This window comes from Mesorhizobium sp. ISC15 (genome assembly GCF_037162615.1).
In the GTDB taxonomy this organism is placed as follows: Bacteria; Pseudomonadota; Alphaproteobacteria; order Rhizobiales; family Rhizobiaceae; genus Mesorhizobium; species Mesorhizobium mediterraneum.
In genome coordinates, this window is the sequence record NZ_JAVSPX010000001.1 from 2,573,382 (window position 1) to 2,801,142 (window position 227,761).

Below are 227,761 nucleotides of genomic sequence, written 5' to 3' on the forward strand. Positions count from 1 at the left end.
CAAGGGCGAGATCGTCGCCCTGCTCGGTTCGTCAGGCTGCGGCAAGACCTCGACTTTGCGCATGATCGCCGGCTTCGAGGAGGTCTCGCGCGGCACCATCTCGGTTGCCGGCCGCAAGGTGCACACGCTGGCGCCGGTCAAGCGCAATGTGGCGATGGCATTCGAGGGCTATTCGCTCTATCCGCCGCTGACCGTGCGCGAGAACATGGCGTTTGCGCTGAAGGCGGCCAAGCTGCCGAAAAGCGAGGTTGACGCGAAGGTTGCCAGCATCGCCAAGCTGCTCGAGATTGAGGATATTCTTGAGCGCTATCCGAGCTCCATCTCCGGCGGCCAGCAGCAGCGCGCCAGCCTCGGCCGGGCGCTGATCCGGCAGGCCGATCTGCATTTGCTGGACGAACCGATGGGCCAGCTCGAGCCGCAGCTTCGCGCCGTCCTGCGCGGCCGCATCAAGCACTTCATCAAGGAGCGTGGCTTGACCGCGATCCTGGTCACTCACGACCAGACCGAGGCCAACGCGTTGGCCGACCGGATCGCGGTGATGGAAGGCGGCGTCTTGCAGCAGTTCGACACGCCCGACATGATCAAGCAGCGGCCGGCCAACCTTTTCACCGGCACCTTCGTCGGTGAGCCGCCGATGAATGTCTTCGAGGCCTATGTCGGCACGGCTGCCGACAAGATCAATCTGCGGCTACCCGACGGGCTTTCGCTTGATTATGACAAGGACGCGTTCAGCGGCGCGGTTCGCGACGAATTGCTCAAGCGGGAGCGGGTCGTCATCGGCATCAGGCCCTATGCGGTTCGCCGCTCGAAGGACGGCGTGCCGGCCACGGTTTCGGCCAACCAGTGGCTCGGCGACCAGACGCATATAGCGGCGGATTTCGCCGGCGGCTCGCTGGTCCTGGTCGAACATGACCGGACCCGGCTGGAGCTTGGCGCGCCGATCAACATCAGCATCGATCCGAAAAACCTGCACGTCTTCGATCAGTCCAGCGGCATGGCCATTTCGCACGGCATGGAGCTTGCCTGATGCGGGATGTGCTGATCGGCATCGACGCCGGCACGTCTGTCATCAAATCGGTCGCCTTCGACACGGCGGGCCGGCAGCTCGCGGCCGCGGCGGTGCCGAACCGGTATGAGACGTTGCCGGGCGGCGGCGCCGAGCAGGATCTGGCGCGCACCTGGGCCGATACCGCGACCACCTTGCGCCAGCTTGCCGACAAGGTGCCGGACCTCGCCAGCCGCACCATCGCGATCGCCGTGACCGGACAGGGTGATGGCACCTGGCTGATCGACAAGGACGGTGAGCCGGTCTCGAAGGGCTGGCTGTGGCTCGACGCGCGCGCTGCAGGGGTCGTAGAGGAGATCCGGGCGCGACCGGAGGATCGGCTGCGCTTCGAAAAGACCGGCAGCGGTCTAGCCGCCTGCCAGCAGGGACCGCAGTTCGCCTTCATGAAGCGCAACATGCCCGAAATGCTTGGCAGGGCGGCGACGGCGTTCCACTGCAAGGATTGGCTCTATTACAAGCTGACCGGCGAGCGCGCCACCGACCCGTCGGAAGGGACCTTCACCTTCGGTGACTTCCGCACCCGCGGCTATTGCGACGAGGTGCTTGAGGTGCTCGGCGTCACTGATCTCAGGCATTTGCTGCCGCCGATCGTCGACGGCACCAGGCATAGCGCCGGCCTGTCGGCGGCGGCCGCCGGAGCGACTGGGCTGCTCGCCGGTACGCCGGTCGTGCTGGCCTATGTCGACGTGGCCTGCACCGCGCTCGGCGCCGGCCTGCTCGACCGCGAGCGCAAGCCCGGCTGCTCCATCATCGGCTCCACCGGCATGCATATGCGGCTTGCGCAGACGCCGGACGAGGTGCTGCTCAACGAAGCCGCGACCGGCTACACGATGACGATGCCGGTGCCCGGCGTCTTTGCGCAGATGCAGTCGAACATGGCGGCGACACTCAACATCGATTGGGTCCTTAGCCTCGCCTCCGGCATACTCGCCTCGCAAGGCATAACGCGCACCAATGGCGAGATGATCGCGCTGGTCGATGAATGGATATCGTCATCCGAGCCGGCGTCGCTGCTCTATCAGCCCTATGTGTCGGAGGCCGGCGAGCGGGGGCCGTTCGTCGACGCCAATGCAAGGGCCGGCTTCGTCGGCATTTCGTCACGGCACGGCTACGCCGACATGGTCCGCGCCGTTTTCGAGGGGCTGGCCTTCGCGGCACGCGATTGCTATGCCGCCATGGGGCCGCTGCCGAGCGAAATCCGGCTGACCGGCGGTGCAGCCAGAAGCCCGGCTCTGCGCAAGATCCTGGGTGCTGTCGTCGGCGCGGCCATTCGCACCAGCCAACGCGAGGAAGCCGGTGCTGCGGGCGCCGCGATGATCGCTGCGGTCTGCGTCGGCCAATACAAGTCGATGGATGAATGCGTCGGCGAATGGGTCACGCCGCTGCTTGGCGCGGCGGAGCCGAGCGACCGAGAACTCGCCGCGATCTATGAGCGGGCGGTTCCGTCCTACACATTGGCGCATGAGGCGCTGCGGCCGGTCTGGCGTTCGATGGCCGCATCCAGGGCAAACTGAGAAGTCGAGCATGCGTAAGAAGATTGCAATCATTGGCGACCGCTTCATGCTTCCCGAAGTGTTTCGCGAGAAAATCGAGAAGGCCTGCGGCGACAATCTCGATATCCGTACCCTTGAGGCGGCATGGCCCGACGAGCCGATGGAATTCGGCAATGCGGCGCTCGGCCTCGACAAGGTCAAGGAGTATTTTGGCGATCCGGACGAGGTGGTCGATTTCATCGGGGATGCCGAGATCTTCGTCACCCAGCTTGCGCCGCTCTCCGAGACCATGATGCAACGCCTGCCCGCGCTGAAGCTGGTTGCGGTATCGCGCGGCGGCCCGATCAACATCGACATGGCCGCCGCCAAGGCCCACGGCATCACCGTCGTCAACGTGCCGGGACGCAATGCGAGTGCTGTGGCCGAGTTCACCATAGGCGCTATCCTTGCCGAGACGCGACTGATCCGGGTCGGGCACGAAGCCTTGCGCAAGGGGGAATGGCGCGGCGATCTCTACCGGGCCGACCGCACCGGCCGCGAGCTCAACGAAATGACTGTCGGCGTCATCGGCTATGGCAACATCGGCACCAGGCTGGTCCGCCTGCTGCGCGCCTTCGGATGCCGCATCCTGGTGTCCGATCCCTATGTGCAACTGAGCGCCGAAGACCGCAATGCCGGCGTCGAGTTAGTCGCGCTCGACGATCTCCTGTCCCGCTCAGATGTGGTCACGCTTCATTCCCGAGTAACCGAAGAGACCCGCGGGCTGATCAACAAGGACACCATCGCGCGGATGAAACCCGGGGTGATCTTCATCAACACCGCGCGTGGGCCGCTGGTCGACTACGACGCGCTTTACGATGCTCTCGTCTCGGGACACATCGGCAGCGCCATGCTGGAGACGTTCGCGGTCGAGCCGGTGCCTGCCGACTGGCCGCTGCTGCAGCTTCCGAACGTCACGTTGACGCCGCATATCGCCGGTGCCTCGGTGCGCACGGTGACCTATGCCGCCGAGCAGGCCGCCGAAGAGGTGCGTCGCTTTATCGCCGGTCTTCCGCCTATCAATCCATGCTGAAAGCGCAGCAGCCATGAAGTACCTGTTACGCATAGAGGATCCGGCGAGATGAGCGGCGCCACTGAAATCGTCGACCTCTTCGTCATCGGCGGCGGTGTCAACGGCGCCGGCATCGCGCGCGACGCAGCCGGCCGCGGCCTTTCTGTCATTCTGTGCGAAAAAGACGATCTTGCCGAAGGCACCAGTTCGCGATCCGGAAAGCTCGTCCATGGCGGCCTGCGCTATCTCGAATATTACGAGTTCCGGCTGGTGCGCGAGGCGTTGATCGAGCGCGAAGTGCTGCTCGAATCCGCTCCCCACATCATCTGGCCGATGCGCTTCGTGCTGCCGCACAGCCCTGACGACCGGCCGGCCTGGCTGGTCCGGCTCGGCCTGTTCCTCTACGATCATCTCGGCGGCCGCAAGCGGCTGCCGGGCACCCGAACGCTCAACCTGCGCACCGCGCCCGAAGGCGCGCCGATCAAGGACGCGTTCAAGCGCGGTTTCGAATATTCCGACTGCTGGGTCGACGACGCCCGTCTCGTCATCATCAATGCGCTCGATGCGGCGGAGCGCGGAGCCAAGGTCTTTACGCGAACCGCCTGCACCGCCGCCCGCCGTGAAAACGACCTGTGGTCGGTCGAGATGCGCGACAGCCGAACCGGCGTCAGGACCACGGTTCGGGCGCGGGCGCTGATCAACGCCGCCGGGCCGTGGGTCAATGATATCATCAACCGCGTGGCCGGCCAGAATTCCAAGCGGAACGTGCGCCTGGTCAAGGGCAGCCACATCGTCGTGCCGAAATTCTGGGAAGGGCGGCAGGCCTATCTCGTCCAGAACAGCGACAAGCGCGTTATCTTCATCAATCCTTACCAGAACGATCTGGCGCTGATCGGCACCACCGACATTCCCTATGATGGGCGGCCGGAAGACGTAGCGGCGGATGCCAGCGAGGTCGACTACCTGATCAAGGTGGTCAACCGCTACTTCAAACGCGGGCTTGCCCGCAGCGATGTCATTTACTCGTTTTCGGGCGTCAGGCCGCTCTATGACGACAACGCCGACAATCCGAGCGCGGTGACGCGCGACTATATTTTCGAGCTTGACGCATCGGCCGGGCAGGCGCCGCTGCTCTCCGTCTTCGGCGGCAAGATCACCACCTTCCGCAAATTGGCCGAGCACGCGCTGGACAAGATCGCCCCGTTCTTTCCGAAAATGGGCAAGCCATGGACGTCGAAAAGCTATCTGCCGGGTGGCGATATCACCAACGCCGACTTCGAGCAGTTTCTCGGCGATCTCGGCCGCGAATATCCCTGGATGCCGGCGTCGCTGGTCAAGCACTATGGCCGGCTCTACGGCACCAGGACGCGGGTTCTGGTCGGTGCGGCCCAGTCGCTCACCGACCTGGGGCGGTGCTTCGGTAAGGATTTCTTCGAACGCGAAGCCAATTATTTGTTCGAGCACGAATGGGCGCTGACATCAGCCGATATTCTCGAACGGCGCACCAAGCATGCGCTGCATCTGTCCGCCGCAGAAAGAACCACTTTCGAGGACTGGTGCGCGAGCCGGCTGGTGAAAGCAAGCTGATGGCCTTTACGCTTTCCCTCAACACCAATCCGCTGGTCAATCGCTTTGCCGAACCGGACGATCTGATCGATGCGATCGCTTACGACATCGGCATCAGAGACGTGCAGCTGACGCATGAATTCGTCAATCCCGGCTGGCCGGCGGCGACGATCTCGAAATTCCTCCACCTGTTCCGCGCCGCGCTCGACCGCACCGGTGTGCGCGTGACGTCGGGGATGACCGGCCCCTACGGCAGGCTCAATCATTTCGGCCACCCTGACGCCGATGTGCGCCGCTACTATGTCGATTGGTTCAAGACCTTTGCCGATATTTCCGCCGAGCTCGGCGCCAGCGGCATGGGCACGCAGTTTGCGATCTTCACGCACAGGGATTTCGACAATCCGGAGCGTCGCGCGCGGCTTTTCGACATCGCGCTGGAATGCTGGCGCGAGGTTGCCGAGCATGCCAAGGCGGCCGGTTTGAGCTACCTCTTCTGGGAGCCGATGTCGGTCGGCCGTGAATTCGGCCACACGATCGAGAGCTGCCGGGCCCTGCAGAGCGAGATCGAAGCAGCCGGCATGGCCATCCCGATGGAGATGATGGTCGATATCGACCATGGCGACGTCACGTCGAGCAATCCGGAAGACATCGATCCCTATGCCTGGGCCGAAGCGTTTCCCAAAGTATCGCCGATCATCCACATCAAGCAGTCCTCGATGAATAAGGGCGGTCATTGGCCGTTCATTGCCGCCTACAACAAGGACGGCCGCATCACACCGGAAAAATTCCTGGAGACGGTTCGCCGCGGCGGCGGCGTCGACAACGAGATCTGCCTGGAATTGTCGTTTCGCGAACGCGAGCCGGTCGACCATCAGGTCGTCGCCATGATCCGCGAGTCGGTCGACTACTGGGCGCCGTTTATCGAGACCGGCAGAGCCGCTCTCCTGCCGCGAGCAGGATAGATGAACAGGAGCCGATGCGGCTCCTGTTCAGAACCAGAATACGTCAGCCGAATTTCGGATCGAGGCTGCCCGACTTGTAGCGCTTGGCCATTTCCGAGACCGGCAGCGGCTTGATCTTGGGCGCGTTGCCGGCAGTGCCGAACTGCTCGAAGCGCTCCTTGCACAGCTTCCTCATCGCGGCCATTGCCGGCGTCAGATATTTGCGCGGGTCGAATTCGCTCGGGTTCTCAGTCAGCACCTTGCGGATCGCGCCGGTCAGCGCCATGCGGTTGTCGGTGTCGATGTTGATCTTGCGCACGCCGTGCTTGATGCCGCGCTGGATCTCCTCGACCGGCACGCCCCAGGTCGGCTTCATCTGGCCGCCATATTTGTTGATGATCTCCTGCAGCTCTTCCGGCACCGACGACGAGCCGTGCATGACCAAGTGCATGTTCGGCAGCCGGCGATGGATCTCCTCGATCACGTTCATGGCCAGAACCGCGCCGTCCGGCTTGCGCGAGAACTTGTAGGCGCCGTGGCTGGTGCCCATGGCGACGGCCAGCGCATCGACATGCGTGTCCTTGACGAACTGCACCGCCTGCTCCGGATCGGTCAGCAACTGGTCGTGGCTGACGGCGCCTTCGACGCCGTGGCCGTCTTCCTGTTCGCCGCCGCCCATCTCCAGGGACCCGAGAACGCCGATCTCGCCTTCCACCGACACGCCGCCCCAGTGCGCCATGTCGACGACGCGCCGCGTGATGCCCGAATTATAATCGTAATCGGCCGGCGTCTTGCCGTCTTCCTTCAGCGACCCGTCCATCATCACTGAGGTGAAGCCGTACTGGATCGCGGTCACGCAGGTCGCCTCGTTGTTGCCGTGGTCGAGATGCATGCAGACCGGGATATCGGGATGGATCTCGACGAGCGCGTCGATCAGCTTGGCCAGCACGACGTCGTTGGCATAGGCCCGGGCCCCGCGGCTCGCCTGCAGAATGACCGGCGATTTGGTCTCCTCGGCGGCCTCCATGATGGCGAGGCCCTGTTCCATATTGTTCATGTTGAACGCAGGCACGCCATAGCCGTGTTCGGCGGCATGGTCGAGCAATTGTCTCAATGTAATGCGAGCCACCCAATAGTCTCCCGTATTTGGTTTCAAGCCTATGGTTGCGAGCCGTCCGGTCGTCGTTCAGCCCACTGATGCTTCTGGCCGGATTTCCAGAGAACCGCAACCTTTGGCCATGCCGCCGGGAGCAATTCTTGTTACAAGACAGCAATCAAAAGCGAATAATATCCCAAAGAAATGTAACATCATCACAAAAAATCTGACGCATATGCGATTTACTCTGTTATAATGGCTGTGGCTCGCCGTTTCCGCCACGGTGGACTCGCAACGAGCCGGATTCAGGGAACAGGCTGGACATGAAGAGCGACGGCCGGCGGCAAGGCATCATGGATTTTCTGATGGACACTGGCACGGCCAGCGTCGATGACCTTTCCACGCGCTTCGGTGTATCGAAGATGACCGTCCATCGCGACCTCGACGAGCTTGAGGAAAGCGGCTTCCTGCGCAAGGTGCGCGGCGGCGCCTCGATCCAGCCGAGCGGCCTGTTCGAGAGTGATTTCCGCTACCGTCAGAAGCAGGCCGGTGAGGAGAAGCAGCGCTTGGCGGCTGCCGCAGTGGCGATGATCGAGCCGGGCCAGACGGTGATCATCGACGACGGCTCGACCGCCGGCGGCATTGCGCGTCACCTTGCGGATCTCCGCCCGCTGACCGTGATCTCAAACAATCTGGCCGTCATCCAGGATCTGGCAGGCGTTGGCGGGATCACCCTGATCGCGCTCGGTGGCCAGTACAGCAAGAAGTTTCACGGTTTCTTCGGCCTGCTTGCCGAGGACACGTTGAGATCGTTGCGCGCCGATGTGGCCTTCCTGTCGTCGTCGGCCATCCACGGCGCTTCCGCCTTCCACCAGGACCAGGAAGTGGTCCATACCAAGCGGCTGATGATGGCCGCCGCCGCGCGCAAATATCTGCTGGTCGATCACGGCAAGTTCGGCCGCACGGCGCTGCATTTCCTGACCGATCTCAAGGCGTTCGACGCCGTCTTCACCGGTCGCGAACTGGAACCCCAGATGCGCGAGGTGTTGGATGGCGCCGGCGTTTCGCTAACACTGGTCGAGAAGGACTAGACCATGATCCCGAAAAGTGGGAACCGGTTTTCGGAAAAGATCATGGTCAAAGAAGAAGATAGAGCCCCATCCCGCTACGCGGGATGGAACAGGCTCTAGAAGGAGGACGCATGGTTTACTGGGTCGGCACAAGCTGGAAAATGAACAAGACGCTTGCCGAGGCGACTGAATTCGCCAAGGCGCTGGCGGGGTTCGTCCCCGGTTTCGACGACCGCATCCAACCCTTCGTCATCCCGCCCTTCACGGCGGTCCGCGAGGTCAAGAAGGCGTTGGCCTCGACGCGGGTCAAGGTCGGCGCCCAGAACATGCATTGGGCCGACGCCGGAGCCTGGACCGGCGAGGTCTCGCCGGTGATGCTGACGGATTGCGGGCTCGACCTCGTCGAGCTCGGCCATAGCGAACGGCGCGAGCATTTCGGCGAGACCGACAAGGCGGTCGGCCTCAAGACCGCGGCGGCGGTGAAGCACGGGTTGGTGCCGCTCATCTGCGTCGGCGAGACGCTTGCCGAGCGCGAAGACGGGCGGGCCAATGCAGTGCTGACCGCGCAGGTGCAAGGCGCATTGCAATTCCTCGAAGGCGAGGCAAGGGGAGAAAAAATCCTGTTTGCTTACGAGCCGGTCTGGGCGATCGGCGACAAAGGCATTCCGGCAAGCTCTGACTATGCCGGCCGGCAGCAGGCGCTGATCAAGAAGATCGCCGGCGATCTCCTGCCGGCCATACCGCCGGTGCTTTATGGCGGCAGCGTCAATCCGCAAAATGCCGCCGAACTGATCGGCCAGCCGCATATCGACGGGCTGTTCATTGGCCGCTCGGCCTGGCAGGCGGAAGGCTATATCGACATCCTCGGGCGCGCCTCGGCGGCGATCTAACATCGAATGAACAGGAAAGGACAATAAAATGAAAATAGCCATTGGAGCCGACAGCGCCGGCAAGCCGCTGCTCGACGTCATCGCCGCGCATCTCGCCACCAAACCCGGCCTCGCCGTCAGCGACCTCAGCCAGGCCGGCTACTATGCCGACCTGTCGCAGAAGCTCGCTCAGACCATTCTCGACGGCGAGAACGATCGCGGCATCCTGTTTTGCGGCACCGGCATCGGCGTTTCGATCTCGGCCAACAAGGTGCCCGGCATTCGCGCCGCACTCACCCACGACACCTATTCGGCGGAGCGCGCCGCGAAATCCAACAATGCCCAGATCATCACCATGGGCGCCCGCGTCATCGGCCCGGAACTGGCCAAGTCGATCGTCGACGCCTGGCTCGCATCGGAGTTCGACGAAAAGGGACCATCGGCCGGCAATGTCCAGGCGATCGACAGGCTCGACGCGGCGAAGCTGGGCTAGAGCGCTTCATCGTTTCACGGAAACGCCGAACCGCTCTATCTCTTTGTTTTTGCGCAATTCCGGACGGAAAACCTTTTCACACTTTTCCTGGAATTGCTCTAACCCAGGCTTTTCCGCATCGCGCCAATCACGGTGACAGCCGACGCGGCGCCAGGGTCCATATGCCCGAGCGACCGCTCGCCGAGCCGCGACGAGCGGCCCTTCGCGGCGATCATGTCCTTGGTCGCCTCGGCGCCCCGTTCGGCTGCTTCAAGGGCAGCTGCCAGGCTTTCGGACAGGGTCTTGCCGGCGGCATCCGCAGCGGCCGCTGCTTGCGCCGCCGGCAGCCAGGCGTCGACCATCGTCTTCTCGCCGATCTCGGCCTTGCCGCGATCCTGGATGCCTTGCGCCATCGCCCGGAACAGGGCGATGAAATCGGCACCCGCCAAGGTCGCCTTGCCCTTGACGGCGGCCGCACCACGCATGAAGGCCGTCGCATAGAGCGGACCTGACGAAGCGCCGACGGCGTTGAGGAACGATTTCGCGGCGGTGTTGAGGAGAGCTGTCGGCTCGGTCGCCGCGAGGTCCAGCGAAGCCAGCGCATCGCGCACCGCGCCAAAGCCGAGCGCCATGGCGATGCCATGATCGGCGTCGCCGATGACGCCGTCTAACTGGCAGAGCCTGTCCTTGTCGGCTTCGATCGCCACCGCGATCGCATCGAACATTGTTTTCAGATCGGTGGTGTCGATGGATGTCATAGATGCTGCTTTCAGCCGGCGCGGAACATGGCGCAGTCGCAAGGATGGTCGAGCATCGTCTGCAATTCGTCGTCGAGATGCATCAGCGTCACCGAGGCGCCGGCCATTTCGAGCGAGGTGCAATAATTGCCGACCCAGGTCGCGTGAACTGAAACGCCGATGTCATCCAGCCGACGCTTCACCCGCCGGTTCATGATGTAGAGTTCCATAAGCGGCGTCGAGCCAAGCGAGTTCACGAGCACGGCAACCTTGTCGCCGCGCGCTGGCGCCATCTCGTCGAAGATCTTGTCCAGCATCTCGTCGGTGATCTCGTCGGCGGTTTTCAGTTTTCCGCGCGCAATGCCCGGCTCGCCATGAATGCCCATGCCGATCTCCATCTCGTCCGGCCCGATCTCGAAATTCGGCCGGCGGGTCTGCGGCAGCGAACAGGGCGATAGCGCCACGCCCATGGTGAAAGTGTGATCGTTGGCCTTCCTGGCGATGCGCTCGCATTCATCGAATGAGAGCATCCGGTCGCAGGCGGCACCGGCAGCCTTGAAGATGAAGAAATTGCCAGCGACACCGCGCCGCTTTTGCCGCTGGTCACGCGGCGCCGATGCCACGTCGTCGGTGGTCAGCACGGTGCGCACCTCGATGTCGTCCATCGCCGCCATCTCGGCTGCCATGTCGAAATTCATCACGTCGCCGGCATAGTTGCCATACATGAACAGCACGCCGGCGCCGCCGCTGACCGCCTTGGCGCATTCGAGGATCGGGTCCGGCGGCGGCGACGCAAAGACATTGCCGATCGCCGCCGCGTCGGCCAGCCCTTTGCCGACGAAACCGAGGAAGGTAGGCTCGTGGCCCGAGCCGCCGCCGATGACGAGGCCAACCTTGCCTTCCCGCGGCCCATCGCGGGCGATGATGGAGCGCGGACTTCCCTCAGCGCTTTTGAGATGGCGGGGATGCGCGGCCAGGATACCTTCCAGCATCTCGTCGACGGTGCGGTTGCCGTCATTGATGATCTTCTTGGTCTGCACCTGCATCCTCCCTATTTCGGTATTTTCGCAGATAGTACAGCGTGTTACCGGGATTTCCACCCTTGGACGGACATTTCACGCGGCGATGCGTTCGCGCGCGGCCAGGATCTGCACGCAGGCATTGGCCGCCTCTTTGCCCTTGACCTGGAAGTGCTCGAAGAAGAAGCGGTGATGCTCCGCACTGTCATGGTAGTTGTGCGGGGTGAGCACCGCCGAAAGCACCGGCACGCCAGTGGACAATTGCACATTCATCATGCCGTCGATGACCGCGCCCGCCACGAATTCATGCCGGTAGATGCCGCCGTTGACGACAAATGCCGCGCCGAGGATCGCTGCATAGCGGCCGGTCTGGGCCAAGGTCTTTGCATGCAGGGGAATCTCATAGGCGCCCGGCACATCGAAGACATCTACGGCAAAGCGTTTCTCTCCAAGGACCGCAAGTTCGGCCTGGAACGCCTCGACGCACTGGTCGACGATGTCGGCGTGCCAGCGCGCGCGAATGACAGCAACACGGACAGTTTCGTAGTCTTTTGGGAAATGCTGATTCATGGGTCCATCCTTCCGTTTTCGAACCAGAATCAGGACGCACGATACGGAATCCGAACCGCGAACGCGGACCGTCTTCCGTTCGTTCTCTTCCATCCGGACTGTGACCGTCGGCTCCGGAATCACACCGGATCTGCTGACCTCTCCGGCTAACCGGAAAGCGCTCGCGGGCTTGGGCCGAAACCCTTACCGCCGGTGGGGACTTTCACCCCGCCCTGAGAACATTGACGATGTTTGTATGGAAGGGGCGGACAGCGCTGTCAACCACAGACGTCGTCGCGGATGGCGCAGAAATAGCGATCCGTTCCAGGGCAATCGCATTTGGATTCTTGCGAAGATGGACCCCCACCCTAACCCTCCCCACAAGGGGACCACAAGGGGGAGGGAACGCTGCCGCGCACCTGTACTTTCCCGTTAGCGCCGAAAGGCAGATAATTTGCCGAGGTCAGCGCCAACGGAAGTCTCCCTCCCCCTTGTGGGGAGGGGTTAGGGGTGGGGGTACATCGTAGAGCGAAAGCCTCGGCCTTCCACCTGCGATAGCCCTGCGTTCCGACCTGGTCACTTGAGGGCAAGGAGGAGGGCAACCTGCAGCGTCAAATGGCGATCACGGGCAAGGCAGGCAGCACCTTGTCCAAGGTGATGGGAAATTCACGCACTCGCACGCCGGCCGCGTTGTAAATGGCGTTGGCGACAGCAGCCCCCGCACCGCAGACGCCGAGCTCGCCGAGACCCTTCGCGCCAAGTGGATTGGCCTTGTCGTCATGTTCCTCGAGGAAGACGACCTCCATCTCGGGGACGTCGCCGTTGATCGGGACATGATACTCGGCAAGATCGTGATTGACGAAGTGGCCGTAGCGCGGGTCAAGCACCGTCTGCTCCATCAGCGCTGCACCGATCCCCCAGGTCATGCCGCCGATGATTTGCGAGCGCGCGGTCTTGGCGTTGAGGATACGGCCCGCGCCCATCACAGCCAGCATCCGGCGCATGCGGATCTCACCGGTATCGCAATCGACAGCGACCTCGGCGAAATGCGCTCCATAGGAATGCTGCGAGTAAGCCTTGTACGACCCGGTGGCAGCGCCCGCGGCCACGGAACCTTCGGCCTCAAACCCGTCGGGAGCGATCCTCCCGATGAGGTCGGCCAGGCTTGCCGACCGCTGGCCGACCCTGACCTCGCTGTCGGCAAAACTTGCCTCGGTGGCATTCGCGCCGCGCAACGGCGAGGCTTCGCTCGCCTGCGCCGCCTCCAGGATGCGTTCCTTGAGAGCGTTGCAGGCGTTATGCAGCGCCGAACCCGCGCTTGCGGCGCCCCAGGAACCGCCGGAGCCAGCGGTACGTGGGAAGCGGCTGTCGCCAAGCTCCACTTTGATGGACGAGATCGGCAGGCCGAGGCTCTCCGCCGCGATCTGGGTCAGGATTGTATAGCTGCCGGTCCCAATATCGGTCATGTCGAGCCGTGCCGTCACCCGACCGTCCCGGTCGATCGCAACCCGCGCCGTCGCCGCGCCGATGTAGTTCGGACGGATCGCCGCCGCCATGCCGTATCCGATGAGCTTTCGGCCCTCTCGGGTGCGGCCCGGTGTCGGGTCTCTCCGCTGCCAACCGAAACGGCGGGCGCCTTCCTCCATGCAGGCGACGAGATTGCGGGTGGAGAACGGCACGCCGCGCTCGGGATCCTGTGCCGGCTCGTTGCGGATTCTGAGTTCGATCGGGTCCAGGCCGAGCCGCTCGGCGAGCTCATCCATGGCGCATTCGAAAGCCAGCATGCCGGGCGCTTCGCCGGGCGAGCGCATCCATTCGCCGCGGTTGATATCCAGCGGAACCAGGCGATGACGGGTGACCCGGTTCGGCGCCGCATAGAGCGAGCGGGCAAAAACTGCCGTTTGCTCGCAGTACTCCTCGAAGCTGGACGTTGCGGACCAGACATCGTGCGCGATCCCGGTGAGCCGCCCGTCGGTGTCCGCGCCGAGACGCACCTGTTGGATCATCTCTGCGCGGTGACCGGCATTGGCGAACATCTGTTGTCGCGTCAGCGCGATCTTCACCGGGCGCTGCAGAACCTGCGCTGCAAGCGCGGCCAGGATCGTATCGGCATGGGCAATCAGCTTGGAGCCGAAGCCTCCGCCGATGAAGGGGCTCACGATGCGCACACGCTCGGGCGGGATGCGAAGCGTGCTGGCGACTCCAGCCCGGAAGTTCGCTAAAGTCTGCGCCGATGTATGGATCGTCAGCTCGTTGCCTGACCAGGCGGCGAGCGTCGCATGGGGCTCCATCGGATTGTGATGTTCGAAGGGGGTCCGATAAGTAGCATCGATCTTGACCGGAGCCGCAGCAAAGGCGCTCTCGAAGTCGCCGATCACGCTGTCGGTCTCGAAGCCGGCATTCGTTCGTTTTGGTGCGTAGGCGTCGGCCTTATGTCCCGGCAAATCGTAGACACCCGGCGCCTCGTCGTAGCGCACTTTGATGAGGCCCGCAGCAGCGCGGGCCGCCTCGAACGTCTCCGCGACAACAAGCGCGACGGGCTCGTCGTAATATCGCACCTGCTCGCTGTTGAGCGCGGGCCGGGCGCGTGTGAAGACCTCCGGCACGGTCGGCGTGACCGCCGGGCCGAAATCCGGCTGGGCCGGCGCATTCCGGTGCGTCATGACGAGCAGCACTGCCGGCGCCCGTTCGGCTTCGGCCGTGTCGATCTCGGCGATGCGCCCCTTGGCGACGGCGGCGCCGAGAATATAGCCATAGGCTGTACCATCCAGCGCATTCTCGTAGGCGTAGGTGGCATCGCCCGTCACCTTGAGCGGACCGTCGATGCGGTCGATCGGGCGCCCGATGACGCCATTGCGTGGTTCGGAAGGACGGTTCTCGCTGGTCTTCGTCTCTGTCATCGTGTCACCTCACGCACTCTCGGCGGCAGCAGCGAGCGTGTGCCGCATCGTCCGTTTCGCCAGCGGGATCTTGAAATCATTACCGCCATGCCCGACGGCTCCGGCGAGCGCGGCTTCGGCTGCGTCGGTAAAGGCGCCGTCGGACGCCGCCGCTCCTGCGAGCGTCCGCTCCGCCTCCGTCGCGCGCCAGGGCTTCGCGGCCACGCCGCCCATGGCGATTCGCGCGCTTCGGATACGATCGCCGCTCATCTCGACGATTGCCGCCACCGACACCAGCGCGAAGGCGTAGGAGGCACGGTCGCGCACCTTGCGGTAAACCTGTCGGCCGGGCGGCGGGGACGGCAGGGTGACCGCGGCGATCATCTCGCCGTGGCCGAGCACGGTCTCGACATGGGGCGTCGCCTCGGGCAATCGATGGAAATCACCGATCGGGATCGTGCGGGTCTCGCCGCCGGGCGATATGGTCTCGATCCTGGCGTCGAGCCCGGACATGGCGACCGCCATATCCGAGGAATGCACCGCGATGCAGGCTTCGCTCGCGCCGAGCACGGCATGCATACGGTTGAAGCCCTGAAGCGCCGCGCAGCCTGAGCCCTGCTCGCGCTTGTTGCAAGGCATGTTGCGGTCGTAGAAATAAGGGCAGCGCGTGCGCTGCAGGAGATTGCCGCTGGTCGAGGCCTTGTTGCGTATCTGGCCGGACGCTCCCGCCAGCAGCGCTTGCGTGAGCATCGGGTAGCGTGATCTCACCCGCGGATCGGCGGCGAGATCGCTGTTGCGGACCTGGGCGCCGACCCGAAGTCCGCCTTCCGCCGTCTCCTCGATCCGATCGAGCGGCAGCCGGCTGATGTCGACGAGATGCGCTGGGCGCTCGATCTCGAGCTTCATCAGGTCGAGCAGGTTGGTGCCGCCGCTGATGAACTTGGCGTCCGGTCGGGCCGCAACCGCGGCGGCTGCCTGCTCGGCACTTGCCGCACGTTCATAAGTGAAGGATTGCATTGCTCACGCCTCCTCTGCCGCGTCGCGGATTGCAGCGACAATGTTCGGATAAGCGGCACAACGGCAGATGTTGCCGCTCATCCGCTCGCGGATCTCGGCATCGGTGAGAGCGACGGAAGCCGCCGCTACGTCGGCGCTCGCATGGCTCGGCCAGCCGGCCTTGGCCTCGCCCAGCATGCCGACAGCGGAGCAGATCTGGCCCGACGTGCAGTAGCCGCACTGGAAACCATCGCGGGCGACGAAGGCGGCCTGCACCGGATGCAGCCGGTCACCCTCGGCAAGGCCCTCGACCGTGGTGATCTCGTCGCCCTCATGCATTGCGGCAAGCGTCAGGCAGGAATTGATCCGGCGCCCATCGACGAGCACCGTGCATGCGCCGCACTGGCCGTGGTCGCAGCCTTTCTTCGAGCCGGTGAGGCCGAGATGGTTGCGCAGCGCATCGAGCAGCGTCGTCCGCGGGTCGAGCTCGACGGCAAGATCCCTAGCGTTGATCCGTAGGGACATCGGCATCGTCGGTACCGGAGTCGGAGAGGCGGCCGCCGTGACGGTGTCGGCCGGCTCTGCGTCGACCGGTATACCGGTAGCCAGGAGCACGCCGGTCGCCACCCCGCCCTCCAGCACCGTTCGACGCGTCGGCCCGCTCCTGTTGTCTGTTTTGGCCATGCATGATCTCCAGTCGCAGTTCTGTCACCCGTCGACACTGGAGCTGGGGATGCGCGCGGCGGCTTTCTTTCAAGAAATCGGCGGCAATGTCAGAATTCCGGAGAAGAATTCACCCGATAGACCCGAGGCGTCATGCCCCTGAGGCGCCGGAAGGTCGTGGTGAAGTGGCTCTGGCTTGAAAAGCCGAGGCGAAAGGCAATGGTACCGATCGACAAACCCGTTTCGCGCAGCAGCATCTCGGCTCGCCGCACGCGTTCCTCGATCACATAGGCATAGGGCGCAAGGCCGGTCGTCGCTTTGAATCGGCGCGCAAAACTGTCGACGGCCATTCCCGCGACGGCTGCCAGCTCGCTTAGCGAAATGTCGGAGTTCATATGTGCATCGATATAAGCCCGAACTCGACCAAGCGCCCGACGGCTGAGACAGCCGTGACGTATAGGCGGGTGTTGCTCCCGGTTCAGGTTGGCCACGCGGAGGCTGACGAGGGCGACCAGATGCTCGACATAGGCAGAGTCCGGCTTGTGGCCGAGTGCCATCTCGTCGCGAAGCGAACTCAGAAGCGTGGCGACGACTACGTCTTTCTTGTTCACCAGGATCGGCAGGTCTCTCAGGCGTTCGCATCCGGGAAGCCCGATATCGGGATCGATCCACAAGGCTGAGTAGGAGAGGTTTACATCGCGATAGAAGCCGAGCCGCTCCGCGCCTGCGGGGACGAAGGTGAGGGCTCCGGGCCGGTCCATCCCGTCGTAGAGGGATCTTGCCTCGTGCCGGATAGATGTGTGGGACGTTCCGCCTTCTTCGGTCAGCACGATCAGATGATGAGGGGCTGTCCAGCGGAGCTCCGCCTCCCGGCACGCCCATCGCCGATTGTCGAAAACGATCGAGGAGCTACCCCATGACGCGGTTTGCAGGGGCTCCGACGTCTCTTCCTGGCTCCGAACCCGTCCGTCACCAAGCAACGGTCTGAATGACATCGCGGCATCCCGCTGGTTCACTCGCGGAGCCGTGGCCAGCCCCGGATTGAGCGTTGTGCGCCGCCCCGCCGCTACGCATACGGCGGTTTATGTGGGACAGGCATCGCGCGTTGGTAACCGGGCAGTGTTCAAGAAGTCGTGAGATCGGTCAAATCCAGCGCGCCTTCTGTCAACCGCCGAGCCCATCGCGGATGGCGCAGAAATAGCGATCGGTTCCGACCTGCCCGCCCTTGAGAGCGACCTCCAGTCCTTCGATTGCCTTGACGCGCGAGTGGGCGACGCAAAGCGGCGAGCCCGGCGAGGCGGGCAGCGGCATCCGCACCGTCAGCGCATCGACGCCCATCTGGCCGAGTGCGTGGCTCGACGTGTCGCCGCCGGCAATGACCACGCGCTGCAATTTCTGCTCGATCGTCAGCTCGCGAAGAAGTTCGCCGAGGCCGCGACCAAGCTTGTGGCGGGCGCCTTTCTGCCGGTCGATTTCAGCGCCCCGGTCGGCTGCTGGTCCAAGCGCCGTGTAGAGGACGACGCTGCGCCCGGCTTCCAGGCTGGCGCGTCCGGTGAAGACCGCGCGCGCAATCGCGTCGCTGGACGCCTCAGAAACCAGCTCGACGGGATCCACCTCGATCCCGTCGAAACCGTCCGTCAAAGCATGCCGTATCTGCCGCTCCGTTGTCGGCGAGCAACTGCCCGAGACCACCGCGATCCGGTCGGCCGCACCCGGGGGCGAAAAGCCGGGCTCGGCACGGACAATCCCGTCAGACGCCCATTCAGCCAGCAGCGCATATTCGATGCCCGAAGAGCCGACGACGAAAGTGCCGCCAGGCCTGCGAACGCGCCATATCTCCTTGCCGGCAAGCGCCTGAGTTTCCAGGCTATCGACATCCAAAAGCACGATGTTGATGCCGTCGGCGAGCAAGCGATCGAACGCTGCCGAGCGCGATGCCGACTGCAGCGTCGCCAGGTCGACCAGCCCCGAGGTGAGGTCCGTCTGGCGCGACAGATGGATCAGCAGGTCGGACTCATCCATCGGTGTGGTCGGGTGGCGGCTCATCACGGGATGGCGGTCGATACGGAAATATTTGTCGCGGTAGGCCGCAAACAGATGGCCGAAGGCGGTGTAGCGCTTGAGCTGCGGCGCGCCAACCACCAGCGGCACGCTGTCTTGGCTGAACACCGAGCGGCCGATCTCGATGGCGCGGCCGATGCTGCCGATCGTCGGGCTGGAATCGAAAGTCGAGCAGACCTTGTAGTGGCAGATCTCGGCGTTCAGGGTCTTCAGCCAGGTGAAGGCGTGCTTGAGATGCGTGTCCATCCATTGTGGTGTCTCGCTACGGCTGGTGCCGGCGAGGCCGATGGCACGGCAATGCCTGAACTGCAAAAGCAGCGCCTCGTCCGGCTGGCGCATGAACAGCACGGTCGCCACGCCGCCGAGCTCGAGCGCCTCCATGACGTCGGTCGAGCCGGTGAGGTCGTCGCCATAATAGCTGAGAAGCAGGTTTTGCATGGCGTCGCTTTGCTCAGGCCGCTTTGCCATCGCCGAACTTTTCGATCGACCGCGCCAGTTCCGGATGGGTCAGGGCGAACTCCGCCAGCGGAATGCCCTCGACCGCCGCCTGCCAGGCTTGCTGCACGGCGCGGACGCCGGCGCCTGGCCCGTCCGGATGGCTGACGATGCCGCCGCCGCAGAGGTAAAGGAGATCGACCGTTCGGCCGGTTCGCTCGAAGGTTTCCGGGGCCTGTCCGCCCCATTGGCCGGAGCCGGCGACCGGCAGTGCGCAATCATCAGCCGAAAAGATCGGCGTGGTCACCGCCTTGAAGGATTCGACGAATGACCAGTCCGGCTCCCAATATTTCGAGGCGATGCCGTTGATCTGGAACTGATCGACGCCGAGCAGCCGCCAGAACTGCTGCCAGACCTTGAAATCCATGCCGAGGCCCGGGTGCCGGGTGAGGATGTCCCAGCCGTTGCGGTGAGCGTGCAGCACCAGGCTGGAGCGCTTTCTGAGGAAGGCCATGCCGCCGAAGCCGACGGAATTGATGTTGACCACTGCGCAATTGCCGCCGGCCTTCGCCACCAGATCGTGGTTTCGCATCATCTCGTCAGGGTCGGCATGCGAGATGCCGAAAGCATACATGACCTTCTTGCCGGTCTTCTGCTCGTGGTCGAGGACGAGCGGCATGATTGCCTTGACCCGTTCCGACAAAGGCGAATAGGCCGGGCTCATCAGCTTCTCGTCGTCCTTGATGAAGTCGACGCCGGCGGCGATCAGCTCACCGACCATCTCCGCCGTCTCGTGCGGCCGAAGCCCCAGCGCAGGCTTGACGATCGTCCCGATGATCGGGCGGTGCTCAACGCCGGTCAGTTGGCGGCTGCCGGCGACGCCGAACTGCGGACCTGGATGCGCTGCCCGGTATTCCTCCGGCAGCTTCATGTCGACGACGCGAATGCCGGACAGGCCCTTGATCGAAAAGGCGCCGCCGATGGCGATGGTCATCAGCGCCGAAAGGTCGGTGCCGATGGCGTCGAGCGGAAACGCGATGTCGACATCGGCGCGCTTGAAGGGTCCGTCGCTGGCCTCGGGAAGGGACGGGCGATCGCCGTCCGGCAGAGGCCGTATCGCCAGGACGCGCGCCGCTACCCGCGCCTTGAGCTCTTCGGTCTCGCCGGCCAGCGCGACGAAGGTTCCGGTCGACTGGTCGCTGGCGATCTTGGCCGCCAGCGCCTCGATGCTAGCCGAGGTCTCGATGCGATAGGTGAGGGTGATCATAGTTCGAAAAAAGTTCCCTGATCTTCGAAATCTGGTATAATGAGTACATAAGTATTGCAAGCGATATCCGCTTGGGCAGACATTCCGGGAATCGTGGCGACAATGCTAAACAGACACCGGTCAAAGGAGTGATTCGCGACGATGAACCGTTCGGAGCCGATCGTCCGGCGCAAGCTTTCCGACGAAGTATTTTTGAGACTGAAGCGCTTGATCACCAGCGGCGAATTGCTGCCGGGCGATGACATGCCGTCGGAGCGTGAGCTGATGGAGCGCTTCGAGGTCGGCAGGCCAGCGATCCGCGAAGCGATGCAGGCGTTGAGCAATATGGGTCTCGTGGCGATCTCGCATGGCGAGCGGGCGAAAGTGCTTCAGCTGACCGCCAAGTCGATCATCAAACAGGTCGACGGCGCGGCCAAGATCATCCTGTCGTCGTCGAAGGACACGCTGGAGCACCTCAAGAACGCGCGCATCTTCTTCGAGCGCGGCATGGTCAGGGAAGCCGCAGAAAAAGCCACTGCCGAGGACGTTCAGCGGTTGCGGGCAACCGTTGCCGAACAGCGGAGCTTTCGCGGCGATTCCGAGGCCTTCATATCGGCCGACATGAAGTTTCATACCCAGATCGCGGCAATATCCGGCAACCCGATCTATGTTGCGGTCAGCGAAGCGATGCTGGGCTGGCTGAAGGAATATCATACCGAAATGCTGATCTGGACCGGCAAGGAAAAGTTCACGCTGACCGAGCATGAAGAGATCATCGGGCGCATCGAGCAGAAGGATGCGGACGGCGCCGAGAAGGCGATGATCAAGCACCTCGAGCGCTCGCGCGCGCTCTATGTGATGAATTCCGGCAACTGATTTCACCCGATCCGAGTGATCGCGTAAGGCGTCATCACAAGGTGGCGTCGTTCGAACCCGGAAATATCGACCGTCACTTCGCTCGCCGTCAGGTTCGCTAGCCACATGACGGTCTTGCCCGAGGCAGAACGGGCTGCCAGCGTGAGCACCCGCGTCTCATCGCTCGTCCTCGCCGCTACGTGCCTGAAGCCGGCCAGTTGGCAAAGCCCCTGCACGGACTGGAAGATCGGCCGGGGTTCATCTTCGCCGACAGGTTCCCCGGATGCCGCCAGCACGCCAAATGGTCCGGTGAAGCTGCAAAGCGTGAGCATCTCCAGCCCGGCCGGCGCGACACGCGCGGCGTAGCCGATCGTCCATGCTGCCGCGAACTGGCCTGCATGGCGTGGATCGCGGTCGGCCATGGCGATGCGCTGACCTTGCAGATTGGCCTTGGTCGCGCCGCCATAGGGTTTCTGCCGCATGGCGATGGTCGACGGGCCGATCCGGTAGGGTGTTGGCCCGAAGATCGCCCGCGTCGAGGCGGTGATGAAAGGCAGCGCCTCCAACGATTGCATGACGCTGAGATCGTCGGCGGCGTGCACGATCGGGCAGGTGCAATGGGTGACGAAATCGAGCTGGCCGGCCGGGACGCGCTTACGGTTCAACTCAGTGAAATAGCTGAACATGCCGCCACCGAGGCGGATATCGGGAAAGGCGCGGCGGGCGGCAGAATAGATGTCTTCGAGCGGCGGGCATTCAGGCCATGCGCTGCCCGGCGGCGTCGACTGCCGGTCGACCGAAGGCGAAACGGCTATGGCCGAAAGCTTCAGCCCGGCCTGGCGGACCATGCCGGCGACGCCTGAAAGCTCCGCGTCGAGATCGCCGACGCAGGAAACGACGCATTCGAGCGTCGTCTTGGCCGGATAGGCGGCGGCGAGCCGGGCATAGGACTGCAAGGCGTCGAGGCCGTGGCCGCGCGTCGGATCATAATGGAACATCAACTGTTGCGGGCCGAGCGCGGACAGTGTCGGCAGGTTTGCAAGCGCCGTCTCGCCCTCGTCCGGGTAGATGATCACGCCGATATCCGGCAGCGCCGGTCCGGCTTCGCCGAGCTCGACGCGGATTGGCTCGGCGGTTGCGGCGGCAGCCGGCACTTTCCCGTCGCCGGACACACGCAGGCTGACCGTCTGGCGCAGCATCTCGCCGGCAGGCAGTATGTAGGGCCATGGCAGCGCGAGCGGCCGGACATAGGTCTTGTAGGACGCATCCGACCAGTTGCGCTGGTCCTCCATCTCGAACACGTCGCCTTCCATCCGGCATTCGGCGGTGACGCCGGGCCGGACCTCATGGGTGATCGCCCGCAAATCCTTGAAAGGCTGCCAAGGGTCGATCAGGTCGGGAAGCTTTGTTTCCACCATGCTGCCGTCGGTGTGCTCGACCGTGACCTGGCTGCCGGCCAGGCCGGCGATCGGATGCAGGATGCAGAAGCCGCAGCGATTGGTCTCGAAATCGCTTTCGGGAAGCGCGCTCACGTCGAAAACCAGCTGGCCGTCGGCGGAACCTTCGATCGTCGCGCGAAAGTCGAGCCGGCTTCCCTCCGGTCCGACACAGCTTGCCGAATAGCTGACAGTGAAAGTATCGGAGCCCTGGTCGATGACTAAATCCGTGAGCGCCGGCTCGTAGGTGCCCCAGTCGCGATCCCTGACGATATAGGCGATGGCACGCAGCACTTCGATGCCGCCATGGCGGATGGTCCGTAGATTGCCGTTGGCGAAGTCGGCGGTGAGCGCGCCGGCGCGCAGCCTGACAGGGTCGGCCTCGACCGCGCGCGTGCCATAGAGGAGGAAGGCGTCGGCGGTCATCTCAGCAAAGCGTCGAGCTGCACCGGTTCACGGCTCGCAGCACCCGCATAGGCAGCCTCGACCAGCGCGAAAGTCTTGAGGTTGTCGGCGCCCGAGGTTGCCGGCTCGGTTTTGTTCGCCAGGCAGTCGACCCAGTGCTTTTGAATGGCGACGACGCTTTCCTGTATGTTGTGCCACGGCCGCGATGCCCAGGGCAGCAGCGGCGGCGAGACGTCGCTTACCACCGTTCCGTTCCTGCCGGTGACGGTAAGCCGGTAATTCTGCTCAAGCCGGATCGTGCCGTCGCTGCCGTCGATCTCGACCAGCGTCTGCGGAAACGGCTCGGTCACGAGCTTGGTCGCATAGCTGCAATCGACCACAGACGTTGCGCCGCTCTTGTGGTCCATCAGCATGGTAGCGACGTCCTCGCCGGCGATCTCAGGATTAATGCGAGCGGTGCGTGTCGTGATCGTCAAAACGTCGCCCAGCAGAAAGCGGGCAATGTCGAGACTGTGGATGCCGAGGTCCTCGATGATGAAGCGCTTTCCCGTTGCCAGATATGGCTGGCCGGAAAACACGTCATAGGCCGAGCGGAACGAGATCCGTCCGAAGAAGGGTGTGCCGATTTCACCGCTGTCTAGCGCAGCACGCACCGCCTGGATCGGTGATTGCCAGCGAAAATTTTCATGCACCATCAACGGCACGCCGGCGTCAGTGCAGGCCTTCACCATGGCCTTGGCGTCGGCAAGCGTCGGCGCGAACGGTTTTTGGCAGATTGCCGGAACGCGGTGCCGCGCAGCCATCTCGACAAGCGGACGGTGGCTCGGCGCGGTGGTGGCAATATCGACGAAATCGAGGCTTTCGCCGGCAAAAAGTGCCGCCGCGTCGGTGTAGCGCCGCGTGATGCCGAACTGGTCGCCGACGACCTTGAGCCGCTCCGGATCGCGGTCGCAAATGGCGATGATCGACGCACCGGCGATGTCGCGCCAGGCGTGCATCTGGTTGACGGCGAAGAAGCCGCAGCCGATCAGGGCTCCCCGCAGCTCCGCCATGCTCAGCCCGCCTTTGCCATCTGCATCAGTGTAACGCGCTGTTGCAGCCGGCGCTGCGCCTGGTCGACGACGACGGCGACGATGATGACGAGACCCTTGATGACCATCTGCCAGAACGAGCTTACGCCCATCATGACCAGTCCGTCGGAGAGGATGCCGATGACGAAGGCGCCGACGATGGTGCCGCCGATCGTGCCGCGGCCACCCGACATCGAGGTGCCGCCGAGCACCGCCGCTGCGATGGCGTTGAGCTCGAAACTTTCGCCGGTCGCCGGGTGCGAGGCCATCAGTTCGGACGAGATGATCAGGCCGACGATCGCCGCGCAGAAACCGGAGAACATGTAGACGAACATCTTCACCATGTTGACCCGGACGCCCGAAATCCGCGCCGCCCGCTCGTTGCCGCCGACGGCGAAGATGTGGCGGCCGAGCGGGGTGTATTTGGCGAGATAGGCCGCCCCAAGTGCTACGACGACAAGAATCCATATCGAGACCGGCAGGCCGAGCAGCCGGCCGGCGCCGAGGAAGCCGAAGCCCGTCGTGCCCAGATCGGGCTTGCCGACAAGGTTCGGGAAGGTGCGGCCGTCGGACGACAGCAGCGCCAGGCCGCGCGCGACATAGAGCACGCCGAGCGTGGCGATGAACGGCGCGACGTTCAGCCTGGTGATCAGCAATCCATTGACGGCGCCGATCAATATGCCGACCGCCAGCGTGATCAGCGCGATCTCGAAGACGTTGAAATAGATCGTGTAGCCGACCTGCAGGTCGATGCCGTTGAGCACGAGATAGCCGGCGACCATGCCGCAAAGACCGACGATCGAGCCGACCGACAGGTCGATGCCTCCGGTGATGATGACGAAGGTCATGCCCATGGCCAGGAACGCGTTCAGCGCCACGTGTTTCGACATCAGGATCAGGTTGGCGGCCGACAGGAAATTCGGTGCCGCGATCGAGAAGAAGATCAGGACGGCGATCAGCGCGATGAACGTCCTCGCCTTCATCAGCGTCAGCAGGACGGAGCCGTTCGAGGCGGAGGCAACAGCCGCCTTGGCCGGGATGTCAGTCATGGGCGGTGTTCTCCGTGTGCGGGACCGGTCCGTGGCCAAGCGCCGATGCGGCGACGAGTGCCGCCTCCGTCGCCTCGGCGCGATCGAACATGCCGGTCAGTTTTCCATTGCTCATCACCGCGATCCGGTCGGACAGCGCCATCACCTCGTCGAGATCGGAGGTGGCGAACAGTATGCCCAGTCCGTCGCGGGACAGTTTGCGCATGGTGCGAAAGACGTCGGCCTTGGCGCCAACGTCGATGCCGCGGCTCGGCTCGTCCATCAGCAGCACCTTCGGTCCGGTGAGCAGCGCCTTGCCGATCACCACCTTCTGCTGATTGCCGCCCGACAGCGACGAGACCTCTTGCGCCGGATTGGCGACCTTGATCGCCAGCTCCCGCACCATCTGCGTCACCGCCTGGTTTTCCTTGGCGCCGCTGATATGGAACAGGCGCACAAACCGCGACAGGCTGGCCAGCGTCAGGTTGCTGGCGACGGAGAGTATCGACACCAGCCCTTCGCGCTGGCGGTCCTCGGGGATCAGCGCCAGTCCGCGCCGGATGCGGCGCGTCGTATCACGTTCTTTCACTTTCTTGCCGGCAATGAAGATCGCCCCGGTGGCATGGCCGTGGCGACCCATGATGCAGTCGAACAGCTCGCTGCGCCCGGCGCCCATCAGGCCATAGATGCCGAGGATCTCGCCGGTGCGCAGCGACAGCGAGACATGATCGACCGCAAGCCCGCCGGTCACGCGTGGCAGGCAGATGTCCTCGGCGCGGAAGATCTCTTCGCCCGGAACATGGCCGTCGGCCTTGGCGAAGTCCTTGGCGTCCGAGCCGATCATCTGCCGCACGATCCATCGCGTGTCGACATTTTTCATCTTCTCTTGGCCGGTGATCCGTCCATCGCGCAGCACGGTGATGTAGTCGCCGATGCGGATCAGTTCCTCGAGCCGGTGCGAGATGTAGACGATCGCCACGCCGCGCGCCTTGAGGTCGGCAATCACTTTGAACAGGATTTCGACTTCCGCCGCACTCAGTGCCGAGGTCGGTTCGTCCATGATCAGGATGCGCGCATCAAGCGAAACCGCCTTGGCGATCTCGACCAGCTGCTGCTGGCCGATGCGCAGGTCCTCGACCAGCATGTCGGGCCGGATGCCGGCTTCCAGGCGCTCGAGGAATTCCGCCGCGCGGCGCTCCTGTTCTCTGCTGTCGATCTTGCGGAACCGGTTGGTGATCTCGCGGGTGGCGAAAATGTTTTCGGCGACCGTCAGGTTGCCGAACAGGTTAAGCTCCTGGAACACCATGCCGATGCCGCGGTTCACCGCGTCGCCGGATGACGAGAAGAAAACCTCCTCGCCCTCCAGGAGTATGCGGCCGAGCGTCGGCTGTTCGACGCCGGCGATGATCTTCATCAGCGTCGATTTGCCGGCGCCGTTCTCGCCGACCAGCACGTTGACCGCGCCCTTGCGCACCTCAAAATTCGCGCGCTTGACCGCGACGGTGCCCGAATAGACCTTCGAGACGTCTTCCAGCTTCAGGATGACATCATGATCGATGGCGGCATTCATGGCTTCGGCCCGATCTCTGCCTCCGCCGGCGTCACCAGCGGCAGGTCCTGGCCGCTGCCCATGACATAGGCGCCGACAATCCTAACGCTCCGGCCTTCCAGCGCTTCGCGCGGCAGCTTGGAAAGCACTGTCTTGTCGGCATGGATGTTAAACGCCTTGCCGAACTGGGCGAAGTCGATCTGGTTGGTGAAATCGTTGAACTGGATGAAATCGAGACTGTCGCGCAGCGCGGTGCCACGCATCGCGGGTCCGATCTGCACCCGTGCATCGGCCTTGCCGTCGCCGTCGGCATCAACGTCCATGGTCGCCGCGCGCGATTGCGTGTTTGCGGCGACCACCTTGCCTTCAAGACGAACCGCGAAGGTCCACGGCGAATTCGCCTGCTTCTTTGGATTGCCGTATTTGGCGCCGGCAGCCGCTGGATCGGCTTTCGCCAGGGCGTGAACCTCGGGAAACGATCCGGCCTTCTGCTGGAGATAGGGCACGACCTTGGCAGCCCAGATATCACCGACCATCTTGTCCGCATTGAAGGCAGGGGCGTTGCCGCCGTTTTCCCCGGACGGTGTCGGCAGGATTTTGCAGGCGGTCAGGCTGATGCCGAGTATCGCGGCAAGGATCGGCCAAGTCTGCTTGTTCAACATGTCGGCTTGTTCGGCATGGCGGTCAGGGGCACCCAGGAAATGGAAGCAAGGGACGAGCCGGAAGCTCGTCCCTTGCGATTGATATCACGCCGGCTCAGTTGGTCAGCGCGAAGGTTTCCAGCTTGGCGGCATTGTCGCCATTGATCAGGACGCAGTCCATCAGCTGCTTTTCCTCGGCCGGAGACTTCTTGTTCTTGATGAAGTCGTTGGCCTGCTCGACTGCCATCTGCGCCTGCGCATAGGCCGGCTGCAGGACTGTGGCCTTGATGCCGCCTGAGGCGATCGAGTCGCGAACGTCGTTCGATCCGTCGAAGCCGACGACGATGACGTCTTTGCGTCCGGCGGCAGCGAGCGCGGCATAGGCGCCCATCGCCATCGTGTCGTTGCCGGAGATCACGCCTTTGATGTCAGGATTGGCCTGGAGGATCGATTCCATCTTGGAATAGGCCTCGGTCTGGCTCCAGTTGGCCGACTGCTGCGCCACCATCTTGAGATCCGGATAGTCGTCGATGACGTCGTGATAGCCCTTGGAGCGGATGCCGGCATTGGTGTCGGATTCCTTGCCGACCAGCTCGACGAAATTGCCCTTCTCGCCCATCAGCTTGACGAACTCCTGCGCGCCGAGCTGGGCGCCCTGGTAGTTGTTCGAGACGATCTGCGCGACGGCGACCCCGGTGGCGTTGATCTCGCGGTCGATCAGGAAGGACGGAACGCCGGCGTCCTTGGCTTTCTGCACGGCGGCGACGGTGGCGTCGGCGCCGGCATTGTCGAGGATAATCGCCTTGGCGCCGCGGCCGATCGCCGTGTCGATCAGCTCGGACTGCTTGTTGGCGTCGTCGTCATGGACGAGCACCAGCGCTTCGTAACCGAGTTCCTTGGCCTTGGCTTCAGCGCCGACGGCTTCGGCCTTGAAGAACGGATTGTCGTGCGAAGGCGTGATAATGGCAATGAGATCCGCCGCATAAGCGGGTGCGGCCGTGCCGAGCGCCAGCATGCCAGCAAAAGCCGCAAGCGTCATTCTGCGAGTGAGTTTCATGATTTCCTCCCGTTTTGAAAAACTATGCCTTGATCAACCCAAGGCTGCTGTCTGCATGCAATTCATTTAGATGGCTCGGGCGCGGATAGACTGGGTTCAAAGCCGTTTGCCGGTTCATCTCAACGGAACGTCGCTCCCCAGCCATCCTCCACCCCGGCCCGAATTTGCTTCGAAGCCTGAATGTCCTAGCCACCATACAGCTAAGCCAACTGGTATAATGAGTCAATCACTAATTCAGATGACATGTGTCGGCACGCCCGCGACTTTCCTTCTCCCCTCGGGAGAAGGAAAAGGTCATCTCAGGTAATCCGCTGAATGCTTGCCGCAATCTCTTCCGGCTCGAAGACCCGCTTCCAGTCGTCGCGCATCAAGACCGGCTTGCCGAACTCGATGGCCTTGTTGCAGGCGTCGGAGAACACGCCCTTGGTTTCACCGAAGATGACGGCGCCGAGCACGTTCATGTGGCCAAGCAGGAAGTCGAGCGCCGCCTGCTGGTCGACGCCGCGCGCGACGACCTCGTCGACGGCTTCCTTCATGACGACGAGCAGCGAGGCGCAGACAGTCTCCGAAAGGCCCGGCTCGAGCAGCGCCATCTGGTCGACTGTGACGCGATGCGACCGCATCACCGGGGCCCAGATGATCTTAGCGATCGCTTCACCCTTGGCGAAATCTTCCTCGGGGCCCTGCATCAGCGCGCTGACCATATGCTGCTTGGCCTTGACGCCGCCGAAATAGTCTTTCTTGGCCGCCATGTCGGTCTCGTCGTTGAAAATCGGCGGATGGCAGGGATGGGTGACGAAATAGGTCAGATCCGGCCGCTTCGGCAAATGGCCGGCGAAAGGTGCCGCGGCGTCCAGCACGACCACCATCGTGCCAGCAGCAAGCTTGCTCTCGATGCTGGCCGCGACCTTGCCGATATGGGTGTCGGGAACCGCCAGGATCACCACCTCGGCGCTATCAAGGGCTTCATCGGCGCTGACCGCGTCGATGCCCAGCCCCGTCTTTAGTCGCTCGCAGCCGGCATCGCTGACCTCGACATGGCGTATCGTATAGGGAGAGCCGCGAAAATTGGTCGACAGGCGGTAACCCATTTTGCCGCCGGCGCCAAACAGCGCAATCGTTGTCATCTAGCCGTACTCCTGATCTCCAACGATGGCCCTGCCGATCGTCATCTTAGTAGCTGGTATAATCACCCTACCATATTTTGGCAACCGGATAGGAATCGGATGCGGCCAGTTTCGGCCGGCCCCTTCGTCAGTGCCTTTGGTTGTTATCGCATCGATGGACGATCGCCTCGCCTTAGCCGGCTGCCGGCGAGGCGAGTATCAGGATGTCAGGCAGAATCGTCCGCCGTCAAAATGCCGGCTGTCAGAAAATGAGCTACTCTGGATGCACCCAAGCAGCGCCCCTGCCACGGATATGGGCAGCTGGCCTCGCTTATCCGCTGATGCCGCTTTCGAAAGTCAATGAAGCCGAATCAGCGTCCGGGAAACATTGCCTTCAAGCCTTCGCGCGAGGCCTTGGCGACACCGCGTTCCGTGATCAATCCGGTGACCAGTCGCGCCGGCGTCACGTCGAAGGCCGGGTTTGCCGCGGGCGTCGTCTCCGGCGAGATGCGGACCTGCGCAATCTCGCCACTCGCGGTCTTGCCCCAGACCAGCGAGACCTCGTCGCTGGAGCGCTGCTCGATCGGGATTTCGGCCAGCCCGTCACCCACCGTCCAGTCGATGGTCGGCGAGGGCAGCGCGACGTAGAACGGCACGTCGTTATCCGCCGCGGCCAGCGCCTTCAAATAGGTGCCGATCTTGTTGCAGACATCGCCGTCGGCGGTGGTGCGGTCGGTGCCGACGATGACCATGTCGATCTCGCCGCGCTGCATCAGATGCCCGCCGGCATTGTCGACGATCAGCGTGTGCGGCACGCCGTGGCCGGCCATTTCCCATGCTGTCAGCTGGGCGCCTTGGTTGCGTGGGCGCGTTTCGTCGACATAGACGTGAACGGGAATGCCCGCTTCCGTTGCCAAATAAATCGGCGCCGTGGCGGTGCCGTAGTCGACGGTGGCCAGCCAGCCGGCATTGCAGTGGGTCAGGATGTTGACCGGCTCGCCCGGCTGCTTGCGCGCCACGATTTCCTTGATTATTTCAAGCCCATTGGCGCCGATGGCGCGGTTGAGGCTGACATCCTCGTCGGCGATTTCGCCTGCGCGCCGGTAAGCAGCCTCGGCGCGTTGCCCAGATGGAAGCGGCCGCAGGAAATTGCGCATCTCGTCGAGCGCCCAGCGCAGATTGATCGCCGTCGGGCGCGTTTCGTGCAAGACCTCCCAAACGCCGTCGAGTGCTGCATCCGAAGGGTCGTCGGCCATCTGAATGGCGACGCCATAGGCAGCGGTGACGCCGATCAGCGGTGCGCCGCGCACCCACATGTCGCGGATCGCGGTGGCGATGCCGGCAACGGTGCTGACTTTCTCCATGCGGAAATCATGCGGCAGCCAGCGCTGGTCGATGATCTCCACCGAACGCCCGTCGTCGCTCAGCCAGATGGTGCGATAGTGGCGGTCGCCGACGTTCAAATCCTGTTCTCCCGTTCGATCAGCGCGGCCAATTTGTTGACCTCATCGATGCTGTGAATCTGGCGCCGGTTGACGGCGATGTGACGGCCGAACTTCAGCGCCTTCGCCTCACATGTGGCGCGCAGATCCTCGTCGGCAATGGTCTCGAAATCGGCGTTGTGCGCGAGGCCCAGAATGCGCCGGTGCACCTCGACGCCGGCAAAGCCCAGCATGTCGGTCCAGACCTGATGCAGCATGTGGTCGAGCGCCTGTTCAGCGCCGAGCCTATCGCCCTGATCCTCGAAGAGGCTCTTCTGGTAGAGCATGCCCGTGCGCTCGGTCCGCCACAGATGCGAGAACTCGGTGCGGAACACCGACCATGTCTCGACCGTGACGTCGAGCAGATAGACGCGCATGGTGTCGCGCTTTCCATTTTGCTCGTGGCCGCGCTGCGAGAAGAACGCCATCCAGAAATTGGCAAGCAGCATGCCGACATCGAACGCGATCGGGCCGTAAAAGGCGAATTCGGGATCGATCATCCGCGTTTCGGTGTCAGTGACCATGATCGACCCGGAATGCAGGTCGCCATGCAGCAGCGTCTCTGCATTGGCCGCGAAGATGTGCTTCAGCCGCTGCGCCTCGACCTTGAGGTCGCGGTCGGCGCGCAGCTCGGCGACGATGCGGTCGAGCTGTGGGCTCGTATGCCGGTTCATCTTGGCATCGAAATAGGGGTCCGAGAAAACCAGGTTCTCGGTGATGTCGCAAAGCTCGACATTGTCGGCGAACAGCGCCAGATCGGCTTTGCGGTCCTTGGCCGCCATATGCAGGTCGGAGCCGCGAAACAGGGTGCGGGCCATGAACAGGCCGATGTCTCTGGCGATCTTCGGCAACTGCCGGCCTTCGATCAGCGCGCGCCGCAGGATGATGTGCGGCGACAGATATTCCATGATGATCAGCGCCTGGCCTTCGTCGAAGTGATGGATCGCCGGCACCGAACCGGGCGCTCTCGCCTGTTGTCGTGTCAGCGCATGATATTCGAAGAAGGAGCGCTTCAACGGCAGCGGCCAGCTGTCACCGACCAAGCGGACATAGGGCAGGGCCTGCTTGACGACGGCAGCACCCGTGGCGCCCTCGACGATAAAGACCAGGTTCAGATTGCCGTCGCCGACCTCGCGGACCCTCCAACGGGCCGTATCCTTGCCGATATGCGAACACAGGGCCTCGTTGGCGCCGAGGCGTGCCGCCAATGTCTCGACCGACAGTGCTTCGAATGGCAATTTCGCAGTCATCCTCACCCTCCCGCTTAGGTGCTCCATCATAGTGAAGCCATGGCGGTTGGTCCAAGCTAGGAAGCTCTCTGGCAATTGTCAATCGTGTTGACAATTGCCGGGACAGCCCCTAGCGTCACGGTCAGGGAGGAACGAATGGGCAATGATGCCGTGTTCCGCGTGGACGGCCTGAGGAAGTCCTTCGGCCATATCGAGGTGCTTGGCAGCGTCTCGCTCGATTTGCATGCCGGCGAAGTAACCGTGCTGATGGGCGCCAACGGCGCCGGAAAATCCACCCTGGTCAAGATCATCAGCGGCGTCTACGAGCGCGGTGGCGGCACGATGAGCCTCGCCGGCCAGGACTTCGCGCCCAAAACGCCAGCGGAGGCGATCCGCGTCGGCGTCGTCACAGTTCACCAGAACATCAATGACGGTGTCGTCGCCGACCTCGACGTTGCTACCAATCTGACGCTTGACAGGCTGAGCGGTAGCGGCGCGCCGACCCTGTTCAATCCGGGCCGGGTGCGTCGCGAGGCAAAGGCGGTCGCCGACCGCATGGGTCTGGCCATCGACCTGAAAGCCAGGATCAGCGATCTCTCGCTGGCCGACCGCCAGATGGTGGCGATTGCCCGCGCCATGGCGCACCAGCCGAAAGTGCTGATCCTCGATGAACCGACCTCCTCTTTGTCCAGCGCCGAAGCCGATCGGCTTTTCGCGCTGCTCGACCGGCTTCGCGAGCACGGCGTCGCGATCCTCTACATCTCGCACCGCATGTCGGACATCAGGCGGCTTGCCGACCGCATAGTATCGATGCGCGATGGCGTCATCTCAGGCGTTTTCGACCGCAAGCCGCTCGACTATGAAGGCGCGGTCAATGCCATGCTCGGCCGCAAGATCCACCTCGACCGGATCGTCGCCAGGAATTCGGCCAGGCCTGTCCTGACGATCGATGGGTTGCGGATTGCAGACGGTTCCAGGCCGATCTCGCTGACGCTCGGCGACGGCGAGGTCGTTGCCATCACCGGCCTGGTCGGCGTCGGCAAGACGGCGCTCGCTGAGACGCTGTTTGGCGTGCGCAAGCCGCTGTCCGGGACCATGGTGCTGAACGGGAAACCCTTTGCACCGGAATCGACGGGCGAGGCGATCGCTGCCGGCGTATTTCTTGTCGCCAAGGACCGGGGCGAAAACGGCATCGTCGGCGACTTCAACATCCAGGAAAATATCAGTCTCCCGTTCCACATGCGGATGTCGCGTCTCGGCGTACTCAAGCGCCGCATCGAGCGCGCCACCGCGCGCCGGCAAATCCAGGAGCTGGGCATCGTCTGCCGCTCGGAGAAAGATGAAATGTCCGCCCTTTCCGGCGGCAACCAGCAGAAGGTGATGGTCGCCCGCTGGATGTCTCAGGCCGCAAGACTGTTCATTCTGGACGAGCCGTTCCAGGGCGTCGACATTTCGGCCAGGCGCGATATCGCGGCCAAGCTGCGGGCGAGCGCGAACGGCCGTGCGACGCTGCTGTTCGTCACTGAACTTGACGAAGCGCTGGAGACCGCCGACCGCATCCTGGTGATGTCGGAGCAGACGATCGTCGGCGAGCATCGCAACGCCGACATCGACCTCGAGCGTCTGCTGGCCGAAGTGGCGGGCGGGCCGTCGCAGAGCGCGGCCTGAGAGCGGGAGATGGTGAGAATTGGAATGGAGAGGGCATGAGTTCGGGTTGGATTGAGATGGCAGCCGCGCGCGACCTTGCCATCCGCTACGGATTCATCGTTTTGCTGTTCGGGTTGATCGCCTATTTCGCCATCGCCGCCGGCGGCTTCGTCTCGCCGCAAAGTGCCGTCTTCATCTTCCAGTCGGTCGCCATCACCGGCGTGCTGGCGCTTGGCGTCACCGCCACTCTGGTCGTCGGCGGCTTCGACCTGTCGATCGGCTCGGTCGCTACCAGCGCCATGATGGCGGCAGCCTATGTCATGGTGGTGCTGGAGCAGAACGCCGTCGTCGCGGTCATCGCCTGTCTCGCGATCGGTGTCATCGTCGGCCTCATCAATGGCTGGCTGATCGTCTATATGCGCGTGCCGGACCTTCTGGCGACGCTCGGCATGATGTTCCTGCTCGTCGGCTTGCAGCGCATCCCGACCGAAGGCCGCTCGATCGCCACCGGCATGACGATGCCCGATGGCTCGGTGGCCAACGGCACGTTCAGCGCCGCCTTCCTGGCGCTTGGCCGCCACCGCTTCGATTTCTTCATCCCCAACCTCATTCCCGTTTCGGTCGTCGTCCTGCTCGTGCTTGCAGTGCTGATCTGGTTCTTTCTCGAATACACCCGTTTCGGCCGCATGATGTACGCGGTCGGCAGCAATGAGCGGGCTGCCGAGCTCGCTGGCGCGCCTGTCAAGGCATACAAAATCTGGGCCTACGTTATTTCAGGAGTTTTTGCTTCGATCGGCGGCATTTTGCTCGCTGCCCGGCTTGGACGCGGTGACATCGCCTCGGGTAATAATCTCCTGCTCGACGCTGTCGCCGCGGCGCTCATCGGCTACGCGGTCCTCGGGGCCGCCAAGCCGAACGCCTTCGGCACGGCCGTCGGTGCGGTGTTTGTCGGCGTGCTGCTGCAGGGCCTGACGATGATGAACGCGCCCTACTACACGCAGGATTTCATCAAGGGCGTGGTTCTCGTGGTTGCCCTTGTCTTCACCTTCGCCCTTTCCGGCAGGGGCAAGAGGTAGGATTTCGACAGATAGGATTTCGACCAGCTGAAATTTGAGTTCAACAAGTGGAGGAAGAAACATGAAGATCACAAGAAGACTATTGGGGGCGGCAGCGCTTGGGCTTGCCGGCGCCGCGCTGCTTATGCAGGTGCCGGCGATGGCGCAGGATAAGCCGGCGCCGTTCGATAAGCCCGGCGCCGTCAAGATCGCGCTGGTCCGCTATCTCTCGACCGGCGACTTCTTCCAGGCCTATCTGTCCGGTGTCGAAGCGCAGGCCAAGGCGCTTGGCGTCGATCTGCGCGTCCTCGACAGCCGTCAGGATGCCGCCCTTCAGGCAGACATGGTCGACCAGGCCATTGCGCTTGGCGTCCAGGGCATCATCATCCAGCACGGCCTGACGGAATCGATGAAGGAAGCCGCCCAGCGCGCGGTCGACGCCGGCATCAAGGTCGTCGCTTTCGACGTCAATGTCGAAAACCCCAAAATCCCGCAGATCGAGCAGTCCGACCGCGACCTCGCCCGCCTCGCGCTCGAACAGGCGATCAAGGACAATGGCGAGAGCTGGAAGGCCGGCTATGTCTATGTCGCCGGCATCGCGCCGCTCGACCGCCGCAACGAGACCTGGGTCGACTTCAAGAAGAAATATGCGGGCATCAACGAGGCGGCGATGTTCGGCACGCTCGACAATCCGATTGCCAATTCCGTCGCCAACCAGGCTCGTTCGGTGCTGTCGGCCAACCCCGACATCAAAGTGATGTTCGCGCCCTATGATGAATTCGCCAAGGGCGTGAAGATCGCCGTCGACGAGGCGGGATTCAACAAGGACATCAAGATCTATTCGGCCGACATTTCGACCTCCGACATCGCCGCGATGCGCGAGCCCGACAGCGCCTGGGCGGCAACCGCCGCCACCAATCCGGCCGTCGTCGGCCAGGTTTCGGTGCGCGCGCTGGCGCAGCTTTTGGCCGGCGAAGACCCCGGTCACAACGTCATCGTGCCGCCGACGTTGATCACCCAGAAGGACCTTATCGACAAGGACATCAAGAACATGGAAGACCTCTCGGCCAAGCTGCCGCAGTTCGCCCATGCCGATGTCGCGATGCCGGCCTGGATGCCGAACCCGAACGCCAAGTAGCTTTTTATCGCAGGCGAAAGAAAAGAGCGGCTTTCGGGCCGCTCTTTTTGCGTCTGGACTGTTCTTGAGCCTACCTCAACGCCGCCGCGATGTTGCCGCCATCCACCGTCGTTACATCGGCGGTGGTCCGCTCGGCCAGCGCATGATGCAGGAACGCTTGGGCCACGTCTTCGGCCGTCACTTCCTGCCCAAGCAGGTTGCCCGCCATGTACTCCTTCTCCGACACGCCGCGCGCGCCAGAACGGCTGGCGATCATGGCGTCGGTCAAAAGCCCCGAACGGATGCGGTCGGCGTTGACCGCATTCGAGCGGATGCCATGCGCGCCATAGTCGAGGGCATATTGCCTGGACAGGAACAGCGTCGCCGCCTTGGGGATGCCATAGGCGCCGAACTTCGGACCCGGATTGATTGCCTGCTTGGAGGTGTTGAACAGGAGCACGCCGCCGGTGCCCTGTTCGAGCATGATGCGCACTGCGTTCTGGGCCGCCGACTGATGGGCGAAGAAATTGAGCTCGAAGCTCTTGCGCAAAGTGGCGTCGTCGAGCTCGCCGATCCTGCCCTCCCAAGCAGCACCCGCGTTGGAAACCAGGATGTCGAGGCCGCCGAAGACGGCGACCGCCTTGTCGAACGCAGCGCGCATCTGCGCCGGATCGGTGATGTCGGCGCCGATGCCGATCGAACTGTTGCCGGCCTTCTTGGCCGCTTCCGTCGCCCTTGCCGCATCGAGATCGACGACGACGGCATGGGCGCCATTGTCGGCGAACAGCTTTGCGGTGGCGGCGCCGATCGCGCCGGCGCCGCCGGTGACCAGCATAACCTGGCCGGTCAGCGGCTTCGGCTTGTTGGAGGCGAGCTTGGCCTGCTCCAGCGACCAGTATTCGAGCGGGAACAGGTCGGCTTTGGACAGTGGACGGAAATCGCCGACTGCTTCGGCTCCACGCACCGCCTCGATCCACATCTCGCCGACGTCGGATGCGATCTTCGCATCCTTCAGCGTGCGGCCATGGCCGAACATGCCGAGGCCCGGCACCAGCGTCAGCCGCGGCATCTGGTCGAGCATCGTGCGCTTCACATCGTCGAGCGCGTCGTTGGTTTCGAAGTAGGCGCGATAGTCCTTGGCGAATTTTTCGACATGCTGGCGGATGGCGGATTTGTAGTCGCCGATCTTGTCCGCGTCGGGTGCCGGCAGCGCCATCGGTCCGGTCTTGATGCGGATCGACAGGTCGGGTGTCGATACGCCGCGCCCGGCATAGTCGGCAATCCTGGCGGAATTGATGAAATCGACGATCGCGTCCGACGTGCGGAAGTCGCCGATCATGCGGTCGAAGCGGCCTTCGCCGCGCGCTACGGCCACCGCGCCGCGCAGCATCGGCGCAATGTCCGCGGGCCCGGCAAGCCTGGCTGGCAAGGCCGATTTTTCGGCAGGCGGCTTGCCATTCCTGGCGATGAAATCCTCGGCGACGTTCACATAGTGGATCATCCGGTCGTAGGCCTGTTTAGCATCGTCGCCGAAGGTGAAAATGCCATGCTTGTCGAGGATCAGGCCTTCGACCGTCGGGTCGGCGTCGAAGACATCGGCAGCCGCCTTCGCCAGATCGAAGCCCGGCATGATGTAGGGCACGTAACCCATCTTGCTGCCGAAGACCTTCTTGCTCAACGCCTTGCTGTCGTCCTGGTCGACGATGGCCAGAATGGCGGTCGAGTGCGTGTGGTCGACGAATTTGTGCGGCAGGAAGGCGTGCAGCAGCGTCTCGACCGAAGGGTTCGGCGAAGACGGATCGATGAGGTTCCCCCGCTGCAGCGCGACCATGTCTTCGTCGGAGAGCTTTTTGAGCGACCGCGCCTTGAGCAGGGCGCCGAGCTTGACCGCCGGCAGGCCCTGCGGCTCGATCACGCCCATGTCCCAGCCGCTGCCCTTGACGCAGAGCACGTCCCATTCGTCGCCGACGAGGTCGGTGGCCTTTGTCTTGCAGGAGGTGTTGCCGCCGCCATGCAGGACAAGCCGCGGTTCGCCGCCCAGAAGCCTGGTCGTATAGACGCGCAGCGCCAGGTCGCGGGCCACACCCTTCTTTGCATAGTCGGCAACCAGCTTCTCCGCCTCGCCGTCATTCCATAGGTTCTTCATGTTCGCTTCGTCCGATTTCTCTTTTGGTTGTGAACAGGAACGCCGCGACGCTTTGATGACAATGCGCCCGCGGCGGAGTTTTGCGTATCTAGGCGACCTTTTCCGCTGCCGATCCGGCATGGTCGAGCAGCCGTCGCGCCATCCGTGCGCCGACCACCAGATGCGTGCACAGCCCACCCGCGATCGCCGCCACCAGCGGTCCGAACTTGCTGTCCTCCTGCACCACCACGAGGCGCTTTTCAATCTTGCGCAGCGATGACAGCTCTGCCGAAATGACCCGCCGGTTGTAGCTGCAGTCGAGCGCCTTGCCTTGCGCGTCGATGATCTGTCCGGCGATGACGCCGGCAGCGCCGGCACGGCGCAGCACGTCCATTTCGCTCGCAGTCAGCGCACCGCATTTGACGACATGGCTGTCGGCATCGACGGTGCCGACCGAGTACAGTGCGAGGGCGCATTCGCTAATGCCCGACAATTGCTCGCGGATCACCGGCTCGGCACGCAGGCCGCGTGCCAGTTCTTCCGTGGTCAGCACCAGCGGCGCATAGAAGTTGAGCCCCTGGGCGTTGAGCCGGCGCGCGATTTCCATGGTGCATTGGTCGGGCCGGTAGGAATAGGGGGCTCCGAGATTGCCGCAGAGTTGCACCACCGTGACGGCCTGCAGGTCGGCATAAGACATGATGTCGGCGATCGTATAGACGGTCCGCCCCCAGGCGACGCCGATGCGGTCGCCCTTCTTGACCAGCTCGAGAAAGACGCTCGCCGCCAGCACAGCGATGTCGGTCGAAGGATCGGCGACATGGCCGTTTTCCGGCGCGATCCAGACGGCATCGAGCTTCAACGCGTCTTCAAGCTTGCGTGCCAGGACGTCGTCAGTGAAAAGCTGGGTCGAGGTCGAGATGTTGACGATGCCGGTCTCGCGCGCCTTGCGCAGATACATGGCGACCGAGGCCCGGGAAATCTTGAGTTGGCTCGCCACCTGGTCCTGGCGCAGGCCATGGGCATAGTAAAGCCAGGCGGCCTTGTGAATAAGCTGTTCTGCCGGTCGGATCGCCATGCCATCTCCTCGCTGACATTATTCACGGCTCTCGACAAAAGTCAAATTGAGCAAGGGCAAACGATGCTCTTTCGTTTGCTTTATCTAGATCATCCTTGTGCCAAATGCGCTCTATCATGGCATCGTTGGTGGTGACGGGCGGAAAGCCTATGGATAGAAGATCTCGATGACGACGTTACGGGAGGACGGGATGGGCAATCCCTACGAACAGGATCTTGACAAGAATCCGGCCAACCACCAGCCGCTGACGCCGCTGACCTATCTGGAGCGGGCGGCAAAGACCTTTCCCGACCATGTCGCCATCATCCATGGCCGCCAGCGCACGACCTATCGCGATTTTTGGCGGCGGTCGCTGAAGCTTGGCTCGGCGCTCTCCAAGCGCGGCATCGGCAAGGGTGACACCGTCACCGTCATGCTGTCCAACACGCCGGCGATGCTGGAAGCGCATTTCGGCGTGCCGATGACCAAGGCGGTGCTGCATTCGCTCAACACCCGCCTCGACGCCGCGGTCATTGCCTTCCAGCTCGACCATGCCGAAACCAAGGTGCTGATCGTCGACCGCGAATTCGCAAATGTCGTCAGCGAGGCGCTGGCGCTGGCCAAGGTAAAACCGCTGGTCGTCGACTATGACGATCCCGAATACGCCACTGACGCCCCCTATCCCAAGGGCGAGCGGATCGGCACGCTCGACTACGAGGACTTTGTCGCGGGCGGCGACGAGGATTTCGCCTGGTCGATGCCAGACGACGAATGGGACGCTATTGCGCTCAACTACACGTCCGGCACGACAGGCAATCCGAAGGGCGTCGTCTATCACCATCGCGGTGCAGCACTGATGGCCTACGCCAACACCATCCATGCCGGCATGGGCAAGCATGCGGTGTATCTGTGGACGCTACCGATGTTCCACTGCAATGGCTGGTGCTTTCCATGGACGCTGGCCTTGCAGGCCGGCACCCATGTCTGCCTGCGCTGGGTGCGGCCAAAGCCGATCTACGACGCCATCGCCGATCACGGCGTCACTCATCTGTGCGGCGCGCCGGTCGTCATGTCGGTGCTGATCAATGCTGGGGAGGAGGACAAGCGGCAATTTCCGCAGGCGGTCACCTTCAACACGGCCGCGGCACCGCCGCCGGAAGCGGTGCTGTCGGGCATGGCTGATGCGGGCTTTGCGGTCATCCACCTCTATGGCCTGACCGAGACCTATGGCCCGGCCGTCGTCAACGAATGGCATGGCGAGTGGGACGGGCTCGAAAAGGGTCTCAGGGCGGCGAGGAAGGCCAGGCAAGGCGTGCGCTATGCCGCGCTCGAAGGCCTGACGGTGATGGACCCCGAGACGATGGAGGAGACGCCGGCCGACGGCGAGACGATCGGCGAGGTCATGTTCCGCGGCAACATCGTGATGAAGGGCTATCTCAAGAACCGCAAGGCGAGCGACGAGGCCTTCGCCGGCGGTTGGTTCCACTCGGGCGACCTCGGTGTCATGCATCCCGACGGCTACATCCAGCTTAAGGACCGCTCCAAGGACATCATCATTTCCGGCGGCGAGAACATCTCCTCGATCGAGGTCGAGGAGGCGCTCTACAAGCACCCTGCCGTCGCCTCCTGCGGCGTCGTTGCCAGGCCCGACGACAAATGGGGCGAGGTGCCGGTCGCCTATGTCGAGCTGAAGCCGGGCAAGATGGCGACCGGGGCCGAAATCATCGATCACTGCCGCGCTCTGCTCGCCCGCTTCAAGGTGCCGAAAGCGGTGATCTTCGCCGAAATCCCGAAGACCTCGACCGGCAAGATCCAGAAGTTCCGGCTGAGGGAGATGGCCAAGGGAGCCTAGCCACGCGAAGAGCAAAAAACATCACTCAGTGTCGGATCGAGTGCCTCCCGATCGTCCTCGCTACAGAACCAACTCGACAGAAGAGGATCTGGCAGGAGGAGAATTCTAATGGAGAACATGGAGCGTGACGCCGAGGCATATATCCGGGCGCTGATCGAGCGTTGGGCGAACGCCGTGCAGCAGCAAGACCTGGAGACAATCGTTGCGGACCACGCGACGGACCTTCTGATGTTCGATGTCCCACCGCCGAACGAACTCAGTGGAATTGAGGCCTACCGCGATAGTTGGGGTCCATTCTTCGAGCACTTCAAGCAGGGCGGCGTTTTCGCGATCGAGTGGCTGGATGTCACGGCGGGAGACCGGGTCGCTTTTGCGACCGCATTGCTGCGGTGCGGCACCAGGGAAGAGCTTGAAAGGGACCCGGCAACCCGCCTCCGGCTTACCGTCGGACTGCGGAAGGAAGGTGACCTTTGGATCATCGCTCACGAGCATCACTCATACCCTTACAAGCCGGACTGACAGCGCATCGATTAATCGAGCGACCGTGACAGCGGCGATTGGCCAGCCACTAGGGGCAAGGGATAAATTTACGACGCGGGCGGTGCAATTGGCAGTTGGAGGAGGAAACTCATGCCGGTTCTCAGAACATCAGAGCCTGAAGGTCAAGACGGGACCCTTTCTCGGCCATGGGCGCGAAGAGCCGCCGCGGTCAGGACAGCCGGGCGGATCGTCGCCCTCATCGGGGTCATACTGCCGCTTCTCATGATCGGCGGGATGAAGTTCACGGCTGTTGAGATCGAGGCGTTGAGGCCGCTAATCGGCGGCACGCCTTGGCTCGCCTGGATGTATCCGGTATTTGGTGAAGCCGGTGCTTCTTACGTGCTTGGCGTCGTCGAGATTGCGACCGCGCTTCTGCTGATTGCGTCCCCCTGGTCGGTGCGCGCCGGTGTGGCCGGCGGGGCATTGGCCGCCCTGATTTTCCTGGTCACCTGTTCGATCATGGTTGCCCTGCCGATCTGGGAGCCTACGCTGGGCTTTCCCGCGCTCGGTCCCGCCGGTCAGTTCCTGATCAAGGACATTGCGCTGCTCGGCATCGCGCTTGTCATACTGGGCGAAAGCCTGAACAGATTAAACAGATCGGCTACCTAAGCGAATCCAGTCGAAGGCGAGTGGCTTCGACTAGAAATTCCAGGAAAAGTGTGAAGCGGTTTTCCGTCCGGAATTGCGCAAAAACAAAGAGATAGAGCGGTTCGGCGTCTCCGTGAAACGATGAACCGCTCTAGATCGAAAGCGCCCCGCTCGCCACTACAATGCCGCGCCCAGAAATGCTCACTGAGCCGGCATCTACATCGACCTCAATGATGCTGGTACGTCCGAGAGCCGTGCCTTGCTCGATCTTGATTACACCGGGCGGTGCAAGACCGTGTGCCACGAGATGTGCGGCGAGCGGACCAGCCGCCGTACCGGTTGCCGGATCCTCAGAAATGCCGACGGTCGGGTTGAAAAAGCGTGCATACGCCGTGGTTCCGGGTTGTAGCGGATCGAGCGAGAAGACGTAGCAGCCTTCCCCGCCGACCTCGTCGAGCAGGTCGAAAAGCTGTTTAGCATCAGGCAAAATCCGGTCGACGGCTTCGCGATCGCGGATTGGCACCAGGAGATGGGCGGCTCCAGTCGAGACCACCTGGCAAGGCACCGATATCAGCCACTATTTCTTCGGTACGAAGGCCGAGTGCGGTGGCAAGAGCGCCAAGGTTTGAGAGCTGCCGGCCGGCCAGTGGGGCCTCTTGCTGCATAATGATCTTTTCGAGCCGTCCTTGGCTCTGCCAGATCGCCAACGGATATACCAAGTCGCCGATCTGTTGGTGGAACCATGTTGGCCCATCGCCCAGATCGAGCCGCCCTGCTGCAGCGAGCCACCACCAAGCCCCTAACGTGTTGTGGCCGCCTGCACCGAAAACCTCTACGCCCTTCGGCGTGAAAGAGCGCAACCTCCAGTCGGCGTTCGCCCGGGTCGCCGGTAAGACAAAGGTGGTCTCGGACTGGTTGAACTCACGTGCAATGTTCTGCATGAGCTCAAGCGCCAACTCGGCGCCGCCGTCGACCACCGCCAGTGAATTGCCCGTCAGCGGCTCTACCGCGAAGACATCGACGAAATGAAATGGGATTGTTCTGCTCATGTTTCCTCCGATGACCGCAATTGGGCTAGCGAAGATGCGTGAGCACGTTGAGCAGCTTTCCGGTCGGGTCGGCAATGAAGAAACGTCTCACGCCCCACGGTTCGTCGGTCAAATCGTAGACCACCCTGCAACCGATCTCTTTTGCGCGAAGATACACCTCGTCCACATTGTCGACCTCGATCGACAGATCGGGCACGGGGGTGCCTGAGCCGCCCTCGCTGGCGATGCTGATCTGAGGGATGGTTGTTTCGCGGGACGCCAGCGTGACGAGCCACCCGTGATCCATGACGGCGTCGAGCCCGAACAGGTCGGAATAGAACTTCCGAACATCCGGAATGCTGTCCGTTGCGATATTCGTGACGATGCGCAGTACGGTCATCCCAGGATCTCCTTTTCCGCGGCTCAGCATAGATGGCGAGGGGCCCGTGCACTGCCCGCAGCAGGCTTCATTAACGCTGTTCACGCCGAGTGGTGTCAACAGATGTCACCAGTCGCCCAAGACCGATAATGTCACGTGTTGACATTCCGTCGATTTCGAATTACGAGTGACGAAATTCAAAATTCGTCATTCGTAATGAGCTGATGAAACAAGATGTATGATACTCTCGATACGACGGCCGACCTGGTCCGGCAGGAGAATGTCGCGCGCATCCTCGATTGCGCGGAGCGACTGTTCCGCCACTACGGCTACGGCAAGACCAATGTCGCCGACATAGCGCGTGAGCTCGGCATGTCGACGGCCAACATCTACCGTTTCTTCGCCTCCAAGGTCGAGATCCACCAGGCCGTTTGCGGCCGCATGCTCGCTACCTGCTACCAACTGACCTACGACGCCTGCCATAGTCCCGGAACCGCCAGCGAAAAGCTTCGCCGCTACGCGCAAACCCACTATCAGTGGACCCGTGACACCATGCTCGACCAGGAGAAGGTGCACGAGATGGTCGTCGTTGCCATCGAACGCGATTGGCATGTCATCGAGAAGCACATCGACCGGATCCGCAGCCTGGTGGCGGAGGTGATCAGCGACGGGATCGCAGCCGGCGAGTTTGCCGACCAGGATCCGGAAGTCGCTTCGCGGTGCTTCGGCGCAGCTATCATCACCCTCTGTCACCCGCAGATGGTCGCCCAGTGCCTTGCCAAAGAGAACCGGGCAATGCCGGACGATCTTATCGAGTTTGCGATCAGGGCCTTGAAGAAATGACCGGCGGCGTCCGTCGGTCCTCGACAATTCATCTCCAGTTCGGGAGTACGCAAGTGCCTTTGTCCAAATCCATTATGAACAGGCTGTCGGCCGTCGGTCCGGCTCTGGTCGTCGTCGCGGCGCTCGGGCTCGCCGGCTGCTCGCAAGAAAAAGTGGAAGTCAAGGACATCATTCGGCCGGTCAAGGTCGTCGAGATCGCCAAGGCCAACGATACCCGTGAGCTTTCCTACTCCGGATCGGTGCGCGCCCGCACCGAGATGAATCTCGGGTTCCGCATCAACGGCAAGATCACCGAGCGCCTGGTCGACATCGGCCAGCGCGTGAAGCCGGGCGACGTTCTGGCCCGCATCGATCCCGCCGACTATGACCTTTCGGTCAACAGCGCCGAGGCCAGCCTCGAGGCCGCCGAGCGGCAGGTCGAGACAACAGGCCTTGCCCGTCGTCGTGCCGAACAGTTGTTTGCCAAGAACTTCGCGTCGAAATCGCAGCTCGAACAGGCAACGCTCAGCTATGACCAGGCGGTCGCCACCCGGAATTCCGCCCGCTCAACGCTTGACCAGGCGAAAAACCAGGTCCTCTACACCGACCTCAAGGCGGACAGGAACGGCATCGTCACATCAGTAGCCGCCGATGTCGGTCAGGTGGTCGGCTCCGGCACACCGGTTGTGACTGTTGCCGTCGATGGCGAAAAGGAAGTGCTGATCGCCGTTCCGGAAATGGATATCGCCCAGTTCAAGCCGGGCAAGGACGTCAAGGCAGGCTTCTGGTCGGATGATGCGCTGACGCTCGACGGCAAGGTCCGCGAAGTCGCCGGCAGCGCCGATCAGCAGTCGCGTACCTTTGCCGTCCGCGTCAGCCTGCCCAACGATCCGCGCGTGCTTCTCGGCATGACCGCGAACATCGAAGCTTCGGCGGCCAACAACCGCCCACAAAGCGTATCGGTCCCGTTGAGCGCGCTGGCGCAAAAGGATGGCCAGCAGATCGTCTGGACCGTGGATCGCAACGGCGAGACCGTCCACGCGCGTCCGGTCAAGGTCGCCGAGTTCACCGCCGACGGCGTGCATGTTGCCGAAGGATTGAAACCCGGCGACGTCGTCGTTGTGGCGGGCACACAATTCATGACCGAGAATCTGAAGGTCAAGCTGACCGGCGATGCGGTGCAACAGTCCGCATCTGCGGACGATGATGGCGACGCCGCCAAGCGCGTGCGCTGACGGCCAAGAATAAAACGGCTTTTCCTCGCATCGGCGCAAGCCGCGAGGTCAAGCGGTTCATGGTTTCCGGGCGGCAGGTGCCCGATTGTCGAGACGTCGGGTCGATGTAACCCCCACATCGATCCTCGCGTCCCACCGCGATGAGTGTCTCTCCGCTCGGAAAGCCTCGCCGCCCGGAAGCCTGGAGCATGATCCGAAAAGTGGAATCCGGTTTTCGGATAAGATTATGCTCGAACAGGAAAGATGGAGCCCCATCCCGATCATGTCGGGATGGAACAGGCTCCAGCATTAGAAGTTCCGTGGGCATGCCACGTGCGTGCGCTGACGATCAGACAAATGGACTGGCGCTATGACCACCGACACCAATGAAAAGCGGCCCTTCAACCTTTCGCGCTGGGCAATCGGGCATCCGAGCATTGCGCGGTTCCTGTTCGGCCTGATCATCGTTGCCGGCGCGCTCGGCCTGATGCGCATGGGCCAGAAGGAAGACCCGGATTTCACCTTCCGCGTCATGGTCGTCCAGGCTGTCTGGCCGGGTGCCTCGATCCAGGACATGGAGGACCAGGTCGTCAACAAGATCGAGCGCAAGCTGCAGGAAACGCCGCATCTCGATTTTGTCCGTTCCTACACACGCGCCGGCAGCGCCATAATCACCTTGCAGGTGGAAGGCGACACCAACCCCGCGCAGGTCGCGGATGCCTTCTACCAGGTGCGCAAGAAGGTCGGCGACATCGCCAACGAGCTGCCTCAGGGGCTGCTCGGGCCCTACTTCAACGATGAGTTCGGCGACACTTTCATCACTTTGCATTCGATCAGCGGCGACGGCTACAGCTATCCCGAGCTGAAGAAATTAGCCATTCAGGCGCGTGACATGCTGCTGACGACGCCCGGCGTCGAGAAGGCCGTGATCATCGGCGACCAGCCGGAAAAACTCTATATCGACGTTTCGTCCAAGGCGCTTGCCGAGCGCGGCCTGACGCTCACCGACCTGCAGAACGCGATCAAGGGCCAGAACAATGTCGATCCGGCGGGCTCGGTCGATACCGGCACGAACTCAGTGCGCATTTCGGTCGAGGGCGACGTGACCAAGGCGGCCGATATCCGCGAACTTCGCCTGCGCGCCGGCAACCAGGTAACGCGCCTGGGCGACATCGCCACCGTGACCTCCGGCCTCGAGGATCCCTATCAGCGCAAATACCGCTACAACGGCCACGACAGCGTCCAGGTCGGTGTGGTCATGGCCAAAGGCTTCAATGTCACCGATGTCGGCAAGGACGTCGAAGCGACCTATCACCGCTTCGAAGAGGCGCTGCCTTACGGCGTTTCGGTCGATCAGATAGCCGACCAGCCGGAAGTCGTCAGGGAAGCGGTGGGTGAGTTCATGAAGGCGCTTGGCGAGGCGCTGCTAATCGTGCTTGTCGTCTCGTTCCTGACGATCGGCTGGCGTTCGGGCCTGGTGATCGCGATCACCATTCCGCTCGTCCTGGCCGCTACCTTCGCCATCATGTACGAGATCGGCATCGATCTGCAGCGCATTTCGCTCGGCGCGCTGATCATTGCGCTCGGCCTGCTCGTCGACGACGCGATGATCGTCGTCGAAATGATGGAACGCAAGCTCGAGGAAGGACTGGTCAAGGTCGAGGCTGCGAGCTTCGCCTATACCTCGACGGCCTTCCCGATGCTGACCGGAACGCTGATCACCACCGCCGGCTTCATCCCGGTCGGCTTCGCCGCCTCGACGGCCGGTGAGTATGTGCGCACGCTGTTTTATGTCGTCGGCATCGCGCTGGTCGTGTCCTGGTTCGTGGCGGTCTATTTCACGCCGTGGCTCGGCAACATGATCCTCAAGCAGCGAAAGCACGCCGGCAACCATCACGATGTCTTCGACACGCGCTTCTATCGCCGGCTTCGCGCCACCGTCAGCTGGTCCGTGCGCCACCGCATCATCGTGCTGGTTATGACACTGGTGACCTTCGCAACCAGTCTTTGGGCATTCCAGTTCATCCCGCAGAATTTCTTCCCACAGTCGTCGCGTCCGGAAATCCTTGTCGACCTCTGGCTGCCGGAAGGCACCAGCATCAAGGAAGTCGAGACGCAGGCCAAGGCGCTCGAAACCAGGATGATGGACGACAAGGACAAGCGCTTCATCGCCACCTATATCGGTGAGGGCGCGCCGCGCTTCTTCCTGCCGCTCGACCAGCAGCTTCGCAATCCGAATTTTGCCCAGCTTCTGGTGATGGCCAATGACGAACCGGCCCGCGAACGGCTGATCGTCAAGCTGCGCACCATTCTGGCCGAGGATTTCCCGTCGATCCGCGCCAAGGTCGACCGCCTGTTCCTCGGGCCGCCCACGGGCTGGCCGGTGCAGATGCGCGTCATGGGTCCGGATCGCCAGGAGGTGCGCCGCATCGCCGACGAAGTGAAGGCGAAGTTCCAGGCAAATCCGCTGCTCGGCGCCGTTCACGACGACTGGCTCGAGCCGGTGCCGGAGATGAAGCTGGTGATCGACCAGGATCGCGCCCGTGCGCTCGGCGTCACCTCGCAGCGCATTCGCCAGATGCTGCAGGCGACCATGTCGGGAGCGCCGCTCGATGATTTCCGCGACGGCGAGGAGACCGTTTCGATCGTCGCCCGCGAGCCGGAGGCGAGCCGTCACCTGCTGTCGGCGGTCGACTCCGTCTCTGTCCCGACGGATTTCGGTGGCTTCGTGCCGCTGTCGCAGGTCGCCAAGGTCGTCCCGGTGTTGGAGCAAGGCGTCGAATGGCGGCGCGACCGCCTGCCGACCATCAGCGTGCGTGCCACGCTGCCGGATGGCGTGCAGTCGAACGATGTCGTGATGAAGATGTACAGCGAGATGCAAGGCCTGCGCGACGGTCTGGCGCCCGGCTACGCCGTCGAGATCCAGGGCGGCGCCGAGGATTCGGCCGAAAGCCAGGCCTCCATTGCTGCGAAAGCTCCAATCATGCTGGCCGTCATCGTCGTGCTGCTGATGATCCAGCTGCAGCATTTCGGCAAGGCGATGCTGGTGCTGGCGACCGGTCCGCTCGGCATCATCGGTGCAGCCGCAGCACTTTTGATCAGTGGCGCGCCGTTCGGCTTCGTCGCCATCCTCGGCGTGATCGCGCTGCTTGGCATCATCATGCGCAACTCGATCATCCTGGTCGACCAGATCGACCAGGATATAGCGGCCGGCATGGAACGCTCGGAGGCGATCATCGGCTCGGCGGTTCGCCGCTTCCGGCCGATCATGCTGACGGCGCTGACGGCGGTCCTGGCGCTGATCCCGATTTCGCGCGGCGTCTTCTGGGGTCCGCTCGCCTACGCCATGATGGGCGGCATTCTCGTCGCCACAGTGCTTACCATCCTCGTGCTTCCGGCAGCCTATGCCTTGTTCTTCGGCAGGGAGCGCAAGAAGGCCAAGGACGTGGAGCAGGCGGCCGAGCCGGAGCTGGCAGACAACGACGACAGGCCGCGACTGCCTCTGGCCGCCGAATAGAGTGGCGGCCGAATAGAGCTGTTGGCAGATGTGATATCCAGGGGTTAAATCCGCCCACCGGCAGGAGCGCTGGAGGAGGACGTCATGACCATAGCTCAGACACCGGTGTCACTGCGCCGGCCGATCGACGGACGCCATCGCCAGATGTTCGTCGATGGCGCCTGGGTCGACGCCCGCTCGGGCCGCACCATGGAAACCCGCAATCCGGCCACCGGTGCGGTCATTGCCACGGTGCCGCGCAGCGATCGCCAGGATATCGAGCTGGCGGTGGCCGCGGCGCGCAAGGCCTTCGACGGGCCGTGGAGCCGGTTCAAGCCCTATGAGCGGCAGGTGCTGCTCCTCAAGATCGCCGACCTCTTCGAAAAACATTGGGAGGAGATCAGCCGCTCGGACACGACCGACATGGGCATGCCGATCGTGCGCACCCGCGCCAACCGCAACCGTGTCATCGGCATGCTGCGCTATTACGCCGGCATGGCGACGTCCCTACATGGCGAGACGATCGAGAACTCGCTGCCGGGCGAGATCGTCTCCTTCACCCGCAAGGAGCCGGTCGGCGTCGTCGGCGCCATCATCCCCTGGAACGCGCCGACCGCCGCATCAATCTGGAAGATCGGGCCGGCGCTGGCCACCGGCTGCACGGTGGTGCTGAAACCTTCCGAGGAAGCGCCGCTGACGCCGCTGCTGATCGCCGACATCATGAACGAGGCCGGCGTTCCGCCAGGCGTCGTCAACATCGTGACCGGCACCGGCGCCGAGGCAGGGGCCGCACTCGCCGAGCATATGGGCGTCGACAAGATCGTCTTCACCGGCTCGACGGCGACCGGCCAGTCGATCGTCCGGGCGTCGGCCGGCAACCTCAAGCGGGTCTCGCTGGAGCTTGGCGGCAAGTCGCCGGTCATCGTCTGCGCCGACGCCGATCTCGACAGAGCGGTGCCGGTGGCGGCGATGTCGGTGTTCGCCAATTCCGGCCAGATCTGCATCGCCGGCTCGCGCCTGTTTGTCGAACGCTCCATCCATGACGAGTTCGTCGAACGGCTGGCGGCCCATGCCAAGGGTCTCAGGATCGGCGACGGCATCGACCCGGCAACAGAGATCGGCCCGCTCGTCTCCGAAAAGCAGCTGCAGCGGGTCGCCTCCTATCTCGAAGCCGGGACGGCGGAGGGCGCGACCCTCGTCACCGGCGGCACGCGCCTCGTGGAAGGCGCGCTTGCCGCCGGCAATTTGGTCGCGCCGACGGTCTTTGCCCATGTCACGGACGACATGAAGATCGCACGCGAGGAAATCTTCGGACCGGTCATTTCGGCGCTGCCGTTCGATACGCTCGATGAGGCAGTCGAGCGGGCCAACAACACGCCTTATGGTCTCGCGGCGGGGGTCTTCACCCGCAATGTCGCCACCGCGCACCAGCTATCACGAAAAATCCGCGCCGGCTCGGTCTGGGTGAACACCTACCACGCCATCGATCCGGCCGTGCCGTTCGGCGGCTACAAGATGAGCGGCTACGGCCGCGAGGGCGGCGTCGAGCACCTCGACGAGTATCTCAACACCAAGGGCGTGTTCATCAAGATCGACTGAACAGTCCGCCGAATAGGCCCTGAAACGAAAAACCCGCCTCGGCGGCGGGTCATCGGTGCGAATCAGCATTACAGCTAAATTAGTAGCATAACTGCAGGAACAAAGCAAGAACAAAACATGCGGGGATCAAGCGTGCATCGCGCGCTTGATCCCTTGAGGCGGGGTTAGATGACGAACAGCCAGTTGGCGAGGAGCATCACCACGACGCCGGCGATCAGCGTCAGGTAGGGTAGGATGCCCGCCTTTCTGACGGCGAGATCGGACGACGTCATGCCGAGGTCAGCCAGCATGTGGTCGGGGAATTTGCCCTTGTCCTGGACGTAATGCCGGAAGCAGAACACTGGGATGATGAGGGCAGCCGTGATCAGCCCTGCCCACAGCGCCATCGGGTTCCAGATCTTTGCACCGGCGCCCATGAAGATCATGTTGACATAGGCAAGGACGGCGCCGAGGCCAAGCAGCCAGCTCGGTGCCTTCCACGGTCGCGCGATATGGCCGTTGTCGATGCGGTGGATCCATCCGGCATTGAGGTTGAGGAAGTTGAAGATGATGTATCCGCAATTCGACACGGCGAGGATGAAGAAGAAGCTGGTTGCGTCGGCCGAAGCGATGGCCAGCACGAACAGATTGAAGATCAGGTCGGTCCACATCGCCCGGGTTGGGGCGCCATGCTCGTTGACGTGGCTGAGATAGCGCGGCAGCCAGCCATCGACCGAGCCCTGGTAGAGCGTGCGCGAGGAACCGGCCATCGCCGTCATGATGCACAGCACCAGCGCCAGGATCATCAGCATCACCAGCAGGCTATGGATGAGCTGTCCGCCGCCGACCATGCCGGCCAAGGCATCGGCAACACCGGAGCCATCGACGATCGGGGTCGCCAGCATGCCGTTCAAGCCGAGCACGCCCTGGAAGGTGAACGGCACCAGGATGAACAGCAGCATGCACAGCAGGCCGGAATAGAAGATCGCCTTGAAGGTGTCGGTGCCGGGATTCTTGAACTCGGACGTGTAGCAGACGGCTGTCTCGAAACCGTAGGTCGACCAGGCGGCGATGAACATGCCGCCGAGAACGAGCGTCCAGCCAGCGATGTTCCACGCCCCGGGCTCCGGCGCGTAGGCGGCCGCCAGCGGCACCAGTGGCGAAAAATTCGCCCAGTCGATCTGGCCGGTGACGATCGGCACGACGCCGACGATCAGCATCGGGATGATGACGAACAGGCCGATGTATTTCTGCACGTTGGCCGTGCCCAGGATGCCGCGATGCTGGATGGAGAAGATGATCAGCATCAGCACCGCGCCGATGAAGAAGGTGGCGTTGAAGGTGAAGGAAACCGGACCCAGCGTGTGACCGTAGAGCGTCCAGTTGCGGATCGCCGGTGTGGCGGCCGCGGTCACCGCCGCGATGGCGTCGGCGGCACTCGTTCCGGCATTAGCCGCGATATAGGCGGCGACTTCCGGCGAGGTGTCGGCAAATAGCGGCACCGGCGCCAGCGCGTTGAGGATGTAGGCGGCAGCGATCGAGCAGCCGAGCGACAGCACCGGCGACCAGGCGAACCAGTTGCACCACACCGAAAGCGGCGCGATGAACTTGGAATAACGCAGCCAGGCGGTAGCGCCATAGATCGAGGCGCCGCCGGACTTGTTCGGAAACAGGCCGGCGATCTCCGCATAGGTGAAGGATTGCAGGAAGCCCATGATCATGGACATGGTCCAGATCAGGAAGGCCAGCTTCCCGGTCGTGCCGGCAATGCCGCCGATCGAAAACAGCACAAGGGCGGGAACGCCGCTTGCCACCCAGAAGGCACCGCGCCAATCGATGTTCCGGTGCAGCTTCCCTTCGGCAGGCGGCACCCAGGCAGAGACTATCGTGCTCATTTACGTGAATTCCCCATTTTTGATGTTCCCCATCGGCGACGGCCGACACCTCGCGATGCGTCACCGACGCACGCGTTGAACGACCTCAGGCGTTTTCCGCTCAGTAGTATTTTTTTCTTGGCAGTGAAGATTGATCCGTCACGCTTTCACGTCAAGCGTTTTTGTGAAGCTGTGCACAGCGCGCTTACGAAACACGCTCTTACCTTCTCCTGTTGAGGGAGAAGGTGGCCTCGCGAAGCGAGGTCGGGGGGTGATTCAGCTTGGCACCGACAGCACTCCGTCCAACACCCCTCTTCCGTCTCGGCGCTGCGAGCCGGTCCACCTCCTCTCACCGGGGAGAAGGCAAGGGATGCTGCCGTCAGGAACGCGGTCTGGTCTTCTGCGGGTCGTAATGGGCGAAGGCGACGACGCGCGCCGGCAGCCGCTTGCTGTGGCCGTCGAGCTTGCCGATCTCGACCCCGGTGCCGATGGCGGCATGGGTGACATCGAGCCTGGCCAGCGCGATGTTCTTGTTCAGCACCGGCGAGCGCGTGCTCGAGGTGACCTCGCCGATCTGGGCGCGGCCGACATGGACGCAATCGCCATGGCCGACCGCGACATTGGCGTCGATGTCGAGGCCGACCAGCTTCTTCTGCGGGTTTTCCTTGCGCCGGATCAGCGCCTCGCGGCCGATGAAATCGTCGGCCTTGGTCTTCAGCGGCACGGTGAAGCCGATGCCGGCCTCGAACGGATCGGTCTGGTCGGAAAATTCATAGCCGGCAAAGATCAGCCCGGCCTCGATGCGCACCATGTCGAGCGCCTGTAGTCCCATCGGCTTCAAGCCATGCGGCTGGCCGGCCTCCCAGATGGCGTCGAACACCTTTTCGGCGTCACGAGGATGGCACCAGATCTCGTAGCCGAGCTCGCCGGTGTAGCCGGTGCGCGAGACGACGACCGGAATGCCATTGCCGCCGCCGATGCGGGCAACGGCGAAGCGGAACCATTCGAGCTCCTCGATTGATGGCTGCAGCGGCGAGGTCCAGATGATCTCCTTGAGGATGTCGCGGCTCTTCGGTCCTTGCACGGCGACATTGTGCATCTGGTCGGTGGACGAGCGCACCAGCACGTTGAGGCCGAGCTTGGTCGCCGTCTCGCGTAGCCATTCGCCGGAAAGATCGTCGCCGCCGACCCAGCGGAAATTGTCCTTGCCGAGCCTGAGCAGCGTGCCGTCGTCGATCATGCCGCCATGCTCGTAGCACATGGCCGAATAGACGACCTGGCCGATGCCGAGTTTTTTCACGTCGCGGGTCAGGGTGTATTGCAGCAGCGCTTCGGAATCCGGGCCGGTGACCTCGAATTTGCGCAGCGGCGACAGGTCCATGATCACGGCATCTTGCCGACAGGCCCAGTATTCGTCGATCGGACCCTCTTTGGCGAAGGAATTGGCCAGCCAATAGCCCCTGTACTCGACGAAGTTGCGGGTTTGCTTGGCAAAGCTCGAATGAAATGATGTCTCGCGGGTCATTTTCGGTTCCGAATCGGGCGTCATGCGTCTGGCGATCGCTCGCGAGAATTTGTGCTGGCCGGAATAGGTCCGCACATGGATGTCGGTCAGGTTCCAGCCATTGGCCGGCGTGGTGTCGTCAGGGCAGGCGGACGAGACGCAGACGATGTCGGTCAAGGCGCGCAGCAGCACATAGTCGCCCGGCCGCGACCACGGCTCGTCCGACACCATGACGCCATGCGCGTCGATCGCCGTGTTGAAGAAGAAGTTGATCGCCATCCAGCCGGCGCGGGGGTTCACTCCCTTGTCCGACAGCGCGCGGTTGAAATTCTCCGAGCAATTGGGGTGACCGGGATAGCCGATGTCGTCGTAATATTTGGCGGCGCAAGCGAGCGCAAACGCATCGTGCCGGCCGCATGTGTCCTGCACGACCTCGACCAGCGGCTCCATGTCCTGGTCGTAATATTTCGAGTGCAGGCCGGGCATAGGATAGCTCGAGCCCATCAGCGTGCGGGTGGTCGTCACGTCGAGCGGATGGTCGCGTCCCTTGTCCAGCTTGCGCGCCGAAAAGCACTGGAAGTCCGTGCATTGGCGCCCGTCGACATCGATGATCTGCAGATAGTCGCCCGCCCTAACGAAGTAGGATTCCGCGGTCGCCGAATGGACGCGCAGATCGAGCACCGGATCGGCGAGCGGATCGCCCAATTGCGACTTCGCCGTCGGACGGATCGTGGCGCGGCGGACGATGACGCTGAGCGGCGTCGCCGTGTCGTGTCCATCAACCAGCATCGGCCCGCCCGGGGCGGCGATCAGCATCGACCCGCCGCGGGCGACGGCAAAACCCTGTTCGGTGCCGGCAGGGGTGGCGCCGCCGAAGACGCGGACCGCCTTCGCCTGATCAAGCTGCACCTGGCGTCGCTCCAGCCCCCGGCGCAAGGAAGCGAGGCTGTCGTCGCCAACGGCCAGCAGCGCCTTGATGCCGGCGGCATTGCTGTTCGATTTCTCGCCTAGAATGTTGGGGTCGGTCGCGCCGCTCTTGTCCCATGCCAGCAGCTCGCAAGCCTGCCCGCCTTCGACATTGCGCACGCTGATCGTGTCGCCGGCCTCGATCTCGATGAGCACCGCGCCATTGCCTTGGACGCAATAGCGCTCCATGCCGGCCGGCAGCGCGATCTGGCCGGGCCGCAGGATCAGGCTCGGCCGGGGCGGTCCGGCTGCGACGGCGGGGTAGGGCGACTGGCTCATCTCGACCCTGTGTCTTGAGAAACAAGTTTGCCTGTGTGTGAAATTATTTTAGCAGCAAGAATAGGCGGCAAGGCCGGATTTGGCAAGGTGAAGGTGGCACGCCTGCTCTTCCTTCTCCCCCTGTGGGAGAAGGTGGCCGAGCGAAGCTCGGTCGGATGAGGGGTGCTCCAGCTAGGCATTGCCGCACTCCGTCCAACACCCCTCATCCGTCTTGGCGCTGCGCGCCAATCCACCTTCTCCCACAAGGAGGGCTTTGCACGGGGAGCGAAGTGGATTTCGGTGGTCAGTGAGGGCCTTTTTGAAGGCCGGCAGAGCGGTTTTCCGCGGCCCTTGCGGGGCCTTTGTCGGTTTAGGCAGCCATCCTGCCGGATTGTGGACGCACTCCTCCCTCATGTCCGCCTCTCATCGGGTGGATAGAGGACGCCAATCATGGTGCGCAGATTGTAAGCGCAGGCGGCCAGTATGCACTGCGTGCGGTTGGTGGCGAGGTTGAAGAAGCGCAGGCGTCGCATGCCGTAACGCTCCTTGAACACGGCGAAAGGCCGCTCCACTGCCGCCCGCACCTTGGCGATCAGCCGGTTGCGCAGCTTGTGGCGCGGCGGCAACTCGGGGTGATGCTTGTTGGGCCGCCGCATCAGCCGGTCCTTAATGTTGGCGGCGGCGAGCCGGGCATGGCGGGCGTGGGTGTAATAGGCTTGATCGCCATAGGCCGCCTTCTCGTCGCCGCAGATCAACTGGTCGGCCGGCTCGGTGTCGGTGACCGAGGCGTCGCTCGCCTCGACACGCCGGATCAAGGTGTGCTCCTGGTCGACGCCGATGTGCATCTTGTAGCCGAAGGTGCTCTTCTTGCCCTTCTTGCCCCAACGCGCATCCTTGTCGGCCGACGGCTTGACCGGACCTTGGTGGCCCTTCTTCGGCTGCTTGGGCGGACGGCCACGAGCCTGCAGGAACGTGGCATCGACCAAGGTGCCGCGCTTGACGATCAGGCCCTTCTCCTCCAGCTGACGGTTGATCTCCTCAAAGACCTTGTCGATCAGTCGCTCACGCGTCAGCTCCTCGCGGAAGCGCCACAGTGTCGAATGGTCGGGCGTGCGGTCCGAAAGGCTGAAACCGGCAAAGCGGCGGAACGACAATCGGTCCCGGATCTGCGCCTCAAGCGCCGGATCGCTCAGCCCATGCCACATGCCCAGCAAAAGACAGCGCACCAGCGGTTCCGCCGGATAGCTGGTGTTGCCCGAGCCAGGACCGCTGCGCTGACCCAGCAATGTTCGGATCGGCGCCCAGTCCAGTTCCTTCGATACTAGGTCGAAAATCGTCTCATCCGACGCCGCCAGACCGTCCGCCAGACTCAACTGACCCAAAACACGATCCGCCATCCCGAATCTCCCTGCTCCAACCTTCACCACAGAATCACCGTTCGGCTTCTGTGCAAAGGTCTCACAGGGGGAGAAGGGAAGAGGCAGGCGCTACCCCAATTCCTCTGAATACCCGATCTCGACCCCATACTCGGCGGCCGCGTCGAGTATCGTGCGCCACAGGCTTTCCGCGAAGGTTGCAAACACCAGAAGATTGAACACCGCCTGACCGTCCGGCCGGTCATAGCCACGCCAGAGATTGACGCTGGTATGGTCGATCGATGTCGCGGCGGCAGTGCCGGTCGGAAACGCCGCCGGGTGCTGATCGATCGACGACAATTTCGCCAGCATGGCGCGCGTCTTGGCACCCGAGACCCTGATCAGGGCGCGCGCATGCGACTGGTCGGACAGTGAGGCCGATTGCGAGAACGCCTCGCTCAACGTATCGATCGTGTGCTTGCCGCCCTTCGACAGAACGAAGAACTGATCCGGTCCCGACCAGATGAGCGTCACGTCCGAAGCGCTGACCGCCTTCGGCATATCCGGAGCCGCCATGCCGAAACGGACTTCCGCGGCGCTGGCCAGTTCCGCCCCTTTGCCGCGTCGCGCCATCACCTGGACGAGGTCGAAATTGCGGATCTCGGTGAGCGAAATGCCCGGTTCGACGTCACGCGCGCCATAGTCGCCCACGACAAGCGCGTGCTCCAGCGGACTGCGGGAAACCCAGGAAAATTCAGCCACGCTGGCGCCCTCCATCCGGATCGTAGAAGACGGGATTGCACAGCTCGACATCATAGTCTTCGCCGCGCAGCGGGTCATGCGCATGAACGATCTCGCCGATCCGCTCGCGGCCGCGCTCGACAAGTGCCAGCCCGATCCACTGGTCGAGCGTCGGCGAGAAGCAGACCGACGTGACATAGCCCTGGTCGTTGGCGGAACCCGGTATCTCGCCCTTCGGAATGATATGCGCGCCGGCGCGCAGGCGGCGCGCTCTGTCCGTCGACTTGATGCCGACCACGACCTGCCGGTCGGGAGCGACCAGCGCCTCGCGTCCGGCCATGACGCGGCCGATGAAATCCTTCTTGGTCGACATCATCTTGCCCAGGCCGAGATCGGCAGCGGTGGTGGTGCCGTTCAGCTCCGGTCCGGCGACATGGCCCTTTTCGATGCGCATGACGCCGAGCGCCTCGGTGCCGTAGGGCATCACGCCGAATTGCTTGCCGGCCAGCATCAGGTTGCGCACAAGCGCGTCGCCATAGCGGGCCGGAACGGAGATCTCGAACGCCATCTCGCCGGAGAACGAGATGCGGAACAGCCGTGCCCTGATGCCACCGCGAAGCGCGACTTCGCGCGCGCCCATGAAGGGAAAGCCCTCGTTCGACAGATCCTCGGCCGGATCAACGATTTCCCGAAGCAGATCTCGGGTTTTCGGCCCGGCGATAGAGAATTGCGCCCACTGGTCGGAGACGGAGGTCAGCTGCACGTCGAGTTCAGGAAACAGCACCTGCCGGCAGAATTCGAGATGCTGCATCACCGGGCCGGCCTTGGCGGTGGTGGTGGTCAGGAAATAATGATCCTCGGCCAGCCGCGACGTGGTGCCGTCGTCATAGACGATGCCGTCCTCGCGCAGCATCAGCCCGTAGCGGCCTTTTCCCACGGCGAGACTGGAGAAGGTGTTGATATAGACGCGGTCGAGGAAGGCGCCGGCATCCGGGCCGTGCACATCGATCTTGCCGAGCGTCGAGACATCGCAGAAGCCGACGGCAGAGCGCACCGCCTTGACCTCGCGGGTGACCGATTCCAGCCAATCCTTTTCGCCGGCGCGTGGGTACCATTGCGCGCGCTTCCACAAGCCGGTGTCGACGAACACCGCGTCCTGTTCAGCTGCCCAGTGATGCGACGGCGTCAGTCTTGTCGCATGGAAGGTCTCGTCGCGATGATGGCCGGCAAAGGCGCCGATGGCGACCGGCACATAGGGCGGACGGTAGATCGTCGTGCCGGTCTCGGGGATGGATCTGCCTGACACCGCCGCCATGATGGCGAGGCCGGCGACGTTCGAGGTTTTGCCCTGGTCGGTGGCCATGCCGAGCGTCGTATAGCGCTTCAGATGTTCGACCGATTCAAAGCCTTCGCGCTGCGCCAGTTCGATGTCGGAAGCGGTGACGTCATGCTGGTAGTCGACAAAGGCTTTGCCTTTACCGGCGACATGCCAGAGCGGGGTCAGCGAAAATGCCTCGTCGTCGGCGACGGGCGGCATGCCGGCGTTGCCGCTGTGTCCGACGCTCTGCGCCGCCGCAGCACCCGCGGCAAATCCTTGGCTCAGGCAGGCGCCGAGGCCGAAGGCGCCATTGGCGGCACCGGCGGCCACCATGCCAGGAGGGGCGCCGTCCGGCACGAAGGCCGATATATCGTCCTGCCATTTCGGCCGGCCGCGATGGTAGGAGGTCAGCCCGACTGCCGGATTCCAGCCGCCTGAGACGGCAAGCCCGTCGGCTTCGACTTCCGCACGGGCGCCGCCGGCAAGCGACACCGAGATTTTCCGGACGCCGTCCTTGCCGCCTTCGACACCGGCAACCGAACCGTTCAATACCGGAAACTCGGCTTTGGCGGCGAGAGCGCGATGCTTGGCTGACACATCCGGGCGTGCATCGACGACCGCTGCGATCTGCAATCCGGCGCCAAGCGCGGTCTCGACAGTCCGCCAGCCATCCTCATTGTTGGTGAACAGCGCGATCCTCTTCGCAAGGGTTGCCGCATAGCGCTCGACATAGGTCCGCATTGCCGAAGCCATCATCACGCCGGGCGTGTCGTTGCCGGCAAAGACGATCGGCCGTTCGATGGCGCCGGCGGCAACAATCGAGCGCTTTGCCACGATCCGCCACAGCCGCTGGCGCACCTGATGCTCCGGCGGGGAGGGCAGATGATCGTTGACCCGCTCGATCGCGCCATAAGTGCCGCCATCATAGACGCCGAACAGTGTCGTGCGGTTCATGATGCGGACGTCGGGCAGCGTCGTGAGCTCGGCCAGCGTGCGGGAAATCCATTCGGCCGCCGGCATGCCATCGATCGTGCCGCCATCGGCAAGCAGGCGGCCGCCAAGGGCAAAATCTTCCTCGCACAGGATGACGCGGGCGCCGCTGCGCCCGGCGGCAAGCGCTGCCGCCAGCCCGGCCGGGCCGGAACCGGCGATCAAAACGTCGCAATACGCCCAGGCCTTGTCGTAATGGTCGGGATCGGCGACGCCAGCTGCGCGGCCAAGACCGGCGGCGCGGCGGATCGCCGGCTCGTAGATCGCTTCCCAGAATTTCGCCGGCCACATGAAAGTCTTGTAGTAGAAACCGGCAACGAAGATCGGCGCGAACAGCTGGTTCACCGCCATCAGATCGTGGCGCAGCGACGGCCAGCGGTTCTGGCTGGCGGCTTCGAGACCATCGTAAAGCTCGGCCGTGGTCGCTTTGGTGTTTGGCTCGCGGCGCCCCCCCGTTCGCAGCTCGACCAAGGCGTTGGGCTCTTCCGAGCCAGCGGTCAGGATGCCGCGCGGCCGGTGGTATTTGAACGAGCGGCCGACCAACTTGACGCCATTGGCAATCAGCGCCGAGGCAAGCGTGTCACCCTCGAAGCCGGCAAAGGTTTTGCCGTCGAAGCGAAAATTAAGCGGTGCCGAACGATCAATGAGACCGCCGCTCTCCAGCCGGTGTGTCTGTGCGCGACTGACCATCAGGCCCCAACCTTGGCGGCGCCGACGCCCGCCGCCGGCTCGACCGACGAAATCTCGTGTGTCAGCGTGTTGCGGGTGATCTTCAGCCAGGCCCGGCAGCCGCCGCCATGATACCAATGCTCGGTCGTCTCGCCGGCAATGTTGTCGCGCAGATAGACGTAGTCGAAGACGTCGTCCTCCGAGGCGCCGGCCGCCGGACGCACCGGCTTGGCGTCGCCCAGATAGGTGAACTCGCCGAGTTCGCGTTCGCCGCAGAAGGGACAGACAATACGCATGTTTTCTGGACCGTCCTCAGTGCAGGTTCGGTTGGGCGCCGACGCCCTTTTCATCGATCATCGCGCCGCGCCGGAACCGGTCGAGGCGGAATCGCGCCGCCTCCTTGTGCGGTTCGTCGCGGGCCAGAAGATGGGCAAAGACAAGACCGGAGCCGGGCGTCGCCTTGAAGCCGCCATAGCACCAGCCGGCGTTGAGATAGAGTCCGTCCACCGGCGCCTTGTCGATGATCGGCGAGCCGTCCATCGACATGTCCATGATGCCACCCCATTGCCGCAACAGGCGCACGCGACCGATCATCGGCATGAGCGCCATGCCGCCCTCGCACACGTCTTCCATGACTGGCATGTTGCCGCGCTGGGCATAGGAATTGTAGCCGTCGATGTCGCCGCCGAAGACCAGCCCGCCCTTGTCGGACTGGCTGACGTAGAAATGGCCGGCGCCGAAGGTCATGACGTTGGGGATCAGCGGCTTGATCGCCTCGGAAACGAAGGCCTGCAGCACATGGCTTTCGATCGGCAGGCGCAGGCCCGCCATCGCCGCGACGCGCGACGAACTGCCGGCAACGGCCATGCCGACCTTGCCGGCGCCGATCTTGCCGCGTGTCGTCTCGACCCCGGTCACCTTGCCGTTGGCGTCGCGCGAAAAACCTGTCACCGCGCAATTCTGGATGATGTCGACGCCGAGTGTACTCGCCGCATGGGCGTAGCCCCAGACCACGGCATCGTGGCGTGCCGTGCCGCCGCGCCGCTGCAGCAGCCCGCCTTGCACGGGAAAGCGAGCATTGTCGAAGTTTAGGAACGGCATCATCTTCTTGACCGCCGCCAGGTCGAGGAGTTCGGCGTCGATGCCGTTGATGCGCATGGTGTTGCCGCGCCGCGCATAGGCGTCGCGCTGCGCGTCGGAATGATAGAGGTTGATGACACCGCGCTGGCTGACCATCGTGTTGTAGTTGAGGTCCTGCTCCATGCGCTCCCACAGCTTCATCGACAGCTCGTAGAAGCCGGTATTGCCGGGCAGCCCGTAATTGGAGCGGATGATGGTGGTGTTGCGACCGGCATTGCCGGAGCCGATCCAGCCCTTTTCGAGCACGGCGACATTCCTGATGCCGTACTCGCTGGCCAGGAACCATGCCGTCGCCAGGCCGTGGCCGCCGCCGCCGATGATCACCACGTCGTAGTGATCCTTCGGGCTGGCGTCGCGCCAGGTGCGCTGCCAATTCTTGTGGCCGGAAAGTGCGGCGCGGGCGAGGGAGAAGATCGAGTGTCTCATAAATCTATTCCGAGGTCGCTCGCGCCACGCAGGGCCTTTCTTGACGCATCGGAATCATCCGAAAACCGCTTCACACTTTTCAGTCCGATGCTCTAGATATCCAGCGTGTGGTCACGCTCCCACTGGGTGAAGTGGGAAGCATAGGAATTCCATTCCTGGTGCTTGAGCTTTAGGTAAGCCGACGAGAATTCCTCACCCAGCGCCGCCTTGAGCGATTTGTCATTGTCGAACTCGCGCAATGCATCGAGCAGGTTGAGCGGCAGCTTCGGCGCGCCCTCCACCGTGTGTCCGAACTGGTACATGTCGATGTCGTAGCGCCTGCCGGGATCGGCCTTCGAGCGGATGCCGTCGAGGCCGGCGGCGATGATGACGGCCTGCAGCAGATAAGGGTTAGCCGCGCCGTCGGGCAAGCGCAGCTCGAAGCGGCCGGGGCCGGGCACGCGCACCATGTGGGTGCGGTTGTTGCCGGTCCAGGTCACCGAGTTGGGCGCCCAGGTCGCGCCCGAAATGGTGCGCGGCGCGTTGATGCGCTTGTAGGAATTGACCGTCGGGTTGGTGATCGCGGCAAGTGCCGAGGCATGCTTCATGATGCCGCCAAGGAAATTCTTGCCCTTCGCCGACAGGCCGAGTTCCATGGCATTGTCGGCAAAGACATTGGTCTTGCCGTCCTTGTCCCACACCGAAATGTGCGCGTGACAGCCATTGCCGGTCAGGCCGGGGAATGGTTTTGGCATGAAGGTGGCGCGCAGGCCGTGCTTTTCGGCAACGGACCTCACCATGAACTTGAAGAAGGAATGCTTGTCGGCGGTCGCCAGCGCATCGTCGAAGGCCCAGTTCATTTCGAACTGGCCGTTGGCGTCCTCATGGTCGTTCTGGTACGGGCCCCAGCCGAGCGCCAGCATGTGGTCGCAGATCTCGGCGATGACATCGTAGCGGCGCATCACCGCCTGCTGGTCGTAGCAGGGCTTTGACGCCGTGTCGTATTCGTCGGAAATCGTCTTGCCGTCCGGCGAGATCAGGAAGAATTCGGCCTCGACGCCGGTCTTGACATGCATGCCGTCGCCGGCTGCCTCGGCAATCAGCCGCTTCAGCGTGTTGCGCGGCGCCTGGGCGACCGATTTGTCGTCCATGATGCAGTTGGCGGCGACCCAGGCGACCTCCGGCTTCCACGGCAACTGGATAACCGAATCCGGATCCGGCACCGCCAGCATGTCGGGATGCGCCGGCGTCAGGTCGAGCCAGGTGGCAAAGCCGGCAAAGCCGGCACCGTCCTTCTGCATGTCGGCGATGGCCTGCGCCGGTACCAGCTTGGCGCGCTGGCCGCCGAACAGGTCGGTGTAGGATATCATGAAATATTTGACGCCGTTCTCTTTGGCGAATGCGGCGAGATCGTTCCCCATTATAGTTCCTCGCTTATGGAATTTTGGTGGCCTGATTGTCTTAGAAGCCGTTCTTCCCCGGTATCCAGTTGGTGCCGGCCAGCGGCACGCCGGCCATGGCGGCGGCTTCGATCGTGAGCGCGACGAGATCCTCGGGCTCGAGATTGTGCAGGCTGTTCTTGCCGCACGCACGGGCAATGGTCTGCGCCTCCAGCGTCATCACCTTCAGGTAATTCGCCAATCGCCGTCCGGCGGCGATCGGGTCGACCCGCTTCATCAGCTCGGGGTCCTGCGTGGTGATGCCAGCCGGATCGCGTCCCTCATGCCAGTCGTCATAGGCGCCGGCTGTGGTGCCAAGCTCGTTGTAGTCCGCCTCCCAGCGCGGGTCGTTGTCGCCGAGCGCGACAAGTGCTGCGGTGCCGATCGACACCGCGTCGATGCCGAGCGCCAGCGCCTTGGCGACATCGGCGCCGTTGCGGATGCCGCCAGAGACGATCAGCTGCACCTTGCGGTGCATGCCGAGATCCTGCAGCGCCTGCACCGCCGGCCTGATGCAGGCAAGCGTCGGCTGGCCGACATTCTCGATGAACACTTCCTGGGTTGCGGCGGTGCCGCCCTGCATGCCGTCGATCACGACGACATCTGCGCCTGACTTCACTGCAAGGGCTGTATCGTAGTAGGGCCGCGCGCCGCCGACCTTGACGTAGATCGGCTTTTCCCAGTCGGTGATTTCGCGCAGCTCCAGGATCTTGATCTCGAGATCGTCCGGCCCGGTCCAGTCGGGATGGCGCGAGGCCGAGCGCTGGTCGATGCCCTTCGGCAGCGTGCGCATTTCGGCAACCCGGTCGGAGATCTTCTGGCCAAGCAGCATGCCGCCGCCGCCGGGCTTGGCACCCTGGCCGACGACGATCTCGATCGCATCGGCCCGGCGCAAATCGCGCGGGTTCATGCCGTAACGCGACGGCAGATATTGATAAACCAGCGTCTGCGAGTGACCGCGCTCTTCCTCGGTCATGCCGCCGTCGCCGGTGGTCGTCGAGGTGCCGGACAGCGTCGCGCCGCGGCCCAAGGCTTCTTTTGCCGGGCCGGACAGCGATCCGAAACTCATGCCGGCGATGGTGATCGGGATTTTCAGCTCGATCGGCTTCTTGGCATGGCGCGAGCCCAGCACGACGCTGGTGTCGCAGCGCTCGCGATAGCCTTCGAGCGGATAACGCGAGATCGAGGCACCGAGGAACAGCAGGTCGTCGAAATGCGGCAGTTTGCGCTTGGCGCCGGCGCCACGGATGTCGTAGATGCCGGTCGCCGCCGCGCGGCGGATCTCGGAGAGCGTGTAGTCGTCGAAGGTCGCGGATTTGCGCGGCGTCGTCGGCGGGTTGCGATAGGTCATGCTGCCTCAATACGCGTCGGCGTTGTCGATGTTGAAATTGTAGAGCGTGCGCGCCGAGCCGTAACGCTTGAACTCCGCCGCCTTGACGTCGGTCACCCCGGCGCGGTCGAGCAGGCCTTGCAGGAGTTCCAGATGCTCGGACCGCATCTCCTTGGCGATGCAGTCAGCGCCGAGGCTTTCGACCTTGCCGCGCACGAAGAGCCGCGCCTCGTAGATGGAATCGCCGAGTGCGTCGCCGGCATCGCCCAGCACCACCAGATTGCCGGACTGCGCCATGAACGCTGACATGTGGCCGATATTGCCATGAACGACGATGTCGATGCCTTTCATCGAAATGCCGCAGCGCGACGACGCATTGCCTTCGATGACCAGCAACCCGCCCCGGCCGGTGGCGCCGGCATACTGGCTGGCATCGCCTTTCACCGTTATCGAGCCCGACATCATATTCTCGCCGACGCCAGGTCCGGCCGAGCCATGCACGGTGATGGTGCTGCCGTCGTTCATGCCGCCGCAATAATAACCGACGCTGCCGCGGACATCGATGGTGATCGGCTGGTCGACCCCGACGGCGACCGAATGGCTGCCTTTCGGATGAAGCACCTCCCAGGCGGTCTCGTTCGAACCAGGGGTCAACTCGTGAAGTGCCTGATTGAGATCGCGCAGCGGCATTTCGCTGAGGTCGAAGACCCGTGACGCATGGCTCTGGTCGAGTGCTTTGGAGACGTTGATTGCCGGCATGGACTCAGTGCTCCCAGAAATAGACGGTTGCGGGCTCGGGTTCCCAGACCCTCGCATTGTCTATGCCGGGCAGTTTGGTGAGCGCGCGATATTCCGAGCCGAAGGCGACATACTGGTCGGTCTCGGCCATGACGGCGGGCTTGCAGGCGATCGGATCGCGCACCACGCCGAAGCCGTTCTTGGTGCCGACGACGAAGGTGAAGAAGCCGTCGAGGTCGCTCAGCGTGCCTTCCAGCGCTTCACCGAGATTCTTGCCATGCGCCATCTGCGACGAGAGATAGGCGGCCGCGACTTCGGTGTCGTTCTCGGTCTCGAATGTCATGCCTTCGCGGATCAGCTCGCGGCGGACATTGTTGTGATTGGACAGCGAGCCATTGTGCACAAGGCACTGGTCGGCGCCGGTCGAGAACGGATGCGCGCCCATCGTTGTGACAGCCGATTCCGTCGCCATGCGGGTATGGCCGATGCCGTGCGTGCCGGTCATGCTGCGCACGTCGAAACGATCGACGACAGCTTCCGGCAGGCCGACTTCCTTGTAGATCTCGACGACGTCGCCGGCCCCCATGATGCGGACGTCTGGACGAAGCGTCTGGATCGCCTCGCGCGCTTCATCGATTTTGGCGGGCGTGGTCCTGACGACCGCATGCGTCGACTTCACCGCAATGCTGACCGGGGCTCCGATCGCCTTGGCCAGCTCGGCGTCGAGACCGCGGAAGTCGCGCTCCGGCTTTGCCGACTGGATAGTAATCTTGGCCTCGTTGCCTGTTGGCGCGCCGTAGATGGCGATGCCGGCGCTGTCGGGACCGCGATCGCTGAGCGAGATCAGCATCTGCGACAACATCGAGCCGAGCTGAGGCTCGAGCGACTTGTCCTTCAAAAACAGTCCGACGATTCCGCACATGTCAGGCTCCCGAGGTGAGGTATGATTAGGTGCTACCAGCTTCATGAGTCGAATTCAACTCGCATGAAAGTTTTTTTCATGTTGGACAAGTCGTCTGGCGCAAATGACGCGCCAGACGACCCGATGACGACTTAATGGCGGTCGATCGCCTTTCTCGTTTCCTCTCCGGTGCGATCCGCAGCCATATCGGCTTCGATTTCAGCGCTCTCGTGGCGCGTCTGGAGGACGTGCCAACCGATCCAGAAGACGAGGCCGATGATCACCATCACGACTTCGGAACCCTGAAACGGGTAGATCGCGCCGACGTCCTTGAGGTCCACGGCCCAGCTTTCCATTCCATTAGTAGACATTGCGGTTCTCCTTGTCCGTTGACTATTTGATCATGGCCTTTTCGGCGGTTCCCACTTCGCGGACCGACGCCTCGAAAGCATGGTTGAGGGCAAAGTCGACGCCCTCGAGTTCCACCTTCGCCGGCACGCGCAGGAGGTTCATGCTGTTGAGGATCTTGCAGACTACAAAGGTGGGGACGAAACCGAGCATGAACATCAGCACCGCACCAGCGAAATTGCCGAGCGGGTTGATATGCGCGAAGCCCTCGTAGGGCGAGGATGGCTGTCCCCACAGCATGAAGCCCGCCACCACGACCCCGAGGAATCCGCCATAGCCATGCACGGCAACAGCGCCCACCGCATCGTCGATCTTGAAGCGGCGCTCGACGAAATAGTGCAGCTTGTAGCAGATGGTCGGGATGATCGCGCCGATCAGCAGTGCCTGGATCGGGTGATAGAGGTCGTTGCCGGCCGAGGTTGAGATGACGCCGCAAAGCCCCATGGAGAATGTCCAGAAGGGATCGCCTTTCGAGACGATGTAGCCGGCCAGCATACCGCCCGATAGCGACATCAGGAAGTTGAAGGTGATCGCCGAGAGCGTGGTCGGCGCAAGATAGATGTTGGTTGCCGTCCAGGTTTCGCCGGTGATCTGGCCGGCAATCGTGGCCGGGCTGATCAGCGGAATGTTGCACGCGGCATAGAAGCCCCAGAAGCCGGTGAAGATCAGGAACAGGCCGATCGTGACCAGCCAGACATTATGGGGTGGGATGTCGCGCGCCGTGCCGTCGGGCCTGAACTTGCCGATGCGCGGACCGAGCACGATGAGAAAGGCGAGCGCCGCTCCGCCTGCGATCGCGTGCACGACCCCCGATGCATAGGCATCATGATAGCCCCAGAGCTTCACCATCCAGCCCTGCGGATGCCAGCCCCAGGACGCGTCGAGGATCCACAGGACCGAACCGACCAGCACCGCGACGATCCAGAACGCACCCGAGCGCGCGCGCTCTATGATCGAACCCGAGATGATTGACGCCGTCGTGATGGAAAACAGCAGGAAGGCGCCCCAGAACACGCCGTTGAGGCGGTGCCACAGCGCAGCATCGGTAGGCGTGACCCCCGTCTCGCCTGGATTGACACCGGAGAGGTGGGTGCCCATCAGCGGATTCCATGGTTCGGCAAATGGTGCGGTGACAAGTCCGCCCGCGATGCCCGGCCCGTTGGGGAAGCCGAAATAGATCCACCAGCCGAAAAAATAGAACGTGATCGTGACGAGTGGGATCGCCATCGCGTTCTTCATGAGCGTTTTCAGGTGATTGCGCCGACGCGACACGCCGACCTCGTACATGCAGAACCCGACATGGATGAGGAACATCATGACGATGGTCACCCAGTAATAGAACTCCGTGAAAATGGTCGTTAGAGCGTTGAGATTCCCTTCCATTTCATGTCCCCTCCGTTTAGTTGCGTTCCTTGCCTCTCAGTAAAACTTTTTGCATCTTAGTATTGCGCGCTTTTGGAGTTTTGAGTCAATATGGCGCGGACCGCCGCATGGTCCTCAGTGTCCTGAAGCGGCGAAACGTCGGCAATCGTGTTAAGGAGAAGCAAGTCCATGACGGCATCCTGGAGATTTTCGACCTTGGCGGATCGCCATCGTGCGCTCGGTTCGAAGCTCGAAGACTGGAGCGGGATGGGCACCGCCTGGACCTACGACAAGGACGCCGACGAGGAATACATCGCCATCCGCACCAAGGCCGGGCTGATGGACGTGTCGGGCCTGAAGAAGGTCCACATCACCGGGCCGCATGCCTCGCATCTGATCGACCTGGCGACGACGCGCGACGTCGAGAAAATATATCCTGGCAAGTCGGCCTATGCCTGCATGCTCAACGAGGCGGGAAAATTCACCGACGACTGCATCCTCTACCGCACCGGTCCGAATGCCTGGATGGTCGTGCATGGTTCGGGCACCGGCCATGAGGAGTTGCAACGCGCCGCGATGGGCCGCGATGTCTCGCTGCGCTTCGACGACAATCTGCACGACCTTTCGCTGCAGGGGCCGACAGCCGTCGACTATCTGGCAAAGCATGTCCCCGGCATTCGCGACCTCGCCTATTTCCATCACATGCAGACCCGGCTGTTCGGTTTTCCGGTGATGATCTCGCGCACCGGCTACACCGGCGAGCGCGGCTACGAGATATTCTGCCGCGGCCAGGATGCCGGCACGATCTGGGACACCATTCTCGACGAGGGCAAGAGCGCCGGCATCATTCCGTGCCGGTTCACCACGCTCGATATGCTGCGCGTCGAGAGCTATCTCTTGTTCTACCCCTACGACAATTCGCAGAAATATCCGTTCGAGAACGAAGGCCCCGGCGATACACTGTGGGAACTCGGCCTCGATTTCACCGTCAGCCCCGGCAAGACAGGCTTTCGCGGCGCCGAGGAGCACTACCGCCTCAAGGGCAAGGAGCGCTTCAAGATCTTCGGCGTGCTGCTCGAAGGCAAGGAGCCGGCCGACGAGGGCGCGCCGGTCTATCGCGACGGCAAAAGGGTCGGCGTGGTGACCTGCGCCATGTATTCGCCGCTGGTCAAGAAATCGATGGGCATCGCCCGGCTCGACGTCGACTGCGCCGTCCAGGGCACAAGGCTCGAGATCCGCAACAAGAGCGGCGCCATCAGCGCGACGGCTGAGCCGCTTCCGTTCGATGATCCGAAGAAGACCAAGCGCACGGCGAAAGGCTGAGGCATACTGAGAGGATGGCAGCGAAAAGCATCATCAGCCGGCCGGTCTATGGGACCCTGTCTCCCCAACCCGGCAAGCACCATCTTTTCGTGGCGGATGCAGAAGGTGCGCTGGCGATAACGGATCTGGCACCCAAGGTGCCCGATGGTTTCTTTGCCGATGCGCACATCATCTTCATCCCCGGCAATGAGGGCAAGTATGTCGCCGCCCTTGAGGCGCTGAAGCCGGCGCAACTCTACCAGGGACCTTCCTTTGCCAGCGCCTTGCCGCGGCTGAAGCAGACCCTTGCCAACGCCCACATGGGCCTGCGCCTCTATCTCGCCGGCACCGAGGGGCTAATCGGCCAAGCCATGCAGGCGGCGCTCGAAGCCGGTATCGACCATACCTCGATCCAGACCGAGCACCGCGGCTCGCTGGCGCGCCGCATGCAGTGCGTTCACTGCAAGGGCATCACCGAGAACGTCACGACGCAGCCGGCAACCTGTTCGCATTGCGGCCTGCTTCTTCTGGTACGCGATCACTATTCCAGGCGCCTCGCGGCATTCCAGGGCGTCTGCATCAATGCGGAAGACCGCAGCGAAATTCCTCCGGCGGAGGAGATCTTTCGATGAGCACCGGCACTACCAAGCTTGACGTCGTGGTGAGCGATGTCGTTCCGGTCAACGAATTGGTGACGCGCTTCCATTTCCGCAGGCGTGACGGGCAGCTGCTGCCGACGTTCTCCGGCGGCGCCCATGTCGTCGTCGAAATGCGCGACGGCGAGCGCACCAGGCTCAACCCCTATTCGCTGATGGGCTCGCCGCTCGACACGCGCGAGTACACGATCTCGGTGCGCCGCGACGATGTCGGCCGCGGCGGCTCGCTGTTCATGCACAGGAATGTCAGGCCCGGCATGGAGATGGTGATCAGCTATCCGGTCAATCTGTTCTCGCTCGATTTGCGCGCCAGGAAGCATCTGATGCTGGCCGGCGGCATCGGCATCACGCCGTTCATGGCGCAGACCGCGCAGCTGGCGGCGGATGGCGGCAATTTCGAGCTGCACTACACCTGCCGCACCGCCTCGCTCGGCACCTATGCCGATGTGCTCAGAGAGCGTTACGACCGCCGGGTCAGGCTCTACCACGACGACCGCGACGAGCGCATCGAGCTCGACCGGCTGCTGTCGTCGCAGCCGCTCGGCACGCATCTCTATGTCTGCGGTCCGTCCGGCATGATCGACTGGGTGCGCGACCGTGCCGCCGCGCTCGGCTGGCCGGCGGAAACCGTGCATTTCGAGCATTTCGCAGCCCCCCAGCCCGGCGCCCCATTCGACGTGACGCTGGCTGTCAGCGGCAAGACGATCCGCGTCGGCGAGCAGCAGAGCCTGCTCGAGGCGATCGAGGCCGCCGGCGTCGATCCGCCCTATCTCTGCCGCGGCGGCGTCTGCGGCCAGTGCGAAACCAACGTCATTTCTTCGGACGGCAAATTCATTCACAACGACCACTGGCTGAGCGAGGAAGAGCATCGTTGCGGCAAGAAGATCATGCCTTGCGTGTCGCGCTTCGAGGGCAGGTCGCTGGTGCTGGAAAGATAGGAGGCGAGCTTGGGCATCACCTTTCGTAACGAAACGTTCCGCGACGACTTCACCTTCAAGAACAGCCCGGAGCACATCAGGCGGTTTCCGGTCCCGTTCCACGAAGACAGCTACATGTATGCGGTCAACATCGAACCTCATGTTCTGGGGCCGAAGGGCAGCGTGCTCGAAAACCTGATCGACGTCGACGAGCACTATGTCGCCGAGATGCAAGACCGCGCGCTGGTGCTGGCGGAGGACCCGCTGCGCTGCCAGTCGCTGCCGCACATGACACTGGCCGGCTGGGACCTGCTCGAACTTCTGATGGAACAGCAGGCGCTGGGCTATCCCGAGCATTTCACGCTTACGCGCGACGGCGACCGCTGGCGCTGGATCAACCGGCCGCTCGGCATCGATGACACCTTCACCTTCGGCGACGTGTCGACACTGCCCTATGGGCCGATGGAATACATCACGCGCCAGAGCCAGGGCGATTTCTGCATCCTCGACCAGCGTGACGGCAATCTGTGGATGGACGCCGGCATGGTCACCACCCAGGCCGACTGGTCGCTGGATTTCGATATCGGCATGAACTTCTTCGAATGGCACGCGCCGGTGCCGCTGGCGCATGAGAAGGGCATATTCGTCCGGGCGCTGAAGTTCCTTACCAACATCCAGCAAGGCAAGCCGGCGCGCCGCCTGAACTGGACGATGACCATCAATCCGCGCCTCGACACCAGTCCGGAAAATTATCACAAATGGGGACCGGACCGGACGACGGTGACGCCCGAAAACGTCGGCGACAAGGTCCATCTGCGCGTCGAATTGCAGAGCTTCTGGCGGCTGCCGCGCTCGAACGGCATCGTCTTCCCGATCCGCTGTTATCTGATCAAGATGGACGAGCTAGTGACGCAGCCGAAATGGGCAAGGCGCCTGCATCGCGTCATCCGCGACCTGCCCGAGGAACTCGTCAATTACAAAGGCCTGACGCGCTATCGGCCGACGCTGCTCGAGTGGCTGTCGAAGCTGGATGATGGCAGCCCGACGTCAGCAGGGTTTGGACCGGATTGACTGCTGCCGTCGCCGAAGCTGCCAATCTCCCCCTCGTGGGGGAGATGCCCGGCAGGGCAGAGGGGGGCGCTGTTCCGCCAACCTCTCAATCGATCGTAATTGCGCCCTCAACCTGGTTCTCTGCTGGTCGTAGGACAGGCGCGAGGTTGGCGCTCTATGGCGCCCCCCTCTGTCCTGCCGGACATCTCCCCCACGAGGGGGGAGATCGAACTCTCACCCCGCGCTGCTTTGCGGATAGCAAATGATCGAGAGATAGCGCATCGGCAGTTGCGTCAGCACTTCCGGTCCGTGCGGCGCATCCGCGTCGAAGAACAGGCTGTCGCCGGGCTTCATTGGGTAGAGATTGCTGCCGTGCCGGTAAACGACCTCGCCCTCGAGCATGTAGAGAAACTCCATGCCTTCATGCTGGAAGGTCGGAAACACATCGGAATCCTCGGTCAGCGTGATCAGATAGGGCTCGACGACAACGCCGCTGGTGTTCGAGCCGATATGGCCGAGCAGATTATACTGGTGGCCGGCGCGCGTGCCGCGGCGCTCGACATCGAGCCCTTCGCCTGCCTTGACGAAGACGGCGCTGCGCTCTTCCTCGAAGCGGCGAAAGAAAGCGGTGACCGGAACGCCGAGCGCTCGTGACAGCGCCTGCAATGTCGTCAGCGACGGCGAGGTGATGCCGTTTTCGATCTTCGACAGCATGCCAAGCGAAATGTCGGTGGCAGCCGCAAGATCGGCGACGGTGATGCCGAGTTTTTTGCGAAACGCCCGCACCTCGCGGCCGATCGCCACCTCCAGGACTTTTTCGCGGATATCGCGAACGGCGTGCGGGTCCTGGGTCAGTGGCGTCCGGATCGTTGCCACGCCCTTCGGCGATGGCTTGGTCTTGGCGGGGGCTGCCCCATTCCTGAAATTGGAAGCTTTCTTCGCCATGTTGCCACCCCGGGGGTTTTGCGGATTTATTTCACTCACGGTGAACATATTCGGTGCCGACACAGGAGCGCAACCGCCACACAAGCCATCCACGATCGATTTGTTTGTTTTCCAATACCCATGACGATCAGGTTTCGCTGAAATCCGGCCTGGCGAAAACGAGGTTTCGCAACAAGGCCTGTTGACAGCATCGAAGGGGCAATTACTGTCCTGTCAGTGAAATTTGTTTCGTTAGAGAAATGAGACCGGGAGGCCCGCAATGAAAAGTCGTGTTGCCGTCATTGGAGCCGGACCTTCCGGCATGGCCCAGCTTCGAGCCTTCAAGTCGGCTGCCGACAAGGGCGCGGACATCCCGGAAATCGTCTGCTTCGAAAAGCAGTCCGACTGGGGCGGCCTGTGGAATTACACCTGGCGCACCGGTCTCGACGAGCATGGCGATCCGGTGCATGGCTCGATGTACCGTTACCTCTGGTCGAACGGACCGAAGGAATGCCTCGAATTCGCCGACTATACGTTCGAGGAACATTTCGGGCGGGCGATCGGCTCCTATCCGCCGCGCGCCGTGCTGTGGGATTACATCAAGGGCCGCGTCGAAAAATCGGGCGTGCGCAAATGGGTGCGTTTCAACAGCCCGGTGCGCATGGTGACCTTCTCCGATACGACGAAAAAGTTCACCGTCACCGCGCATGACCGTACCAACGACGTCACCTATTCGGAGGAGTTCGACAACGTCGTCGTCGCCTCGGGGCATTTTTCCGTACCCAACGTTCCCTATTTCGAGGGTTTTTCGAGCTTCAATGGCCGCATCCTGCATAGCCACGATTTCCGCGACGCCATGGAATTCAAGGACAAGGACATACTGATCATCGGCCGCTCCTATTCGGCTGAGGATATCGGCTCGCAATGCTACAAATACGGCGCCAAGTCGATCACCTCCAGCTATCGCTCGAAGCCGATGGGCTTCAAATGGCCTGACAATTGGAAGGAAGTGCCGCTGTTGCAGAAGGTCGTCGGCAAGACCGCGCATTTCAAGGACGGCAGCACCAGGGATGTCGACGCCATCATCCTGTGCACCGGCTATCTGCACGCCTTCCCGTTCCTCACCGAGGATCTGAAGCTCAAGACCGCCAACCGCATGTGGCCGGACGGGCTCTATGAGGGTGTCGTATGGGAGAAGAACCCGCAGCTGTCCTATATCGGCATGCAGGACCAGTTCTACACCTTCAACATGTTCGACGCGCAGGCCTGGTTCGCGCGCGATGTCATCATGGGCCGCATCAAGCTGCCTTCGGCCGAGGCGATGGCGAAACACGGCAGGAAGTGGCGGGCGCGCGAGGAAACGCTGGAAGACGCCGAGCAGATGATCTGGTTCCAGGGCGACTACACCAAGGAGCTGATGGAGCAGACCGACTATCCCGGCTTCGATGTCGAGACTGTCAATCAAACCTTCATGGAGTGGGAGCACCACAAGGTGGAAGACATTATGAGCTTCCGCGACCACGCCTACCGCTCGCTGATGACCGGCACGATGGCACCGCTGCACCATACGCCCTGGCTGCAGGCGATGGACGACTCGATGGAAAGCTATCTGGAGGTGAAAGGGGTGGCGGCGGAATAGCGACTTCCTCGCGGGGCCGGACTGCATGACAGCCTGCCAGCTTGCAACCCATCGAACCGTCAAATCCTCTGTGCAGAGGGTCCAGTTAAAGCGCTTCGCGTTTGGATGGATTTATGCGACGCGCTATAAGTTCTTTTTATGCATGTCGTTACCGCAAACCCGCTGCTCACTTTTGCGCGACATGCATTACTTGCTGCGGGCCTCGCGCACGTCTTTCGTCGCCTCAATGATCCGCTCGAGCAAGGCATGGAGATCGTCGCGGTGGCCGCTGCGGCCGGCGGGGCCGTCTTCATCGGATGTCATGACCACGGTCAGCGCGCGCCCGGGCACAACATAGACCATCTGCCCGCCATACCCCCACCCGTAGAAGACCGCTTCGCCCGCGATCTGACGCATGAACCAACCATAGCCATAACCGTCACCGGTGAAACGGGAGGCGGTGCGTGGCTGCCAGGAGAGCTTGATCCAATCGGCCGGCACGAGCTGCCGTCCGCCGCGGCTCATCCCGCCGCTGCGGTAGAGCTCGCCAAAGGCGAGCAGCGAGCGCGGGCTCATGGCCATCTGGTTGCCGCCGAGATAGATGCCCTGGGGGTCGCGGTCCCAGGCGGCGACGGAAAAGCCCTCCTGCGGCCCCAGCCATTCGCGTGCCAGTTCCAGCGTTGAGCGGCCGGTCCAGCGCGTCAGGATCGCCGAAAGGAGATGGGTCGAGCCGGTGGAATAGAGCATGGCACCGCCCGGTTCGCCGTCGAAGGGCATGGCGAGCGCTGCCCGCACCCAGTTGTCGCTTGCCACCCAGCGCCCGTAGTTTGGGCCGGAGGTCCGACCCAGCCCTGCTTGCATGGAAAGCAGATGACCGATCGTAACCTGCTGGAGCCGCGGATCCACATCGGCGGGCAGGTCGGCCTGAAGAAGCGGAGCGATCTTCTGGTCAATGCCTTGGAGCATGCCCTTGTCGATGGCGATGCCGACGAGTGCGGAGATGATCGACTTGGAGGCGGATTTTATGTTGGCCGGACGTGCCGGAGAGTGGCCGCGATAGCCACGTTCCGCCACCACCGCGCCCTCATGCGCGATGGCAACCGTGCGCAGCGGCGTCAGGCGCTCGGCCTCATCAAAGAGCTTTTCAAGCCGCTCCTCCAGGCCATCCGCACCATGAGCAGCGACGGAAAGGATGAGGAGGAAAGCTAGAATCACTGTGGGGCGCTTCAGCATGAAGCCAGCTTGGGATGCATTTTGGGCAAGACGAAGGTGGGGCGCGCGATCCTACCCCAATCTTGCCCGTGCCTTCGCCGTCCAGGCGTTGAACAGCCGGTCGGCGACGATGCCGATGAAGGCGATGGCCAGCCCGGCGACGATGCCGCGGCCGGAATCGGCCTTGGACAGCGCGATGAACACCTCCTGGCCGAGATCGCGTGTGCCGACCATGGCGCAGATGATGATCATTGCCAGCGCCATCAGGATCGTCTGGTTGACGCCTAACATGATCTCCGGCAGCGCCAGCGGCAATTGCACGCGCAGGAACGTCTGGCGCTTGGTGCAGCCCGACACCTTTGCGGCCTCGATCAATGCCGGTGGCACCTGCCTGAGGCCGTGATTTGTGTAGCGGATGGCCGGCACCACGGCGAAGGCGACCGTCGCGATCATCGCGGTGACGTCGCCGACGCGGAACAGCATCACCACCGGGATGATGAAGCAGAACGACGGCAGCACCTGCAAAGTGTCGATGATTGGGGTGACGATCTTCTCGACACGGTCGCTGCGCGATGCCATCAGCCCGATCGGGATGCCGATCAGGCAAGCGATGAAAGCCGAGATCCCGCAGAGATAGACCGTCGCCATGGTCTTTTCCCAAAGGCCGGTCACCGCGCAGAAGACGGTCAGCGCCGCGACCAGGGCGCCGAGGCGAAGGCCGCCGAGCTGGTAGCCGGCAAGGCCGAGCAGGAACACCGCACCCGCCCACGGGAAGCCCTCGCAGAAGGCGCGCACCGGGTTCAGCACGTTGAGAATGAGGGCCACGCGGAACGCTTCGATCGTGTCGAAGAAGTTGATCGTGATCCAGCTCACCGCCGTCTTCCACAGGGGTGCGGTGGTGAAGGTGATCACCTTCGGCACCGCGGCGAAGGCCGGCACGAACAGGCCAAGCAGCGTCGTGACCGCAAGGATGGCTATGGCCAGCGTCAGGTTGGGGTAGCGGCGCCACAAGCTCGGGCTCACCTCCTGATAGACATGACCTTGCGCGTGATTGCGCGCGATCGCCTGGCTTAGCCGGTCGAGCGCGATCGCCAGCGCCACGATGGCGAGGCCGGCTTCCATCGCCTCGCCGACCTTCAGCGCCCTGAGCGCCAGCAGCACGTCGTAGCCGAGGCCACCGGCGCCGATCATCGAGGCGATAATCACCATATTGAGCGCCAGCATGATGACCTGATTGACGCCGACCATCAGCGTTGGACGCGCCGAGGGCAAAAGCACGCGCCACAATTTCTGGCGCGCCGTGCAGCCGGCCATCTCGCTGAAATCGTCGATTTCGGACGGCACCCGCGACAGTCCCAGCATTGTCGCGCGCACCATTGGCGGCGTCGCGAAAATGGCCGTCGCGATCATCGCCGAAACCGGGCTGTTGCCGAACAAAAGCAGCATCGGGATCAGATAGGCGAAGGTCGGGATGGTCTGCATCAGATCAAGGGCAGGGGAGATCAACAGCCTCTCCGCCCATGGCTTGCGCCACGCCCAGATGCCGACGAACAATCCGGTGACGATGCAGAACGGCACGGCGATGGAGATCAGCCCCAGCGTCAGCATGGCGCTGGTCCATTGGCCGAACAGCGCAATGTAGAGAAAACAGCCGCCGACCAGCGCGCCGAGCTTCCAGCCGCCGGCGGCGCGTCCGGCCAGGAATGCGGCGGCACAGACGCCAACCCAGGACAGACGCGGCAGAACGATCATATCCGCACCACGGCCGATCTTGAAATTCTTGGCGAGCAGATTGAGCGCGAAATCGAGCGGCACGCCGAGCGCCGCGGTGATCGACCGCGTCAGCCAGGAAAAGTTCGACTTTATCAGGTTCATCAGCGCGCTGACCCAGTCGGCGACGGGAACGATTGCGCTGGCCGGATAGTTGACGGCCCATGGCAGCCTGTCCTGCAGTAGGAATACGGCAAGCACGGCGGCGAGGGCGCAGGCCCAGATCGCCAGCCAGGTCTGAACCGGCCGGGGTCTCGCTGCGCTGGCGCTTGCCGTCACCGTCATGCGCCGGCCCCATGACGATCGATGCCTGCCAGAAGATCGATCACCGCTTGCGGCGTGACCTCGCCGATCGGCTTGCCGGTGCCGTTGACCACCGCGAACGGCTTGCCGGCGGAGACGATGCTTGCCGAAAAACTTGATATCTTGGCATCTGGCGCAACCGCGCCGCCATGCTCGGTGCCGTCGCAGGCGCGCATCAGGCTTCGCGCCGAGATCACCTTGGCGCGGTCGACGTCGCGGGTGAATTCGGCGACATAGTCGGTCGCCGGATTGACCACCAGCTCTTCCGGCGTGCCGATCTGGATGACCTCGCCGTCCTTCATGATGGCGATGCGGTCGGCCAGCCGGATGGCCTCGTCGAAATCATGGGTGATGAAAACGATGGTCTTGTGCAGCATGGTCTGCAGCCGCATCAGCTCGTCCTGCATCTCGCGGCGGATCAGCGGATCGAGTGCCGAGAACGGCTCGTCGAGAAACCAGATTTCCGGCTTGGTGGCGAGGCTGCGGGCGATGCCGACCCGCTGCTGCTGGCCGCCGGAAAGCTCACGCGGATAGAAATGCTCGCGGCCGCGCAGGCCGACAAGCTCGATTACTTCCCGCGCGCGCTTCTCGCGCGTCGGCCGGTCCTGCCCCTGGATGCCCAGGGGAAAGGCGATGTTCTCCAGCACGTTCAGATGCGGCAGCAGGGCAAAATTCTGGAACACCATCCCCATGCGGTGACGCCGCAGCTCGATTAGCGCGGCATCGGAGATCTTCAGCAGATCCTTGCCCTCGAACTCGACCTTGCCATGCGTCGGCTCGACCAGCCGCGACATGCAGCGCACCAGCGTCGATTTGCCGGAGCCGGACAGGCCCATGATGGTGAAGATCTCGCCCTGGCGGATTTCGAGGTCGACGGCGCGCACCGCCCCGACCAGCCCGGCCGCCGCGACGTCCGCCATGCTGGCTGCGCCGTTGCGCTGGCGGATGAAATTTGCCGCGTTCGCGCCGAACAGCTTCCAGACGTTGCGGCAGGCTAGTTTTACCGGGCGGGCATCGTTTGGCATGCCTGCCGCGTGCGGCACCTGTTCAGTCGTATCGGCCATGCAGTCGTCCTTCTGGAATATGGGATAGAGACCCGGCCATGAATGACCGGGTCTCGCAGTTTTCCAGTTGGAACGATCACTCGGCCCAGGCTTTCCAATCGGCTTCGTGGGCGGCGATCCAGGCAGCAGCGACGTCTTCCGGCGTCTTGCCTTCGAGATCGATCTCGCCGCTCATCTTGTTGAGCTCGTCGGTGTCGACCGTGTAGTTTTTCGCAACCTTATAGGCGACCGGCCATTTGTCCTTCATGCCGGCCCAGGAGTATTTCCAGATCTCGCCATGCGGCTTGCCGCAGTCATACTTTGCCTCGGGGTTCACGCCCCATTTCGGATCGTCGTAGCACTCCGCCGTATGGTCGGGGAATTCGATCCATTCGCCCTTGTATTTGGCTGGCGCCCAATGTGGCGAATAGACCCACAGCATGATCGGCGCCTTGCGCTGGTAGGCCGATTCCAATTCGGCGAACATCGCCGCATCGGTACCGGCATGGATGACGGTGAAGGGCAGCTTCAGCGCCGCGGCACGCTCGTCGTCGAAGCCTTCCCATGTCACGGGGCCGCCGAGATAGCGGCCGTTCGGCGCCGTTTCGGCCGTCGAGAATGCCTCGGCGCATTTCGGGTCCTTCAGCGCTTCCCAGTTCGGCAAGCCGGGGCATTTCTCCTTCATATATTCGGGATACCACCATTCTTCCTTGGCCTTGGGCCCAAGTTTGCCGAGGCGTTCGGTCTGGCCGGTCGCATCCGAGGCCTTCATAGCTTCGCCGGCCGTCGTGTCCCAGAATTCCATGGCGACAGAGAGGTCGCCATTGGTGAGGCCGGTGGTCAGGCTGGAGAGATAGTCGGCGGTCGGGTACTCGACCGTGTATCCAAGCTTTTCAAGAATGCCGCCGAGGATCTTTGCGTTCAGATTGACACTGGTCCAGTCGAACAGCGCGATCTTGATCGGATCGTTGGATTCCGGCGCCGCAGCCTGGGCCGAAGGCGTCAGTGCACTTGCCGCGGCAAGTGTTAGTGCTCCCATTGATAGTCTCGAAATCATACTCCGCAGTGACATGCTTGTTCTCCTGTCAAGCTCTGGTGGAAGTTATCGTTCGTTCCCTTCTTCTCGTCTTTTTTTGATTGTGTTGGAAAAGCTGGTCGTTGCGCAAGGCCATAGGCACCACATTGCTGCCGGCGCAGACGGAATGATGCCCAATTCGATGAAGATGTCGTGCGGGACGGGTCGCGTCATGGCTGCCGTGCTGCCGAAGCAGTGATCCGCGGATCGATCGCCGGTCTTGCGGCGCCCTCAAGCTTGCGAGCCATCAAGGTCCTATGATGTCGCTGTCGGCAATCACCGAAGCCATTTTCATGAGATGAAATTATATATACCAACGTTCATGTCGCGCAACGCATAATGCGGTCAGGGCATCAGACCGAAAAGTGTGAAGCGGTTTTCGGATAATCCGATGCTCAAGCAAGAAACATTATGAAATTCGAACGGGCGCAGCCGTCCGAGTATCCTCACGACATGATCAGGCCGCCATCGACATTGATGGTTTGACCGGTGATATAGGCCGCATCGTTGCTGGCCAGAAAGCTGACCAGGCCGGAAACATCCTCGCCGCTGCCGGCGCGGCCCATCGGGATGTTCTTCACCCATTCGGCCATCAGCTCGCCCGGCTTGTAGTCGCCCATCAGCTTGCCCCATGCCGCGTCGTTGTAGGCCCACATGTCCGTGTCGATGATGCCGGGACAGATCGCGTTGACGGTGATCTTCTCCTTCGCCACTTCCTTGGCGAGGCTCTGGGTGATGCCGACGACGCCGAATTTCGACGCCGCATAATGCGGCGTGAAGATAAAACCCTGCCGCGCCTGGCCGGAGGCGGTATTGATCAGCCGGCCGCCGTCGCCATGCTTGCGGATGCGCGCGATCGCCTCCTGGCAGCACAGGAACACGCCCTTGGTGTTGACCGCCATCACCTTGTCCCATTCGGCCTCGGTCATCGCCTCGATCCTGGCGATGGTGATGACGCCGGCATTCTGCACGGAGATATCGACGCGGCCGAATTGCTGCTCGGCCAGATCGTAGAGGGCAGCGACCTCGTCCTTCTTGGTCACGTCCATGCGCAGTGATGCGACCTTGGCGCCTTCCGCCTTCAGTCCGGCAGCGACCTCATCGACGCGCGGGTCGATGGCGCTGACGACGACCGCAGCACCTTCCGCCGCGAAGCGCCTGGCCATGGCCGCACCGATGCCGCCGCTGGCGCCGGTGATGACTGCCGTCTTACCTTCAAATCGCTTCTGCATTTTCTCTCCTACCAGCAGACGAAGCCGCCATCGACGATCAGGTCGATGCCGGTGACGAAACTCGAGGCGCGGCTGGCCAGGAACACGGTCGGCCCGACCATCTCCTCCGGCGCCGCCATGCGCCCCATTGGTGTATCGCGCTCGAAGATCCTGACCTGGTCGGCGACCTCCGGCCGCTTGTTCATCGGCGTCAGCGTATAGCCGGGGCTGACGACATTGACGCGCAGGCCGCGATCGGCCCACTCCATGGCAAGGCTCTTCGACATGTGGATGACGGCGGCCTTGGATGAATTGTAATGCGCCTGGGTCAGGCCGCGATTGACGATCGAGCCCGACATCGAGGCGATGTTGATGATCGAGCCCTTGCGCCGCGTCAGCATCGCGCGCGCTTCGGCCTGGCAGGACAGGAACACGCCGCTGACATTGACGTCGTAGAGCTTCTGCCATTTCTCCAGCGACAGTGTCTCGGCCGGCTCGGCCGCGGCAACGCCGGCATTGTTGACGGCGATGGTCAGCGCGCCGAGTTCCTTCTCCGTGCGTTCGATCGCTGCCGCGAGATCGGCCTCTGAAGTCACCGTGCCGGTCAGCACCAACGCCTTGCGGCCAAGCGCCGAGATCCTGTGCGCGGTTTCGTCCAGCCCGCCCTTCGAGGCATGGCCGAAACAGGCGATATCGGCGCCGGCTTCGGCCAGGCCGATGGCGATCGCTTGCCCGATGCCGCTGCCGGCGCCGGTGACGAGAGCAACGTCCCCATGAAGATCGAATAATTTCATCGAAATGTTCCCTGTTGAGCCGCCGGTGCCGCCTAGGAGGAAGGGGCGCCAGTCTTGGCTGGCGCCCCGCGCGGTCCGGTGCTTGGGAGGGTATCACCTGCTGCGCTTTGTTCCGATTCCCCGATCGCTGGTTACGTCCTAGCTTGTGGCAAGTTCCATGACGGCGACGTTGCTCGCTTCGCTGCGGTCAAGAATTCCGCGCTGGCGGCCACGGCTAAGCACCAGCACGCGATGCGACAAGCCGAGCACTTCCTCGAGATCGGAGCTCACCACCACCACCGCCATGCCGGAGCGGGCGAGGTCGGCGATGACATCGTAGATCGCCGCGCGCGCGCCGACATCGATGCCGCGTGTCGGCTCGTCCAGGATGAACACCTTGGGCGGCCGTGAAATCCATTTGGCGATGATCACCTTCTGCTGATTGCCGCCGGAAAGCTTGCTGATCGCCTGGTTAGGCCGGCCCTTGACGCCGAGCCGGCCAATGCCGGCCTCGGCGAATTTCTGCACCGCCCTTGGAAACACCCAGCCATTCGGCGCGACATGGTCGAAATTGCCGATCGCCAGATTCTCGCCGATGGTCTGGTCGAGCACCACGCCTTGCGCCTTGCGGTCTTCCGGCACCAGCACGACGCCGGCCTTGATCGCCGCCGCCGGACCATTGAGGTGCACCGGTTTGCCGGCGACACGCACCGACCCCGACGAAATCGGATCGGCGCCGGCGATCGCCCGCACCAGCTCCGTGCGGCCGGCGCCGATCAGCCCGGCGATGCCGAGGATTTCGCCGGCCCGCACCGAAAAGCTGACATTCTGAAAACTGCGTTCCGGCGAGGACAGGTTCTCGACTTCGAGCAGCGCCTCGCTGCCCGGCTCCGAGAGCGGCGGGAACATCCGCTCGACGCTGCGGCCAACCATCTGCTCAACCACGGTGCGCACCGGAATGTCGGCGCGCTCGTGCCGGGCGACGATGCGCCCATCGCGCATCACCACCACGCGGTCGGCGATCTCAGCGATCTCGTCCAGCCGGTGGCTGATATAGATGAAGGACATGCCTTCCGCCTTGAGCTTGCGGATCTGCTTGAACAACAGCTCCGTCTCCTCGCTGCCAAGCGCTGCCGTCGGTTCGTCAAAGATCAGAAGCTCGGCATTGAGCGTCAGCGCCTTGGCGATTTCGACCTGCTGCTGGGCGGCGATGCGCAGCGTGCGCACCTTGCGCTCCGGCGAGACATCGAGGCCGAGGCGCCTCAGCTGCGCCGATGCCTGCGCATTCATTGCCGCGCGGTCGATGCGGCCGCCGCGCATCGGCAGGCGCCCAACATAGACGTTTTCGGCCACCGACAGATCCGGCAGCAGCTTCAGCTCCTGGTGGATCATGCCGACGCCTGCGTCGATGGCCTCGGCGGGAGAGGCGGGGGAATAGGGTTTCCCCCGCCATGTGATGCTGCCGGCATCGGGTTTGATCGACCCGGCGATGATGTTCGAAACGGTGGACTTGCCCGCACCATTTTCTCCAAGCAGCGCCACGACCTCTCCCGGTCGCACCTCGAAGCTCGCATCGGCCAGGACCTGGACCGGTCCGTAGCTCTTGCAGAGGCCGCTGACGAAGAGCCCCAGATGGGGGGTCTGCGTATGGCTGGGATCCAAGGACATCGTTCCGCTACCGATTGTCAGGGATGCTTGGCGATGAATTGATCGACATTGTCCTTGGTGGTCAGCGTCGCGTCCTGCAGCTGTTCTGCGGCAACGGTTTCGCCGGCCACCAGCTTGATCGCCGCATCGACGGCAAGCCGCCCCATGCCTTGTGTCTGCTGCGTCGCGGTCACGTCGAAGACGCCGCCTTTTAGTGCCTTGAGCGCCGCCACGTCGCCGTCGAAGCCGGCAACCCAGACCTTGTGGCCGGGATTGGCGACCTTGACCGCTTGTGCAGCACCGAGCGCCAGCGCGTCGGCCTGGCCGATGACGATCGAGACGTCGGGATGCGACTGCAGCAGGTCCTGCGTCAGCTTGAAGCCTTCGTCCTGGTGCCAGCCTTCGCTCCACAGCTCGCCGACCACCTTGATGTCGGGATAGGCGCTCAGCGCTTCGCCGCAGCCCTTCGAACGGTCGACCTCGGGCGTCGTGCCTTTCTGGCCATGGATGATGATCAGCTCGCCCTTGCCGCCGGCCTGCTTGGCGATGTAGTCGCAAACCGCCTTGGCCGATGCCACGCTGTTGGTGGCGATGAAGGTGTCGCCGGGCGCGCCGTCGGCGTTGCGGTCGACATTGATGACCGGGATGCCTGCAGCCTTGGCCGTCTTGGTCGGCACGGTGGCGGCGGTTGCGCCGGCCGGGATGTAGATCAGCGCATCGATGTTTTGCGTGATCAGGTCCTGCACCTGGCTGACCTGGGTCGCCGAATCGCCCTTGGCGTCGACGGTGACGATTTCGATGCCCTTTTCCTTGCCGTAGGCTTCGACGGACTGCTTGATCTGGTTGAAGAAGTCGGCCTGTAGATTGGCGACGGCAAGGCCAAGCTTCTTGGCCTCCTTGGCCGAGGCCATGTCGGACAATCCGAGCAGCGGAATGACGGCCGCGGCAGCAAGCAGCAATGAACGTTTGGTCAGCATGTGTTTCCTCCGTTGATGTTCAAATCTGTCCCGCCGGCGCATCACGGCGCCCTTGGCCGAACAACTCCCAGTTCGGATCAACCGATCCGTTTTCGCCCGGACACCCGGGCGAATTCTTCATTGCGTTCTGCGCCGCCATGTGTCCGTGGCAACCGCCAGCGCGATCACGACGCCGATCACCACCTGCTGGATGAAGGGCGACACGCCGAGCAGGTTCAGCCCATTGCGCAGCACGCCGATGATGAGCACTCCGATGGCGGTGCCGCCGATCGAGCCGACGCCGCCCGATAGGCTGGCGCCGCCGATCACCACCGCCGCAATCGTGTCCAGCTCGTAGCCGAAGCCGGAGCTCGGCTGGACGGAATCGAGCCGTGCTGCAAGCACGATGCCGGCGAGCCCGGCCAGCACACCGCAGATCGCATAGACCCAGTTGGTCAGCGACTTGACCGGTATGCCGGACAGCCTGGCGACCTCGGCGCTGCCGCCGATGGCATAGAGGCTGCGGCCGGTCGCGCGGTAATTCAGGAAGATCGCGAAGATGATGGCCAGCACGATCATCAGCCCGACGGTGACCGACAGGAAGCCGAAATGGCGAATGATCGACAGGCTGGTGAACCAGTCGGGAAAGCCGATGATCTGCGAGCCGTCGGTGATCATGTTGGCGAAACCGCGCGCCACCGACATCATGGCCAGCGTGGCGATGAAGGGCGGCAGCTTGGTGACGGTCACAAGCAGGCCTGAAACCAGACCGCAAAGTCCAGCAACGACAAGTGCCGTGACGATCCCAGCGGGCATGCCGAGATTGAGATAGTCGGGGTGGGCGACAAAACCCATCACCATGGCGGCGAGCGCCAGGACGGAGCCGACGGACAGGTCGATGCCGCCGATCAGGATGACCAGCGTCATGCCGATCGCCATGATGCCGAGCACCGTGACCTGGTCGAGCACGTTGAGGATGTTGCGGACCGTCAGGAACGTGTCGGTGGTCAGCGACAGGGCGAGGCACAGCAGCACCAGCCCGATCAGTGGTCCCATGGTCCCGGCGAACAGGGCAGAAAGCTTCGCGCCCGCCGCGGCCTGCGCACCTGGGCCGGCTTTCAACTCGCTTGCACCGTTGCTCACAGCCATTTTGTCTCCTCCACCAGCAGTTCGGCGATGGGTCGCCGGCTCGCCGTTGTTCACCAGGCACCTCCCTGTGAACAATTTATCTTTGGTATGCAATTTTGTTCAGCTAAACTGTTCATCGGAAAATTGTCAAGGCCCGCGGCATCATTCCGCCCTGGTTTGCGCCAACAGGCGGGTTGCCTTACGGAAGAGCACGAAATGCGGCGTTTCAGGTCCGGTCTCATCCCTGCGAATTCATTCCAACTGCTTGAGCAGGGCAGGACGGCCAAGACAAAGTAAATGTTGACCATTTGGCTTTCATCTCGCGTTGTGGACGTTATCCTGTCGATATCTTAAATCTTGAATCCTGGGCACGCAGAACGATTTCGTGTCGCTTGGTCGGATATGCCATCTGAATGGCATCTAAAGATCCGGACGACCGCGGGAGGGCAAAAAGATGGCGATGATAGAGAATGACAAGGCCTCGCGCTTCCCGGATGTCGAGCTGAAGGCCCGTGCCGCATGGCACTATTATGTCGAGGGTCTGACGCAGGAGAGGATTTCGGAGATCCTCGGCATCGGCCGTATCAAGGTGCATCGCATCCTCTCCGCCGCGCGTGAGGAGGGCGTCGTCCAGTTCCGCATCCGCGACAGCGTCGTCGAATGCATGGTGCTGGAAGAGGCTCTGAAGCAGCGTTTCGGGCTCAGCCAGGCCGTTGTGGTGCCGTCGGCCGCCGACCGGAGCAACGCGCCGCTGATGATCGGCCATGCCGCGGGCGCCTATCTGGCCGACAACGTGAATGCCGGCGATGTCATCGCGCTCGGCTGGGGGCGCACGCTGAAATTCGCCATCAATGAATTGCCGCGGCGGCCGATCGCCAGGACGACGGTGGTCTCCATGCTGGGCGGCCTCACTCACGCTCAGCCGCTCAACCCCACCGAAAGCGCTTGGGAATTCGCCGAAAAGATCGGCGCCGAGTGCTTTTTGCTGCCGGTGCCTGTCTATGCCGACAGGCCGGAGCAGCGTGACGCCTTCATGAGCCAGCGCAGCGTTCAGGACGTCGTCTTCCGTGCGCGCCGGGCAAACATCGCCGTGCTCAGCGTCGGATCGTTTTCCAACGACAGCCCGATCGCCAATTACGGCTTCATCAAGCCCAGCGAACTCGAGGAGCTGCAGGCGGCTGGCGCGGTTGGCGATATTTTATGTCATTTCATCGACGCCGAGGGCCGCCTCGTCGATCATGAGGTCAATCGCCGGGTCTGCGCCTATCCGCTGCAGGACCTGGCGGACATCCCGGCCATCCTGGTTTCGGGAGGGCAGGAAAAGATAGCCATCATGCGGGCGGCGCTCGCCAACACCAAGGTTTCGGTTCTGATCACCGACGAGGATGCGGCCAAGGGCCTGCTCAACCGCTAGATATCGCTGCGCTGTGGATTTAACGACTGTGTTGAAACGAGATTGAGCCCGATCTCAAATACAGCGGCGCAGAATTCTGCTCTGTAGCGATCCTTCCCACCCCCCTCTGTCCTGCCGGACATCTCCCCCGCAAGGAGGGAGATTGCGCGCTCAGTCGCTTTTGCCAATCTCCAGCGTTGCAGGAGCGGGCGGAGCGTCGAAGCTGCCGATCTCCCCACTTGCGGGGGAGATGGCCGGCAGGCCAGAGGGGGGTGCTGTCCCGCCGACATCTCAAAGGCTGAGTCCGAAAGGTCTCCGACCTGTCAAAATCTCTAAACTTGTCCAACTTCACCAAGCCGCACGTGGATGTCGCGCGTCGCCTGATAGAGGTCGCGGTAGATCGCCTTGCGCGCGCGGTAGCCGGAGATCAGGCCGTCGACGGGATCGACATGCCTGGTGGGGGGCGTGGCCATAGCTTCGGCCGCAATCTCGGGCGAGGCAAACCATCCTATCGCCGAAGCCGCCAGCATGGCGGCGCCGAGTGCTGCGGCTTCGTTGACCGATGAGACGGAGAGCGGCCGCTCGAGCACGCTTGCCATGATCCGCATCAGCAGAGCCGAATTGGTGCCGCCGCCGGCCGCGATCATCGCAGCCGGTTTGCCGCCGGCTTGAGTTTCCATTGCCTCGCTGGCGATGGCCTGCTCGAAGGCGATGCCTTCCAAAACCGCCCGAAAAAGGTGCTTCGGCTCATGATCCAAGGACAGGCCGACAATGGCGCCGCGCGCCGCGCCGTCCCAATATGGACTCATGACGCCAGCCCAGTACGGCATGACAAGCAGTCCCTCGCTGCCGGCGGCAACGTCCACCGCCGCTTTTTCAAGTGCGGCGGCAGACGGCGAACCGGTCGTGCGAACGATCCAGTCGACCAGCTGCATGCCCGAGCGCAACACGGTCTCCAGCATGAATCCCGAGCCGGTCGGCGAGACCAGCGTTCGAAACGCGTCCGATGTCGTGATCCCATGGGAATAGCAGCCGCTGACGACGCCCGAGCCGAGCGAAAGATAGCTTTTGCCTTCGTCGTAGACCCCCATGCCGAGGCCCATCGCCTGGCCGTCGCCGGCGCCGGCGACGACAGGCGTGCCGGCTTTCAGGCCGGTCAGTCGGGCCACGCTTTCAATAAGGCCACCGCAGATCGTGCCGGGCGTGACCAGCTCCGGCAACTGGTCCGGCCGCAGCCCGGCGGCCGCAACGAGCTCAGGGTGCCAGGTGCCATTCTTGACATCGAGCAGCCCGAGCGGATCCGCACTTGCCGTGCTGGTGACCAGATGTCCGGTCAGCCGGTGGACGAAGAAGCCATGCACGTCGACGATTGCGGCTGCGTCGTCGAGCGCTTGCGGCTGGTGTTCGGCAAGCCAGCGAACAGCATAGAGCGCGGGCGTCGGGTCCGGTGGCTTGCCGCTCCAGTCGCGGATCGCCTCGCGACCGAGTTCGGACGACAGCCTTATAACTTGCGGGCGAGCGCGCTCATCCAGCCACAAGATCGCCGGAATGAGCGGCTTGCCGGCATGATCGATCAGCGTGAAAGTCTCGCGCTGGTGAGCGATGGAGATCGCCGCCACGCGCGAAGCGCCCACCGCCTCAGCGACCCGCTTCAATGCACCGAGCAGTGCGGTCCACCAATGTTCGGCATCCTGCTCGAAATGGCCGGGCTTGGGATTGGCGAGCGGATAGGCTTCGCGCGCCTGGAACAGCTCCTCGCCATCGCGCGTGAAAGCGATCGCCTTCACGGCCGTCGTCGAGGCGTCGATCCCGATTACGACATCGTCCATCAGGCGGTGATCCGGTGGAGTCAGGCTGCGTTTGTAACGAACCGCCCGTCCGACTGGTCGAGACGACGGCGGATCTGGGTTATCACCATCGAATCGTCGGGTACACAATTTTCATAGGTGAGGAAGTCGCCGGTCTTGACCGGCTTGACCACCTTGGCGCGCTCGGCCAGACCGAGCGGCAAGGCGCCGCGGGAGCGTGCGTCTTCCCAGGTCATGGCGAAGCCGCGATAGTCGCTCTCGCCGATCATGCCGAGCGACTGGCCGAGGGCAAGGTCGCTCTTGGCAACCGCCACCGCCTCGGCCACCGGATGGTCGAGCGGCTCCATGTCGGCGCGCTTGTAGACCACGGCGCGCGCCGCCGACAGCGGCACTTCGAGGCTGGTCAAATGATAGGGACGGAAGATCGTGAAATAGGGGCCCTTGCCGACCTTGAGGTCGACCATGCGCTCCAGCACGCGCGGATGCCGGGTCTCGATGATGCAGAACACGCCGGGCGCCACGCCCTTGCCGATCGAATAGTCGACGACGCCCTTGCGATGCAGCACGCCGCCATCCTCGCGCGGGCAAAGCACGCTGGCGAGTTCCTCAAGCGTTGCTGTCGGGCCATGCATGCCCGGCACGTCGGGCACCAGGCCGGTGGCATTGGCGATCGCCACCATCTCGATCGCCGTCTTCGAGCCGTCGACGAACTCGACCAGCATGCGCGCATTCATGTTGCGCTCGGCCGCCTCCTTCTCGTAGTCGGCCGGCATGGCGTCGATCTTCAGCGGATTGTTTTTGCCCTTGCCGGCGGCGATGATGTTGAAGCCGAGGCTTTTGGCAAAGCCGATGATCTCCAACGTGCAGGCGGGCTCGTCGCCGGCGGCACCCGTATAGACGACGCCGGCTTTGCGCGCCTCTTCCTTGAGGAAGCGGCCGATGGTGATGTCGGCCTCGACGTTCAGCATGACGATGTGCTTGCCGTTCTTCATCACTTCGAGCGCGAACAGCGTGCCGATGTTGGGGTTGCCTGTTGCATCGATGATGACGTCGATGCGGCCGGCGGACGCCAGCGCATGCAAGTCTTCGGTCACCGCGATCTTGCCTGCCTCGATGGCGCGGTCGATCGCCGCTGCATTGCCGGCCTGGACGATGTCGGAGCGGTCGTGGCCGGCGAGAAGTGCTGCGTCGATCGCCGCCTGCGGCCTGACCTCGGAAATGGCGCCGATCCGCATGCCCGGCATCAGCGCAACCTGGACGACGATATCGGTGCCCATCTGCCCGGCGCCGGCAAGCCCGATAGTGATCGGTCCCTGCTTTTCAGCGCGTTGCAAAAGTTCCGCTGCAAATTGCGGATGGGCCATATCGCTTCCTCCAGTTCCTGACGCGTCGCAGCGTCGAGATCATCGTTCTGAACATTCCTATTTCCAAATGAAAAATATTTCAACATGCAATTCGGCAGCCTCCTTCCCAAAATTGTGTGATTTCGATTTTGAGACGCGGCATGCGGCTTGACTGCGCAGCCAGATGGTGCCTGTCACCCAAAAGGTGCGCAGCGGTTGTGGGATAACGGCATGCATAAAAACAAAGGCTTAAAGCGCGTCAATTGCATCCGTTTCAACGCGACGCGCTTTAGGGAGCGGAGAAGGACGGTGATCTTTAGGATGCAGACGGCGATGACCGAGACGGCATGCTCGGCGCATGCCGGTATCTCAGCTGCCGACTTCGAAGAAAGGCGCGCCAAGCAGGTCGGGAACGACATCGATGCCGAGGCCCGGCCCACCCGGAATGCCCATGCGGCTGCCCGTGACCGGCGGCATGTTCGATGCGGTGCGCACCGTCACCCATTCGTGGAAGGCGATGGCGTGCAGCCGGCGCTCCTCCGGCGTCGACAGCGACAGATGCGCCATCGCTGATGTGTCGATCTCGGCGCCGCCGGTGTCCTCGACGGTGATCATGAAGCCTAGGTCGACCGCAAGATCACGGATCTGGCGCGTCTTGGTGACGCCGCCCAGCCGCGAGATTTTCAGCGTCAGCCCGTCGGCCGCGCCCTTGCGGTGGATGTCGAGCATGTCGTCCAGCGAGGCGACGGATTCGTCCAGCACCATCGGCTTGTCGAGCGAGCGGCGCACAGACATGCATTCGTCGATCGTGGCGCAGGGCTGCTCGAACGTGTAGTCGATGGCCCGCGTCGCGTCAGTGAACTGGCGCGCCTGATAGGGCGTCCAGCCGGCATTGGCGTCGCAGAAGATCACCGTGCCCTTCGGCACCGAAGCGGCGACCGCGGTGACGCGCTCGATGTCGTCATGGACGTTGCCGCCGACCTTGACCTGCAGCCGGTGAAACCCGTCCTTGACGATGCGCTCGGCAAGTGCGGCCATGGCGTCGACCGTGCCATGGGTGACGACCTTGTAGAGTTCCGCCGTCTCGCTCTCGCGTCCACCGAGCAGCGTGACCAGCGGCACGTCGGCGGCGCGCGCCGCGAGATCTGAGCACGCCATGTCGAGCGCGGACTTGATGTAGGGATGGCCCTTGAACACCGTGTCCATCAGCCGGCCGATTCTGGCCAAGGCCCGGGGATCGTGGCCGAGCAGATGCGGCGCGATTTCTATGATGCCGGCGCGCGTGCCGGCTGCGAAGGCCGGCGAGTAGAAATTGCCGAGCGGCGCCATCTCGCCCCAGCCGGTCAGCCCGCTATCGGAGGTGATGGCGACGATCACCGCGTCGAACGCATCGGCGACACGCCCCTTGGACATGCGGTAGGGCCCGTCCACGAAGGGCTGCACGACATGGTAGGCTTTGATGGTTTTGATCTGCACGTGTTTATCCGTTGTTCGCGATGTTCAGATTTGCTGCCGGTTAGCAACGGTCGCCTTGGCGCCTTTTGAAGCTCGCTGTTCGAAGCTGCGCGCATAGGCAAGCAGTTCCTCGAAATCGAGGTCGATATGCTCGCGGGCATGGCGCTGGGCGGCGCGCATGTCGGAGCCCTTCAGCAGCCGCACATAGGTCTCGTGGATGTCTTCGGCAGGTACCGGCTCTTTGCGCGCCCGCTGGTGGAGGGCAAAATACATCTGCAGCCGGCTGGCCAGGCGCTGCCAGGTCTCCAGCAACACCGAATTGTCGGCCCATTCATGGATCAGGCCGTGCAATTGCAGCGCCGTTTCGATCTGACGGGTGGTGTCGAGGTTGCGCGTCGCCTGCTTCACCGCCTCGTGGCGCCTGTCAAGCTCGTCGAAGAAGCGCTGGTCGCGAAGCCGCCAGGTCAGTTCGATAGCGAACTCATCCAGCACCTTGTTAAGCGAATAGGCATCGTCGATGTCCTTGGCGGTCACGTCGATGACGAAGGTTCCGGCGTAGGGAATGCTGGTCAGGATGCCTTCCTGCACCAGTTCGCGCATTGCTTCGCGCAGCGGCGCGCGGCTCACCCGCATCTGCTCGGCGATCCTGAGCTCGTTGAGTTTTTGCCCCGGTTCCAGCTGGCCGGTCAGGATTGCACGCCGAAGCAACGCCACGATTTCGGCGCGCCTTGTCGTATCCGCGATCGGCGCAAAATCCAGCTTCCCCATTCGGTCACTCCACAAGGAACCGAAATCAAGCAGATTGTCGACAATCTAACAAGAGCTATTTCTGGATTCCTGATTCCGGGCAGAATGTCGGCGACTTCGTTCTCATGCAGCCCGGCCGTAAAAGCCGACCCGTTCCTCGTCGCTGAACATCACGCCTGATTTCTCATAGTAGGAGAACACCGCGATCATGCGTTCGCGCTCGCCTTCGACTGTGGTGACGCGATGCGCTGTGTTCTTGCCACGGAAGACGTTCAGCGTGCCCGGCTTCATGCGCAGTATCTTCGCCTCGGGGTCGCGCCCTTCGAGCAGCCTGGCGACGCCGTCGTAATTGGGATTGTCGTCCGACCGGAGATCGGTGCGGTATTCGAGGTCGCCGCCGCGTTGCGCCGCCTGCAACAGTAGCGTCGTGGTGAATTCCGAGCGATCGAAATGCCAGTTCAGCGCCTCGCCGGCGCGGTAGGCCATCACATTGGTGCGCGCCAGCGGGTCCTGCATGACATGCAGCCGCGTCTTCCCCATCGCCGCCGCCAGGAAGTGCAGCAGCGGCTCGTATTCGTAGATGGCGAGGACCAGGCTGCCAGGAATCTGGTCGGCGCAGACCGTATGGCTGATGGTCTCGACCTTGCGCAGCGCGGGATGGTCCGGAGCGAGCTCCGGGATATCGGGCTTGAAGTAGATATTATGCATCCGCTTGTGCATGTGCGACCGGCTGTCCATGACGTGCTGGATTTCCCGCACCGCCCGTTCGGCCACGCCAGGCCGCAAAAAACCCTCGAGATTGAACATGCCGTCGGCTTCCAGCGCCGCGATCGAGGCCTCCACAAGGCGCCTCCATTCGATGCTGCCTTCACGGTCGAGCGGGTACCGGTCCAGATCGAGAATGTCTTTCATCGTCTCATGCTCCAAGGTTCGAGCGTAGAAGACGGCAAAAAAATCTTTCTCTCAACGGCGAAACTTATTAGTCTTCCGCAGGAAAAACTTACGGAAGGTTCATGGAACGGCTCCCCCCGCTGAACGCGATCAAAGCCTTCGAGGTCGCCGCGCGGACTGGCAATTTTACTTTGGCCGCCATCGAACTCGGCGTTTCCTCGGCGGCGGTCAGCCAGCAGATCCGCAATCTCGAGACCTGGTTCGGCAAGCAGCTGTTCGTGCGCAGCGGCAACCGCATCGCGCTGACCGACGCCGGCCACGCAATCTATCCGCAGACCGCACGCGCCTTGGGCGACATCGCGGCGATCGGTCGGCGCATGCTGGAGGGCGGGCTGAGGACGCGTCTCGTCGTCAGCGTGCCGTTTTCGCTGGCCGAATTGTGGCTGGCGCCCAGGCTGGCCGTTCTTCTCGATGCCTTCCCGCAAATGGCGATCGACGTCCGCGTCGAAGACGATCCCGTCGACCTGATGCGCCAGAACATCGATCTTCGCATCAGCTATGGCGACTATCACTATCCCGGTTTGCGGATGGTCCGCCTCATCCATGACGACGTCCTGCCGGTCTGCGCGCCGGACTTCTGGCAAAGATACGGCAACGATGCATCCAGCCTTGCGGATGTGCACGAGAGCTTGTTCATCCACACCAACTGGGGTCCGAACTATGCCTCGCATCCGACATGGGCGGATTGGTTTTCGGCGTCAGGCGGCAGCCGCGCGCCTGATCCCTCGCATGGGCGCCGTGTCGGTCTGTCCAGCCTGGCGATCGTCTCGGCGAGGCTTGGTCTCGGAATTGCGCTTGGCCAGCGGGCCATGGCCCATGGGGACCTGGAAGCCGGGCGCCTAATCGCGCCCTCGTCGGTATCTCTGCGCCTCGGTCATCCCTATTGCGCCTTCATGCCTGAGGCAAAGGCTGAGCGCGCCGATGTTGCCGGGCTCGTCGCGCTGCTTGGAGCAATTCCAGGAAAAGTGCATAGCGGTTTTCCGTCCGGAATTGCGGAAAAACAAACATAGCAAAACGGCGCCCTTGGCGTGGGAGCCGAGGGCGCCGCTGGACCGGACCTGACGGGGGGGGTATCAGGTGGCCGGTTTCTGTGGCAGCGGCGAGACCGGCATTCCCGGCCCGATCTTCTGCAGATTGCCTGTGATCACCTGGTCGCCTTCCGATACGCCGCTCGAGATGGCCACCAGATCGCCGTTGGTCGGCCCGAGCGAAACGATGCGCTGGTCGACAGTGTTGTCTTTGCCGACGACGTAGAGGTATTTGCCGAGCTGGCTCGATCCCAACGCCGTCTGCGGCACCATCAGTGCATCGGGCTGCTGCTTGATATGCAGCTTCACGCGAACATATTGGCCCGGCAGCAGCGTGAATTTGGCGTTGCCGATCGTCGCCCGTGCGGTGATGGTGCCGGTCGATCGATCGATCGTGTTGTCGATGAAGGTGAGCTGACCTCTCTGGCGCGGTTCTGTATCGCCGGGAAGCAGGACGTCGACGTCGATCGGCCCCGCCGCGCGGGCTTCCTCGATCTGCGCCAGATCCGTTTCGCTCGGATTGAAGGTGACATAGATCGGGTCGAGCTGCACCAGCGTGTTGAGCACCGTGCCGGCGACGCTGACCAGCGTTCCAACCGAAGCCTGGTTGCGGCCGACGCGCCCGGCGAACGGCGCCTTGATTTCCGAATAACTCAGATTGAGCTCGGCGGTCCGCACAGCCGCTTGGTTCACGGCGAGCGAGGCCTGGGCCTCGCGCAAGCTGCTGGTGCGCTGGTCGAACGCATCCTTGGCGATGTATCCGCTCTTGGCGAGCTCGGTGCCGCGGCCAAGGTTGGAACGGGCATAGTCAAGCGTTGCTTCGTCGCGCTGGACCTGCGCCTTCGCCTGGTCGAGGGCAGCGTGGAAATCCTCTGGAGCGATCTTGTAGAGAAGGTCGCCCTTCTTGACATCGCTGCCGTCGGGCGCAACCTGCTCCTGTAGATAACCCGGTACGCGCGCTTGCAGCGTGATGCTGCGGATCGGCTCGGTGCGGGCCGCATAGTCGAGATAGATCGGGATCGTCTTCTTGACGACGCTCACCACCGGCACCGGCATGACAAACGCTGCGGGCTCGGGCGCCGCGGGTTCGGGCGTTGCCGCTCCTGCCGTGCCGGCGTTGAGGCCGAAATTGCCCATGTCGAGCAAGTGAACGCTCGCCATCGAGATCGCCCCCAGGGCGACGGCCGCTCCCAACGCAATTTTCCATTTACGCATGATCAATTCTCCAATCCTATTCGGCCGCTTCGGCCAATCGCGCGAAAGCGGGTTCGGCAGTGGGTTCAGTCGGTTCGGCAACGGGTTCGTTCTTGCTGCCGCGCTCGCGCAGTTGCTCGATCACCGCATAGAAGACCGGCACGAACACCAGCGACAGGATTGTCGCCGCGACCATGCCGCCAAAGACGGTGGTGCCGATCGACTGGCGGCTCGCTGCACCGGCACCTGTGGAGAACATCAGCGGCAGCACACCGAGGATGAACGCGAAGGCGGTCATCAGGATGGGCCGCAGCCGCAAACGCGCCGCTTCCATTGCCGCGTCGACGATGCTGAGACCTTCCTCGCGCCGGCGCCGGGCAAACTCCACGATCAGAATGGCGTTCTTTGCCGCCAGCCCGATCAGCATGACGAAGCCGATCTGCGAATAGACGTCGATCTGCATGCCGCGCATCAACAAGGCGACGAAGGCACCAAACAGGGCAAGCGGCACCGCGAGCAGAACCATGAAGGGCATGGCCCAGCTCTCATATTGGGCGGCGAGGATCAGGAAGACGAAGACCATGGCGAGACCGAAGACGATCGAGGCGATCGATCCAGCCTTGAGCTCCTGATAGGTGATGCCCGTCCATTCGTAGCCGAAATCCTTCGGCAGCGCCGTGGCAGCGGCACGTTCCATCGCCGCGACCGCCTGGCCCGAGGAGTAGCCGGGTGCAGCACCGCCATTGATCAGAGCCGATGCATTGTTGTTGTAATGCGGGACGGTTTCCGGGCCGACGATAGGCACCAGCTTGCCGAGTGTGCTCAACGGCACCATGCCGCCAGAGGCATTGCGCACATAGAGCCGTGAAATGTCGGCAGCACCCGCACGCGCATCCTTGTCGGCCTGGATCGTCACCCGGAAGGTGCGGCCGAACAGGTTGAAGTCGTTCACATAGAGCGAGCCGAGATAGATCTGCAGCGTGTTGAACACGTCAGGCAGGCTGAGGCCGAGCAGCTTCGCCTTGTTACGGTCGAGGTCGTAGTTGAACTGTGGCGTCGAGGTCGAGAACGACGAGAACAATTGCTGCGGGTTGAGCTCGGGCTGCTTGCGCGCCTCGGCGAGCACGGCTTGCGTCGCATCGTTGAGCGCAGCGCTGCCGCGACCGGTCAGATCCTGCACCTGGAATTCGAAGCCGCCGGTCGTGCCGATGCCGGGGATCGAAGGCGGATCGAAGCTCAGCGCGAAGGCTTCCGGAAGCTCCATGAGCTTCGAGCGCACATCGGCGACGAGCTTCGAGGCGCTCTGGTCAGGGCCGCGTTCGTCCCATGGCTTCAGGATGGCGAATTCCACCGCCGAGTTCGACTGGGCCGCGTTGGTGAGGAAGTTCAAGCCGCTGATCGAGCCGACGATATCGACGCCGGGGGTGTTCTGCAGGATGGCGCGTGCCTTCCGGGCCACCGCGTCGGTGCGTTCCAGTGACGCCCCATCCGGCAGCTGGATGACCACGAAGAAGTAGCCCTGGTCCTCGACCGGAAGGAAAGTCGAGGGCAGGCGCTGCCAGACGAAATAGGTGGCGACAAGCCCGGCCGCGAACAGCCCGAGCATGATCCAGCGCAGGCGGATGAGGAAGCGCACACCATGGGCATAGGCATGCGACAGCCGTTCGAAGCCCGTATTGAACCAGCGGAACAGCACGAACTGCGTTGCCGGGCGGTGGCGCAGGAAGGCGGCGCTGAGCGCCGGGGTGAGCGTCAGCGAGACGAAGGCGGAGATGCCGAAGGAGATCGCCACCGTCAGCGCAAACTGATTGTAGAGCCGGCCGGAAACGCCGGGTATGAAGGCGACCGGCACGAACACCGCCATCAGCACGGCGGTCGTGGCGATGATCGGGCCGGTGACCTCGGCCATCGCCGCGCGCGTGGCAGCCAGCGGTTTGAGGCCGGCCTCCAGCTGGCGCTCGACGTTCTCGACGACGACGATCGCATCGTCGACGACGAGGCCGATCGCCAGCACCATGCCGAGCAGGCTGAGCATGTTCAGCGAGAAGCCGAACATGTACATGACGACGAGCGTGGCCACCAGCGACACCGGAATCGCGATCGTCGGGATGATCGTGGTGCGCCAGCTCTGCAGGAAGATGAACACCACCGCGACAACCAGGACCAGCGCCTCGCCGAGCGTGACCAGCACGTCGTGCATCGACGCCGAGACGAAGCGCGTCGTGTCGTAGTGCATGGCGTAGCTGACGCCCTTCGGGAAACGGCCCGACAGTTCTTGCATCTTGTCCTTGACGCGCTGCTGCAGATCGAGCGCGTTCGAGCCCGGCATCTGGTAGACCGCGAGCACCACGGTCGGGTCTTCGCCGAAGAAGGCCGACGACGAATATTGCAGGGCGCCGAGTTCGATGCGCGCAACGTCACGCAACCGCACCAGCGAACCGTTCGCGGCATCGGCGCGCACGACGATGTCGCCGAATTCCTTGGGGTCGCTCAGTCGGCCGACCGCGTTGACCTGCATTTCGAAAGCGGTGCCGGCCGGCGCTGGCGACTGCCCGATCTTGCCGGCCGCGACCTGGACATTCTGCTCGGCGATGGCGTTCTGGACATCGACGGCGGTGATGCCGAGATTGGCGAGCTTGTCTGGATCGAGCCATACGCGCATCGAATACCGCCGCTCGCCGAAGATCTGCACGTCGCCGACGCCTGGCAGGCGCTTCAGCGGGTCGACCACTTGCAGGTAGGCGAGGTTGCTGAGCGCGACCGGATCGACGGAGCCGTCGGGCGAGGTGAGGTTGACGATCAGGACGAAATTCGGGTTCTGCTTCTTGATCGTCACGCCGCCCTGATTGACGATGGCCGGCAGCGAGGACGCCGCCTGCGACACGCGGTTCTGGACGTCGACGGCGGCGGTGCTCAGGGAATAGCCGACCTCGAAGGTGATGGTGATGGTCGACGAGCCGTCATTGGAGCTCGACGACGACATGTAGGTCATCCCCTGAACGCCGTTGATCTGCTGTTCGAGCGGCGTCGTGACGGTGTCGGCCACGACCTGCGCACTGGCGCCCGGGTAATTGGCGCTGACCACGACCTGAGGCGGCGTGATGTCTGGAAACTGCGAGACAGGCAGCAGGAAATAACAGATCGCCCCGGCGAGCACCATGATGATGGCGATCGACGATGCGAAGATCGGTCGGTGGATGAAGAAGTTTACCATGACACGTACGCCTCGCCCGATGCTCTCGCCTCGCCAAAGGCCTTGGCCACTCTGGACAGCCTCTTGATGCGCCTTTGACCCGAATCTTCGAGGAAACGAGTCGGCGCCTTGCGGCCGTGCCCTTGCGCATCCGCAAGCGTACGCAGCATCGTCTCGAAAGAGCGCGGGTCGACACGGTCGGCCTTCATCAGCATCCGGATCATCGGATCCTTCACAACTTCGTCGATCGTCAAATCCTTGCGCTGCGACATCGTAGCGGCTCCTGGCTTGCGATCCCCGGCGTGCGCCGCAGATCGGTTGGTTTTCTTGTTCGCGGCCAAAAATCGCCTAGGGCGCAGTTTCATGCCTGGGCCGATTCGGCGGAGGCTATTCACAGGCGCCTGCGAGATTTGACACGAGGCAATTGGGGTGTTACCAGTAAGTAACATCTAGAAGTTACAGACCGGTAACACCCTAGTCAAGAGGTGGGCCGAGGGATTTTTCGGAAACCCCGGAAACCAAGGAGGTTTTGATGGAAGACGGCACTGCGGAACGCGTCCGCCCCCGGGATCGCATCCTGGAGACGGCACGGGATATGTTCCACAAGCATGGCATCAAGGGCGTCGGCGTCGACGCGATCACTGAGGCCGCCGGTACCAATAAGATGACGCTCTACCGTCATTTCGAGTCCAAGGACGACCTGGTCATCGAATGCCTGCGGGCGACCGCCTGCAGCGCCAACGCGATGTGGCAGAAATTCGAGGCCGAGCATCCGGGCGACAAGCTTGCGCAGCTGCACGCCTGGGTCCGGATGGCTGCCGATTGCCTGTTGATGGACGGTCGCGGTTGCGACATGGCGAACGCCGCCATCGAGTTGAGCGAGACCGACCATCCGGCCCGTCGGGTGATCAAGGAGCTTAAGCAGGCTCAGCGCGATCGTCTGGTCGGCCTGTGCCGGGATGCCGGCATCGGACAGGCTGAACTTCTTGCAGACACGCTGTCGCTGCTGCTCGAGGGCGCCCGCGTCAGCCTGCAAAGCGTCGGAGCCGAGGGCCCTAGCGCGCAATTCGTCCGCATGGCGGAAGGCCTGATCACCTCTTTCAGGGCCAGATAGTCTCGCAGGCGGCGGAACGACCGGTGGCGTGTTCATTGCGAGCCGCGCCGCCGAATGCTCTCTTGTCCGTTCGGATGTACCGTCATCGCGCGTCTCCTTTGCCGGTCTGTCGCCGCACCACCGGCGCGACCTGTTGCTTGGTGAGGCAGAATAGGACCGATGGCGAATTGGTGAGAGTGACAAGTGTGACGGGATTCCGGCGGATCCGCTGATCGCGGCTGCAACATGCCCTATCGCTCGCCGAACAAGCCGCTGGCGATCGCCGCTAAATGGCCATTCGACGCGCGGACCGATAATCTTGTCCGGTGATGGTCATGACCCCAGCCTTTGCCCAACACCCGGAGCCGGAACAAAAAAGCCCGCTGCCGGGAGGAGGTGGCAGCGGGCTTGATTTCGAATACGGCACGGGAGGAGGTGTGCCGCACTCAGCGTCGGCATCGCATCTGGGAGGAGTAGATGGCCGACACCTGCGAAACTACCGATTGCCCAATGATTCGGCAATAACGAAAGATGCATAGCAGATGTGCAGATTTGCTGTATCAACCAAATCTTCACTATGGGGCAGATTGAACGTCGTCCTTTGCGCGGCGTCACTGCACCGGGACGTTTTCCTTGAAGATCAGGCGCGGTTCGATGAACTTCCGCGTCAAATAGGGTGCCGAGGAAGCGATCGAGCCGAGCAGGCGAATGACCGACTGCTCGGCGATCAGCCGCGCGTTTTGGTCGATGACGACATCAAGCAGATCATCGACGAGATAGCCGCGTGTCGCCCTTGTCAGGTCGTGACAGATGAACACCGGCTTCCTTTGCGGCTTGGCTTCCAGCAGCGCTTTCGCCACGCCAGAGCGTCCAGCGCCGACGCAATAGATGCCGAGCAGCTCCGGCTCGTTGTGCAGCGCCTTCATCGTCGCCCTGTAGCTGATATCAGGCTCATCGTTGATCTCGACGGCACTGGTGACGGTCAGATTGGGGAACTCCTCGCTGAGCACGGACCGAAAGCCCATTTCGCGTTCCTCGTGCCCGCGGTAGGAGCGTGAGCCGACGACCATTGCCAGATGGCCCCGCCGCCCGCCCAGGAAACGTCCCATCAACAGCGCCGCGGTGCGGCCGGCCACACGGTTGTCGATGCCGACATAGGCCGATCGCGGTGCGCCCGGCACGTCCGACACCAGCGTGACCAGGCGGATGCCGGCCTCGACGATCTCTCGCAGGATGTTGCGCGTTCTCGGATGATCGATCGCGATGACGCCAACGCCGTTTGCCCTAAGCGAGAGGTTTTCGACGGCTGCCTGCAACGCGCTCGGCGAGATGCCGGCGAGCTTGTGGATCCGGCAGGAGGCGACGAGCGGCAGGCGCGCCGCATAATCTCGATATGATTTGCCAGATCCATCATGAAGGCGTTGGAGCCGATCGGCAGGAAGAATTCCAGATGCGCCGGCCGCGAGGGCAGTGTGACCTGATCCACGACCGGCAAATAGCCGAGCTGCTTGGCCGCCTCCATCACCCGCTGCCGGTTGGCCGCGCTGGCACCCGGCCGGTTGTTCAGCACCCGGTCGACCGTGGCGGTCGACAACCCGCAGCTTCTGGCGATGTCCGCAACGGTGGCTTTCATGGTCGCAGTCATAGGAGCTGATGTGATCCCGTGCCAGAGATACGGCGAACCCGGCTTCCAACTGGCCCGCTCAGCCCTGCGATTGCTTCCCATGGACGATGGCGTCGTGGATCTGCTCGTCGGAGATGCCGGTGATGATCCGTTCGACTTCCGCGACGTTGGTGTTCTTCGGATCGATATCGTCGGCGACCACCTTGCCGCGCCGCATGACGACGATGCGGTCGACCACCTGGAAGACGTGGTGGATGTTATGGGCGATGAAGATGCAGGAATGGCCTGAATCGCGGGCGCTGCGCACGAAGCTCAGCACGCCTTGCGTCTCGGCGACGCCCAAATTGTTGGTCGGCTCGTCGAGGATGATGAGGTCGCTGTCGAAATGCATGGCGCGCGCGATCGCCACGGCCTGCCGTTCACCGCCGGAGAGCGAGCCGATCGGCGTCGTCGGCGGGATGTTCTTCGAGATGCCGACCTGCTTGAGCAGATCGCGGGCGACCACGTTCATCGCCTCCTGGTCCATGCGGTTGAGGAAACGCGGCGGCTTGATCGGCTCGCGCCCGAGAAACAGATTGCGCGCGATCGACAATTGCGTGACCAGCGCCGAGTCCTGGTAGATCGTCTCGATGCCGTGGGCGATGGCGTCGCTGGTGCTGCGGAAGTCTACCTTCTTGCCGCGGATGAAGATGTCGCCGCTGGTCAGCGGAACCGCACCCGACAGCACCTTGATCAGCGTCGATTTGCCGGCGCCATTGTCACCGAGCAGACCGACGATCTCCCTTTCATTAACATGGAAATTGGCGTCGATGAGCGCCTGCACGCGCCCGTAGGACTTGCGGATGTTTTCCATGCGGACAAGCGGTTCAGCCATGGTTCAAGTCCCCGCCTGATGCCGGCGTTCCAGCCATGAGTGCAGCGCCATCATGCCGAGGATGATCGCGCCGATGAAGATGTTGTAGGCAAGGCCCGGAACGCCGATCAGCACGATGCCGTTGCGCATGACGCGCAGGATCAGGATGCCGAGCACGGTGCCGATGATGGTGCCGCGTCCGCCGGTCAGCGCCGTGCCGCCGATCACCACCATGGCGATGACTTCGAGCTCGTAGCCGGTGCCGCTGTTGGGATTGGCGGCGGAGGTGCGCAATGAGCTGATGACGCCGGCAAGCGAAGCCATGATCGATGACAGGATGAACAGGCCGATCTTGACGCCGCTGACGTTGACACCACGAGCCTTCGCCGCGTTGGGGTTGCCGCCGGCCGCCTGGATCCAGTTGCCGGTCCGGCTCTGCGTCAGCACGTAGCCGAGCGCGATCGCGGCTGCGATGAACCAGAACAGCGACATGTAGATGCGGAACGGTCCTATGAAGAAATCGCCGACCAGCGCCTCGGCGAGCCAGCTGCCTTCGGCGCTCCAGGTGCGCTGCGGAAATCCGTTGGTGACGAACAGGGCGGTGCCGCGCACCACCAGCAGCATGCCGAGCGTCACCAGGAAGGACGGGATCTTGAGCTGCGTCACGAACCAGCCATTGACCAGGCCGATGAAGGCGGCAACCAGCAAGGCCACGACGAAGCCGGCTTCCAGCGAGGTGAGGCCGCTGTTGAAGAGTGTCCACATCAAGACAGGCGAGAAGCCGAACAGCGATCCGACCGAGAGGTCGAATTCGCCCGATGTCATCAACAGCGTCATCGCCAGCGCGATCAGGCCGAGCTCGACCGTGAAGGCCAGTATGTTGCTGATGTTCTGCGGCGACAGGAAGTCGTGGTTGAACCCCCAGAACACGGCGAGCTCGACCACAAGCAGCACGAAGGGCCCGAATTCCGGCCTGGCGATCGAGCGTTGGATGATGGAACTATTTTCCACGTTGGACCCGCGACATGGTTGGAACTGGCCAAGCCTGGCACCGCATAAAGCGGTTCGAGGTTCGGCGGAATGATGGGGATGACCGCGGCAGGCGCCGCCGCGATCATCCCGATCGCGGTGTTATTTCCCGGACAGGATGTCGTCGTAGACCTGCGCAGTGTCCTTCTCGTAGAGCGCGCCGGTGATCACGTCGAAGCCGGGGGGAATGCCGCTGGCGGCCATGTTGGCGAGCGAAAGCGCCACATAGCTAGTCGCCTGCGGATCCTGCCACTGCCCGGCATTGACGTAGCCGGTCAGCACCTCCTGGGTGGTATCGAGCGAGTTGCCCCAGCCGACCACCGGGATTTCGCCCGGCTTGATGCCGGCCTGGTCGAACACCCGCTTGATCGAGCCGGTCACCAGATCGCCGAGGCCGATGATCGCCTTGACCTTGGCCCTGTTGGCGGTGAGGTAGTCGACCATGCGGTTGATCGCTTCGGCCTGGTCGAGCGTCGCCTCGGTGATCTCATAAGTGATGCCGAGCGGCTCGAAGACACTCTTGATGCCTTCCTCTTCCTGGACGCCATAGGTGGCGCCCGGGATTTCGACCGGCATCCAGACGAAATCGCCCTTTTTCACCAGGCCCTTGTCGACCAGATACTGCGCCCAGTTCTTGCCGAAGGTGACGTTGTCGCCGCCGACATAGGCGTTGAAGTCCGCCTTCGGATCGGGCGTGTTGAAGTTGATGATCGGGATGTTTGCCGCCCGTGCTTCCTTAGCGAGCTCGATAAGGCTGCCCGGGTCGGGGCTGGTGGTGGTGATGCCGTCGGCCTTGGCGGCGATGGCCGCGCGAACCGCCTCCTGCTGGGATGCCACGTCGCCATTGTGGAACGAGGTGTTGACAGTGTTGCCGGTGTCCGTCGCCCATTGCTTGGCGCCGGCGAGGAAATAGGTCCAGACCGGGTCGGCCGGGCCTCCATGCGAAATCCAGTAGAAGGTCTTGGCCTGCGCCGCCGCCGGAATGGCCAGCGCCAAGATCAAGCCGAATACAAATAGTCGTAGCCTTGTCAGCATTTGATTTCCTCCCATTTTGAAAAACTGCCTCCCTCCGACGACGATCACGGCAAGCCCTGATCGTATTCTTGCCAGCGCCGATCTGGATGCATCAGAGCATCCGCTTTTTCGGTCGATGGCAAGCCTCCATTTGCCAGTGGTAGTTGGCGCGCGACAATGCGCCATCAGCCGTCCCATCAGATTGCATCAGTTTGGCTGATATTTTCCAGGCAGGCGGATCAGGCCGAGACTTCTCTCCGTCGCAGTCGGGGGCGGAACCTAGATAAGATCGGCCTTGGCGAGATCGCGCATCAGATGGCTGGCGCCATAGGTCCAGTGCGGACAGTCGGGCGACAGCCGCACCCGGTTGACCAACGCGCCGAATTTCTCCGACGAGATGGTGACGATGTCGCCGACCTTGTGCGTAAAACCCTTGCCCTTTTCACCGCGATCCTTCGACGGCACGAACATGGTGCCGAGATAGAGCGCCAGCCCGTCGGGATACTGGTGATGCGGCCCCATCGCTGCGGCGACCAGCTCCTCCGGTGAGCGGCTGATCTCGGCCATCGAGCTTGCGCCCTCCAGCGAGAAACCGTCCTCGCCCTCGACCTTCAGACGCACGGTGGCTTGCTTCACGTCATCGATGGAAAAGCTATCGTCGAACAGCCGGATGAACGGGCCAAGCGCGGCCGAGGCGTTGTTGTCCTTGGCCTTGCCGAGCAACAGCGCCGAGCGCCCCTCGACGTCGCGCAGATTGACGTCGTTGCCGAGCGTCGCGCCGACGATCCGGCCGCTGCTGGCGGCGATCATGGCGATCTCCGGCTCCGGATTGTTCCAGGTAGACACCGGATGCAGGCCGACATCGGCGCCGAAGCCGACCGACGCCATCGGCTGGCATTTGGTGAAGATCTCGGCATCGGGGCCGATACCCACTTCCAGATATTGCGACCAGGCGCCGCGCTGGATGAGCTTGGCCTTGATCTCCATCGCATCCACCGAGCCGGGCTTGAGCTTCGACAAATCATGGCCGATCAGCCCGGCAATGTCGGCGCGAATGGCATCCGCCTTCTCGGCCGAGCCGCGCGCCTGCTCCTCGATGACCCGTTCGAGCAGGCTGACGACGAAGGTGACACCAGACGCCTTGACGGCGTGCAGGTCGACCGGGGAAAGCAGGTATGGTTTCTGCGGATCGCGCGTGGCCTGGAAACTGTTGGCGGCGATTGCGTCAAGCGACCCGATTGGTTCGCCCCCGGCAGCGTGGACGTAGCCTGCCGGATCCGGCATCTCGCAGACGTCGCGCACGGTTGGTGCCATGCTCGACGTGATGTCGAAGACAGTGCCGTCGCGCACCGTGACCACCAGCGGATGGGACCTATCGCTTGTCCGGGCGCGGCCGATGAAGAGGCCCTCGTCGGGCAGGAGAGTGGTGTTCGTCATGGCTGCGGTCCTCTGCTGTCTTGTTCTGCTGTGACGGTCGTCACTGCCGGACCAATGGTTCATCAAAAGCCTGGCCCGCGGCGGCACTTTCAACAAATTCCCGCCAAAGGTCTATCCCGTCCTCAAGGCAAGTTTTGTCAATCTGTCCGGGCAATCTCCGCGCGGCTGGACGGTAATTGACCTTGGCGTGTCCTAATTGCGAAGCGGAAACGAGCTTTCAAAATCATGAAATCGTCACTAGGATTTTCATTTGACGAAATCCATTTCAGGTGACCTTTGCCCGTACCGTTTTACGATCCGATCTGGCAGAAGCCGCCGGCGGCCCCTGCGTTCCAGTCGCTTTTTCCCGGCGGGCAACGTGTCGATGTCGTTATCGTCGGTGGCGGGATCCTCGGTCTGTCGACCGCCTTGCATGCAGCCCGGTTCGGGCTTGCCGTGCAGGTGCTGGAAGCCGGTGAGATCGGCCAGGGCGCATCGGGCCTGAATGGCGGCCAGGTGATCCCCGGCCTTAAATATGATCCGGAATGGCTGCTGGAGCATTTTGGCCCCGACCGCGGCGAGATCCTCGTCAATTTTGCCGCCTCGACGGCGGATGCGGTCTTCGAATCGATCCGCGACGAGAAACTGGCGGTGCCGTTCGTTCGCAACGGCTGGATCCAGGCAGCGCACACCGAGACGGCGCTGAAGGCGGCGGCGAACAGGGACCGGCAATGGCAGGCCCGCGGCGCCGATGTCCGGCTTCTGAGCCGGACCGAGATCGCCGCGTTGACTGGCGCGCGGGGCTATCTCGGCGGCTGGCTCGACCGCCGCGCCGGCGTGATCGATCCGCTTGCCTACACGTCGGAGCTGGCACGGATCGCCTCGGCCGCAGGCGTGAAGATCGCCGAGCACCAGAAGGTGGTGCGCCTCGGCAAGAACGCCGGCCTTTGGCGCATTTCGACGGAAGGCGGCGCCGAATTGCAGGCGAAAGCGGTCATTCTGGCGACGAACGCCTATACCGGGGATTTGCTCCCCGGTCTCGCCGAGACGATCGTTCCGTTGCACTCCTTCCAGATCGCGACAGCGCCGCTGCCGCCCGATGTGGCAGCCGGGATTCTGCCGGAGGGGCAAGCGGTGTCGGATTCGCGCCGCATCCTCATTTATTACCGCAAGAGCGCCGACGGCCGGCTGGTGCTTGGCGGGCGCGGCGGGATGGCGCTGCCGACCAGCGAAGGTGACTGGGCGCATCTCGAGCGCGCGCTGCTCCGGCTCTATCCGGCGCTGTCCGGCGTTGCCGTCGAAAAGCGCTGGTTTGGTCGGGTGGCGATGACGCCGGATCATCTCCCGCATATCCACGAGCCCGAGCAGGGCCTGATGGCCGTGGTCGGTTGCCAGGGCCGTGGCGTCGGCCTGATGACCGCGCTTGGCGAGCGCATTGCTGGCTATCTGGCGAGCGGCGATGCCAGGCAATTGCCGTTTCCGGTCTCTCCGATCCGGCCGATCCCGTTGCAGGCCTTTCGGCAGATCGGCGTTGCCGCGACGATCGCCTGGTATCGTATGCTGGATGCATTCGAGCGCTGATTTCATGCCGGCGCAGGAATCAGCTTGACAGTTTCATGATTATGAAAAAATCTTAGGCGATTTCAAAATCCCGATAGGGTAAGACGATGTCGACCATCGTTGCGATACAGCCGCCGCCGGAATCCCGGTTTTCTTCGGGTTTCCGCTTGGCCATGCTGCTGCCGGGCGGACTGGTCACCTTCTTCCTGATCCTGTTTGCCCTCGGCCTCGTGCTCTTCCTCGCCTTTCGCGGCAATGATGGTTCGCTGTTGGGCGCCGGTTTCACCCTTGCGAATTTCATCACGGTGGTGTCCGACCCGCTGTACTGGACGGTGACGCTGCGCTCGCTGACCATCGCCGGTCTGGTGACGCTGGCAACGGTCGTCACCGCCTATCCGGTCGCTTATTATCTTGCCTTCCACGCCGGCCGGCGGCGCGGCCTGCTGTTGTTTCTGGTGACGTTGCCGTTCTGGACCAGCTATCTCCTGCGCGTCTTCGCCTGGAAGATCGTGCTCGCCTACAATGGCGTGCTGAACTCGGCGCTGATCGAAAGCGGAATCTGGTTCGAGCCGACATTGGCGTTTCTCAACACGCCGGCGGCCGTCGTCGTCACGCTGGCTCACGCCTACGCGCCATTCGCCATCCTGCCCATCTATGTGGCGCTGGACACCATCCCCAAATCGCTGCTCGAAGCCGCTTCCGATCTCGGCGCCAGACCGTTCACCAGCTTCCGCCGCGTCGTGCTGCCGAACTCGATGCCGGGGGTGCTGGCGGCGGCCCTCGTCGTCTTCGTGCCGACGGTTGGCGACTATGTGACCCCGGCGCTGGTCGGCGGCCCTGCCAGCACCATGATCGGCACGCTGATCCAGGCCCAGTTCGGCAAGGCCAATGACTGGCCATTCGGCGCAGCGCTCGCCGTCGCCGTCATGCTGGTCATCCTCGCCGTGGTGCTGGTCGTGCGTTTCGCCGACCGCAGGTTTGGCAGCCGGACATGAGCGCGGCGCGCATAGACGCAAAGAAAGGTGGGAGTTGGCTCGGCGCCTACGTGCTTGTCTATCTGGTATTCCTCTATTTGCCGGTATCGCTGATCCCGCTTTTCTCCTTCAATGCTTCGATCCAGGCGGCGTTTCCGCTGCAAGGCTTCACGTTTGAATGGTACGCGACGCTGTTCGGCAATTCGGCGCTGTCCGGCGCTCTTGCCAACAGCCTCGTCATCGGCGCGATTGCCGCCACCGGCGCGACGCTTTGCGGCATCACCGTGTCCTATATGGACCTCTACGGCCGCTCGCCGCTTGCCCTCACGATCAGCGCCATCGCGCGGCTGCCGATCCTGATCCCCGGCGTCATCGTCGGTATCTCGCTGCTGATCCTGGTCAATCTCATCGGCTTCGGTCCGTCGCGCATCGCCATCGTCCTCGGCCACATTTTGGTGGCGCTGCCGACGACGGTGGTGATCATGAAAAGCCGCTTCGCCGCTATCCCAAAGACGATCCGCGAGGCCGCGCTCGATCTCGGCGCTTCCGACTGGACGACATTCAGGCGGGTCATGCTGCCGCTCAGCCTGCCCGCCATTGTGTCGGCGTTCATGTTGGCCTTCCTGACCTCCTTCGACGAGTTCATCGTCGCCTTCTTCCTGGCCGGCACCGAGCCGACGCTGCCGCTTTATATCTGGAGCCAGCTGCGATTCCCGAAGTCGCTGCCGACCGTCATGGCGCTGGGCACGGCAATCCTGGCCCTGTCCTTCGTCATCGCGGCAATGGCCGAAATCCTGCGCCATCGTGGGCTCGCCGCCGCTCAGCGGCCGGTGCCCGCCGACCTGTCCAAACCAGAAGAAACCGAAAGAGGAGAACTGCAATGGCATTCGACCTGAAATCGATAAATCGTAAGACAGTCCAAGCCGGATTGGCCGCCTTCGCGCTGGCGCTTTCGTCGACCGTCGCGTTTGCGGCCGACAAGCTGCAATATTTCACCTGGTCGGGCTACGAACTGCCCGACTTCAACAAGAGCTTCCTCGTCGCACACCCCGATGGCGTAGAAGCCTCGATGTTCGGCGACGACGATGATGCCTTCACCAAGGTCAAGGCCGGTTTCCGCCCTGATGTCGCGCATCCCTGCTACGACAAGGTGGCGCGCTGGAACAAGGAAGGCCTGCTGCAGCCGATCGACACCAAGCGCATCAAGAACTGGGATTCGATTTTTCCGGTCTTCAGGAACCTGCCCGACCTGCAGGCCGGCGACGGCAAGGTCTGGATGGTGCCGTGGGACTGGGGCAACACCTCGATCCTCTACCGCACCGATCTCGTGAAGAACCCGGAACCGAGCTGGAACTTGCTGTGGGACAAGCAATATGCCGGGCGCATGGCGACGATCGACGCCGTCCACGACACGCCCGTGGTGGCGGCCCTTCTCGCCGGCGTCAATCCATTCAACATGACGCCGGAACAGATGGACAAGGTGGCGGAAAAGCTGCGCGAGCAGCGCCCGCTGCTCTCTAACTACACCACCGACATGACCTCGGTCGAACAGGCACTGGCCAGCGGCCAGCTGGTCGCCGCCATGACCTGGAATGCGTCAGCCACCTCGCTCAAGAAGCAGGGCGTTCCGGTCGAGTTCATGAAGCCGAAGGAAGGAATGCTGACCTGGTCGTGCGGCTTCGTCATGCTCAAGGATGCCAAGAACGTCGATCTCGCCTATGACTTCATCAACAGCCGGCTGGAGACGGATTCGGGAAAATACTTGATCCAGGCTTATGGCTACGGCAGTTCGACCAGCTCGGCCTTCGCTGCGGTGCCGAAGGAAGAACTGGAGAAACTGCAGCTGCCGTCCGATCCGGAAGTGATGCTGAAGACCACCGTCTTCACCGGGCCGATGAAACAGAATGACGAACTCGCCAAGATGTTTGAGAAGGTCAAGGCAGGCGGCTGAGTCTCGCCTTCCCTTCTCCCCTTGTGGGAGAAGGTGGATTGGCGCGCCGCGCCAAGACGGTTGAGGGGTGTTGGACGGAGTGCCGTCGGTGCCAAGCTGGAACACCCCTCATCCGACCGAGCTTCGCTCGGCCACCTTCTCCCACAGGGGGAGAGGGAAAGCCGCCGTGCCGAAAACGAGGTCGGGAAACAGATGGACATACGAAACGAAACCGCTGAAAAGCCGAAGGACGACGCCGATGTGCGGGTCGGCCGGCGCGTGCGGGCGCTCAGGCTGGGACGCAATCTTTCGCTGGCCGAGCTTGCCGCCAAGGCCGGCGTTTCGATCGGTGCGCTCAGCCAGATCGAGCGCGGCCTGTCCTCGCTTCGCGTCAAGGTGATCTGGCCGCTTGCCGCCGCGCTCGACATCGAGCCGTCGGCGCTGATCGCCGACGGCAACGATGCCGGCAACGACCTCTATTGCGTGCGCGCCAACAGCCGTCGGCAAATCCCGGTGAAATCGGAAGGCATTGCCAAGGCGCTGCTGTCGCCGCCGGCCGCCACGCTCACCGGCATGCTGGTGACGGTGGAAGCCGGCGGCGGCACCGCCGAGGCCTATGCGCACGCCGGCCACGAATTCGGGTTCGTCATGTCGGGCGAGGTCGAGCTTGTGGTCGATTCCACCACCTATGGGCTGAAGGCCGGCGACAGCTTCGCCTTCAAGAGCACCTTGCTGCATGCCTTCCGCAATCCGGGCGTCGAGCGCTGCCAGATTCTCTGGGTCAACACGACCAAGCCGTCCGAGGTTCGCGATGGCGCCTGATCCTCTCGTCCGGCTGGATGCGGTGTCGAAGATGTTCCCCGGCGGCATCGTCGGTCTCGACACCATCGATCTCGACATTGCCCGCGGCGAGTTCCTGACGTTGCTCGGACCCTCCGGCTGCGGCAAGACCACCAGCCTGCGGGTGATCGCTGGTTTCGAAAGCCCGTCAAGCGGGCGGGTGCTGCTCGAAGGCCGTGACATCACGGCACTCAGGCCGTTTGACCGGCCGGTCAACACCGTGTTCCAGGACTATGCGCTGTTTCCGCACATGGACGTCGCCGAAAATGTCGGCTTCGGCCTGTCGCTGCGCAAGCTTTCCGGGGCAGAACAGGCAAAGCGCGTCGGCGAAGCGCTCGACATGGTTGGCCTTGCCGAAAAGCTCGGCGCCCGCGTGTCCGAATTGTCGGGCGGCCAGCGCCAGCGCGTCGCGCTTGCCCGTGCCATCGTCTGCGAACCGCGTGTGCTGTTGCTCGACGAGCCGCTATCGGCGCTCGACGCGCATCTGCGCGAACAGATGCAGGTCGAGCTGAAGCGGCTGCAGTCGCGGCTTGGCACCACTTTCGTCATGGTCACCCACGACCAGACCGAGGCGCTGTCGATCTCCGACCGCATCGTCGTCATGAACAAGGGCCGTATCGAGCAGATCGCACCGCCGGCAGCGCTCTACGACCGGCCCGCCACCAAATTCGTCGCCAGTTTCATCGGCACGATGAACCTGCTGCAGTCGCGCTTTGTCGGCCGTGACGGCGATCGGTTGCATTTCAACGCCGGCGCCTTGCCGCTGGAAGCCACGTCGGAAACCGGCGAAGCACCGGGTGAAGGCGCGGTGCGAACCATCGGCGTGCGTCCGGAGGATCTTTTGGCAGCAACCGAAGCGGCGACCGGCACCGCGCCGGCGCGGGTGAGCAGCATCGTCTTTCACGGCCGCACCTTGCGCCTGCACGCCGAATTGGGGCAGGGGATACCGGTGGTTATCGACGCGCCACGCCGGGCGGAAGGTTTTCAATTCAGCGTCGGCGACGTGGCGCATATCAGCCTGCGCCGTGGCGCTAACTGCCCTATGCTACCCAGCTAATCTGTTCCCTATCTTTTCCAGAAAACCGGAGCATTACCCGATGAGCAATCATCTGAACTTCTTTATCGACGGAAAATGGGTCGCGCCCGTGGTGCCGGCAACGCTGGATGTGATCGACCCGTCTACTGAAGAGGCCTACACGAAAATCTCCGTCGGCTCGAAGGCCGATGTGGATCGCGCCGTGGCAGCGGCCAAGGCGGCCTTTCCGGCATTTTCCCAAACCAGCAAGGCCGAGCGTCTGAAGCTGCTGAAGCGCATCCTCGAGGTCTACAACGAGCGCTACGAGGATATCGCGCAAGCTGTCTCCCAGGAGATGGGCGCGCCGATCACCTGGGCGCGCGAGGCGCAGGCCTGGGCAGGCAGGGCGCATATGGAATCCACCATCAAAGCGCTGGAGGATTACGAATTCAGCGAGAAGCGCGGCGGCACCATGGTGGTCAAGGAGCCGATCGGCGTCTGCGCGCTGATCACGCCATGGAACTGGCCGCTCAACCAGATCGTCTGCAAGGTGGCGCCGGCGATCGCCGCCGGCTGCACGGTCGTGCTGAAGCCTTCCGAGATCGCGCCGATCAGCGGCGTCATCTTTTCGGAAGTGATGGAGGCGGCAGGCACGCCGAAGGGGGTCTACAACATGGTCAACGGCACCGGTCCCGACGTCGGGCAGGTCATGGCCGGCCATCCCGATGTCGACATGGTTTCCTTCACTGGCTCGACCCGGGCCGGCATCATCGTCGCCAAGACGGCGGCCGAGACCGTCAAGCGCGTGGCGCAGGAGCTCGGCGGCAAATCGGCCAACATCGTGCTTCCCGACGCCGACTTCGAGGCGGCCGTGCGCCAGGGCGTCAACGCCTGTTTCGGCAATAGCGGCCAGTCGTGCGACGCGCCGACGCGCATGCTGGTGCCGGCGGCCCGCCACGACGAGGCGCTGACGATCGCCAAGAAAGCGGCCGAAGCGCACAAGGTCGGTGATTCGCGCTCGGAAGAGACCAAGCTCGGTCCGGTGGTCAGTAACATCCAGTTCGACAAGATCCAGCGGCTGATCGAGGCCGGCATCGCCGAGGGTGCTACGCTGGTCACCGGCGGTCTCGGCCGGCCGGAGCACCTCAACCGCGGCTACTATGTCAGGCCGACCGTCTTCGGTCACGTCACCCCGGGCATGACCATCGAGAAGGAGGAGATTTTTGGGCCGGTGCTTTCGGTCATCTCCTATGATGACGACGACGACGCGGTGAAGATCGCCAACGACACTGTTTATGGCCTCGCCGCCTATGTGCAGTCCGGGGATATCGATCACGCGCGAAAAGTCGCCGGCCGCCTGCGCGCCGGACAGGTCTCGATCAACTATCCGGAGTGGGATACGTTCGCGCCCTTCGGCGGCTACAAGCAATCCGGCAACGGCCGCGAATATGCCGACTGGGCGATCCATGATTTCCTCGAGATCAAGGGCATCATCGGCTACGGCGCCTAGCGCATGACCCGAACAGCGCCGCGCGTTTAAGAAGGACGCGCGGCGCTGTAGCGTGGCCAATCCAAACTATTCGGCGGCTTCGCGGACAGGGATCAGGCGCCGCTCGACCTGTTGGAGATGCAGGCGCATCGCCGCGGCCGCGCCGCCAAGGTCGCGTTCGGCGATCGCCTCGACGATCCGTTCATGGTCGGCAAAGCTGTGATGGTCCGCCGGAGGACGGGCGCCATCTGAACGAAGACGTCCCCAGACCACCGTTCGGCGCACCGCGTTCAGGACGTCGAACAGGCCGAGCAGCACATTGTTGCGACTCGCCTGCGCAATCTGCCGGTGGAGCAGATTGTCGATGTTCTCATATTGCCGCCATGTGACGGCTTCCCGCGTCTGCACCAGCGATTGCCGCATCGAGGCTATATCCGAAAGCGTGGCGTGCAGCGCCGCTTCGCGCGCAATCTCGGGCTCAATGATGAGACGCGCGCGCATCACGTCGGCCGGATTCGTGCGCCCGGCGATTTCCGAAATCCCAATCGTCTCCTCTACCGGTCCACTGCCGACGAAGGTGCCCCTGCCGACGTGACGCCAGATGCGGCCGTCTTTCTCGAGCACCGCCAGCGCCTTGCGCAGATCGCCGCGCGATACGCCGAGGCTCTCCGACAGTTCCCGCTCGGCAGGCAGCCGCGTCTCGCCGGCATGGTCCATCTGGGCAAGATAGGCCTGAAGCTGAACCAGAGCGGCGTGGCCGCCATTTCCGGGATCGTCCATCAATTTAACCAATTCGCATAAGATTTCCCTTTGTTGGTGTTAAAACGATTAGCGCAAACCGTCAACTGCCGAGTTTTCTGGGCGAACGTGTCCGACACGCCGCAGTTTCTCCTTGACCAATCCGGTCTGTGGCCTTAACCAATTAAGGTAATGGTTACAAGAAACGGGAGGAATGACAATGGCCAGCATGACCAGACATACCATCCTTGCCACCGCTTTTGCCGCGGCCCTGGCATGGGCACTGCCCCTGTCGGCCGCAAATGCGGGCGACATGCGCATCGCATTCGGCGACCTTCCCGGTATAGAATCCATCCAGACACTCGCCGCGATAGAGCGCGCCAAGGAACGCGGCGTGAATGTCGAGCTCATCGTTCTCAATGACGAGGATCTGGCTGCCCAGGCCATTGTCGGCGGCCAGGCCGATGTCGGCATCGGCGCGCCCTATACTCTGATCCAGAAGGTGGGCGTGCCGATTCGCATCTTTGCGCAGATATCGACGCTGCGCTTCTTTCCCGTCGTCAACAGCGAATTCTACAAGGAATGGAAGGATCTCGACGGGCAGGAAGTCGCCGTTCAGGCGCGCGGCTCCGGTACTGAGGCCGTCATGCTCCTGATGGCGAAAAATCACGGCATCAAGCTCGGCAACATCAGCTATGTCCCGGGTTCCGAGGTTCGCCGCAATGCGCTGCTCCAGGGAACCATCAAGGCGTCGATCGTCGACGCCGCCAACAGGCGCGCGCTCGAGGCCGAAGCCCCCGGAAAGTTCATCGTCTTGCCGGTCGAGGATCTCGGCGCCTCGGACGAAGCGCTTTTCGCGACCGCAGACTATCTGAAGAACAACGCCGCCGACGTCGACATCCTGGTCGAGGAATTGATGAAGACCGCGCGCGAGATAACCGCGAACCCGGCGGTGGCGGTCGAGCTCCGCAACAAGTACAAATTGCTGCCGGATCTCGGCGCGGAAGCGGATAGCGAAATCACCGAATACTACAAGGAAACCGCGGAAGCCGGCAGCCTTGCGCTGAATGGCGGCGGAGCGGATGCGGCCGCAGACGACTTCGCCTTCTTCAGCCTTGCCGGCCAGATCGAAGGCGATCCCGCGAGCCTCAAGGTTGAGGACTTCTGGGATGTCTCGGCACTCGACCGCGCTGTCGCCAAGCTCGGCAAGAAATAGGCGGCCTGCCGGATGGCCGTAAGCATCAGAACCGACGGCGAGGCTGCCAGCCTCGCTCCTCTTTCCAATCGCAGTGCAACGGGCGCATCGTGGGACCAGCCGATCCTGCTCAGGCTCGTGTCGATCGCCCTGTTCGCGGGAATTTGGGAGGTGGCCGGCCGCATTCCCGTCAGCTTCGCCTTCCCAACTTTTTCCGACACGATCGTCGCGTTTTTCGGATTGCTCGCCGATGGCAGCCTGGCAACTGCCTACCTCTCGACGCTGCAGCCGCTGGTGCTCGGCGTTGTCTTGTCGGCGTTCCTGGGTGTCGGTCTCGGCACGATCTGTGGTCTATGGCGCACCGGCGAATGGCTGCTAATCCCCGTGTTCATCGTGCTTCAGGCTGCACCCGTCGCCGCCTTCATTCCAATGGTCACCTTCGTCTACGGGATTGGAATGACCGCCAAGACGCTCGCCGTCATGATCCTGGCGCTGCCGGTCATCGTGCTCAACACCTACAAGGCCGTGCGCAACGTCAACGAGTCGTTGCTGGCCATGTGCCGATCGTTCATGGGCACACGCTGGCAGACCGTCGCCAAGATCATTCTTCCGGACGCCAGCCCGGTGATCTTTGCCGGCTTGCGCCTCGGCGTCGCTGCCGGGTTCGTCGGCGTGGTGCTCGCCGAGCTGCTGATCACCCCGACCGGCATCGGCGACCTCATCACCTTCCACCGCTCGCGCGCAGATTACGCCGAGATGTACGCAACAATTGCCTCGATCATCGCGCTTTCCACCCTGACGCTCGTCTTTCTGCAGTGGGTGGAAGTCCGTGTTTTCAGGCCCGAGAGTAGAGGTGCTTAACATGGGCGCGACCGCATTGCGAAATGGACCGTCACCGGTTCCCGCACCGATCGATTCAATCGTGGAAGTGAGAGGAATCTCCAAGACCTACGGCAATGTCGAGGCGTTGCGCGGCATCGATCTCGACTTTCCCAGGGGCAAGCTGACCAGCCTTCTCGGACCCAGCGGTTGCGGAAAGACGACGCTGTTGAAGATCATAGCCGGGCTGATACGGGCTGATGGCGGCACCGTCGCGATCAACGGCAAGCGCGTCAGCGCCCCAGGCCCCGAACGCGCTTTCGTGTTCCAGGACTTTGCGCTGATGCCTTGGGCGACCGTGACACGCAACGTGGCCTTCGGGCTGGAATTGCGCGGCACGAACAAGGCCGAGCGCGAGGACATCGCCCGCCGCTATATCGCCGAGGTGGGGCTCGCCGGCTTCGAGGACAAATATCCGCACGAGCTGTCGGGCGGCATGCGCCAGCGCGTCGGCCTGGCGCGGGCTTTATCGGTCGATGCCGATGTCCTGCTGCTCGATGAGCCGTTTTCGGCGGTCGACGAGCAGAACCGGCGGAAGTTCCAGGAAGATCTGATCCGGCTGCGCACCAACCAGAACAAGACCTTCATCTTCGTGACGCATTCGATCGAGGAGGCGGTCTACATCTCCGACCGGATCGTGTTGCTGTCACCGAGGCCCGGTCGGGTTTCGCAGATCATCGAGCCGGAAATCGATCGCTCCGGCGATCCGGAGCGCATTCATCGCGACAGGCACTATCTCGATACGGTCGATGAGATCTGGCAGGGGCTGAAGCAATATGTGGAATGATCGGCCATGACCCTGTTTGGCTACCGTGTACCAATGATGGCATCCCTGCTCGTCTGGTGCGTCGTATGGGAAATCGTCGGCCGGCTGGACCTTGTCTTTCTGCTGCCGCCGTTTAGCGACGTGCTGGCAGCAGCCGTCGGTCTGGTGCAGACCCCGTCCTGGCAGAGCGCGACGGTCACGACCCTTCGCGCCTTCGCCATGGGCATGGCCCTGTCGATCGTAATCGGCGTGCCTCTGGGCATCCTGATGGGACGCGTCAAGATCGCCGACGATTTGCTCGGCATGTGGGTCAACATCTTTTCAAGCGCACCGCTTTCGGCCATCGTCCCGGTGCTGATGATCCTGTTCGGCTTCGGCGAGAAGACGATCGTTGCAGCGGTGTTCCTGTTTGCGATCTGGATCATCGTTCTAGACACCCGCGCCGGGGTCCGCCACATCTCACCATCGCTGATCGAAATGGCGCGTTCCTATGGCGCCTCGCGCCCGGCGCTCTATAGCAAGATCATCCTGTGGGCGGCTCTTCCGGAAATCCTTGCCGGCATCCGCCTCGGCCTCATCCGCGGCGTCAAGGGCGTCGTCATCGGCCAGTTGCTCGTCGCCATCGTCGGCTACGGCGCGCTGTTCGAGACCTTCTCGCGAAATTTCCGCATGGCCGAATTCTGGGCCTTGACCATCATCCTTTTTGCCTTCGCCCTGCTGATCGCCGAACTGATCGAAAGGGCCGAAGCCAAAGTCGAATACTATGCAGGAGCAAGACAGTGAACATGCACGGCACGACCTCAAGCTACGTCATCGAACCGACCGCAATCCCAAGCATTCCGGTGGCGGGAACCGACAAGATGTTTCCGGTGCACCGCGTCTATTGCGTCGGGCGGAACTATGCCGCGCATGCCGTCGAGATGGGACACGACCCCAACAAGGAGCCACCGTTCTTCTTCCAGAAGAACCCCGACAACCTCAATGTTAGCGGAGAATTTCCATATCCTCCGGCCTCCAACGATGTCCATCACGAGATCGAAATGGTCGTGGCGCTCAAAAGCGGCGGCACGGACATCGCGGTCGAAAAGGCTCTGGACTGCGTATTCGGTTATGGCGTAGGTCTCGACATGACGCGGCGCGACCTGCAAGGTAAGGCGAAGGACATGGGCCGTCCTTGGGAGGTCGGCAAGGCCTTCGAGGCGTCGGCGCCATGCACGCCGTTGGTTCCGGCAAGCTCGATCGGTCATCCAACCCAGGGAGCGATTTGGCTGGACGTCAATGGCGAGCGAAAACAGACCGGCGACCTCAACCAGATGATTTGGAAAGTTCCGGAAATGATCAGCTATCTCTCAGGTCTTTTCACGCTGATGCCGGGGGACATCATCCTTTCCGGCACGCCGGCGGGCGTCGGGGCGGTTGTTCGCGGTGATGTTCTTCGCGGTCATATCGATGGCGTCGGCGGCCTAGAGGTTCGCGTTGTCTGAAGCGTCGATCATTGAACGGCTTGCCGCCGGAGCGGATGATGCGCCGGCGATTTCGGCACCCGACAGGATCACGCTGACCCATGGCGGGCTGCGCCGCCTGATCTCCGAAACGGCGGCGCAACTGCATGCACTGGGCCTCGGCCGTGGCGACCGGATAGCCATCGTGCTGCCGAACGGGCCGGAGATGGCCACTGCCTTTGTCGCTGCGGCGGCGGCGGCATCCACGGCGCCGCTCAACCCGGCCTACCGGGCCGACGAGCTCGATTTTTATCTCTCCGACATCGGCGCCAACGCAATCCTGGTCGCCGAGGACGAGAGTGGTCCGGCGGTCGCGATTGCCGAGCGTCTCGGCATAGCTGTGCTGAGGCTGATCACGCGGCGTGACGCGCCAGCCGGCAGTTTTGAGATCGAGGGCAAACCGGTTGGTCCGTCTGTTTCGTCCGGCTTGGCGGAGGATGGCGACATCGCGCTGTTGCTGCACACATCCGGCACCACGTCGCGCCCCAAGCTGGTGCCGCTCAGCCATGCCAATCTCGCCGCCTCGGCCGCCCACATTGGCGCGACGCTCGGCCTGACATCAGGTGATCGCTGCCTCAACATCATGCCGCTATTCCACATCCATGGGCTGATCGCGGCGGTGCTGTCCTCGCTCGCCGCCGGCGGCAGCGTGTTCTGCACGCCGGGCTTCAATGCTCTGCGCTTCTTCCATTGGCTAAGCGAGGCGCGGCCGAGCTGGTACACGGCCGTGCCGACCATGCATCAGGCGATCCTGCCGCGCGCGGCGCGCAATGCCGAGGCGTTGGCGACAGCGCCTCTCCGCTTCATCCGCTCGTCCTCGGCATCGCTGCCGCCGCAGGTGATGGCCGAGCTCGAGTCTACCTTCGGCTGCCCGGTGATCGAATCCTACGGCATGACCGAGGCCGCGCACCAGATGGCCTCGAACCGGCTGCCGCCGGGCCTGCGCAAGCCGGGCAGCGTCGGCGCCGCCGCCGGACCGAAGGTGGCGGTGATGGCGCTGGACGGACAATTGCTGAAGCCGGGTGAGACCGGCGAGATCGTCATTCGTGGGCCCAATGTCACCGCGGGCTACGAGAAAAATCCGGACGCCAATGCCACCGCCTTCGCGCATGGCTGGTTTCACACTGGCGACCAGGGCGTGCTCGACGACGACGGCTATCTGCGCGTCACCGGCCGGCTCAAGGAGATCATCAACCGCGGCGGCGAGAAGATCTCGCCGCTCGAGGTCGACGACGTGCTGATGGACCATCCGGCGGTGGCGCAGGTCGTCACCTTCGCCACGCCGCACGACAAGCTCGGCGAGGAGGTCGCAGCGGCGATCGTGCTGCGCGAGGGCATGGCCGCCACCGAAGGCGAGATTCGCAGCTTTGCCGCGATGCGGCTCGCCGACTTCAAGGTGCCGCGCATTGTCCTGATCCTGGACGAAATCCCGAAGGGCGCGACGGGTAAGCTGCAGCGCATCGGTCTCGCGACCAAGCTCGGTCTTGCCAAACCCGGTCTGGGATAATGATGCGGATCACCATTTTTGGCGCTGGCGCGATCGGCGGCTATCTCGCGGCCAAGCTTGCCATGGCCGGCCGGGTCGATCTGTCGATCGTGGCGCGTGGCGCGCATCTCGATGCGATCAAGGCGAACGGGCTTCGCTTGATCGAGGACGGTCATGAATCCGTCGCCTCTGTCAGGGCCGCCGCGCAGGCGTCGGAACTGGGCGTCCAGGACTATGTCGTGCTGGCGCTCAAGGCCCATTCTCTCGCACCAGCGCTCGACCAGATCGCGCCGCTGCTGGGCGAGGGGACGGCCGTCGTCACCATGCAGAACGGCGTGCCGTGGTGGTATTTCCATAAGATCGGCGGGGCGCTCGAAGGCACGCGGTTGCAAGCGGTGGATCCCGGTGGGGTGATCTGGGACCGGCTTGGGCCGGATCGCGTCATCGGCTCGGTCGTCTATCCCGCTGCCGAGGTGGACGCGCCCGGCCTGGTCCGCCACATCGAGGGAAAACGCTTCTCGCTTGGCGAGCCCTCGGGCGAGAGGAGCGAACGTGTCACCCGGCTTGCCGAGGAGATGGTTGCGGCGGGCCTGCAGGTGCCCGTCCGCGACGACATCCGCAGCGAAATCTGGGTGAAGCTCTGGGGCAATCTCTCCTTCAACCCGATTTCCGCGCTGACCGGCAGCACGCTTGCGGCGATCGCTGCCGACGAGGCAACCCGCACGCTTGCCCGCACCATGATGCTGGAGGCGCAGGCGATCGGCGAAAGCCTCGGCGTCCGGTTCCCGATATCGGTCGACCGCCGCATCAAGGGCGCCGGCGACGTCGGCGAGCACAAGACCTCGATGCTGCAGGATCTGGAGCGCGGCCGGCCGATGGAGATCGACGCGCTGGTGACGGCGGTCCAGGAGCTTGGCCGGCTGGCCGGCCAGCCGACGCCCACCATCGACAGCGTGCTGGCGCTGGTGCGCCGCCTCGCCATCGAGCGTGGCTGCTATTCTCCCTTGTAGTTTGTTCCTGATTTGTTCTAGTCTGTTCCCGCGGATAAAATACCGGACGGGATCAGCCATGAACGAGCTGCCTTCATTCGGAATCGGCAAAAACGGCCAGACTTTCTTCCGCTGGAACGAGCCAGACCAGCGGCGGAACGATCGGCTGTTTTTCGCCATTCTTTTGGACAGCACGATTGCCACGCCGCTGGCGCTGAAGGCGGCTGGTTGGCAGCGTGAGTTGGGCCTGCGCGGCAACCTCATTGCGGCGGAGCAGTTGCATGTCTCGCTGGTTGGGCTCGGCGACCATGACGGATTGCCGATGTCCCTTGTGGACACCGCCTGCCGCGCCGGCGGGCTCGTTCAGGCAGCATCGTTCGATGTTACCCTCGATCGCCTGTCGGCCTTCGGCGGTGGCGCGCTGGTGCTGCGCGGCAGCGACGGCAATCCAGCCTTGCAAACCTTTTGGCGCAGCCTCGGCGCTACGCTCTCCGATAGCCCGCTGAAGCCCTTCGTGGCGAATTCCTTCGAACCCCACGTTACCTTGCTGCGCGACAGGACGCAGGTCGCGAAGCTTGGCGAGCGAGCCATCGAACCGATTGGCTGGACGGTACGGGACTTTGTGCTCGTCCACAGTTTCCTTGGGCGCGGCCGGTATCAACTCTATGGCCGCTGGCAATTGAGCGACCAGGACGACGCTGTGGCCGCCGTGTGAGAAGACGCCGTGTCAGATCGTCTTGACGTATTGCGCAAGCTGGTCGACCACGGTGCCCCAGCCATCGAAAAAGCCCATCTCCTCGTGGTTCTTTCGTGTCGCTTCATCCCTGTGGATGGCGGTCGCGGTGTGGCGCGTCGCCTTGCCTTCTGGCTGCAACGATATGACCGCTGTGATGAATGGGTCCCCTGACGGCCGATAGCCGGGTAGCAATGCATCGGTCCATACCAGCCGCTCGTTCGGCACGATGTCGAGGTAGCAGCAATGGCGGTCATTGACCTCCTTGCCATCGGGTGATTGCATGCGGGTTCTGAACAGGCCGCCGGGCCTGAGGTCTATCTCGCAGTCGGTGACGATCCACGGCTTCGGTGTGAACCATTGCCGGACATGCTCGGGCTTGGTGTAGGCGGTCCAGAGCAATTCTCGCGGTGCGTCGACGACGCGTTCGAGGACGAGGTCCAGTCTGGGGTCCGGTTTGAACGGCGGAACCATCCTCATTTGTCTTTCTCCTTGAGTGTCATGACGTAGGCATCGAATTGGTCGAGGCGGCGCTCCCACATTGCACGCTGCTCGGCCAGCCAGTTTTCGGCGAGCTTCAGCGGCTCGGGCGCAAGCCGGTAGGTCCTGACGCGGCCGGTCTTTTGCGAGCGCACCAGCCCGCAGCCTTCCAACACCTTCAGATGTTCGATGAAGGAGGGCAGTGCCATGTCGAAGGGCTGGGCAAGCTCGCCGACCGAGGCGGGGCTTCTGTTCAGCCGCTCGACAACACGTCGACGCGTTGGATCGGCAAGCGCCCGGAAAATGCCGTCGATCGGCGGGACGTTCGGACTCGCGGTCTGTGGGCTTGTTGCGACGGTCATGTCTTCCTCGCGGCACTGCGCATGGCCAAAGATGTTCGGGGAAATACTTAGGAAAATTCCTTAGTATTGGCAAGCCCAAAATTTGAAGATGCCGGCCTGGCCGCTGGCAAAGTCGCAAACGCGGTCTTAGGGTGCCGCCGGATTCGAACGCAGATCAGTCCGAGGATCACAATCTTGACGATCACCATGTACGGCATCACGAATTGCGACACGATCAAGAAGGCCCGCACCTGGCTGGAACGCCATGAGGTCGCCTACCGCTTTCACGACTACCGGGTCGAAGGGCTCCACGCGAAGCGGCTGGACGGCTGGTCCAGCAAGGTCGGCTGGGAAATCCTGCTCAACAAGGCGAGCACGACGTTTCGCGAACTGTCGGACAAGGACAAGCTGAGCCTCGACGAGAACAAAGCCAAGGCGCTGATGCTGGCCAAGCCGACGATGATCAAGCGGCCGGTGCTGGAGCTCGGCGATCGCATCCTCGTCGGCTTCAAGCCTGATGTTTATCAGCAGGCGGTGGATGGGAAATAGACGCGGTGCAGCGTGCGCGCCGCCTCAACCCTTTAGGCTGAGATAGTCAGCCAAAGCCACCGCATTATTGTGCAGCTCGTCTTGGGCGCCGTAGAGCAGCGTCACCCGGCCGTTGTCGAGCAGGGCGCGCAACTGGCCAACCGCGGCGCCGTTCCTGTCGAGCTCGCCGCGATATCGCTGCTGGAATTCCATCCAGCGTGTCGGCTCGTGGCCGAACCATTTGCGCAATTCATCGCTTGGCGCAATGGTCTTGAGCCAGAGCGTCAGCGCGGCGTCTTCTTTACGGACGCCGCGCGGCCATACGCGGTCTATGAGCACCCGTTGCCCATCGCTAGGCGAGGGCGGCTCGTAGATGCGCTTGACTTTGATATCGAGTTTCATTGCCAACTCCAGGGTTGACCGCCAAGACCGCTTGTTGGCGGCTCCTTAAGCCCACTCGCCCTTGCGCATGACCGGCACGCGGCTGCCGTCCTTGCCGACGCCGTCGATGTCGATCTTGTCCGAACCGATCATCCAGTCGATATGGATGAAGCTCTCGTTGCCGCCGCGCGCCGCGATCTCGTCCTGGCTGAGCGAGGCGCCGTCGACGAAGCACTTCGAATAGCACTGTCCCAATGCGATGTGGCAGGCAGCGTTCTCGTCGAACAGCGTGTTGAAGAACAGCAAGCCGCTCGCTGAGATCGGCGAGGAATGCGGCACCAGCGCGACTTCACCTAGCCGGCGCGAGCCTTCATCGGTGTCGAGCACCTCCTTCAGCACGTCCTCGCCCTTCGAAGCCTTTGCCTCGACGATCCTGCCTTCCTCGAAACGCACCGAGATCTCATCGATCAACGTGCCTTGGTAGGACAGCGGCTTGGTGCTCGAAACATGACCCTCGACGCGCCTGGCATGCGGTGTGGTGAAGACCTCCTCGGTCGGGATGTTCGGGTTGCAGGTGATGCCGTTCTTGGCGGTCGAAGCGCCGCCCATCCATTCATGGCCGTCGGCGAGACCGACGGTCAGATCGGTGCCGGGTCCGGTGAAATGCAGCGCGTGGAAATTATGGCCGTTCAGCCATGCGGTGCGGCCGCGAAGTGCGGCGTTATGCGCCATCCAGTTGCCGATCGGGTCGTCGACATCGACCCGTGAGGCGGCAAAGATGGCGTCGGCGAGCTTGGCTACGGCGACGTCGTCGGTATCGCCCGGGAAAACCTGCTTAGCCCAAGCCTGATCAGGATAGGCGACGATGTTCCAGTTGATGTCGAAGCCGGTGATTTTTTCCAGCGCCGGCCGATAGGCCATCGAGTTCGCCTTGTTGGCGCGCGCCACTTTCGCCGGATCCTGCGCCGACAGCAGCGACGGATCCTCGCCGCGCACGGCGAGCCGCGCCGCATTGTTGGCGAAGGCCTTCGCCATGCCCTCATAGAGCCAGCCGGCGGCGTGGTCGAAGCCGGCATCGGCTCCATGGCGGAAGCGCGCCAGCGTGATCTCATCGTCGTTGAAGATCGGCGTCACCAGGCCGGCGCCGGCCTTGTAGGCGTGCTCGACGATCCGCCGCGTCAAAGGCAGCGCTGCGATCGACGACGTCAGCACCAGATCCTGCCCCGGCTGCAATTGCAGCCCGACCTTGATGGCGACTTCGGCCAGCCTGTCGAGTTTCACCGGGTCGATCGTTGCGGAAACGCCGCGCGAATGTGTGGTCATGATCCTGCCTGTCGTGATGTGGTGTCTGGTTCCTACATAGATCGCCGTCGCTGCGCTTTCCACAGCGATTGCGACTACCACAGCGCCGCGCGTCCTGTCGGACGCGCAAAGGACGCTGTGGCACTTTGATCTTGCGCATGATCCTTTTCCAAAAATCGATTCCGATTTTTGGGGTCATGCGCCCAGGTTCAACCCACGCTGGCGAGCGAGCCGAATTGCGCCATGGTCGCCGCTATCTCTTCGCGGATCCAGATCTTGAAATCCCTGACCTTGCGGCTTTCGGTCTTGGCGGTCACCAGCCAGTAGCCCAACCCGCTCTCAGCGCGCACGCCGAACGGCGCGACCAGTCGGCCGTCGGTGAGAGCGTCAGCCGTCAGTAATTGCCAGGCGAGCATCACGCCATGGCCGGCAATCGCCGATTCCAGGCAAAGCATCGGGTCGGTGAAACGCGCACCCTTGAGAAAGGTGACAGGCTTCACCCCGGCCGCCTCGAACCAACTGTCCCAACTGATCATCGACCGCTCGTCGGTGATGGCGCAGATCTGCGCCAGGTCTTGGATCGACTTCAGTCTGGCCGCGATCGACGGCGCGCAGACCGGAAACACCTCCTGCGCCAGTAGCAGTTCCGCGCGGACGCCCGGCCATTTGCCGTCGCCCATCCGGATGCCGATGTCGATGTCGGAATGGTCGAGATCGGCGATCCGGCCCGAGGCGTCGATGCGCAAAAGCACATTCGGATGCCGGGCGAAGTGCCGCGACAGCCTCGGCAGCAGCCACTTCGAGGCGAAGGCCGGCGCGACCGAAACCACCAGCGTGCATTCTGAGGTCTCGTCGGCGAGCGCCACGGCTTGGGCGAGTTCGCGAAAACCTGCCCCGAGGCGCGCGGTGAAGACGGTGCCGAATTCGGTCAGCACCAGACCGCTCGCCGTTCGTTCGAACAGCGCCTGGCCGAGTTGCTCTTCTGTTCGCTTGACCTGCTGGCTGACGGCGCTGGCGGACACGTTGAGTTCGCTCGCCGCAGCCGAAAGCGATCCCAGACGGGCGACGGTTTCCACGGCGCGCAAGCCGTTGAGGTGGACGCGGTTCAGCATGACCATACAGTATTTCTAATCCGCCGCGATTGAAATCTCAATTGAAACGCAGGGCTGATTGGCAGATTTTAGCGAAACAAGCAGACCAGTGGAGGAAAATCCGATGAAGATTTTATCATTGCTCAGGGTCTTTTCCGCTGCCGGCGCGCGGCAAAGCCGGTCGCCTGAAAGCGAGACCACCCGATGGGTGATTGATCCGCTGTCGCATCCTGTGCTCGACACCATGTCGGAGCGCGAGCTCGGCGACGTGCCGTTCCGGCTGACGGCCCGGCGCACTGCCTACGAGACGGCTACCGTGCAAGCAGGTTGCGGTTGAAGCTTCTGAAACGGTAGCAGCGGGCGGTCGCCCTCAGCTGCCGGCACGTGCGGGCGGAGGCTGGATGCTGGCGGCTGCGGCAACCCGTTCTGGCCCAACACAAGCGGATTGTCTCACAGGCTCGTGCACCTATTGTGCACCGCAATGAAAGCCGTTTCGCCGTCTCCCTTGCGTCTCGCCTTTGCCGGCATGATTGGCTTGGCCGCTGCCATGGGCATCGGCCGCTTCGTCTACACGCCGATCCTGCCCGGCATGATGGAGGAACTTGGCCTGTCGCCGGCCGATGCCGGCTGGATCGCATCCGCTAACTATCTCGGCTATCTCATTGGTGCGCTTGCAGCCGTCGGCGGCTGGGCGCACGGTCGCGATCGCCTGCTGATGCTGGCCGGTCTTGCCGCCACCGCGGTCCTCACCGGGCTGATGGGCTTGGCCGGCACTATGGCCGCCTTTCTCGTCATCCGCTTTCTTGCCGGTCTGGCCAGCGCCTTCGTCTTGGTCTTCATGTCCAGCATCGTTTTCGGCCATCTGGCCGCCGCCGGCCGAAACGACCTGCAGGCGCTGCATTTCGGCGGCGTCGGCCTCGGCATAGCGGCGTCCTCGGCGCTGATGGTGATCCTCGTGACGGAACATGCCGGCTGGGCAGCGGGCTGGTTTTGGTCCGCCGCGATCTCAGCCTGCGCCTTTGCGGTCGTGGCGCTGCTGGTCGGCAGCACTGCAACCGCCAACGGCGCCGATGGTCGCGAACCGGCGCTGCCGAAGGACCGCTCGCTGATGAAGATCATCGTCGCCTATGGCCTGTTCGGCTTCGGCTATATCGTGACGGCGACGTTTCTGATCGCCATCGTCCGGCAGGGTGGCGGCGGTCGTGTGTTCGAAGCCATGGTCTGGATGGTCACTGGCCTGGCCGGGATTCCTTCGATCTGGCTCTGGCAGAAGATCGCCGCAAGGATCGGCCTGTATGCGGCTTATGCCTTCGGGTGCCTCGTCGAGGTGGTCGGCGTCACCGCGAGCGTCGCCATGGGCGGACACGTTGGGCCGTTGCTCGGCGGGTTTCTGCTTGGCGGGACTTTCATCGCCATCACCGCGCTCGGCCTGCAGACCGGAAGGCAGCTTGCCCCGCAAGCGCCACGCCGGACCTTGGCGTTGATGACGGCTTCTTTCGGCCTCGGTCAGATCGTCGGTCCGATCGTCGCCGGTCTGCTTGCGCAAGCCTCGGGCGACTTCTTCCTCGCATCGATCGTGGCCGCCGCCGTTCTGCTTGTCTCGGGCGCGATCACCTGGTCGGCTGCGCCAAAATCGCCATGATTGTGGGTTTGCTCGGGGATGGGCATCGGGCACGGGCATTTTCATTCCGACCGATGTGTGACCTTATGCCCGCTGAACAGCAACGCCGCTGATTTGCGCATCGACCGAGGATTTCCCCACAGTGTTTGTATCCTTCTTCCCGCAGCCGAAGCTTTTTTTCATCTCGGCGGCCGTCTGGAGCCTTCTGCTGGTTATCCTATGGTTTTTTGGCGGCGAGCACCTTGGCACGATGCTGGGGATGCCGCCGGTCGATCCGCAGGCCGCACCCGTCATCAGCCCAATAAGATTCCTGACACCGGCATTCCTCTGGTTCTACGGATATTTCTTCGCGGGTATGGGCGTATTCTACCTTTTTTGGGCGCTGTATGCCCCACACCGTTGGCAGAACTGGTCGATCCTTGGCTCTGCGTTGATTATTTTCGTCACTAATTTCATCGTGCAGATAAGTGTGGCGCTCAATGACTGGCGTGGCATGTTTTACGACATGGTGCAGAAGGCCCTGACAACGCCCGGCTCCGTTACGCCTGCCGAGCTTTACTACGGAGTATGGCAGTTCCTGTCGTTGGCCCTGGTCTATATGACCATTGCCGTCCTGAACGTCTTTTTCGTCAGGCACTATGTGTTTCGCTGGCGCACCGCGATGAACGACTATTTTACGGCTTATTGGCCAAGGCTGCGCCATATCGAAGGGGCGTCGCAGCGCGTTCAGGACGACACGATGCGCTTCTCGGGCACAATGCAGGGGCTCGGAGTGAACTTCATCGACTCCATCATGACTCTGATTGCATTTCTACCTTTGCTGGCATCCCTTTCTCTCCATGTTCCAACTCTCCCCATACTCGGAGCAATCCCCTATCCGTTGGTTATTGCAGCGATCGCGTGGTCGTTGTTTGGAACCGGCTTGTTGGCAGTCGTCGGCGTCAAGCTGCCCGGGCTGGAATTTCGTAATCAGCGTGTTGAAGCCGCTCTGCGCAAGGAACTTGTCCTCGGTGAGGACGATACGGAACGAGCGCAGCCGCCAACGCTGGTCGAGCTTTTCAGAAATGTTCGAAAGAACTACTTCACGCTATACGCTCATTATGTCTACTTCGACATGGTGCGCTATCTATATCTCCAGGTTGACAACGTTTTTGCCACGCTTATTCTTGTACCAACCTTGTCTCTTGGAAAGATAACCTTTGGAATTTTTCAGCAAATTGTCACCGCCTTTTCACAAGTCGCCAGTTCGTTCCAGTATCTTGTGAATTCCTGGCCGACCATTGTCGAACTGATATCCATCTACAAGCGCCTGCGCGCCTTCGAGGCGACGCTTGAAGGGGCCCCGCTACCCGAAATCGATCAGCATTATCTGGAGCGTGAGCGAGCCGGCTTGCGCCCTGAGGATCAGCCGGCAAGCTAGGAGAGGCGGGCGGCGAGCGCTTCCGGCTCAGCCGCCCACCGACGCCTGCTTTTCGTTGCTGCGTTGGCGCGAAACATAGTCGCGATAGCTGATGCACTCGACATCGGGCCTGGTGCAGACCTCGCCGGCAAAGCGCTCCAGCGCATTCCAGTAGGCGCCGTCATTCATAAGCGTGAAATGAAAGCCGAGCTCCAGCGGAACGCGTTTTCCCTGGTATTGGGCGTCGAAGGCGGCGCGAAAGGCATCATAGGTCCGGTCGGCGAATTCGTCCGCCTTGCTCGGCCGCTCGAAGCCGCCGGAATGTCTGACATAGAGATTGTAGTCCATGGCGATAACCGGCCTTGAACGAGGCCCTTCCGGAATCTGCGGCAGCGAAAAGCGCATGATGCCATTGGCGGTCGTCGGCCGGACTGGGCCGCGCGAGACGCCGCTCGCGTCGAACAGGTAGCCCGCCCTTGGCAGCGCCTCGTAGAGCGCCTTGTTAGCCGACAGATAGGGCGCGCGAAAGCCGACCGCCTTGCGCGCGATTTCGCGCCAGCCCGCGGGTTCGGGGGCAATGCCGTTGATCGAATAGGCGCTTTCGAGAATGTGTGAGAAAGAGCCGAACTCGCTCAGCCAGTCGGCCTTGCTCCAGTCCTTGCCGTCGAAATGGCCGCAACCGTGGCTGCCGATGTCATGATCTTCCGAGGCGGCAAGGTTTATCTGCTCGAGCCGGTCAGCGACTTCCTGTTTCGAGGCGGCAAAGCCGATGTTGGATTTGCCTGCGGTCTTGCCGGGCGCCGTATATTCCTTGCGCGTTTTGGGCGAGAGCAGGAAGACGCAGGACACGAAATAAGTGAAATGGGCGCCGGTGCGGGCGGCCAGCGCGCGGCTGCGCTTCCACTGCGGAATATCGCGAGCGCTATCGAACGAAATGATGACGACCTGCTTCGGTTTTGTCGGCGCAGGCGCCGCGGGCGGATCGGCGACGGCAGTGCCCGCCGCAGCAAGCGACGCGATGGAAAACGCAACAACGCGGTACAAACGAGGCATCGACATCTGATCTGGATTTGAGGAGGGTTCGAGCACCGGCTATCGGCGAAATGTGGCGCGGGTGCGGTCACCCTTTACGTCGCCTGTCCGGCGATTAGCCGATTTTCCTGTCGAACCCCTTCCATGCCGACGAAATTTCGCTAAAACGCGGGCTCATGTACGCCCCGGCCGGGGCAGGAATGGTTTTTGATCCATGTCGGACGACAGTTTTATCCGCGAAGTCAACGAAGAGATGCGTCGCGATCAGGCGCATGCGCTATGGGACCGTTTTGGTCCTGCCTTGCTTGCGCTCGCGGTGCTGGTGGTGGTCGGCACCGCTGCCTTCGTCGGCTATCGCTATTGGGACGAGACCCGCGCCAATCGCTCGGGCGATGCCTTCTCGCAGGCGCTGAAGCTTGCCAATGAGGGCAAGAGCGACGAAGCGCTGACGGCCCTCGATGCGCTGGAAAAGGATGGCTACGGCGCCTATCCGCTGCTCGCCCGCATGCGCGCGGCAACCGTCAAGGCGGACAAGGGCGACGTCGCCGCCGCAGTCAAGGACTTCGACGAGGTCGCCGCCGACGCAGACATTCCATCGGGTCTTCGCGACATGGCGCGCCTCAGGGCAGCACTGCTGCTCGTTGACCACGGTTCCTTCGCCGATGTCTCCAGCCGCGTCGAGGCTCTCACCGCCGATACCAACACGCTGCGCCATACGGCGCGCGAGGCGCTCGGCCTTGCCGCCTGGAAGGAAGGCAAGGCGACGGACGCACTGAAACTGTTCGACCAGATCGCCTCGGATGACGGCGCCCCGCGCAACGCGCGCGAGCGGGCGACGTTGATGTCCGAGCTGATCCGCGGGTCGGGCAGCGCGTCGTAGTGCATGTTGCCCAAAAGCATGCCCTCGGGCTTGACCCAAGGGTGCGCAGCGGTTTTGGGGTCAACGACATGCACAATAGGTAGAGTCCGATGACATTCAAAGTCGCCATCATCGGCCGGCCTAACGTCGGCAAATCGACCCTTTTCAACCGTCTGGTGGGAAGGAAGCTGGCGCTTGTCGACGACACGCCGGGCGTCACCCGCGACCGTCGCGTCCACGCCGCCAAGCTCTACGATCTGCATTTTGATGTCATCGACACCGCCGGCTTCGAGGACGCTGCTGCTTCGACGCTGCCAGGCCGCATGCGCGCCCAGACCGAGATCGCCATACGCGAAGCCGACCTGATCTTTTTCACGATCGATGCCAAGTCCGGGCTGATGCCTGACGACAAGACCTTCGCCGAGATCGTGCGCAAATCCGGCAAGCCGGTTGTCGTCGTCGCCAACAAGGCCGAGGCGCGCGGCGCGCAGGGCGGCATGCTGGAGGCCTGGGAACTCGGCCTTGGCGAGCCCATCCCGGTCTCGGCCGAACACGGCCAGGGCCTGCCCGATTTGCGCGATGCGGTGATCGCAGCGCTTGGCGAGGCGCGCGCCTTCGGCGAAGAAGAAGGGGATGCGGACGAGGAGACCGCCGCCAGCGAGGTGCTGATCGGCGAGGACATCACCGATCCGGATGCCGAGCCGAGCTATGACGATACCAAGCCGATGCGCATCGCCGTCGTCGGCCGCCCGAACGCCGGCAAGTCGACGCTGATCAACGCGCTGATCGGCGAGGAGCGGCTCTTGACCGGGCCGGAAGCTGGCATCACCCGTGATTCCATCTCCGTCGACTGGGACTGGCATGGCCGCCGCCTGAAACTGTTCGACACCGCCGGCATGCGCCGCAAGGCCAGGATCCACGAAAAGCTGGAAGTCATGTCGGTGCAGGACGGCTTGCGCGCCATCCGCTTTGCCGAGATCGTCATCATCGTGCTCGACGCCACCATTCCTTTCGAGAAGCAGGATCTGCAGATCGCCGATCTGATCATCCGCGAGGGCCGCGCGCCGGTGATCGCCTTCAACAAATGGGATATGATCGACCATCCCCAGGAACTCCTGGCGGAACTGCGCGAGAAGACCGAGCGGCTGTTGCCGCAGGCGCGCGGCATGCAGGCAGTGCCGGTCTCGGCAGAGACTGGGCGCGGCCTCGACAAATTGATGGATGCCGTCATCAAGACGCATCGAGTGTGGAACAGCCGCGTCTCGACCGGTAAGCTCAACCGTTGGCTGGAAGGCATCCTGGCGCATCATCCGCCGCCCGCCGTGGCGGGGCGTCGGCTGAAGATCAAATATGTCACGCAGGCCAAGACGCGCCCGCCGGGCTTCGTCGTCTCCTGCTCACGGCCGGACGCGATGCCGCAATCCTATGTCCGCTATCTCTCTAACAGCCTGCGCGAAGCCTTCGACATGCCAGGCGTGCCGATTCGCATCGCCTTGCGCACCTCGGAAAATCCGTTCGCCAGCAGGGCGAAGAAACGCCGCTGAGCGTTTCTGCTGCCCTTTAAGCAGCGCTCCGCAGGCCGGCACGCGCTTGCGCGTTTTCGGGCAGCGATTCCAGCGCCGCCTGCAGCAGGATGTCGGCAAGACGCGCCGCTACCGGGTCCGGCTCCGCCTCCTTGCGATACAGGTACAGCGCCATCTCAGGCAGCGCGGGCAACCCCAGGACGTCCGGCGTCATTGCCCTCACAGTGGCCGGCAGACCGATATCGGTGCGGATCGTCAATCCGAGCCCGCGGCGACCGCCGGCGCAGACCCGCTGGAACGGCGCTAGGCCTCGCCAACAGCCTCGTCTTCATCGCCTTCTTCCTGGTGCCGATCGCCATTCCGGGGCTTCTCGTCTTCTGGTCGTGGGCGGGCGTCTGGCTGGCTGCGGCTTTTTGCGCACTGATCGCCGGGCCGATCTTTCTTCGGCCCGAACATGGCCGCAAAAGCGCCTGACTTCGGATCGACAGGGAAAACACGATCCAACCTGTTAACGCACCATCAAGGTTAATGCATCATTGTGCCTCTCCAGTGGGGTCAGTTGCGTTTCTGGAGAGTTCCGTGCATCGACGTGTTTTGAAGCGGCTTGTCGCTGTCGCCGGTGAGAAGAAACGTTCACTTCTGTCTCCGTCCATTGTTGGTCTGTGCATTCGGGTCGGCTTTCCGAAGATCTCCATGCACCGACGTGTCTCGACGCCGGTTGCCGCCGTCGGTGAGAAAAGACGTTCACTCCTGTCTCCTCTGGTCATTGGACTTGGCATCTGGGTCGGCTTTCCCACGGTAATCGCCTACCAGGACATGACGAGCCTGGTTTCCGGCCTCAAGGCGCCGAACGCCCGCTGGAACGCCTATGTCGAGAAATCCGTCGCCGGATCGGTCCATGCCGCCGAAATGCCTTTCCTCGATTCCGACAGCACCGGCTCGATCTCGGGTTCCGGCGTCCGGTTGCCCGGCATCGGCGCTGTGTCGTTTCGCGGCAAGGGCAGTGCGGCCAGCACGACGCCCGACGAGGACCGCGTCGTGCGAGCCGCCAAGAAGGGCCGCATCATCATGGTCTCGCCGGTCGCGCCGCCGAAGAATTTCAACGCCGGCTCGATTTTCAAGCGCACTTCCTCTCTTCTTCGCCCAAGCATGGACAGCAGCCTGAAGATGGCTTTCGCCAAGCCAGAGATCAAAGGCAAGGAGATCCAGATTGCCGCCGCGTTCCACGCGCGCGTCGACAAGAAACCGGATCCCGGCATGCCGGCCATGCTTGCCGCACTGGTCAACAACGATCACCCCGACGTCCTGGCGACGGCCTACGCCTCGGCCGCGCCCGACTATGCGCAGGCGTCGCCCTTCGAGGCCTTGCTGCAGGACGAGAAGCCCAACGATGGCCGCTTCATTCCGCCGGTGGCCAAGGGCGATCATTCGTGGATGCAAACGCCGCTGCCGGCGAGCGTCTTCTCCAAGCCGGAACAGACTTGCCTCGCCAACGGCATCTATTTCGAGGCGCGCGGCGAATCCGTGCGCGGCCAGGCCGCCGTCGCCCAGGTCATCCTCAATCGCGTTCGCAATCCGGCCTATCCGAACTCGATCTGCGGCGTCGTCTACCAGAACGACAAATGGTTCAACCGTTGCCAGTTTTCCTTCGCTTGCGACGGCAGGAAGAAGCGCATCCAGAGCCCCGCCCACTACAAGACTGCGCAGGATGTCGCCATGGCGGTCACTGCCGGCAAGATCTTCATCCCGGAAGTGGGATCATCGACCCATTACTACGCCAACTACGTCAACCCGGGTTGGGCGCGAACGATGAAAAAAATGACCAAGATCGGCCTGCACATCTTCTACCGCACCTATGGCGGCGGCTGGAGCTGAGCGCTCCGGCAAGGCCCCCGGCGCGGCCGATCGAAGACCCATCGCCGGAGGGATTCGGTCGCGGCATGCCAACAACGGTATCGGGCACGATGTCGCACCCTAGCAAATCATTGATTTCAATAGGGAAAATACTTGAGGCTGAAGTTCCGCCCGTGGCTTGACGGGCGCGGACCCTCTAACTATGTTGCCGGCGACTTAAGAGCGGACGGACGGTGACGATCTGACCGGGCAAGGGGGTTGCGATGGCCGACGAGAATGGGCCAGACGGAACCGGAGAAACCGGCCGCGGCAAACAGCGTCAAGCCGACATCCGCGACGACGATCTTGAGCGCCGCCGGCGCGACCTTGAAGCATCGCTTGCGACAAGGCGGCCGAACCGGCTCGAGGGGAAAGACGACGCGAAAGCGGGCAGTGCGGCCGGATATGGCCAGGCGCTCAAGCTGTCCAGCGAGTTCATCGCCGGGATAGTGGTTGGCGCAGGTCTCGGCTGGATCATCGACCGTGTGGCGGGGACATCGCCATGGGGTCTGATCGTTTTTTTGCTGCTGGGTTTTGGCGCCGGCGTGCTCAACGTCCTGCGTTCTGCGGGGCTTATGGCGGAATTCGGACAAGGCGACAAAACGCGCGATCCGAAAGAATGAACTTGAGGCGCCGCTTGCCGGCGCAATGAACAGGACACTCAAGCCGCGTGCGGCTTCGATGGGGAATTAAAGTGGCTGCTGACAAGGTCGATCCGATCCACCAGTTCCATATCAACAAGCTGATTCCGATCGAGATCGGCGGCTACGACCTGTCCTTCACCAATTCGGCTCTTTTCATGGTCGCGACCGTCGCCGTTGCGTCGGCGTTCCTCTATCTCACCACCTCGAGCCGCAGCCTCGTTCCCGGCCGTCTTCAGTCGGTCTCGGAAATGGCCTACGAATTCGTCGGCAACATGCTGAGGGATGCAGCCGGAACGCAGGGCATGAAGTTCTTCCCCCTCGTGTTTTCGCTGTTCATGTTCGTGCTCGTTGCCAATCTGCTCGGTCTTTTCCCGTATTTCTTCACCGTCACCAGCCACATCATCGTCACCTTCGGCCTCGCTGCGCTGGTGATCGGAACGGTCGTCGTCTACGGCTTCATGAAGCACGGCCTTGGTTTCCTGAAATTGTTCGTGCCGCATGGCGTGCCGGTCTACCTGCTGCCGCTGGTGGTGCTGATCGAGGTGATTTCCTTCGTCTCGCGCCCGGTCAGCCTCTCGGTTCGTCTGTTCGCGAATATGCTGGCCGGCCACATCACGCTGAAGGTGTTCTCGGGCTTCGTGGTGAGCTTGAGCGCGCTCGGCACGCTTGGCATTGCCGGATCGGTCCTGCCGCTGGCGATGGCCGTGGCGCTGACGGCGCTGGAACTGCTGGTCGCGTTCCTGCAGGCCTATGTCTTTGCCGTGCTGACCTGCATGTATCTGAACGACGCCCTGCACCCCGGGCACTGACCCAGGCTGGCCAAGAGTTTCCGGCATTGCTGCCGGATGGAATTGCAACGGAATTTTAGATCCAAAGGAGTTGAACAAATGGAAGCAGAAGCAGCAAAGTACATCGGCGCCGGCATCGCATGCCTCGGCATGGGTGGCGCCGGTATTGGCCTTGGCAACATCTTCGGCAGCTATCTGGCGGGCGCGCTGCGCAACCCGTCGGCCGCGGATGGCCAGTTCGGCCGCCTGATCTTCGGCTTCGCCGTGACGGAAGCGCTGGGCATTTTCTCCCTTCTCATCGCGCTTCTGGCTCTGTTCGGCTGAGCCCCTGTTCGGCTAACATTGGGAATTGGACGGGCCGGCCGCAATCAGCGGCGGGCCTGATATCAGGGAATAGTCCATGTTCGTGACATCTGCCTTTGCGCAAGAGTCCGCGCCCGCCGTCGAAGGCGGCCATACCGGCACGGAAGGCGAAACGCATTCCGGCACCGGCGTGCCTGCCGAGGCGCACGGCATGTTCCCGCCATTCGATCCGGCGACATTCCCGTCGCAGCTTCTGTGGCTGGCGATCACCTTTGGGCTGTTCTATCTGTTCCTTAAGAAGGTGGTGATGCCGCGTGTCGGCGGCATCATCGATGTCCGCAACGACCGCATCACCCAGGACCTCGACCATGCCGCCAGGCTGAAGGGCGAGGCCGATGCCGCTGTTGCCGCCTATGAGCAGGAACTGGCGGAAGCCAAGACCAAGGCCAATGCGATCGGGCAGCAGGCCAACGATGCCGCCAAGGTGGAAGCCGAGGCCGCCCGCAAGAAGGTCGAGGCTGCCCTCGACAAAAAACTTGGCGAGGCCGAGGCCCGCATTTCGTCCATCAAGGCCAATGCCATGAAGGAAGTCGGCACGATCGCCGAGGACACCGCTTCGGCCATCGTCGAGGCGCTTGTCGGCGGCAAGGCCAGCAAGGCCGAGATCGCAGCAGCCGTCAAATCCGTGGCCCGGTGAGGAGCGCATCATGGACGCCACATCACTCGCGACGCTTTGGGCCACTGTTGCCCTCGTCATTTTCCTGGCCATTGCCGTCTACATCAAGGTGCCGGGGCTGATCGCCAAGGCGCTCGATGCCCGCGCCGACAAGATCAGCAACGAGCTTGAGGACGCGCGCCGGCTGCGCGAGGAGGCCCAGCAACTGCTCGGCCAATACCAGCGCAAGCGCAAGGAAGCCGAGCAGGAGGCCGCCGACATCGTCGCCGCCGCCAAGCGCGAGGCCGACATGCTGGCCGCCGAGGCGCACCAGAAGACCGAGGACTATGTCGCCCGGCGCACCGCGCTTGCCGAATTGAAGATCGGTCAGGCCGAGCGCGAGGCGATCGGTGAGGTGCGCGCCAGTGCCGTCGATATCGCCGTCGAAGCCGCACGCACGCTGCTCGCCGGCAAGATCGACGCCAAGGCCGGCGCCGACCTGTTCAAGGCCTCGCTTCAGGACGTGAAGTCTAAGCTGAATTAAGCGATTTCATCGAGAAATTCATCGAAAGCCGCCTGGGAAACCTGGCGGCTTTTTTTGTGCGGGCGGGCGAGCGCGTAATCTCCCTCCTTGAGGGGGAGATGGCCGGCAGGCCAGAGGGGGTAGCCGCGCGTGAAGCGCCAGCCTTCTCTTCGCCCCAGATGGCGTCGCGCCAGCTGAAGCGACCCCCTCTGTCGCCTTCGGCGACATCCCCCCCTCAAGGGGGGAGATTTGGCGCTGCCTCAATCCAGGCCGGCAAGGCCCTCTTCGTCGAGCACTTCGGTGCCGCCAAGCCGGAACGGCGCGAAGGATGCGCGGTGCAGCCGCGCCACCGGTCCATGCACCTCGATCGCCGTTCGGTGGCGGACGGTGGCATAGCCCATATGAGCCTCGAAACCGTAATGCGCGTGATGGCTGCCGCAGCCGCACATCATGCGGTCGCGCATCACCTTGGCGACGATCGAGGCGGCGGCGATCGACTGCGAGCGCTGGTCGCCCTTGATCAGCGCTCTGCCTTCGCAAGGCAGTCCGGGCGGCACGTCGCGGCCGTCGGCCAGGGCTAGCTTTGGCCGCACCGACAGCCCGACCAAAGCGCGGCGCATCGCCTCGAGGCTGGCCTTGAGAATATTGCTGCCATCGATGCCTTCCGCGCTGACCGAGGCCATCGACACGCCAAGAGCGGAGCCGAGAATTTTCAGGAACAGCGCTTCGCGCTGTAGATGGCTGAGGCGCTTGGAATCGTCGAGACCGTCGGGAATGTTGGCGGGATCGAGCACCACCGCTGCCGCGACGACCGGCCCGGCGAGCGGGCCGCGGCCAGCCTCGTCCATTCCCGCCACCGGCCACAGGCCTTCGGCCATCGCCTTCGTCTCGAAGGAGAAATCGGGTCTCTCGACGATTTCGAAGAGAAGCGGAGAATCAGAGCGCGCGCGAGCCATGTTGCGGCGAGGTTCGCATTGGCTCCGATTCTCCGCAAGCCCCTCCGGGTCGGGCGGGGCACCGGACCCGGAGGGCACCGTCTGCTAGCCCGGGGACAAGACAGGCCGGACGGGATCTCTTTATGTGCCGCCGGCGCCGGCGGCACATGATGTCTTCACAGCAACATCAGTTGCTCGGTTGCCTTGGCCGCGACGACGAACTGATCGGTCCTGAGCGACCGCCGCTCGGCGTTGAGGCCAAGCCGTTTGGCTGATATCTCGAAGCGCCGGCCGATCTGCCAGGCATAGGGACCGGCGCCTTTCATGCGCTTGCCCCAATCCGAATCGTAATCCTTGCCGTCGCGCATCGAACGGATCAGCGACATGACGTGACGGTAGCGGTCCGGATAATGGCGCAGCAGCCAATCCTTGAAAATTGGCGCGACCTCCAGCGGCAGGCGCAGCACGACATAACCGGCCTCGCGCGCTCCTGCTGCACGTGCCGAATCGAGGATGCGTTCCATCTCCTGATCGGTCAGGCCGGGGATGATCGGAGCGACCATGACCGAGGTCGGAATGCCGGCATCCGAAAGTTGCCTGATCGCCTCCAGCCGCTTCGTCGGCGTCGACGCGCGTGGCTCCATCGTGCGCGCCAGCATCCGGTCGAGCGTCGTCACCGACAGCGCCACCTTGGCCAGCCCGCGTTCGGCCATGCGCGACAGAATGTCGATGTCGCGCGTCACCAGCGCGGATTTGGTGACGATGCCGACCGGGTGGCCGCGCGCCTCCAGCACTTCGAGGATCTCGCGCATGATCCGGTACTGCTTCTCGATCGGTTGGTAGGGATCGGTGTTGGTGCCGATGGCGATGGTGCGCGGCTGATAGCCGTCCTTCGACAGTTCCTTGTCGAGCAGCCGCGCCGCATCCGGCTTGGCGAACAGCTTCGATTCGAAATCCAGCCCCGGCGACAGGCCCATGAAGCTGTGCGTCGGCCGGGCGAAGCAATAGACGCAGCCATGCTCGCAGCCGCGATAGGGGTTGATCGAGCGGTCGAAGGAAATGTCGGGCGACTCGTTACGGGTGATGATGGTGCGCGGCTTCTCGACCTGCACCTCGGTCTTGAAGGGCGGCAGCTCCTCCAGCGAATTCCAGCCATCGTCGAACACATGCCGGCTAACCGGCTCGAACCGGCCGGACGGGTTGATGCCGGCGGACCGGCCGCGATTGCGGTCGGGGCGGACGCGCACGCCGCTGTGCTCGATCATCGCATTGGCCATCTCGGCTCTACCAGCGCCGAAGGCGGCAATGTCGGCACGCACGATCTGTTCCATTTTCGCCCTCTCCCAGGGACTGTCGGCTGGCTGTCGATTCGCTCTGTTCATGAAAATAATCCTATTTTGCCGATGAGAACAAATCAAGAACTTTTTTATGACGCGACGCAAAAACTGGCGTCGCGCTCGGCTTTCCGCTATTCGGCTAACGATGCTCAGCGTTCTCATCCAGACCCTGAATGACGAAGAGAGACTTGCCCGCACGCTCGCCTCGCTGATCGGCGGCGCGGTCGAGGGCGTGGTGCGCGATGTCGTCGTCTGCGACGGCGGCTCGACCGACCAGACGCACCGCGTTGCTGAACATGCCGGCTGCCTTTTTGTGGCGAGCGGCGGCGTTGCTGCCGGTATCAGGCAGGCAAAGGGCGACTGGCTGCTGCTGCTGGAGCCGGGCGCGCGGCTGGCGGAAGGCTGGATCGACGAGGTGGCCGCCCACACGGCCAGGCAAACCATGCCGGCGCGGTTCTCGAGGGCGCGCGGCAGCCGCGTGCCGTTCCTGTCGCGGGTCTTTTCGGGAAACCGGGCACTGGCCGAAGGGCTGGTGATCAGCAAGCGTCAGGCCGCGGCCTTGTCGAAAAACGCCCGCAGCGCCGAAGCCATCGCGCGCGGCCTTGCGACCAAGCGGCTCGACGCCGAGATCTGGGTGGCGCCGGCGAAATGAGGGGCCTTCCTCTGCCGTAGCTTGCTGGGTTAGGCGGCGCGCAGGCTGTGGGCGGAAAGCGGCTTGGTGGAGGCCCTATTGCAGCGACCCTCCTGGGAGGAATGCGTATGCTTGTCGTCCTGCAGGAAACTCGCGATACTCCGGCAACATTTTCGGGGAGACTGCAGATGAATGTATCTAAATTCGTTCGTGTCGCCTTGCTGGCGGCCGCTTGGTCAGTGCCGGCGATCGCGTTGGCGCAGGAGTCGTCCCTTTGGTCGGTTTATGAGAACACGCTAAAATCGGCCAAGTACATCGATCTGACCCATGCCTTCGAGCCGGTGCAGCCCGTATGGCCGGGCTTCGCCAATGCCAAGTTCAAACCGACTGTCGCCGGTCGGGACATCGAGGGCTACGTCAAGGCCGGCGAAGAGTTCACTTACGACAAGCATGGGTTCGTCGCGACCGCCTACGAGCTGACGACGGACCAATATGGCACGCAGCTCGATCCGCCCTCCCACTGGAACCCACTCGGTGCAACGATCAGCGACCTGCCGGCCACTTATGCCGTGCGGCCGCTCGTCGTGATCGACATCAGCGGCAAGGTGCAGACTGACGAAGGCTATCACCTTCAGGTCGCCGACATCGAAGAGTGGGAAAAGGAGCACGGCCGCATACCGGAAGGTTCGGTCGTCTTCGTGCGTTCGGATTGGTACAAGAAATGGTCCGATGCCGCCCGCTTCAACCAGAAGCCGTTTCCAGGCGTCAGTTTGGACGCGCTGAAGTTCCTGCATCTGGAGCGGAAGATTCTGTTTCATGGTCATGAGCCGCTCGACACCGACACCACGCCCAATCTCGAAGGCGAACATTGGCTGCTTCACAACGATTTCACCCAGGCAGAAGGCGTTGCAAACCTCGACAAGGTGCCGGAGGCCGGGGCGTTGGTTACAATCGGCTTTGCCAAGCCGCTCGGCGGGTCAGGCGGATATGCGCGTTACATCGCTATTGCACCCGCCGATTGGACGGAGGGTGTTTCGGTCTCCGAAGCGCCTGGTGCGCCGCTTTCCCGGCAAACCGCGCCGCTCAAGCGCGACGAGAACGGCGTCTTCCGCCCGACGCCCTGATCGCTGGCGATATCCGGGCGGCCGGGCCATGGCGCGTCCCATTTCACGCGATTGTCGCGCAAGTCGCGACAATCGGTTCAGACGTTCAGCCCCTCCGGCGCTCGCGAAAACGTGACTTTCCCGGCGATAGCCATCGTAATCGCTAGCGCTATCGTAGCGTGGCGCCAGTTCTGCCACGGGAGGCAGCCATGCTCCGCCTATCTGCCGCCGTTCTGCTGACCCTGGCTTTCTGGCCGCTCATCGCTTCGGCCCAGGAACAGCCGCCGCCGTCGAGATGCGTTGCGATCGCGCAAGCGCTGCCGTCGGCCACCTATGCCAGCTTCACAGCGCCAAAGGCGCAGACGCCTATGCTGGCCGAGGCCTTCGTCGACGGCGACGTTACGATCACCTATGCCGGCCATTCGACCTACATCATCGAGACACCCGCCGGCGTCAGGATCGCCACCGACTTTTCCGGCGTCTACGGCGCTGACCCGCTGCCGCGCGTGGTGACCATGAACAAGGCCCACCGCACCCATTATTCGGACCATCCGGATCCCGCCATCGAATATGTGCTGCGCGGTTGGAATCCGGACGGTGGTCCGGCGCGCCACGCTCTTGTCGTGGATGACGTCTACATCCGCAACGTGCCGACGGATATCCGCAATGGCGGCGATCTCGGCAAGGACGGCAACTCCATCTTCATCTTCGAAGTGGCGGGGCTCTGCATCGGCCATCTCGGCCATCTGCACCACCGGCTGGAGGACGCGCATTATGGCGCCATTGGCCGGCTCGACGTCCTTATGGTGCCTATCGACGGGGGCATGACGCTGTCGCTCGACCGGATGACCGAAATCACCGCGCGGCTCTATTCATCGATGATCCTGCCGATGCATCGCCATTCGACCCCGATCAGTGAGTTCACAGGTAGGATGGGTGACGATTTCGCGGTGGAATTCCTCTCCGGCCGGTCGCTGACGGTCTCGCTGAAGACGCTGCCCGACCGGCCGACGATCATCATCCTCGAAGGGGTCTGATCGCTTCGTCCCGATCTTCTCCGCCGTGCGCAACCTCTTCTTTCCACTCGCTCAAAACACTCGCTGTCGTTTGGCTTCAGGGGGCAGAGTTAGCTGCCCCTCCACTCTGCAGGCCGATAGGACTAACGAGGGCAGCTTCTGGACGTGCTACTCTGGTTGTTGCGGTCATCGCGAAAATTGGTATCATGTTGGTATTATCGCTATGGGTCCCAGGCGTGACATTCCTCGAATTTTTTGCTGCTGCGCAGAGCAATGGAAGTGATGCGCCGGTCTATAGGCGCCTGCAGGCAGCCCTAGTCGACGCGATCGCCTCGGGCACCTTGAAACCGGGCGCCGTTCTTCCGCCCGAACGTGAGCTTGCCCTTGAACTTGGCATTTCGCGGGTTACCGTGCGTAGAGCGATGGCTGAACTTGTCCGCCAAGGTCTGATTATCCAGCGACATGGCAGCGGAACGTATGTTTCGGGGACGCGCGAGCGCGTCGTGCAAAGCTTGAGCCGACTTTATTCCTTCTCCGAAGACATGACGTCGCGCGGACGGTCGCCAGGCACGCTGTGGCTGGAGCGCGACCTTAGCGTGGCGAGTGCCGACGAGGCGCGCCGGCTCGAAATGCCCAATGGCGGGTCTGTCGTTCGGATGTGCCGGCTGCGGCTGGCGGATAAAGAGCCCATTGCGTTGGAAACCTCATTGATTCCGGCTGCTATCCTGCCCGACCCGAAGCAGATCGAAGACTCCCTCTACCGGACATTGCGTGATCTTGGTCATGTTCCAGTCAAGGCCGTTCAGCGTTTCTCGGCGATCAACCTCGACGAAAAGAGCGCCCGCCTTCTCAACGCACCGACGGGCGCTGCAGCGCTCGACATCTACCGGATAACCCGGAGGGAAGATGGCGTCGTCGTTGAATCCAGTCGGTCGATTTTTCGCGGCGACGCCTACGATTTCGTTGCTGAGCTCGGGCTGGGCAGATGAAATATGGTAGCTGCCAGGCGATCCCGGCGCCATCAGCGAAGCCCTTCATGAAAATAAAACAGGTGCGCACTGATGTCCGGCCACGATTGAATCGGAACCGCGGCGGCCGTGGAGCAGCCAGCATTGCGTGCCATCAGAGATAAGACCAATTCATGACCGATTATTTCCTTGGCATCGACGCGGGCTCGTCCGTAACCAAAGTCGCGGTATTCGACGAAAAAGGCCAACAGCTCGGCATGGGATTTCGTCGCATCCGTTTGCAAAGACCCTATCCGGGTTGGTCGGAACTCGATCCTGTCCTTGCATGGAACGCGGTAAGCGAGGCGATCCGTGCTGCTCTCGCCAACGCCGGTATCGTGGGAAACGATATTGCCGCCGTGGGTCTGTCGGCAGCCATGGTAGGGGCATGGCTGGTCGATGATACCGGCAGTGCCTTGCGTCCCGGTATCGTTTGGGAAGACAGCCGGGCGCAGGATTTGCTGGAACGGCGGGCGGCCGACGTGCCGGATTTCTATCAAAGGATCTTTCAGTCGGATGGCTGCGTATTGCAGCAGGGCTGCACGTTGCCGCTACTTGCTTGGCTGCGAACATATGAGCCAGATGTGCTGGACAGGGCGGCACATGTCTTCGGCTATAAGGATTTCCTGCGCCTGAAACTGACCGGACGGGTAGCCACCGATCGCACGGAAGCTGCAGTGGCGCCAGGCAGCGCGCGGCAGCGCGACCACAGCCCTGAAATGCTTGCATTGTTCGAAGTCGCCGACCTTGCGCACAAGCTGCCGGCAGCAGCAGATTCCGAAACCATAGGCGGCTTCGTCACGGCCACGGCAGCAACCGCTACCGGCCTGAGGGAAGGCACGCCGGTGGCGATCGGCGCTGGCGATGTCCCGGCGACGGTCATTGGCGCCAGCGCACTCGAAAGCGGGATGGCGATGGCCGTTCTCGGTACGACCTGCATGGTCGGCATCGTCTCCGATCAGCCCGTGTTCACGCCACCCAATTTGGGCCTGCTTTTTACCCTGCCCGGCGGGAACTGGTTTCGCGCGATGGTCAACGTGGCCGGCACGCTCAACCTTGACTGGGCTGTCGAAACGCTGTTGCCCGACCTAGCCGGGGAACCCGATCTCTACGCGCGGATGGAGGCGATGATCGCCCAGCTACCTATCGGCAATGAGGGCGTGACCTATTTGCCATATCTCAGCGAGAGCGGCATCATTGCGCCGGTGGTTGACCACGAGGCGCGTGCCGGTTTTTACGGTCTCGCACCCCGACACGGGCGGCCTCACATGATCCGGGCCGTCTATGAGGGCGTGACGCTGGCGATGCGCGATCTGTACCAAGGTCTGGAAGGCACCGGCGACAAAATCCTGCTGACCGGCGGCGGAGCGCGCAGCCTGATGTGGACCCAAATGATCGCCGACGCGCTCGGCATCACTGTTCTCGTCCCGGCCGGGACCGAATTTGGTGCCAGGGGAGCAGCTCTCCTCGCGGCGACAGCCATTGGACAGTTCGGTTCGATCCGCGAAGCGTCGAAGGCGACCCGGCAGATACAGCGCCGCCATGAGCCGGACGGTTCCGTGAAGCCGGCCTGGGACCGCGCCTTCGCTAATTATCGCGCCCGCCGCGACAGCGGCTTGCGCAGATAGCCGGAAAAGCTCTACACAGTTGTTTCAGGTGGTACATACCACGAGAAATTCTGGTTTAGCCTGTCCATGCCTTCAATCGTCGCCGCAGATCATGTGCCGCTTTATCAACGCATCGCGAGTTCGTTCGCGGCGCAGATAGCATCCGGTGCGCTGAAGGTCGGCGAAAGATTGCCGTCGGAGCGGCAGATGGCCGAGGAGCTCGGCGCGAGCCGAATGACGGCTCGCCAGGCGCTTAAGCTTCTCGAACGGCGCGGCTTGGTGGAGACGCGTACCGGCCGAGGCGCCTTTGTCGCCCATCCGCGCATCGAACAGCAGCTCAGTACTCTGAGCGGTTTTACCGAGGAGATGCATCGCGGCGGCCGCTTGGCTTCCAGCATCGTGCTGGATGCAGGCGTCGGCGCGGCGGATCGGGAAGCGGCGGCGGCGCTTGGCATTGCAGAGCATGCGCCGGTCCATCGCTTGGTTCGTGTGCGTCTGGCGGATGCCGAGCCCGTTGGCCTCGAGCGCACCGAAATCCCGGCGGCGCTGGCGCCGAAACTGCTGGAACGCGCGGATTTCAGCACGGATTCGCTCTATCGCGTGCTGCGAGAGGACTATGGCCTCTACCCGAGCGAAGCCGAGCAGAAGCTCTGGTCCGCGCATCCGGATGCGGCCAGTGCTGCCTCACTTGGTATTTCGCTGCAGAGTCCGGTTCTCTTTCTCACCCGCCGCACGCTCGACGCGACGGGCCGTCCGATCGAATACGTCCGGGCGGTCTATCGCGGCGACTGCTTCGTGATGCGCGTCAATCTGACGCTCGGAACAGACACATGACCAAAACGCCGACTGCCGCCGCTTATTTAGCCGACCTCACTACTCGTATCGGTCGTCTATACGACGACAATGCCGAAGCGATCGCGCTCGCCGCCGCCGCCGTCGAGCGCACGGCCAAGGCTGACGGGCTGGTCTATGTTTTTGGCACCGGCCATAGCCACACCATGGCCGAAGAGGCGCACTACCGGGCCGGTGGGCTGGCGCTGACCGTGCCGATCCTCGCCGCTACGACCATGGTGCATGAAGGTGCGGTCGCGGGCACTGTATTCGAGCGAATGTCGGGCATCGTCGCGCCCATATTCGCCCGCTATCCGATCGGGCCAAACGATGTGCTGATCGTCGTGTCCAACAGCGGCGTCAATACGGCCACCGTGGAGGCTGCGTTGATCGGCAAGACAATCGGAGCGACCGTTGTCGCGATCACCTCGGAAGCCTATTCGAAGGTTGCTGCCCAAGGGCGGACGCGGCTCGCCGACGTCGCCGACATCGTCCTTGACAATGGTGCGCCTCCTGGCGACGCCACCATCAACCTGCCGGGGAGCAAATTGCGTGTCGGCCCGGTGTCAACCTCGATTGGGGCAGCGCTGATGAACGCCGTGTTCGTCGAAGCAGCTGCGCGTCTGCAGTCGGCTGGTGGCGCCGCACCCATTTATCTCAGCGCCAATATGCCGGGCGCCAAGGAGGTCAACGAGGCGCTGGTTGATCGTTATCGACCGCGCAATCCGCATCTTTGAGAATTCCAGGACACAGGGATTCCGGACTCAACGGGAGTCTCGGAGCAACGGGAGGAATATGATGATGAGCCCTACGAGATTTCTGACGATCGCCGGCTTCGCCGCTACACTTCTTGCCGGCACCGCCTATGCCGAGCCGGTCGACCTGACGGTCTGGCATATGGAGCAGCCGCCGCACCGCGTGCAGCGCATGAAGGAACTGCTCGACGAATTCAACGCCGCCCATCCCGACATCCAGGTCAAGCAGGAGCCGCAAAGCTGGGGTGAGGTCTACGCTAAGGCGCCGGCGGCCTTCGCCGCCGGAAACGGTCCGGACCTTCTCTTTACCATTCCCGATTTCACAACAGTCCTGAAAGGCATCGATGTGGTCGTGCCGGTCGACGATCTGGTCAAGGACCTCGACAGCAAGCATGGCTTCGTCGAGGCGACGCTCGCGCCCTATAAATACGACGACCATGTTTGGGCCGTGCCGGCCTACAACATGGCGATCTCGCTATGGTACCGCAACAGCGTGCTGAAAGCGGCAGGCGTCGAGGTGCCGAAGACCTGGAGCGAGTGGCAGGCGGCCGCCGAGAAGCTCAGCACCGATGGCAAATCCGGCATCGGTCTTCCGGCCAACAAGCAGCTCTATACGGACCAAACCGTCTATAGCTTCATGGTCAACAGCGGTGCCGGCGATCTCTACAATGACGACGGCTCGATTGCTTTCGACAAGCCGGAAACCGTCAAGGCTTACGATTTCTACAGCAAGCTTGCCAAGTTTTCGCCACCCGACAACAGCACGTGGACATGGGGGGAGGCGGAGGCATGCTTTGCAAACAGCAGCTGCGGCATGATCCTGCAGTTCGGTGTCATCAACACCTACGAAACGCAGGCCGAAGGTGACGCCGCCGATCTCGGCGTGGCGCCCGTTCCGCATGCCGACGAGCAGAGCGCGTCGGCGACCATCTCCTATTCGAACGCCATCATGCTGACGACAAAGGATGAGGCGAAGCAGAAAGCCGCCAAGGTGTTTCTCACATGGTTGCTTGAACCTGCAAATTACGGTCGCTTTCTCACAATGGAGCCAGGCCTGTTCCTGCCGGTGACTAATGACGGCGCTAAGGCGGAATCGTTCTGGAGCGACAAGACCGTGACTAAATACAAGTCCCAGGTCGAAACCATGATTGCCAATTCGCAAACCGGCAAGCTCTTCGGCTTCACCACCGGCAAGGTGTTTCCGTCGATCGGCGCCATCTCGGCTCAGAATGTGATCGCCGAGACCTTGCAGCGCGTTGTTGTCGACGGTCAGAGCGCCGCCGATGCCGTCAAGGCCGGGCAGGCGCGGATGTCCGAAATCGCCGCCAAATAGCGGGCAAGCCGGGGAACGCTCATGAAGAACACGACGCTCGCTTTTGCGTTCGTTTCGCCGGCGCTCCTCTTCCTGCTGGCGGTTCTCGGCTGGCCGCTCGTTCAAGCCGCCATCCTGAGCTTTCAGGATGTCGGCGTGATCGGCTCTGAAGGCCACTTCATTGGGCTCGGCAACTATGCGACGATCCTCGGCGGCGCCGGCTTCTGGCGGGCGCTTGGCCGCAGTGTCGTCTGGGTGCTGTCCAACGCGGTGGTGCAGACTTTGTTGGCGCTGGCAGCGGCGCTTATCCTCAATCAGAAATTTCCCGGCGTCCGGATCGCACGCACCTGGATAATTCTCACATGGATTGTGCCGACCGTGGTCGTTGTCATCATCTGGCGGTGGTTGCTTTCCTCGTCGGGCGGCATGATCAACCCTCTTTTGATCCAGGCCGGCGTGATCGAGCGTCCGGTTGGTTTCTTCGCCACGCGCGAAGGCGCCATGACCACGCTGATCATGATCAATTCCTGGCGCTGGTTTCCATTCACCACACTGATGATGCTGGCTGGTCTGACGCGCATTCCTGGCGATCTCTACGAGGCGGCTCGGATTGATGGCGCTGGCACGTTCCAGCGTTTCAAGCGCATCACCTGGCCGTTGCTGCAACCGACATTGATGGTGCTCGGCGTCGTCGGCACGCTTCTGTCCTTCAACGTCTTCGATGTGATCTGGCTGCTCACCGCGGGTGGTCCATCCGGCGCGACCCAGACATTGCCTGTGCTCATCTATGAAACCGCCTTCAAGGGCTATCGTTTGAGCGAAGCTGCGACGATTTCCGTTCTCACCAGCATCCTCCTGATGGGATTTGCCTTTTTGACGACGCGAGCCATGACGGCGGCGGAGGCGGATCGATGAGGCGCACTTTCGGCCAGTCGCTTTCGCTCTATGGCGGCGTTTTGGTCATTGTTCTTGCAATCGGTCTGCCGTTCTGGTGGGTGTTGACCGGCTCCATCAAATTGCCGAAGGAAATCATCCAGCGTGTGCCCACGATGGTGCCGCACAGCTTTACCCTTCAACATTTCGAAAAGCTCCTGCAGGCTTCGGATTTCCCGATTTATCTACTCAACAGCATGGTTGTGGCGCTGTTTTCCACGGCCTTCACGGTGTTGCTCGCCTTGCCTGCCGCCTATGCCTTTTTTCGCATGGAGTTTCCGGGCCGCAACGCGCTCTACAAGACGATACTGCTCGCTTACGCTTTCCCTGGCGTGGTGGTGCTGATCCCGCTCTACGGCCTGTTCGCGAAGGTCGGGCTGATCGACAGCCCCGTGGCGCTGGTTATCGTCAACGTTGCCTTCGCATTGCCGTTCTCGATCTGGATGATGCGTTCATTCCTGGCGACCGTTCCGCGCGAGATCGAGGAGGCGGCGGTCGTCGATGGAGCACCCACCACCACCATTCTGATCAGGATCCTGATGCCGCTAATTGCGCCGGGCATCGCCAGCGTCGCAATCTTCGCGTTCATCTCGTCCTGGACGGAGTTCCTGTTCGCCTCGGTATTGATCGTGTCGGATGCCAGGCGCACCATTCCGGTCGGCTTTGCCGGCATCATTGGCCAGTATCAGATCGACTGGGGCCTCCTGCTTGCCGGCGCCACGGCAGCCATCATTCCGGTCGTCGCACTCTTCGCCCTTGTCGGCCGCTGGTTCGTCTCCGGCCTTACCGATGGCGCCGTGAAATAGGCTCGAGGGAAGAACTATGGCGGGTCTATCACTTCAGTCGGTCAAGAAGTGCTTTGGCGAAACGGAGGTTATCGGCGGTGTCGATCTTGACGTCGCCGATGGTGAGTTTGTCGTCTTTGTCGGCCCCTCCGGCTGCGGCAAATCAACGCTTCTGCGTATGATCGCCGGGCTGGAAAGAACGTCCGACGGGCGTATCCTGATTGGCGGGCGCGACGTCACCGACGAGGATCCAGCCAAGCGCGGTATAGCCATGGTATTCCAGACCTATGCGCTCTACCCGCACATGACTGTGGCCACCAACATGGGATTTCCGTTGGAGATGGCCAAACGCCCCAAGGAGGAGATCGACCGCAAGGTGGCGGAAGCGGCGAAGATACTGCACCTGGAGGCCTATCTCGAGCGTAAGCCACGCGAGCTTTCCGGCGGCCAACGCCAACGCGTTGCCATCGGCCGCGCGATTGTGCGCCAGCCGGGCGTCTTCCTGTTCGATGAGCCGCTGTCGAACCTCGACGCCGAACTGCGTGTGCAGATGCGCATCGAGATCGCCCGGCTGCATCAGGAACTCGGCACGACCATGATCTATGTCACGCACGACCAGATCGAGGCAATGACGCTGGCCAGCCGTATCGTCGTGCTGCGCGCCGGTCGCATCGAGCAGGTCGGCGCCCCTCTGGAGCTTTATGAGAATCCCGACAACAGTTTCGTGGCAGGCTTCATCGGCTCACCACGGATGAATTTCGTCCCGGCCACGGTCATGGCTGTCGAAGACGGACGGGCTGTGGTCACGGCGCCGGAGGCCGGCCTCGTCGGCATGGCCGTTGCCACACGCGGCGCGCCGCCGAAACTGGGAACATCTGTCAGCCTCGGCATTCGCCCGGAGCATTTTGTGCCCGCCAAAGGCGCGACTGGGGCGCTTTCTGGCAAGATCTCCCTTGTCGAGCGCCTGGGCGGCGTCACCTACGGCCATGCTTTGCTCGCTAGCGGCTCGATGATCACCGTTGAAAGCCGTGACGCGGATCGTTTCGAAATCGGCAAAACGGAAATCTTCGGGTTCCAACGCGCGTTTCTGTTCGGCGCCGACGGCGTTCGATTGTAAGTGTCGGCTCTGGGTGAGTTGATGGGGCGAGCATCATTCCCCCAGAGAAATTGCGAGGTCTCCCTTTTATTGTGCATTGCACAAAATCTGGCCTAGGGTTACCATTCTTCCGTTGTGGGCGGATGGGCTTGGGTGACGCCGGAGCGGTGAGCGACCGACGCTTTGTCGACGCTGCCCTCATAGCTGAGGATACCGATGACCTTTTCAAGCCCTGACAAGTCCGGTGCTGCAAGCCTCGAGTCAATCGCTCGAAACGGCAGCCTGCTGCGCCGCATTGCCGTGCGGATTCCGACTTATCTGTCGGACCTTCGCGAGAATCCGGCATGGCTGCCGATGTTCATGCTGGCACGCACCATGCCGGCGCGGCGGCTGCATTGGCGTGGCGCAAAACCGGTTCGACCGGCGCAAAAAGCCCAGGAAACGATGTTCACCAGCGTCGATCGTGATGCGGCGGTGCGCGCGCTCCGCTCGGACGGCCTGTTTTCCGGGCTTGCCCTGCCGTCGTCGATCCACGAAGAGATCGCCAGCTTTGCGCAGCGCACGCCTTGCTTCGGCAATTTCGACCGTCGGCTGGAGTTCTTGCCGGCCGAGCATGCCGACGCCGAGAAGCACTTCGGCCGTCCCTTGCTCAGCGGGCACTTTTTCGAGCGGATCCTCGACTGTAATGCCGCGCTTACCGTGCAGCGCGACCCGCTGCTTCTCGACATCGCCGCCCATTATCTCGGCAGCCAGGCGAAGCTGATCACCACGCGCGTCTGGTGGAGCTTTCCGACGAGCTCCGTCTCCGACGCCGAGAAGAACCTGGCGTCGCTTGGCAAATACCACTTCGATCTCGACGATTGGCGGATGCTGAAATTCTTCTTCTATCTCAATCCGGTCGATACCGAGACCGGTCCGCATGTCTATGTCCGCGGCAGCCACAATCGCCGCATCCTCAAGCACCAGATGACGCTTCTTGTCGGCCACCCGGCGGAAGAGGTTCTGAAGGTCTACGGCGCGCAGAGCCCGATTACGCTGACCGGCGAGGCGGGTTCGGGCTTTGTCGAGGATCCCTTCGGCTTCCACATGGGCACCGTGCCGACGCGCAAACCGCGGCTGATGATGGAAGTCGGCTTCGGCGTTTCGCCGCCCTCGCGGCGGCGGTTCCACGGCGAGCCCGTCATCCGCTGATCTTTGCCGCTGATTTTGGGAAAGCCCAGAAGCAGCCTTTCCGGAACTTGGCCTAACTTGTCTTGGTGCCGCCGCGCCGCAGATGTTCGTCCAGGCGCGGCATGATCTCGACGAAGTTGCAGGGCATGTGCCGGTAGTCGAGCTGCGGCTTCAAAATGCCGTCCCAGGCGTCCTTGCAGGCGCCGGGCGAACCCGGTAGCACGAAGACGAAGGTCGCGTTGACGACGCCGCCGGTGGCACGGCTCTGGATCGTCGAAGTGCCGATCTTGTCGTAGGAAATGCGGTGGAACACTTCGGAAAAGCCGTCCATGCGCTTTTCGAAGATCGGCTCCAGCGCCTCCGGCGTCACGTCGCGGCCGGTAAAGCCGGTGCCGCCGGTGGTGATGACGACATCAATCGCTTCATCCTTCGACCAGCCCAGAACCTTGTCGCGAATTTTCTGGCGGTCGTCGGTGACGATGTCGCGGTCGGCCAGGACATGGCCGGCCTCCACGATGCGGTCGGCCAGCGTCTGGCCGGATTTGTCGTCGGCGAGGCCGCGGGTATCGGAAACGGTCAGCACCGCGATGCGCACGGGAATGAAGGAGCGGCTCTCGTCAATCCTGACCATGTGCGTCAGCCTCCGATGTCATGCTTCGCGTTGCGGCGACGAACCAGTCGGGATGGCGGCTGCGAATGTCGACGGCCGCGCGCTTGGCCACATTGCCGGTCTCGAACAGCCCGAAGCAGGTCGCGCCGGAACCGGACATCCGGGCGAACCCCGCTCCGGCCTTGTTGAGCACAGAAAGCGCCTTGCCGATGGCGGGTTGGATCGCCCGTGCAGCGGGCTCGAGATCGTTGCGCGTGATCTCCATCCAATTGCGGATGCTGTGGAAGTCGAGGCTGCGCGGCAGCGGCGGCAATCCCTCATTGTCGCGATGGGAAAGCGCGTTGAACACCTCGGCCGTGGAGACGGCGATGCCGGGATTGACGAGGACCAGCCCGAGTGCGGGAAAGCCCGGCACGGCCGACAGCTCGTCACCAACACCGCGCGCGATCAGCGGTTTTGCCGTAAGGCACATGGGAACGTCGGCGCCCAGCGAGAGGCCGATCCGCGCCAGTTCGGCTTCGTCGAGGTCCAGTCTCCACGTCTCAGCCAGCCCGCGCAGCACCGTTGCGGCGTCGCTCGAGCCGCCGCCGACGCCGGATGCGACCGGCAGGTTCTTTTCGAGCCTGATGGCGACCGGCAGCGCATGTTGGAGACCGGCCCGCTTCCGCAGCGCGTCGCGCGCTTTCACGACCAGGTTGCTGTCGTCGATCGGGACCGCGGAGGCGTATCGGCCCGAGACGGAAAACCCGTCGCTGTCGGCGAGCTCGATCTCGACCCTGTCGCCGAAGCGCGTGAACACCGCCAGGGTCTCGATCATGTGATAGCCGTCGGCGCGCCTGCCGGTGACGTGCAGCGCGAGATTTATCTTGGCATGCGCATGCAATGCCCGGACGGTGATGCCGGAATCCACTGTGTCGGTCGCGAGCGGGATGATGTCAGTCCTTGGCCAGACGGTATTCGCCGGTCTTCGGGTCCTTGACCAGCGTGCCCATTGAGCCGTTGGTAGCCTGCTTTTCGGTGCGCCGTATCTTGGCCGTCACGCGCTCGGCTTCCCTGACGAAGGAGCGATAGCCGAAATAGGCGAGGACGCCGACTGCGATGAAGAAAATGATCTGTGGCATGTCAAACTCCTTCCTCGCAAGGCCGGCTGCGGCGGCCGGTCGGGTCGGTCAAGCTCTTAAGTTAAACGCTTTTACCGGTTTTTCAAAGCCCGAAGCGAGCCCACAGCGCGCGCTCTTCCGCCGCATCGATCATGCCGCTTGCGGCAGCAGCGGCGATATCGGGCGCTGAAAAGCCCCCCTTGCTTGAGCCGAACCAGCCGAACCGGCCGAACAGGCCGCGTGGCGCCGTGATCAGCTTGAGCTGGGTTTTTGGCCCGAAACGGGTCTTCAGCACGCTGCGCATGTCGCCGAGCGCGTCGACAAGGCCGAGCTCCAGCCCCTTCTTGCCGGTCCAGAATAGACCAGTGAACAGGTCCGGGTCGTCCTTGAGCTTGGTGCCGCGCCGGTCCTTGACGAGGTCGATGAAGGTTTCGTGGACATCGAGCTGCAGCGCCTTCAGCCGCTCGATGTCTTCCTTTTTCTCGGGCTTGAACGGATCGAGCACCGCCTTGTTTTGGCCGGCGGTATGGACGCGGCGCTCGATGCCGATCTTCTTCATCAGCTCGGGAAAGCCGAACGAAGCCGACACCACGCCGATCGAACCGACGATGGAGGACGGATCGGCAAAGATCTCGTCGCCGGCGACCGCGATCATGTAGCCGCCCGACGCCGCCACGTCCTCGACGAAGACCAGAACCTTTTTGTTCTTTTCGGCCGCCAGGTCGCGGATACGTTTGAAGATCAGCCGCGATTGCACCGGCGAGCCGCCCGGCGAATTGATCGAAATGGCGACCGCGGGGGCTTCGAAGGAAAACGCCTTCTCGATAGGGCCGGCGGTGGACGCGAGCGAAAGACTCGGCCGGAACTGGCCGCCGCCGGCCATGATGGTGCCGTGCAGCCGGATGACGGGAATGACGACGATGTCGGAGCGCCAGGATTTCGGCAGCAGGCGGTTGAGAAAGCGTTTCACGGGATCTCCGGTCAATTGGCCTGAAGGCATGTAGGGATTCGCCGGCCAACGGCAATGCCGCGACGCCGACCGGCTAGCCGCATGATCCTTTCCTAAAATCGGAATCGATTTTAGGAAAGGATCATGCGCAAATCAAAAGTGCTACAGCGCTCCTGGCTCGTCCGGAAGGACGGGCGGCGCTGTAGGTCAGTCGCCGAACAGCGAAGCCAGTCCGTTGTTGATCATCTCGGTCCGCTCCGTTGGGCCGTCGCCCGATTGCGCATGCAGCATCAGCGGCGGGCGGATCGACAGTTTTCCGCGTGCCCCGAGTATCGCCCTGACGACGATGCGGATCGCCGCCGCCTCGGGGCGAGGGTGGACGGCCAGCATCTCGGCATCGCCGAAGCGGCCTGATATCGCATCGAGGATGGCGCCGAGCTGATCGGGCCTGGCAATCACGGCAAGACCGCCGCGCGGCCTGACCACAGCAGCCGCACTTCGGATCCAGCTGTCGAACAGCCCGTCCTCCGTCACATGTGCTGCCCTTCTGAGCGGGTCGGGCGTGGCGCGATCCTCGGCGGCATTGAAGGGCGGGTTCATGATGACGAAATCGAAGGAATTGTCGGCAAGCCCGGCGGCTGTTCGCGCTTGGCCCGACAGCGCGACGTCTGCGGCGAGCACCGAGGCGCGGTCGTTGAGATGCGCATTGCCGGGGTGGGCAAGCGTCGTTGCAGCGAACGCCGCCATTTCCGGAGACCGTTCGATGAGCACGGCCTTGGCATCAGGACAGCGCGACAGCACCGCCAGGCCTGCGGCGCCAGCACCCGCGCCGAAATCGGCAAGGCGGCCGGCGAAGGAGGACGGCACGGCAGCCGCCAGCATCATGGCGTCCATGCCGGCGCGATGGCCGGCCTGTTTCGGCTGAACCAGCCAGAACCGTCCGCGATGGAAGGCATCGACCGTATGGGCCGGCGTATCCTGGACAAGGGTGGCGCGCGCCGCGGACATTATTTCTGGCGGATCTCGTTGGCGATGCCGGCATCCGTCAGGATGCGCCGCGCCGCATCGGCCTGATCGGCTTCGACCATGATGCGCCGGGGCAGGATGCCGATCGAGCCGTCGAGCACGCTCATGTTCTGGTCGGCGACGAAACAGCCGATGCCGGCATCGCGCATCAGCGATTCGACAAAGGAGATGATCACGGCATCGTTGGTGCGGATAAGCTCTATCATCGGACGAAACTCGCAGGTTGCAGCGTTTATGTAAATGTGGGTGGCTCCCGTCGCCATCTCGACCGCGCCAAATCGCCTCTTGCCGTGCCTGTGGGTACCGCCCTAGAGTCTGTGGCGGGATCAGGGTGCCGTCGTGCGCGTGACTTATAGACGGGAGTGTTTGTGGTGGGTGTCGTTCTCAACATCGAAAACGGGAAGCGGGAAGCCGCCTCGATCAAGGATCTCATCGACCTTACGGCGGCCGATATGGGGCGCGTTAACAAATTGATCCTGTCGAAGGCCGGTTCCGACGTCGAGATGATCCCGGAGATTGCCAACCACCTGATCTCTTCGGGCGGCAAGCGGCTGAGGCCGATGCTGACGCTCGCCTCCGCCCAGATGTTCGGCTATTCCGGCGAGGGTCACGTCAAGCTCGCCACATCGGTCGAGTTCATGCACACGGCCACGCTCCTCCACGACGACGTCGTCGACGAGAGCGGCATGCGGCGCGGCAAGAAGACCGCCCGCATGATCTGGGGCAACCAGGCAAGCGTGCTGGTCGGCGATTTCCTGCTTGGCCAGGCTTTCCGCATGATGGTCGATGTCGGCTCGCTGGAAGCGCTCGATATCCTGTCGAGTGCTGCCTCGATCATTGCCGAGGGCGAGGTGATGCAGCTCGCTGCCGCCAAGAACCTCGAAACCACCGAGGATGAGCATTTCGCCGTGATCAAGGCCAAGACGGCGGCCCTGTTCTCGGCCGCCGCCGAGGTTGGTCCGGTCATCGCCCAGGCGACGCGAAACGATCGCGCGGCACTGCGCTCCTATGGCATGAATCTCGGCCTTGCCTTCCAGCTGATCGACGATGCGCTGGATTATGGCGGCACCAGCAAGGATCTGGGCAAGAATGTCGGCGACGACTTCCGCGAGGGTAAGGTGACGCTACCGGTGATCCTCGCTTACCGGCGCGGCACCAAGGCCGAACGCACCTTCTGGAAGCGCGCCATCGAGGACAATGTCATCGACGACGCCGGGTTGGAAAAGGCGATCGGATTGATGACCCGTCACGGGGCAATCGCCGACACCATTGGACGCGCCGGCCATTTCGGCGAGATTGCCCGCGACGCGCTGGCGCCGCTCGAAGCGACGCCGCAGAAATCGGCGCTGATCGACGTCATCGATTTCTGCATCAGCCGGGTGAACTGAGAGGCGCCGCTCCTCATCTTGGTTTCCCCGGAAGCACCATTGCGGCGAGCAGGCTGACGGCGATGCCTGCCGCAGCGAGCCAGAAGGCGACCTGGATGCCGTCGGCAACAGCGATCTTCAAGGCATCGCCGGCCAATCCGCCGACATGGCGGTTGGCGATCGCGATCAACACCGCCATGCCGATCGCGTTGCCGACATTGAGCATGGTGGAGGCCATTCCCGACGCGACGCCCTGTTCGTCGTGGGAAACACCCGAGGCGGCGGCGATCCACATGGCGGTCCAGACGATGCCTTGTCCGACGCCGGAGATGATCAGGCCGGGCACGAGGGATAGATAGCTGCTGTCTGCGGATGCGCCTGATACCATCAAGGCCGTCCCGATCGCGCCAATGACCATGCCGCCGACCAGCGTGGCGCGTGTCGAAAAACGCGTTGCCAGGCGTTCACCGAATTGCGTGCCGACCGCGATGGCGACCGATGGCACCAGGAACGCAAGGCCGGCCTGCAAGGCGGTGAAGCCATGCACGTTCTGCAGCAGCACGGTGAGGAAGTAGGGCAGGGCGCCGAAAGTCCCCATGAAGAGGAAGGTGATTGTCATGCCGGCGACCAGGCTGCGGTTGTGGAACAGGCGCAGCGGCATCAGCGGATCGGCGCTCTTCGCCTCTATCACCGCGAAGGCGATCAGGAAGAGTGCCGCCAGTGCGGCGCTGACGATGATCGCAGTCGACCCCCAGCCATATTCGGGGCCCTGAACCAGCGTGAAGACAAGCAGCGTCGCGCCGGTGGTGACGGTCAGCGCGCCCGGCAGATCGAAGCTGCGGTGCTCATGCCGCTTGCGGTCCCGCGGAATGATGGCGAAGGCCGCGATGATGGCGACCCCGGCCAAGAGCACGTTGACATAGAAGACCGAGGGCCAGCCGAAGGCGCTGGTGAGAAGGCCTCCCGCCAGCGAGCCGAGCGTGAGGCCGCTCGCTCCGGCGCCGCCCCAGACCGCGAGCGCCCGATTGCGTTCCGGCCCCTCGGCAAACAGCCGATTGATCAGCGACAGCGTGGCCGGGAACAGGAAGGCGGCGCCGATGCCTTGCACCGCACGGGCCGCGATGATCACTTCCGGCGACCAGGCGAGGCCGCCGACCAGGGACGAAAGCGCATAGAGCCAAAGCGCGAAGATGAAAACACGGCGCTGGCCGATCAGGTCGGCAGCCCGGCCGCCGAACAGCAGGAAGCCACCGGTGAACACGGTGTAGGCGCTGACCACCCATTGCAGGGTCTGGCCCGAAAAGCCCAACCCCGCGCCGATTTCCGGCAGCGCCACGAAGACGATGTTGAGGTCGAGTGCGATGATGAGCTGGGCGAAGGCAAGCAATGCCAGCGTGGCACCGCGCTTCGCGCCGATCCCCCCTGCTGCCGCGGCGCCGAACGGCGCGCCTTGATCGAGTGAGCTCATGTCAAATCTCCATGTTAGTTCTTTATCGATCGACAAAGAATTGAGTTTGCATTCCGAAGTCAAGCGGATTATTTGTTGATTGATAAAAAATGGAGGTCGCGATGGCAGGAAGGCCAAGGGAATTCGATCGGGATCAGGCGCTGGAGAAGGCCCGCGACGCCTTCTGGACGCGCGGCTATGAGGGCACCTCGATGGCCGATCTCGTGTCGGTGCTTGGTCTGGCCTCGCCGCGCATCTATGCCGCCTTCGGCTCGAAGGAGGACCTGTTTCGGGAAGCGGTCGTTCTCTACGAGACCAAAGAAGGAAGCTTCGCCACCCGCGCGCTTGCCGAGGAGCCAACCGCTCGGCGGTTTGTCGAGCGATTGCTGCGTGATGCAATCGAAATCTATACGAGGCCGGGTCTGCCGCAGGGCTGCATGGTTGTCTCAGCCGCGACCAACTGCGCCGCCGAGAACGATCGCGTGCTTTATTGGCTGGCCGAGCGTCGCCGAGCGCGCAATGCGCTGATTGTCGAGCGCCTGAGAAAGGGCGTTCGGGACGGGGAACTCAAACCGGACACGGACCCGGAGGCCTTGGGCGATTACTACACCACGCTCTTGTTTGGTCTCTCGGTGCAGGCGCGCGACGGTGTGCCGAAAGAGCGGCTGCACGCTCTGATCACCGTGGCGATGCAGTCGCTGGACGCAAGACTTGTCCAAGAATCCTGAGTTTTATCAAGCGTGGGGGCGAAATCAGCACGGAATTTCCCGGCCAGCAGATCCTCAAGCAACTTCGAAACTGGGTGCTGTCGAGATCATGAAAACGACCACGCGCTCTTCAGCAGCGCCACGAGCTGGCTCTGGCGGCTAGTTCCGGTTTTCCGAAAGATTCGTTCGAGATAGGTGCGGGCCGACTTGACGGCGATGCCGATTTCGATGGCCGCTTCGTGCACCGAACGGCCGGCGGCAAGCGCGACGGCGAGCCGGGCCTCGGCCGGCGTCAGGTCGAACAGGCCTGAAAAGATATGGGGCGACGGAACAGTCGCGCAGAGGCTGACCTCGGTTGCCGAAACGAGAATATCCGCACCCGAAAAGATATCATGCGCGGCGCGGCGCAACGGCAGCAGGTGGACAACTAGCGCGGGCCGCCCCTTCGTGCCCGGAACAGGGATGGACCGCACGATGCGGTTATCCCGGTTCTGCGCGATGGCCTGCTGGAAAAGCGCGTTTGCCGGTTCATCGGCAAGCGCGATGCCGCCATGGGCCGTGGGGAGGAAAACGTGGGCCATGTCTTCGAGGAGCGGATTGGCCGTCAGCACGCGGCCCGACCCGCTCATGACAGCGGCCGGCAGTCCAATTTCGCGCAGCGTCGATACGGCGGTCTTTGCCCGTTCCAGACCCAGGCGCCCGGCAATAACGCCAGCTCTCGCGAGGTGAGGGCGCAGTTCGTCCAGCCGATCGATCGCGGCCTGATCGTAGATCCCGTCCTTTAGCCAGCGCTGGAAGACAAAAAGCACGAACTCTCCGCCAGGCATTGGGACGGATGTGCATACATGCGATCCAGCGCCAAATGCCGTTGCGCTTTTGCGGACGGGGTCGCGCTCGATCTCCTCGCCGGTCATGAAATCATCGACCCGCACAAAGCTTGCTGGCTGTGTGCTGCACATGCGCTGCACGCTTTCGGAAAACTTCCAGCTATCCCCCGCCATGAATTCATCGAGCAAGGGCTGGACATGCGCTTCGGTGATGGCGCGGACCGGCGACTGATCGCTGAATACAAAGATCGCCCCGCTTGCCGAGCGGGAGATCGCGCTTGCCGCTCCCAATACCTCCGGCCACAGCTCGTCCGCGAACGCCGCTTCGTAGATTAGATCGACAATGGCGAAGGCCTGCTCGTCCTGCGGCATTTCCAGCATCGGCATCTTCCTGGGCGAAGCAACGGCATCCATCTGCACGGTTCCACGCATCATTCCGTTGCGTAAACTTTCGACGCCCGCCGCTTACGGATCGCTTACGGCATCGGGTTGCCGGTGCCGCAGCAGGGTAAGCCGGCAGCCCGCCAGGCCGGCAAAGCGCGGTCGATGGTCGCAGTTGCGCGCCGTTCCGCATGCTTTGCTAATCGCATGACTCGATTGTGAATTCGGGCCGGGTTGAAGCGTGACCCCAAAAAGGCCATGCTTTGCCTGGAAAAGATCGAGTCTACGGCGATCCCGCTGACGCGGGCATGGCTTTGGCTGAAAGGGATACGATGCGGCAAGGATGTGCGCGCTGGCTGACACGGCTGGCAATTGTGACGGGCATGGCGATCTCCGGTCTGCCAGCCCTGGCCAAAGAGACCACCGAGCCGGTCAAGATCACATCCTTCTCGGGAGCATATCTGGCCGCGCGGGTCGCCGAAGGCGACAATGATCTCGACAACGCCATCGCTTACTACAAGCAGGCGCTTGCCTTCGCACCCGACGATACCTCGTTGCAGCAAAGCCTGATGCTGTCGCTGATCGCTCAAGGGCGCTTCGAAGAATCCCTGGTCTATGCCGACAAGCTCAAGGCGGTTCCCGACGTCGAGCGGTTCTCGCGCCTGGCGCTGGCCGTCGGTTCCTTTCACAAGAAGGATTTCACCAAGGCAGAATACTGGCTCAAGCTTTCGCTTGAATCCGACCTCGACCGGCTGATCTCCGGCGTTATGACCGGTTGGGCCAAGCAGGGCGCCGGCGACGCCAGCGAGGCCATGGCCTCCATCGACAAGCTGCAGGGTCCGGACTGGTTCGGCCTCTTCAAATCCTTCCATCGCGCGCTGATTGCGGACGCATCTGGCTTGCCCGAAGAGGCGGATGCGATTTACGCCGCGACCCTCCAGGACACCGCGACCGGTAGCGCCGCACCCGAAACCTGGATGCGCAATGCGCAGGCCTATGCCTCTTTCCTCGCCCGCAAGGGCGACAAGGACAAGGCGCTGTCCGTGCTTGATCAGGCCGAGGCATTTGCATCCGGCAAGGTGGAGATATCAGCGCTTCGCGACAAGATCACCAAGGGCGAGAAGATCGAACCCTTCGTTGCCGGCCCGTCCGACGGCGCCTCGGAAATTCTGCTCGATCTCGCCACCGCGCTCAATCGCGGCGGCGGCGAGCCGTTCGTCCGCCTCTATCTGCAATATGCCCTGGCGCTGAAGCCCGACAGCGACGCGGCCCTTGTCCAACTCGCCGCCGTTTCCGAGCAGTTGAAGGACGGCGAGGGCGCTATCGCCTTCTATCGCCGCATCCCGGCCAGTTCGCCACTGAAGGAGCTTTCGGAACTGCAGCTCGGCCTCAACCTTGCCGATCTCGACCGCCATGACGAGGCCATCTCCCATCTGAAAGCCCTCGTCGAAGCGCATCCCAACGACATGCGCACATATCAGGCGCTCGGTGGCGTCTATGCCTCGAAGGAGGACTTCCGCTCCGCGGCCGATCTCTTTGACAAGGCGGTGGCGGCGCTGAAGGCCCCGACCCGCGCCGACTGGAACATTTTCTACCAGCGCGGCATCGCCTATGAGCGGCTGAAGGAGTGGCCGAAAGCCGAGCCGAATTTCCGCAAGGCGCTGGAATTGTTCCCCGACCAACCGCAGGTTCTGAACTATCTCGGCTATTCCTGGGTGGACAAGAACATGAACCTCAAGGAAGGCCTTGAGATGATCCAGAAGGCCGTCGACCTCAGGCCGAGCGACGGCTACATCGTCGATTCGCTGGGCTGGGCCTATTTCCGCCTGGGCAGGTTTGATGACGCTGTTCGCGAAATGGAGCGTGCCGTGTCGCTGAAGCCGGAAGATCCGGTGCTGAACGATCACCTCGGCGATGCCTATTGGCGGGTCGGCCGCAGGCTGGAAGCCACCTTCCAGTGGAACCAGGCCCGCGACCTGAAGCCGGATCCCGACGTGCTCGCCGCCTTGCAGCAGAAACTGCTGAAGGGCCTGCCGCCGATCGAATCCAACACGGCGCAGGAAACCCCGAAGGTCAAGCCCGAACCGGCGCCCGCGCCGAAGGGCTGACCCTTCCGCCTTGACGCTTGCCGGGTGGCGCTCTAGAGCCTGATCCCGAACCGAAGGTCAGCGCAGCAAAAAGTTGCAGACTTTCGGACAAGATCATGCGGCCTGATCCAACCGCATTCCGCCGCTCCGTCGAGGCCGCCGTGACCGTTGATATCCCAGCCCATATGCATCCCAGCCGCTCGTTCCAGGGGCTGATCCTAACCTTGCATAACTACTGGGCGGACTATGGCTGCGTCGTTCTCCAGCCCTATGACATGGAAGTCGGCGCCGGCACATTCCATCCGGCGACGACGTTGCGGGCGTTGGGGCCAAAGCGCTGGAACGCCGCCTATGTGCAGCCTTCGCGCCGGCCCAAGGACGGGCGCTACGGCGAGAATCCGAACCGGCTGCAGCACTATTACCAATACCAGGTGATCCTGAAGCCGAACCCGCCCAATCTGCAGGAGCTTTATCTCGGCTCGCTGGCGGCCATCGGCGTCGATCCGCTTCTGCATGACATCCGCTTCGTCGAGGACGACTGGGAAAGCCCGACGCTCGGCGCCTGGGGACTGGGCTGGGAGTGCTGGTGCGACGGCATGGAAGTGTCGCAGTTCACCTATTTCCAACAGGTCTGCGGCATCGAATGCGCGCCGGTGGCGGGCGAGCTTACCTACGGGCTGGAGCGGCTGGCCATGTATGTGCAGGGCGTCGACAATGTCTACGACCTCAACTTCAACGGCCGCGAGGGCGCCGACAAGGTGACCTATGGCGACGTCTTCCTGCAGGCCGAGCAGGAATATTCGCGCCACAATTTCGAATTCGCCAACACGGCCATGCTGCTTCGGCATTTCGAGGACGCCGAAGCCGAGTGCAAGGCGCTGCTCGATGCCGGCGCGCCAGCTTCGAACGACAATCTGGCGATGCACCGGATGGTGTTTCCCGCCTACGACCAGTGCATCAAGGCCAGCCACGTCTTCAACCTGCTCGACGCGCGTGGCGTGATTTCCGTCACCGAGCGGCAGAGCTATATCCTGCGGGTGCGCAATCTGGCGAAAGCCTGTGGCGAAGCGTTTTTGCTGACGCAGGCTGGCGGGCTGGCGGCTTAGCTCCAAAGGCTATTTGCGATTTCGACCGAAGCGCTGATTGGCAATACGCCTTGGCCGCTGGAACCAGCCATTGTCCGCAGCGCTTGCCTGACGCCAGGCATCGTGAACGTGCCATGAGCCTGCGCTGTGAAACAGGCGCTGAGCGCGAGGATCTGTAGGAATGTCGATGCCGTCTTCATGGTCGTTCAGCCAATAGTTCTCTGCCTGAGCGTGGGTCGCTTCAGCGCTGCGTTAGGTTCATGAAAATCTTTGACCCAAGGACGGACGATCCCGCTTCGGCCCGACAGGCAGCGGAATATTTTTGGAAATCGCTGGCAGAGGCCGCGATCTTGCAGGGAAGGGTGACAGCGGCCAGCCGAGTTGCTATGCCCCGCCCGACCGTTCTCCCGCATGAGCTGACCCTATGCCCGACCTGCTCCTAGAAATTCGCTCCGAGGAAATCCCCGCGCAGCCGCACGCCCGCAGCGCCGCAGGCGCGAGGACGTGCAAAAAAGGAAAAGGCATGCGGGGAGGGAAACTCTAATGCCGGATTTATTGCTTGAACTTCGCTCCGAGGAAATCCCCGCGCGCATGCAGCGCAAGGCGGCAGGCGACTTGCGGAAGATGCTGACTGACGGTCTGGTCGAGGCCGGGCTGACCTATGAGGCGGCGCGCGAATATTGGACGCCGCGCCGGTTGGCGCTCGACATTCGCGGCGTGACCGCGCGCTCGAAGGACATCAGCGAGGAGATCAAGGGCCCCTCGACCAAGGCGCCCGAACAGGCGGTCCAGGGTTTTCTGCGCAAGGCCGGTCTTTCCTCGATCGCCGAGGCGCATGTCCATGCCGACCCGAAGAAGGGCGATTTCTATGTCGCCCATATTGCGAAGCCGGGCAGGGCGGCAGAAGAAATCATCGCCGAGCTGGTGCCGGGCATCATCCGCGGCTTTCCATGGCCGAAATCGATGCGCTGGGGGCCTGCCTCGGCGAAACCCGGATCGTTGCGCTGGGTGCGGCCGCTGCAATCCATCCTCTGCACCTTCGGCCCGGAGACCGAAGAGCCGGTGGTGGTCGATTTCGAGATCGACGGCCTCCGCTCGGGTAACCTCACCTACGGCCACCGTTTTCATGCGCCGGGCGCGATCACCGTGCGCCGCTTCGACGACTATGCCGCAAAGCTGGAGGCAGCCAAGGTCGTGCTCGATGCCGACCGGCGCAAGCAGATCATCCTTTCCGACGCCAGGAATCTCGCTTTCGCCAACGGGCTCGACCTGGTCGAAGACGAGGGCCTGCTCGAGGAAGTGTCAGGCCTGGTCGAATGGCCTGTCGTGCTGATGGGCGAATTCGAGCAAGACTTTCTCGCCATTCCGGCCGAGGTGATCCGGCTGACCATCCGGGCCAACCAGAAGTGTTTCGTGACGACGCGCCTGATCTCCCCCCTTGAGGGGGAGATGTCGGCGAAGCCGACAGAGGGGGGCGCTGTCCCGCCGACCTCTGGGCGCGAGGCACCCCCCTCTGCCCTGCCGGGCATCTCCCCCTCAAGGGGGGAGAATGGCCAATCGCCCCTTTCCAACCGCTTCATCCTGACCGCCAACATCGAGGCCAAGGACGGCGGCAAGGAGATCGCCTACGGCAACGGCAAGGTGGTGCGCGCCCGCCTGTCCGACGCGCTCTACTTCTGGAAGACCGACCAGGGCGACCTGCCTGACCTCGACCAGTTACAGGCATCGGCGGAAAAGTTCGGGCTCGATCTCAAAAAGCCGCTCGACCAGCGCATGGCCCGCCTCGACCATCTCGGCGTCACCTTCCACGCCAAGCTGGGCACGCAGGGTGAGCGGGTTGAGCGGATCAAGAGGCTGGCTGGCGAGATCGCTGACACGTTGTCGAAGCAGCCGAATTTCTTCGATGGCAAGCTTCTGTCAGCCGACGATCCGAACGTCGAACAGAAATATCTCCGCGAGCGCGCCGAGCGTGCTGCCGTCCTGGCCAAGGCCGACCTCACCACCGAGGTGGTCGGCGAGTTCCCGGAACTGCAGGGCGCCATGGGCCGCAAATATGCGCTGCTGCAAGGTGAGCATTCTTCGGTCGCCGCGGGAATTGAGGAGCACTACAAGCCTCAGGGACCGTCAGACCGCGTGCCCACAGATCCAGTGTCGGTGGCCGTCGCGCTCGCCGACAAGCTCGACACGCTGGTCGGCTTCTGGGCGATCGACGAAAAGCCCACGGGGTCGAAGGATCCCTATGCGTTGCGGAGGGCTGCGCTCGGGGTGGTAAGGATTTTGGTTGAGAATGAGGTTAGGCTACCGGTCCAGCGCCAGTTTCTTAACGCACTGTTCGGACTTACCTACAATGGCGGTGATCGTTTTTCGGTGGTCTGGCGAGCGGATGACGGGGGGGATTTCACTACCGGCGTTGGATCGGCCGATGATCTGCTCAGTGAGCGAGCAGGTTTGTTGTCCTCGGAGGTACGTGGCGTAGAACTCCCAGACCATTCTGCGGCTGAAATAATTGCCGACCTCCTCTCCTTCTTCCATGATCGTCTGAAGGTCTATCTCCGCGATCAAGGCGCTCGCCATGATCTAATCGATGCTGTGCTGGCGGGTGGCGGAAGCGCGCCGATCTCCCCCCCTGTGGGGGAGATGTCGGCGAAGCCGACAGAGGGGGGCGCTGTCCCGCCGACATCTCGGCGCCAGGCGCCCCCCTCTGCCCTGCCGGGCATCTCCCCCTCAAGGGGGGAGATTGGCCAATCGCAAAACGACGACCTGCTTCAAATCGTTCGCCGCGTCCAAGCGCTCGGCTCGTTTCTCGACACCGAGGACGGCAAGAACCTGCTCGCCGGCACCAAGCGTGCGGCCAACATTCTGGCCGCTGAGGAGAAGAAGAAAACGACGGTTGCCGACCATGTCGAGCCGGCTCTATTCCGGGAAGATGCCGAGAAAACGCTGTTTGCGGCGGTGAATCAGGCCGAGAAGGAAGCCGGCCAAGCGATACACAATGAAGACTTTTCCGCCGCCATGCTGGCGCTTAGCGCGTTGCGCGAACCGGTTGATTCATTCTTTGAACGCGTTCTCGTGAATGATGAGGATCAGGCCGTTCGAGCCAACCGTCTGGCACTGCTGGCGCGCATCCGGGCAGCGACTGACCAGGTCGCGGATTTCTCGAAGATCGCCGGCTGAGGCTTGGAAATAATTTGTTCCAATAGCCGATTCGAGCCGGCTTACAGCCATATGACGATGATCTCTGCGTGGCACAAGGAGCATGTTCCCCAAACCCACGGAGGCTTCCATGAATTCCGCTCGCGAGATCGAAGTGACAGAAGAAACGCCTGCCGAGACGCTTGAGTCGGCTTCCGAAACGACCCTCGACCAGGCCGCCACCACTGCAGTCGAAGCTGCCGACCTGTCGGACGAGGACAGTGACGACGACGAAAGCGAAGCGACGGTCGAGGAAGGCGCTGAAGACGACAAAGCCGCCACCCTCTCGGATGACGATGAGGAAGACGACGAAGACGAAGAAGATGACGACGACAGCGTGAAGGCCGAGGCGCCGGACGCTGAGGAAGAGGAAGAAGAGGAAGAGGAAGAGTCGGACGCCTCCGACGACGCGGACGAAGAGGTCGCGGCCTAGGTTTTTTCAAGCGACGGAGTTTTACTCAGTGAACCGGGGCGGCGCGTGAGCGTCGTCCTGGCCTCGAGCGGCTATCTGGCTTGGTCGATCTCGGGAATGGGCGTCGGCTGTGGCGTTGCCGGCTCGCTGTTCGTTTTCCCTGCCTTTTTGTCGGATTTGGTGTCTGCACCAGGTGCTGCGGCAGCGGTGGTCGCGGCAGGTGCGGAACTTGGAGCCGGTGTTGCGAAGGCGTCGCCGACGATGCCGCCGCGAATGATCATCGGGCTTTGCATGAAATCATGCTTGGGCTGGCTCGGGATCGCAGCAACTTTTTCATAGGCGACATCGGGCACTAGTTCGCCGAGCGCCACGATCGACGGTGTCGAGGAACTCTCAGTCACTTTCACCGGTTCGGGCGCGCCGAGCCTGACGACGGACGGCGTCGAGGATGCTGCACCGAGAACGACGAAGGACGAAGCCTGTGCTCCGCCCGCCGCCAAAGTGAGACCAAGCGCTCCCAGGATACGCACCCAGACCATGATAGTTCCCCTTGCCCAACAAGCCGGCACCATACCGTCGGGGAATTGATGCGGGCTTGCGAGGAAAGATAGCATTTTAGCGATTGGTAATTCGCCAACGCCCGGACTTGCTCCGTAAACGTCACCGTATTACGCACCCACATCTGTGAGGTGATGAGAGTGGCTGAGATACTTGCCGCCGGTGAGGCGATGGAGCGGGCGCTGGCGCTGCTCGAAGGCGGCGATGTCGTCGCCATTCCGACGGAAACCGTCTACGGGCTGGCCGGCGACGCCACCAATGGCGTTGGCGTGGCGCGGATCTTCGAGGTCAAGGGCCGGCCACGCTTCAACCCGCTGATCGCCCATGTCGCCGATCTGGCGATGGCCGAGCGTATCGCGCTGTTCGATCCGCTGTCGAAAAGACTGGCGCAGACATTCTGGCCGGGACCGCTGACGCTGGTGCTGCCGCAGCGGCCGGGCAACGGCATTCATCCGCTGGTCACCGCCGGGTTGGATACGATCGCGCTGCGCATGCCGAAAGGCTTTGGCGGCGAGCTGATCGCCCGGCTCGGCCGCCCGCTTGCGGCGCCCAGCGCCAATTCTTCGGGAAGGATCAGTGCCACGACGGCCGAGGCAGTGGCGGCCGATCTCGGCTCAAAAATCAGGCTGGTGGTCGATGGCGGCGCAACGTCCGTTGGGCTCGAATCGACGATCGTCAAGGTCGAGGGCGGAAAGCTGCGGCTGCTGCGGCCGGGCGGCATTGCCGCCGAGGAGATCGAAGCGGCCGCCGGCGTGAAGCTGTCGCGCGGCGCGGCGGGCATCGAGGCTCCCGGCATGTTGGCCTCGCACTATGCGCCGGGCGCTGCGGTGCGGCTCAACGCCGAGACAATTGCCAAAGGCGAAGCCTTGCTGGCCTTCGGCGATCGCCGTGCCGAGGGCTGGCAGAATGCCGCCGCTTTGCGCAACCTGTCCGAGACCGGCGACCTGCGCGAGGCCGCAGCCAACCTCTTTGCCCACATGCAGGATCTCGATCGCAGCGGCGCCAGGACAATCGCCGTCGAGCCCATACCATTCGATGGGCTAGGCGAGGCGATCAACGACCGGCTTTCGCGCGCCGCCGCCCCTCGTGACCAGGCCGCCCCCCGTGACAAGATCGATTGAGCACCATAGTTTCCCATCCATGAACGACATATCCAGGGATATCGACCCCGCCCTCGTCGAACGCTTTGCGGTCATCGTCGGCGACAAATATGCGCTTCGCGACGAGCAGGACATCGCGCCTTACCTCACGGAGAGACGCGGCCTTTGGCATGGCCGGACGGCGCTGGTCCTGAGGCCCGGCAGCGTCGACGAGGTCAGCCGCATCATGCGGCTGGCGACCGAGACGGGGACGCCCATCGTGCCGCAGAGCGGCAATACCGGGCTGGTCGGCGCGCAGGTGCCAGACACATCCGGCCGCGAGATCGTGCTGTCGCTGTCGCGGCTGAACAGCATCCGCGAGATCGACGTGCTGTCCAACACGGTCACCGTCGAGGCCGGGGTCATCCTGCAGACGCTGCAGGAGGCGGCCGATGCCGCCGACCGGCTGTTTCCGCTGTCGCTTGCCGCGCAAGGCTCCTGCCAGATCGGCGGCAATCTCTCTTCCAATGCCGGCGGCACCGGCGTGCTTGCCTATGGCAATGCGCGTGAGCTCTGCCTCGGCGTCGAGGTGGTGCTGCCGACCGGCGAGGTGTTCGACGATCTGCGCAAGCTGAAAAAGGACAACACCGGCTACGATCTGAAGAACCTGTTTGTCGGTGCGGAAGGCACGCTCGGCATCATCACCGCTGCCGTGCTCAAGCTTTTCCCCAAGCCCAAGGGGCGCGAGGTGGCGTTTGCCGGCCTGTCCTCGCCCGAGGCGGCGCTGTCTCTGCTCAGCCTGGCGATGGATCGTGCCGGGGCCGCGCTCACTGCTTTCGAGCTAATCGGACAGAGGCCCTATGACTTCACGCTTCTGCACGCGCCAGGCGCCGTGCGGCCGCTGGCCGAGGATTGGCCGTGGTATGTGCTGATGCAGATCTCGTCGGGCCGCTCAGCGGAAGATGCAAGGGCCCTGATCGAGGAGGTGCTGTCGGAAGGTCTTGAACAGGAGATCGTCGGCGATGCGGTGATCGCGGCAAGTCTCGCCCAAGGCGATGCCTTCTGGAATTTCCGCGAGGTGCTGCCCGACGCACAGAAGCCCGAAGGCGCCTCGATCAAGCATGACATCTCGGTGCCGGTGGCGGCTATCCCGCAATTCATCGAAAAGGCGGCCGGCGCCGTGCAGTCGGTCAGCCCCGGTGCGCGCGAGGTCTGTTTCGGCCATATGGGCGACGGCAACCTCCACTACAATATTTCCCGGCCGGTCGGCGGCGATGACGAAGCGTTTCTTGCGCTCTACCACGCCATGAACAAGGCCGTGCACGATGTCGTGCGCAGCTTCCACGGCTCGATCTCGGCAGAGCACGGCATTGGCCAGCTGAAGCGGGATGAATTGATCGCGACGGCGCCGCCGATGGCGATCGAGCTGATGCGCAGGGTGAAGACGGCCTTCGATCCGGCCGGCATTATGAATCCCGGTAAGGTTATCTGATCCTTTCGATATCTTGTGCCTGGTCGTATTCCGATAACCATCCCTCCGAGATCAGCAAAATTTAACCGACTTTCTTAAGCGCAGCGATAAGAAGCCCGCGCTAATGTTTCCCCACAACGAGGCTGGAAAAACCGGCCCGGAGACCCGGAAAGACCGGCTCTCAGGAGAGACAGGAAAGGCACAATATGAACACTGGACTGAAGCCAGTCTGGGCCGGGCGCAACATGCGCCTCGACCCATTCCGCCTGCCGCAGGTGGTGAGCTACGCCACGCGCGACGACTATGGCGACGTTACCTTCACCATCGACCACCGTGGCGCTGTCATTCGCCGCATGCTGGAGATGAGCGGCGTGCCGGCGATCATCGCTCTGCCCGCCAACGCGTTTCGCGGCGTGGCCGCCCGCGCGATGGAGGACCCGGATGGCAATGTCACAGTGACCTTGGAGCTTCTGCACAATGATCCGATGCTGTCGGTGCCGTTGCTTGTTGCCGACGATCTCGAGGATGTCGCCGCCGACTGGCGCGCCTGGGCCGACGCTTACCGTCTGCCGATGCTTCTGATCGAATCCGACGGCGTCGCCCGCACGCTGGAGGAATCGCTAGGCGCTGCCATCAAGACATTGCCGGCGCAGGACCGTCGCAAGGGTCGGATTTCGAACACGCGCCGCCCGCGCTTCCTCGCGCGCCGCCGCGCCGGCGATCTCGGCCTCAGGCTGGTCATCGGCGGCCAGGAAATCATTTCGCGCGACGAATAGTGCATCTGCGGCTCTCCCTTCTCCCCTTGTGGGAGAAGGTGGCCGAGCGAAGCTCGGTCGGATGAGGGGTGTTCCAGGGAACGCGAACGCCTCATTCCTTCCAACACCCCTCAACCGTCTCGGCGCTGCGCGCCGATCCACCTTCTCCCACAAGGGGAGAAGGGAACAGGCTCCCTAAACCAGCGGCTTCAGCGCCACCCACACAGCGCCGCCGATCAGGCCAAGGAAGACCAGCCAGCCGACCTGGTTGTTCGACCTGAACAGAAGCATGCACTGGTCCGGATCGTCGATGTCCAGCATGGCGATCTGCCTCGTCATATGGGCGCCGGCGGCGACCAGCCCAGCCAGCGCCGGCACTGGCGCCTGTGCCGACGCGAAGGCGATGGCGAAGCAGACCAGCGCCCCGCCATAGAGCCCGACGAGCCAGGCCTTGGTGTTGTCGCCGAACAGGCGTGCGGTCGAGCGCACGCCGACGATGGCGTCGTCTTCTTTGTCCTGATGCGCATAGATCGTGTCGTATCCAATCACCCACAGGATCGAGCCGATATAGAGCATGACGGGCGGGCCATCGAGATCGCCGAACTCGACCGCCCATCCCATCAGCGCACCCCAGGAAAAGGCAAGGCCGAGAACCAGTTGCGGCCAGTTGGTTAATCGCTTCATGAATGGATAAACAGCAACGATGGCGAGCGAACAGATACCGAGCAGGATGGCGAAGCTGTTGAACTGCAAGAGCACAGCGAGGCCGATCAATGCCTGGACGGCGAGAAACGCCCAGGCCTGCCGACGTGTGACCTTTCCCGCCGGCAGCGGCCGCGAACGCGTGCGGTCCACCTGGTTGTCGATGTCCTGGTCGACCAGGTCGTTATAGGTGCAGCCGGCGCCGCGCATGGCGATGGCACCGATCAGGAACAGCACGAGATACCATGGTGCCGGCAGCAGCGAGAGCAGCGGGTCGCCGGGGCGGGGATAGGCGCTTGCCGCAAGTGCCGCCGACCACCAGCACGGCCACAGCAGCAACTGCCAGCCGATCGGCCGGTCCCATCGCGCAAGCTGCGCATAGGGCCACAGCCAGCGTGGCAGAATGCGGTAGACCCAGTGGCCGCTCGGCGCATCGGCGACGCGGCCCTGGGCTGCTTTCGACTGGACGGGTTCCATTGTGCTGGAGTGGCAGCAGAGGCGAACGCCGTCAAGCATCAAGCCAAATCGTCATGGCGTAAATATCGTAGGCGGCGAACCAGCATTTCCCCCGATATCGGGCATTGATGCCCGACGTTCCCGTGCGCAATTGGTCCCAAATCATCCAAATGTCTTGACCCATCGTCCGAGGCGCAATAGCGCAGTCCTGATCGTGGAATGGCAAGGGATCTGGGCATGCGTGTTTTGTTGATCGGCTCCGGCGGCCGCGAACATGCCTTGGCCTGGAAGATTGCGGCCTCGCCGCTGCTGACGAAGCTTTGCGCGGCCCCCGGCAATCCGGGCATCGGCCGCGAAGCCGAACTGGTGACGCTGGATATTGCCGATCATGCGGCGGTGGCCCGGTTCTGCATGGAGAAAAAGATCAACCTCGTCGTGGTCGGGCCGGAAGGGCCGCTGGTCGCCGGCATTGCCGACGACCTCCGCGCCGCAGGTATCCGCGTTTTCGGCCCGTCCAAGGCTGCGGCGCGGTTGGAAGGCTCGAAGGGTTTTACCAAGGACCTTTGCGCGAAATACGACATCCCGACCGCCGCCTATGGCCGTTTCGGCGACCTGGCGTCGGCCAGGGCCTATGTCGAGAAGATGGGTGCGCCGATCGTCATCAAGGCCGACGGCCTCGCCGCCGGCAAGGGCGTCACCGTCGCCATGACGTTGGCCGAGGCGCTGGCCGCGCTCGAAGCCTGTTTCGACGGGTCGTTCGGACAGGCCGGCGCTGAGGTGGTGGTCGAGGAGTTTCTCACCGGCGAGGAGGCGAGTTTCTTTTGCCTGTGCGACGGCGTCACCGCGCTGCCGTTCGGCACCGCACAGGACCACAAGCGCCTCAGTGACGGCGACGTCGGCCCGAACACCGGCGGCATGGGCGCCTATTCGCCGGCCCCGGTGATGACGCCGGAGATGATCGACCGCACCATGCGCGAGATCGTCGAGCCGACCATGCGTGGCATGGCCGAACTTGGCGCGCCGTTTTCCGGCGTGCTGTTTGCCGGGCTGATGATATCAGACAAGGGGCCGAAGCTGATCGAATACAACACCCGTTTCGGCGACCCGGAATGCCAGGTGCTGATGATGCGGCTGAAGGACGATCTCTTGGTCCTCCTCAACGCTTCTGCCGATGGCCAGCTTGCACATATGTCAGCGCGCTGGCGCGACGAGGCGGCGCTCACCGTGGTGATGGCGGCCAGGGGCTATCCCGGCACGCCGGAAAAGGGCTCGGTCATCCGCGGCGTCGAAGAGGCCGCGGGCGATTGCGTCGAGATCTTTCATGCCGGCACCGCCATCAACAGCGGCGCGCTGGTCGCCAATGGCGGCCGTGTGCTCGACATCACGGCTGTCGGCGGCACCGTCGGCGAGGCGCAGAGACGAGCCTATGCCGCGCTCGACCGGATCGATTGGCCGCAAGGCTTCTGCCGCCGCGACATTGGTTGGCAGGCTGTGGCGCGCGAGCAGGCGCGCTGACCCTTCAACGGCTTTCCAGATTTAGCGCAGCCCACGGTCGAACTCGGTCGATGCGGTGCTGACCGGATCGTTGGCGGCGGGCGCCGCTTCAGAGGCCGATGCAGAGCGCTTCTCCTTCCGCGTCCAGGCCACATATTCGGCAACCCCGCGCGGAAGGCGCGGCGCGGCCTTTACAAAAGGCAGTTGAAAGCTGCTGCGGAATTTGGTCCAGCGTGCGCTAAACGCGGCGGTTATTTCGGCGAAGGTCGGTGGTGCCGCCACGGTCGCGTAGGTGATGGCATTGCCGGCTAGCCCAGCCTCGCGCGAGAGAGGCACCGGTATCGAGGCGAGGTAAACCGGCTGCACGTCGATCAGGCCGCCGAACGGCCATTGCGCGCGCAATGCGGCGGCATCCATCGGTGCGACATTGACATCGATGTCGTTGGGCGTGCCAGCCACCCGGTAAGGGCAGCGGAACCGCCCGCAATTCGCTTTTGCCGAAAACTGCCAGAGTGCGTAGCCTTGCCAGTTGCCCATCGGGAAATGCACGCCGATGTCTGGCTTGTAGCGCGCATACCAGAGCGGTAGCCGCGACAGGAGCCGGTATTTGTACTTGTTGTCGGCGATGTGCTTGGCGGTCTTGCCGTTGGTGTAGAGCACCGGAAAGCGGCCAATCCGCCGATGCACGTGGCGCACGAACTCCTCGGCATCCTCGAGCGACATCCATTTCGTGGGGTCATCATCCTCGATGTCGAGAGCAAGCAGGTCATCCGGCCCAGGCTTCGCGAAATTGATGAAATTATTCGCCTGTCCCACGGGATTGCCGGGGCGGGCGAGATGATAAGCGCCCCATTTCAGGCCGAGCGCCTTGGCCACCACCTTGCGCGTCTGGAACAGTTCCTGCGCTACCGCATGGCGCCTCCACAGCGTCTTGCAGAGCCTCGTCTCGGTCTCGGCACCGAAACAGAAATAGGGTGGCGGCATCCCGTCGGACGCCTTGTTGATGAAGCCGACGATGCGCTTGTCGGTGGCAAGTTCAGCCCAGTCGACGGAATTGTATTCGTAGGCGTCGATCACCAGCGCCCGGTCGGCACTCTTCCACGGCTCGGAAAAATCCGAGGCTTGTGCCGGCCCCAACGCTATAGTCGTCGCGGCCGCGACGACGAGGGGTCCTAGACGGCGAAGGGGGTGCGCCGGCGGTTTCAAACAGCAAATCCTTGCTGGCCAAAGCCTGATCCTGAACTGCCATGGTTAAGGAAATGCTTTCGGCTGCCCGCGGCGAATGCCGCAATTCTGCCGGTGGCGGCTTCGCTGGCCATCAACGGCGGGAGAGCGGCTGGATTTGGAATGGGTCGGGCGCCGGCGCTTGCGGCAGCGTTCCCTCGGCCTCGCGTTTGCGATGATGAGCCACCGAGCATTGCGGCGAACACAGAATGCCGCGATCCGACCAATAGGCGGCGCCGTCCTCGACCTTGCCCCGATAGTGCCAAAAACCTGCCGCTCGATAGGGCAGCCCGCATTCGAGACAGCGATAGGCGTCAGGTCTGGCAAGCACGGGCGGTCCGATCCGGTGTTCTTGATCCGTCGCCGGTCGAACTTGTCCGGCTTTTGCCGAATTTAGCCTGTGTCGCAGCAATTGCAAAATCTGCGTGACAAATTTTGACGTTTACGTAAAAAGAAGGTGGGAGAGGCGACCCAAAGGCGGATGGTTTTGTGTCGGCACGGATCTTAAGTTGACCTGCCGGACACAGGAGGAGCGAGCGGCATGTATCGGGCACCAGTCGAGGAAATCGCCTTCACGCTGAAGCACGTGGCCGGCCTGAAGCCGGCGCTCGACGCCGGCACCTTTGGCGACCTTGGCGAAGATCTCGTCGACGCCATTCTGGCGGAAGCCGGCCGCTTCGCCACAGAGGAGATCGCGCCGCTCTACAAGATCGGCGATGAACAAGGTGCGGTGCTGAGCGGCGCTGCCGTCACCACGCCGCCTGGCTGGAAGGCGCTTTATCGTCGCTGGATCGACGGCGGCTGGAACGCGCTGTCCGCACCGGAGGAATTCGGCGGCCAGGCGCTGCCGACCATGCTGGGCGTCGCGGCGCTCGAAATGTGGAACTCCGCCGCCATGGCCTTCGGCATCGGCCCGACGCTGACCATGGGTGCGGTCGAGGCGCTCGACAAGCACGCCTCGCCGGCGCTGAAGGCCAAATACTTGGAAAAGCTCGTCTCCGGCGAATGGATGGGCACGATGAACCTGACAGAGCCGCAGGCGGGCTCGGACCTGAATGCGTTGCGTGCCCGCGCTGAGCCGGCCGGCGACGGCACCTACCGCATCTTCGGGCAAAAGATCTTCATCACCTATGGCGAGCACGATTTCACCGACAACATCATCCATCTGGTGCTGGCGCGGCTGCCGGATGCGCCGGCCGGCACGCGTGGGCTTTCGCTGTTCCTGGCGCCGAAATTCCTTGTCGGCGACGATGGCGCGTTGGGCGCGCGCAACGACGTGTTCTGCTCCGGGCTGGAGCACAAATTGGGCATCCACGCCTCGCCGACCTGCACTATGATCTATGGCGATGGTTTCGAAGGGACAGTGCCTGGCGCGATCGGCTGGCTGATCGGCGAGGAAAACAAGGGCCTCGCCTGCATGTTCACCATGATGAACAATGCGCGGCTCGCCGTCGGCATGCAGGGCGTGGCGGTCGCCGAAACGGCCACGCAAAAGGCGCTCGCCTACGCCAATGACCGCCGGCAAGGCAAGGCTGCAAGCTATGATGGCGACGGCATGGCGCCGATCGTCCATCACCCGGACGTGCAGCGCAATCTCCTGACCATGAAGGCGCTGACCCAGATTGCGCGCGCCATCAGCTATTCCTGCGCGCATGCCATCGACAACGCGCGGATATCCAGTGGCGATGAAGCCACCCACTGGCAGGAGCGCGCCAATCTGTTGACGCCGCTGGCCAAGGCCTTTTCCACCGATGTCGGCGTCGAGGTCGCCTCGCTCGGGCTGCAGGTGCATGGCGGCATGGGCTTTATCGAAGAGACGGGTGCGGCAGCACTTTATCGCGACGCGCGCATCGCGCCGATCTACGAAGGCACCAACGGCATCCAGGCGATCGACCTGGTGGCGCGCAAGCTGCCGCTTGGCGGTGGCGAGCATGTTCGTGGTTACATCGCCGAACTGAAAGCGGTCGCCAGTCAGGTGCGGACCTCAAATCTTCAGGGGTTTGGCCGCACCGCCGATGGTCTCGACAAGGCACTCGACAATGTCTGCGAAGCGACACGTTTCCTGCAAGGGCTGCTTGCCGACGGCCGTTCGGACGAGGCGCTGGCCGGTGCGACGCCATATCTGAGGCTGATCTCGCTTGCGGCGGGCGGCGCTTATCTGGCGCGCGGCGCGCTTGCCGACCAAAGCCGCATCGCCCTTTGCCGTTTCTTCGCCGAAAACCTGCTTGGCGAGGCGGGCGCGCTGAAGGAGCGCGTCATCGGCGGCGCCGAAAGCCTTGCCACTGCCAGCAAGGCACTGATTTCTGCCGGAACTTCCTGACGTTCACAAGCTCACGTCCACAAGGGGCCGACTATGACAGACCATATCCTCGTCGAGCGCCAGGGCGCCATCCAGATCATCCGCATCAACCGTCCGGAAAAGAAGAACGCGCTGACGCGCGCCATGTATGCGAGAATGTCCAAAACCCTTGCCGAAGGCGATGCCGATCCGGCGGTCCGCGTTCATGTCTTCCTCGGTGTTTCAGGGGCCTTCTCGTCCGGCAACGACCTAGCCGATTTCATGGTCGTCGCCACCGGCGGTGAGGGCGGCACCGAAGTCTGGGATTTTCTGATGGCACTGGCCAGGGCGGAAAAGCCATTGGTTTCCGGTGTCGATGGCATCGCGGTCGGCATCGGCACCACGCTCAACCTGCACTGCGACCTGACCTTCGCCACGCCGCGCACTGTGTTCCGAACACCCTTCGTCGATCTCGGCCTGGTTCCCGAGGCGGGATCGAGCTTGCTTGCGCCTGAGATTCTGGGCCGGCAAGGCGCTTTCGCGCTGCTTGGTCTCGGCGAAGGTTTTTCGGCCGAGCGGGCGAAGGCCGCCGGGCTGATCTACGCGGTGGTCGAGGAAAACGAGCTCGAAGCCTCCGTGCTGGCAGCGGCCGGCCAGATCGCAGCCAAGCCGCCGCAAGCGCTGAAGATCGCGCGCGACCTGATGCGCGGCTCGCGTGAAGACCTCGTTGCCCGCATCGGTGAGGAGAGCGAGCATTTCCGCGAGCGGCTCAAATCCGACGAGGCCCGCGCTGCCTTGATGGCCTTCATGACCAGGAAGAAAGCAGGCTGAAGGCGGTGTGGCCTGATGACGCGAGCCATGGTGTTGGGCGATTTTAGAGGGCTTGTGGCCACCGTTGGGCGGTGTGCATGACGGTGAGTATTTCGACAGTCTCGCCGTTGACGCGATAGGGTACGATATACGGAATATCAACCAAAACGAGTTCCCGCGTCGCCTTGATGCGCCCGATGCGCCCCATGGCCGGTTGCTCGGCGAGATGTTCTGCCGCCGTCACGATGCGCGCAATGACTCGGGCGGCCGCTTCGGGGTTGTCTTTCTCGATATGCGCGCCGATTTCGTCAAGCCGACGCAGCGCTCGCATGGTCCAGCGGATTCTTTTGCGGCTCATGCTCGGCGGGCGGACTTGACGTATTTTCCGACAACACCGGCTACATCACGGTCACTGGCAAAATCGCCGCGCTCAGCTTCGGCCAACCCGGCCTCTATCTCGGCGAGTTGCCATTCCTCACGGGCTACAAAGTCCTCAATGGCCTGCGCAGCCACATAGGAGCGCGAGCGGTCGAGCTTTTCGGCAAGCTGGTCAAGCCTGTTTGCGGTTTCATCCGGGACGCGCACGGTAAAAGCCGTCATGGTCTTAACTTTCGTTTGGTTCACGATGATTATTGGTGAACCAACGTGGTTCGTCAAGGATTACCGGGATCCTCCTGGGGCCTGGTGCCCCTTACTTCAAGGCGCGCCACCCTATATCGGCGATGCCATGTTGCCGCGCGCCCAGTTCTCCCGTTGGTGAAGCTGCTTAAGAGCCACCCTTATCAGGGATAAAGCCTTGTCTTGTCCCAGCCGCCCTTGGCGTTGCGTGAAAAGACGACGCGGTCGTGCAGTCGGAAGGGCCGGTCGTGCCAGAACTCGATCGTCTGCGGCACGATACGGAAGCCAGACCAGTGTTTCGGCCGTGGGATCTCGCCGATCGCATAGCGCGCCGTGTATTCGGCAACCGCTTTTTCCAGTGCGAAGCGGCTCTCCAGCGGCCGCGATTGCTTCGACGCCCAGGCGCCGATGCGGCTGCCGCGGGGGCGCGTCGCATAATAGGCGTCCGCTTCCGCTTCGGTGACGATCTCCACCGGCCCGCGCACGCGCACCTGCCGGCGCAGCGATTTCCAGTGGAAGCACATCGCCGCCTTCATGCTGCCAAGAATCTCACGGCTCTTGGCGCTCTCGAAATTCGTATAGAAGACAAATCCGCTTTCATCGAAGCCCTTGAGCAGCACCATCCGCACATTCGGCATGCCCTCGGCATCGACGGTCGCCAGCGCCACGCCGTTGGGATCGTTGATCTCACTCTTCGTCGCGTCGTCGAGCCATGCGGCAAAGAGGCGGAATGGCTCGGCAGCCTCGGTAAAGTCACCGCTTGTTAACTCAGTTTCGCTCATAGTTTTTCCAAATTCTGTTGCCGGCTGGGGAGATTGCCGATTGTCGCGTATCGCGCAACCTTTTGACAGCAGGCAATGGAGCCTTATTGCTTCGGCCAGCGCCCAGGCTGCGGTCAAGGTCGCGATCGTGCTGGTAGCCTTGTCGCTTGCCGGCTGCGGTGGCGGCGGCTTCAGTTTGGAGCAGGCGGAGGTCGACCGTACAATCCTCACCAGCAGCACCCCTGTTTCTGCCTCGCCGATCGATCAGGATCGCGCCTCGGACCAGACGACGATCCGCAACGCGGTGTCTTCCGCCGATATCCAGGAACTTGGCGGGCAGGCCGTTCCCTGGGCGAATTCCGATACCGGTTCGCGCGGCTCGATCACGGAACTGGCAGAGTCTAGGGACAACGGCCAGCTTTGCCGCCGCTTCACCGCCTCGCGCGAAAGCTTCGACGGCGTCGCGCTGTTCAAGGGCGAGGTGTGCCTGGCCGGCGCCGGCGCCTGGCGGATGCAGGACTTCAAAGCGCTCTGATTTTCCGCCATCATATGACCGCGCGCCACTGGAATTTCTTCCTATGCGAGCGCATATAGATGGCAATCGTGGACTCACTCCTTCTCCAGGGCAGGAAGCATGCGCGACCCCTATGAGGTGCTGGGCGTTGCTAAGAACGCATCGGCCAAGGACATAAAATCGGCGTACCGCAAACTCGCCAAGGAGTATCATCCGGACCAGAATCCGGATCCCAAGGCGAAGGAGCGGTTTGCCGCGGCCAACCAGGCTTACGAGATCGTCGGCGACGAGAAGAACCGTGCCGCTTTCGATCGCGGCGAGATCGACGCCGATGGCAAGCCGCGTTTCCAGGGCTTCGAAGGTGCCGCGGGCGGCGCCGATCCGTTCGCCGGCTTCCGTCGGCAGCAAGGACCGGGCGGCTCGCGCTTCGAGTTTCGCTCAAGCCGTCCGGGCGGCGATCCGTTCGACGGCAACAGCGACATCTTCAGCCAGATTTTCGGCGAGACCTTCTCTCGCGGTGCCGGCACGGGCGCCGGCCGGCAGGCGCCGTCCGGCGCCGACCTGAACGTGACGCTCGACGTCACCATCGAGGAAGCGGCGACCGCGGAGAAGGTGACGGCGATGTTCCCCGACGGACGCAAGGTCGCCGTCAAGCTGCCAGCCTATGTCGAGGACGGCCAGACCATCCGGCTGAAAGGCCAGGGCGAGCAAGGGCCGGGGCAGCCGGGCGACGCGCTGGTCAAAATCCGCTTCCGCCGCCATCCGCGCTATCGTGTCGAAGGCCGCGACCTCCATGCCGACTTGGCCGTGGCACTGGCGGATGCCGTGCTGGGTGCCAAGGTGGCGGTCGAAACGCCGACCGGCAAGCTTGCGGTCAATGTCCCCGCCTGGTCGAGCTCGGACAAGGTCCTGCGGCTGAAGGGCAGGGGCCTGCCGGAAAAAGTTGGCGGTCACGGCGATCTCTACGCACATGTGCGGCTGATGCTGCCTGAAGGTGGCGACAGCGATCTCGAAGCGCTGATGCGCAACCGAAAACGCTAGCTTGGCGCGTCAAAGGCGGGCTGCGCCGCAAACGCTCCTGTCTCTCACCTGTCCGTTTTGATCGATTGCAGGACTCAGCCGCATTCCGCGACATCGCTCGATGACGAACGCCCGCCCGGAACACGGCCGGCTCGCGCCAGGCGGGTCAGTCGCTCGTCGCCGACAGCGTTTTCTTTTGCGCGGGCGGAATAAACCCGCGGCCGCCCCGTTTCCAGACCATGCCGGAGGCCGATGAAGTCGCGGTCGAAAACCGCCAGGACCGAGCTCAGCCGAGCGGGCTGAACGTCGAGGGGCGGTCCAAGAGCACGTCTTGCCCCAATCTGGATCTTTTGGTTGACTAACGAAATTGTCCGTCAAACGAGTAGCAACGAAGGAGCGCGTTGGATTGCTGGGTCATGCGTTATCGGGTTTGGAAAGTGCGTTCGGAGAAATCCGGGCGATGTATCGAAACGACAGCCTCAGCAGGGTATTCGCGCTGATAGTGATATGCCTGAATATCTTCGTCATCACCGTTCCATTCGCGATCGAGGCGCTTCGATCTGTCGCAATTTCGCGCTACGATTTGCCTGCGCGTTTCAACATCAGCAGGGATGGATCGCTGCCCGAGATGTTCAACTACGGGCAGGCCGCGCTTTGCGCCCTGTTTCTGTTCGGCGTCTGGGTTCGAACCAGGGAGCATATGTTTCTTGCCTGGTCCCTGATTTTCAGTTTTGTGACGCTCGACGACGCCACCCGTTTCCATGAGCGCGGCGGCCTGCTGCTGGCAGCGACATTCGACCTCGTTTCGCTGCCGGGCATGCGGGCTCGCGACACCGGGGAAATCATCACTTGGTCGGTGGTCGCGCTCGGCCTGCTGGCGCCGCTGTTGTGGTCATTCCGCCAAAGCAGACCCAGGCAACAAGCCCTCGGATCGGTGTTTTTGCTGCTGTTCGCGTGTCTTGTCGGCTTTGCCGTGGTGGTGGACATGCTGCACTTCCTGACGGGCTCGAAGCTCGTTGGTTACGCGGAAGACGGCGGCGAGATGCTGTCGATTGCCGTCGCCTGTTGCTGTGCGTTCATCCTCTATCGCGGGCTGGGGCGTGATGCGGATCTTCAGGCAATGGATCCGAGCCTGCCGTTCTCGAAGCGGACATAACCGAATTGCTGAAACGGCCGCGCGAACAGGAGGAATAAGTTTGGCTCCGGCCCGTTACCCCCGGGAACATTCCTGGAGGGCCAATGCTGTCGCACCTGTTTCCGTCCGTTCCAACGCGCAGGTTCTGGCGCCGTTCAGAACACCAGGAGGTGAAGCCGAAGCCTGCTATGCCGGCGAAACCTTGCCGCTGGCGCGCCCTATACCTCGCCCTGCCATTGATGGTCTTCCTGTGCGGCACGTCGCCAGCGGCCAAGGCGGTCGTGCCGGGCACCGACGCCAATGTCGTCACAGCAATCGACGTATCGGACTCGATCGGCCGATATGAGGAATGGCTCCAGCAGGCCGGGCTCGTGCGGGCGCTCGTCCACCCCGACTTCCTGCGCGCCGCACCGCCGGCCCGCGGCGTCGGATCGGGTTCGCCGTCTTCACATGGTCAAGCGATGGCAAGTTCGACCTGTTGGTGCCGTGGACCGTCATCGGCTCGGCCGAGGACGCCGCGCGCCTGTCTCAGGCGCTCGCTTCGGTGACGCTCATCGACCGGACCCATTACGGAGGCGGCGATATGGAGCAAGACCGCGACGGCGACGCTGATCCCGCGGCGATGCACGATCGTCTGACAGACATGTCGGAGGCGATCGACTTTGCTTCGCTCCTGTTGACGTCATCGCCGCACGCGACGGAGCGCGCGGTCATGAACATCTGCGCCAACGGAACCGACAATTTCGCGGGCGGAACAGAATCCTCGCGAGACGCGGCGCTGGAACTACTCTTGCAGAACTGCTGCATGGCATGGCGTGCCGTCTTTTCGTCAATTTTCGCTTGAGCACGCCACAAGCGCTTCGCCCAGGCAATCGATCCTCCGGGCCGGAAGGTCAGGTGGGCGGGCACTGTCCGTTTTTGAGCGCTTGAAGGGACTCTGTGCCTGTGCGATAGGCACTCCACAAAGCAGAAATTGCGGAGAGCGCTCACATGGCGGGTGGACAAGGCATTATGGCCGGCAAGCGCGGGCTTGTGCTTGGCGTCGCGAACAATCGGTCGATCGCCTTCGGCATAGCCAAGGCCTGCGTCGACCACGGCGCCGAGATCGCGTTGACCTATCAGGGCGAGGCGTTCAAGAAGCGCGTCGAGCCGCTGGCGGCGGAACTCAATGCCCATGTCGCCGGCCATTGCGACGTCACCGATCCGGCAACGCTCGATGCGGTCTTCGACGACATCGCCAAGCATTGGGGCAAGCTCGATTTCCTCGTCCACGCCATCGCCTTTTCCGATAAGGACGAGCTGACGGGCCGCTATGTCGAGACGACGCGTGACAATTTCCTGCGCACTATGGACATTTCGGTGTTTTCTTTCACCACCATCGCCAAGCGCGCCGAGGCGCTGATGACCGATGGCGGCTCGCTGCTGACATTGACCTATTACGGCGCGGAAAAAGTGATGCCGCACTACAACGTCATGGGTGTCGCCAAGGCAGCGCTCGAAGCCAGCGTGCGCTATCTGGCGGTCGACCTCGGCGGGAAGAAGATCCGCGTCAACGCCATCTCCGCCGGTCCGATCAAGACGCTCGCCGCCTCCGGCATCGGCGATTTTCGCTACATACTGAAGTGGAATGAATACAATTCACCGCTGAAGCAGACGGTGACGCAGGAGGAAGTCGGCGATTCAGCGGTCTATTTCCTGTCCAACCTTTCACGCGGCGTCACCGGCGAGATCCACCATGTCGATTCCGGCTATCACGTCGTTGGAATGAAGGCGGTCGACGCGCCTGATATTTCGACCGTCAAGGAATAGACCCCCTCGAACTCTCCCGCTTCCCGCTGCTCTCCGGATGACCAGATGTATCCGCTCATCTACATCGCGCGCCACGGCCAGACGGAGTGGAACGCCGAGGCCCGGCTGCAAGGACAGGCCGACACCGACCTCAACGCGCTCGGCCGCGAGCAGGCGACCCGCAACGGTCTTCGGCTAGGCGAATTCGTTCATAACCCTGGAGATTTCGACTTTGTCGCCAGCCCGATGCGGCGGACGAGCGAGACCATGGAGCGCATCCGCGCTGCGATGAAGCTCGATCCGCAAGCTTACCGCACCGATCCTCGCCTTGTCGAAATGAGTTTCGGCGACTGGCAGGGTTTCACCTTTCCCGAACTCGAGGCCCGGCATTTGGGCTCGGCCAGGGAGAGGCGCTTCGACAAATGGAATTTCCTGCCGCCCGGCGAGGGCGCCGAAAGCTATCAAATGCTGCTCGAACGGATAAAGCCGTGGTTCGACGCGCTGGACCGCCAGACGGTCTGCGTGACCCATGGCGGCGTCGTGCGGGCCCTGTTCCGCATGGTGCTGGGAATACCCGAGAAAGAAGCCGCAAACCTGGATGTGCCGCAGGATCGCTTGCTCAGGCTAGAAGGACGACGCCTGGAGTGGCTCTAAGGGCGAAATCCAATCACTCGGAACGACCGGGGTTCTGCTTCTTCTCGGACATTGATGCCAAGTCGGGGACGACGGAAAGTTGACCCGAAGCAGCCCATTGCCAAGCCAGAATGCCGTCTCAAATGCTGCCATTTTGGGAAACCGCCGGCGGCGGTTGGTACGGCCTTTGCAAAGGCGGATGCGGTCCTGCTCTGCTATGTCTCAGATCAAGGCCGCCAGGCAAACTTGACTTCCTGCAAGTGCTCAAGCCGATTGTGCGACAAACCGGCAATCTCCGTGACGATCTTGCGGCGGAGAACAGGAAAATAATCCTCTAAAGTGCGAGCTGTAGTCGCGAAGCTGTTGGGACCGCCGGTAACGTGGCTGTAGAGATAATCGGTTGGGTGCTGCCACGCTCCTTCGTCTGGGTCGAGGCTGACGGCTAGGTTCTTGGGTGGTAACACCGGCGCGGGGATGGCAAGCGCATTGATGATGTGACCCTTGGCCAAGGCATGGTCCCGCGCGGCCTGTGGGGCAGGACCATCATTATTGGGTCCATTCGCTGAGATGTCGATAATCGTGCGGTCGGGTGTGGCGGGGCAGTGGGCCAAGCTCTGAGAGGCGTAGGAAATGGCCCAGCTGAGGCTGGTGTGGCCGAGGCGATCTTGACCGGGCCGGTGGCCCATATCTCGAATAACGTCGGCTGCCTCTCGCGCGCCGCGCGCATTCTCTATGATGCGCCAAGGCAATATGGTGTGGGCGGTACGATGGCTAGACCACTCGACATAGGTAACAGCGATCCGCCCAGTGCGGGTCACGGCTATGGCGGACACAACGTCAGGGTGGCTCAACGCCTGGGCGTGACCCTCACGCTGCATATGGGCTGTGCCATCAGCGATGCTGGCCGATATATCGCCGGCCAGGACGAGGCACACGTCAACCGCGGCGTCGGCCTTCTGCGCGCGGACGGATGCAGCTGGGATAAAGAAGCTCGTGCAGATGATGAGGGTGCGCGCGAATGCGCCCAAGTGTTTTGGTGCGACTGCGGGGCTCGCCATTGGGGCGTGGAGAGTTCCGTTGTTAGGGGCAATGACGCCATTGATGTGGATGGTGCGTCCGCCGTGCGTTGCAATTTCAGCCACCGATCCCCCCATTCCCAAAGACGCTTTTCGACCCAGCGACGTTCGCCCGGCTCCCAAAGGCTGTTCTTATAGAAATCCAAATTCTGCGCATGCCCCAACCGGGTCAGACGAGGTACTAGTCCTGCGTATCAGGTGCCCCTCGGCCGCGGACGACTGGAAGTTTCAAGTTAGCTAATATAAGGTCCGATTTCTTCTCGGATGCGGGATGGAGATGGGCGCGTTCGATCTCGACGCAGTGGGCAATGCCATAGCCGAAGCGGCGGCCGACCCGACGCGCTGGGACGCTGCAATGGACGTGGCTGCGGACGCCACTGGAAGCTTTGGCGCAATGCTATTCGACGCGAAAGGGCATCTCCCCGGCATACCGAAAAGTCGCCGAATGGGTCCATCGCTCGAGACATACATCAAGGATGGCTGGATCGACCGGGACGACCGATACAAGCTGTTGCCTCTGTTGGTTCGCAGAGGAGCCGTCAGCGAGCTTGACGTCCTGACGCCCGAGGAAATCGCCAGGCATCCCTACTATCAGGAATTTCTCGCGCCATTCGGTCTGCGGTGGTTTGCGGGTGTGAAGGTTGCGGCAGGCGATGACCTCTGGTGCCTGTCGATCCAGAGGTCGATCCAGCAAGGCCCTTTTTCGCCATCAGAGATGCAGAGCTTTGCCGACTTCTCAAGACAGTTGGGTTCCGCGGCCGCGTTCGCGAGAATGCTGAGCTTCGCGCGGGCCGAAGGCGCGATGGATGCATTCAGCGCAAGCGGCACGCCTGCGGTGATGCTTGACCGGAACGCCGCCGTGATCCTGGTGAACGAACCTGCAGAGAGGCTATTCGGTCGAGACCTTTGGGTGACCGGCCGCCATTTGGCGTGTGCCGACAAGAACGCCACCGATGCCCTCAAGTGCGCATTTCATGTGCTGCTGCGAAATCCGACCCCGCCAGCAATGGCGAACCCCGTCTCGCTGCCCCGCCTCGGAGGCAGACCTCTGCTAGCCTACCCCATGCGCCTGCCAAGAATTACCACGAACGCCTTTGCATCCTGTCAGATAGTTATCTGCTTTGTCGATCCGGACATTTATCCTCAACCGTCGGAGATTGCCTTGCGGACTTGCTTCGGGCTGACCCCTGCCGAGGCGCGACTGGCTCGCCGGATTTCATCGGGCGCAGAGTTGAAGGCCGTCGCGGAGGACCTGGGGGTCTCCTACGAAACCGCCAGGAATCAGCTGAAAGCCGTCTTCGCCAAAACCGACACCCATCGCCAGCCGGAACTGGTCGCGTTGCTCGCGAGAATAGCGAGTACAGCTCAAACTGAATGACCGGAAACACGGGCCTGTGCCCAAAGGCCGGACGGGTCAATCATCTGCGGGGCAGCGATAGCCGGTCGCCGCCGATCGCTCCGAGTATTGAAGCAGAACGATATGAAGGTCACACACCCAAGGCATTGCTGCAAATGCTGGGGGATCCCGACAGGGACAAAGCCGGGCGTGCTTATCGGGGCTAATGACCTCTCAAACCGGCCAAAAGCAGAGGAGGGCCAGCACTTTGCCTGTAAGCCAACAGTGCGATACGAGGAGTCTCTGCAGTGGGTCCATGCTGCTTTAACCTGAGGGACGAGCCCAATTGCGCGAACGTATGCTCGAGATCGACGGGGGGCTGCTCCTAACCCTCGATGCTCTTCTGAAGGAACTGAACGTCACCCATGCCGCAGCTCGGCTCGGCATCACGCAGCCCGCTCTTTCCGCTCGTTTGCTTCGGCTGCGGCAGTTGTTTGGCGACCAACTGTTGATCCCGGCATCATCCGGCCGCGGGATGGTGCCGACACCGCACGCCGCCGCGCTCCAGCCCGAACTCGCCAAGCTGATCGAGCGATTGCGCGAGTTCGCGAACGTAGCGCAGTTCTTCGACCCCGCCACCAGCCGCCGCGTCTTCCGGATCGCCGCAACGGACAATCCAGCCGCCATTCTCGCACCGGAACTCATCCCCTTCCTGAAGGCGAAGGCACCTCACATCCGCCTCGCTTTTGTGCTTCCGGACAAAGCCCGGATCGCCGCCCACCTAGAGCAGGGTGACATCGATCTCTTCATCGGCGCGGCCGAGGACGTAGCGGGTGGACTGATCGGAAGGACACTGTTCGACGAAGCGTTCGTCACGGCACAGCGCAAGGATCATCCAAGGGGTAGCAAGCCTTCGATCTGGATGAGTTCTGCTCGCTTGACCACCTCCTGATCTCGACCAGCGGAGGCAGCTTCGCCGGCATGATCGACGAGGCGCTGGCCGCCCTCGGACGTGAGCGCCGGGTCTCGGTCTCTATCCAGAGCTATGCGCTTGCCCCTTTGGTGCTGATGGGCAGCGACTGCATTTGCACCCTGCCGCGCCGTTTCCTGCAGCGCTTCACCACGTCGCTCGATCTCTTCGAGCCTCCCCTGGCCCTCGCCAAGTTTCAGATGTCCGCCTTCTGGCATCAGCGCATGAGCGGCGATCCCGCTCATGGCTGGCTACGTGAACAGGTGTTTCAGACGGCGCGGGCCCAAGGCCGCTGAGCGGGCCTGGTGATCGCTCGCCCCTTGCAGCCTCGGCCCTGAGTCTACTGCCCTTGGCTTTCTTCACGGTTCCGGTATTCGGCCGGGTGCCAGGTGAACGAGCCGCCGCCCTCGGCGCGGATGTGCCCGACGCCGGGGAACGGGAGGTGAGGCGCGGCAACGAGTTGGCGAGCGTCCGCGAAGGCCGAAAAGGTCTTCTGCCGCTCGGCCGCCGCCTCTCCTGGGTTCACGTCATATACGATGGTGATAGCTGGATCGGGAAACTGCACGGCCGCAACGTGGATGACGTCGCCGATAAATGCGATCGAATGCCCTTTGCTTGATACCGTGAAGAAGGCACTGCCCGGCGTGTGACCGGGATGCAGCGTCGCCACGATTCCCGGGAGGATTGTTTCGTCGTCGGAGAACGCCCTGACCTTGCCCGCCCGCTGATAGACGCCGATCGTCTTTTCGGCTTCGTCGAAGTACTGGCGGGCGTAGCCTGTCCTTTCCGAGTTCGACGCGTCCAGGAAGAAGGTGAGATCGGGTGCTCCGACGTGAACCGTTGCATTGACGAAGACAGGCTTGCCGTCGGCGACAAGGCCACCCGTATGGTCGGTGTGGATATGAGTGATGAGGATGTCGGTGATGTCCTGCGGCATGACACCGATACTGGCGAGGCTGTCGCGCAGCTTCCCACCGTTGCCTGGCCCGAAGAGTTGCCCCGAACCCGTGTCGACAAGGATGAGCCGCTCGCCGTCCCGGATCAGGAAGGCGTTGATGGAAGCTTCCACCGGGTTGGACAGGAACGCGTGGTTGAGGTGCTCGTCCACCTCCGCAGGTGACGTCCCTGTCAGGAGAGCGTGCAGGTCCTGCCGAACGGTGCCGTCGGACAAAGCAATGATGCCGAGCTCGCCCAGCGGAAACGCGTAAGTGTCAGTGGTTTGCGAGTAAGCGGCAGTGGCGCTAGGGGCCGCGCTTTCGGACAAAGCCGGCACCGCCGTGCCGAGCAGCAAGCTTATTGCGGTCGAGGCGAGAAGGATACGGAAGGTCATGATTGTTGAGGTCCTGGTCAGTTGTGGTTGTCGGTGGACCTTGGTTACGGGTTGTGCGCTTCGGATTGAAATTCGATAGCTGGATCGGACCTATCGACGAGCCTTATACCTCTCGAAGCGGAAGCACCGGGGAGATTGGTCGCGTGGATGCCTTCTGCCGGCGCACGATCACTGAAGCGAGAATGGTGGGCAAGTTGAACCGGACGCTGCTCGGTTGGGCGAACTACTTCTCAGTAGGAGTGCCGGCAAGGCGTATCGTGCACTCGACAGCTACACCGCAGTGCGGTGCGCCGGTGGTTGAGCTTCAAACAAGGGAAGGCGAAACAAAGGCGGGTTTAGCCAGGACTTCATCCGCGCCTTTGGGGATGGGGCAGCCGGAAACGTTCTATTCGGTTGAATCGCTGTCCGGCAATTGCATGTCGGTGATGATGTTCTCGCCGTTTGTCTCGTCATAGGCGATCACGATATCCATGCCGGGTTTCAGCGCCTCGAGATCGGTTTCGGCATTCAGCTTGTAGGATTTGCCGTCGTCGAGTGTCAGGGTCAACGTGTCCTTGTCGACTTCTTTGATCAAGCCTTCGGTCTGGCCGGCGAAGGCGGCGGTGGAAATCAGCAATGTGGCGGCAACGGCGCCGATCAGGATACGCATCATCGTCCTCTTATCATTGCGCCGGCACGGTTGCGGCGGGTGTTCAACGGGCAGATGGAGCTGACCAGAAACCAACCGAATGTGTCAAAACTAAATCCGCCGGATCACAGTTTGACCACCGCGGAAAACGCCAATAGAACGCAGACTACAGCACCGCGCGTCCTGACGCGCAAAGGACGCTGTAGCACTTTTGATTTTGCGCAGGATCCTTTCTGAAAGTCGCTCCGATTTTCAGGGTTATGCGCAAGGCCGGCTCCGATGCCGGCAGGGCTGGTTTTCATGTCTCACAATACGTTTGGGCATCTTTTCCGCGTCACCACCTGGGGCGAAAGCCATGGCGCGGCGCTCGGCTGCGTGGTCGACGGCTGTCCGCCCGGCATCCGCTTCACACGCGCGGAGGTCCAGGCCGAACTCGACAAGCGTCGCCCGGGTCAATCGCGTTTTGTGACGCAGCGTCGCGAACCCGACGAGGTCAAGATCCTGTCCGGCTTCATCCTGGATGAGGACGGCGAGACCATGATCACCACCGGCACGCCGGTGTCGATGCTGATCGAGAATGTCGACCAGCGCTCCAAGGACTATGGCGAGATCGCCCGCCAGTACCGGCCGGGCCATGCTGATTACACCTACGACACCAAATATGGCCTGCGCGATCATCGCGGTGGCGGCCGCTCTTCGGCCCGCGAGACGGCGGCGCGGGTGGCGGCCGGAGCCTTGGCCCGCAAGGTCGTGCCCGGAATGGTCGTGCGCGGCGCGCTGGTGTCGATGGGCGAAAAATCGATCGACCGCGCCAACTGGAACTGGAATTTCGTCGGCGATGCCGAAAATCCGTTCTTCACGCCCGATCCGGCGTCAGTCGCCGTGTTCGCCGCGTATCTCGACGGCATCCGCAAGGCGGGTTCCTCGGTCGGTGCGGTCATCGAGATCGTTGCCGACGGCGTTCCGGCAGGCCTTGGGGCGCCGATCTACGCCAAGCTCGACCAGGATATCGCCTCGGGCCTGATGTCGATCAACGCCGTCAAGGGTGTCGAGATCGGCAACGGCTTCGAGGCCGCCCGCATCAGCGGCGAAGAGAATGCCGACGAGATGCGCATGGGCAATGACGGCAAGCCGGTCTTCCTGTCCAACAATGCCGGCGGCATCCTCGGCGGCATCTCGACCGGCCAGGCGATCGTCGCGCGCTTCGCCGTCAAGCCGACCTCCTCGATCCTGACGCCGCGAAAGTCGATCGACAAGGATGGCAACGACGTCGAGATCATGACCAAGGGCCGGCACGATCCGTGCGTCGGCATCCGCGCCGTGCCGATCGGCGAGGCGATGGTTGCCTGCGCGATCGCGGATCACTATCTGCGTCATCGGGGACAAACGGGGAGGGCAGTAGGGCAGTAGGGCAGTAGGGCCCGCTGTCACTGAGCCCCAGCAATTTTTTCCTTTCCCCTACTGCCGTACTGCCCTATTCCCCTACTCCCCTGCGAGTGAAACGAGCGCCTATGTCTTACGACCAGAAGAGAATCGTCGAAGCTCTGCGCGCCTTCGAACGCGGCGAGATCGTCGTCGTCATGGACGACGACGGGCGCGAGAACGAGGGCGACCTGATCGTTGCCGCCGTCCATTGCACGCCGGAGAAGATGGCGTTCATCGTCCGCAACACCTCCGGCATCGTCTGCACGCCGATGCCGCGCGAGGAAGCCAAGCGCCTCAACCTGTCGCCGATGGTCGCCGACAATGATTCGGCCCACACCACCGCCTTCACCGTAAGCGTCGATTTCAAGCACGGCACCACAACAGGCATTTCGGCCGACGACCGTACATTGACCGTGCGCAATCTCGCCAACGGCAATGTCGGCGCTTCCGATTTCGTCCGCCCCGGTCACATCTTTCCGCTGATTGCGCGCGAAGGCGGCGTGCTGATGCGTTCGGGCCATACCGAAGCCGCTGTGGATTTGTGCAAGCTCGCCGGCCTGCCGCCGGTCGGCGTCATTTCCGAGCTGGTCAACGATGATGGCACCGTGATGCGCGGCCCGCAGGTGCAGGCCTTCGCCGAAAAGAACGGTTTGAAGCAGATTTCGGTCGCCGATCTCATCGCTTACCGCCAGCGCAAGGAAACGCTGGTCGAGCGTGTCGCCTGTTCGAACATCGACACGCCTGGCGGCAAGGCGCAGGTCTTCACCTACACGCTGCCGTGGGACTCGATGCACCATGTGGCGATCGTCTTCGGCGACATCCGCGACGGCGAGGAGGTGCCGGTGCGGCTGCATTCCGAAGATGTGGTGACGGACGTCTTCGGCACCAGCCACAGGCTGGACGGCATCATGAAATCGATGGGCGAGCGCCGGCGCGGCGTTATCGTCTATCTGCGCGAAGGCTCGGTCGGCGTCGCCCATCAGGAGCGCAAGCGGCCGACTGCCGAAGACCGCGAGGACCATGAAGAGGCGCGCCGCCGCGAAAACGAATGGCGCGAGATCGGCCTCGGCGCGCAAATCTTGAAGGATCTGGGTATTTCCTCGATCAACCTGATCGCCTCGCGCGAGCGCCACTACGTCGGGCTCGAAGGCTTCGGCATCCATATCGCCAAGACCGAGATTCTTTAGAGGCGGCGCGCCCCGCAGCCCCCTGTTGACCTGAGAACTACTTCAGCGCCGTGCGGCTCAGGGCGGATTGCGCGTCCCGAGCTTGGCCGCAGCGCGCGTGAAGCTGCGCTCCTCCGCACCTGCCAGAAAGCCACTCAGGCCGGCAAGCTCCTCATGTCGTATTCATGAAGTTCCGATTTGCGCAATGATCTTGATGCAAGTGAGCGGCGCTGCCGGCTTTGACAGGCCCGCGGATACGCCGCGCCTTTCTACGCGTCTGCCTGACGGCCACTTCCGCCAGATGAATGATGAGCCGCGCGCCAGCATTCATGACGCTCACGCATAAGAGCATGCGGAATTGAGCCACTAATCGCGAGCGCTGCTCAAACTATCTTCCTGTTGGGACAGCTCGGTCCCCGATCGCCACGACCAACAGGACGTTGCCGAAAAATCGGCACGCCTTCAGCGGCCATTGATGTGCTCGCTCTGACAGAGAAGAGGATCAAAAGCGACATGACGACCTCCGCAGACTTTAGTATCACCAGACGGGATCTGTTGATGGCAGGAGCCGCCGCGGTAATGACCGCGGCGCCATCCGGGGCGAACGCTCAAGCTGGCACTGGTGATATGCCTTCCGCCGTCGGCGAACCTGCCATGTCGAAAGTAGCCATCACTGTGAATGGCGAGGCCCGCGAACTGGACCTCGACACGCGGACCACGCTGCTCGATGCGTTGCGCGAGCACCTGCATCTCACCGGCACCAAGAAGGGCTGCGATCACGGCCAGTGCGGCGCTTGCACGGTGATGGTCGACGGCCAACGGATCAATTCATGCCTGACGCTCGCCGTGATGCACGAAGGCGATACCATCACCACCATCGAAGGGCTCGGCGCGCCTCAGAACCTGAACGCGATGCAGGCTGCCTTCGTGAAGCATGACGGTTACCAGTGTGGCTATTGCACGCCCGGGCAAATCTGCTCCGCCGTGGCGGTGCTGGACGAGATCAGGGCGGGCATCCCGAGCCACGTGAGCGGTGATTTGACCGCAACGCCGCAAGCCACAGTCGCCGAACTGCGCGAGCGGATGAGCGGCAACATCTGCCGTTGCGGCGCCTATTCCAACATCGTCGAAGCGATCGCCGAGGTCGCCGGGAGGCCGGCATGAGATCCTTCACCTATGAGCGCGCGAGTTCTCCTGCGGAAGCAGCTGCCGCGGCGAGTGCCGAAGGCGCCAAGTTCATTGCCGGCGGCACCAACCTGCTCGATCTGATGAAGCTCGAAATCGAAACGCCGACGCACCTGATCGACGTCAACGATCTCGCGCTCGATAGGATCGAGACCACGCCAGAGGGCGGGTTGCGCATCGGCGCCCTGGTGCGCAACACCGATCTCGCCGCGGATGAGCGCGTGCGACGCGACTATGGCCTGCTCTCTCGCGCGCTGCTCGCCGGTGCCTCGGGCCAGCTGCGCAACAAGGCGACCACCGCGGGCAACCTGCTGCAGCGCACGCGCTGCCCCTATTTCTACGACACCAACCAGCCATGCAACAAACGCCAGCCCGGCAGCGGCTGTGCCGCGATCGGCGGGTTCAGCCGTCAGCATGCCGTGATCGGCGCAAGCGAGATGTGCATCGCAACCCATCCGAGCGACATGGCCGTGGCGATGCGGGTGCTCGACGCAACAGTGGAGACGGTGCGCCCCGACGGCACGGCGCGGAGCATACCCATCGCCGAATTCCACCGGCTGCCCGGCGACACGCCGCATGTCGAGAACGCACTCATACCCGGCGAGCTGATCACCGCAGTCACGCTGCCCAGACCGGTGGGCGGAACGCATATCTATCACAAGGTGCGCGACCGGGCTTCCTATGCCTTCGCGCTGGTCTCGGCCGGCGCAATCGTGCAGCGCGACGGCACCGGGCACATCGCTCTCGGCGGCGTGGCGCACAAGCCGTGGCGTGTCGAGGCGGCCGAGGCCGAGTTGCCGCGCGGCGCCAAGGCCGTAGCGGAGCAGCTGCTGGCCGACGCCAAGCCGACGCAAGAGAATGCATTCAAGCTGCCGCTGGTCGAGCGCACGCTCGCCGCGGTTCTGGCGGAAGCAAGGACCTGACCGATGAGATTCGATACCCCCGCCACGACCAATCCGATCGATCAACTCAAGATCGTCGGCAAGCCTACCGATCGGATCGACGGTCCGCTCAAGACCACAGGCACTGCGCCCTTTGCCTATGAGTGGCACGATGTCGTACCCAACCAGGCCTATGGCTACGTGGTCGGCTCGGCCATCGCCAAGGGCCGGATCGCCTCGATCGATTTGACCAAAGCCAGGGCCGCGCCAGGCGTGCTGGCCATCGTCACGGCTGAAAACGCCGGCAAACTCGGCAAAGGTGACTGGAACACAGCCAAGCTGCTCGGCGGTCCCGACATCCAGCATTATCATCAGGCGATCGCGCTTGTCGTCGCCGAGACGTTCGAACAGGCGCGCGCCGCGGCACAGCTGGTCCGCGTCGACTATATCCGGGCCCAGGGCGCGTTCGACCTCGCGAGCGCCAAGGATTCCGCGATCGTGCCGGATGGGGCCACGCCTGATACCGCGGTCGGCGACTTCGCCAGCGCCTTTGCCAGTGCGCCGGTCGAGCTTGATGCGACCTACACCACGCCCGATCAAGGGCACGCGATGATGGAGCCGCATGCCTCGATCGCCGCCTGGGACGGGGACAAGCTCACGCTTTGGACCTCGAACCAGATGATCGCCTGGAGCACGGGGGACATGGCCAAGACGCTGGGCATCCCCAAGGAGAATATTCGTCTTATCTCGCCGTTCATCGGCGGTGGCTTTGGCGGCAAGCTGTTCGTGCGATCCGATGCGGTGCTTGCAGTTCTTGGCGCACGCGCCGCCCGGCGGCCGGTTAAGGTGGCGCTTGCGCGGCCTTTCATGTTCAACAACACCACGCACCGGCCGGCAACGATCCAGCGCATCCGTATCGGCGCGACCCGGGATGGCAAGATCACCGCGATCGGCCATGAAAGCTGGTCTGGCGACCTGCCCGGCGGCGGTCCAGAAAATGCAGTCCAGCAGACCCGCCTGCTCTATGCCGGCGCCAATCGCATGACCGCCACACGGCTTGCTGTGCTCGATCTGCCCGAAGGCAATGCGATGCGTGCGCCGGGCGAAGCGCCGGGCTTGATGGCGCTGGAGATCGCGATGGACGAGATGGCGGAAAAGCTCGACATCGATCCGGTCGAATTCCGCATCCTCAACGACACCCAGGTCGATCCTGAGAACCCGGATCGCCGGTTCTCGCAGCGCCAGTTGGTCGAGTGCCTGCGCATCGGCGCCGAACGCTTCGGCTGGAAGACGCGCGGTGTCCGGACCGGCCGGGTCCGCGAGGGGCGCTGGCTGATTGGTGTGGGTGTCGCCGCGGGTTTTCGCAACAACCTCCTGACGACGTCTGCCGCACGTGTCCGGCTCGATCATCGTGGCGTCGTCACGGTCGAGACCGACATGACCGACATCGGCACCGGCAGCTATACGATTATCGCCCAGACGGCGGCGGAGATGATGGGCGTGCCGCTCGACAAGGTGGTGGTGCGGCTTGGCGACTCGATCTTCCCGGTTTCGGCCGGCTCAGGTGGACAATGGGGCGCCAACAACTCGACATCAGGCGTTTATGCCGCGTGCGTCAAGCTACGCGAGGCGGTGACGCAAAAGCTTGGATTCAACTCTGCCGAGGCCCTCTTTGAGGATGGCAATGTCCGCTTGGGCAGTCGCAGCGTTTCGCTCGCCGAGGCCGCAGGTGAAGCAGGCCTCGTCGCCGAGGACGCGATAGAATATGGCAACCTCGCCAAACAATACCAGCAATCGACCTTTGCTGCTCACTTCGTTGAAGTCGGTGTCGACGTCGCAACCGGAGAGATCCGCGTGAGGCGGATGCTCGCGGTCTGCGCGGCCGGTCGTATCCTCAATCCCAAATCGGCGCGCAGCCAGGTCATCGGCGCCATGACCATGGGCGTCGGCGCGGCGCTGATGGAGGAGCTTGCAGTCGACAAGCGCCACGGCTTCTTCGTCAACCATGATCTCGCCGGCTATGAGGTGCCGGTCCATGCCGACATCCCGCACCAGGAGGTGGTCTTCCTTGACGAGACGGATCCGATCTCCTCGCCAATGAAGGCCAAGGGCGTCGGCGAGCTCGGCCTCTGCGGCGTCGGCGCGGCCATCGCCAACGCGGTCTACAACGCTAGCGGCGTGCGCGTGCGCGACTATCCGGTCACACTCGACAAGCTGCTTTCGGGTTTGCCCGAGATATGAGCGTTGCTGTCGTTCGCGTGGAGCAACTGTCCTCCCCGCGGCCACGCCTCGCGCGCTTCTGTTCCTCGCGATGCGTCTCTTTCGCTGGGCGCTGCCATGCGCCTCCGACCACGAACGGTCGCCCCAAGCGCCCGCCTTCGAATGACAAGTCTCTATCCGGAATGGAGAATTCCTCATGAAGAAACTCGCGGCTTCCCTGGTGATCTCGTCGCTCGCTGCCTCGGCCGGCGAGGCGCAGGAGCGGCCCGCAGGCCGGATCGCGCCGCCGGACGTCTATGTTGTGGCGCCTGGTCTCGGAGATTATACGGACGAGCTGCTGTTCGGCGATGTCTGGCTGCGCGACGAGCTCAAGCCTCGTGATCGCAGCATCGTCACCGTCTCGGCCCTGATTGCGTCGGGTCGCATTGCGCAGGTGGGTGGGCATGTCGGTCGGGCGCTCGATAACGGCGTGATCCCAAGCGAGATCGGCGAGATCATCACCCATCTCGCCTTCTACTCCGGCTGGCCGAACGCCATTTCCGCCGTCAACGCGACAAAGGAGGTCTTCGATAAGCGCGGCATCGAGCCGGTTGCGGCCGAGGCGGGGCAGCCACTGGAACTCGATCCAGCTTCCGAGGCGGCAAGGGCGGCGAGCGTGGATACGTCGACCGGCCCGGTCGTTCCGGGGCTCGCGGAATATACCAACCGGGTGCTCTTCGGCGAACTCTGGCGACGGCCGCAACTCTCGGCGCGTGATCGCAGCCTTGTCACCATCGCCGGTCTCATCGCAACGGGCAAAGCCGAGCAACTGCCTTTCCATCTAAGTCGAGGGATGGACAACGGCCTGACACGAACCGAGGTCGCGGAGGTTCCGACGCATCTAGCCTACTATGCCGGCTGGCCCAATGCAATGTCGGCGGTGCCGGTCCTGCGCGGGGTCTTCGAAGCTCGCAAAGCTGCTGCGCCAGGGGACGCCGGTGCCGACGCGATTTCTGTGCAGAAACACGACCCAGAGGCCGCCGCCACGGGATCACCTGAAAACTTCACCGGCTCCGTGCGGGTCGAGTCGCGGTTTCAAACCGAGGAGCCGGCGCGAGTCGGCGGGGCGACGGTGAGCTTCGAGCCGGGTGCGCGCACGGCCTGGCATACGCATCCGCTTGGCCAGACGCTGATCGTCACCGCAGGCTGTGGCTGGGTACAAAGCGAAGGCGGGCCGATCGAGGAGGTGAGGCCTGGGGATGTGGTGAATATTCCGCCAAATGTTCGTCACTGGCATGGCGCTTCGAAGGGGGCCTCCATGACCCACGTGGCCGTGGCGGAGTCCCTCAATGGCAGTGCCGTCACCTGGATGGAGCAGGTGACGGACGACCAGTATGCCCGCGGCCCCGAAGCCGCCGATCAGTGCCGCGGCTGATTGCCGTGTCGGCCCCTCAGGCCGTCGCACCAGAGGCGGGCGGCCGTAGACGCCTTCGAGAGGAGGACGTCCGGCCCGCTCGGGACCGGACGCATAGAGACTATTCGGCAGGAACCGCGGCTGCGTCGCATGCGGAGGTTTCGCAATCCGCGGTGGCAAGGCTGCGCTGGCCGGCGAGCACGATGACCAGTGCGATTGTGCCCGCCGCCACCGATACCAGGAACCCGCTCTGTGCGCCGAAGGCGTCCACCACCCATCCGGCGGCGAAGGAGCCAAGCGCCATGCCGATGCCTATGCCGGTCATGACCCAGGTGATGCCCTCGGTCAGCATTGCCTCCGGCACGCGTCGCTCGATCAGGCCGAATGCCGTGATGAAGGTCGGCGAGATCGCCACGCCGCTAACGAAGACGGCCAGTGCCAGAAGAGGCACCGTGTCGGCCACGAGCAGCGGCAGCGTGGTGAGCGCGATGATGACGACCGCGATGGCAAGCTGAATTTGCAGCGGTGTTTTCAGGTTCATGGCGCCGATGATGATGCCGACGACGAACGATCCGAGCGCGTAGACGCCGATGACGAGGCTGGCAGCGCCTGGCTGGCCAAGCTCCTTGGTGATCGCCACTGTGCTCACCTCCGTGGTTGCGAAGGTCGCGCCGATGAAGATCAGGGCCAAGGTGATGATTTGGACCGGCCGCAGGCGGATTGCCGAGCCGCTCGAGCCCTGGTTGACCGGTCGCACTCGCGGCTCGGTCGAGCGCTGCAGGATAAAGGCTGTCGAGCCGAAGGCGAGGAACAATGTGCTCGCCAACATTCCCGCTTCTGGGAAAAGAGCGACGCTCAGGCCCACCGATAGCGATGCCCCGGCGATGTAGACCAGCTCGTCGGCCGCCGACTCGAAGGCGAACGCGGTGTTCATCTCGGGGCGATCCCGGAAGAGCTCTGTCCAACGCGCGCGCACCATTGCCGGGATGCTGGGCATTGCAGCGGCCAGCAGCGCCGACACGAATAGCGTCCATATCGGCCAGTCCTGATTGGCCGCCGCAATCAGCACCACGAAAGCGAGCACGGAAATGACAGTGGTGGGCACCACAATCCGCGCTTGGCCGAGGCGGTCCACCAGCCGCGATATCTGCGGCGCGGCGAAAGCATTGGCCAGCGCATATGTCGCGGAGACGGCGCCGGCCAGCCAGTACTCGCCATGTGTCTGCGACAGCATCGCGACGATCCCGATCGGAGCCATGGCCATCGGCATCCGGGCAACGAAGCCGGCTGCGGCGAAGCCCTTGGCTCCCCTTGCTTTGAAGATTTCGCGATAGGGATTGGGCATGAGAACACTCCTGGATTTTTGAGGCCGAACCACTTATATACGTGGCGTATGCAAGTCAGGTAATGACATACGAGGCGTATGTCAATTAATATACGAGACGTATGAGAAAGAATGGGCCAATGGCGCACAAAGCACGCAAAGAGATGATCGCCGAGACCCGCGCCAAACTGGTCGCTGCGGCGCGCCATGCCTTTGGCACTGTCGGCTATGCCGAGGCCTCGATGGACGACTTCACCGCATCGGCCGGGCTGACGCGTGGCGCGCTTTATCACCACTTCGGCGACAAGAAGGGCCTTCTCCAGGCGGTCATCGCCGAGATCGACGCGGAAATGTTGGCCCGGCTGAAGATCGTTTCGGCCAGGGCGGACACTCTCTGGCAGGGTTTTGTCGACGAATGCACCGCCTATATCGAGATGGCGCTGGAGCCGGAAATCCAGCGTATTGTCCTTCGCGATGGGCCGGCGGTGCTCGGCGATCCTTCGCAATGGCCGAGCCAGAATGAATGCATCCGCTCGATGAGCGAGAACCTTCAAAAGCTAAGGGACGAGGGAACCATCGTTGCCGTCGATCCCGAAGCCGCAGCAAGGCTGGTCAGCGGCGCCTCGCTGCATGCGGCGCAGTGGATCGCAAATTCGGAGGATCCCGAAGCGACGTCGAAAAAGGCGGTGAAGGCATTCAACGTGCTTTTGGAAGGGCTGCTCAAACAGGGCCGCAGGACTGGCCGTTCGCAAATACTGGCTGAGATTGGAGAAGAGGGCCGTCCCTGAGGGGGGAGGTCGGGGCATATAGGACGGCTTGCGCTGGACCCAACCAGCACCCAACATCTAAACCCTGTTGAACGTCTGCCTTTGGTGGCTCCAAAACATGGTCAAAGCCGCCGGGCGCGCCTATATCGGGGCATGGTCACAAGGTTTTATACCCACCCGATCTTTCTCGAGCACATAACGCCGCCCGGTCATCCGGAGCGGCCCGACCGATTGCGCGCCATCGAACGCGTGCTCGACGACGAGGCCTTTGCGGCCCTTGATCGTGTCGAGGCGCCGGAAGGTGACGAGGCCACCATCCTCTATGCACATCCGCAGGAATTCGTCGAGCGGGTCCGCGCAGCGATACCGGATACCGGTATCGCCCGCGTCGACGCCGACACCACCGCCAGCCCGAAAAGCTGGCAGGCGGCTGTGACGGCGATCGGTGCCGCCAACGCCGCCGTCGACGATGTCTTTCGCGGCAACGCCGCCAATGTCTTTGTCGCCGCCCGGCCGCCCGGCCACCACGCCGAAAAGACGACGTCCATGGGCTTCTGCCTGTTCAACACCGCGGCGATCGCGGCGCGCTACGCGCAAAGGCAGCACCAGGCCGAGCGCGTCGCTATCGTCGACTGGGACGTGCACCACGGCAACGGCACGCAGGACATTTTCTGGGACGATCCGTCGGTGCTTTATTGCTCGACGCACCAGATGCCGCTTTACCCAGGGACCGGGGCCGTGAGCGAAACCGGCGCCGGCAACATCGTCAACGCGCCGCTGGCGCCGCAAACCGGCAGCGAGGTTTTCCGCGACGCTTTCCTGTCGCGCATTTTGCCGGCGCTCGACAATTTTGCGCCCGACCTCATCGTGATTTCCGCCGGCTTCGACGCGCACCACCGCGATCCGCTGGCCGAGATCAACCTGACCGAGGACGACTTCGACTGGGCGACCGGCCAGTTGATGCAGCGTGCCGGTCGCTACAGCGACAACCGGCTCGTCAGCCTGCTTGAGGGCGGTTACGATCTGCAGGGATTGGCATTTTCGGTCGCCGCCCATGTCGGGCGACTGATGAAAGGATAGACGATGGCTGGTGAGACCAACGAAGACGTCAAGGCGATGAGCTTCGAGCAGGCGCTCGACGCGCTGGAGAAAATCGTCGATGATCTGGAACGCGGCGACGTGCCGCTCGACCAGTCGATCCGCATCTATGAGCGCGGTGAGGCCATGAAGGTCCATTGCGATCGGCTGCTCAAGGCGGCCGAGGACAAGGTCGAGAAGATCAGGCTTTCGCGCGACGGCAAGCCGGTGGGGACAGAGCCATTGGACGCGGAGTAAGGCACGGCCCCGAAAGAAGAGTTCGCCTTGCCGGCTTTGGGCATGATGATGATTGAGGACAAAACTCATCCCGATTGAAATGGCTCCAGGACGAGAGGAGATTGCGAAAGATGTGCAGAAACATCAAGACCCTGTTCAATTTCGATCCGCCGGCAAGCAATGACGAGGTCCGCGACGCCGCACTTCAATTTGTCCGCAAGCTGAGCGGAACGACACGGCCGTCGAAACAGAACCAGCATGCGTTCGACCACGCCGTCGAGGCCATAGCGGCGTCGGCGCGCGAATTGCTCGACAGCCTTGAGACGACGCAGCATCCGCGCAATCGCGAAGAGGTGGCGGCCAAGGCGAAAGCCAAATCTGCACTCCGCTTCGCCTGAGGAGACCGCATGAGTTTCTTCCCCGGAAATGACCCGCAGGCCGGCGATGCCTTCGCCAGCGACCAGATCGAATTGATGGTCATTCCGAACGCCAAGGATATTGGCGGCTTCCAGGTTCGCCGCGCTTTGCCGACCGCGAAGCGCCGGCTGGTCGGGCCTTTCATCTTCTTCGATCGCATGGGGCCGGCCATCTTGCGGGCCGGCCAGGCGCTCGATGTCCGTCCGCATCCGCATATCGGCCTGTCGACGGTCACTTACCTATTCGACGGCAATATCCGGCACCGCGATTCGCTTGGCACCGAAATGGTAATCCAGCCCGGCGACGTGAATTTGATGACCGCCGGCCGCGGTATCGTCCATTCCGAGCGCACGCCACAGGAACTGCGCGGCGCACCGATGTCGGTGTCCGGCCTGCAGACATGGCTGGCGCTGCCCGGCGATAAGGAGGAGGTCGATCCAATCTTCGAGAATACGGCGGCCATGCGTCTTCCCGAGATCGACGCCGAAGGCGTCAGCGGGCGTGTCGTCATCGGTGCCTTTTCCGGGCTGCTGTCTCCGGTCGCGACTGCTTCGGACACGCTCTATGCTGACCTCAGCCTGGCGCCCGGGGCCAGCGTGAAAATCCCTGCCGATGCCGAGGAGCGCGCCATCTATACGTTGGAAGGCGAGGTTTCGATCACCGGCGACCGCTTTCCAGCGGAGCGGCTGCTGGTATTCCGGCCCGGCGACGAGATCGTCGTGTCCTCGGAGGGTGGAGCGCATTTTATGCTGTTCGGCGGTGCCTCGCTCGGCTCCAAGCGCTACATCTGGTGGAATTTCGTGTCATCTTCGAAGGAACGCATCGAGCAGGCGAAAGAAGAGTGGAAGACAGGCCGCTTCGATATCGTTCCTGGGGATGAAGAAGAGTTCATTCCGCTGCCGGACAATTAGAGCGCCGCGCGCCCTTTTGGACACGCAAAGGAAACCCTAACACTTTGAATCTACGCCGCGTCACTCACACGCATTTACATTCGCCGGCCAGCAGCCTATTTCGCAGATGAATAAAAAGCAGGCCCTACCACCAGTGAACGCAAAGCTCCATACACCGCTTCTCGACAAGGTCCGCATCCCGGCCGACCTCAGGACGCTCGACGAAGGTGATCTGCCGCAGTTGGCATCGGAGCTTCGCACCGAGTTGATCGACGCTGTGTCCCACACCGGCGGACATCTCGGTGCTGGCCTTGGCGTGGTCGAACTGACGGTCGCATTGCATTATGTCTTCAACACGCCCGACGACCGGCTGATCTGGGATGTCGGTCACCAGGCCTATCCGCACAAGATACTGACCGGCCGGCGCGACCGTATCCGCACGCTGCGGCAAGAGGGCGGCCTGTCCGGTTTCACCCAGCGCGCCGAGAGCGAATACGATCCGTTCGGCGCCGCCCACTCCTCGACCTCCATTTCCGCCGGCCTCGGCATGGCAATGGCACGCGATCTCGTTGATGGCCGCAACAACGTCATCGCCGTCATCGGCGACGGCGCCATGTCGGCCGGCATGGCCTACGAGGCGATGAACAATGCCGGCGCGCTCGATGCCCGTCTGATCGTCATCCTCAACGACAACGACATGTCGATTGCTCCGCCGACCGGCGCGATGAGCGCCTATCTGGCCCGCCTTGCATCCGGCAAGGCCTATCTCGGCTTGCGCGATTTCGGCAAGAAGCTGACTTCCTATCTGGGCGAGCGCGCCGATCGCGCCATCAAGCGGGCGGTCGAGCATGCACGCGGCTACGTCACCGGCGGCACGCTGTTCGAGGAAATGGGTTTCTACCACATCGGCCCGATCGACGGTCACAATCTCGAGCACCTGATCCCGGTGCTGAAGAACGTCCGCGACAATGCCGACGGCCCGGTGCTGATCCACGTCGTGACCCAGAAGGGCAAGGGCTATGCACCGGCCGAGGCGGCGGCCGACAAATATCACGGCGTCAACAAGTTCGACGTCATCACCGGCGCGCAGGCCAAGGCGCCGGCCAACGCGCCGAGCTACACGAAGGTCTTTGCCGAAAGCCTGATCCAGGAGGCCCGAGAGGACGACCGCATCGTCGCCATCACCGCCGCCATGCCGAGCGGCACCGGTCTTGACCTGTTCGGCGAGGCGTTCCCGGCGAGGACCTTCGACGTCGGCATCGCCGAGCAACATGCGGTGACCTTTGCCGCCGGCCTTGCCACGGAAGGCTTCAAGCCTTTCGCTGCGATCTATTCGACCTTCTTGCAGCGCGCTTACGACCAGGTCGTTCACGACGTTGCGATCCAGAAACTGCCTGTGCGCTTTCCGATCGATCGTGCCGGCTTCGTCGGTGCCGACGGCGCGACTCATTGCGGCGCCTTCGACACGACCTTTCTGGCAACGCTGCCCGGTTTCGTCGTCATGGCCGCCGCGGACGAGGCGGAACTGCGCCACATGGTGCGCACGGCGGCAAGCTATGATGACGGCCCCATTGCCTTCCGCTACCCGCGCGGCAACGGCGTCGGCGTTGACATGCCCGAACGTGGCTCGGTTCTCGAAATCGGCAAGGGCCGTATCGTCCGAGAGGGCACCAAGGTGGCGCTGCTTTCCTTTGGCACGCGGCTGCAGGATTGCCTGGCTGCGGCCGAGGAGCTCGGCGCGGCAGGGCTTTCCACCACGGTCGCCGATGCTCGTTTCGCCAAGCCGCTCGACGAAGACCTGATCCGGCGGCTGGCCCGCTCGCATGAGGTGCTGGTAACGGTGGAAGAGGGTGCGGTCGGCGGTTTTGCCAGCCACGTGCTGCAATTCCTGGCCCATGAAGGGCTGCTAGAAAACGGCCTGAAGGTACGCCCGCTTGTGTTGCCGGACGCATTCACAGATCACGCCAAGCCTGAAAAGATGTATGCCGATGCTGGGTTGGATGCTGCCGGCATCGTGCGCACCGTCTTCGTGGCGCTGGGACATACCGCCAGCGCGCAAAGCGCCTGAATCAAAATCTCAAAGGCTTGACTCAGTTTGCCGACAGGCGGCCGTAACCGACTGTTTAAGCTGCGATTTGGCGTTTGCTTATCGTGTCTCTTGGCACCGTCGGTCGAACACCGGGTCTCGCGGCCAATCTTCTAGAAGCTAGAACCACATATCGCGCACGCATCGACCATCGCTCGGCAGATCCTCGAATTTGTAGAGACCATCGAAATGGTCGATTGCAGGTCGGCGACTGCTTCAGGCGGCGCAAGCCTCACATTGACGGCGATTCGAGTGCGACCGGTGGCGCTAGAGCGCAAACCACGCCAGGCCAGAACACAGGCGCATGTCGGACAGAACAGAATCTCGAGCGACGGGGCATCCTTTCCGGCGCGCGTATAAGACCTTGTCGGTCCCGCAAGGCGGATGCGTTCGTCAACAAAATCGTAAGCCCACAGCGCGCCATAGCGGCGGCAAAGCGTGCAATTGCAGGCTGTGATCGAGCCGGGATCGCCCTCCAACGTCCAGTGGGCCGCGCCACAATGGCAGGTTCCGGTCAGCATTCGCCCTCCTTCGCGTTCGGCAGCAAAACGTATATCGTCCCTGACATTGTGCCGGACGCGGTGCGATATTCAACAAGCTCTGGCAGCTTGATACGTTCGCTGCTTTCCGAAGATGTTCGTTGTCCCCCCAATATCCTTGCCATCATCGTCGGCTTTCGCCATGAAGGCCGATGAACTTCCCTTTGCCAGCCAGCACACGCCAGCGGCTCGACGAACTGCTCGTCGCTCGCGGCCTGTTCCCCAGCCGCTCTCGCGCCCGCGACGCGATCGAGCGCGGTACGGTGACGGTCGACGGCGTCATTGCCCGCAAGCCCGGCCAGACCGTCTTGGCTGATTGCCTCATCGCCGTCGATGATCCGGCGCAAGGCTATGTTTCGCGCGCGGCGCTGAAGCTGATCGCCGGGCTCGACCATTTCGGTCTCGATCCCGCCGGCAGCGAAGCGCTCGACGTCGGCGCCTCGACCGGCGGTTTTACTCAAGTGCTGCTCGAACGCGGCGCGGCGCATGTCACGTCGATCGATGTCGGGCATGGCCAGATACATCCGGATATCGCTGGTGACCCGCGCGTGACGGTGATCGAGGGAATGAACGCCCGCGATCTCTCAGTCGCCGATCTTGCCGATCGCATTCCGGATTTCATCGTCTCCGATGTCAGCTTCATCTCGTTGAAACTGGCGCTGCCGCCGGCGCTCGCCATTGCCAGGAGCGGCGCCAGAGCAATATTTCTGGTCAAGCCGCAATTCGAGGCAGGCCGCGAGGCGATCGGCAAGGGCGGCTTGCTGAAAGACCCATACGATGCCGCGCGGGTTGCCGGCCTGCTGCAGGACTGGCTCGACGGCGTCCCCGGCTGGCGCGCGCTGGGACTGCATCTGTCGCCGATCGAAGGCGGCGACGGCAATCGCGAATTCCTGCTCGCCGGGATCAAGGACGCCGGCGTGAAGAACGGCGGGATCGGCGACCGATGAACGCGCGCTTCACGATCACAAGGCTGGGATCCCAGGGCGACGGCGTCGCCGAGACCGAAACCGGCGAGCTTTTCATTCCGTTCACGCTGCCCGGTGAAATCGTCACCGCCGCGCGCGAAAAAGATCGCGCCACGCCGATGGCGGTGCTGGAGGCTTCGCCGCTTCGTATCGATCCCGCCTGCCGGCATTTCACCGAATGCGGCGGCTGCGCCATCCAGCATCTCGAGGCCGAAGCCTATCATCGGTGGAAGCACGACAAGGTTGCGCATGCGCTGAACAGCAAGGGCATTGTTTGCGACGTTGACGCGCTACTGCCGTGCGCGCCGCAGACGCGTCGGCGCGTCGTGTTCACCGCCCGACGGAGTGAGGCCGGCATGCAGCTCGGCTTCGTCCGTGCGCTGTCGTCGGAAATCATTTCCATCGAGGAATGCCCGATCTCGCTGCCCGAGATCGTCGCAAAGCTCGACCGTCTGAAAGCACTCGCCGAATTGATTTGCGCAACGACGAAATCGTTCCGCATGACGGTCACGGTGACCGGTTCCGGCCTCGATGTCGCGGTTCACGAGTCCGGCAAGCTTGGTGAGAACCAGCGCCGCGTCGCCTCCAACTTCGTCATCGCTCAGGGGCTGGCCAGGCTCTCGATCGATGGCGAGATCATCATCGAGCCCAAAAAGCCGGTTGTCACGTTCGGCAGCGTCGCTGTCGCGGTGCCGCCGGGCGCCTTCCTGCAGGCCACCGAGGCCGCCGAGCAGGCGATGGCGGATATTGTCGGCCGGCACCTCGCGCGCGCCAAAAAGGTCGCCGATCTCTTCGCCGGCTGCGGCAGCTTTGCGCTACGCCTCGCCGCGAAGTCGGAAGTCCATGCGGTGGAGGGCGATGCGGCAGCGCTTTCGGCGCTCGATAGGGCGTTCCGTTTCGCTACCGGACTCAAGCGGGTGACCAGCGAACGCCGCGATCTGTTCCGGCGGCCGCTCACTTTCAAGGAGCTGAATGCCTTCGACGGCCTTGTCTTCGATCCGCCACGCGCCGGCGCCGAGGACCAGTCGAAGCAGATCGCCCGTTCGGACGTGCCGCTGGTCGCCGCGGTTTCCTGCAATCCGGTGACGCTGGCGCGCGACCTGCGCATCCTCATCGACGGCGGCTATGCGCTGAAAAGCGTGACGCCGATCGACCAGTTCCTGTGGTCGCCGCATGTTGAGGCCGTCGCGCTTCTGGAGAAGCCGAGGCGAAGGCGGTAGGCTGGCAGGAATGCAGGTTGGCATCCGTTGAGCTTGAATTGCGCGTCGATTGAGCATATTTTGATGAGGTGTTGTCAAATGCGGTAGGAAATCGCCATGGCAGTAGCCCTCGACATTCCAGCGTCGCGCTTCGGCGAGGAGCGCACGCCGTTTCTCTCTGCAAGGCGGGTCGCCGAACTGCTCGGCGTCAACCTGACGGAACTGGCCGGCCTGATCGGTGTCGCGCGCAACACGCTTGCCGCCAAGGCCGGCGCGCGCAAGGTCGACGCTGCACTTAGTCCCGTCGTTCGCATTCTGGCGATGGCGGGCGAAATGGCCGGCAATGAGCAGCGTGCGGCGATCTGGTTCAAGCATCAGCCGATCCCCGGCTGGGCGGGAAAGACCGCCTACGATCTGGTTCGGGAAGGCAAGACGGACAAGGTGCTTGCCTATCTGGAGGCAGTCCGCTCCGGCATCTATGCCTGAAATCAGGCTGAGCCTATGGCGTGCCTTCGTACCACGCTGGGCGCATCTGCCGCTTTCCGGTGAGGGTGCTGCCCGCTTTGGCGGCCGCTGGAATCCTGTAGGCGCCCCGGCGATCTATGCGGCGCGGGAATTGTCCACTGCCTGGGCCGAATACAATCAGGGCTTCGTCCAGCATCCGGCGTTGATCGCCCAACTCGAGCTTTCAGGCGCGCGGCTGGCCGACCTGACCGACGCCGATACGCTGACCGAACTCGGGGCAACTACGGACATTCATCGGTGTGAGTGGCGCGACATGCTGGATCGAGACCTTGTGCCAGAGACCCACAGGCTAAGAGATCGCTTGCTTGCCGATGAACTACATGGCGTGATCTATCCATCCTTCATGTCGCCCGGCGGCACATGCGTCGCGCTCTGGCGCTGGAACGAGGACGACGCCCCGCGCCTCGGTGTCGTCGATCCCGATCATCGCCTGCCGAAAACACCGGCTTCATGGCTATAACGGGAGTTTCGAACAGGCCTACCTCGACAGGCTGGCCGCTCAAACCCTGGTGCCACCCACCGTCATCTGGTTCATCCTGAGATGTGGCTGGCCGACGCCTACCGGCACGCCCTGGCCGGCCTTGCCGCACATGCCGATGCCGGTGTCGAGCTTCATGTCGTTGCCGATCATCGAAACGCGGTGCATGGCGTCAGGCCCATTGCCGATCAGCATGGCGCCCTTGATCGGCTGCGTCACCTTGCCATTCTCGATCATGTAGGCCTCGGTGCAGCCGAACACGAACTTGCCCGAGGTGATGTCGACCTGGCCGCCGCCGAAGGAGACGGCATAGATGCCGTTCTTGACCGAGGCGATGATTTCGTCCGGCTCCATGTCGCCTGAGGTCATGTAGGTGTTGGTCATGCGCGGCATCGGCTGATGCGCGTAGCCTTCGCGCCGTCCGTTGCCGGTGGCGTTCATGCCCATCAGCCGGGCGTTCTGGCGGTCCTGCATATAGCCGACAAGCTTGCCGTCTTCGATCAGCACGTTGCGGGCCGAAGGTGTTCCTTCGTCATCGACGGTCAGCGAGCCGCGCCGCTCGGCCATGGTGCCGTCGTCGACGACGGTGACACCTTTCGCGGCCACCTGTTGGCCCATCAGGCCGGCGAAGGCCGATGTCTTCTTGCGGTTGAAGTCGCCTTCCAGCCCGTGGCCGACGGCCTCGTGCAGCATGACGCCCGGCCAGCCGCTGGACAGGACGATGTCAAAGGTGCCGGCCGGCGCCGGAATGGCCTCGAGGTTGACCAGCGCTTGCCGCAGCGCCTCCTTGGCCGCGTGCTTCCAGCTCTCCTCGACCAGGAATTCGCCAAACGCCTTGCGCCCGCCCATGCCGTAGGAGCCGCTCTCCTGGCGGTCGCCATTGCCGACCACCACCGACACGTTGATCCTGACCAGCGGGCGGATGTCGCGCACCACCTGGCCGTCGGCGCGCACGATCTCGACATGTTGCCAGGAGGCGGCGAGCGAAGCCGTCACTTGTCGCACGCGCGGATCCTCGGCTCGCAGCCACGCATCGATTTCCTGAAGGAGCTTGGCCTTGGCCTCGAAGGAGGGCGAGGGGATCGGGTTCTCGTCGCCGTAGCGATGACGGTTGGTGCGGGCGGGCGCCGCGGCAAGCGTGCCTGAATAGCCGCCCTTGACCGTTGAGACAGCGTCGGCGGCGCGCAGCAGCGATGCTTCGGAAAGATCGCTGGAATGCGCATAGCCACTGGCTTCGCCGGCGACGGCGCGTAGCCCAAAACCCTGGTCGGTGTTGAAATTGGCTGTCTTCAGCCGGCCATTGTCGAACATCAGCGCTTCGCTTTCGCTGTATTCGAGGAACAGCTCGCCGTCGTCGGCGCCGTTGATGGTCTCGGCGACGATCTGCTTGATGCGATCGTCTGAAATGTCGAATTGGCCGATGAGGCTGTTCATGGCAGGTCCGTCCGTGGAAGAGATTGTCCTCACGATGTAGGCGCGAAGATGCGCCCAGACAATCGGCAATGACCATTGTCATCGCTAAAGGCCGGTCACAATCCCTTTTCGTTGGTAAGGATTTTGGGATTTTGACCAGGTTCAAGGCAGGGCGGCGAAACCGTCGGCGAAACCCTTGAGCTCGACCGGAATGCCGATGCCTTCCTCCGGCGTTTGGAAGACAATGAAGGTGGCCGACGTCCCGGTCTTCAGCGTGTCGAGCAGCGGCTTTTCGAGAATGACCTCGGCATAGCAGCCGTCTTGGAAGCAGCGCACGAAATAGGCCCGGCCGATGTCCTTGCCGTCGACATTGAGGCCGAGCCCGTTGGGCAACAGCACGCCGAGCGGCGCCAGAACGCGCAGGATTTCGGCCTTGTTGTCGGCGGTGCGCAGCACAACGACCGAAAGCCCCATCTCGGGACGGTCCTCAGCGACGACGTTCTGCATCATCACGCATTGTTCTGATGTGGCGCCGGCCGGCGTGTCGCAGATAATCGACCACGCGCCATGCGTCGACCGCACCTTGCCGCTTGGCTGCGCGGCATTGACCTGGCTGACAACGGACAGGCCAGACAAGCCAACGAGAAAGATGACCTTCGCCAAGGTCCTCGAAATCCTAAGTCTCGAAAGCCCAAGTCCCCAAAGCCAAGAGTTCATGACGGCTCCATTGCGAATCACGGCACTTTAAGCCGCGCCAAGGGCAAGTAAAGGATGAGACCACTGCCGGCCTGCTTCGACCAAGGCAATTGTGCGCTTTTCCGTGCCAAATTCGCCCGAATTGCGACCGGCCGGCGCATTTTGCCAGGACACTCCGCCGCTCGGGCTTCCACCGCCGCGGCCGCCGCCAAAATGCGCCGCCGCGCTTGCGCGCAAAAATGCCGCACGGTTTCCTCCGCTCCTTTCTTGCAGAGGCAAATAGAGTATGGTTTGAACCAGCCTCGGGACTGTCCGGGATTCCCGTCCCGGCGTTGTTCGATATTCTTGCGGTCCGATCGCGAGGAACTGGGAGATAATGACGGCAATGAGAAAATTCCTAGCAGGCGCCAAACTCCTGGCAAGCGCTGCCGCCACACTGTTCATCGGTGCATCCGCCCATGCCGCCCAGCCTGCGCCGTGGGAGATGACCTTCCAGCCCGCCGCCACCGACATGATGCGGCAGATCGCCCGGTTCGAGCACTATACGCTGTGGTTCATCGTGCCGATCACCCTCTTCGTGCTCTTTCTTCTCGCCTATTGCATCTTGAAGTTCCGCGCCAGCGTGAACCCGATCCCGTCGCGCACCAGCCATAACACGCTGATCGAGGTGACCTGGACGGTTGCGCCGGTCCTTGTTCTGCTCCTGCTCGCCATTCCCTCGTTCCAGCTTTTGACCGCGCAATACACGCCGCCGGAGGAAGCTAAGTTGACCGTCAAGGCGACGGGAAACCAGTGGAACTGGGACTACGAATACCAGACCGAAAACACGCTTTCCTTCAATTCGGCGATCCTGGCGGATTCTGACCGCGCTGCGGCCGGCAAGGAAGATCGCGGCGTTTATCCGCGCCTGCTCGCCGTCGACAACGAGATGGTGGTGCCGGTCAACACCATGACCCGCGTGCTGGTGACAGCGGCAGACGTGATCCACGCCTTCGCCATGCCGTCCTTCGGCATCAAGACCGACGCGGTTCCGGGCCGCATCAACGAGGTCTGGTTCAAGGCGGAAAAGGAAGGCCTCTATTACGGCCAGTGTTCGGAGCTCTGCGGCAAGGACCACGCCTTCATGCCGATCGCGATCCGCGTCGTCTCCGATGCCCAGTACAAGACCTGGCTGGCGGCAGCCGGCACCGACCTTCCTGGCGCCAACAAGGCGTTGATGGCCGAGGTCGACAGCAAAGATAAGGTAGCGGCCGCCGGCAACTGATGCCGCGACCAGAAAAGATCAGGGAACGGAGCCGAACATGGCAGACGCTGCAGCTCACGACGATCACGACCATAAGCCGTATCATGGCTGGGTCCGGTGGGTGTATTCGACCAACCACAAGGATATCGGCACGCTCTATCTGATCTTCGCGATCATGGCGGGCTGCGTCGGCGGTGCCCTTTCTGTCGTGATGCGCATGGAGCTGCAGGAGCCGGGGATCCAGATTTTCACCGGCCTGGCGCAGATGGTCTACGGCTTGAACGCCGACGCCGCGCTCGACGGTGGCAAGAGCATGTACAACGCCTTCACCACCGCGCATGCGCTGATCATGATCTTCTTCATGGTCATGCCGGCGTTGATCGGTGGCTTCGCCAACTGGATGGTGCCGATCATGATCGGCGCGCCCGATATGGCCTTCCCGCGCATGAACAACGTCTCGTTCTGGTTGCTGCCGCCGGCTTTCATCCTGTTGATCATCTCGGCCTTCGTGCCGAGCGCGCCTGGCGCTTACGGCGTCGGCGGTGGCTGGACGATCTATCCGCCGCTATCGACATCGGGCCAGCCCGGACCGGCGATGGATCTTGCGATCCTGTCGCTGCACATCGCCGGCGCATCGTCGATTCTCGGCGCCATCAATTTCATCACCACCATCTTCAACATGCGCGCGCCTGGCATGACATTGCACAAGATGCCGCTGTTCGCCTGGTCGGTGCTGATCACCGCTTTCCTGCTGCTGTTGTCGCTTCCGGTTCTGGCCGGCGGCATCACCATGCTTTTGACCGATCGCAACTTCGGCACCACTTTCTTCGCGCCGGACGGCGGCGGCGACCCGATCCTGTTCCAGCACCTGTTCTGGTTCTTCGGGCACCCGGAAGTCTACATCCTGATCCTGCCGGGCTTCGGCATCGTCAGCCATATCGTCTCGACGTTCTCGAAGAAGCCCATCTTCGGCTATCTCGGCATGGCTTATGCCATGGTCGCGATCGGTGCGGTCGGCTTCATCGTCTGGGCGCACCATATGTACACGACCGGCCTGTCGCTCGACACGCAGCGCTATTTCGTCTTCGCCACCATGGTTATCGCGGTGCCGACGGGCGTGAAGATATTCTCGTGGATCGCCACCATGTGGGGCGGATCGATTTCGCTCAAGACCCCGATGCTGTGGGCGATTGGCTTCATCTTCCTGTTCACCGTCGGCGGCGTTACCGGCGTCCAGCTTGCCAATGCCGGTCTCGACCGCCCGCTGCACGACACCTACTACGTGGTCGCGCATTTCCACTATGTGCTGTCGCTGGGCGCGGTCTTTGCCATCTTCGCCGGCTGGTACTACTGGTTCCCGAAGATGACCGGCTACATGTATTCGCCTGTCATCGCCAACACCCACTTCTGGGTCACCTTCGTCGGCGTCAACCTCGTCTTCTTCCCGCAGCATTTCCTCGGCCTCTCCGGCATGCCGCGCCGCTATATCGACTATCCGGATGCGTTTGCCGGCTGGAACATGGTGTCGTCCTACGGCTCGTATATTTCGGCCGTCGGCGTGGTCATCTTCCTCTATGGCGTGTTCGAGGCTTTCCAGAAGAAGCGGGTGGCCGGCGCCAACCCATGGGGCGAGGGTGCGACGACGCTTGAATGGCAGCTGCCTTCGCCGCCGCCCTTCCACCAGTGGGAACAGCTGCCGAAGATCAAATAGGCGGCTGCCTGGCGAATACGGAACCGCCGGTCCGCCCGGCGGTTTTGGCCAACGGAATGATGGACTTTAAGTACGCATGGCCCTTGTCGACGACACATTGACTGACGAACCGGGCTTTCGCATGTCGGAAGCGACGGCGGGCGATTTCTTCGCCCTGTTGAAGCCGCGCGTCATGTCGCTGGTGGTGTTCACCGCTTTTGTCGGCCTGGTCGCGGCGCCCGTGACCATCAATCCGCTTCTGGCGGTGATCGCGATCCTGGCTATTGCCATTGGCGCCGGTGCGTCCGGCGCGCTCAACATGTGGTATGACGCCGATATCGATGCGGTGATGACCAGGACCGCCGGCCGTCCGGTGCCGGCCGGCCGCATCCGGCCCGGCGAGGCGCTGAGTTTCGGCCTGGTGCTGTCGGTGCTGTCGGTGATGACGCTCGGCGTGCTGGTCAACTGGCTGTCGGCGACGCTCCTGGCCTTCACCATCTTCTTCTATGCCGTCGTCTACACGATGTGGCTGAAGCGCTGGACGCCGCAGAACATTGTCATCGGCGGTGCTGCCGGCGCCATTCCGCCGGTGATCGGCTGGGCCGCGGTGACCGGAACGGTCAGCCTGGAAAGCGTCGTCCTGTTCCTGATCATCTTCCTGTGGACGCCGCCGCATTTCTGGGCGCTCGCTCTCTTCAAGTCGCAGGACTATGCCAGGGCCGGCATCCCGATGATGCCGAATGTCGCCGGCCAGGCTTCGACCCGACGCCAGATCTTCGCCTACGCGCTGATCCTTGCGCCGGTTGGCGTGCTGCCATGGATGCTCGGTTTCACCACGCCCGCCTATGGCGTCCTTGCGGTGCTGCTTGGCGCCGGCTTCGTCTGGTATGCGTGGAAGGTGCTGCAGATGGCGGACGACGACCATGTGATGAAGCCGGCCAAAGCATTGTTCGGTTACTCGCTGCTCTACCTCTTTGCCATTTTCGCCATCTACCTTGCCGACTGCGTTGTCGGGCGCGTGCTGGCCATGGGCGGAGCATGATCATGGCCGACAAAAAGCTTGAACTCGTCACGCTGACGGAGCGCCAGCAGAAGGCTCGGCGCAACCGCTCGGTAGCCATCGGCCTGGCGCTGGCGGTGCTTGTCGTCATCTTCTATATCGCGACCGTGGTGAAATTCGGTCACAACCTCACCGGAACGATGTGAGGCTCAAGATGAACCGCCAAACAGTGACCTATCCCCAAAAGAAGAACACCAACCGCATCGTCGCCGGCGTCTGCATCGCCTTTTTTGGCGGCATGATCGGCATGGCCTATGCCGCGGTGCCGCTCTACGCGATGTTCTGCCAGGCGACCGGTTACGGCGGCACCGTGAAACGCGCAACGCAGCAATATGCCGACCGCGTGCTCGACCGCGACATCACCATCCGTTTCGACGCGAATACGGCCGGCGTGCCATGGCAGTTTGAGCCGGTCGCCCGCTCGGTCACCATCAAGATAGGCGAGACGGCGCAGGCGCATTATAGCGCGACCAACAAGTTCGTCCGCGCCACCACCGCCCGCGCGACTTTCAACGTGCAGCCGGAACTGGCGGGATCCTACTTCAACAAGGTCGAGTGTTTCTGCTTCACCGACACGACGCTGAAGCCTGGCGAGACGCTGGATATGCCGGTCGTGTTCTATGTAGATCCCGACATCGTCAATGCGCCGGAGCTGAAGGACTTGAAGACGATTACCCTGTCCTACACGATGTTCCCGGTCGAGAAGAACGAGAAGAACAAACCGGTCGCGTCGTCGGCGCCGGCCGAAGGCACAAGCAACAAAGTTTCACACACCGAACGAAGCCTCGGGGGTTGATATGGCAGACGCGCACGCAAAACCACAACATGACTACCATCTCGTCGACCCGAGCCCGTGGCCGTTCCTAGGCTCGGTCGGCGCGCTGGTCACTGCGATCGGCGGCGTCTGTTACATGCAGTACCTCAAGGGCGGCGATTTCCCGATTTTCGGCTTCAACATCGCCAATCCGTGGCTGTTCTACATCGGCCTCTTGATCGTCATCTACACCATGTACGCCTGGTGGTCGGACACCATCAAGGAAGCGCATGAAGGCCACCATACGCGTGTAGTGTCGCTGCATCTGCGCTACGGCATGATCATGTTCATCGCTTCCGAGGTGATGTTCTTCGTCGCCTGGTTCTGGGCATTCTTCGACGCCAGCCTGTTTCCCGGCGAGGCACAGCAATACGCCCGCGCCGCCTTCACCGGCGGTGTCTGGCCGCCGAAGGGCCTCGAGGTTCTCGACCCCTTCCACCTGCCGCTCTACAACACCGTCATCCTGCTTTTGTCGGGCACCACGGTGACCTGGGCGCACCACTCGCTTATTCATGGCGACCGCAAGGGGCTGATCAACGGCCTGGTGCTGACCGTCGGTCTCGGCATGCTGTTCACCATGGTGCAGGCTTACGAGTACATGCACGCGCCGTTCGGCTTCAGGGATTCGATCTACGGCGCCACCTTCTTCATGGCGACCGGCTTCCACGGCTTCCATGTCATCATCGGCACCATCTTCCTGCTGGTCTGCCTGGTTCGCGCGATGAAGGGCGATTTCACCCCAAAGCAGCATTTCGGCTTCGAGGCGGCCGCCTGGTACTGGCACTTCGTCGACGTGGTCTGGCTGTTCCTGTTTGCGTCGATTTATGTGTGGGCATCGAGCGGCGCGGTGATCGAAGGTCACTGAAATCTTTTAAGGGAATGTGACGAGGCGGCTGCGGCGACGTGGCCGCCTTATCTTTTGGGGCGAACGGCACTAAGATATTGCAATGAGCGACGACAAGGCGATCTGGCCACCAATCGATCCGATTTCGGCCGGCCTGCACGGCCGCTGCCCGCGCTGCGGCGAGGGGCGGCTGTTCTCCGGTTTTCTCACCGTCGGCAAACGCTGCGCCAATTGCGGCCTCGACTATTCCTACGCCGATGCCGGCGACGGTCCGGCGGTGTTCGTCATCCTGATCATCGGCTTCATCGTCGTCGGGCTGGCGCTGTGGATGGAGGTGACGCTTAGTCCGCCGCTTTGGCTGCATCTCATGCTGTGGATACCGCTGACGCTGGTGCTATGCCTTGGGGCGCTTAGGCTGATCAAAGGCGTGCTTTTGACGCTGCAGTACCGCAACAAGGCGGCCGAGGGCAGGCTGGACCTCGGCGAATGAGCACGACATCCGGTTCGGTCGCAGGCCGTTCGCGGCCGAAGACGGCATTGCTGCTTGGCTTCGGCCTCGTGCTGTTCTTCATCTTGCTGGCGCTCGGCACCTGGCAGGTCCAGCGCCTGTACTGGAAAGAGGGTCTTCTCCAGACAATCGACCAGCGCACGCACTCGGCGCCCGTGCCGTTGGCCGAGGTCGAAAAAAGGTTCGCCGCCACCAGCGATGTCGACTACACGCCGGTGACGGCATCAGGCACTTTCCTGCATCAAGGCGAGCGGCATTTCTTCGCGACCTGGGAAGGCCAGTCCGGTTTCAATGTCTTCACACCCTTGCATCTGGAGGACGGCCGCTTCGTCCTGATCAATCGCGGCTTCGTGCCCTACGATCTCAAGGATGCGGCCAAGCGCCCGCAAAGCCAGGGTGCGGGCCAAGTGACGGTGACGGGGCTCGCCCGCAACCCGCTGCCGGCGAAGCCCTCGATGATGCTTCCCGACAATGATCCGCAGAAGAACATCTTCTACTGGAAGGATCGCGATGCCATGGCGGCGAGCGCGGGTCTGCCGGCCGGCGCGGGGCTGGTGCCATTCTTCATCGACGCGGACGCCACCCCGAACCCGGGTGGGCTGCCGGTCGGCGGTGTTACCGTTATCAACCTGCCGAACAGCCATTTGCAATACGCCGTAACCTGGTATGGCCTTGCCGCTGCCCTTGCCGGCGTCCTCATCTTCAGGCTTCGCCGCCCGGCGAAAGAGAAATGATCGCCGCTGGCGCCCTTGACAGGGCAGGGGTGCGCACCTCATTTCGCGCCTTGAGCTCACCTGGGTTCACGATACGACCAACCGGCCGGGAATCATGCTTCACACGACCACAAAGCCACCGCTGACGATAAGGCTCTGCCAGCCGCGAGGCTTCTGCGCCGGCGTCGACCGCGCCATCCAGATCGTCGTTCTGGCGCTGAAGAAATACGGCGCGCCGGTCTATGTCCGCCACGAGATCGTGCACAATCGCTACGTCGTCGAGGGGCTGCAAAGCCTGGGTGCGGTGTTTATCGAGGAACTCTCCGAGATACCGGCGGAGCATCGCCAGAGCCCGGTCGTCTTTTCGGCGCATGGCGTGCCGAAGTCGGTGCCGGCGGATGCCCAGGCGCGTAGCCTCTTCTATCTCGACGCCACCTGCCCGCTGGTGTCGAAGGTCCACAAGCAGGCGATGCGCCATCAGCGGCTTGGCCGCCACGTGCTTCTGATCGGCCATGCCGGCCATCCTGAAGTGATCGGCACGATGGGGCAATTGCCGGACGGCGCCGTCACCTTGATCGAGACCGAAGCTGACGCCGCGAAATTGGTGCCCGCCGACCCGCAGGCACTCGGTTTCGTCACCCAGACGACGCTTTCGGTCGAGGATACCGCCGGCATCATCCGCGTGCTTAAGGATCGTTTTCCCGATTTACATGCGGCGGCCGCGGAATCGATCTGCTATGCCACCACCAACCGTCAGGAGGCGGTCAAGGAGACCGCCGCTGGTGCCGATCTCTTCCTGATCGTCGGCGCCCCCAACTCCTCCAATTCGCGGCGTCTTGTCGAAGTGGCCGAACGCGCCGGCGCCTCGATGTCACTCCTCGTGCAGCGCGCCTCCGAAATTCCGTGGACTGACATTGCCGGCATCTCGACGCTCGGCCTGTCGGCAGGCGCTTCGGCGCCGGAAATCATTGTTGACGAGATCATCGACGCCTTCCGGCAGCGCTTCAATGTGACGATCGAGCTGGCGGTGACGGCCACTGAAACGGAGGATTTTCCGGTGATGCGGGTCCTGCGCGATGTCGAACTGACGGCGGCCGACATGGCCTTCGTCAATGGGGCCGCGTAAGGTCCATGGCGGTCTACACCGACGTCAATGAAAGTGAGCTCGGCGCGTTCCTGAAGCCCTATCCGGTCGGCGATCTCCTGTCCTACAAGGGCATCGCAGAAGGCACCGAGAACTCGAATTTCCTGCTGCACACCACCAGCGGCTCCTACATCCTGACGCTCTACGAAAAGCGCGTCGACAAGGCCGACCTGCCGTTCTTCCTCGGCCTCATGGGCCATCTCGCGAGAAAAGGCATTTCGTGCCCGCTTCCGGTCACCGCGCACGACGGCACCGTCATCGGCGCGCTTGCCGGCCGGCCGGCGGTCATCATCACCTTCCTCGAAGGCCTGTCGCTGCGGCGACCGACGGCAGCGCATTGCGGTGAGGTCGGCAAGGCGCTGGCGCAACTCCATCTCGCGGGTCAGGACTTTCCCATGACCCGCCCGAACGCCCTTGCCATCGATGGCTGGCGTAAGCTGTGGAACGCGTCCCACGCGCGCGCCGACGAGGTCGAGCCGGGACTAGCGGCCGAAGTCGATGCCGACTTCGCCGATTTCGAGCGGAACTGGCCCAAAGGCCTGCCGGAAGGCATCATCCATGCCGATCTTTTCCCGGACAATGTCTTCTTCCTCGGCGAAAAACTGTCCGGGCTGATCGACTTCTATTTCGCCTGCAATGATCTCTACGCCTATGATGTCGCCACCTGCCTCAACGCCTGGTGCTTCGAGAAAGATTTTTCTTTCAACCTGACCAAGGGCACGGCGCTGCTTGCCGGCTACCAGAGCGTGCGACCCTTGAGCGGCGACGAGAAAGCCGCGCTGCCGATGCTGGCGCGCGGCTCGGCACTGCGCTTCATGCTGACCCGGCTTTACGACTGGCTGACTGTTGCCAACGGCGGGCTGGTCATAAAACGCGACCCGACCGAGTACATCCGCAGGATGCGCTTCCACCGGGCGATCAAATCCCCTTCCGAATACGGACTGACATGACCAAGCGCGTTGAAATCTTCACCGATGGTGCCTGTTCGGGCAATCCGGGGCCGGGCGGCTGGGGGGCGGTCCTGCGCTTCAACGGCATCACGAAAGAACTGTCGGGCGGCGAGGCTGCTACCACCAACAACCGCATGGAACTTTTGGCCGCCATCTCGGCGCTCAATGCGCTAAAAGAACCCTGCGCCGTCGATCTTTATACCGACAGCAACTATGTCAAGGACGGCATTTTCAGCTGGATTGACGGCTGGAAGCGCAACGGCTGGAGGACGGCCGCCAGGCAACCGGTGAAGAATGCCGAACTGTGGCAGGCACTCGACGAGGCGCGCAGCCGTCATCAGGTCGTCTGGCACTGGGTCAAGGGCCATGCCGGCCATCCGGAGAACGAGCGTGCCGACGAACTGGCGCGGCTCGGCATGGCGCCGTTCAAGAACAAGTCGGCCAGGCCCGCGCTCCTTTCGGCCAAGGAAAGCACCCAAGCCAAGCAGCCGGCAGCCAAGAAAATGCGGCGCTCGACCCAGAGCTACTAAACCAGTCTGGTCCTCCGTGTTCAGCGGATCAGCAGCGCCGTGCCGAAAAGCCCGAGCGCGAACACCGTATGCGACACCAGGTTGAGGGCGCGGATCTGCATGGGGTTGGGGCGCTTTGATGCGGCCCAGCCGGCGCCCATGCCGGGCGCCAGCAGGAACCAGCCGGCGCCCACGGTGACGATGCCGAGGATGAAGGCCGGCAGGAAGGTCGGCGCCGCCAGCCACGCCGCTCCCGCCAAAACGGCCAGAATGATGCCGTAGACGATGCCGACAAAATAGTGGAAGGCCCAGCCCAGCGCCGATTCATGCGCGTAGGGTGCTGCCTCGCCGATATCTTCGTGGAAGACCCTGCCGTCCCTCAGATGCCAGACCCAGCGGCCGACCAGCCCCCAGTTCGGCCGCGGCTGAGCAAACACCGTGTTCAGGAAAATCGCCCAGAGGTCCATGAGCGCCGTGGCGCCGATGCCGATCGCCACAGCGCGCCAGAAGATATCAAACATCATCGAGGTCCCCCAAAAGCAAGCAGTCCCGAAGAGCCAGCGCACGATCCCGAAAACCGGAATCGGCTTTCGGAAAGGATCATGCGCCGATTCGAAAGTCTTGAAGCGTCCTTGGGACGCGCGACGTTCTAAAAGGCGACTGTGGCCTATGCTGTCGCCAGAACGGAAAGCTGTCCGAGAATGTGAGCCGCACCGGATTCATCAACGCCAGGCTTTGTCTCGACATTAAGCGCGATGACCTTGCCGTCGTCGACGATCATCGAGAACCGCTTCGAACGCAGTCCCATGCCACCGCCGGAGAGGTCGGCGTCGAGGCCGATCGACTTGGCGAAGTCGCCATTGCCGTCGGCAAGGTAAAGGATCTTGCCTTCGCCGCCGCTGAAGCGGGCCCAAGCGCCCATGACGTGAACATCGTTGACGGCGACGACGGCGATGGTGTCGACGCCGCGCGCCAGGATGGCGTCGTAATTATCCAGATAGCCGGGCAGATGGTTGTTGCTGCAGGTCGGCGTGAAAGCGCCGGGAACGGCGAACAGCACAACCTTCTTTCCCGAGAAAATCTCGGTCGTCGTGATCGGTTTTGCCCCGTCGGCAGTCATCGTCTTGAAGGTCGCTTGGGGCAGCTTGTCGCCAATGGCAATCGTCATGATGGTCCTCATTTGACAAATGGGAGGGAGTATCCTTGCGATAGCGAACTCAGACCTTTCCCGCAACCGTTGGGAAGCCCCTCGCAAAAGGATGTTCGACCCTGAACATCCTTTGCCCGAGATCAAGGGAAAGGCAGCTGTCCCTCGACCGCGCCGACCGCAGTTGTCAGCGTGTAGTAAAGTCCGCCATCCGTCGGCGTCGTCGTCGGCCTGTCGAGGATCGGCACGGTAAACACCAGCTTGCCGTCCTTTTCGCTGCGAGCCGGCACGCCGAACATGTAATCCCGCTCACCGGCGACGAAGAAATCCGCCGCCTTCGGATTGCCCGGAAAGCTCGCCTCGACAATCAGTGTCTCGCGGTCGCCCGGCAGGATATTGATGCCGAAATCGGGCCTTGCAGGGGCCGGCAGGGTTGCGAGGGCCGCCTTCACCAAAGCGGCGTCTTCGACATTGTCCGGATCGGAGCCCGGATCGATGGCCAGCCTCGTCTGCACCGGGATGCAGATCGTCTCGCAAATGCCGAGAAAGATATCGGCGTCGATGACGGCCGGCTCGTTCGGCGCCGACAACGTGAACGTCACCGGCAGCGAAACCGGATGGTCATAGCCGGCCCATTTGCCGTAGCCGTCGTCGTGGCGCTGGGGCGGCGGAAACGAAAAAGTCGCGTTGGCAATGTTGGTGCTGGCCGAGACATCGATTTGCGGCGGCACGCCCGCGTCGCCCGGATCGCGCCAGTAGGTTTTCCAGCCAGGCTTGAGCGCAATATCGAGGACGCCATGGATGCGCCCGGCTTCGTCGGGCTTGCCGGTGGTCACAAGCCGCACTTTGCCGCCTTCGGTGTTGTACCAGATCGACGAGGAGGCTGCAGCGGGAAGGCCGATTCCACATCCAACAGCGGCGCCGAGCAGCAGGACTTTCAAGCTTTGCATGGCGGTGATTTGAGCGTCCGTTCATGGCTGCGCAATGATTTCATGGCTTCGCTGTTATCATATTTGCGTGACCTCGGGCACAGCTTTGCGTGACCTTAGACGCACAGCCGAGACCAAATCGCGCGCGGCACATCTTTTCGGCGCTTCCAAAACGCGTTACGCTGCCTGTCATGGACTTATTGCGCCACAAGAAGATGGTCGCAGGACGCGGCTTTCTCGACGACCAGTTCCTGATTGCCATGCCCGGCATGAAGGACGACCGCTTCACGCGCTCCGTCATCTACATCTGCGCGCACAGCGACGAAGGCGCGATGGGCCTGATCATCAACCAGACGCAGCAGATGCTGTTTCCGGATCTTCTCGTCCAGCTCGGCATCATGAACGAACAGGAGGCGATCCGCTTGCCCGCGCAGGCCCGTGACTTCGTCGTGCGCAACGGCGGACCGGTCGACCGCAGCCGCGGCTTCGTCCTGCATTCGGGCGACTACCGGGTGGAATCGTCGCTGACCGTCTCCGACGAGATCTGCCTGACCGCGACCGTCGACATATTGCGCGCCATTTCGTCGGGCCGCGGCCCTCGGCACGCGCTGATGGCGCTCGGCTATTCGGGCTGGGGCGCCGGCCAGCTGGAAAGCGAAATCGCCGAGAACGGCTGGCTGACCTGCCCGGCAACTGCGGAGCTTCTGTTCGATACTGACATCGAGCGCAAATACGACCGGATTCTCGCTTCGATCGGTATCGACCTTGCGCATCTTAGCCTGGCGGCCGGTCACGCCTAGTGGTGAAAACCTGACACCATCGCCAGCCGTTTGCCCAAATCGTAGACGAGATTCTCGATATCGGCTGTCCAGAAAAGGTCAGCCTCTTTCACGCGGGTTTCGACATCGCTGTATTTGCCGATGCGGGCTTCTAAGAAGGAGCGCATGCGCTGGTGAAACTGGCCGACGGTGAGCTGTTTTCCCTTGGCCCTGAACATCGCGGTATTGAACCGCGCCGCCTTGGGGAAGATTTTGCTGGCTTTGGCATTGGGCGTCTCGTCGGCGTTCGACAGGAGGTTTGCTGCGCCGTTGGTGCCAAGGAAATGGGGGAGGTAAAGATCCCGTTCGTCCATGGCCTTCTCGAGACGGGCTTCGATGCGCTCCTTGGCCGCAAGAAGGTTCTTGGCCGCAAGTGCTGCCGACAGATAGGGATCGCGCCTGAATTCAAGGATGCGCTCTTCTTCGGCCTTGTCGTCGACGAAATGGTGTTCGCGCTTGCCCTCGAGGCGGATCCGGATCAGTTCCGCTTCGTCGCCCAGGCCGAACTCTGCACCGTAGTCCTTCACGGCCTCGAGCCATGTCTGGTCGAGGAACTGCATAAGACCAAGTGCCGACCCTTTAGGCGGGCGGTTGTTGATGTCGAAGGAGGATTCCTTCTCGGCGATCGCGAAAAGGGTGTCGGCAGGAAATTGGGTGTCCTTGGCTGCACGCAGAATCTCGCTGGCAATGTACTGGGACACCTTGTATTCGCCGAACTCGTGCACCGACATGCCTACGACGATCTGTTCCGCGCCTTTGGAAAGGATGGAGACGGTGCCCTTCAATGCATCGGCCAAGGTGCCTTCTCCCTTGCGTCGGGAGGTCGATATGGTGCCCGGATCGATGATGTCGAACTCGGGCGCGGCCGAGGGGAAACCCAGAGCGGAGGACGGAGCAGCAGTGGCAACCGCGGCTTCGGTCGCTCCGTTGACCAAGGCTCCCGAATAGACCGGCCATGGCATGGCTGCCACTGTCGCCGCCAAGCCAAGCCCCGCGATCCTTTTCGACAAAGGCCGCACGCCCGAAAGAATGACGCCTCCGCAAGCAAAGAATTCACGTGTTCTTTGGAGTGACGCCAGGTCATCCTCCGTTCCTTGTCTGCCCCAGATATTTTGGGAAGATCTATTTCCAACGTTGAGCCGTCAACGTCGAAAAGACAAGAAGAACGGTCAGTGCCTCCGCTAGCTAGTCATGGATAATGGCGGTACAATGGCCGCAGTGCGGCGAAATAATTCGTAATGTACAATGGGTTGATTTTTAACGAGCGTTGCGTAGGCAATGCGTTGCTTGTGAAGAGAGATCATTTACCCTTTGGCTGTCGCCAGATTGGTGCTGAGCTCGAAGGCTAGTTTCGACCCGTTGGTGTATGGCTGCAGCACGGGCGCACTCTCGCTCACGATCTCCTCCACGACGCGCTTGCGTTCCTGATCGTCCATTTCCTTGGCTAAAGAACTCATCCCGACCAGCGCCATCGTATTCAAATGCAGGAAGGGTGCGCCTTCCCCGAAATGGATGGTGCGCGAAATAGTCCTTGATCGGACCTCGTGGAAGCCGGCGTCTCGCAGCAGCGCCTCAAGTGGCGCCGCTTCCCCGAAGCTGTACCGTTGATCGGCGATGGCGCCCAGGTGGCGCTCCGCCACGCGGCGCAGTTCGCGAAAGAACGGGATTTCGTCATCCGGGCGCCACGTGGCAAGCGCCAGCCTACCACCCTTCGCCAGCGCGCGACGCATCTGCGCCGCCGCCGCGGGTTTGTCGGGAAAGAACTGCAGTCCTTGCTGGCAGACGACCACGTCGAACGTCTCACCGTTACGCAGAGGCAGCTCGCCGGCATTGCCCCGACGCCAGTCAATGGCTGGTTCTACAGCCCGCGCCACGGCAAGCATGTCCAGGCTGATGTCGACGCCGACGATGTATCCGGCTTCACCGAGCCGCTCTCTTGCAACGCGCGCCACTATTCCTGTTCCGCAAGCGATATCGAGTACGCGATCGCCCGAAGACAATTCCAGCTCGTCAAGAGCCAACTCGGCCCATGGACGGAAGAGAGGGCCGACGAGCCACCGCTCGTACATTTCCGGGAAACTTGCCTGGTTCATTGCGTAACTGGGCAAGGTCATAATTGTCCTCCCTCAGATTTCCATCCGGCCATCGCGAGCCTTCTCCGCTGTTCCTTGGCCGCGTGCGATTCCAACCAAGAGAAAGTTGCAGCCGTTTAGGAGAAAGAGAGAAAGCATCTCAAACCAGCAGCAGCTCAAGCTTCAGCAATAACGCCTAGCCTGGCCAATCGAAACTTTGGGCAGCTCGGACCATTGCCGCCGTCGCCGGGCTATATGGCCGGCCCGGAACGCTAGCCAGGGACACCGTGCGTGCCACCGCGGGTTCGATCAGCGGGCGCTGCAGAAGTTCAGGCGATGTCACCGAATATTCAGGCATGAAGGCGAAGCCGATCCGCGCCAGCACCATTGATTGGACCCAATCCTCGCGCTCGGAACGAAAGCGGGCATAAAGGCTAACGTTTCTTTCCCGGCACACCCCCATCACAAGGTCCCGCATTTCGCAGGACAGACGATCGACATAGGGTTCTTGAGAGAGGTCGACCAACTTGATTGCATCGAGGGTCGCAAGCCGGTGATCCGGCGCGAATACGACGACGTAACGCTCACTGTAGAGATCATGGACGCGGAAAGCCGCTCCCAATCCCTCCAGCGGATTGAGAACGGCCAGATCGAGATCGCCATGCTCAAGCCTGTTTTTCAGTTCCTGAACGCTCGCTTCGCTAACTTCAAGCTCGACGCCATGATAGTCGCGCTGGAACTTTGCGAGGAACCGGGCGAGCTTCACATGGCCGATGGTCGACATCACGCCGAGGCGGATCGGCACCTGGTTGAGTAGCCTAAAATTATCGGCAAGCGTCCTGGTTGCGTGGGCCTCCTGCATGATCTGCTGAAGATGCGGCAGAATGGAGCGCCCGAACTCACTCAGGAGGACGCGCTTTCCCTCGCGGTGGAACAAGGGCGCGCCAAGCTCATCCTCGAGCGTCTTGACCGCTTTGGTGAGCGCCGGCTGAGACACGTTGCAATCGGTGGCGGCCTTGGTGAAATTCAGTATTTTCGCGGCCGCAAGCACGTAGCGGACCTGAAACATCTCCATGGCGAGCCCTCCCGAGGCGGTTCCACGAAACGACATTATAGCCCCTTCATCGATAACTGTCGGCTATCGATCGATAGAAAAAATGTCGTTTTCTTTCGCCCGCCATTGCATTCAACTCCTGTAGTCACTGAACTAGGAGGAGATCTGGAAATGACCGTCTATATGGTGGAACGGGACCTCAAGGGCATCAGCATGGAAGCTCTGGGAGATGCACAGAAGGCGGCGATCAGCAAGGCCGCTGAGATGACGTCCAACGGCACCGACATTAGGTATCTGCGCTCGACCTTCGCACCGGAGGACGGGCGCTGCATGTGCCTGTTTGACGCTGTCTCCAATACCGACGTGAAGCGTCTAAACGACGATGCAGGACTGCCCTATCACAGAATCGTGCCGGCGCTCGATCTGACCCCATAAGGCCAGCACGACCGGGCTCGTGATGACCATCCGGGCCCGGCGTTCTGGAGAGTCATGCGCAGCGCGCCAGGCTGATCATTTGGAACGACGGAAGACCCAAGACGTTCGTGCTGCATCCGCTAGCCGCAGTTCTAACGCTTGTTGCTCCCAGGAGTCTGAGGCGGACCATGTTTGGCAGCTCGGGCATCATTCCTCTGCCTCGCCCGCTTGAGCGTCGTGTGGATACTCTTGCGCAGTCGTTCATGCGCCAGCGGCTCGGATATCAGATGGACTTCTCGACCCCGGAAGGCGAGCCGGCGCTGTTACCGCCCACCTCCGTGTCCTGGCGTATTTTCAAGAACCCTGTTGCGCTGTTCATCGGCGGGGTTACGGCGGTGCTGCTCGAATTGGCAGAGCCGCGGGTTCGCGACGCCATTTGGCAGCACAGCACATTCCGCTCCCACGCGCTCCGACGATTACAGCGCACCGGCCTCGCTGCCTTGGTCACGGTCTACGCCCACCGAACCAAGGCTACGGCCATGATTGAAGGTGTGGTCAGGATGCATGGGCGTGTTTCAGGTCGAACGAGCGAAGGCGAGCCATACCACGCCACCGACCCGGAGTTGCTGGACTGGGTGCAAGCGACGGCCGAGTTTGGTTTCATGGAGGCGTATCACGTCTATGTGCATCGTCTGCATTTTTTCGAACGGGACGCGATGTTTGCTGAGGCTCGCCCCGTCGCGCTTCTCTATGGTGCGGCCGGCGCGCCCACGTCTCAGGCCGAGCTTTACGCGCTGTTCGACGTGATGAGGCAAAGACTAGTCGCGTCGCCGATCATCTTGGAATTCCTGGAGATCATGGAAGAAGTTCCCGCCTTGCCGGGAGCGGCTCAACCGCTTCAGCGACCATTTCTGAAGGCGGCAGTCGAGATCCTACCCCGCTGGGTGCGCGAGCGGTTGGCGCTCGGCGACCGCTGGACGTTGAAGCCGTGGGAGCGTGCTTTTGTGAAGACGACGGCTGCAATTTGCGACAGCATCGTGCTCCCTTCATCACCGGCCGTCCAGTCGTGCCGTCGCCTCGGCCTTTCCGAGAACTATCTCTATCGCCGCCCTTAATCAGGCTTTCCAACATTGATGGAGCCGCGCCAGGAGACTAAAATTTTCGATACTGCGTGACGAGGACGGTTTACTTGCGAACTCCAGGCGCCGGGAAGCGGACCCCCCGGCATGTCGCCCAAAGGTGCGCAGCGGTTTTGACACTACGACATGCGCAAAAATCAAGCCTGAGTCAGCGGATACTGTTCCTTCAGCGTCTTCAGCACCTGATCGCCGGGCATCGGCGCGCCGAACATGAAGCTCTGCACATATTCGCAGCCCATCTGCCGCAGTTCGAGCGCATCGCTTTCGTCCGAAATGCCTTCGGCCACGACCGAAAGGCCGAGCTCATGCGCCATGTTGACCATGGATTTGAGCAGCACCGCG

217 protein-coding genes, 3 pseudogenes and 1 riboswitch (2 of these 221 only partly in view) are annotated in these 227,761 nt (G+C 62.9%); of the genes and pseudogenes, 119 read left to right on the forward strand and 101 right to left on the reverse strand.

Annotation, left to right across the window (positions count from 1 at the left end):
* The 5 genes in view from RPG13_RS12405 to RPG13_RS12425 are tightly spaced (at most 48 nt apart) and all read left to right on the forward strand, a layout consistent with a single transcriptional unit that may run on beyond the window.
* On the forward strand, positions 1–1,027 hold the 3' portion of the coding sequence (locus RPG13_RS12405; RefSeq protein WP_128243576.1) for an ABC transporter ATP-binding protein. Its footprint begins 98 nt before the window's first position; only the last 1,027 of its 1,125 coding nucleotides appear in the window; its start codon lies beyond the left edge, outside the window; its stop codon occupies positions 1,025–1,027.
* Positions 1,027–2,580: an FGGY-family carbohydrate kinase gene (locus tag RPG13_RS12410; protein WP_337125129.1), complete on the forward strand. Its 1,554-nt coding sequence runs from the start codon at positions 1,027–1,029 to the stop codon at positions 2,578–2,580. Before RPG13_RS12405 ends, RPG13_RS12410 begins: the two co-directional genes overlap by 1 nt.
* A gap of 10 nt (positions 2,581–2,590) precedes the next feature.
* Positions 2,591–3,631: a 2-hydroxyacid dehydrogenase gene (locus RPG13_RS12415; RefSeq protein ID WP_292219669.1), complete on the forward strand. Its 1,041-nt coding sequence runs from the start codon at positions 2,591–2,593 to the stop codon at positions 3,629–3,631.
* A gap of 48 nt (positions 3,632–3,679) precedes the next feature.
* On the forward strand, positions 3,680–5,197 hold the full coding sequence (locus tag RPG13_RS12420; RefSeq protein WP_127203678.1) for a glycerol-3-phosphate dehydrogenase: 1,518 nt from the start codon (positions 3,680–3,682) through the stop codon (positions 5,195–5,197).
* The gene (locus RPG13_RS12425) at positions 5,197–6,138 is read left to right on the forward strand and encodes a sugar phosphate isomerase/epimerase family protein (protein ID WP_127203679.1); all 942 of its coding nucleotides are present in this window, start codon (positions 5,197–5,199) and stop codon (positions 6,136–6,138) included. The genes RPG13_RS12420 and RPG13_RS12425 overlap by 1 nt, the downstream gene beginning before the upstream one ends.
* Positions 6,139–6,181: 43 nt before the next feature.
* On the opposite strand, the gene fba is transcribed toward RPG13_RS12425, so the two are convergent.
* Positions 6,182–7,246 carry a class II fructose-bisphosphate aldolase gene (gene fba, locus RPG13_RS12430; RefSeq protein WP_095483847.1) on the reverse strand — a complete coding sequence of 355 codons (1,065 nt, stop codon included), beginning with the start codon at positions 7,244–7,246 and terminating at the stop codon, positions 6,182–6,184.
* Positions 7,247–7,536: 290 nt separating this feature from the next.
* On the opposite strand from fba, the gene RPG13_RS12435 reads away from it, so the two are divergent.
* The 3 genes from RPG13_RS12435 (at position 7,537) to derI (ending at position 9,645) form a co-directional block, all read left to right on the forward strand.
* Positions 7,537–8,304: a DeoR/GlpR family DNA-binding transcription regulator gene (locus RPG13_RS12435; protein ID WP_126103394.1), complete on the forward strand. Its 768-nt coding sequence runs from the start codon at positions 7,537–7,539 to the stop codon at positions 8,302–8,304.
* Between the two features lie 110 nt (positions 8,305–8,414).
* Positions 8,415–9,173, forward strand: a complete 759-nt coding sequence (locus RPG13_RS12440) for a triose-phosphate isomerase (protein ID WP_337125130.1) — start codon at positions 8,415–8,417, stop codon at positions 9,171–9,173.
* Between the two features lie 28 nt (positions 9,174–9,201).
* On the forward strand, positions 9,202–9,645 hold the full coding sequence (derI, locus tag RPG13_RS12445; RefSeq protein ID WP_095483850.1) for a D-erythrulose-4-phosphate isomerase: 444 nt from the start codon (positions 9,202–9,204) through the stop codon (positions 9,643–9,645).
* Between the two features lie 98 nt (positions 9,646–9,743).
* Here derI and dhaL read toward each other — a convergent pair whose 3' ends face one another.
* The 9 genes from dhaL to oiaX all read right to left on the reverse strand — a co-directional run bounded on the left by dhaL (position 9,744) and on the right by oiaX (position 20,230).
* Positions 9,744–10,382: a dihydroxyacetone kinase subunit DhaL gene (gene dhaL, locus RPG13_RS12450; RefSeq protein ID WP_337125131.1), complete on the reverse strand. Its 639-nt coding sequence runs from the start codon at positions 10,380–10,382 to the stop codon at positions 9,744–9,746.
* Between the two features lie 11 nt (positions 10,383–10,393).
* Positions 10,394–11,407, reverse strand: coding sequence for a dihydroxyacetone kinase subunit DhaK (locus tag RPG13_RS12455; protein ID WP_337125132.1), 1,014 nt, complete (start codon positions 11,405–11,407; stop codon positions 10,394–10,396).
* A 69-nt stretch (positions 11,408–11,476) separates the two neighbouring features.
* Positions 11,477–11,950: a 6,7-dimethyl-8-ribityllumazine synthase gene (locus RPG13_RS12460; RefSeq protein WP_337125133.1), complete on the reverse strand. Its 474-nt coding sequence runs from the start codon at positions 11,948–11,950 to the stop codon at positions 11,477–11,479.
* Between the two features lie 77 nt (positions 11,951–12,027).
* A riboswitch (FMN riboswitch) is annotated at positions 12,028–12,174 on the reverse strand.
* Positions 12,175–12,540: 366 nt separating this feature from the next.
* On the reverse strand, positions 12,541–14,829 hold the full coding sequence (locus RPG13_RS12465) for a xanthine dehydrogenase family protein molybdopterin-binding subunit (protein WP_337125134.1): 2,289 nt from the start codon (positions 14,827–14,829) through the stop codon (positions 12,541–12,543).
* Between the two features lie 9 nt (positions 14,830–14,838).
* The gene (locus RPG13_RS12470; protein WP_337125135.1) at positions 14,839–15,825 is read right to left on the reverse strand and encodes an FAD binding domain-containing protein; all 987 of its coding nucleotides are present in this window, start codon (positions 15,823–15,825) and stop codon (positions 14,839–14,841) included.
* Positions 15,826–15,828: 3 nt separating this feature from the next.
* Positions 15,829–16,488 carry a 2Fe-2S iron-sulfur cluster-binding protein gene (locus RPG13_RS12475; protein WP_337125136.1) on the reverse strand — a complete coding sequence of 220 codons (660 nt, stop codon included), beginning with the start codon at positions 16,486–16,488 and terminating at the stop codon, positions 15,829–15,831.
* 89 nt (positions 16,489–16,577) lie between these two features.
* A complete protein-coding gene (locus RPG13_RS12480; RefSeq protein WP_126103386.1) occupies positions 16,578–17,462 on the reverse strand; it encodes a helix-turn-helix domain-containing protein in 885 nt (294 codons plus the stop codon).
* Positions 17,463–17,631: 169 nt separating this feature from the next.
* Positions 17,632–18,966: a four-carbon acid sugar kinase family protein gene (locus RPG13_RS12485; RefSeq protein ID WP_337125137.1), complete on the reverse strand. Its 1,335-nt coding sequence runs from the start codon at positions 18,964–18,966 to the stop codon at positions 17,632–17,634.
* A gap of 13 nt (positions 18,967–18,979) precedes the next feature.
* Positions 18,980–20,230: a 3-oxo-isoapionate-4-phosphate decarboxylase OiaX gene (gene oiaX, locus RPG13_RS12490; protein ID WP_292651100.1), complete on the reverse strand. Its 1,251-nt coding sequence runs from the start codon at positions 20,228–20,230 to the stop codon at positions 18,980–18,982.
* 141 nt (positions 20,231–20,371) lie between these two features.
* Between oiaX and RPG13_RS12495 the strand changes: the two genes are divergently transcribed.
* Positions 20,372–21,085 carry a transcriptional regulator NanR gene (locus RPG13_RS12495; RefSeq protein ID WP_095483858.1) on the forward strand — a complete coding sequence of 238 codons (714 nt, stop codon included), beginning with the start codon at positions 20,372–20,374 and terminating at the stop codon, positions 21,083–21,085.
* Between the two features lie 2 nt (positions 21,086–21,087).
* Here the strand turns inward: RPG13_RS12495 and apnL are convergent, their stop codons facing one another.
* The 9 genes from apnL to mtnK all read right to left on the reverse strand — a co-directional run bounded on the left by apnL (position 21,088) and on the right by mtnK (position 32,087).
* Positions 21,088–22,926, reverse strand: a complete 1,839-nt coding sequence (apnL, locus tag RPG13_RS12500) for a D-apionate lactonase (RefSeq protein WP_337125138.1) — start codon at positions 22,924–22,926, stop codon at positions 21,088–21,090.
* Positions 22,923–23,957 (reverse strand): Gfo/Idh/MocA family protein, encoded by a 1,035-nt coding sequence (locus tag RPG13_RS12505; protein ID WP_095483860.1) that lies wholly within the window; start codon positions 23,955–23,957, stop codon positions 22,923–22,925. The genes apnL and RPG13_RS12505 overlap by 4 nt, the downstream gene beginning before the upstream one ends.
* 2 nt (positions 23,958–23,959) lie before the next feature.
* A complete protein-coding gene (locus RPG13_RS12510; RefSeq protein ID WP_127205350.1) occupies positions 23,960–25,024 on the reverse strand; it encodes an ABC transporter permease in 1,065 nt (354 codons plus the stop codon).
* Positions 25,017–26,573: a sugar ABC transporter ATP-binding protein gene (locus RPG13_RS12515; RefSeq protein ID WP_095483862.1), complete on the reverse strand. Its 1,557-nt coding sequence runs from the start codon at positions 26,571–26,573 to the stop codon at positions 25,017–25,019. Before RPG13_RS12515 ends, RPG13_RS12510 begins: the two co-directional genes overlap by 8 nt.
* Positions 26,570–27,214, reverse strand: a complete 645-nt coding sequence (locus tag RPG13_RS12520; RefSeq protein ID WP_337125139.1) for a DUF2291 family protein — start codon at positions 27,212–27,214, stop codon at positions 26,570–26,572. Before RPG13_RS12520 ends, RPG13_RS12515 begins: the two co-directional genes overlap by 4 nt.
* A gap of 94 nt (positions 27,215–27,308) precedes the next feature.
* Positions 27,309–28,250, reverse strand: a complete 942-nt coding sequence (locus RPG13_RS12525; protein ID WP_095483864.1) for a D-ribose ABC transporter substrate-binding protein — start codon at positions 28,248–28,250, stop codon at positions 27,309–27,311.
* A 299-nt stretch (positions 28,251–28,549) separates the two neighbouring features.
* Positions 28,550–29,377: a phosphogluconate dehydrogenase C-terminal domain-containing protein gene (locus RPG13_RS12530; RefSeq protein ID WP_126103378.1), complete on the reverse strand. Its 828-nt coding sequence runs from the start codon at positions 29,375–29,377 to the stop codon at positions 28,550–28,552.
* Between the two features lie 350 nt (positions 29,378–29,727).
* On the reverse strand, positions 29,728–30,819 hold the full coding sequence (gene mtnA, locus RPG13_RS12535; protein ID WP_337125140.1) for an S-methyl-5-thioribose-1-phosphate isomerase: 1,092 nt from the start codon (positions 30,817–30,819) through the stop codon (positions 29,728–29,730).
* The gene (gene mtnK, locus RPG13_RS12540) at positions 30,816–32,087 is read right to left on the reverse strand and encodes an S-methyl-5-thioribose kinase (protein ID WP_337125141.1); all 1,272 of its coding nucleotides are present in this window, start codon (positions 32,085–32,087) and stop codon (positions 30,816–30,818) included. The genes mtnA and mtnK overlap by 4 nt, the downstream gene beginning before the upstream one ends.
* Before the next feature lie 135 nt (positions 32,088–32,222).
* On the opposite strand from mtnK, the gene RPG13_RS12545 reads away from it, so the two are divergent.
* The 3 genes from RPG13_RS12545 (at position 32,223) to RPG13_RS12555 (ending at position 35,906) form a co-directional block, all read left to right on the forward strand.
* Positions 32,223–33,734 carry a sugar ABC transporter ATP-binding protein gene (locus RPG13_RS12545; RefSeq protein WP_337125142.1) on the forward strand — a complete coding sequence of 504 codons (1,512 nt, stop codon included), beginning with the start codon at positions 32,223–32,225 and terminating at the stop codon, positions 33,732–33,734.
* A 35-nt stretch (positions 33,735–33,769) separates the two neighbouring features.
* The gene (locus RPG13_RS12550) at positions 33,770–34,789 is read left to right on the forward strand and encodes an ABC transporter permease (RefSeq protein WP_245461494.1); all 1,020 of its coding nucleotides are present in this window, start codon (positions 33,770–33,772) and stop codon (positions 34,787–34,789) included.
* A gap of 61 nt (positions 34,790–34,850) precedes the next feature.
* Complete coding sequence (locus RPG13_RS12555) at positions 34,851–35,906, forward strand: substrate-binding domain-containing protein (RefSeq protein ID WP_095483870.1); 1,056 nt, start codon at positions 34,851–34,853, stop codon at positions 35,904–35,906.
* Between the two features lie 70 nt (positions 35,907–35,976).
* Here the strand turns inward: RPG13_RS12555 and RPG13_RS12560 are convergent, their stop codons facing one another.
* Both RPG13_RS12560 and RPG13_RS12565 read right to left on the reverse strand, forming a co-directional pair.
* On the reverse strand, positions 35,977–38,031 hold the full coding sequence (locus tag RPG13_RS12560) for a bifunctional aldolase/short-chain dehydrogenase (RefSeq protein WP_337125143.1): 2,055 nt from the start codon (positions 38,029–38,031) through the stop codon (positions 35,977–35,979).
* An 88-nt stretch (positions 38,032–38,119) separates the two neighbouring features.
* Positions 38,120–39,085 (reverse strand): sugar-binding transcriptional regulator, encoded by a 966-nt coding sequence (locus RPG13_RS12565; RefSeq protein ID WP_337125144.1) that lies wholly within the window; start codon positions 39,083–39,085, stop codon positions 38,120–38,122.
* A gap of 190 nt (positions 39,086–39,275) precedes the next feature.
* Here RPG13_RS12565 and RPG13_RS12570 point away from each other — a divergent pair, with 190 nt between their 5' ends.
* The 3 genes from RPG13_RS12570 (at position 39,276) to RPG13_RS12580 (ending at position 42,065) form a co-directional block, all read left to right on the forward strand.
* Complete coding sequence (locus tag RPG13_RS12570; protein ID WP_292651045.1) at positions 39,276–40,916, forward strand: acyl-CoA synthetase; 1,641 nt, start codon at positions 39,276–39,278, stop codon at positions 40,914–40,916.
* 108 nt (positions 40,917–41,024) lie between these two features.
* Positions 41,025–41,435, forward strand: coding sequence for a YybH family protein (locus RPG13_RS12575; RefSeq protein WP_206072922.1), 411 nt, complete (start codon positions 41,025–41,027; stop codon positions 41,433–41,435).
* 111 nt (positions 41,436–41,546) lie between these two features.
* On the forward strand, positions 41,547–42,065 hold the full coding sequence (locus tag RPG13_RS12580; RefSeq protein ID WP_095483874.1) for a DUF417 family protein: 519 nt from the start codon (positions 41,547–41,549) through the stop codon (positions 42,063–42,065).
* A 130-nt stretch (positions 42,066–42,195) separates the two neighbouring features.
* Here the strand turns inward: RPG13_RS12580 and RPG13_RS12585 are convergent, their stop codons facing one another.
* The 3 genes from RPG13_RS12585 to RPG13_RS12595 are packed head-to-tail and all read right to left on the reverse strand — an operon-like array spanning position 42,196 to position 43,472.
* On the reverse strand, positions 42,196–42,567 hold the full coding sequence (locus tag RPG13_RS12585; RefSeq protein WP_337125145.1) for a PhzF family phenazine biosynthesis protein: 372 nt from the start codon (positions 42,565–42,567) through the stop codon (positions 42,196–42,198).
* A complete protein-coding gene (locus tag RPG13_RS12590) occupies positions 42,524–43,093 on the reverse strand; it encodes a PhzF family phenazine biosynthesis protein (protein WP_337125146.1) in 570 nt (189 codons plus the stop codon). The genes RPG13_RS12585 and RPG13_RS12590 overlap by 44 nt, the downstream gene beginning before the upstream one ends.
* Positions 43,094–43,118: 25 nt before the next feature.
* Positions 43,119–43,472 carry a VOC family protein gene (locus RPG13_RS12595; RefSeq protein WP_095483876.1) on the reverse strand — a complete coding sequence of 118 codons (354 nt, stop codon included), beginning with the start codon at positions 43,470–43,472 and terminating at the stop codon, positions 43,119–43,121.
* A gap of 213 nt (positions 43,473–43,685) precedes the next feature.
* On the opposite strand from RPG13_RS12595, the gene RPG13_RS12600 reads away from it, so the two are divergent.
* The 4 genes from RPG13_RS12600 (at position 43,686) to RPG13_RS12615 (ending at position 50,582) form a co-directional block, all read left to right on the forward strand.
* Positions 43,686–44,294, forward strand: coding sequence for a TetR family transcriptional regulator (locus RPG13_RS12600; RefSeq protein ID WP_095483877.1), 609 nt, complete (start codon positions 43,686–43,688; stop codon positions 44,292–44,294).
* A 74-nt stretch (positions 44,295–44,368) separates the two neighbouring features.
* On the forward strand, positions 44,369–45,508 hold the full coding sequence (locus RPG13_RS12605; RefSeq protein ID WP_442921388.1) for an efflux RND transporter periplasmic adaptor subunit: 1,140 nt from the start codon (positions 44,369–44,371) through the stop codon (positions 45,506–45,508).
* 349 nt (positions 45,509–45,857) lie between these two features.
* The gene (locus tag RPG13_RS12610) at positions 45,858–49,004 is read left to right on the forward strand and encodes an efflux RND transporter permease subunit (protein WP_095483879.1); all 3,147 of its coding nucleotides are present in this window, start codon (positions 45,858–45,860) and stop codon (positions 49,002–49,004) included.
* A gap of 84 nt (positions 49,005–49,088) precedes the next feature.
* On the forward strand, positions 49,089–50,582 hold the full coding sequence (locus tag RPG13_RS12615) for an aldehyde dehydrogenase family protein (RefSeq protein WP_337125148.1): 1,494 nt from the start codon (positions 49,089–49,091) through the stop codon (positions 50,580–50,582).
* Positions 50,583–50,746: 164 nt separating this feature from the next.
* Here the strand turns inward: RPG13_RS12615 and RPG13_RS12620 are convergent, their stop codons facing one another.
* The 13 genes from RPG13_RS12620 to RPG13_RS12680 form a co-directional block, all read right to left on the reverse strand.
* Positions 50,747–52,456: an APC family permease gene (locus tag RPG13_RS12620; protein WP_292651039.1), complete on the reverse strand. Its 1,710-nt coding sequence runs from the start codon at positions 52,454–52,456 to the stop codon at positions 50,747–50,749.
* A 358-nt stretch (positions 52,457–52,814) separates the two neighbouring features.
* Positions 52,815–55,184 (reverse strand): DUF1989 domain-containing protein, encoded by a 2,370-nt coding sequence (locus RPG13_RS12625; RefSeq protein WP_337125149.1) that lies wholly within the window; start codon positions 55,182–55,184, stop codon positions 52,815–52,817.
* A 389-nt stretch (positions 55,185–55,573) separates the two neighbouring features.
* A complete protein-coding gene (locus RPG13_RS12630; protein ID WP_126103272.1) occupies positions 55,574–56,560 on the reverse strand; it encodes an IS5 family transposase in 987 nt (328 codons plus the stop codon).
* A 90-nt stretch (positions 56,561–56,650) separates the two neighbouring features.
* Complete coding sequence (locus RPG13_RS12635) at positions 56,651–57,280, reverse strand: sarcosine oxidase subunit gamma (RefSeq protein ID WP_128244276.1); 630 nt, start codon at positions 57,278–57,280, stop codon at positions 56,651–56,653.
* Complete coding sequence (locus RPG13_RS12640) at positions 57,273–60,257, reverse strand: sarcosine oxidase subunit alpha (RefSeq protein ID WP_337125150.1); 2,985 nt, start codon at positions 60,255–60,257, stop codon at positions 57,273–57,275. Before RPG13_RS12640 ends, RPG13_RS12635 begins: the two co-directional genes overlap by 8 nt.
* A complete protein-coding gene (locus RPG13_RS12645; RefSeq protein ID WP_127206127.1) occupies positions 60,257–60,532 on the reverse strand; it encodes a sarcosine oxidase subunit delta in 276 nt (91 codons plus the stop codon). Before RPG13_RS12645 ends, RPG13_RS12640 begins: the two co-directional genes overlap by 1 nt.
* 16 nt (positions 60,533–60,548) lie before the next feature.
* Positions 60,549–61,802 carry a sarcosine oxidase subunit beta family protein gene (locus tag RPG13_RS12650; protein ID WP_292648031.1) on the reverse strand — a complete coding sequence of 418 codons (1,254 nt, stop codon included), beginning with the start codon at positions 61,800–61,802 and terminating at the stop codon, positions 60,549–60,551.
* A 92-nt stretch (positions 61,803–61,894) separates the two neighbouring features.
* The gene (gene glnT / locus RPG13_RS12655) at positions 61,895–63,202 is read right to left on the reverse strand and encodes a type III glutamate--ammonia ligase (RefSeq protein ID WP_292648028.1); all 1,308 of its coding nucleotides are present in this window, start codon (positions 63,200–63,202) and stop codon (positions 61,895–61,897) included.
* Positions 63,203–63,242: 40 nt separating this feature from the next.
* On the reverse strand, positions 63,243–64,571 hold the full coding sequence (locus tag RPG13_RS12660) for an FMN-binding glutamate synthase family protein (protein ID WP_337125151.1): 1,329 nt from the start codon (positions 64,569–64,571) through the stop codon (positions 63,243–63,245).
* 6 nt (positions 64,572–64,577) lie between these two features.
* Positions 64,578–65,309 (reverse strand): GXGXG domain-containing protein, encoded by a 732-nt coding sequence (locus RPG13_RS12665; RefSeq protein WP_292503059.1) that lies wholly within the window; start codon positions 65,307–65,309, stop codon positions 64,578–64,580.
* 4 nt (positions 65,310–65,313) lie between these two features.
* Positions 65,314–66,210 carry a class II glutamine amidotransferase gene (locus RPG13_RS12670; RefSeq protein WP_292648024.1) on the reverse strand — a complete coding sequence of 299 codons (897 nt, stop codon included), beginning with the start codon at positions 66,208–66,210 and terminating at the stop codon, positions 65,314–65,316.
* 131 nt (positions 66,211–66,341) lie between these two features.
* Positions 66,342–66,560 (reverse strand): hypothetical protein, encoded by a 219-nt coding sequence (locus RPG13_RS12675; protein ID WP_095483890.1) that lies wholly within the window; start codon positions 66,558–66,560, stop codon positions 66,342–66,344.
* 22 nt (positions 66,561–66,582) lie between these two features.
* Positions 66,583–67,980, reverse strand: a complete 1,398-nt coding sequence (locus RPG13_RS12680; RefSeq protein ID WP_127289679.1) for an ammonium transporter — start codon at positions 67,978–67,980, stop codon at positions 66,583–66,585.
* Between the two features lie 168 nt (positions 67,981–68,148).
* Between RPG13_RS12680 and RPG13_RS12685 the strand changes: the two genes are divergently transcribed.
* Genes RPG13_RS12685 through RPG13_RS12700 form a run of 4 tightly spaced genes read left to right on the forward strand, consistent with a single transcriptional unit; the run spans position 68,149 to position 71,905 of the window.
* The gene (locus RPG13_RS12685) at positions 68,149–69,282 is read left to right on the forward strand and encodes an aminomethyltransferase family protein (protein WP_128284417.1); all 1,134 of its coding nucleotides are present in this window, start codon (positions 68,149–68,151) and stop codon (positions 69,280–69,282) included.
* 14 nt (positions 69,283–69,296) lie between these two features.
* Positions 69,297–69,893, forward strand: a complete 597-nt coding sequence (locus RPG13_RS12690) for a dimethylamine monooxygenase subunit DmmA family protein (protein ID WP_292675711.1) — start codon at positions 69,297–69,299, stop codon at positions 69,891–69,893.
* Entirely contained in the window at positions 69,890–70,855 is a 966-nt protein-coding gene (locus RPG13_RS12695; RefSeq protein ID WP_127289685.1) for a PDR/VanB family oxidoreductase, read from the forward strand. Before RPG13_RS12690 ends, RPG13_RS12695 begins: the two co-directional genes overlap by 4 nt.
* 9 nt (positions 70,856–70,864) lie before the next feature.
* Entirely contained in the window at positions 70,865–71,905 is a 1,041-nt protein-coding gene (locus tag RPG13_RS12700) for a heme-dependent oxidative N-demethylase family protein (RefSeq protein ID WP_337125152.1), read from the forward strand.
* Positions 71,906–72,118: 213 nt separating this feature from the next.
* On the opposite strand, the gene RPG13_RS12705 is transcribed toward RPG13_RS12700, so the two are convergent.
* A complete protein-coding gene (locus tag RPG13_RS12705; RefSeq protein ID WP_095483896.1) occupies positions 72,119–72,829 on the reverse strand; it encodes a helix-turn-helix domain-containing protein in 711 nt (236 codons plus the stop codon).
* A 259-nt stretch (positions 72,830–73,088) separates the two neighbouring features.
* Between RPG13_RS12705 and RPG13_RS12710 the strand changes: the two genes are divergently transcribed.
* Positions 73,089–74,447: an NAD(P)/FAD-dependent oxidoreductase gene (locus RPG13_RS12710; protein ID WP_337125153.1), complete on the forward strand. Its 1,359-nt coding sequence runs from the start codon at positions 73,089–73,091 to the stop codon at positions 74,445–74,447.
* Between the two features lie 186 nt (positions 74,448–74,633).
* Here the strand turns inward: RPG13_RS12710 and RPG13_RS12715 are convergent, their stop codons facing one another.
* The 9 genes from RPG13_RS12715 to RPG13_RS12755 all read right to left on the reverse strand — a co-directional run bounded on the left by RPG13_RS12715 (position 74,634) and on the right by RPG13_RS12755 (position 85,565).
* The gene (locus RPG13_RS12715; RefSeq protein ID WP_337125154.1) at positions 74,634–75,659 is read right to left on the reverse strand and encodes a serine hydrolase domain-containing protein; all 1,026 of its coding nucleotides are present in this window, start codon (positions 75,657–75,659) and stop codon (positions 74,634–74,636) included.
* Positions 75,660–75,710: 51 nt separating this feature from the next.
* A complete protein-coding gene (locus tag RPG13_RS12720) occupies positions 75,711–77,693 on the reverse strand; it encodes an ABC transporter permease (RefSeq protein WP_337125155.1) in 1,983 nt (660 codons plus the stop codon).
* Positions 77,690–78,775: a quaternary amine ABC transporter ATP-binding protein gene (locus tag RPG13_RS12725; protein WP_337125156.1), complete on the reverse strand. Its 1,086-nt coding sequence runs from the start codon at positions 78,773–78,775 to the stop codon at positions 77,690–77,692. The genes RPG13_RS12720 and RPG13_RS12725 overlap by 4 nt, the downstream gene beginning before the upstream one ends.
* Before the next feature lie 76 nt (positions 78,776–78,851).
* Positions 78,852–79,826 (reverse strand): ABC transporter substrate-binding protein, encoded by a 975-nt coding sequence (locus tag RPG13_RS12730; RefSeq protein WP_095483901.1) that lies wholly within the window; start codon positions 79,824–79,826, stop codon positions 78,852–78,854.
* Between the two features lie 449 nt (positions 79,827–80,275).
* Positions 80,276–81,061 (reverse strand): SDR family oxidoreductase, encoded by a 786-nt coding sequence (locus RPG13_RS12735; protein ID WP_337125157.1) that lies wholly within the window; start codon positions 81,059–81,061, stop codon positions 80,276–80,278.
* A gap of 8 nt (positions 81,062–81,069) precedes the next feature.
* A complete protein-coding gene (locus tag RPG13_RS12740; RefSeq protein WP_126103342.1) occupies positions 81,070–81,834 on the reverse strand; it encodes an SDR family oxidoreductase in 765 nt (254 codons plus the stop codon).
* 138 nt (positions 81,835–81,972) lie between these two features.
* On the reverse strand, positions 81,973–83,481 hold the full coding sequence (locus tag RPG13_RS12745; protein ID WP_337125158.1) for a sugar ABC transporter ATP-binding protein: 1,509 nt from the start codon (positions 83,479–83,481) through the stop codon (positions 81,973–81,975).
* A gap of 17 nt (positions 83,482–83,498) precedes the next feature.
* On the reverse strand, positions 83,499–84,437 hold the full coding sequence (locus tag RPG13_RS12750; RefSeq protein ID WP_127205097.1) for a sugar ABC transporter substrate-binding protein: 939 nt from the start codon (positions 84,435–84,437) through the stop codon (positions 83,499–83,501).
* A gap of 117 nt (positions 84,438–84,554) precedes the next feature.
* On the reverse strand, positions 84,555–85,565 hold the full coding sequence (locus tag RPG13_RS12755) for an ABC transporter permease (RefSeq protein ID WP_127205096.1): 1,011 nt from the start codon (positions 85,563–85,565) through the stop codon (positions 84,555–84,557).
* 433 nt (positions 85,566–85,998) lie between these two features.
* Between RPG13_RS12755 and RPG13_RS12760 the strand changes: the two genes are divergently transcribed.
* Positions 85,999–86,958, forward strand: coding sequence for a sugar-binding transcriptional regulator (locus tag RPG13_RS12760; protein WP_337125159.1), 960 nt, complete (start codon positions 85,999–86,001; stop codon positions 86,956–86,958).
* Between the two features lie 311 nt (positions 86,959–87,269).
* Here RPG13_RS12760 and RPG13_RS12765 read toward each other — a convergent pair whose 3' ends face one another.
* From RPG13_RS12765 to RPG13_RS12785, 5 genes are all read right to left on the reverse strand, one after another.
* On the reverse strand, positions 87,270–88,766 hold the full coding sequence (locus RPG13_RS12765) for a xylulokinase (protein ID WP_337125160.1): 1,497 nt from the start codon (positions 88,764–88,766) through the stop codon (positions 87,270–87,272).
* Between the two features lie 20 nt (positions 88,767–88,786).
* A complete protein-coding gene (locus RPG13_RS12770; protein ID WP_337125161.1) occupies positions 88,787–90,109 on the reverse strand; it encodes an NAD(P)H-dependent oxidoreductase in 1,323 nt (440 codons plus the stop codon).
* A 348-nt stretch (positions 90,110–90,457) separates the two neighbouring features.
* The gene (locus RPG13_RS12775) at positions 90,458–91,564 is read right to left on the reverse strand and encodes a mandelate racemase/muconate lactonizing enzyme family protein (RefSeq protein ID WP_337125162.1); all 1,107 of its coding nucleotides are present in this window, start codon (positions 91,562–91,564) and stop codon (positions 90,458–90,460) included.
* Between the two features lie 24 nt (positions 91,565–91,588).
* Positions 91,589–92,311, reverse strand: a complete 723-nt coding sequence (locus RPG13_RS12780) for a GntR family transcriptional regulator (protein ID WP_337125163.1) — start codon at positions 92,309–92,311, stop codon at positions 91,589–91,591.
* Positions 92,312–92,413: 102 nt separating this feature from the next.
* On the reverse strand, positions 92,414–93,202 hold the full coding sequence (locus RPG13_RS12785; RefSeq protein ID WP_337125164.1) for a HalD/BesD family halogenase: 789 nt from the start codon (positions 93,200–93,202) through the stop codon (positions 92,414–92,416).
* Positions 93,203–93,303: 101 nt separating this feature from the next.
* Between RPG13_RS12785 and RPG13_RS12790 the strand changes: the two genes are divergently transcribed.
* Positions 93,304–94,251 carry a LysR substrate-binding domain-containing protein gene (locus RPG13_RS12790; protein WP_337125165.1) on the forward strand — a complete coding sequence of 316 codons (948 nt, stop codon included), beginning with the start codon at positions 93,304–93,306 and terminating at the stop codon, positions 94,249–94,251.
* Between the two features lie 63 nt (positions 94,252–94,314).
* Here the strand turns inward: RPG13_RS12790 and RPG13_RS12795 are convergent, their stop codons facing one another.
* Genes RPG13_RS12795 through RPG13_RS12805 form a run of 3 tightly spaced genes read right to left on the reverse strand, consistent with a single transcriptional unit; the run spans position 94,315 to position 98,928 of the window.
* Positions 94,315–95,484 (reverse strand): efflux RND transporter periplasmic adaptor subunit, encoded by a 1,170-nt coding sequence (locus RPG13_RS12795; protein WP_126103331.1) that lies wholly within the window; start codon positions 95,482–95,484, stop codon positions 94,315–94,317.
* Positions 95,485–95,500: 16 nt separating this feature from the next.
* Positions 95,501–98,677 (reverse strand): efflux RND transporter permease subunit, encoded by a 3,177-nt coding sequence (locus tag RPG13_RS12800; RefSeq protein WP_337125166.1) that lies wholly within the window; start codon positions 98,675–98,677, stop codon positions 95,501–95,503.
* Positions 98,671–98,928 (reverse strand): hypothetical protein, encoded by a 258-nt coding sequence (locus RPG13_RS12805; protein ID WP_337125167.1) that lies wholly within the window; start codon positions 98,926–98,928, stop codon positions 98,671–98,673. The genes RPG13_RS12800 and RPG13_RS12805 overlap by 7 nt, the downstream gene beginning before the upstream one ends.
* A 260-nt stretch (positions 98,929–99,188) precedes the next feature.
* Here RPG13_RS12805 and RPG13_RS12810 point away from each other — a divergent pair, with 260 nt between their 5' ends.
* Positions 99,189–99,770 carry a TetR/AcrR family transcriptional regulator gene (locus RPG13_RS12810; protein WP_095483916.1) on the forward strand — a complete coding sequence of 194 codons (582 nt, stop codon included), beginning with the start codon at positions 99,189–99,191 and terminating at the stop codon, positions 99,768–99,770.
* A gap of 590 nt (positions 99,771–100,360) precedes the next feature.
* Here the strand turns inward: RPG13_RS12810 and RPG13_RS12815 are convergent.
* The 6 genes and pseudogenes from RPG13_RS12815 to RPG13_RS12840 all read right to left on the reverse strand — a co-directional run bounded on the left by RPG13_RS12815 (position 100,361) and on the right by RPG13_RS12840 (position 105,706).
* Positions 100,361–101,065, reverse strand: coding sequence for a substrate-binding domain-containing protein (locus tag RPG13_RS12815; protein ID WP_337125168.1), 705 nt, complete (start codon positions 101,063–101,065; stop codon positions 100,361–100,363).
* Between the two features lie 233 nt (positions 101,066–101,298).
* Positions 101,299–101,475 (reverse strand): annotated as a pseudogene (locus RPG13_RS12820) (hypothetical protein); the annotation flags it as partial.
* Positions 101,453–102,247, reverse strand: coding sequence for an ATP-binding cassette domain-containing protein (locus tag RPG13_RS12825; protein WP_337125169.1), 795 nt, complete (start codon positions 102,245–102,247; stop codon positions 101,453–101,455). The pseudogene RPG13_RS12820 and the gene RPG13_RS12825, both read right to left, overlap by 23 nt.
* Before the next feature lie 3 nt (positions 102,248–102,250).
* Positions 102,251–103,237 carry an ABC transporter permease gene (locus RPG13_RS12830; protein WP_095483918.1) on the reverse strand — a complete coding sequence of 329 codons (987 nt, stop codon included), beginning with the start codon at positions 103,235–103,237 and terminating at the stop codon, positions 102,251–102,253.
* 120 nt (positions 103,238–103,357) lie between these two features.
* Entirely contained in the window at positions 103,358–104,290 is a 933-nt protein-coding gene (locus RPG13_RS12835; protein ID WP_337125170.1) for a substrate-binding domain-containing protein, read from the reverse strand.
* A gap of 258 nt (positions 104,291–104,548) precedes the next feature.
* Complete coding sequence (locus RPG13_RS12840; RefSeq protein WP_337125171.1) at positions 104,549–105,706, reverse strand: fumarylacetoacetate hydrolase family protein; 1,158 nt, start codon at positions 105,704–105,706, stop codon at positions 104,549–104,551.
* A 276-nt stretch (positions 105,707–105,982) separates the two neighbouring features.
* On the opposite strand from RPG13_RS12840, the gene RPG13_RS12845 reads away from it, so the two are divergent.
* From RPG13_RS12845 to RPG13_RS12875, 7 genes are all read left to right on the forward strand, one after another.
* Positions 105,983–107,266 (forward strand): NAD(P)/FAD-dependent oxidoreductase, encoded by a 1,284-nt coding sequence (locus RPG13_RS12845; protein ID WP_337125172.1) that lies wholly within the window; start codon positions 105,983–105,985, stop codon positions 107,264–107,266.
* A gap of 86 nt (positions 107,267–107,352) precedes the next feature.
* Positions 107,353–108,240 carry an ABC transporter permease gene (locus tag RPG13_RS12850; RefSeq protein WP_127289727.1) on the forward strand — a complete coding sequence of 296 codons (888 nt, stop codon included), beginning with the start codon at positions 107,353–107,355 and terminating at the stop codon, positions 108,238–108,240.
* Complete coding sequence (locus tag RPG13_RS12855) at positions 108,237–109,115, forward strand: ABC transporter permease (protein ID WP_127289729.1); 879 nt, start codon at positions 108,237–108,239, stop codon at positions 109,113–109,115. Before RPG13_RS12850 ends, RPG13_RS12855 begins: the two co-directional genes overlap by 4 nt.
* Positions 109,100–110,170, forward strand: coding sequence for an ABC transporter substrate-binding protein (locus RPG13_RS12860; protein WP_127289731.1), 1,071 nt, complete (start codon positions 109,100–109,102; stop codon positions 110,168–110,170). The genes RPG13_RS12855 and RPG13_RS12860 overlap by 16 nt, the downstream gene beginning before the upstream one ends.
* Before the next feature lie 192 nt (positions 110,171–110,362).
* On the forward strand, positions 110,363–110,971 hold the full coding sequence (locus RPG13_RS12865; RefSeq protein ID WP_095483924.1) for a cupin domain-containing protein: 609 nt from the start codon (positions 110,363–110,365) through the stop codon (positions 110,969–110,971).
* Positions 110,961–112,046, forward strand: a complete 1,086-nt coding sequence (locus tag RPG13_RS12870) for an ABC transporter ATP-binding protein (protein ID WP_095483925.1) — start codon at positions 110,961–110,963, stop codon at positions 112,044–112,046. The genes RPG13_RS12865 and RPG13_RS12870 overlap by 11 nt, the downstream gene beginning before the upstream one ends.
* A 40-nt stretch (positions 112,047–112,086) precedes the next feature.
* Entirely contained in the window at positions 112,087–113,514 is a 1,428-nt protein-coding gene (locus RPG13_RS12875) for an aldehyde dehydrogenase family protein (RefSeq protein ID WP_337125173.1), read from the forward strand.
* 66 nt (positions 113,515–113,580) lie between these two features.
* Here the strand turns inward: RPG13_RS12875 and RPG13_RS12880 are convergent, their stop codons facing one another.
* Positions 113,581–114,273: a FadR/GntR family transcriptional regulator gene (locus tag RPG13_RS12880; RefSeq protein ID WP_126103317.1), complete on the reverse strand. Its 693-nt coding sequence runs from the start codon at positions 114,271–114,273 to the stop codon at positions 113,581–113,583.
* A 178-nt stretch (positions 114,274–114,451) separates the two neighbouring features.
* Between RPG13_RS12880 and RPG13_RS12885 the strand changes: the two genes are divergently transcribed.
* Genes RPG13_RS12885 through RPG13_RS12920 form a run of 8 tightly spaced genes read left to right on the forward strand, consistent with a single transcriptional unit; the run spans position 114,452 to position 121,763 of the window.
* Complete coding sequence (locus tag RPG13_RS12885; protein WP_337125174.1) at positions 114,452–115,447, forward strand: ABC transporter substrate-binding protein; 996 nt, start codon at positions 114,452–114,454, stop codon at positions 115,445–115,447.
* A gap of 12 nt (positions 115,448–115,459) precedes the next feature.
* Positions 115,460–116,287: an ABC transporter permease gene (locus tag RPG13_RS12890; protein WP_337125175.1), complete on the forward strand. Its 828-nt coding sequence runs from the start codon at positions 115,460–115,462 to the stop codon at positions 116,285–116,287.
* Position 116,288: 1 nt separating this feature from the next.
* Positions 116,289–117,092, forward strand: coding sequence for an ABC transporter ATP-binding protein (locus RPG13_RS12895; RefSeq protein ID WP_127289737.1), 804 nt, complete (start codon positions 116,289–116,291; stop codon positions 117,090–117,092).
* 6 nt (positions 117,093–117,098) lie between these two features.
* Complete coding sequence (locus RPG13_RS12900; RefSeq protein ID WP_337125176.1) at positions 117,099–117,854, forward strand: ABC transporter permease; 756 nt, start codon at positions 117,099–117,101, stop codon at positions 117,852–117,854.
* Between the two features lie 2 nt (positions 117,855–117,856).
* Positions 117,857–118,555, forward strand: coding sequence for a fumarylacetoacetate hydrolase family protein (locus RPG13_RS12905; protein ID WP_337127013.1), 699 nt, complete (start codon positions 117,857–117,859; stop codon positions 118,553–118,555).
* Entirely contained in the window at positions 118,548–120,080 is a 1,533-nt protein-coding gene (locus RPG13_RS12910) for an acyl--CoA ligase (RefSeq protein ID WP_337125177.1), read from the forward strand. The genes RPG13_RS12905 and RPG13_RS12910 overlap by 8 nt, the downstream gene beginning before the upstream one ends.
* A 2-nt stretch (positions 120,081–120,082) precedes the next feature.
* Positions 120,083–121,069 (forward strand): 2-dehydropantoate 2-reductase, encoded by a 987-nt coding sequence (locus RPG13_RS12915; RefSeq protein ID WP_337125178.1) that lies wholly within the window; start codon positions 120,083–120,085, stop codon positions 121,067–121,069.
* Entirely contained in the window at positions 121,047–121,763 is a 717-nt protein-coding gene (locus tag RPG13_RS12920; RefSeq protein ID WP_337125179.1) for a 2'-5' RNA ligase family protein, read from the forward strand. Before RPG13_RS12915 ends, RPG13_RS12920 begins: the two co-directional genes overlap by 23 nt.
* A gap of 12 nt (positions 121,764–121,775) precedes the next feature.
* Here the strand turns inward: RPG13_RS12920 and RPG13_RS12925 are convergent, their stop codons facing one another.
* Together RPG13_RS12925 and RPG13_RS12930 are read right to left on the reverse strand one after the other, a co-directional pair.
* Positions 121,776–122,255 (reverse strand): SRPBCC family protein, encoded by a 480-nt coding sequence (locus RPG13_RS12925; protein ID WP_337127014.1) that lies wholly within the window; start codon positions 122,253–122,255, stop codon positions 121,776–121,778.
* Positions 122,256–122,257: 2 nt separating this feature from the next.
* On the reverse strand, positions 122,258–122,623 hold the full coding sequence (locus RPG13_RS12930; protein ID WP_337125180.1) for an ArsR/SmtB family transcription factor: 366 nt from the start codon (positions 122,621–122,623) through the stop codon (positions 122,258–122,260).
* A gap of 174 nt (positions 122,624–122,797) precedes the next feature.
* Here RPG13_RS12930 and RPG13_RS12935 point away from each other — a divergent pair, with 174 nt between their 5' ends.
* On the forward strand, positions 122,798–123,151 hold the full coding sequence (locus RPG13_RS12935; protein ID WP_337125181.1) for an ArsC family reductase: 354 nt from the start codon (positions 122,798–122,800) through the stop codon (positions 123,149–123,151).
* Positions 123,152–123,175: 24 nt separating this feature from the next.
* Here RPG13_RS12935 and RPG13_RS12940 read toward each other — a convergent pair whose 3' ends face one another.
* From RPG13_RS12940 to RPG13_RS12950, 3 genes are all read right to left on the reverse strand, one after another.
* A complete protein-coding gene (locus RPG13_RS12940) occupies positions 123,176–123,532 on the reverse strand; it encodes a DUF488 domain-containing protein (RefSeq protein ID WP_337125182.1) in 357 nt (118 codons plus the stop codon).
* Between the two features lie 45 nt (positions 123,533–123,577).
* Entirely contained in the window at positions 123,578–124,834 is a 1,257-nt protein-coding gene (locus RPG13_RS12945) for an aminopeptidase (protein WP_337125183.1), read from the reverse strand.
* 188 nt (positions 124,835–125,022) lie between these two features.
* Positions 125,023–125,931, reverse strand: coding sequence for a LysR substrate-binding domain-containing protein (locus RPG13_RS12950; protein ID WP_337125184.1), 909 nt, complete (start codon positions 125,929–125,931; stop codon positions 125,023–125,025).
* Between the two features lie 97 nt (positions 125,932–126,028).
* On the opposite strand from RPG13_RS12950, the gene RPG13_RS12955 reads away from it, so the two are divergent.
* The 3 genes from RPG13_RS12955 (at position 126,029) to sbmA (ending at position 128,945) form a co-directional block, all read left to right on the forward strand.
* On the forward strand, positions 126,029–126,241 hold the full coding sequence (locus RPG13_RS12955; RefSeq protein ID WP_095483940.1) for a hypothetical protein: 213 nt from the start codon (positions 126,029–126,031) through the stop codon (positions 126,239–126,241).
* A 144-nt stretch (positions 126,242–126,385) separates the two neighbouring features.
* A complete protein-coding gene (locus tag RPG13_RS12960; protein WP_337125185.1) occupies positions 126,386–127,546 on the forward strand; it encodes a YbfB/YjiJ family MFS transporter in 1,161 nt (386 codons plus the stop codon).
* A 121-nt stretch (positions 127,547–127,667) separates the two neighbouring features.
* Positions 127,668–128,945, forward strand: a complete 1,278-nt coding sequence (gene sbmA, locus RPG13_RS12965) for a peptide antibiotic transporter SbmA (protein ID WP_126103304.1) — start codon at positions 127,668–127,670, stop codon at positions 128,943–128,945.
* A 27-nt stretch (positions 128,946–128,972) separates the two neighbouring features.
* Here the strand turns inward: sbmA and RPG13_RS12970 are convergent, their stop codons facing one another.
* Positions 128,973–129,977, reverse strand: a complete 1,005-nt coding sequence (locus RPG13_RS12970; protein ID WP_337125186.1) for a polysaccharide deacetylase family protein — start codon at positions 129,975–129,977, stop codon at positions 128,973–128,975.
* A 193-nt stretch (positions 129,978–130,170) separates the two neighbouring features.
* On the opposite strand from RPG13_RS12970, the gene RPG13_RS12975 reads away from it, so the two are divergent.
* Both RPG13_RS12975 and der read left to right on the forward strand, forming a co-directional pair.
* Complete coding sequence (locus RPG13_RS12975) at positions 130,171–130,836, forward strand: tetratricopeptide repeat protein (RefSeq protein WP_127289757.1); 666 nt, start codon at positions 130,171–130,173, stop codon at positions 130,834–130,836.
* Positions 130,837–130,925: 89 nt separating this feature from the next.
* Positions 130,926–132,359: a ribosome biogenesis GTPase Der gene (der, locus tag RPG13_RS12980; RefSeq protein WP_126103301.1), complete on the forward strand. Its 1,434-nt coding sequence runs from the start codon at positions 130,926–130,928 to the stop codon at positions 132,357–132,359.
* Between the two features lie 16 nt (positions 132,360–132,375).
* Here der and RPG13_RS12985 read toward each other — a convergent pair whose 3' ends face one another.
* On the reverse strand, positions 132,376–132,552 hold the full coding sequence (locus RPG13_RS12985) for a hypothetical protein (RefSeq protein WP_442921336.1): 177 nt from the start codon (positions 132,550–132,552) through the stop codon (positions 132,376–132,378).
* On the opposite strand from RPG13_RS12985, the gene RPG13_RS12990 reads away from it, so the two are divergent.
* The 7 genes from RPG13_RS12990 (at position 132,552) to RPG13_RS13020 (ending at position 137,165) form a co-directional block, all read left to right on the forward strand.
* Positions 132,552–132,812, forward strand: a complete 261-nt coding sequence (locus RPG13_RS12990; RefSeq protein ID WP_337125187.1) for a hypothetical protein — start codon at positions 132,552–132,554, stop codon at positions 132,810–132,812. The genes RPG13_RS12985 and RPG13_RS12990 overlap by 1 nt on opposite strands.
* Positions 132,813–133,031: 219 nt before the next feature.
* Positions 133,032–134,213 (forward strand): cell wall hydrolase, encoded by a 1,182-nt coding sequence (locus RPG13_RS12995; protein WP_337125188.1) that lies wholly within the window; start codon positions 133,032–133,034, stop codon positions 134,211–134,213.
* A gap of 242 nt (positions 134,214–134,455) precedes the next feature.
* The gene (locus tag RPG13_RS13000; protein ID WP_127205449.1) at positions 134,456–134,854 is read left to right on the forward strand and encodes an AtpZ/AtpI family protein; all 399 of its coding nucleotides are present in this window, start codon (positions 134,456–134,458) and stop codon (positions 134,852–134,854) included.
* Positions 134,855–134,925: 71 nt separating this feature from the next.
* A complete protein-coding gene (locus RPG13_RS13005; RefSeq protein ID WP_095483947.1) occupies positions 134,926–135,684 on the forward strand; it encodes a F0F1 ATP synthase subunit A in 759 nt (252 codons plus the stop codon).
* A gap of 78 nt (positions 135,685–135,762) precedes the next feature.
* Entirely contained in the window at positions 135,763–135,987 is a 225-nt protein-coding gene (locus tag RPG13_RS13010) for a F0F1 ATP synthase subunit C (protein ID WP_056103679.1), read from the forward strand.
* A 76-nt stretch (positions 135,988–136,063) separates the two neighbouring features.
* Positions 136,064–136,663, forward strand: a complete 600-nt coding sequence (locus RPG13_RS13015; RefSeq protein ID WP_126103298.1) for a F0F1 ATP synthase subunit B — start codon at positions 136,064–136,066, stop codon at positions 136,661–136,663.
* Positions 136,664–136,673: 10 nt separating this feature from the next.
* The gene (locus tag RPG13_RS13020; protein WP_126103297.1) at positions 136,674–137,165 is read left to right on the forward strand and encodes a F0F1 ATP synthase subunit B; all 492 of its coding nucleotides are present in this window, start codon (positions 136,674–136,676) and stop codon (positions 137,163–137,165) included.
* Between the two features lie 239 nt (positions 137,166–137,404).
* Here the strand turns inward: RPG13_RS13020 and RPG13_RS13025 are convergent, their stop codons facing one another.
* A complete protein-coding gene (locus tag RPG13_RS13025; RefSeq protein ID WP_292219863.1) occupies positions 137,405–138,100 on the reverse strand; it encodes a ribonuclease HII in 696 nt (231 codons plus the stop codon).
* A 155-nt stretch (positions 138,101–138,255) separates the two neighbouring features.
* Positions 138,256–139,410 (reverse strand): PA0069 family radical SAM protein, encoded by a 1,155-nt coding sequence (locus RPG13_RS13030; RefSeq protein WP_292623045.1) that lies wholly within the window; start codon positions 139,408–139,410, stop codon positions 138,256–138,258.
* A gap of 151 nt (positions 139,411–139,561) precedes the next feature.
* Here RPG13_RS13030 and RPG13_RS13035 point away from each other — a divergent pair, with 151 nt between their 5' ends.
* The 12 genes from RPG13_RS13035 to RPG13_RS13090 all read left to right on the forward strand — a co-directional run bounded on the left by RPG13_RS13035 (position 139,562) and on the right by RPG13_RS13090 (position 151,683).
* Complete coding sequence (locus tag RPG13_RS13035; RefSeq protein WP_095483952.1) at positions 139,562–140,068, forward strand: glycosyltransferase; 507 nt, start codon at positions 139,562–139,564, stop codon at positions 140,066–140,068.
* A gap of 167 nt (positions 140,069–140,235) precedes the next feature.
* On the forward strand, positions 140,236–141,171 hold the full coding sequence (locus RPG13_RS13040; protein WP_337125189.1) for a cyclase family protein: 936 nt from the start codon (positions 140,236–140,238) through the stop codon (positions 141,169–141,171).
* Positions 141,172–141,359: 188 nt separating this feature from the next.
* Positions 141,360–142,187 carry an MBL fold metallo-hydrolase gene (locus tag RPG13_RS13045; RefSeq protein WP_126103293.1) on the forward strand — a complete coding sequence of 276 codons (828 nt, stop codon included), beginning with the start codon at positions 141,360–141,362 and terminating at the stop codon, positions 142,185–142,187.
* Positions 142,188–142,402: 215 nt separating this feature from the next.
* Entirely contained in the window at positions 142,403–143,155 is a 753-nt protein-coding gene (locus RPG13_RS13050; protein ID WP_337125190.1) for a GntR family transcriptional regulator, read from the forward strand.
* 152 nt (positions 143,156–143,307) lie between these two features.
* Entirely contained in the window at positions 143,308–144,801 is a 1,494-nt protein-coding gene (locus RPG13_RS13055) for an FGGY-family carbohydrate kinase (protein WP_337125191.1), read from the forward strand.
* Positions 144,802–144,867: 66 nt separating this feature from the next.
* On the forward strand, positions 144,868–145,614 hold the full coding sequence (locus tag RPG13_RS13060; RefSeq protein WP_126103290.1) for a GntR family transcriptional regulator: 747 nt from the start codon (positions 144,868–144,870) through the stop codon (positions 145,612–145,614).
* On the forward strand, positions 145,611–146,348 hold the full coding sequence (locus tag RPG13_RS13065; RefSeq protein WP_095483958.1) for an SIS domain-containing protein: 738 nt from the start codon (positions 145,611–145,613) through the stop codon (positions 146,346–146,348). Before RPG13_RS13060 ends, RPG13_RS13065 begins: the two co-directional genes overlap by 4 nt.
* Positions 146,349–146,412: 64 nt before the next feature.
* Positions 146,413–147,699 (forward strand): ABC transporter substrate-binding protein, encoded by a 1,287-nt coding sequence (locus RPG13_RS13070; protein WP_292503108.1) that lies wholly within the window; start codon positions 146,413–146,415, stop codon positions 147,697–147,699.
* 21 nt (positions 147,700–147,720) lie between these two features.
* A complete protein-coding gene (locus RPG13_RS13075) occupies positions 147,721–148,593 on the forward strand; it encodes a carbohydrate ABC transporter permease (RefSeq protein WP_095483959.1) in 873 nt (290 codons plus the stop codon).
* The gene (locus RPG13_RS13080) at positions 148,590–149,417 is read left to right on the forward strand and encodes a carbohydrate ABC transporter permease (RefSeq protein WP_127205441.1); all 828 of its coding nucleotides are present in this window, start codon (positions 148,590–148,592) and stop codon (positions 149,415–149,417) included. Before RPG13_RS13075 ends, RPG13_RS13080 begins: the two co-directional genes overlap by 4 nt.
* A gap of 16 nt (positions 149,418–149,433) precedes the next feature.
* Positions 149,434–150,513, forward strand: a complete 1,080-nt coding sequence (locus RPG13_RS13085; RefSeq protein ID WP_126103286.1) for an ABC transporter ATP-binding protein — start codon at positions 149,434–149,436, stop codon at positions 150,511–150,513.
* A 195-nt stretch (positions 150,514–150,708) separates the two neighbouring features.
* Positions 150,709–151,683: a hypothetical protein gene (locus RPG13_RS13090; protein ID WP_292503109.1), complete on the forward strand. Its 975-nt coding sequence runs from the start codon at positions 150,709–150,711 to the stop codon at positions 151,681–151,683.
* A 52-nt stretch (positions 151,684–151,735) separates the two neighbouring features.
* Here the strand turns inward: RPG13_RS13090 and moaB are convergent, their stop codons facing one another.
* The 6 genes from moaB to RPG13_RS13120 form a co-directional block, all read right to left on the reverse strand.
* Positions 151,736–152,293, reverse strand: a complete 558-nt coding sequence (moaB, locus tag RPG13_RS13095) for a molybdenum cofactor biosynthesis protein B (protein WP_126103284.1) — start codon at positions 152,291–152,293, stop codon at positions 151,736–151,738.
* Positions 152,280–153,182: a 4-(cytidine 5'-diphospho)-2-C-methyl-D-erythritol kinase gene (locus tag RPG13_RS13100; RefSeq protein WP_337125192.1), complete on the reverse strand. Its 903-nt coding sequence runs from the start codon at positions 153,180–153,182 to the stop codon at positions 152,280–152,282. Before RPG13_RS13100 ends, moaB begins: the two co-directional genes overlap by 14 nt.
* Before the next feature lie 25 nt (positions 153,183–153,207).
* Positions 153,208–153,393 (reverse strand): hypothetical protein, encoded by a 186-nt coding sequence (locus tag RPG13_RS13105; protein WP_095483965.1) that lies wholly within the window; start codon positions 153,391–153,393, stop codon positions 153,208–153,210.
* An 82-nt stretch (positions 153,394–153,475) separates the two neighbouring features.
* Positions 153,476–154,342, reverse strand: a complete 867-nt coding sequence (locus tag RPG13_RS13110; RefSeq protein WP_292503111.1) for a S49 family peptidase — start codon at positions 154,340–154,342, stop codon at positions 153,476–153,478.
* A gap of 186 nt (positions 154,343–154,528) precedes the next feature.
* Positions 154,529–155,329: a tRNA1(Val) (adenine(37)-N6)-methyltransferase gene (locus RPG13_RS13115; RefSeq protein WP_095483966.1), complete on the reverse strand. Its 801-nt coding sequence runs from the start codon at positions 155,327–155,329 to the stop codon at positions 154,529–154,531.
* Positions 155,329–155,553 (reverse strand): putative signal transducing protein, encoded by a 225-nt coding sequence (locus RPG13_RS13120; protein WP_095483967.1) that lies wholly within the window; start codon positions 155,551–155,553, stop codon positions 155,329–155,331. The genes RPG13_RS13115 and RPG13_RS13120 overlap by 1 nt, the downstream gene beginning before the upstream one ends.
* Positions 155,554–155,718: 165 nt before the next feature.
* On the opposite strand from RPG13_RS13120, the gene RPG13_RS13125 reads away from it, so the two are divergent.
* On the forward strand, positions 155,719–156,735 hold the full coding sequence (locus RPG13_RS13125; RefSeq protein ID WP_095484027.1) for a polyprenyl synthetase family protein: 1,017 nt from the start codon (positions 155,719–155,721) through the stop codon (positions 156,733–156,735).
* 13 nt (positions 156,736–156,748) lie between these two features.
* Here the strand turns inward: RPG13_RS13125 and RPG13_RS13130 are convergent, their stop codons facing one another.
* The gene (locus RPG13_RS13130; protein ID WP_292673894.1) at positions 156,749–158,182 is read right to left on the reverse strand and encodes an MFS transporter; all 1,434 of its coding nucleotides are present in this window, start codon (positions 158,180–158,182) and stop codon (positions 156,749–156,751) included.
* Between the two features lie 101 nt (positions 158,183–158,283).
* On the opposite strand from RPG13_RS13130, the gene RPG13_RS13135 reads away from it, so the two are divergent.
* Entirely contained in the window at positions 158,284–158,889 is a 606-nt protein-coding gene (locus tag RPG13_RS13135) for a TetR/AcrR family transcriptional regulator (RefSeq protein ID WP_337125194.1), read from the forward strand.
* Between the two features lie 86 nt (positions 158,890–158,975).
* Here the strand turns inward: RPG13_RS13135 and RPG13_RS13140 are convergent, their stop codons facing one another.
* Positions 158,976–160,109, reverse strand: coding sequence for a helix-turn-helix transcriptional regulator (locus RPG13_RS13140; protein WP_337125196.1), 1,134 nt, complete (start codon positions 160,107–160,109; stop codon positions 158,976–158,978).
* Positions 160,110–160,408: 299 nt separating this feature from the next.
* Here RPG13_RS13140 and RPG13_RS13145 point away from each other — a divergent pair, with 299 nt between their 5' ends.
* From RPG13_RS13145 to RPG13_RS13160, 4 genes are all read left to right on the forward strand, one after another.
* The gene (locus RPG13_RS13145; RefSeq protein ID WP_292503119.1) at positions 160,409–162,184 is read left to right on the forward strand and encodes a tetratricopeptide repeat protein; all 1,776 of its coding nucleotides are present in this window, start codon (positions 160,409–160,411) and stop codon (positions 162,182–162,184) included.
* A gap of 95 nt (positions 162,185–162,279) precedes the next feature.
* The gene (locus RPG13_RS13150) at positions 162,280–163,269 is read left to right on the forward strand and encodes a glycine--tRNA ligase subunit alpha (protein ID WP_337125197.1); all 990 of its coding nucleotides are present in this window, start codon (positions 162,280–162,282) and stop codon (positions 163,267–163,269) included.
* Between the two features lie 522 nt (positions 163,270–163,791).
* Positions 163,792–166,422 (forward strand): glycine--tRNA ligase subunit beta, encoded by a 2,631-nt coding sequence (locus tag RPG13_RS13155; RefSeq protein WP_337125198.1) that lies wholly within the window; start codon positions 163,792–163,794, stop codon positions 166,420–166,422.
* 109 nt (positions 166,423–166,531) lie between these two features.
* Complete coding sequence (locus tag RPG13_RS13160) at positions 166,532–166,873, forward strand: ATPase (modular protein) (RefSeq protein ID WP_337125199.1); 342 nt, start codon at positions 166,532–166,534, stop codon at positions 166,871–166,873.
* Between the two features lie 71 nt (positions 166,874–166,944).
* On the opposite strand, the gene RPG13_RS13165 is transcribed toward RPG13_RS13160, so the two are convergent.
* Positions 166,945–167,391, reverse strand: coding sequence for a hypothetical protein (locus RPG13_RS13165; protein WP_095483971.1), 447 nt, complete (start codon positions 167,389–167,391; stop codon positions 166,945–166,947).
* A 159-nt stretch (positions 167,392–167,550) separates the two neighbouring features.
* Here RPG13_RS13165 and RPG13_RS13170 point away from each other — a divergent pair, with 159 nt between their 5' ends.
* The 3 genes from RPG13_RS13170 to RPG13_RS13180 all read left to right on the forward strand — a co-directional run bounded on the left by RPG13_RS13170 (position 167,551) and on the right by RPG13_RS13180 (position 170,736).
* Positions 167,551–168,531 carry an L-threonylcarbamoyladenylate synthase gene (locus RPG13_RS13170; RefSeq protein ID WP_164547030.1) on the forward strand — a complete coding sequence of 327 codons (981 nt, stop codon included), beginning with the start codon at positions 167,551–167,553 and terminating at the stop codon, positions 168,529–168,531.
* Between the two features lie 19 nt (positions 168,532–168,550).
* The gene (locus tag RPG13_RS13175) at positions 168,551–169,981 is read left to right on the forward strand and encodes an FAD-binding oxidoreductase (RefSeq protein WP_095483973.1); all 1,431 of its coding nucleotides are present in this window, start codon (positions 168,551–168,553) and stop codon (positions 169,979–169,981) included.
* A gap of 185 nt (positions 169,982–170,166) precedes the next feature.
* Positions 170,167–170,736: a DUF6101 family protein gene (locus RPG13_RS13180; RefSeq protein WP_095483974.1), complete on the forward strand. Its 570-nt coding sequence runs from the start codon at positions 170,167–170,169 to the stop codon at positions 170,734–170,736.
* Positions 170,737–170,910: 174 nt separating this feature from the next.
* Here RPG13_RS13180 and ubiA read toward each other — a convergent pair whose 3' ends face one another.
* On the reverse strand, positions 170,911–171,894 hold the full coding sequence (gene ubiA / locus RPG13_RS13185; RefSeq protein WP_337127015.1) for a 4-hydroxybenzoate octaprenyltransferase: 984 nt from the start codon (positions 171,892–171,894) through the stop codon (positions 170,911–170,913).
* A gap of 216 nt (positions 171,895–172,110) precedes the next feature.
* Here ubiA and purD point away from each other — a divergent pair, with 216 nt between their 5' ends.
* Positions 172,111–173,388: a phosphoribosylamine--glycine ligase gene (gene purD / locus RPG13_RS13190; protein ID WP_337125201.1), complete on the forward strand. Its 1,278-nt coding sequence runs from the start codon at positions 172,111–172,113 to the stop codon at positions 173,386–173,388.
* Positions 173,389–173,409: 21 nt separating this feature from the next.
* Here the strand turns inward: purD and RPG13_RS13195 are convergent, their stop codons facing one another.
* Positions 173,410–174,510, reverse strand: coding sequence for a glycoside hydrolase family 25 protein (locus RPG13_RS13195; RefSeq protein WP_292504962.1), 1,101 nt, complete (start codon positions 174,508–174,510; stop codon positions 173,410–173,412).
* A 175-nt stretch (positions 174,511–174,685) separates the two neighbouring features.
* Positions 174,686–174,922: a hypothetical protein gene (locus RPG13_RS13200; protein ID WP_095486212.1), complete on the reverse strand. Its 237-nt coding sequence runs from the start codon at positions 174,920–174,922 to the stop codon at positions 174,686–174,688.
* Positions 174,923–175,132: 210 nt separating this feature from the next.
* Between RPG13_RS13200 and RPG13_RS13205 the strand changes: the two genes are divergently transcribed.
* Complete coding sequence (locus tag RPG13_RS13205) at positions 175,133–176,911, forward strand: acyl-CoA dehydrogenase (protein ID WP_127205744.1); 1,779 nt, start codon at positions 175,133–175,135, stop codon at positions 176,909–176,911.
* Positions 176,912–176,944: 33 nt separating this feature from the next.
* Positions 176,945–177,700: a crotonase/enoyl-CoA hydratase family protein gene (locus tag RPG13_RS13210; RefSeq protein ID WP_095486210.1), complete on the forward strand. Its 756-nt coding sequence runs from the start codon at positions 176,945–176,947 to the stop codon at positions 177,698–177,700.
* Between the two features lie 43 nt (positions 177,701–177,743).
* On the opposite strand, the gene RPG13_RS13215 is transcribed toward RPG13_RS13210, so the two are convergent.
* From RPG13_RS13215 to pdxH, 3 genes are all read right to left on the reverse strand, one after another.
* A complete protein-coding gene (locus RPG13_RS13215; protein ID WP_095486209.1) occupies positions 177,744–178,037 on the reverse strand; it encodes a type II toxin-antitoxin system RelE/ParE family toxin in 294 nt (97 codons plus the stop codon).
* Entirely contained in the window at positions 178,034–178,279 is a 246-nt protein-coding gene (locus tag RPG13_RS13220; RefSeq protein WP_095486208.1) for a CopG family ribbon-helix-helix protein, read from the reverse strand. The genes RPG13_RS13215 and RPG13_RS13220 overlap by 4 nt, the downstream gene beginning before the upstream one ends.
* Positions 178,280–178,461: 182 nt before the next feature.
* The gene (gene pdxH / locus RPG13_RS13225; protein ID WP_095486207.1) at positions 178,462–179,079 is read right to left on the reverse strand and encodes a pyridoxamine 5'-phosphate oxidase; all 618 of its coding nucleotides are present in this window, start codon (positions 179,077–179,079) and stop codon (positions 178,462–178,464) included.
* A 40-nt stretch (positions 179,080–179,119) separates the two neighbouring features.
* Here pdxH and RPG13_RS13230 point away from each other — a divergent pair, with 40 nt between their 5' ends.
* The 7 genes from RPG13_RS13230 (at position 179,120) to RPG13_RS13260 (ending at position 184,169) form a co-directional block, all read left to right on the forward strand.
* Positions 179,120–179,593, forward strand: coding sequence for an RT0821/Lpp0805 family surface protein (locus RPG13_RS13230; RefSeq protein ID WP_337125202.1), 474 nt, complete (start codon positions 179,120–179,122; stop codon positions 179,591–179,593).
* A gap of 99 nt (positions 179,594–179,692) precedes the next feature.
* Complete coding sequence (locus tag RPG13_RS13235) at positions 179,693–180,613, forward strand: DnaJ C-terminal domain-containing protein (protein WP_126103263.1); 921 nt, start codon at positions 179,693–179,695, stop codon at positions 180,611–180,613.
* Positions 180,614–180,998: 385 nt separating this feature from the next.
* Positions 180,999–181,748: a hypothetical protein gene (locus RPG13_RS13240; protein WP_126103262.1), complete on the forward strand. Its 750-nt coding sequence runs from the start codon at positions 180,999–181,001 to the stop codon at positions 181,746–181,748.
* A gap of 83 nt (positions 181,749–181,831) precedes the next feature.
* Positions 181,832–182,275 (forward strand): DUF1194 domain-containing protein, encoded by a 444-nt coding sequence (locus RPG13_RS13245; RefSeq protein ID WP_126103261.1) that lies wholly within the window; start codon positions 181,832–181,834, stop codon positions 182,273–182,275.
* Positions 182,272–182,571 carry a DUF1194 domain-containing protein gene (locus RPG13_RS13250; protein ID WP_127205741.1) on the forward strand — a complete coding sequence of 100 codons (300 nt, stop codon included), beginning with the start codon at positions 182,272–182,274 and terminating at the stop codon, positions 182,569–182,571. Before RPG13_RS13245 ends, RPG13_RS13250 begins: the two co-directional genes overlap by 4 nt.
* A gap of 146 nt (positions 182,572–182,717) precedes the next feature.
* Complete coding sequence (fabI, locus tag RPG13_RS13255) at positions 182,718–183,536, forward strand: enoyl-ACP reductase FabI (protein WP_095486201.1); 819 nt, start codon at positions 182,718–182,720, stop codon at positions 183,534–183,536.
* A 45-nt stretch (positions 183,537–183,581) separates the two neighbouring features.
* Complete coding sequence (locus RPG13_RS13260) at positions 183,582–184,169, forward strand: histidine phosphatase family protein (protein WP_127288608.1); 588 nt, start codon at positions 183,582–183,584, stop codon at positions 184,167–184,169.
* Between the two features lie 206 nt (positions 184,170–184,375).
* On the opposite strand, the gene RPG13_RS13265 is transcribed toward RPG13_RS13260, so the two are convergent.
* A complete protein-coding gene (locus RPG13_RS13265) occupies positions 184,376–185,290 on the reverse strand; it encodes a DUF1194 domain-containing protein (RefSeq protein WP_185928142.1) in 915 nt (304 codons plus the stop codon).
* Positions 185,291–185,495: 205 nt separating this feature from the next.
* Between RPG13_RS13265 and RPG13_RS13270 the strand changes: the two genes are divergently transcribed.
* The 3 genes from RPG13_RS13270 to RPG13_RS13280 all read left to right on the forward strand — a co-directional run bounded on the left by RPG13_RS13270 (position 185,496) and on the right by RPG13_RS13280 (position 187,826).
* Complete coding sequence (locus RPG13_RS13270; protein ID WP_127288610.1) at positions 185,496–186,602, forward strand: helix-turn-helix transcriptional regulator; 1,107 nt, start codon at positions 185,496–185,498, stop codon at positions 186,600–186,602.
* 304 nt (positions 186,603–186,906) lie between these two features.
* Positions 186,907–187,512 carry a LysR family transcriptional regulator gene (locus tag RPG13_RS13275; RefSeq protein WP_337125204.1) on the forward strand — a complete coding sequence of 202 codons (606 nt, stop codon included), beginning with the start codon at positions 186,907–186,909 and terminating at the stop codon, positions 187,510–187,512.
* Between the two features lie 29 nt (positions 187,513–187,541).
* Positions 187,542–187,826: a hypothetical protein gene (locus RPG13_RS13280; protein ID WP_337125206.1), complete on the forward strand. Its 285-nt coding sequence runs from the start codon at positions 187,542–187,544 to the stop codon at positions 187,824–187,826.
* 44 nt (positions 187,827–187,870) lie between these two features.
* On the opposite strand, the gene RPG13_RS13285 is transcribed toward RPG13_RS13280, so the two are convergent.
* Positions 187,871–188,860: an MBL fold metallo-hydrolase gene (locus tag RPG13_RS13285; protein ID WP_095486196.1), complete on the reverse strand. Its 990-nt coding sequence runs from the start codon at positions 188,858–188,860 to the stop codon at positions 187,871–187,873.
* A 385-nt stretch (positions 188,861–189,245) separates the two neighbouring features.
* Positions 189,246–189,509 (reverse strand): DUF1344 domain-containing protein, encoded by a 264-nt coding sequence (locus RPG13_RS13290; protein ID WP_095486233.1) that lies wholly within the window; start codon positions 189,507–189,509, stop codon positions 189,246–189,248.
* 279 nt (positions 189,510–189,788) lie between these two features.
* Between RPG13_RS13290 and aroC the strand changes: the two genes are divergently transcribed.
* Together aroC and ribB are read left to right on the forward strand one after the other, a co-directional pair.
* Positions 189,789–190,898, forward strand: a complete 1,110-nt coding sequence (gene aroC, locus RPG13_RS13295) for a chorismate synthase (protein WP_292710194.1) — start codon at positions 189,789–189,791, stop codon at positions 190,896–190,898.
* A 101-nt stretch (positions 190,899–190,999) separates the two neighbouring features.
* Entirely contained in the window at positions 191,000–192,100 is a 1,101-nt protein-coding gene (gene ribB / locus RPG13_RS13300; RefSeq protein ID WP_095486195.1) for a 3,4-dihydroxy-2-butanone-4-phosphate synthase, read from the forward strand.
* 49 nt (positions 192,101–192,149) lie between these two features.
* On the opposite strand, the pseudogene RPG13_RS34930 reads toward ribB, so the two are convergent.
* A pseudogene (locus RPG13_RS34930) lies at positions 192,150–192,262 on the reverse strand (LysR family transcriptional regulator); the annotation flags it as partial.
* A gap of 330 nt (positions 192,263–192,592) precedes the next feature.
* On the opposite strand from RPG13_RS34930, the gene paoA reads away from it, so the two are divergent.
* The 4 genes from paoA to RPG13_RS13320 all read left to right on the forward strand — a co-directional run bounded on the left by paoA (position 192,593) and on the right by RPG13_RS13320 (position 197,779).
* On the forward strand, positions 192,593–193,243 hold the full coding sequence (gene paoA, locus RPG13_RS13305) for an aldehyde dehydrogenase iron-sulfur subunit PaoA (protein WP_095486231.1): 651 nt from the start codon (positions 192,593–192,595) through the stop codon (positions 193,241–193,243).
* Positions 193,240–194,187: an FAD binding domain-containing protein gene (locus RPG13_RS13310; RefSeq protein ID WP_095486194.1), complete on the forward strand. Its 948-nt coding sequence runs from the start codon at positions 193,240–193,242 to the stop codon at positions 194,185–194,187. Before paoA ends, RPG13_RS13310 begins: the two co-directional genes overlap by 4 nt.
* 3 nt (positions 194,188–194,190) lie before the next feature.
* Positions 194,191–196,386 (forward strand): aldehyde oxidoreductase molybdenum-binding subunit PaoC, encoded by a 2,196-nt coding sequence (gene paoC / locus RPG13_RS13315; RefSeq protein ID WP_337125207.1) that lies wholly within the window; start codon positions 194,191–194,193, stop codon positions 196,384–196,386.
* A gap of 175 nt (positions 196,387–196,561) precedes the next feature.
* Complete coding sequence (locus tag RPG13_RS13320) at positions 196,562–197,779, forward strand: (R)-mandelonitrile lyase (RefSeq protein WP_337125208.1); 1,218 nt, start codon at positions 196,562–196,564, stop codon at positions 197,777–197,779.
* 100 nt (positions 197,780–197,879) lie between these two features.
* Here RPG13_RS13320 and RPG13_RS13325 read toward each other — a convergent pair whose 3' ends face one another.
* A complete protein-coding gene (locus tag RPG13_RS13325; protein ID WP_337125210.1) occupies positions 197,880–199,103 on the reverse strand; it encodes an MFS transporter in 1,224 nt (407 codons plus the stop codon).
* Between the two features lie 119 nt (positions 199,104–199,222).
* On the opposite strand from RPG13_RS13325, the gene RPG13_RS13330 reads away from it, so the two are divergent.
* The 6 genes from RPG13_RS13330 to dxs all read left to right on the forward strand — a co-directional run bounded on the left by RPG13_RS13330 (position 199,223) and on the right by dxs (position 204,538).
* Complete coding sequence (locus RPG13_RS13330; protein ID WP_337125211.1) at positions 199,223–199,870, forward strand: TetR/AcrR family transcriptional regulator; 648 nt, start codon at positions 199,223–199,225, stop codon at positions 199,868–199,870.
* Positions 199,871–200,002: 132 nt separating this feature from the next.
* Positions 200,003–200,929 carry a histone deacetylase family protein gene (locus tag RPG13_RS13335; protein WP_337125212.1) on the forward strand — a complete coding sequence of 309 codons (927 nt, stop codon included), beginning with the start codon at positions 200,003–200,005 and terminating at the stop codon, positions 200,927–200,929.
* Positions 200,930–200,932: 3 nt separating this feature from the next.
* Entirely contained in the window at positions 200,933–201,184 is a 252-nt protein-coding gene (locus RPG13_RS13340) for an exodeoxyribonuclease VII small subunit (RefSeq protein ID WP_337125213.1), read from the forward strand.
* Positions 201,185–201,294: 110 nt separating this feature from the next.
* Positions 201,295–201,561, forward strand: coding sequence for a DUF2277 domain-containing protein (locus RPG13_RS13345; protein WP_126103247.1), 267 nt, complete (start codon positions 201,295–201,297; stop codon positions 201,559–201,561).
* A 9-nt stretch (positions 201,562–201,570) separates the two neighbouring features.
* A complete protein-coding gene (locus RPG13_RS13350; RefSeq protein ID WP_337125214.1) occupies positions 201,571–202,491 on the forward strand; it encodes a pirin family protein in 921 nt (306 codons plus the stop codon).
* Positions 202,492–202,624: 133 nt separating this feature from the next.
* Entirely contained in the window at positions 202,625–204,538 is a 1,914-nt protein-coding gene (dxs, locus tag RPG13_RS13355; RefSeq protein ID WP_127288617.1) for a 1-deoxy-D-xylulose-5-phosphate synthase, read from the forward strand.
* 138 nt (positions 204,539–204,676) lie between these two features.
* Here dxs and RPG13_RS13360 read toward each other — a convergent pair.
* Positions 204,677–205,077: pseudogene (locus RPG13_RS13360) on the reverse strand (GFA family protein).
* 170 nt (positions 205,078–205,247) lie between these two features.
* On the opposite strand from RPG13_RS13360, the gene RPG13_RS13365 reads away from it, so the two are divergent.
* From RPG13_RS13365 to RPG13_RS13380, 4 genes are all read left to right on the forward strand, one after another.
* Positions 205,248–206,042, forward strand: a complete 795-nt coding sequence (locus RPG13_RS13365) for a TlyA family RNA methyltransferase (RefSeq protein ID WP_337125215.1) — start codon at positions 205,248–205,250, stop codon at positions 206,040–206,042.
* The gene (locus RPG13_RS13370) at positions 206,039–207,280 is read left to right on the forward strand and encodes a class I SAM-dependent RNA methyltransferase (protein ID WP_337125216.1); all 1,242 of its coding nucleotides are present in this window, start codon (positions 206,039–206,041) and stop codon (positions 207,278–207,280) included. The genes RPG13_RS13365 and RPG13_RS13370 overlap by 4 nt, the downstream gene beginning before the upstream one ends.
* 96 nt (positions 207,281–207,376) lie before the next feature.
* Positions 207,377–207,745, forward strand: coding sequence for an antitoxin Xre/MbcA/ParS toxin-binding domain-containing protein (locus RPG13_RS13375; protein ID WP_126103242.1), 369 nt, complete (start codon positions 207,377–207,379; stop codon positions 207,743–207,745).
* On the forward strand, positions 207,738–208,244 hold the full coding sequence (locus RPG13_RS13380) for an RES family NAD+ phosphorylase (protein ID WP_337125217.1): 507 nt from the start codon (positions 207,738–207,740) through the stop codon (positions 208,242–208,244). Before RPG13_RS13375 ends, RPG13_RS13380 begins: the two co-directional genes overlap by 8 nt.
* 39 nt (positions 208,245–208,283) lie before the next feature.
* Here the strand turns inward: RPG13_RS13380 and tldD are convergent, their stop codons facing one another.
* Positions 208,284–209,696 carry a metalloprotease TldD gene (tldD, locus tag RPG13_RS13385; RefSeq protein ID WP_337125218.1) on the reverse strand — a complete coding sequence of 471 codons (1,413 nt, stop codon included), beginning with the start codon at positions 209,694–209,696 and terminating at the stop codon, positions 208,284–208,286.
* 141 nt (positions 209,697–209,837) lie between these two features.
* A complete protein-coding gene (locus RPG13_RS13390) occupies positions 209,838–210,392 on the reverse strand; it encodes an invasion associated locus B family protein (RefSeq protein ID WP_095486179.1) in 555 nt (184 codons plus the stop codon).
* Positions 210,393–210,756: 364 nt separating this feature from the next.
* Between RPG13_RS13390 and coxB the strand changes: the two genes are divergently transcribed.
* The 11 genes from coxB to rnhA all read left to right on the forward strand — a co-directional run bounded on the left by coxB (position 210,757) and on the right by rnhA (position 219,867).
* Positions 210,757–211,635: a cytochrome c oxidase subunit II gene (coxB, locus tag RPG13_RS13395; protein ID WP_337125219.1), complete on the forward strand. Its 879-nt coding sequence runs from the start codon at positions 210,757–210,759 to the stop codon at positions 211,633–211,635.
* Positions 211,636–211,672: 37 nt separating this feature from the next.
* Positions 211,673–213,325 (forward strand): cytochrome c oxidase subunit I, encoded by a 1,653-nt coding sequence (ctaD, locus tag RPG13_RS13400; protein ID WP_095486177.1) that lies wholly within the window; start codon positions 211,673–211,675, stop codon positions 213,323–213,325.
* Between the two features lie 76 nt (positions 213,326–213,401).
* The gene (locus RPG13_RS13405) at positions 213,402–214,346 is read left to right on the forward strand and encodes a heme o synthase (RefSeq protein ID WP_128242466.1); all 945 of its coding nucleotides are present in this window, start codon (positions 213,402–213,404) and stop codon (positions 214,344–214,346) included.
* 2 nt (positions 214,347–214,348) lie between these two features.
* Positions 214,349–214,510: a hypothetical protein gene (locus RPG13_RS13410; protein ID WP_077381685.1), complete on the forward strand. Its 162-nt coding sequence runs from the start codon at positions 214,349–214,351 to the stop codon at positions 214,508–214,510.
* 8 nt (positions 214,511–214,518) lie between these two features.
* Complete coding sequence (locus RPG13_RS13415; protein WP_126103237.1) at positions 214,519–215,160, forward strand: cytochrome c oxidase assembly protein; 642 nt, start codon at positions 214,519–214,521, stop codon at positions 215,158–215,160.
* A gap of 1 nt (position 215,161) precedes the next feature.
* Positions 215,162–216,043, forward strand: a complete 882-nt coding sequence (locus RPG13_RS13420; protein ID WP_126103236.1) for a cytochrome c oxidase subunit 3 — start codon at positions 215,162–215,164, stop codon at positions 216,041–216,043.
* An 82-nt stretch (positions 216,044–216,125) separates the two neighbouring features.
* Positions 216,126–216,512, forward strand: a complete 387-nt coding sequence (locus tag RPG13_RS13425) for a DUF983 domain-containing protein (protein WP_126103235.1) — start codon at positions 216,126–216,128, stop codon at positions 216,510–216,512.
* The gene (locus tag RPG13_RS13430; protein ID WP_164547028.1) at positions 216,509–217,264 is read left to right on the forward strand and encodes an SURF1 family protein; all 756 of its coding nucleotides are present in this window, start codon (positions 216,509–216,511) and stop codon (positions 217,262–217,264) included. The genes RPG13_RS13425 and RPG13_RS13430 overlap by 4 nt, the downstream gene beginning before the upstream one ends.
* Positions 217,265–217,358: 94 nt before the next feature.
* A complete protein-coding gene (gene ispH, locus RPG13_RS13435) occupies positions 217,359–218,369 on the forward strand; it encodes a 4-hydroxy-3-methylbut-2-enyl diphosphate reductase (protein WP_095486173.1) in 1,011 nt (336 codons plus the stop codon).
* 5 nt (positions 218,370–218,374) lie between these two features.
* On the forward strand, positions 218,375–219,337 hold the full coding sequence (locus tag RPG13_RS13440; protein ID WP_126103234.1) for a homoserine kinase: 963 nt from the start codon (positions 218,375–218,377) through the stop codon (positions 219,335–219,337).
* Positions 219,334–219,867 carry a ribonuclease HI gene (gene rnhA / locus RPG13_RS13445; RefSeq protein WP_126103233.1) on the forward strand — a complete coding sequence of 178 codons (534 nt, stop codon included), beginning with the start codon at positions 219,334–219,336 and terminating at the stop codon, positions 219,865–219,867. The genes RPG13_RS13440 and rnhA overlap by 4 nt, the downstream gene beginning before the upstream one ends.
* 20 nt (positions 219,868–219,887) lie before the next feature.
* Here rnhA and RPG13_RS13450 read toward each other — a convergent pair whose 3' ends face one another.
* The 3 genes from RPG13_RS13450 to RPG13_RS13460 form a co-directional block, all read right to left on the reverse strand.
* A complete protein-coding gene (locus RPG13_RS13450) occupies positions 219,888–220,367 on the reverse strand; it encodes a DUF2938 domain-containing protein (RefSeq protein WP_337127016.1) in 480 nt (159 codons plus the stop codon).
* 146 nt (positions 220,368–220,513) lie between these two features.
* Positions 220,514–221,014 (reverse strand): peroxiredoxin, encoded by a 501-nt coding sequence (locus RPG13_RS13455; RefSeq protein ID WP_337125220.1) that lies wholly within the window; start codon positions 221,012–221,014, stop codon positions 220,514–220,516.
* Between the two features lie 122 nt (positions 221,015–221,136).
* Positions 221,137–221,943: a protein-disulfide reductase DsbD domain-containing protein gene (locus RPG13_RS13460; RefSeq protein ID WP_337125221.1), complete on the reverse strand. Its 807-nt coding sequence runs from the start codon at positions 221,941–221,943 to the stop codon at positions 221,137–221,139.
* Between the two features lie 170 nt (positions 221,944–222,113).
* Between RPG13_RS13460 and RPG13_RS13465 the strand changes: the two genes are divergently transcribed.
* Positions 222,114–222,722 (forward strand): YqgE/AlgH family protein, encoded by a 609-nt coding sequence (locus RPG13_RS13465; RefSeq protein WP_126103230.1) that lies wholly within the window; start codon positions 222,114–222,116, stop codon positions 222,720–222,722.
* Here RPG13_RS13465 and RPG13_RS13470 read toward each other — a convergent pair.
* From RPG13_RS13470 to RPG13_RS13480, 3 genes are all read right to left on the reverse strand, one after another.
* Positions 222,719–223,525: a transglycosylase SLT domain-containing protein gene (locus RPG13_RS13470; RefSeq protein ID WP_337125224.1), complete on the reverse strand. Its 807-nt coding sequence runs from the start codon at positions 223,523–223,525 to the stop codon at positions 222,719–222,721. The two genes, RPG13_RS13465 and RPG13_RS13470, sit on opposite strands and share 4 nt — an antisense overlap.
* Before the next feature lie 519 nt (positions 223,526–224,044).
* Complete coding sequence (locus tag RPG13_RS13475) at positions 224,045–224,833, reverse strand: class I SAM-dependent methyltransferase (protein WP_337125225.1); 789 nt, start codon at positions 224,831–224,833, stop codon at positions 224,045–224,047.
* 175 nt (positions 224,834–225,008) lie between these two features.
* Complete coding sequence (locus tag RPG13_RS13480; protein ID WP_095486165.1) at positions 225,009–225,923, reverse strand: LysR family transcriptional regulator; 915 nt, start codon at positions 225,921–225,923, stop codon at positions 225,009–225,011.
* A gap of 114 nt (positions 225,924–226,037) precedes the next feature.
* Between RPG13_RS13480 and RPG13_RS13485 the strand changes: the two genes are divergently transcribed.
* Together RPG13_RS13485 and RPG13_RS13490 are read left to right on the forward strand one after the other, a co-directional pair.
* The gene (locus tag RPG13_RS13485; protein WP_126103226.1) at positions 226,038–226,301 is read left to right on the forward strand and encodes a DUF4242 domain-containing protein; all 264 of its coding nucleotides are present in this window, start codon (positions 226,038–226,040) and stop codon (positions 226,299–226,301) included.
* Positions 226,302–226,468: 167 nt separating this feature from the next.
* Positions 226,469–227,395 (forward strand): oxygenase MpaB family protein, encoded by a 927-nt coding sequence (locus tag RPG13_RS13490; RefSeq protein WP_292621129.1) that lies wholly within the window; start codon positions 226,469–226,471, stop codon positions 227,393–227,395.
* A gap of 161 nt (positions 227,396–227,556) precedes the next feature.
* Here the strand turns inward: RPG13_RS13490 and RPG13_RS13495 are convergent, their stop codons facing one another.
* On the reverse strand, positions 227,557–227,761 hold the end of the coding sequence (locus RPG13_RS13495; protein ID WP_095486163.1) for an EAL domain-containing protein. Its footprint extends 2,684 nt past the window's final position; only the last 205 of its 2,889 coding nucleotides appear in the window; the start codon falls outside the window, past its right edge; it ends in the stop codon at positions 227,557–227,559.

Coding starts and splice junctions, on each gene's coding strand:
- RPG13_RS12800 (WP_337125166.1), bottom strand. CDS start 98,677: ATGGTAAACTTCTTCATCCACCGACCGATCTTCGCATCGTCGATCGCC.
- RPG13_RS12640 (WP_337125150.1), bottom strand. CDS start 60,257: ATGGTCAGTCGCGCACAGACACACCGGCTGGAGAGCGGCGGTCTCATT.
- RPG13_RS12650 (WP_292648031.1), bottom strand. CDS start 61,802: ATGAGACACTCGATCTTCTCCCTCGCCCGCGCCGCACTTTCCGGCCAC.
- RPG13_RS13350 (WP_337125214.1), top strand. CDS start 201,571: ATGAGTTTCTTCCCCGGAAATGACCCGCAGGCCGGCGATGCCTTCGCC.
- RPG13_RS12425 (WP_127203679.1), top strand. CDS start 5,197: ATGGCCTTTACGCTTTCCCTCAACACCAATCCGCTGGTCAATCGCTTT.
- RPG13_RS13405 (WP_128242466.1), top strand. CDS start 213,402: ATGGCCCTTGTCGACGACACATTGACTGACGAACCGGGCTTTCGCATG.
- ribB (WP_095486195.1), top strand. CDS start 191,000: ATGTCTTACGACCAGAAGAGAATCGTCGAAGCTCTGCGCGCCTTCGAA.
- RPG13_RS12810 (WP_095483916.1), top strand. CDS start 99,189: ATGGAAGACGGCACTGCGGAACGCGTCCGCCCCCGGGATCGCATCCTG.
- RPG13_RS12940 (WP_337125182.1), bottom strand. CDS start 123,532: ATGAAACTCGATATCAAAGTCAAGCGCATCTACGAGCCGCCCTCGCCT.
- RPG13_RS13130 (WP_292673894.1), bottom strand. CDS start 158,182: ATGAGCTCACTCGATCAAGGCGCGCCGTTCGGCGCCGCGGCAGCAGGG.
- RPG13_RS12580 (WP_095483874.1), top strand. CDS start 41,547: ATGCCGGTTCTCAGAACATCAGAGCCTGAAGGTCAAGACGGGACCCTT.
- RPG13_RS12680 (WP_127289679.1), bottom strand. CDS start 67,980: ATGGAAGGGAATCTCAACGCTCTAACGACCATTTTCACGGAGTTCTAT.
- RPG13_RS13145 (WP_292503119.1), top strand. CDS start 160,409: ATGCGGCAAGGATGTGCGCGCTGGCTGACACGGCTGGCAATTGTGACG.
- RPG13_RS13475 (WP_337125225.1), bottom strand. CDS start 224,833: ATGAACCAGGCAAGTTTCCCGGAAATGTACGAGCGGTGGCTCGTCGGC.
- RPG13_RS12550 (WP_245461494.1), top strand. CDS start 33,770: ATGAGTTCGGGTTGGATTGAGATGGCAGCCGCGCGCGACCTTGCCATC.
- RPG13_RS12710 (WP_337125153.1), top strand. CDS start 73,089: ATGAAAAGTCGTGTTGCCGTCATTGGAGCCGGACCTTCCGGCATGGCC.
- RPG13_RS13370 (WP_337125216.1), top strand. CDS start 206,039: ATGAACGCGCGCTTCACGATCACAAGGCTGGGATCCCAGGGCGACGGC.
- RPG13_RS13285 (WP_095486196.1), bottom strand. CDS start 188,860: ATGACCTTCCGTATCCTTCTCGCCTCGACCGCAATAAGCTTGCTGCTC.
- RPG13_RS13425 (WP_126103235.1), top strand. CDS start 216,126: ATGAGCGACGACAAGGCGATCTGGCCACCAATCGATCCGATTTCGGCC.
- RPG13_RS13090 (WP_292503109.1), top strand. CDS start 150,709: ATGACCTTTTCAAGCCCTGACAAGTCCGGTGCTGCAAGCCTCGAGTCA.
- RPG13_RS13115 (WP_095483966.1), bottom strand. CDS start 155,329: ATGTCCGCGGCGCGCGCCACCCTTGTCCAGGATACGCCGGCCCATACG.
- RPG13_RS13085 (WP_126103286.1), top strand. CDS start 149,434: ATGGCGGGTCTATCACTTCAGTCGGTCAAGAAGTGCTTTGGCGAAACG.
- RPG13_RS12765 (WP_337125160.1), bottom strand. CDS start 88,766: ATGGACGATGTCGTAATCGGGATCGACGCCTCGACGACGGCCGTGAAG.
- RPG13_RS12620 (WP_292651039.1), bottom strand. CDS start 52,456: ATGAGCACGATAGTCTCTGCCTGGGTGCCGCCTGCCGAAGGGAAGCTG.
- RPG13_RS12835 (WP_337125170.1), bottom strand. CDS start 104,290: ATGCTGACAAGGCTACGACTATTTGTATTCGGCTTGATCTTGGCGCTG.
- RPG13_RS13015 (WP_126103298.1), top strand. CDS start 136,064: ATGTTCGTGACATCTGCCTTTGCGCAAGAGTCCGCGCCCGCCGTCGAA.
- RPG13_RS12475 (WP_337125136.1), bottom strand. CDS start 16,488: ATGGCCAAAACAGACAACAGGAGCGGGCCGACGCGTCGAACGGTGCTG.
- pdxH (WP_095486207.1), bottom strand. CDS start 179,079: ATGAGCGAAACTGAGTTAACAAGCGGTGACTTTACCGAGGCTGCCGAG.
- RPG13_RS12480 (WP_126103386.1), bottom strand. CDS start 17,462: ATGTCATTCAGACCGTTGCTTGGTGACGGACGGGTTCGGAGCCAGGAA.
- RPG13_RS12510 (WP_127205350.1), bottom strand. CDS start 25,024: ATGACTGACATCCCGGCCAAGGCGGCTGTTGCCTCCGCCTCGAACGGC.
- paoC (WP_337125207.1), top strand. CDS start 194,191: ATGAGATTCGATACCCCCGCCACGACCAATCCGATCGATCAACTCAAG.
- RPG13_RS12485 (WP_337125137.1), bottom strand. CDS start 18,966: ATGCAAAACCTGCTTCTCAGCTATTATGGCGACGACCTCACCGGCTCG.
- RPG13_RS13325 (WP_337125210.1), bottom strand. CDS start 199,103: ATGCCCAATCCCTATCGCGAAATCTTCAAAGCAAGGGGAGCCAAGGGC.
- derI (WP_095483850.1), top strand. CDS start 9,202: ATGAAAATAGCCATTGGAGCCGACAGCGCCGGCAAGCCGCTGCTCGAC.
- RPG13_RS13270 (WP_127288610.1), top strand. CDS start 185,496: ATGGAGATGGGCGCGTTCGATCTCGACGCAGTGGGCAATGCCATAGCC.
- RPG13_RS12925 (WP_337127014.1), bottom strand. CDS start 122,255: ATGGTTCCGCCGTTCAAACCGGACCCCAGACTGGACCTCGTCCTCGAA.
- RPG13_RS12895 (WP_127289737.1), top strand. CDS start 116,289: ATGGGCGCGACCGCATTGCGAAATGGACCGTCACCGGTTCCCGCACCG.
- RPG13_RS13340 (WP_337125213.1), top strand. CDS start 200,933: ATGGCTGGTGAGACCAACGAAGACGTCAAGGCGATGAGCTTCGAGCAG.
- RPG13_RS13235 (WP_126103263.1), top strand. CDS start 179,693: ATGCGCGACCCCTATGAGGTGCTGGGCGTTGCTAAGAACGCATCGGCC.
- ispH (WP_095486173.1), top strand. CDS start 217,359: ATGCTTCACACGACCACAAAGCCACCGCTGACGATAAGGCTCTGCCAG.
- RPG13_RS12825 (WP_337125169.1), bottom strand. CDS start 102,247: ATGGCTGAACCGCTTGTCCGCATGGAAAACATCCGCAAGTCCTACGGG.
- RPG13_RS12610 (WP_095483879.1), top strand. CDS start 45,858: ATGACCACCGACACCAATGAAAAGCGGCCCTTCAACCTTTCGCGCTGG.
- RPG13_RS13450 (WP_337127016.1), bottom strand. CDS start 220,367: ATGTTTGATATCTTCTGGCGCGCTGTGGCGATCGGCATCGGCGCCACG.
- RPG13_RS13120 (WP_095483967.1), bottom strand. CDS start 155,553: ATGATAGAGCTTATCCGCACCAACGATGCCGTGATCATCTCCTTTGTC.
- RPG13_RS12890 (WP_337125175.1), top strand. CDS start 115,460: ATGGCCGTAAGCATCAGAACCGACGGCGAGGCTGCCAGCCTCGCTCCT.
- RPG13_RS13480 (WP_095486165.1), bottom strand. CDS start 225,923: ATGTCGTTTCGTGGAACCGCCTCGGGAGGGCTCGCCATGGAGATGTTT.
- RPG13_RS12725 (WP_337125156.1), bottom strand. CDS start 78,775: ATGGCCGATACGACTGAACAGGTGCCGCACGCGGCAGGCATGCCAAAC.
- RPG13_RS12960 (WP_337125185.1), top strand. CDS start 126,386: ATGAAAGCCGTTTCGCCGTCTCCCTTGCGTCTCGCCTTTGCCGGCATG.
- RPG13_RS13150 (WP_337125197.1), top strand. CDS start 162,280: ATGCGGCCTGATCCAACCGCATTCCGCCGCTCCGTCGAGGCCGCCGTG.
- RPG13_RS13165 (WP_095483971.1), bottom strand. CDS start 167,391: ATGGTCTGGGTGCGTATCCTGGGAGCGCTTGGTCTCACTTTGGCGGCG.
- RPG13_RS12805 (WP_337125167.1), bottom strand. CDS start 98,928: ATGTCGCAGCGCAAGGATTTGACGATCGACGAAGTTGTGAAGGATCCG.
- tldD (WP_337125218.1), bottom strand. CDS start 209,696: ATGAACAGCCTCATCGGCCAATTCGACATTTCAGACGATCGCATCAAG.
- RPG13_RS13010 (WP_056103679.1), top strand. CDS start 135,763: ATGGAAGCAGAAGCAGCAAAGTACATCGGCGCCGGCATCGCATGCCTC.
- RPG13_RS12470 (WP_337125135.1), bottom strand. CDS start 15,825: ATGCAATCCTTCACTTATGAACGTGCGGCAAGTGCCGAGCAGGCAGCC.
- RPG13_RS12720 (WP_337125155.1), bottom strand. CDS start 77,693: ATGACGGTGACGGCAAGCGCCAGCGCAGCGAGACCCCGGCCGGTTCAG.
- RPG13_RS12525 (WP_095483864.1), bottom strand. CDS start 28,250: ATGAAACTCACTCGCAGAATGACGCTTGCGGCTTTTGCTGGCATGCTG.
- RPG13_RS13440 (WP_126103234.1), top strand. CDS start 218,375: ATGGCGGTCTACACCGACGTCAATGAAAGTGAGCTCGGCGCGTTCCTG.
- RPG13_RS13035 (WP_095483952.1), top strand. CDS start 139,562: ATGCTCAGCGTTCTCATCCAGACCCTGAATGACGAAGAGAGACTTGCC.
- RPG13_RS12695 (WP_127289685.1), top strand. CDS start 69,890: ATGAGCACCGGCACTACCAAGCTTGACGTCGTGGTGAGCGATGTCGTT.
- oiaX (WP_292651100.1), bottom strand. CDS start 20,230: ATGATCACCCTCACCTATCGCATCGAGACCTCGGCTAGCATCGAGGCG.
- RPG13_RS12605 (WP_442921388.1), top strand. CDS start 44,369: ATGAACAGGCTGTCGGCCGTCGGTCCGGCTCTGGTCGTCGTCGCGGCG.
- RPG13_RS12520 (WP_337125139.1), bottom strand. CDS start 27,214: ATGTTGAACAAGCAGACTTGGCCGATCCTTGCCGCGATACTCGGCATC.
- RPG13_RS12735 (WP_337125157.1), bottom strand. CDS start 81,061: ATGCAGAAGCGATTTGAAGGTAAGACGGCAGTCATCACCGGCGCCAGC.
- RPG13_RS12855 (WP_127289729.1), top strand. CDS start 108,237: ATGAGCGCGGCGCGCATAGACGCAAAGAAAGGTGGGAGTTGGCTCGGC.
- dhaL (WP_337125131.1), bottom strand. CDS start 10,382: ATGACATCCATCGACACCACCGATCTGAAAACAATGTTCGATGCGATC.
- paoA (WP_095486231.1), top strand. CDS start 192,593: ATGACGACCTCCGCAGACTTTAGTATCACCAGACGGGATCTGTTGATG.
- RPG13_RS13310 (WP_095486194.1), top strand. CDS start 193,240: ATGAGATCCTTCACCTATGAGCGCGCGAGTTCTCCTGCGGAAGCAGCT.
- RPG13_RS12875 (WP_337125173.1), top strand. CDS start 112,087: ATGAGCAATCATCTGAACTTCTTTATCGACGGAAAATGGGTCGCGCCC.
- RPG13_RS13290 (WP_095486233.1), bottom strand. CDS start 189,509: ATGCGTATCCTGATCGGCGCCGTTGCCGCCACATTGCTGATTTCCACC.
- RPG13_RS13210 (WP_095486210.1), top strand. CDS start 176,945: ATGACAGACCATATCCTCGTCGAGCGCCAGGGCGCCATCCAGATCATC.
- RPG13_RS12995 (WP_337125188.1), top strand. CDS start 133,032: ATGCACCGACGTGTCTCGACGCCGGTTGCCGCCGTCGGTGAGAAAAGA.
- RPG13_RS13320 (WP_337125208.1), top strand. CDS start 196,562: ATGAAGAAACTCGCGGCTTCCCTGGTGATCTCGTCGCTCGCTGCCTCG.
- RPG13_RS13375 (WP_126103242.1), top strand. CDS start 207,377: ATGGCAGTAGCCCTCGACATTCCAGCGTCGCGCTTCGGCGAGGAGCGC.
- RPG13_RS13485 (WP_126103226.1), top strand. CDS start 226,038: ATGACCGTCTATATGGTGGAACGGGACCTCAAGGGCATCAGCATGGAA.
- RPG13_RS12645 (WP_127206127.1), bottom strand. CDS start 60,532: ATGCGTATTGTCTGTCCCTTCTGCGGCGAACGCGAACTCGGCGAGTTC.
- RPG13_RS13000 (WP_127205449.1), top strand. CDS start 134,456: ATGGCCGACGAGAATGGGCCAGACGGAACCGGAGAAACCGGCCGCGGC.
- RPG13_RS12530 (WP_126103378.1), bottom strand. CDS start 29,377: ATGACAACGATTGCGCTGTTTGGCGCCGGCGGCAAAATGGGTTACCGC.
- RPG13_RS12455 (WP_337125132.1), bottom strand. CDS start 11,407: ATGCAGGTGCAGACCAAGAAGATCATCAATGACGGCAACCGCACCGTC.
- RPG13_RS12615 (WP_337125148.1), top strand. CDS start 49,089: ATGACCATAGCTCAGACACCGGTGTCACTGCGCCGGCCGATCGACGGA.
- der (WP_126103301.1), top strand. CDS start 130,926: ATGACATTCAAAGTCGCCATCATCGGCCGGCCTAACGTCGGCAAATCG.
- RPG13_RS13065 (WP_095483958.1), top strand. CDS start 145,611: ATGACCAAAACGCCGACTGCCGCCGCTTATTTAGCCGACCTCACTACT.
- RPG13_RS12670 (WP_292648024.1), bottom strand. CDS start 66,210: ATGTGCGGAATCGTCGGACTGTTTTTGAAGGACAAGTCGCTCGAGCCT.
- RPG13_RS13415 (WP_126103237.1), top strand. CDS start 214,519: ATGAACCGCCAAACAGTGACCTATCCCCAAAAGAAGAACACCAACCGC.
- RPG13_RS13020 (WP_126103297.1), top strand. CDS start 136,674: ATGGACGCCACATCACTCGCGACGCTTTGGGCCACTGTTGCCCTCGTC.
- moaB (WP_126103284.1), bottom strand. CDS start 152,293: ATGGTCAGGATTGACGAGAGCCGCTCCTTCATTCCCGTGCGCATCGCG.
- rnhA (WP_126103233.1), top strand. CDS start 219,334: ATGACCAAGCGCGTTGAAATCTTCACCGATGGTGCCTGTTCGGGCAAT.
- RPG13_RS13105 (WP_095483965.1), bottom strand. CDS start 153,393: ATGCCACAGATCATTTTCTTCATCGCAGTCGGCGTCCTCGCCTATTTC.
- RPG13_RS13390 (WP_095486179.1), bottom strand. CDS start 210,392: ATGAACTCTTGGCTTTGGGGACTTGGGCTTTCGAGACTTAGGATTTCG.
- RPG13_RS13460 (WP_337125221.1), bottom strand. CDS start 221,943: ATGCAAAGCTTGAAAGTCCTGCTGCTCGGCGCCGCTGTTGGATGTGGA.
- ubiA (WP_337127015.1), bottom strand. CDS start 171,894: ATGGAACCCGTCCAGTCGAAAGCAGCCCAGGGCCGCGTCGCCGATGCG.
- RPG13_RS12570 (WP_292651045.1), top strand. CDS start 39,276: ATGGGCAATCCCTACGAACAGGATCTTGACAAGAATCCGGCCAACCAC.
- RPG13_RS13075 (WP_095483959.1), top strand. CDS start 147,721: ATGAAGAACACGACGCTCGCTTTTGCGTTCGTTTCGCCGGCGCTCCTC.
- RPG13_RS13330 (WP_337125211.1), top strand. CDS start 199,223: ATGGCGCACAAAGCACGCAAAGAGATGATCGCCGAGACCCGCGCCAAA.
- RPG13_RS12840 (WP_337125171.1), bottom strand. CDS start 105,706: ATGACGAACACCACTCTCCTGCCCGACGAGGGCCTCTTCATCGGCCGC.
- RPG13_RS12675 (WP_095483890.1), bottom strand. CDS start 66,560: ATGTCTACTAATGGAATGGAAAGCTGGGCCGTGGACCTCAAGGACGTC.
- RPG13_RS13180 (WP_095483974.1), top strand. CDS start 170,167: ATGAACACTGGACTGAAGCCAGTCTGGGCCGGGCGCAACATGCGCCTC.
- RPG13_RS13205 (WP_127205744.1), top strand. CDS start 175,133: ATGTATCGGGCACCAGTCGAGGAAATCGCCTTCACGCTGAAGCACGTG.
- RPG13_RS12865 (WP_095483924.1), top strand. CDS start 110,363: ATGGACATACGAAACGAAACCGCTGAAAAGCCGAAGGACGACGCCGAT.
- RPG13_RS12410 (WP_337125129.1), top strand. CDS start 1,027: ATGCGGGATGTGCTGATCGGCATCGACGCCGGCACGTCTGTCATCAAA.
- RPG13_RS13260 (WP_127288608.1), top strand. CDS start 183,582: ATGTATCCGCTCATCTACATCGCGCGCCACGGCCAGACGGAGTGGAAC.
- RPG13_RS13335 (WP_337125212.1), top strand. CDS start 200,003: ATGGTCACAAGGTTTTATACCCACCCGATCTTTCTCGAGCACATAACG.
- RPG13_RS12600 (WP_095483877.1), top strand. CDS start 43,686: ATGTATGATACTCTCGATACGACGGCCGACCTGGTCCGGCAGGAGAAT.
- RPG13_RS13030 (WP_292623045.1), bottom strand. CDS start 139,410: ATGGAACAGATCGTGCGTGCCGACATTGCCGCCTTCGGCGCTGGTAGA.
- RPG13_RS12850 (WP_127289727.1), top strand. CDS start 107,353: ATGTCGACCATCGTTGCGATACAGCCGCCGCCGGAATCCCGGTTTTCT.
- aroC (WP_292710194.1), top strand. CDS start 189,789: ATGTCTCACAATACGTTTGGGCATCTTTTCCGCGTCACCACCTGGGGC.
- RPG13_RS13160 (WP_337125199.1), top strand. CDS start 166,532: ATGAATTCCGCTCGCGAGATCGAAGTGACAGAAGAAACGCCTGCCGAG.
- RPG13_RS12505 (WP_095483860.1), bottom strand. CDS start 23,957: ATGGCGGAGCTGCGGGGAGCCCTGATCGGCTGCGGCTTCTTCGCCGTC.
- RPG13_RS12665 (WP_292503059.1), bottom strand. CDS start 65,309: ATGCCGGCAATCAACGTCTCCAAAGCACTCGACCAGAGCCATGCGTCA.
- RPG13_RS12555 (WP_095483870.1), top strand. CDS start 34,851: ATGAAGATCACAAGAAGACTATTGGGGGCGGCAGCGCTTGGGCTTGCC.
- RPG13_RS12870 (WP_095483925.1), top strand. CDS start 110,961: ATGGCGCCTGATCCTCTCGTCCGGCTGGATGCGGTGTCGAAGATGTTC.
- RPG13_RS12465 (WP_337125134.1), bottom strand. CDS start 14,829: ATGACAGAGACGAAGACCAGCGAGAACCGTCCTTCCGAACCACGCAAT.
- RPG13_RS13465 (WP_126103230.1), top strand. CDS start 222,114: ATGGACTTATTGCGCCACAAGAAGATGGTCGCAGGACGCGGCTTTCTC.
- RPG13_RS12975 (WP_127289757.1), top strand. CDS start 130,171: ATGTCGGACGACAGTTTTATCCGCGAAGTCAACGAAGAGATGCGTCGC.
- RPG13_RS12515 (WP_095483862.1), bottom strand. CDS start 26,573: ATGAATGCCGCCATCGATCATGATGTCATCCTGAAGCTGGAAGACGTC.
- RPG13_RS13155 (WP_337125198.1), top strand. CDS start 163,792: ATGCCGGATTTATTGCTTGAACTTCGCTCCGAGGAAATCCCCGCGCGC.
- apnL (WP_337125138.1), bottom strand. CDS start 22,926: ATGACCGCCGACGCCTTCCTCCTCTATGGCACGCGCGCGGTCGAGGCC.
- mtnK (WP_337125141.1), bottom strand. CDS start 32,087: ATGACTGCGAAATTGCCATTCGAAGCACTGTCGGTCGAGACATTGGCG.
- RPG13_RS12755 (WP_127205096.1), bottom strand. CDS start 85,565: ATGGCTGTGAGCAACGGTGCAAGCGAGTTGAAAGCCGGCCCAGGTGCG.
- RPG13_RS12885 (WP_337125174.1), top strand. CDS start 114,452: ATGGCCAGCATGACCAGACATACCATCCTTGCCACCGCTTTTGCCGCG.
- RPG13_RS12795 (WP_126103331.1), bottom strand. CDS start 95,484: ATGCGTAAATGGAAAATTGCGTTGGGAGCGGCCGTCGCCCTGGGGGCG.
- RPG13_RS12415 (WP_292219669.1), top strand. CDS start 2,591: ATGCGTAAGAAGATTGCAATCATTGGCGACCGCTTCATGCTTCCCGAA.
- RPG13_RS13365 (WP_337125215.1), top strand. CDS start 205,248: ATGAACTTCCCTTTGCCAGCCAGCACACGCCAGCGGCTCGACGAACTG.
- RPG13_RS12750 (WP_127205097.1), bottom strand. CDS start 84,437: ATGCTGACCAAACGTTCATTGCTGCTTGCTGCCGCGGCCGTCATTCCG.
- RPG13_RS12625 (WP_337125149.1), bottom strand. CDS start 55,184: ATGAGCCAGTCGCCCTACCCCGCCGTCGCAGCCGGACCGCCCCGGCCG.
- RPG13_RS12785 (WP_337125164.1), bottom strand. CDS start 93,202: ATGAAAGACATTCTCGATCTGGACCGGTACCCGCTCGACCGTGAAGGC.
- RPG13_RS13025 (WP_292219863.1), bottom strand. CDS start 138,100: ATGGCTCGCGCGCGCTCTGATTCTCCGCTTCTCTTCGAAATCGTCGAG.
- RPG13_RS13175 (WP_095483973.1), top strand. CDS start 168,551: ATGAACGACATATCCAGGGATATCGACCCCGCCCTCGTCGAACGCTTT.
- RPG13_RS12770 (WP_337125161.1), bottom strand. CDS start 90,109: ATGGCCCATCCGCAATTTGCAGCGGAACTTTTGCAACGCGCTGAAAAG.
- RPG13_RS13135 (WP_337125194.1), top strand. CDS start 158,284: ATGGCAGGAAGGCCAAGGGAATTCGATCGGGATCAGGCGCTGGAGAAG.
- RPG13_RS13455 (WP_337125220.1), bottom strand. CDS start 221,014: ATGACGATTGCCATTGGCGACAAGCTGCCCCAAGCGACCTTCAAGACG.
- RPG13_RS12440 (WP_337125130.1), top strand. CDS start 8,415: ATGGTTTACTGGGTCGGCACAAGCTGGAAAATGAACAAGACGCTTGCC.
- RPG13_RS12690 (WP_292675711.1), top strand. CDS start 69,297: ATGGCAGCGAAAAGCATCATCAGCCGGCCGGTCTATGGGACCCTGTCT.
- RPG13_RS12780 (WP_337125163.1), bottom strand. CDS start 92,311: ATGGGGAAGCTGGATTTTGCGCCGATCGCGGATACGACAAGGCGCGCC.
- RPG13_RS12790 (WP_337125165.1), top strand. CDS start 93,304: ATGGAACGGCTCCCCCCGCTGAACGCGATCAAAGCCTTCGAGGTCGCC.
- RPG13_RS13345 (WP_126103247.1), top strand. CDS start 201,295: ATGTGCAGAAACATCAAGACCCTGTTCAATTTCGATCCGCCGGCAAGC.
- RPG13_RS12435 (WP_126103394.1), top strand. CDS start 7,537: ATGAAGAGCGACGGCCGGCGGCAAGGCATCATGGATTTTCTGATGGAC.
- RPG13_RS12595 (WP_095483876.1), bottom strand. CDS start 43,472: ATGACCGTACTGCGCATCGTCACGAATATCGCAACGGACAGCATTCCG.
- RPG13_RS13245 (WP_126103261.1), top strand. CDS start 181,832: ATGCTGTCGCACCTGTTTCCGTCCGTTCCAACGCGCAGGTTCTGGCGC.
- RPG13_RS13080 (WP_127205441.1), top strand. CDS start 148,590: ATGAGGCGCACTTTCGGCCAGTCGCTTTCGCTCTATGGCGGCGTTTTG.
- RPG13_RS13070 (WP_292503108.1), top strand. CDS start 146,413: ATGAGCCCTACGAGATTTCTGACGATCGCCGGCTTCGCCGCTACACTT.
- RPG13_RS13060 (WP_126103290.1), top strand. CDS start 144,868: ATGCCTTCAATCGTCGCCGCAGATCATGTGCCGCTTTATCAACGCATC.
- RPG13_RS12970 (WP_337125186.1), bottom strand. CDS start 129,977: ATGCCTCGTTTGTACCGCGTTGTTGCGTTTTCCATCGCGTCGCTTGCT.
- RPG13_RS12590 (WP_337125146.1), bottom strand. CDS start 43,093: ATGAGCAGAACAATCCCATTTCATTTCGTCGATGTCTTCGCGGTAGAG.
- RPG13_RS12930 (WP_337125180.1), bottom strand. CDS start 122,623: ATGACCGTCGCAACAAGCCCACAGACCGCGAGTCCGAACGTCCCGCCG.
- RPG13_RS13045 (WP_126103293.1), top strand. CDS start 141,360: ATGCTCCGCCTATCTGCCGCCGTTCTGCTGACCCTGGCTTTCTGGCCG.
- RPG13_RS12460 (WP_337125133.1), bottom strand. CDS start 11,950: ATGAATCAGCATTTCCCAAAAGACTACGAAACTGTCCGTGTTGCTGTC.
- RPG13_RS13215 (WP_095486209.1), bottom strand. CDS start 178,037: ATGAGCCGCAAAAGAATCCGCTGGACCATGCGAGCGCTGCGTCGGCTT.
- purD (WP_337125201.1), top strand. CDS start 172,111: ATGCGTGTTTTGTTGATCGGCTCCGGCGGCCGCGAACATGCCTTGGCC.
- RPG13_RS12950 (WP_337125184.1), bottom strand. CDS start 125,931: ATGGTCATGCTGAACCGCGTCCACCTCAACGGCTTGCGCGCCGTGGAA.
- RPG13_RS12715 (WP_337125154.1), bottom strand. CDS start 75,659: ATGCTGAAGCGCCCCACAGTGATTCTAGCTTTCCTCCTCATCCTTTCC.
- RPG13_RS12745 (WP_337125158.1), bottom strand. CDS start 83,481: ATGTCCTTGGATCCCAGCCATACGCAGACCCCCCATCTGGGGCTCTTC.
- RPG13_RS12880 (WP_126103317.1), bottom strand. CDS start 114,273: ATGGACGATCCCGGAAATGGCGGCCACGCCGCTCTGGTTCAGCTTCAG.
- RPG13_RS12900 (WP_337125176.1), top strand. CDS start 117,099: ATGACCCTGTTTGGCTACCGTGTACCAATGATGGCATCCCTGCTCGTC.
- RPG13_RS12760 (WP_337125159.1), top strand. CDS start 85,999: ATGGCGATGATAGAGAATGACAAGGCCTCGCGCTTCCCGGATGTCGAG.
- RPG13_RS12730 (WP_095483901.1), bottom strand. CDS start 79,826: ATGTCACTGCGGAGTATGATTTCGAGACTATCAATGGGAGCACTAACA.
- fabI (WP_095486201.1), top strand. CDS start 182,718: ATGGCGGGTGGACAAGGCATTATGGCCGGCAAGCGCGGGCTTGTGCTT.
- RPG13_RS12420 (WP_127203678.1), top strand. CDS start 3,680: ATGAGCGGCGCCACTGAAATCGTCGACCTCTTCGTCATCGGCGGCGGT.
- RPG13_RS12685 (WP_128284417.1), top strand. CDS start 68,149: ATGACGGCATCCTGGAGATTTTCGACCTTGGCGGATCGCCATCGTGCG.
- RPG13_RS13430 (WP_164547028.1), top strand. CDS start 216,509: ATGAGCACGACATCCGGTTCGGTCGCAGGCCGTTCGCGGCCGAAGACG.
- coxB (WP_337125219.1), top strand. CDS start 210,757: ATGAGAAAATTCCTAGCAGGCGCCAAACTCCTGGCAAGCGCTGCCGCC.
- RPG13_RS12495 (WP_095483858.1), top strand. CDS start 20,372: ATGAACCGTTCGGAGCCGATCGTCCGGCGCAAGCTTTCCGACGAAGTA.
- RPG13_RS13140 (WP_337125196.1), bottom strand. CDS start 160,109: ATGGATGCCGTTGCTTCGCCCAGGAAGATGCCGATGCTGGAAATGCCG.
- ctaD (WP_095486177.1), top strand. CDS start 211,673: ATGGCAGACGCTGCAGCTCACGACGATCACGACCATAAGCCGTATCAT.
- RPG13_RS12705 (WP_095483896.1), bottom strand. CDS start 72,829: ATGGCGAAGAAAGCTTCCAATTTCAGGAATGGGGCAGCCCCCGCCAAG.
- RPG13_RS13490 (WP_292621129.1), top strand. CDS start 226,469: ATGTTTGGCAGCTCGGGCATCATTCCTCTGCCTCGCCCGCTTGAGCGT.
- RPG13_RS13410 (WP_077381685.1), top strand. CDS start 214,349: ATGGCCGACAAAAAGCTTGAACTCGTCACGCTGACGGAGCGCCAGCAG.
- RPG13_RS13220 (WP_095486208.1), bottom strand. CDS start 178,279: ATGACGGCTTTTACCGTGCGCGTCCCGGATGAAACCGCAAACAGGCTT.
- RPG13_RS12565 (WP_337125144.1), bottom strand. CDS start 39,085: ATGGCGATCCGACCGGCAGAACAGCTTATTCACAAGGCCGCCTGGCTT.
- RPG13_RS12545 (WP_337125142.1), top strand. CDS start 32,223: ATGGGCAATGATGCCGTGTTCCGCGTGGACGGCCTGAGGAAGTCCTTC.
- RPG13_RS13055 (WP_337125191.1), top strand. CDS start 143,308: ATGACCGATTATTTCCTTGGCATCGACGCGGGCTCGTCCGTAACCAAA.
- RPG13_RS12945 (WP_337125183.1), bottom strand. CDS start 124,834: ATGACCACACATTCGCGCGGCGTTTCCGCAACGATCGACCCGGTGAAA.
- RPG13_RS12915 (WP_337125178.1), top strand. CDS start 120,083: ATGCGGATCACCATTTTTGGCGCTGGCGCGATCGGCGGCTATCTCGCG.
- glnT (WP_292648028.1), bottom strand. CDS start 63,202: ATGGGGAACGATCTCGCCGCATTCGCCAAAGAGAACGGCGTCAAATAT.
- RPG13_RS12905 (WP_337127013.1), top strand. CDS start 117,857: ATGCACGGCACGACCTCAAGCTACGTCATCGAACCGACCGCAATCCCA.
- RPG13_RS13280 (WP_337125206.1), top strand. CDS start 187,542: ATGATCGACGAGGCGCTGGCCGCCCTCGGACGTGAGCGCCGGGTCTCG.
- RPG13_RS12955 (WP_095483940.1), top strand. CDS start 126,029: ATGAAGATTTTATCATTGCTCAGGGTCTTTTCCGCTGCCGGCGCGCGG.
- RPG13_RS12985 (WP_442921336.1), bottom strand. CDS start 132,552: ATGACGCCGGACGTCCTGGGGTTGCCCGCGCTGCCTGAGATGGCGCTG.
- RPG13_RS12860 (WP_127289731.1), top strand. CDS start 109,100: ATGGCATTCGACCTGAAATCGATAAATCGTAAGACAGTCCAAGCCGGA.
- RPG13_RS12575 (WP_206072922.1), top strand. CDS start 41,025: ATGGAGAACATGGAGCGTGACGCCGAGGCATATATCCGGGCGCTGATC.
- RPG13_RS13380 (WP_337125217.1), top strand. CDS start 207,738: ATGCCTGAAATCAGGCTGAGCCTATGGCGTGCCTTCGTACCACGCTGG.
- RPG13_RS13420 (WP_126103236.1), top strand. CDS start 215,162: ATGGCAGACGCGCACGCAAAACCACAACATGACTACCATCTCGTCGAC.
- RPG13_RS13040 (WP_337125189.1), top strand. CDS start 140,236: ATGAATGTATCTAAATTCGTTCGTGTCGCCTTGCTGGCGGCCGCTTGG.
- RPG13_RS12630 (WP_126103272.1), bottom strand. CDS start 56,560: ATGGCGGATCGTGTTTTGGGTCAGTTGAGTCTGGCGGACGGTCTGGCG.
- RPG13_RS12560 (WP_337125143.1), bottom strand. CDS start 38,031: ATGAAGAACCTATGGAATGACGGCGAGGCGGAGAAGCTGGTTGCCGAC.
- RPG13_RS12660 (WP_337125151.1), bottom strand. CDS start 64,571: ATGACCTATCGCAACCCGCCGACGACGCCGCGCAAATCCGCGACCTTC.
- RPG13_RS12740 (WP_126103342.1), bottom strand. CDS start 81,834: ATGAAATTATTCGATCTTCATGGGGACGTTGCTCTCGTCACCGGCGCC.